This is a genomic window from Pseudoalteromonas sp. S1727, assembly GCF_005886375.1.
In the GTDB taxonomy this organism is placed as follows: Bacteria; Pseudomonadota; Gammaproteobacteria; order Enterobacterales; family Alteromonadaceae; genus Pseudoalteromonas; species Pseudoalteromonas haloplanktis.
Genome location: NZ_PNDT01000011.1, coordinates 1 through 230,686, shown reverse-complemented (window position 1 = coordinate 230,686; position 230,686 = coordinate 1). Strand labels below are relative to the sequence as shown.

The 230,686-nt window shown below is 41.0% G+C and carries 204 protein-coding genes (1 of these 204 cut by a window edge); 71 read left to right on the top strand and 133 right to left on the bottom strand.

What is annotated here, in order from left to right:
- The 3 genes from CWB85_RS04440 to CWB85_RS04430 form a co-directional block, all read left to right on the top strand.
- Window positions 1–136 carry the 3' portion of a GMC family oxidoreductase gene (locus tag CWB85_RS04440; protein WP_138554209.1) on the top strand. It extends 1,544 nt beyond the left edge of the window, so 136 of the gene's 1,680 nt are visible here — the last part of the coding sequence; the start codon falls outside the window, past its left edge; the stop codon is at window positions 134–136.
- Between the two features lie 2 nt (window positions 137–138).
- A complete protein-coding gene (locus CWB85_RS04435) occupies window positions 139–897 on the top strand; it encodes a gluconate 2-dehydrogenase subunit 3 family protein (protein WP_138554208.1) in 759 nt (252 codons plus the stop codon).
- A 129-nt stretch (window positions 898–1,026) separates the two neighbouring features.
- A complete protein-coding gene (locus CWB85_RS04430) occupies window positions 1,027–1,893 on the top strand; it encodes a sugar phosphate isomerase/epimerase family protein (protein WP_138554207.1) in 867 nt (288 codons plus the stop codon).
- 44 nt (window positions 1,894–1,937) lie between these two features.
- Here CWB85_RS04430 and rnd read toward each other — a convergent pair whose 3' ends face one another.
- The 3 genes from rnd to CWB85_RS04415 form a co-directional block, all read right to left on the bottom strand.
- Window positions 1,938–3,068, bottom strand: a complete 1,131-nt coding sequence (rnd, locus tag CWB85_RS04425) for a ribonuclease D (protein WP_016706639.1) — start codon at window positions 3,066–3,068, stop codon at window positions 1,938–1,940.
- A gap of 49 nt (window positions 3,069–3,117) precedes the next feature.
- Complete coding sequence (gene fadD / locus CWB85_RS04420) at window positions 3,118–4,770, bottom strand: long-chain-fatty-acid--CoA ligase FadD (protein ID WP_138554206.1); 1,653 nt, start codon at window positions 4,768–4,770, stop codon at window positions 3,118–3,120.
- 121 nt (window positions 4,771–4,891) lie between these two features.
- The gene (locus tag CWB85_RS04415; RefSeq protein ID WP_138554205.1) at window positions 4,892–5,752 is read right to left on the bottom strand and encodes an alpha/beta fold hydrolase; all 861 of its coding nucleotides are present in this window, start codon (window positions 5,750–5,752) and stop codon (window positions 4,892–4,894) included.
- A gap of 100 nt (window positions 5,753–5,852) precedes the next feature.
- Between CWB85_RS04415 and CWB85_RS04410 the strand changes: the two genes are divergently transcribed.
- Complete coding sequence (locus CWB85_RS04410; protein WP_016706642.1) at window positions 5,853–7,142, top strand: alkaline phosphatase; 1,290 nt, start codon at window positions 5,853–5,855, stop codon at window positions 7,140–7,142.
- On the opposite strand, the gene CWB85_RS04405 is transcribed toward CWB85_RS04410, so the two are convergent.
- The 4 genes from CWB85_RS04405 to yoaA all read right to left on the bottom strand — a co-directional run bounded on the left by CWB85_RS04405 (window position 7,143) and on the right by yoaA (window position 12,298).
- Window positions 7,143–9,170, bottom strand: coding sequence for an EAL domain-containing protein (locus CWB85_RS04405; protein WP_249314782.1), 2,028 nt, complete (start codon window positions 9,168–9,170; stop codon window positions 7,143–7,145). It lies immediately after the preceding gene.
- 96 nt (window positions 9,171–9,266) lie between these two features.
- Window positions 9,267–9,596, bottom strand: a complete 330-nt coding sequence (locus CWB85_RS04400) for a hypothetical protein (RefSeq protein WP_016706643.1) — start codon at window positions 9,594–9,596, stop codon at window positions 9,267–9,269.
- Between the two features lie 64 nt (window positions 9,597–9,660).
- A complete protein-coding gene (gene tsaB / locus CWB85_RS04395) occupies window positions 9,661–10,371 on the bottom strand; it encodes a tRNA (adenosine(37)-N6)-threonylcarbamoyltransferase complex dimerization subunit type 1 TsaB (protein ID WP_016706644.1) in 711 nt (236 codons plus the stop codon).
- Window positions 10,372–10,384: 13 nt separating this feature from the next.
- Window positions 10,385–12,298 carry a DNA repair helicase YoaA gene (yoaA, locus tag CWB85_RS04390; protein WP_036980280.1) on the bottom strand — a complete coding sequence of 638 codons (1,914 nt, stop codon included), beginning with the start codon at window positions 12,296–12,298 and terminating at the stop codon, window positions 10,385–10,387.
- A gap of 321 nt (window positions 12,299–12,619) precedes the next feature.
- On the opposite strand from yoaA, the gene CWB85_RS04385 reads away from it, so the two are divergent.
- Window positions 12,620–13,894: a cation:proton antiporter gene (locus CWB85_RS04385; protein ID WP_138554204.1), complete on the top strand. Its 1,275-nt coding sequence runs from the start codon at window positions 12,620–12,622 to the stop codon at window positions 13,892–13,894.
- 21 nt (window positions 13,895–13,915) lie between these two features.
- On the opposite strand, the gene CWB85_RS04380 is transcribed toward CWB85_RS04385, so the two are convergent.
- Window positions 13,916–14,881 carry a GGDEF domain-containing protein gene (locus CWB85_RS04380; protein WP_138554203.1) on the bottom strand — a complete coding sequence of 322 codons (966 nt, stop codon included), beginning with the start codon at window positions 14,879–14,881 and terminating at the stop codon, window positions 13,916–13,918.
- 84 nt (window positions 14,882–14,965) lie between these two features.
- Window positions 14,966–15,199 carry a hypothetical protein gene (locus CWB85_RS04375; protein WP_016706648.1) on the bottom strand — a complete coding sequence of 78 codons (234 nt, stop codon included), beginning with the start codon at window positions 15,197–15,199 and terminating at the stop codon, window positions 14,966–14,968.
- A 357-nt stretch (window positions 15,200–15,556) separates the two neighbouring features.
- Here CWB85_RS04375 and hisG point away from each other — a divergent pair, with 357 nt between their 5' ends.
- The 10 genes from hisG (at window position 15,557) to CWB85_RS04325 (ending at window position 24,268) form a co-directional block, all read left to right on the top strand.
- Window positions 15,557–16,456 (top strand): ATP phosphoribosyltransferase, encoded by a 900-nt coding sequence (hisG, locus tag CWB85_RS04370; RefSeq protein ID WP_138554202.1) that lies wholly within the window; start codon window positions 15,557–15,559, stop codon window positions 16,454–16,456.
- Window positions 16,457–16,460: 4 nt separating this feature from the next.
- Window positions 16,461–17,765 carry a histidinol dehydrogenase gene (gene hisD / locus CWB85_RS04365; protein ID WP_016706650.1) on the top strand — a complete coding sequence of 435 codons (1,305 nt, stop codon included), beginning with the start codon at window positions 16,461–16,463 and terminating at the stop codon, window positions 17,763–17,765.
- Window positions 17,765–18,850 (top strand): histidinol-phosphate transaminase, encoded by a 1,086-nt coding sequence (gene hisC, locus CWB85_RS04360; protein ID WP_138554201.1) that lies wholly within the window; start codon window positions 17,765–17,767, stop codon window positions 18,848–18,850. Before hisD ends, hisC begins: the two co-directional genes overlap by 1 nt.
- Window positions 18,847–19,908: a bifunctional histidinol-phosphatase/imidazoleglycerol-phosphate dehydratase HisB gene (hisB, locus tag CWB85_RS04355; protein ID WP_138554200.1), complete on the top strand. Its 1,062-nt coding sequence runs from the start codon at window positions 18,847–18,849 to the stop codon at window positions 19,906–19,908. Before hisC ends, hisB begins: the two co-directional genes overlap by 4 nt.
- Window positions 19,905–20,495, top strand: coding sequence for an imidazole glycerol phosphate synthase subunit HisH (gene hisH / locus CWB85_RS04350; protein ID WP_138554199.1), 591 nt, complete (start codon window positions 19,905–19,907; stop codon window positions 20,493–20,495). The genes hisB and hisH overlap by 4 nt, the downstream gene beginning before the upstream one ends.
- A gap of 24 nt (window positions 20,496–20,519) precedes the next feature.
- Window positions 20,520–21,254, top strand: coding sequence for a 1-(5-phosphoribosyl)-5-[(5-phosphoribosylamino)methylideneamino] imidazole-4-carboxamide isomerase (locus CWB85_RS04345; RefSeq protein ID WP_016706654.1), 735 nt, complete (start codon window positions 20,520–20,522; stop codon window positions 21,252–21,254).
- Window positions 21,236–22,015, top strand: a complete 780-nt coding sequence (hisF, locus tag CWB85_RS04340) for an imidazole glycerol phosphate synthase subunit HisF (protein WP_138554198.1) — start codon at window positions 21,236–21,238, stop codon at window positions 22,013–22,015. Before CWB85_RS04345 ends, hisF begins: the two co-directional genes overlap by 19 nt.
- Window positions 22,006–22,620: a bifunctional phosphoribosyl-AMP cyclohydrolase/phosphoribosyl-ATP diphosphatase HisIE gene (hisIE, locus tag CWB85_RS04335; protein ID WP_138554197.1), complete on the top strand. Its 615-nt coding sequence runs from the start codon at window positions 22,006–22,008 to the stop codon at window positions 22,618–22,620. The genes hisF and hisIE overlap by 10 nt, the downstream gene beginning before the upstream one ends.
- A 299-nt stretch (window positions 22,621–22,919) precedes the next feature.
- Complete coding sequence (locus CWB85_RS04330; protein WP_138554196.1) at window positions 22,920–23,654, top strand: DUF4097 family beta strand repeat-containing protein; 735 nt, start codon at window positions 22,920–22,922, stop codon at window positions 23,652–23,654.
- A gap of 101 nt (window positions 23,655–23,755) precedes the next feature.
- Window positions 23,756–24,268: a hypothetical protein gene (locus tag CWB85_RS04325; RefSeq protein WP_016706658.1), complete on the top strand. Its 513-nt coding sequence runs from the start codon at window positions 23,756–23,758 to the stop codon at window positions 24,266–24,268.
- A gap of 96 nt (window positions 24,269–24,364) precedes the next feature.
- On the opposite strand, the gene CWB85_RS04320 is transcribed toward CWB85_RS04325, so the two are convergent.
- Entirely contained in the window at window positions 24,365–25,405 is a 1,041-nt protein-coding gene (locus tag CWB85_RS04320; RefSeq protein ID WP_016706659.1) for a S1C family serine protease, read from the bottom strand.
- A gap of 73 nt (window positions 25,406–25,478) precedes the next feature.
- Here CWB85_RS04320 and CWB85_RS04315 point away from each other — a divergent pair, with 73 nt between their 5' ends.
- Window positions 25,479–25,658 (top strand): DUF1289 domain-containing protein, encoded by a 180-nt coding sequence (locus CWB85_RS04315; protein ID WP_016706660.1) that lies wholly within the window; start codon window positions 25,479–25,481, stop codon window positions 25,656–25,658.
- Window positions 25,659–25,942: 284 nt separating this feature from the next.
- Here CWB85_RS04315 and CWB85_RS04310 read toward each other — a convergent pair whose 3' ends face one another.
- Complete coding sequence (locus CWB85_RS04310; protein WP_016706661.1) at window positions 25,943–28,102, bottom strand: S46 family peptidase; 2,160 nt, start codon at window positions 28,100–28,102, stop codon at window positions 25,943–25,945.
- 233 nt (window positions 28,103–28,335) lie between these two features.
- On the opposite strand from CWB85_RS04310, the gene CWB85_RS04305 reads away from it, so the two are divergent.
- Window positions 28,336–29,148 (top strand): glycosyltransferase family 25 protein, encoded by an 813-nt coding sequence (locus CWB85_RS04305; protein WP_138554195.1) that lies wholly within the window; start codon window positions 28,336–28,338, stop codon window positions 29,146–29,148.
- Window positions 29,149–29,153: 5 nt separating this feature from the next.
- Here the strand turns inward: CWB85_RS04305 and CWB85_RS04300 are convergent, their stop codons facing one another.
- Window positions 29,154–30,938: a M61 family metallopeptidase gene (locus CWB85_RS04300; protein WP_138554194.1), complete on the bottom strand. Its 1,785-nt coding sequence runs from the start codon at window positions 30,936–30,938 to the stop codon at window positions 29,154–29,156.
- A gap of 201 nt (window positions 30,939–31,139) precedes the next feature.
- On the opposite strand from CWB85_RS04300, the gene CWB85_RS04295 reads away from it, so the two are divergent.
- The 6 genes from CWB85_RS04295 to CWB85_RS04270 all read left to right on the top strand — a co-directional run bounded on the left by CWB85_RS04295 (window position 31,140) and on the right by CWB85_RS04270 (window position 38,208).
- Entirely contained in the window at window positions 31,140–32,690 is a 1,551-nt protein-coding gene (locus CWB85_RS04295) for a GGDEF domain-containing protein (protein WP_016706664.1), read from the top strand.
- Window positions 32,691–32,731: 41 nt separating this feature from the next.
- Window positions 32,732–34,075, top strand: coding sequence for a nucleotide 5'-monophosphate nucleosidase PpnN (gene ppnN / locus CWB85_RS04290; RefSeq protein WP_016706665.1), 1,344 nt, complete (start codon window positions 32,732–32,734; stop codon window positions 34,073–34,075).
- A 14-nt stretch (window positions 34,076–34,089) separates the two neighbouring features.
- A complete protein-coding gene (gene xni, locus CWB85_RS04285) occupies window positions 34,090–34,863 on the top strand; it encodes a flap endonuclease Xni (protein WP_138554193.1) in 774 nt (257 codons plus the stop codon).
- Window positions 34,864–34,932: 69 nt separating this feature from the next.
- Window positions 34,933–35,316, top strand: a complete 384-nt coding sequence (locus tag CWB85_RS04280) for a DUF3192 domain-containing protein (RefSeq protein ID WP_016706667.1) — start codon at window positions 34,933–34,935, stop codon at window positions 35,314–35,316.
- Window positions 35,317–35,326: 10 nt separating this feature from the next.
- Window positions 35,327–37,015 carry a hypothetical protein gene (locus CWB85_RS04275; protein WP_138554192.1) on the top strand — a complete coding sequence of 563 codons (1,689 nt, stop codon included), beginning with the start codon at window positions 35,327–35,329 and terminating at the stop codon, window positions 37,013–37,015.
- A gap of 185 nt (window positions 37,016–37,200) precedes the next feature.
- On the top strand, window positions 37,201–38,208 hold the full coding sequence (locus CWB85_RS04270) for an isocitrate dehydrogenase (protein ID WP_138554191.1): 1,008 nt from the start codon (window positions 37,201–37,203) through the stop codon (window positions 38,206–38,208).
- Window positions 38,209–38,272: 64 nt separating this feature from the next.
- Here the strand turns inward: CWB85_RS04270 and CWB85_RS04265 are convergent, their stop codons facing one another.
- A complete protein-coding gene (locus CWB85_RS04265; RefSeq protein WP_138554262.1) occupies window positions 38,273–41,317 on the bottom strand; it encodes an immune inhibitor A domain-containing protein in 3,045 nt (1,014 codons plus the stop codon).
- A gap of 537 nt (window positions 41,318–41,854) precedes the next feature.
- Between CWB85_RS04265 and CWB85_RS04260 the strand changes: the two genes are divergently transcribed.
- Window positions 41,855–43,579 carry an acetolactate synthase 3 large subunit gene (locus tag CWB85_RS04260; RefSeq protein WP_016706671.1) on the top strand — a complete coding sequence of 575 codons (1,725 nt, stop codon included), beginning with the start codon at window positions 41,855–41,857 and terminating at the stop codon, window positions 43,577–43,579.
- Complete coding sequence (gene ilvN, locus CWB85_RS04255) at window positions 43,579–44,076, top strand: acetolactate synthase small subunit (protein ID WP_016706672.1); 498 nt, start codon at window positions 43,579–43,581, stop codon at window positions 44,074–44,076. The genes CWB85_RS04260 and ilvN overlap by 1 nt, the downstream gene beginning before the upstream one ends.
- Before the next feature lie 62 nt (window positions 44,077–44,138).
- On the opposite strand, the gene CWB85_RS04250 is transcribed toward ilvN, so the two are convergent.
- From CWB85_RS04250 to CWB85_RS04180, 15 genes are all read right to left on the bottom strand, one after another.
- Window positions 44,139–44,414 carry an HU family DNA-binding protein gene (locus CWB85_RS04250; RefSeq protein ID WP_016706673.1) on the bottom strand — a complete coding sequence of 92 codons (276 nt, stop codon included), beginning with the start codon at window positions 44,412–44,414 and terminating at the stop codon, window positions 44,139–44,141.
- Between the two features lie 209 nt (window positions 44,415–44,623).
- The gene (locus tag CWB85_RS04245; RefSeq protein ID WP_138554190.1) at window positions 44,624–45,157 is read right to left on the bottom strand and encodes a DUF3833 domain-containing protein; all 534 of its coding nucleotides are present in this window, start codon (window positions 45,155–45,157) and stop codon (window positions 44,624–44,626) included.
- The gene (locus CWB85_RS04240; RefSeq protein ID WP_016706675.1) at window positions 45,154–45,651 is read right to left on the bottom strand and encodes a chalcone isomerase family protein; all 498 of its coding nucleotides are present in this window, start codon (window positions 45,649–45,651) and stop codon (window positions 45,154–45,156) included. The genes CWB85_RS04245 and CWB85_RS04240 overlap by 4 nt, the downstream gene beginning before the upstream one ends.
- A 36-nt stretch (window positions 45,652–45,687) precedes the next feature.
- Complete coding sequence (locus CWB85_RS04235; protein ID WP_138554261.1) at window positions 45,688–46,206, bottom strand: DUF2878 domain-containing protein; 519 nt, start codon at window positions 46,204–46,206, stop codon at window positions 45,688–45,690.
- A complete protein-coding gene (locus CWB85_RS04230) occupies window positions 46,184–47,446 on the bottom strand; it encodes an SAM-dependent methyltransferase (protein ID WP_138554189.1) in 1,263 nt (420 codons plus the stop codon). The genes CWB85_RS04235 and CWB85_RS04230 overlap by 23 nt, the downstream gene beginning before the upstream one ends.
- Before the next feature lie 29 nt (window positions 47,447–47,475).
- Window positions 47,476–48,213, bottom strand: a complete 738-nt coding sequence (locus tag CWB85_RS04225) for a DUF1365 domain-containing protein (RefSeq protein ID WP_016706678.1) — start codon at window positions 48,211–48,213, stop codon at window positions 47,476–47,478.
- Window positions 48,206–49,462 (bottom strand): NAD(P)/FAD-dependent oxidoreductase, encoded by a 1,257-nt coding sequence (locus CWB85_RS04220; protein ID WP_138554188.1) that lies wholly within the window; start codon window positions 49,460–49,462, stop codon window positions 48,206–48,208. Before CWB85_RS04220 ends, CWB85_RS04225 begins: the two co-directional genes overlap by 8 nt.
- Window positions 49,459–50,169: an SDR family NAD(P)-dependent oxidoreductase gene (locus tag CWB85_RS04215; RefSeq protein WP_016706680.1), complete on the bottom strand. Its 711-nt coding sequence runs from the start codon at window positions 50,167–50,169 to the stop codon at window positions 49,459–49,461. Before CWB85_RS04215 ends, CWB85_RS04220 begins: the two co-directional genes overlap by 4 nt.
- On the bottom strand, window positions 50,166–50,597 hold the full coding sequence (locus CWB85_RS04210; protein WP_016706681.1) for a nuclear transport factor 2 family protein: 432 nt from the start codon (window positions 50,595–50,597) through the stop codon (window positions 50,166–50,168). The genes CWB85_RS04215 and CWB85_RS04210 overlap by 4 nt, the downstream gene beginning before the upstream one ends.
- A gap of 1 nt (window position 50,598) precedes the next feature.
- On the bottom strand, window positions 50,599–51,993 hold the full coding sequence (phrB, locus tag CWB85_RS04205; protein WP_138554187.1) for a deoxyribodipyrimidine photo-lyase: 1,395 nt from the start codon (window positions 51,991–51,993) through the stop codon (window positions 50,599–50,601).
- The gene (locus tag CWB85_RS04200; RefSeq protein WP_016706683.1) at window positions 51,993–52,946 is read right to left on the bottom strand and encodes a YbgA family protein; all 954 of its coding nucleotides are present in this window, start codon (window positions 52,944–52,946) and stop codon (window positions 51,993–51,995) included. Before CWB85_RS04200 ends, phrB begins: the two co-directional genes overlap by 1 nt.
- Before the next feature lie 20 nt (window positions 52,947–52,966).
- Entirely contained in the window at window positions 52,967–53,629 is a 663-nt protein-coding gene (locus CWB85_RS04195) for a ChrR family anti-sigma-E factor (protein WP_138554186.1), read from the bottom strand.
- Window positions 53,622–54,245 (bottom strand): sigma-70 family RNA polymerase sigma factor, encoded by a 624-nt coding sequence (locus tag CWB85_RS04190; protein ID WP_016706685.1) that lies wholly within the window; start codon window positions 54,243–54,245, stop codon window positions 53,622–53,624. The genes CWB85_RS04195 and CWB85_RS04190 overlap by 8 nt, the downstream gene beginning before the upstream one ends.
- A 66-nt stretch (window positions 54,246–54,311) precedes the next feature.
- Entirely contained in the window at window positions 54,312–54,890 is a 579-nt protein-coding gene (locus CWB85_RS04185) for an LON peptidase substrate-binding domain-containing protein (protein ID WP_029215979.1), read from the bottom strand.
- A gap of 212 nt (window positions 54,891–55,102) precedes the next feature.
- On the bottom strand, window positions 55,103–55,399 hold the full coding sequence (locus CWB85_RS04180) for a hypothetical protein (RefSeq protein ID WP_016706688.1): 297 nt from the start codon (window positions 55,397–55,399) through the stop codon (window positions 55,103–55,105).
- A 250-nt stretch (window positions 55,400–55,649) separates the two neighbouring features.
- On the opposite strand from CWB85_RS04180, the gene trhA reads away from it, so the two are divergent.
- Window positions 55,650–56,279 carry a PAQR family membrane homeostasis protein TrhA gene (gene trhA, locus CWB85_RS04175; protein WP_138554185.1) on the top strand — a complete coding sequence of 210 codons (630 nt, stop codon included), beginning with the start codon at window positions 55,650–55,652 and terminating at the stop codon, window positions 56,277–56,279.
- A 116-nt stretch (window positions 56,280–56,395) separates the two neighbouring features.
- Here trhA and CWB85_RS04170 read toward each other — a convergent pair whose 3' ends face one another.
- Entirely contained in the window at window positions 56,396–56,701 is a 306-nt protein-coding gene (locus CWB85_RS04170; RefSeq protein WP_016706690.1) for an MGMT family protein, read from the bottom strand.
- Window positions 56,694–57,587 (bottom strand): LysR family transcriptional regulator, encoded by an 894-nt coding sequence (locus tag CWB85_RS04165; protein ID WP_016706691.1) that lies wholly within the window; start codon window positions 57,585–57,587, stop codon window positions 56,694–56,696. The genes CWB85_RS04170 and CWB85_RS04165 overlap by 8 nt, the downstream gene beginning before the upstream one ends.
- A gap of 124 nt (window positions 57,588–57,711) precedes the next feature.
- Between CWB85_RS04165 and CWB85_RS04160 the strand changes: the two genes are divergently transcribed.
- Window positions 57,712–58,794: an efflux RND transporter periplasmic adaptor subunit gene (locus tag CWB85_RS04160; RefSeq protein ID WP_138554184.1), complete on the top strand. Its 1,083-nt coding sequence runs from the start codon at window positions 57,712–57,714 to the stop codon at window positions 58,792–58,794.
- A gap of 2 nt (window positions 58,795–58,796) precedes the next feature.
- The gene (locus CWB85_RS04155) at window positions 58,797–61,859 is read left to right on the top strand and encodes an efflux RND transporter permease subunit (RefSeq protein ID WP_138554183.1); all 3,063 of its coding nucleotides are present in this window, start codon (window positions 58,797–58,799) and stop codon (window positions 61,857–61,859) included.
- A gap of 52 nt (window positions 61,860–61,911) precedes the next feature.
- Here CWB85_RS04155 and rluF read toward each other — a convergent pair whose 3' ends face one another.
- The 11 genes from rluF to CWB85_RS04100 all read right to left on the bottom strand — a co-directional run bounded on the left by rluF (window position 61,912) and on the right by CWB85_RS04100 (window position 78,530).
- Window positions 61,912–62,799, bottom strand: coding sequence for a 23S rRNA pseudouridine(2604) synthase RluF (gene rluF, locus CWB85_RS04150; protein WP_016706694.1), 888 nt, complete (start codon window positions 62,797–62,799; stop codon window positions 61,912–61,914).
- Between the two features lie 61 nt (window positions 62,800–62,860).
- On the bottom strand, window positions 62,861–63,934 hold the full coding sequence (locus CWB85_RS04145; protein WP_138554182.1) for an ABC transporter substrate-binding protein: 1,074 nt from the start codon (window positions 63,932–63,934) through the stop codon (window positions 62,861–62,863).
- A 45-nt stretch (window positions 63,935–63,979) separates the two neighbouring features.
- On the bottom strand, window positions 63,980–65,059 hold the full coding sequence (locus CWB85_RS04140; RefSeq protein WP_138554181.1) for a DUF418 domain-containing protein: 1,080 nt from the start codon (window positions 65,057–65,059) through the stop codon (window positions 63,980–63,982).
- Between the two features lie 9 nt (window positions 65,060–65,068).
- Entirely contained in the window at window positions 65,069–66,280 is a 1,212-nt protein-coding gene (locus tag CWB85_RS04135; RefSeq protein ID WP_016706697.1) for an EAL and HDOD domain-containing protein, read from the bottom strand.
- A gap of 117 nt (window positions 66,281–66,397) precedes the next feature.
- Window positions 66,398–67,939, bottom strand: coding sequence for a glycogen synthase (locus CWB85_RS04130; protein WP_138554260.1), 1,542 nt, complete (start codon window positions 67,937–67,939; stop codon window positions 66,398–66,400).
- Between the two features lie 180 nt (window positions 67,940–68,119).
- Window positions 68,120–69,421 carry a glucose-1-phosphate adenylyltransferase gene (gene glgC, locus CWB85_RS04125; RefSeq protein ID WP_016706699.1) on the bottom strand — a complete coding sequence of 434 codons (1,302 nt, stop codon included), beginning with the start codon at window positions 69,419–69,421 and terminating at the stop codon, window positions 68,120–68,122.
- A 13-nt stretch (window positions 69,422–69,434) separates the two neighbouring features.
- A complete protein-coding gene (locus tag CWB85_RS04120) occupies window positions 69,435–71,957 on the bottom strand; it encodes a glycogen/starch/alpha-glucan phosphorylase (RefSeq protein WP_138554180.1) in 2,523 nt (840 codons plus the stop codon).
- Window positions 71,950–74,007, bottom strand: a complete 2,058-nt coding sequence (glgX, locus tag CWB85_RS04115) for a glycogen debranching protein GlgX (protein ID WP_138554179.1) — start codon at window positions 74,005–74,007, stop codon at window positions 71,950–71,952. The genes CWB85_RS04120 and glgX overlap by 8 nt, the downstream gene beginning before the upstream one ends.
- The gene (gene glgB, locus CWB85_RS04110) at window positions 73,991–76,222 is read right to left on the bottom strand and encodes a 1,4-alpha-glucan branching protein GlgB (RefSeq protein WP_138554178.1); all 2,232 of its coding nucleotides are present in this window, start codon (window positions 76,220–76,222) and stop codon (window positions 73,991–73,993) included. Before glgB ends, glgX begins: the two co-directional genes overlap by 17 nt.
- The gene (gene malQ, locus CWB85_RS04105; protein ID WP_138554177.1) at window positions 76,223–78,220 is read right to left on the bottom strand and encodes a 4-alpha-glucanotransferase; all 1,998 of its coding nucleotides are present in this window, start codon (window positions 78,218–78,220) and stop codon (window positions 76,223–76,225) included. It abuts the gene before it with no gap.
- A 10-nt stretch (window positions 78,221–78,230) separates the two neighbouring features.
- A complete protein-coding gene (locus CWB85_RS04100; protein ID WP_016706704.1) occupies window positions 78,231–78,530 on the bottom strand; it encodes an isoamylase early set domain-containing protein in 300 nt (99 codons plus the stop codon).
- A 488-nt stretch (window positions 78,531–79,018) separates the two neighbouring features.
- On the opposite strand from CWB85_RS04100, the gene CWB85_RS04095 reads away from it, so the two are divergent.
- Window positions 79,019–80,932: a putative bifunctional diguanylate cyclase/phosphodiesterase gene (locus tag CWB85_RS04095; protein ID WP_138554176.1), complete on the top strand. Its 1,914-nt coding sequence runs from the start codon at window positions 79,019–79,021 to the stop codon at window positions 80,930–80,932.
- An 88-nt stretch (window positions 80,933–81,020) separates the two neighbouring features.
- Entirely contained in the window at window positions 81,021–81,941 is a 921-nt protein-coding gene (locus CWB85_RS04090; RefSeq protein WP_138554175.1) for a hypothetical protein, read from the top strand.
- A 109-nt stretch (window positions 81,942–82,050) separates the two neighbouring features.
- Here the strand turns inward: CWB85_RS04090 and CWB85_RS04085 are convergent, their stop codons facing one another.
- Window positions 82,051–82,479 carry an Lrp/AsnC family transcriptional regulator gene (locus CWB85_RS04085; protein ID WP_016706707.1) on the bottom strand — a complete coding sequence of 143 codons (429 nt, stop codon included), beginning with the start codon at window positions 82,477–82,479 and terminating at the stop codon, window positions 82,051–82,053.
- 205 nt (window positions 82,480–82,684) lie between these two features.
- Between CWB85_RS04085 and CWB85_RS04080 the strand changes: the two genes are divergently transcribed.
- From CWB85_RS04080 to CWB85_RS04065, 4 genes are read left to right on the top strand one after another with little or no spacing between them, the layout of a single operon-like run.
- On the top strand, window positions 82,685–83,890 hold the full coding sequence (locus CWB85_RS04080) for an aspartate aminotransferase family protein (protein WP_138554174.1): 1,206 nt from the start codon (window positions 82,685–82,687) through the stop codon (window positions 83,888–83,890).
- Window positions 83,891–83,933: 43 nt separating this feature from the next.
- Complete coding sequence (astA, locus tag CWB85_RS04075) at window positions 83,934–84,968, top strand: arginine N-succinyltransferase (protein ID WP_016706709.1); 1,035 nt, start codon at window positions 83,934–83,936, stop codon at window positions 84,966–84,968.
- 19 nt (window positions 84,969–84,987) lie between these two features.
- Window positions 84,988–86,460: a succinylglutamate-semialdehyde dehydrogenase gene (gene astD, locus CWB85_RS04070; protein ID WP_016706710.1), complete on the top strand. Its 1,473-nt coding sequence runs from the start codon at window positions 84,988–84,990 to the stop codon at window positions 86,458–86,460.
- Between the two features lie 46 nt (window positions 86,461–86,506).
- Complete coding sequence (locus CWB85_RS04065; RefSeq protein WP_016706711.1) at window positions 86,507–87,310, top strand: DUF1338 domain-containing protein; 804 nt, start codon at window positions 86,507–86,509, stop codon at window positions 87,308–87,310.
- 186 nt (window positions 87,311–87,496) lie between these two features.
- On the opposite strand, the gene CWB85_RS04060 is transcribed toward CWB85_RS04065, so the two are convergent.
- Window positions 87,497–88,777 carry a flavohemoglobin expression-modulating QEGLA motif protein gene (locus tag CWB85_RS04060; RefSeq protein ID WP_016706712.1) on the bottom strand — a complete coding sequence of 427 codons (1,281 nt, stop codon included), beginning with the start codon at window positions 88,775–88,777 and terminating at the stop codon, window positions 87,497–87,499.
- Between the two features lie 63 nt (window positions 88,778–88,840).
- Window positions 88,841–89,743: a redoxin family protein gene (locus tag CWB85_RS04055; RefSeq protein WP_036980282.1), complete on the bottom strand. Its 903-nt coding sequence runs from the start codon at window positions 89,741–89,743 to the stop codon at window positions 88,841–88,843.
- 158 nt (window positions 89,744–89,901) lie between these two features.
- Here CWB85_RS04055 and CWB85_RS04050 point away from each other — a divergent pair, with 158 nt between their 5' ends.
- The 4 genes from CWB85_RS04050 to CWB85_RS04035 all read left to right on the top strand — a co-directional run bounded on the left by CWB85_RS04050 (window position 89,902) and on the right by CWB85_RS04035 (window position 93,242).
- Window positions 89,902–90,159, top strand: a complete 258-nt coding sequence (locus CWB85_RS04050) for a DUF3081 family protein (RefSeq protein ID WP_016706716.1) — start codon at window positions 89,902–89,904, stop codon at window positions 90,157–90,159.
- Window positions 90,160–90,161: 2 nt separating this feature from the next.
- A complete protein-coding gene (locus tag CWB85_RS04045) occupies window positions 90,162–90,467 on the top strand; it encodes a hypothetical protein (protein WP_016706717.1) in 306 nt (101 codons plus the stop codon).
- Window positions 90,468–90,564: 97 nt separating this feature from the next.
- Window positions 90,565–92,163 carry an AbgT family transporter gene (locus CWB85_RS04040; RefSeq protein WP_016706718.1) on the top strand — a complete coding sequence of 533 codons (1,599 nt, stop codon included), beginning with the start codon at window positions 90,565–90,567 and terminating at the stop codon, window positions 92,161–92,163.
- A gap of 107 nt (window positions 92,164–92,270) precedes the next feature.
- The gene (locus CWB85_RS04035) at window positions 92,271–93,242 is read left to right on the top strand and encodes a Solitary outer membrane autotransporter beta-barrel domain (protein WP_138554173.1); all 972 of its coding nucleotides are present in this window, start codon (window positions 92,271–92,273) and stop codon (window positions 93,240–93,242) included.
- Between the two features lie 41 nt (window positions 93,243–93,283).
- Here CWB85_RS04035 and CWB85_RS04030 read toward each other — a convergent pair whose 3' ends face one another.
- The 3 genes from CWB85_RS04030 to fdxA form a co-directional block, all read right to left on the bottom strand.
- Entirely contained in the window at window positions 93,284–93,736 is a 453-nt protein-coding gene (locus CWB85_RS04030) for an Sbal_3080 family lipoprotein (protein WP_249314778.1), read from the bottom strand.
- A 116-nt stretch (window positions 93,737–93,852) separates the two neighbouring features.
- Window positions 93,853–96,099, bottom strand: a complete 2,247-nt coding sequence (locus CWB85_RS04025) for a carbohydrate binding family 9 domain-containing protein (protein ID WP_138554172.1) — start codon at window positions 96,097–96,099, stop codon at window positions 93,853–93,855.
- 130 nt (window positions 96,100–96,229) lie between these two features.
- Window positions 96,230–96,553 carry a ferredoxin FdxA gene (gene fdxA / locus CWB85_RS04020; protein WP_016706722.1) on the bottom strand — a complete coding sequence of 108 codons (324 nt, stop codon included), beginning with the start codon at window positions 96,551–96,553 and terminating at the stop codon, window positions 96,230–96,232.
- A gap of 168 nt (window positions 96,554–96,721) precedes the next feature.
- Here fdxA and CWB85_RS04015 point away from each other — a divergent pair, with 168 nt between their 5' ends.
- Window positions 96,722–98,332 carry an NAD(P)/FAD-dependent oxidoreductase gene (locus CWB85_RS04015; protein WP_138554171.1) on the top strand — a complete coding sequence of 537 codons (1,611 nt, stop codon included), beginning with the start codon at window positions 96,722–96,724 and terminating at the stop codon, window positions 98,330–98,332.
- A gap of 63 nt (window positions 98,333–98,395) precedes the next feature.
- Here the strand turns inward: CWB85_RS04015 and CWB85_RS04010 are convergent, their stop codons facing one another.
- From CWB85_RS04010 to dapA, 23 genes are all read right to left on the bottom strand, one after another.
- Window positions 98,396–99,697, bottom strand: a complete 1,302-nt coding sequence (locus CWB85_RS04010; RefSeq protein WP_138554170.1) for a DEAD/DEAH box helicase — start codon at window positions 99,695–99,697, stop codon at window positions 98,396–98,398.
- Between the two features lie 67 nt (window positions 99,698–99,764).
- Window positions 99,765–100,196 carry a hypothetical protein gene (locus CWB85_RS04005; protein ID WP_016706725.1) on the bottom strand — a complete coding sequence of 144 codons (432 nt, stop codon included), beginning with the start codon at window positions 100,194–100,196 and terminating at the stop codon, window positions 99,765–99,767.
- Between the two features lies 1 nt (window position 100,197).
- Complete coding sequence (locus tag CWB85_RS04000) at window positions 100,198–100,977, bottom strand: MipA/OmpV family protein (RefSeq protein ID WP_283235128.1); 780 nt, start codon at window positions 100,975–100,977, stop codon at window positions 100,198–100,200.
- 25 nt (window positions 100,978–101,002) lie between these two features.
- Entirely contained in the window at window positions 101,003–102,232 is a 1,230-nt protein-coding gene (locus CWB85_RS03995) for a beta-ketoacyl-ACP synthase (protein WP_138554168.1), read from the bottom strand.
- Window positions 102,232–102,957, bottom strand: a complete 726-nt coding sequence (gene fabG / locus CWB85_RS03990) for a 3-oxoacyl-ACP reductase FabG (RefSeq protein WP_016706728.1) — start codon at window positions 102,955–102,957, stop codon at window positions 102,232–102,234. The genes CWB85_RS03995 and fabG overlap by 1 nt, the downstream gene beginning before the upstream one ends.
- Window positions 102,954–103,409 (bottom strand): ApeP family dehydratase, encoded by a 456-nt coding sequence (locus CWB85_RS03985; protein ID WP_138554167.1) that lies wholly within the window; start codon window positions 103,407–103,409, stop codon window positions 102,954–102,956. The genes fabG and CWB85_RS03985 overlap by 4 nt, the downstream gene beginning before the upstream one ends.
- Window positions 103,396–104,562 carry a beta-ketoacyl-ACP synthase gene (locus tag CWB85_RS03980; RefSeq protein WP_138554166.1) on the bottom strand — a complete coding sequence of 389 codons (1,167 nt, stop codon included), beginning with the start codon at window positions 104,560–104,562 and terminating at the stop codon, window positions 103,396–103,398. Before CWB85_RS03980 ends, CWB85_RS03985 begins: the two co-directional genes overlap by 14 nt.
- Window positions 104,562–105,116: a DUF3261 domain-containing protein gene (locus CWB85_RS03975; protein WP_016706731.1), complete on the bottom strand. Its 555-nt coding sequence runs from the start codon at window positions 105,114–105,116 to the stop codon at window positions 104,562–104,564. The genes CWB85_RS03980 and CWB85_RS03975 overlap by 1 nt, the downstream gene beginning before the upstream one ends.
- Complete coding sequence (locus CWB85_RS03970; RefSeq protein ID WP_016706732.1) at window positions 105,104–106,348, bottom strand: NAD(P)/FAD-dependent oxidoreductase; 1,245 nt, start codon at window positions 106,346–106,348, stop codon at window positions 105,104–105,106. The genes CWB85_RS03975 and CWB85_RS03970 overlap by 13 nt, the downstream gene beginning before the upstream one ends.
- Window positions 106,349–108,517, bottom strand: a complete 2,169-nt coding sequence (locus CWB85_RS03965) for an MMPL family transporter (RefSeq protein ID WP_138554165.1) — start codon at window positions 108,515–108,517, stop codon at window positions 106,349–106,351.
- A 67-nt stretch (window positions 108,518–108,584) separates the two neighbouring features.
- Window positions 108,585–109,133: a LolA family protein gene (locus CWB85_RS03960; RefSeq protein WP_016706734.1), complete on the bottom strand. Its 549-nt coding sequence runs from the start codon at window positions 109,131–109,133 to the stop codon at window positions 108,585–108,587.
- Window positions 109,133–109,558 (bottom strand): acyl-CoA thioesterase, encoded by a 426-nt coding sequence (locus CWB85_RS03955; protein ID WP_138554164.1) that lies wholly within the window; start codon window positions 109,556–109,558, stop codon window positions 109,133–109,135. The genes CWB85_RS03960 and CWB85_RS03955 overlap by 1 nt, the downstream gene beginning before the upstream one ends.
- Window positions 109,551–111,095, bottom strand: a complete 1,545-nt coding sequence (locus CWB85_RS03950; RefSeq protein WP_016706736.1) for an HAL/PAL/TAL family ammonia-lyase — start codon at window positions 111,093–111,095, stop codon at window positions 109,551–109,553. Before CWB85_RS03950 ends, CWB85_RS03955 begins: the two co-directional genes overlap by 8 nt.
- A gap of 1 nt (window position 111,096) precedes the next feature.
- Window positions 111,097–112,065: a lysophospholipid acyltransferase family protein gene (locus CWB85_RS03945; RefSeq protein ID WP_016706737.1), complete on the bottom strand. Its 969-nt coding sequence runs from the start codon at window positions 112,063–112,065 to the stop codon at window positions 111,097–111,099.
- Window positions 112,065–112,802 carry a glycosyltransferase family 2 protein gene (locus tag CWB85_RS03940; RefSeq protein WP_016706738.1) on the bottom strand — a complete coding sequence of 246 codons (738 nt, stop codon included), beginning with the start codon at window positions 112,800–112,802 and terminating at the stop codon, window positions 112,065–112,067. Before CWB85_RS03940 ends, CWB85_RS03945 begins: the two co-directional genes overlap by 1 nt.
- Window positions 112,799–113,161: an ApeI family dehydratase gene (locus tag CWB85_RS03935; protein WP_138554163.1), complete on the bottom strand. Its 363-nt coding sequence runs from the start codon at window positions 113,159–113,161 to the stop codon at window positions 112,799–112,801. Before CWB85_RS03935 ends, CWB85_RS03940 begins: the two co-directional genes overlap by 4 nt.
- Window positions 113,145–114,503: an AMP-binding protein gene (locus CWB85_RS03930; protein ID WP_138554162.1), complete on the bottom strand. Its 1,359-nt coding sequence runs from the start codon at window positions 114,501–114,503 to the stop codon at window positions 113,145–113,147. The genes CWB85_RS03935 and CWB85_RS03930 overlap by 17 nt, the downstream gene beginning before the upstream one ends.
- Window positions 114,493–115,056: a COG4648 family protein gene (locus CWB85_RS03925; RefSeq protein WP_138554161.1), complete on the bottom strand. Its 564-nt coding sequence runs from the start codon at window positions 115,054–115,056 to the stop codon at window positions 114,493–114,495. Before CWB85_RS03925 ends, CWB85_RS03930 begins: the two co-directional genes overlap by 11 nt.
- Before the next feature lie 10 nt (window positions 115,057–115,066).
- Window positions 115,067–115,312: an acyl carrier protein gene (locus tag CWB85_RS03920; protein WP_138554160.1), complete on the bottom strand. Its 246-nt coding sequence runs from the start codon at window positions 115,310–115,312 to the stop codon at window positions 115,067–115,069.
- A gap of 26 nt (window positions 115,313–115,338) precedes the next feature.
- Window positions 115,339–115,596, bottom strand: coding sequence for a phosphopantetheine-binding protein (locus CWB85_RS03915; protein WP_016706743.1), 258 nt, complete (start codon window positions 115,594–115,596; stop codon window positions 115,339–115,341).
- Window positions 115,577–116,377 carry a lysophospholipid acyltransferase family protein gene (locus CWB85_RS03910; RefSeq protein WP_016706744.1) on the bottom strand — a complete coding sequence of 267 codons (801 nt, stop codon included), beginning with the start codon at window positions 116,375–116,377 and terminating at the stop codon, window positions 115,577–115,579. The genes CWB85_RS03915 and CWB85_RS03910 overlap by 20 nt, the downstream gene beginning before the upstream one ends.
- Window positions 116,367–117,074, bottom strand: coding sequence for a beta-ketoacyl synthase chain length factor (locus CWB85_RS03905; protein WP_016706745.1), 708 nt, complete (start codon window positions 117,072–117,074; stop codon window positions 116,367–116,369). The genes CWB85_RS03910 and CWB85_RS03905 overlap by 11 nt, the downstream gene beginning before the upstream one ends.
- A 107-nt stretch (window positions 117,075–117,181) precedes the next feature.
- A complete protein-coding gene (gene dapA, locus CWB85_RS03900) occupies window positions 117,182–118,096 on the bottom strand; it encodes a 4-hydroxy-tetrahydrodipicolinate synthase (protein ID WP_016706746.1) in 915 nt (304 codons plus the stop codon).
- Between the two features lie 171 nt (window positions 118,097–118,267).
- On the opposite strand from dapA, the gene CWB85_RS03895 reads away from it, so the two are divergent.
- The 4 genes from CWB85_RS03895 to CWB85_RS03880 all read left to right on the top strand — a co-directional run bounded on the left by CWB85_RS03895 (window position 118,268) and on the right by CWB85_RS03880 (window position 120,383).
- Window positions 118,268–118,921: a DUF6058 family natural product biosynthesis protein gene (locus CWB85_RS03895; protein WP_016706747.1), complete on the top strand. Its 654-nt coding sequence runs from the start codon at window positions 118,268–118,270 to the stop codon at window positions 118,919–118,921.
- 265 nt (window positions 118,922–119,186) lie between these two features.
- The gene (locus CWB85_RS03890; protein WP_016706748.1) at window positions 119,187–119,555 is read left to right on the top strand and encodes a hypothetical protein; all 369 of its coding nucleotides are present in this window, start codon (window positions 119,187–119,189) and stop codon (window positions 119,553–119,555) included.
- 283 nt (window positions 119,556–119,838) lie between these two features.
- Window positions 119,839–120,096: a type II toxin-antitoxin system Phd/YefM family antitoxin gene (locus tag CWB85_RS03885; RefSeq protein ID WP_016706749.1), complete on the top strand. Its 258-nt coding sequence runs from the start codon at window positions 119,839–119,841 to the stop codon at window positions 120,094–120,096.
- Window positions 120,084–120,383 carry a type II toxin-antitoxin system RelE/ParE family toxin gene (locus CWB85_RS03880; RefSeq protein ID WP_016706750.1) on the top strand — a complete coding sequence of 100 codons (300 nt, stop codon included), beginning with the start codon at window positions 120,084–120,086 and terminating at the stop codon, window positions 120,381–120,383. The genes CWB85_RS03885 and CWB85_RS03880 overlap by 13 nt, the downstream gene beginning before the upstream one ends.
- A gap of 244 nt (window positions 120,384–120,627) precedes the next feature.
- On the opposite strand, the gene CWB85_RS03875 is transcribed toward CWB85_RS03880, so the two are convergent.
- The 9 genes from CWB85_RS03875 to CWB85_RS03835 form a co-directional block, all read right to left on the bottom strand.
- A complete protein-coding gene (locus CWB85_RS03875; protein ID WP_016706751.1) occupies window positions 120,628–120,870 on the bottom strand; it encodes a hypothetical protein in 243 nt (80 codons plus the stop codon).
- On the bottom strand, window positions 120,870–121,718 hold the full coding sequence (locus CWB85_RS03870; RefSeq protein ID WP_138554159.1) for a VOC family protein: 849 nt from the start codon (window positions 121,716–121,718) through the stop codon (window positions 120,870–120,872). The genes CWB85_RS03875 and CWB85_RS03870 overlap by 1 nt, the downstream gene beginning before the upstream one ends.
- A gap of 96 nt (window positions 121,719–121,814) precedes the next feature.
- A complete protein-coding gene (locus CWB85_RS03865) occupies window positions 121,815–122,108 on the bottom strand; it encodes a DUF3325 domain-containing protein (RefSeq protein WP_138554158.1) in 294 nt (97 codons plus the stop codon).
- Between the two features lie 2 nt (window positions 122,109–122,110).
- On the bottom strand, window positions 122,111–123,658 hold the full coding sequence (locus tag CWB85_RS03860; protein ID WP_138554157.1) for a PepSY-associated TM helix domain-containing protein: 1,548 nt from the start codon (window positions 123,656–123,658) through the stop codon (window positions 122,111–122,113).
- A gap of 25 nt (window positions 123,659–123,683) precedes the next feature.
- Complete coding sequence (locus CWB85_RS03855; RefSeq protein ID WP_138554156.1) at window positions 123,684–123,974, bottom strand: DUF3649 domain-containing protein; 291 nt, start codon at window positions 123,972–123,974, stop codon at window positions 123,684–123,686.
- 46 nt (window positions 123,975–124,020) lie between these two features.
- Window positions 124,021–126,144, bottom strand: coding sequence for a TonB-dependent receptor (locus CWB85_RS03850; RefSeq protein ID WP_138554155.1), 2,124 nt, complete (start codon window positions 126,142–126,144; stop codon window positions 124,021–124,023).
- Window positions 126,145–126,233: 89 nt separating this feature from the next.
- A complete protein-coding gene (locus CWB85_RS03845; RefSeq protein WP_138554154.1) occupies window positions 126,234–127,571 on the bottom strand; it encodes a HAMP domain-containing sensor histidine kinase in 1,338 nt (445 codons plus the stop codon).
- Window positions 127,568–128,254, bottom strand: coding sequence for a response regulator transcription factor (locus CWB85_RS03840; protein WP_016706758.1), 687 nt, complete (start codon window positions 128,252–128,254; stop codon window positions 127,568–127,570). The genes CWB85_RS03845 and CWB85_RS03840 overlap by 4 nt, the downstream gene beginning before the upstream one ends.
- 291 nt (window positions 128,255–128,545) lie before the next feature.
- Window positions 128,546–128,818 carry a hypothetical protein gene (locus CWB85_RS03835; RefSeq protein ID WP_016706759.1) on the bottom strand — a complete coding sequence of 91 codons (273 nt, stop codon included), beginning with the start codon at window positions 128,816–128,818 and terminating at the stop codon, window positions 128,546–128,548.
- A 223-nt stretch (window positions 128,819–129,041) separates the two neighbouring features.
- On the opposite strand from CWB85_RS03835, the gene CWB85_RS03830 reads away from it, so the two are divergent.
- The 3 genes from CWB85_RS03830 (at window position 129,042) to CWB85_RS03820 (ending at window position 132,602) form a co-directional block, all read left to right on the top strand.
- Complete coding sequence (locus tag CWB85_RS03830; RefSeq protein ID WP_016706760.1) at window positions 129,042–129,293, top strand: type B 50S ribosomal protein L31; 252 nt, start codon at window positions 129,042–129,044, stop codon at window positions 129,291–129,293.
- 3 nt (window positions 129,294–129,296) lie between these two features.
- Window positions 129,297–129,437 (top strand): type B 50S ribosomal protein L36, encoded by a 141-nt coding sequence (gene ykgO, locus CWB85_RS03825; protein ID WP_016706761.1) that lies wholly within the window; start codon window positions 129,297–129,299, stop codon window positions 129,435–129,437.
- A gap of 315 nt (window positions 129,438–129,752) precedes the next feature.
- Window positions 129,753–132,602: a TonB-dependent receptor plug domain-containing protein gene (locus tag CWB85_RS03820; protein ID WP_138554153.1), complete on the top strand. Its 2,850-nt coding sequence runs from the start codon at window positions 129,753–129,755 to the stop codon at window positions 132,600–132,602.
- An 89-nt stretch (window positions 132,603–132,691) separates the two neighbouring features.
- On the opposite strand, the gene CWB85_RS03815 is transcribed toward CWB85_RS03820, so the two are convergent.
- Window positions 132,692–133,081, bottom strand: coding sequence for a cytochrome b562 (locus CWB85_RS03815; RefSeq protein WP_016706763.1), 390 nt, complete (start codon window positions 133,079–133,081; stop codon window positions 132,692–132,694).
- A 152-nt stretch (window positions 133,082–133,233) separates the two neighbouring features.
- Between CWB85_RS03815 and CWB85_RS03810 the strand changes: the two genes are divergently transcribed.
- Window positions 133,234–134,316, top strand: coding sequence for an ABC transporter substrate-binding protein (locus tag CWB85_RS03810; RefSeq protein ID WP_138554152.1), 1,083 nt, complete (start codon window positions 133,234–133,236; stop codon window positions 134,314–134,316).
- Window positions 134,317–134,426: 110 nt separating this feature from the next.
- On the opposite strand, the gene CWB85_RS03805 is transcribed toward CWB85_RS03810, so the two are convergent.
- From CWB85_RS03805 to upp, 5 genes are all read right to left on the bottom strand, one after another.
- Window positions 134,427–136,199 carry an alpha-amylase family glycosyl hydrolase gene (locus tag CWB85_RS03805; protein ID WP_138554151.1) on the bottom strand — a complete coding sequence of 591 codons (1,773 nt, stop codon included), beginning with the start codon at window positions 136,197–136,199 and terminating at the stop codon, window positions 134,427–134,429.
- 19 nt (window positions 136,200–136,218) lie between these two features.
- Window positions 136,219–137,442: a glycosyltransferase family protein gene (locus CWB85_RS03800; RefSeq protein ID WP_138554150.1), complete on the bottom strand. Its 1,224-nt coding sequence runs from the start codon at window positions 137,440–137,442 to the stop codon at window positions 136,219–136,221.
- Complete coding sequence (locus tag CWB85_RS03795; RefSeq protein WP_138554149.1) at window positions 137,435–139,177, bottom strand: HAD-IIB family hydrolase; 1,743 nt, start codon at window positions 139,175–139,177, stop codon at window positions 137,435–137,437. The genes CWB85_RS03800 and CWB85_RS03795 overlap by 8 nt, the downstream gene beginning before the upstream one ends.
- 147 nt (window positions 139,178–139,324) lie before the next feature.
- Complete coding sequence (locus tag CWB85_RS03790; protein WP_138554148.1) at window positions 139,325–140,557, bottom strand: uracil-xanthine permease family protein; 1,233 nt, start codon at window positions 140,555–140,557, stop codon at window positions 139,325–139,327.
- 2 nt (window positions 140,558–140,559) lie between these two features.
- Window positions 140,560–141,189 (bottom strand): uracil phosphoribosyltransferase, encoded by a 630-nt coding sequence (gene upp, locus CWB85_RS03785; RefSeq protein ID WP_016706769.1) that lies wholly within the window; start codon window positions 141,187–141,189, stop codon window positions 140,560–140,562.
- Window positions 141,190–141,391: 202 nt separating this feature from the next.
- Between upp and CWB85_RS03780 the strand changes: the two genes are divergently transcribed.
- A complete protein-coding gene (locus tag CWB85_RS03780; RefSeq protein WP_138554147.1) occupies window positions 141,392–142,231 on the top strand; it encodes an ABC transporter substrate-binding protein in 840 nt (279 codons plus the stop codon).
- Here the strand turns inward: CWB85_RS03780 and CWB85_RS03775 are convergent, their stop codons facing one another.
- The 3 genes from CWB85_RS03775 to CWB85_RS03765 form a co-directional block, all read right to left on the bottom strand.
- Window positions 142,232–143,200 carry a Gfo/Idh/MocA family protein gene (locus CWB85_RS03775; RefSeq protein WP_138554146.1) on the bottom strand — a complete coding sequence of 323 codons (969 nt, stop codon included), beginning with the start codon at window positions 143,198–143,200 and terminating at the stop codon, window positions 142,232–142,234.
- On the bottom strand, window positions 143,197–144,159 hold the full coding sequence (locus CWB85_RS03770; RefSeq protein WP_138554145.1) for a phosphotransferase: 963 nt from the start codon (window positions 144,157–144,159) through the stop codon (window positions 143,197–143,199). Before CWB85_RS03770 ends, CWB85_RS03775 begins: the two co-directional genes overlap by 4 nt.
- A gap of 184 nt (window positions 144,160–144,343) precedes the next feature.
- Window positions 144,344–146,605 carry an acyl-CoA dehydrogenase gene (locus CWB85_RS03765; RefSeq protein ID WP_138554144.1) on the bottom strand — a complete coding sequence of 754 codons (2,262 nt, stop codon included), beginning with the start codon at window positions 146,603–146,605 and terminating at the stop codon, window positions 144,344–144,346.
- Window positions 146,606–147,017: 412 nt separating this feature from the next.
- Between CWB85_RS03765 and CWB85_RS03760 the strand changes: the two genes are divergently transcribed.
- From CWB85_RS03760 to CWB85_RS03750, 3 genes are all read left to right on the top strand, one after another.
- A complete protein-coding gene (locus tag CWB85_RS03760) occupies window positions 147,018–150,032 on the top strand; it encodes a TonB-dependent receptor (RefSeq protein WP_138554143.1) in 3,015 nt (1,004 codons plus the stop codon).
- 82 nt (window positions 150,033–150,114) lie between these two features.
- A complete protein-coding gene (locus CWB85_RS03755) occupies window positions 150,115–151,635 on the top strand; it encodes a tryptophan halogenase family protein (protein WP_249314774.1) in 1,521 nt (506 codons plus the stop codon).
- 18 nt (window positions 151,636–151,653) lie between these two features.
- The gene (locus CWB85_RS03750; RefSeq protein WP_138554142.1) at window positions 151,654–153,183 is read left to right on the top strand and encodes a tryptophan halogenase family protein; all 1,530 of its coding nucleotides are present in this window, start codon (window positions 151,654–151,656) and stop codon (window positions 153,181–153,183) included.
- Here the strand turns inward: CWB85_RS03750 and ybaK are convergent.
- Window positions 153,168–153,629, bottom strand: coding sequence for a Cys-tRNA(Pro) deacylase (gene ybaK, locus CWB85_RS03745; protein WP_138554141.1), 462 nt, complete (start codon window positions 153,627–153,629; stop codon window positions 153,168–153,170). The genes CWB85_RS03750 and ybaK overlap by 16 nt on opposite strands.
- 350 nt (window positions 153,630–153,979) lie before the next feature.
- Here ybaK and CWB85_RS03740 point away from each other — a divergent pair, with 350 nt between their 5' ends.
- A complete protein-coding gene (locus tag CWB85_RS03740; RefSeq protein ID WP_016706778.1) occupies window positions 153,980–154,324 on the top strand; it encodes a DUF3302 domain-containing protein in 345 nt (114 codons plus the stop codon).
- A 3-nt stretch (window positions 154,325–154,327) separates the two neighbouring features.
- On the top strand, window positions 154,328–155,458 hold the full coding sequence (locus CWB85_RS03735; RefSeq protein ID WP_016706779.1) for an HlyD family secretion protein: 1,131 nt from the start codon (window positions 154,328–154,330) through the stop codon (window positions 155,456–155,458).
- Between the two features lie 69 nt (window positions 155,459–155,527).
- Here CWB85_RS03735 and dnaJ read toward each other — a convergent pair whose 3' ends face one another.
- Complete coding sequence (gene dnaJ, locus CWB85_RS03730; RefSeq protein WP_138554140.1) at window positions 155,528–156,661, bottom strand: molecular chaperone DnaJ; 1,134 nt, start codon at window positions 156,659–156,661, stop codon at window positions 155,528–155,530.
- A 214-nt stretch (window positions 156,662–156,875) separates the two neighbouring features.
- Window positions 156,876–158,795, bottom strand: a complete 1,920-nt coding sequence (gene dnaK, locus CWB85_RS03725; RefSeq protein ID WP_016706781.1) for a molecular chaperone DnaK — start codon at window positions 158,793–158,795, stop codon at window positions 156,876–156,878.
- A gap of 244 nt (window positions 158,796–159,039) precedes the next feature.
- On the opposite strand from dnaK, the gene CWB85_RS03720 reads away from it, so the two are divergent.
- Complete coding sequence (locus tag CWB85_RS03720) at window positions 159,040–159,855, top strand: acyl-CoA thioesterase (protein ID WP_016706782.1); 816 nt, start codon at window positions 159,040–159,042, stop codon at window positions 159,853–159,855.
- On the opposite strand, the gene CWB85_RS03715 is transcribed toward CWB85_RS03720, so the two are convergent.
- The gene (locus CWB85_RS03715; RefSeq protein WP_016706783.1) at window positions 159,844–160,620 is read right to left on the bottom strand and encodes a substrate-binding periplasmic protein; all 777 of its coding nucleotides are present in this window, start codon (window positions 160,618–160,620) and stop codon (window positions 159,844–159,846) included. The genes CWB85_RS03720 and CWB85_RS03715 overlap by 12 nt on opposite strands.
- Window positions 160,621–160,789: 169 nt before the next feature.
- Between CWB85_RS03715 and CWB85_RS03710 the strand changes: the two genes are divergently transcribed.
- From CWB85_RS03710 to CWB85_RS03700, 3 genes are read left to right on the top strand one after another with little or no spacing between them, the layout of a single operon-like run.
- Window positions 160,790–162,010 (top strand): paraquat-inducible protein A, encoded by a 1,221-nt coding sequence (locus tag CWB85_RS03710; RefSeq protein WP_138554256.1) that lies wholly within the window; start codon window positions 160,790–160,792, stop codon window positions 162,008–162,010.
- 15 nt (window positions 162,011–162,025) lie between these two features.
- Complete coding sequence (gene pqiB / locus CWB85_RS03705) at window positions 162,026–163,681, top strand: intermembrane transport protein PqiB (protein ID WP_138554139.1); 1,656 nt, start codon at window positions 162,026–162,028, stop codon at window positions 163,679–163,681.
- Complete coding sequence (locus tag CWB85_RS03700) at window positions 163,681–164,304, top strand: PqiC family protein (RefSeq protein ID WP_016706786.1); 624 nt, start codon at window positions 163,681–163,683, stop codon at window positions 164,302–164,304. The genes pqiB and CWB85_RS03700 overlap by 1 nt, the downstream gene beginning before the upstream one ends.
- Window positions 164,305–164,470: 166 nt before the next feature.
- On the opposite strand, the gene CWB85_RS03695 is transcribed toward CWB85_RS03700, so the two are convergent.
- Genes CWB85_RS03695 through CWB85_RS03675 form a run of 5 tightly spaced genes read right to left on the bottom strand, consistent with a single transcriptional unit; the run spans window position 164,471 to window position 171,674 of the window.
- Complete coding sequence (locus CWB85_RS03695) at window positions 164,471–164,875, bottom strand: NUDIX hydrolase (protein WP_016706787.1); 405 nt, start codon at window positions 164,873–164,875, stop codon at window positions 164,471–164,473.
- Between the two features lie 56 nt (window positions 164,876–164,931).
- On the bottom strand, window positions 164,932–165,957 hold the full coding sequence (locus CWB85_RS03690) for a zinc-binding dehydrogenase (RefSeq protein ID WP_016706788.1): 1,026 nt from the start codon (window positions 165,955–165,957) through the stop codon (window positions 164,932–164,934).
- A 17-nt stretch (window positions 165,958–165,974) separates the two neighbouring features.
- Window positions 165,975–167,351: a TolC family protein gene (locus tag CWB85_RS03685; protein WP_138554138.1), complete on the bottom strand. Its 1,377-nt coding sequence runs from the start codon at window positions 167,349–167,351 to the stop codon at window positions 165,975–165,977.
- Window positions 167,338–170,499: an efflux RND transporter permease subunit gene (locus CWB85_RS03680; protein ID WP_138554137.1), complete on the bottom strand. Its 3,162-nt coding sequence runs from the start codon at window positions 170,497–170,499 to the stop codon at window positions 167,338–167,340. Before CWB85_RS03680 ends, CWB85_RS03685 begins: the two co-directional genes overlap by 14 nt.
- A gap of 8 nt (window positions 170,500–170,507) precedes the next feature.
- Window positions 170,508–171,674, bottom strand: a complete 1,167-nt coding sequence (locus tag CWB85_RS03675) for an efflux RND transporter periplasmic adaptor subunit (RefSeq protein ID WP_138554136.1) — start codon at window positions 171,672–171,674, stop codon at window positions 170,508–170,510.
- Between the two features lie 118 nt (window positions 171,675–171,792).
- Here CWB85_RS03675 and CWB85_RS03670 point away from each other — a divergent pair, with 118 nt between their 5' ends.
- Window positions 171,793–172,740, top strand: a complete 948-nt coding sequence (locus CWB85_RS03670) for a LysR family transcriptional regulator (RefSeq protein WP_016706792.1) — start codon at window positions 171,793–171,795, stop codon at window positions 172,738–172,740.
- Here CWB85_RS03670 and CWB85_RS03665 read toward each other — a convergent pair.
- Together CWB85_RS03665 and CWB85_RS03660 are read right to left on the bottom strand one after the other, a co-directional pair.
- The gene (locus CWB85_RS03665) at window positions 172,737–173,774 is read right to left on the bottom strand and encodes a GGDEF domain-containing protein (RefSeq protein WP_016706793.1); all 1,038 of its coding nucleotides are present in this window, start codon (window positions 173,772–173,774) and stop codon (window positions 172,737–172,739) included. The genes CWB85_RS03670 and CWB85_RS03665 overlap by 4 nt on opposite strands.
- A gap of 92 nt (window positions 173,775–173,866) precedes the next feature.
- The gene (locus CWB85_RS03660; RefSeq protein ID WP_138554135.1) at window positions 173,867–174,733 is read right to left on the bottom strand and encodes a DUF6279 family lipoprotein; all 867 of its coding nucleotides are present in this window, start codon (window positions 174,731–174,733) and stop codon (window positions 173,867–173,869) included.
- A 564-nt stretch (window positions 174,734–175,297) separates the two neighbouring features.
- Here CWB85_RS03660 and CWB85_RS03655 point away from each other — a divergent pair.
- A complete protein-coding gene (locus tag CWB85_RS03655) occupies window positions 175,298–176,023 on the top strand; it encodes a tetratricopeptide repeat protein (protein ID WP_138554134.1) in 726 nt (241 codons plus the stop codon).
- Between the two features lie 37 nt (window positions 176,024–176,060).
- Here the strand turns inward: CWB85_RS03655 and CWB85_RS03650 are convergent, their stop codons facing one another.
- The 13 genes from CWB85_RS03650 to CWB85_RS03590 form a co-directional block, all read right to left on the bottom strand.
- Window positions 176,061–177,491: a coniferyl aldehyde dehydrogenase gene (locus CWB85_RS03650; protein ID WP_171038988.1), complete on the bottom strand. Its 1,431-nt coding sequence runs from the start codon at window positions 177,489–177,491 to the stop codon at window positions 176,061–176,063.
- 135 nt (window positions 177,492–177,626) lie between these two features.
- Entirely contained in the window at window positions 177,627–179,102 is a 1,476-nt protein-coding gene (locus CWB85_RS03645) for an SLC13 family permease (RefSeq protein WP_138554132.1), read from the bottom strand.
- Between the two features lie 10 nt (window positions 179,103–179,112).
- A complete protein-coding gene (locus CWB85_RS03640) occupies window positions 179,113–180,084 on the bottom strand; it encodes a porin (RefSeq protein ID WP_171038985.1) in 972 nt (323 codons plus the stop codon).
- A 187-nt stretch (window positions 180,085–180,271) separates the two neighbouring features.
- A complete protein-coding gene (locus CWB85_RS03635; protein ID WP_138554131.1) occupies window positions 180,272–181,639 on the bottom strand; it encodes a sigma-54-dependent transcriptional regulator in 1,368 nt (455 codons plus the stop codon).
- The gene (locus CWB85_RS03630; RefSeq protein WP_016706799.1) at window positions 181,636–183,387 is read right to left on the bottom strand and encodes a sensor histidine kinase; all 1,752 of its coding nucleotides are present in this window, start codon (window positions 183,385–183,387) and stop codon (window positions 181,636–181,638) included. The genes CWB85_RS03635 and CWB85_RS03630 overlap by 4 nt, the downstream gene beginning before the upstream one ends.
- Window positions 183,388–183,423: 36 nt before the next feature.
- A complete protein-coding gene (locus CWB85_RS03625; RefSeq protein ID WP_138554130.1) occupies window positions 183,424–185,412 on the bottom strand; it encodes a TonB-dependent receptor plug domain-containing protein in 1,989 nt (662 codons plus the stop codon).
- Window positions 185,413–185,528: 116 nt separating this feature from the next.
- On the bottom strand, window positions 185,529–185,792 hold the full coding sequence (locus tag CWB85_RS03620; protein ID WP_016706801.1) for a CBU_0592 family membrane protein: 264 nt from the start codon (window positions 185,790–185,792) through the stop codon (window positions 185,529–185,531).
- Window positions 185,793–185,935: 143 nt separating this feature from the next.
- Window positions 185,936–186,187, bottom strand: a complete 252-nt coding sequence (locus CWB85_RS03615) for a hypothetical protein (RefSeq protein ID WP_138554129.1) — start codon at window positions 186,185–186,187, stop codon at window positions 185,936–185,938.
- A gap of 47 nt (window positions 186,188–186,234) precedes the next feature.
- Window positions 186,235–186,639, bottom strand: coding sequence for a DUF1761 domain-containing protein (locus tag CWB85_RS03610; protein WP_016706803.1), 405 nt, complete (start codon window positions 186,637–186,639; stop codon window positions 186,235–186,237).
- A 172-nt stretch (window positions 186,640–186,811) separates the two neighbouring features.
- Window positions 186,812–187,342 carry a response regulator transcription factor gene (locus tag CWB85_RS03605; protein ID WP_016706804.1) on the bottom strand — a complete coding sequence of 177 codons (531 nt, stop codon included), beginning with the start codon at window positions 187,340–187,342 and terminating at the stop codon, window positions 186,812–186,814.
- Window positions 187,339–188,580 (bottom strand): sensor histidine kinase, encoded by a 1,242-nt coding sequence (locus CWB85_RS03600; protein WP_029215988.1) that lies wholly within the window; start codon window positions 188,578–188,580, stop codon window positions 187,339–187,341. Before CWB85_RS03600 ends, CWB85_RS03605 begins: the two co-directional genes overlap by 4 nt.
- Before the next feature lie 53 nt (window positions 188,581–188,633).
- On the bottom strand, window positions 188,634–189,038 hold the full coding sequence (locus tag CWB85_RS03595) for a nuclear transport factor 2 family protein (protein ID WP_016706806.1): 405 nt from the start codon (window positions 189,036–189,038) through the stop codon (window positions 188,634–188,636).
- A gap of 8 nt (window positions 189,039–189,046) precedes the next feature.
- Window positions 189,047–190,357 (bottom strand): metal-dependent hydrolase family protein, encoded by a 1,311-nt coding sequence (locus CWB85_RS03590; protein ID WP_138554128.1) that lies wholly within the window; start codon window positions 190,355–190,357, stop codon window positions 189,047–189,049.
- Between the two features lie 153 nt (window positions 190,358–190,510).
- Here CWB85_RS03590 and CWB85_RS03585 point away from each other — a divergent pair, with 153 nt between their 5' ends.
- Both CWB85_RS03585 and gloA2 read left to right on the top strand, forming a co-directional pair.
- On the top strand, window positions 190,511–191,584 hold the full coding sequence (locus CWB85_RS03585; protein WP_138554127.1) for a ketoacyl-ACP synthase III: 1,074 nt from the start codon (window positions 190,511–190,513) through the stop codon (window positions 191,582–191,584).
- A 53-nt stretch (window positions 191,585–191,637) separates the two neighbouring features.
- The gene (gene gloA2, locus CWB85_RS03580; protein ID WP_016706809.1) at window positions 191,638–192,024 is read left to right on the top strand and encodes an SMU1112c/YaeR family gloxylase I-like metalloprotein; all 387 of its coding nucleotides are present in this window, start codon (window positions 191,638–191,640) and stop codon (window positions 192,022–192,024) included.
- Here the strand turns inward: gloA2 and CWB85_RS03575 are convergent.
- Window positions 192,021–193,382, bottom strand: a complete 1,362-nt coding sequence (locus tag CWB85_RS03575) for a leucyl aminopeptidase family protein (RefSeq protein WP_138554126.1) — start codon at window positions 193,380–193,382, stop codon at window positions 192,021–192,023. The genes gloA2 and CWB85_RS03575 overlap by 4 nt on opposite strands.
- A 94-nt stretch (window positions 193,383–193,476) precedes the next feature.
- Window positions 193,477–193,929, bottom strand: a complete 453-nt coding sequence (locus CWB85_RS03570) for a hypothetical protein (RefSeq protein ID WP_016706811.1) — start codon at window positions 193,927–193,929, stop codon at window positions 193,477–193,479.
- Between the two features lie 153 nt (window positions 193,930–194,082).
- On the opposite strand from CWB85_RS03570, the gene CWB85_RS03565 reads away from it, so the two are divergent.
- The 3 genes from CWB85_RS03565 to CWB85_RS03555 all read left to right on the top strand — a co-directional run bounded on the left by CWB85_RS03565 (window position 194,083) and on the right by CWB85_RS03555 (window position 198,713).
- Window positions 194,083–194,262 (top strand): oxidoreductase-like domain-containing protein, encoded by a 180-nt coding sequence (locus CWB85_RS03565; protein ID WP_016706812.1) that lies wholly within the window; start codon window positions 194,083–194,085, stop codon window positions 194,260–194,262.
- A gap of 316 nt (window positions 194,263–194,578) precedes the next feature.
- The gene (locus tag CWB85_RS03560; protein ID WP_138554125.1) at window positions 194,579–197,167 is read left to right on the top strand and encodes a TonB-dependent receptor plug domain-containing protein; all 2,589 of its coding nucleotides are present in this window, start codon (window positions 194,579–194,581) and stop codon (window positions 197,165–197,167) included.
- Between the two features lie 91 nt (window positions 197,168–197,258).
- Window positions 197,259–198,713 (top strand): tetratricopeptide repeat-containing sulfotransferase family protein, encoded by a 1,455-nt coding sequence (locus tag CWB85_RS03555; protein ID WP_138554124.1) that lies wholly within the window; start codon window positions 197,259–197,261, stop codon window positions 198,711–198,713.
- On the opposite strand, the gene CWB85_RS03550 is transcribed toward CWB85_RS03555, so the two are convergent.
- Window positions 198,667–199,581 (bottom strand): alpha/beta fold hydrolase, encoded by a 915-nt coding sequence (locus CWB85_RS03550; protein ID WP_138554123.1) that lies wholly within the window; start codon window positions 199,579–199,581, stop codon window positions 198,667–198,669. The two genes, CWB85_RS03555 and CWB85_RS03550, sit on opposite strands and share 47 nt — an antisense overlap.
- A gap of 123 nt (window positions 199,582–199,704) precedes the next feature.
- On the opposite strand from CWB85_RS03550, the gene rlmF reads away from it, so the two are divergent.
- Together rlmF and ltaE are read left to right on the top strand one after the other, a co-directional pair.
- Window positions 199,705–200,640, top strand: a complete 936-nt coding sequence (gene rlmF / locus CWB85_RS03545; RefSeq protein WP_016706816.1) for a 23S rRNA (adenine(1618)-N(6))-methyltransferase RlmF — start codon at window positions 199,705–199,707, stop codon at window positions 200,638–200,640.
- 8 nt (window positions 200,641–200,648) lie between these two features.
- Window positions 200,649–201,662 (top strand): low-specificity L-threonine aldolase, encoded by a 1,014-nt coding sequence (gene ltaE / locus CWB85_RS03540; RefSeq protein ID WP_138554122.1) that lies wholly within the window; start codon window positions 200,649–200,651, stop codon window positions 201,660–201,662.
- Here the strand turns inward: ltaE and CWB85_RS03535 are convergent.
- The 6 genes from CWB85_RS03535 to CWB85_RS03510 form a co-directional block, all read right to left on the bottom strand.
- A complete protein-coding gene (locus tag CWB85_RS03535; protein WP_016706818.1) occupies window positions 201,639–202,229 on the bottom strand; it encodes a thymidine kinase in 591 nt (196 codons plus the stop codon). The genes ltaE and CWB85_RS03535 overlap by 24 nt on opposite strands.
- An 85-nt stretch (window positions 202,230–202,314) precedes the next feature.
- Complete coding sequence (locus CWB85_RS03530; RefSeq protein WP_138554121.1) at window positions 202,315–203,403, bottom strand: porin; 1,089 nt, start codon at window positions 203,401–203,403, stop codon at window positions 202,315–202,317.
- A 90-nt stretch (window positions 203,404–203,493) separates the two neighbouring features.
- The gene (locus CWB85_RS03525) at window positions 203,494–204,267 is read right to left on the bottom strand and encodes a hypothetical protein (protein WP_138554120.1); all 774 of its coding nucleotides are present in this window, start codon (window positions 204,265–204,267) and stop codon (window positions 203,494–203,496) included.
- Window position 204,268: 1 nt separating this feature from the next.
- Window positions 204,269–205,645 carry a sensor histidine kinase gene (locus tag CWB85_RS03520; protein ID WP_016706821.1) on the bottom strand — a complete coding sequence of 459 codons (1,377 nt, stop codon included), beginning with the start codon at window positions 205,643–205,645 and terminating at the stop codon, window positions 204,269–204,271.
- Entirely contained in the window at window positions 205,632–206,294 is a 663-nt protein-coding gene (locus CWB85_RS03515) for a response regulator transcription factor (RefSeq protein WP_016706822.1), read from the bottom strand. Before CWB85_RS03515 ends, CWB85_RS03520 begins: the two co-directional genes overlap by 14 nt.
- Entirely contained in the window at window positions 206,291–206,719 is a 429-nt protein-coding gene (locus CWB85_RS03510) for a hypothetical protein (RefSeq protein WP_138554119.1), read from the bottom strand. The genes CWB85_RS03515 and CWB85_RS03510 overlap by 4 nt, the downstream gene beginning before the upstream one ends.
- Window positions 206,720–207,055: 336 nt before the next feature.
- Between CWB85_RS03510 and CWB85_RS03505 the strand changes: the two genes are divergently transcribed.
- Both CWB85_RS03505 and CWB85_RS03500 read left to right on the top strand, forming a co-directional pair.
- Window positions 207,056–208,108 (top strand): P-loop NTPase family protein, encoded by a 1,053-nt coding sequence (locus CWB85_RS03505; protein ID WP_138554118.1) that lies wholly within the window; start codon window positions 207,056–207,058, stop codon window positions 208,106–208,108.
- Between the two features lie 18 nt (window positions 208,109–208,126).
- Window positions 208,127–209,686, top strand: a complete 1,560-nt coding sequence (locus CWB85_RS03500; RefSeq protein WP_138554117.1) for an ATP-binding cassette domain-containing protein — start codon at window positions 208,127–208,129, stop codon at window positions 209,684–209,686.
- Here the strand turns inward: CWB85_RS03500 and CWB85_RS03495 are convergent.
- From CWB85_RS03495 to CWB85_RS03445, 11 genes are all read right to left on the bottom strand, one after another.
- Window positions 209,655–210,503, bottom strand: a complete 849-nt coding sequence (locus CWB85_RS03495) for an amino acid ABC transporter substrate-binding protein (RefSeq protein ID WP_138554116.1) — start codon at window positions 210,501–210,503, stop codon at window positions 209,655–209,657. The genes CWB85_RS03500 and CWB85_RS03495 overlap by 32 nt on opposite strands.
- A 98-nt stretch (window positions 210,504–210,601) precedes the next feature.
- The gene (locus CWB85_RS03490) at window positions 210,602–211,075 is read right to left on the bottom strand and encodes a methylated-DNA--[protein]-cysteine S-methyltransferase (RefSeq protein WP_138554115.1); all 474 of its coding nucleotides are present in this window, start codon (window positions 211,073–211,075) and stop codon (window positions 210,602–210,604) included.
- Entirely contained in the window at window positions 211,072–212,433 is a 1,362-nt protein-coding gene (locus CWB85_RS03485; protein WP_138554114.1) for a DNA-3-methyladenine glycosylase 2 family protein, read from the bottom strand. The genes CWB85_RS03490 and CWB85_RS03485 overlap by 4 nt, the downstream gene beginning before the upstream one ends.
- A 78-nt stretch (window positions 212,434–212,511) precedes the next feature.
- Window positions 212,512–213,126 (bottom strand): superoxide dismutase, encoded by a 615-nt coding sequence (locus CWB85_RS03480; RefSeq protein ID WP_138554113.1) that lies wholly within the window; start codon window positions 213,124–213,126, stop codon window positions 212,512–212,514.
- A 30-nt stretch (window positions 213,127–213,156) separates the two neighbouring features.
- Entirely contained in the window at window positions 213,157–213,663 is a 507-nt protein-coding gene (locus tag CWB85_RS03475; protein ID WP_138554112.1) for a DUF2753 family protein, read from the bottom strand.
- Between the two features lie 91 nt (window positions 213,664–213,754).
- Window positions 213,755–214,237: a GNAT family N-acetyltransferase gene (locus CWB85_RS03470; protein WP_138554111.1), complete on the bottom strand. Its 483-nt coding sequence runs from the start codon at window positions 214,235–214,237 to the stop codon at window positions 213,755–213,757.
- Between the two features lie 12 nt (window positions 214,238–214,249).
- Window positions 214,250–219,001, bottom strand: coding sequence for a PAS domain-containing protein (locus CWB85_RS03465; RefSeq protein ID WP_138554110.1), 4,752 nt, complete (start codon window positions 218,999–219,001; stop codon window positions 214,250–214,252).
- Window positions 219,002–219,105: 104 nt separating this feature from the next.
- Complete coding sequence (locus CWB85_RS03460) at window positions 219,106–222,246, bottom strand: efflux RND transporter permease subunit (protein WP_138554109.1); 3,141 nt, start codon at window positions 222,244–222,246, stop codon at window positions 219,106–219,108.
- 11 nt (window positions 222,247–222,257) lie between these two features.
- Window positions 222,258–223,487, bottom strand: coding sequence for an efflux RND transporter periplasmic adaptor subunit (locus CWB85_RS03455; protein WP_138554108.1), 1,230 nt, complete (start codon window positions 223,485–223,487; stop codon window positions 222,258–222,260).
- Window positions 223,484–224,743, bottom strand: coding sequence for a TolC family protein (locus CWB85_RS03450; RefSeq protein ID WP_138554107.1), 1,260 nt, complete (start codon window positions 224,741–224,743; stop codon window positions 223,484–223,486). Before CWB85_RS03450 ends, CWB85_RS03455 begins: the two co-directional genes overlap by 4 nt.
- Window positions 224,744–224,797: 54 nt before the next feature.
- Window positions 224,798–225,178, bottom strand: a complete 381-nt coding sequence (locus tag CWB85_RS03445; protein ID WP_138554106.1) for a hypothetical protein — start codon at window positions 225,176–225,178, stop codon at window positions 224,798–224,800.
- A gap of 161 nt (window positions 225,179–225,339) precedes the next feature.
- On the opposite strand from CWB85_RS03445, the gene CWB85_RS03440 reads away from it, so the two are divergent.
- Both CWB85_RS03440 and CWB85_RS03435 read left to right on the top strand, forming a co-directional pair.
- Window positions 225,340–226,197, top strand: a complete 858-nt coding sequence (locus CWB85_RS03440) for a cation diffusion facilitator family transporter (protein WP_016706837.1) — start codon at window positions 225,340–225,342, stop codon at window positions 226,195–226,197.
- Window positions 226,198–226,299: 102 nt separating this feature from the next.
- Window positions 226,300–227,379, top strand: coding sequence for a PepSY-associated TM helix domain-containing protein (locus CWB85_RS03435; protein ID WP_138554105.1), 1,080 nt, complete (start codon window positions 226,300–226,302; stop codon window positions 227,377–227,379).
- Window positions 227,380–227,409: 30 nt separating this feature from the next.
- Here CWB85_RS03435 and CWB85_RS03430 read toward each other — a convergent pair whose 3' ends face one another.
- Window positions 227,410–227,937, bottom strand: coding sequence for a hypothetical protein (locus CWB85_RS03430; RefSeq protein WP_016706839.1), 528 nt, complete (start codon window positions 227,935–227,937; stop codon window positions 227,410–227,412).
- A gap of 447 nt (window positions 227,938–228,384) precedes the next feature.
- On the opposite strand from CWB85_RS03430, the gene CWB85_RS03425 reads away from it, so the two are divergent.
- Window positions 228,385–230,523, top strand: coding sequence for a TonB-dependent receptor (locus CWB85_RS03425; RefSeq protein WP_016706840.1), 2,139 nt, complete (start codon window positions 228,385–228,387; stop codon window positions 230,521–230,523).
- Window positions 230,524–230,686 lie beyond the last annotated feature (163 nt).

Here is a 230,686-nt window from a genome sequence, read left to right as displayed (position 1 = left end):
TTGTAATAATCTTTTTGTAATGGATGCAGGTGTATTTGCGTCAAACCCTCACAAAAACTGTACGCTCACCATCATGACACTGGCAATGCGTAATTCAACTTGGCTTGCTCAACAAATTGATAACGGGGTACTTTAATTATGCATCATCGTAACGAACACGACTCATATAACTATGTTTCTAACATGAGCCGCCGTGAGTCATTAAAATGGCTTGGTTTATTAGCTGCGGGCTCTGCTGTTGGTTTAACTGCTGGCTGCACAAAAGCACTTGAAGATGATGTGCCAGTTTCTGCAAAAGAGCATTGGCCTGATTTAGATATTAAGCCTGTGACAGCTAAAGGCTATGGTCAAGATCCTAATTTGGTGATGCCACCAGAATCACCTTGGCCGTTGACATTAACAGCAGACGAACTTACCTTAGTTGCCCTATTAACTGATTATATCGTACCGCGTGAAGGGGCTATTCCTTCAGCCAGCGAGTTACAAGTACCCGCGGTGATCAATGAGTGGGTTAGTGCCCCCTATGAAGGCCAGCAACGGGACCGAATTAAAATCTTAAATTCACTCGCGTGGCTTAATGACGAAGCACAGCTGCGTTTTAAAAAACAATTTGTTGCACTTAATGAGCAACAACATCGTGCAATCTTAGACGATATAGCGTTTTTGAATGAGCAAACACCCACGCAGTTTAAGCGTATTGGAAAAGCATTTTTACGCTTTAAAGAATTAGTGCTCGCTGCCTTTTTCTGCACGCCTGAAGGCTGTAAAGACATAGGTTATCTGGGCAACGTACCGATTGCTGGTGATTACCCTGGACCATCTGACGAAGCAAAAGCCCATTTAGATACTGTTTTAAATGAGCTTGGTTTAAGTGAATTCGCTTATAAGGAGCTGTGATCACAACATAGAGTTTTACCCATCAAGTTAAGTCTCTAACCATTTATTAGCGTGCTAAAATGGTTAAGATGCTATTTGCCCAGACCAAAGCAGGGATTTATTCCCTGCTTATTTTTTAGGTATTTTATTATGTTTAAAGCCAGCTATTTACCATTTTTTAAAGCTATCGTAAGTCTGTTAGCCATACTTGCACTGCACTCTTTTCCTGCCTCTGCAACTACTAGTGAGCCTGTTAAAGTCAGCGTGCAATTGTGGTCGGTTAAAGATGCATTAAAAGCTGATTTTGATGCAACCATCACAGCGCTTGCAGAGATGGGCTTTCAAGGGCTCGAATTTGCAGGTGATTTTGGCCCTTATAAGAACAACCCTCGTGCACTTAAAAACAAACTTGCAAGCTTAGATTTAGTGGCCAGTAGTGCACATATTGGTTTTGATGCATTAACGGATAGCCACTTGATGGAAACCTTGCTGTTCTATAAAACACTTGGAGTAACCACTTTGTTCGTGCCGTGGGATGAGCGCGCTTGGGATCCTAAAGGTGTAATGCAACTATCAAAGCAACTCACAGAACTTAATAACATTGCGCAAAAATATGAGATGAATATTGGTTTTCATAACCATAATAGAGAGTTTGAATCATTCAATAATGCAACTTATTGGGATGCAATTGCTACTAATACTCCTACGAGTTTGCCACTGCAACTTGATATTGGCTGGGTGCATTACGCAGGCAAAGAGCCGCTTTATTTCATCAAGAAATACGCAGGTAGAACCTACGCGACACACCTAAAAGTTCGGACCCACGAAAATGACGGCTTAAGCCCTATTTTCGGTGAAAATAATTATCCTTGGGGTAAAATAATACAGTCGCTAATTACTGATGGCGCCACCAAGTGGTTGGTTGTAGAGCAAGAAGAATATCCAGACGGTTTAACTTCTCTACAAAGCGTTGCTAAATCAAAAGCCAATTTAGATAAAATACTACGCAGCATGTAATGTTGAACGTTAGGAGCTCGCTTAATAAACGAGTTCCTATTTTATTACACATCCCACTCTTGCAGTGCATCTTTAACGTACTCATAACGCCATGAGTTCAGTAGATCCGGTTTAGGAGAATTTGCGCGTTGCTCTGGGGTTAGCTTCCAGTTCCAACTTATTAGCTGGTTTATTTGCTTTTTAGATGCCAGTACATCTTCAGGTATGCCCTGCTCTTTCGCGGCTTTAGTTATTTTTTGTTTAATGTCTTTAGCTACTTTTTTATAAGCTGGAAAGTCAATCAAGCGTTTTAGTGGCTCAGGAAAATCTGACACCGGCACTACCTTGGCTTTTTCTATACACTTTAAAATTTCAACACCAGAGCGGTTAACTTCGATATTTTCAACTTCGGGGATGCTGCGTAATGCATTTAGACTGCTTGGTTTACGTTTCGCAATTTCAACCAAATTATGTTCTTTTAATACAAAGTTAAGCGCTAAGTTTTTACGAATAGCTTTATTTCGTCGCCATGCTGCAAGCTCTCTTAGTACCGCAAGATCCGCAGGTTTCAATTGCCATGAATTTTTTATATCTTGATACAAGAGTTCGTCTGGCGTTTGATAGGCACGTTTTTGCGCCACAAGCTCACTTTCATTGATCACAATATCAAAAAATTCAGCTTCATTGATTTGCTTAATAATAAGGTCAAAACACGGTAATAGATGAAATACATCAGCCGCGGCATAATCAAGCTGCTTAATTGTCAGTGGCCGCTGTAACCAGTTAGTGCGCGATTCACTTTTATCTATTTCAATATCCAGTAAGTTTTTAACCATATGCGCAAAGCCCATACAGTTACCACTACCCAATAATTGTAAAGCAAATTGCGTATCAAATAATGGCATCGGCACAAAACCGGCATATTTTTGAAATACTTCAATATCTTCAGATGGGGAATGCAATACTTTAAGAACAGTGGGATCGCGTAAAATCTCCCAAAAATCAAATAATGACAGTTCAGCAAGGGGATCAATTAACGCTAAATGCTCGCCATCATATACTTGAATAAGCGCCACTTCAGGATACAAAGTACGCCGGCGCATAAATTCGGTATCAATTGCTAAGATAGGTTTGTTGCGAATTTGCTCAACAAACTCATTTAATTGATTTTGGGTTTGGATCAATTGATATTGCACTTAATCTCCTACAGTAAAAAGCCGACAATGATGTCGGCTTTTTAGCTTGCTAATCTTTCAAGGCTCGTCTGAGTATCTTGCCAACGTTTGTTTTTGGCAATTCATCCCTAAACTCAACCAGTTTCGGGACCTTGTAATTAGTTAAATTATCACGACAGTGGTTTATTATATCTTTTTCAGTTAAAGATGGGTCTTTTTTAACTATAAAAACTTTAACTTGTTCGCCGCTAACATCATGTGGGATGCCAATTGCCGCAGCCTCAAGCACGCCGTCATGCATTGCAATCACTTCTTCAATTTCATTTGGGAACACGTTAAAGCCAGATACAATAATCATATCCTTTTTACGGTCAACAATGTAAAAGAACCCTTCATCGTCATAAGTAGCAATATCGCCAGTTGCAAACCAACCATCTTGCAGGCATTCAGCTGTAGCATCTGGACGATTATAATAGCCAGCCATAACTTGCGGACCTTTTACCCAAAGCTCACCAGGCTCACCTTTGGCGGCTTCTTCACCATTATCTAACATCAGTTTTAGCTCTGTACTTGGCGCTGGTAAACCAATCGAACCATTGTAAGAGTCTAGATCATATGGGCTGACAGTAACCAATGGCGAACACTCTGTTAAACCATAGCCTTCCATTAGTTTACTGCTGGTAATTTTTTGCCATTTTTCAGCAACAGGGCGCTGTACAGCCATCCCCCCACCCAATGACATTTTCAGACTTGAAAAATCTAGTTCTGCAAAGCCAGGGGTGTTGAGTAACCCATTAAATAACGTATTTACACCGGTAATCGCGGTGAATTTATGTTGGCTTAACTCTTTTACAAAGCCTTTCATATCACGAGGGTTGGTGATCAATAAATTTAAGCCACCGTATTTCATAAAGGTTAAGCAGTTAGCCGTTAGGGCAAAGATATGATAAAGCGGTAATGCAGTGACCACGACTTCTTTACCGCGCTCTAATACTTTATCTAAACAACCTGATACTTGCTCTAAATTACCGACCATGTTGCCATGGGTTAGCATTGCGCCTTTAGAAACACCAGTTGTACCACCAGTGTATTGCAAAAATGCCAAATCAGATAAGCACACTTCAGGCTTATTGTAATTAGCTTCATTAGCGCCAAGTAAAGCGTCAAACTTAATTACCTTAGGCAGAGAATAGCTTGGCACCATTTTCTTGATGTATTTAACAACAAAGTTAACCACATGCTTTTTAATACCACCAACCATATCACCGACTTGCGTAACAACTATGTGTTTTACATTGGTTTTTGGCAGTGCCTTTTCTAGCGTGTCAGCGAAGTTAGCAAGGATAAAAATTGCTGAAGTTTGCGAATCATTTAACTGATGTTCAAGCTCGCGAACTGTATAAAGTGGATTAACATTTACCACTACACAGCCAGCACGCAAAATACCTAATATTGAAACTGGAGTTTGCAATAAATTTGGCATCATCACTGCCACTTTATCGCCTTTTTTTAACCCTAGATCATTTTGAATATACGCTGCAACACGCTTAGTAGCGCTATCTATTTCAGCATAACTCAATGTTTTACCCATATTGGTAAATGCAGGCAAGTCTTTGTAATCAGTGAAGCTTTTTTCAAACACTTCTAACAACGAGTTGTAGTGCTCAGGATCGATTGTTTCAGGCATACCCTCTGGGTAGCGCTTCAGCCAAATTTTTTCCACTCTTAGCTCCTGTTCTGTTTATAATTTATTTTTATTAAACCTTAAACTAAGTAAGGCAATTCCACAATTGAGCAATAACTCTAATTCTGCAAATATTCCCACATTTTGTGCAAATATACAATTAACATGCACCAGTTTGCAGCATAAATGCTTGAACGTGTTGTAAACATTCACTCGGGCTTTGCATATGACAATGATGTCCGCCCACAACCTTATTTACTATTAAACCTTTGTAATAACAACCATATTTATCTAAATTCTGCTTCACAAATGGATAACCTTGATGCCCTAATATTAATTGGCACGGCACATTTATTTCGCTTATAGCCGTTATACATTGCTGCTCGTCAAACCTAAAACCTGAATGATTTTTAAGCTTTGGATCCGTACTTAATAGCCAGCCTTGTTCACCTTTGATTATATTTCGCTCCATCAAAACTGTCACTAAATCAAGTGGCAAATCACTCACCTGCGCACGTGCTTGGTATAGTGTTTGTTTTGAGTCGTAGTATCTTGGCACTTTTTGCTTAATGCGATGGCGGTTTAAAATAGCCTTGCGCAATTGCGTCACCACTTCTTCGCTGGGAGTGGTGATAACGCCAAGTCCTTCAATCATAGTCACTGATTTTACTTTTTCAGCAAAACAACTAGCAAACAATCCTGCAGCCATTGCGCCCATCGAATGGCCAACCAAGTGTACTTTTGCAACTGAGAGTTTATCAATTAAATTATAAATATCATCTATATCATCTATATAATCAATAAAATAATAATGGGCATCAGCCCCACGCCAGTCAGACTTTCCATGCCCTGGAAAATCTATGCAATACCAGGTTGCTGATAATGTATTGTTTTCTAACATAGGTAAAAAACTATGACAGTTATCTAACCAACCGTGCAATCCGATCACTATCTCCTTGCCTTGGCCAAAGGTTAGGCCATGAAGTGTTAATTCGCCACTTTGTACAGAAAATGGATGCACTTTGTAACTCCTCTTTCTTTTTAGGTCGTTTAACGAAAAAGACATTTATTTATCATACAGTGGGTATACAATAACACCACATAATAAACAGGGTACAAAAATGAAAAAACAAATAAGCCTATTGGCATTATTATGCTCTGCAAGTGTATATGCAGAGCAAGCACCAAAGAACATTATTTATATGATTGGTGATGGTATGGGCCCCGCTTATACAACAGCATACCGCTACTTTAAAGATGACCCATCAACTAAAGAAATTGAAAGCACTGTATTTGACACTATGCTTACTGGTATGGCGCATACTTACCCTGATGATCATACTTATGTAACAGACAGTGCCGCAGGTGCAACCGCGCTTAGTTCAGGTCATAAAAGCTACAATGGTGCAATCGCTGTCGATACAGCTAAAAAACCACTTAAAACCATGCTAGAAATCGCCAAGCAGCAAGGCATGATCACAGCGTTAGTTGCCACTTCACAAATAAACCATGCAACGCCAGCCAGCTTTGCTGCCCATAATGAATCACGCCGTAACTATGACGAGATTGCCAATGATTACATTGACAATAAAATTGCGGGTAAGTTACCTGTCGATTTGATGCTAGGTGGTGGTACCAAATATTATATCCGCGAAGACCGTAATTTAGTTGAAGAATTTAAACAAGCAGGTTACCAATACAGTGATGATTTCGCTGCATTAAAAGATATAAAACAAATTCCTGCTTTAGGATTGTTTGCACCGGTTGCACTTGATTTTGCATTAGATAAAAACCCCACACGTTTAACAAAAATGACCAATAAAGCGCTTGAATTATTGGATAAAAATAAGAAAGATGGCTTTTTCGTTATGATCGAAGGCAGCCAGATTGATTGGTGCGGCCATGCCAATGATATTGCCTGTGCAATGGCTGAAATGGACGACTTTGCAAAATCAATTGAGCAAGCAAAAGCCTACGTCGATAACAACCCTGATACTTTATTGGTGATCACAGCCGATCACTCTACTGGTGGGTTAACACTCGGTGCTCATGGTCAATATAAGTGGGAAACTGAAATCGTAAAGGGCGTTAAAGCAACCGCTGTTACTTTAACTAAATTAATGAGTGAGTCTAGTGACTTAAAAGCAATTTGGACTGCAAACACCAGCATTGATTATACACCGGAAAATCAAGCTAAGCTTGAGCAAGCTAAAAAATTAGGTGACAAAGCACTTAATTTGGCAATTAAAGATATCATCAGCAATGCCAGCTTTACTGGTTGGACAACAGGCGGCCATACAGCAATTGACGTACAAGTTTTCGCTCACGGTAAAGGGGCTGAACACTTTACCGGTTCACTGAATAATACCGATATAGCAAATAAACTAATTAGCTTTATTGAGCAAAATTAATTAGGGTTTATGTTGTTTTTGTAAAAGCTCAAGAACAATATTAAACGGCAACGCCTTATTATATAAAAAGCCTTGTGCACACTGTATCTTGGCTTTTTTCACCACATCTTCATGCAAATCATTTTCAACCCCTTCCGCGACAATATTAAAACCTAATTCATCACAAATTTTTGCCAAATGCTGATACAGCATCACAGACTTGCTATTACCGTGTTCAGGTAATAAGCTGCGGTCAAGCTTAATAGTATTTACATTTAGTTTGGATAATACGGATAGGCACGAATAACCGGTACCAAAGTCATCCATTGCACATTCGATATTATGTTCATTTAAATGCTTTACTAAATCAATCGTCGCATCAAAGTCTTCAATATAGCTAGACTCCAATATTTCAACTTCAACTTGATTAGGGTATCGGCTAAACGCTTTTACTACTCGTTTATAACCACCATCGAGTAAATTTTGTGGCGAAATATTAAAGCTAATTTTTGGCTTAAAGCCATTTCTGGCAAAATTACCTAAATCAACTTCAAGCTGATCAATTACAAAATCATCAATCACCTGCATTAAATTATTATGCTCTAGCGTTGCTAAAAACCAAGGACCTACAACTTCACCATTGCTTTTAATTAGCCTCAGTAACGCCTCAAAACCAATGATTTTCTGCGTAGTGGGGTCGATTTTTGGTTGATAATAAAGGGCAAGTGCGCCACTGTTTAGTGTATCGGTCACTGCCTTTAAACTGTATTGTTCAACAAGCTTTTTAGAATGAGCACTGGCAAAGCTTTGCTCTGCTTGCCCCTCTACACTTAACCCAGCACTATAGCGTTTTACTAAAATATCCAATGACTTGCCCGTAATATTAAGTCGCTTATTTGCCAGCACAAATGGGTAGTAAATGGCTACATTAAGGGCAATTAATAGTAGCTGCAGCGCAATCCCCGTCCAATTATGAGTTGCCATCCAACCACTGAGTATTACAGGGGTAAACCATGGAATACTTTCACTGCTACTGAGTACTAAAAATCCATTATCAATTAATAAAAAGGCAATCCCGCCATTCAAAATTGGCGTAAGTAAAAAAGGAATAATAAAATAAGGATTAAACACAATCGGCAGTGCATAAATCATCACTTCACTAATATTAAAGACAGCCAATGGTGCTGAAATTCGTGCAATACTTCGCTCATGCTCTGCATCTTTAATTAAATAGCACGCAATGATCAATCCCCATATACAGCCTGTACCACCTAGCAGAACAAAGACACTAAAAAAATTATAACTTGTTAATCCTGCTAACACTTCATAGTCAGTATAGCTAACTGGCGCTAAAATATGATAAGCGTTATCACCATGAACACCAAAAAACCACAAGGTGTGTGCCATTATCATCTGTAAACTAACTTTCTCAAAAGTACTGGTTGCAACCGTATCACTGATCATGGATGTTAAAATAAATCGACCTAATTCGCTTACATACGGGGTAATCAGCAATGTGAGCATACTAACTAATAAAAATGGGAATATTAAATTGAGGTGCTTGCGTAAAAATAAACTGATCGTGCTAATGCCAACTAGTTTCAAGGCTTTGATGGATGAAAAGTAACGTAATGAATAACAACAAAAAATTGGCATTAAAATGGAATAAAGAACACCGGATTTATTGTCAACATTAATGCCTGTTGAGTCAACATACACATAGCCAGTACTGGCGCAAAAACAAGTAACGACTAGCACAGGTGCTGCAATCGTATGTAACTGTAAATTTTTAGAAAGATAATAACTAAAAGAAATCAATGTGATGAGTGGAAATAACGCCCACACCAATAAGTTAAACTCATTAAGGAAAACATGATTACCTGTTTTATCCGCAATATTAAACCACTGATTTAGGAGCGTAATAACAGAGGCAACAATAAAGAATGGAATTAAAGCAATATACCCTTCGCGCAAAGACAATATAATTGTATTCGATGAAAGCTTTACAGCACTTTGATTAAATTGATTAAAAAACGTAGTGAGTAACACAAGTCGATCTTATTCTTTTTTCACCAACAATACCTAGTTTAGGAAAATAAACAAGCGAAATACGTTAACAGAAAGTGAAAAAAGCTCATGCTCATTTTAAGCGTAAATATCAACACCGATCAAGTTTTGTACTTCAGCTCGGCGTTCAAGGTTTGCAAACTCGGTGTAAGTAGAAATTGCACGACTTACTTTTGCAGTAGGTTGGTCATAAATTGTTTGTCGATAATTAGGCGTTAGTGTTTCACTGTGTAGTTTATCGGCAAGCGCAATACCTGCTTGGTTAGACTTAACAAATTCGACAGACTTTTTACCCTCGGCAACAGGCTGCTCTAACAAGCCTTGCGGCTTATTAGTTATACTCTGTTTTGTGGTGATTTTACCCGGGATATCTCCCGTGTAAAAACCTGAACCAATCGGTATAGTCACAGTTAGGTCTCGCTATTTAAGGTTATTAAATTATGTGCCATATTTAATAACCTTGCAAGTTGCGTTATTCGCGCCCTGGTAGTTTTTTCCAGGTCACTGTATCACGTACATATTTTGGCTGAGCTTGCGCAGCAGATACAGTACGTTGCTCAGCAAATTCATGGCTAACTGTGGATAACATAAAACCCGCATCGGGTAAGGTGATCTCGTTATTTAACTGTATATTCGCATTATTATGTAATACTTCAGGGTATGTTTGCCACCCCGTGCCAACAGCAATACCTTGTTTACCTTCAAGTGTTAACTGCGCTGGTTTCAATACTTGCTCTTCACCTTGTAATGTCATGATCCCCAGCTCATTTATCATATAGTGAGCGAAATAAATTTCCCCCATCCGTGCATCAATAGCACTTAAAACACTCACCTGCCCGGTCTGCTGATATGCTTGTTGCGCCATCATTTGCAAGGTTGATACTCCAACTAACGGTAACTTACATGCATAAGCAAGTCCCTGAGCAATCGCCACACTGATACGCACTCCAGTAAAACTACCAGGGCCTTGACCAAAACCAATCACATCTAAATCAGTTAACTTACAACTTGCTTGCGCTAGTAATGAATCAACCAAAGGTAAGATCTTTTGGCTATGTTGCTGTGGGCACTCTTCAAAATGATGAAACAGCTGACCGTTATAACTAAGCACTAAAGACAGTGCTTCTGTTGAGGCATCAAGCGCCAATATGTTTATTTTACTCGCAGTTAGTTGCTCATTCATGGCAATTATTTCTCTAATTAATATGTTCTAAAAATTCGCTGGCAACTGCCAAACTTCGGGTGCGGCGCATTGGCGGTAAGCTTTTTAAGAATACCTGGCCATAGTGTCGTGTCACTAGGCGGTTATCACAAATAACTAATACGCCTTTATCTTTATTATCACGAATTAAGCGGCCAACACCTTGTTTGAGTGCAATAACAGCTTGTGGCAGTTGTATATATGCAAATGGGTCATGGCCTTGTCGTTGTGCATCCTGCATCTTAGCTTGTAATAAGGGATCATCTGGTGCTGCAAAAGGCAATTTGTCAATAATAACACAGCTTAACGCACTTCCTCGCACATCAACCCCTTCCCAAAATGAAGCTGTGCCAAGTAAAACAGCATTACCATGGCGGGTGAATTTTTCGAGTATGATACGTTTAGACATTTGCCCTTGCATGTAAATAGGGTAATCAATTTGTGTACTTAGCCCCTCAGCCACCAAGTGCATCATACGGTAGCTGGTAAACAACACAAAGCAGCGTCCTTTTGCCGCTTTTATTAAATCTAAGGTAAGCTTCACGATTGCATGGGGCATATTTGCCGCGTGTGTCTCTGGTAAATAACGTGGTAAACATAAAAGTGCCTGCTGATAATAGTCAAATGGGCTGTCTACCATCATGCTTTTGGCAGGCTTTAAGCCTAGGCTTGCATTAAAATGTTCAAGGGCATTATCGACAGACAAAGTTGCAGAGGTAAATACAAAGCCAGCGCCGGTATCTTTCATCATTTGTGCAAATTTAACAGACACATTCAATGGTGTAACGTGCACAGTCAAATAACGGCGAGTGGTTTCATACCAATAACTGTAACCTGTTTGGCTAATATCGAACACACGCTCTAATTGACCTTTAAATGCGAGTGTACGCTCAAATGGGTGTTCTATTTTGTCACTTCTATCTAAACAATGTTTGAGCACTTGATATAAAAAATCAAGGTCACTAATCACCCGGTGTAATGCGGCACAAATTTCTTTGCTAGCGAGCATTTGCCGCCAATCTCCCCGACTGCTATCAATGCCAAATTGTAACCGTAAGTCAGCGACACTGGTTTCTAATTTATTGAGCGTTTTGCCCAGTTGCAGCATATCAGGTATGTCTGCTCTATAAATTGCCCGCAGATCATTGATTAAATCGACCAGCTTTTTAGTACTGACACTTTCCCCAAAATAATCACTGGCTATTTCACTCAGCTGATGTGCTTCGTCAAAAATATACGCGTCAGCAGTTGGAATAAGCTCGGCAAAGCCAGTGTCTTTCACTGCCATATCGGCAAAAAATAAATGATGGTTTACCACCACCACATCGGCATCCATAGCTGTTAATCGCGCTTTACGAATATAGCAATCTTGAAAATCAGGGCATTCTTTACCTAAACAATTATCGGCGGTAGAGCTTACATAAGGTAAAACTTTGGCGTCTTCTTCAATACCAATACAATCTGCTAAGTCACCGGTACGGGTCTCACTGGCAAATTTAGCCACCATAGCTAATTGATGCATCACGTCTGAATCATCTGTCGGTACATGGGCAACATGCTGATTTAGCCGATAAATACATAAGTAATTACTGCGCCCTTTGAGTAAGGCGGTTTTTTTACTGGCACTCAGTGCTTTTACTAATTGCGGTAAATCTCTGTGGTACAACTGTTCCTGCAAGGCTTTAGTACCGGTAGAAATAATAGTTTTACCTTTAGATTTTAATGCAGGAGCCAAATATGCATAGGTTTTACCTGTTCCCGTTCCTGCCTCAACAACCAATTGCGTACGGTTCTTCAAAGCATCACTAACGGCCACCGCCATGTCAATTTGCGGCTGGCGCGGCGTATAACCATCCAAAGACAGTGCTAATGGCCCATCTGCACTAAAAAGCTGTTTGATAATAACGATCGCTTTACTAAAAATAATAGCTGGATTTTACGTAAGGTATGACTGTAGAGCAAGTCAATGCAACACTCAGTCAAATATTACTCCGTTGCATGCAATAATTTATATAAAAATAAACGAAATCGCATAACAAAAAGCGGTTTTCCTTGTGACTTATAAAAAAGACAGGAGTACCATAGCGCCACGGAAAAACTCCGCTAAATAGTAAATAGATTCATACTGTATTTGTAAGATTAACAAGTACTCTATGGAACATAACTATTTTATTAGGCTATATATTTTATTGGACTATAAGCACCTGTACATATTAATTAGGGTTAATCTATGAATGCTTGGTACCTCATCTGTTTTTTATCCGCACTGGCTATATTTATTGCTTTTGCTAATCAATACATCCTTAAGATGCAAACAACCATTGCCATCACTACAGGCTCAGTGGTTATATCATTGTTATTAATTTTAGCGGTTAAATTACAAGGTGACTCGACCGCATTAGAGATAACCCAAATCGTCTCAAGCATTGATTTTAATCAATTATTACTCAAAGGTATGTTGGGCTTTTTACTTTTTGCTGGCGCCCTTGAAATTAACCTTGCTGCACTTAAAAAGCAGCGCTGGGAAATAACAGCGCTGGTGTTATTTTCAACTCTCGCTTCAACCTTCATAATTGGTTATTTAAGTTTTTATTTATTCGCACTCATGGGGTGGCCTGTACCTTTTATTTACTGTTTATTATTTGGTGCCCTGATAAGCCCGACCGATCCAATTGCCGTACTTGCCATCATCAAACAAATGCGCGCTCCCGAGGGGATATCTGTGCAAGTTGAAGGCGAGTCACTGTTTAACGATGGTATTGGTTTGGTGATCTTCACCACCATTTTTGCAGTGGCATTTTATGGCACTGAAGCCACAGTGGCTGATATTGGTGAATTGTTTTTAGTCGATGCAATCGGCGGAATTGTATTTGGTCTTGCAATAGCCTTAGTGGGTCATTTTTTAATAATTAACAGCCGCGATGTAAATATTCGCTTATTACTTACATTAACCATTCCAACCGCCGGGTTTGCTGCAGCTAATATTTGGGAGATATCAGGTGCTCTGGCAATGGTAACCAGTGGCATATTGCTGGGTAATATAACCCGCACTAAAGCCACTGAACGCACCGGGCCCGAAGACACGCGTTATGTAAAAGACTTTTGGCATGCTACCGATAGCTTTCTAAATGCGTTATTGTTTTTGATTATTGGCATGCTCATTGTCACTATGCCCATCAGCCTTGCTGAAATTGGTTTAGGACTATTAATGGTACCATTGGTGCTATTTGCGCGTTTTATCAGTGTTGGCGCGCCGTTTGTGGTGTTCAAGAAGTTTAGAAAATACGACAGACATACAGTGAAAATCTTAACTTGGGGTGGTTTGCGTGGTGGCCTTGCGCTGGCAATGGCGGCAGCTATACCTCGCGATCAAGTATTTATTGGTAGTTCAGACTTACATAATCTGATTGTTATTGTCACTTATGTGGTAGTGATCTTTTCGATTATAGTGCAAGGCCTTACTATTTCACCGCTGATCCATAGTAGTATTAACTCTGCTAAGTAGTTTTATTCAAGGCTAAAAAGGTTAACTTGCCTTTTTAGCCTCCTTATTTTTATACATATCGGAATCTGCTATTTGCAACAATTGTTCTAGTTCTAACGGCTGTCGGGGGTTAAACTCAGCAACACCAAACGAAAAACTCACAGTTGTCGAGCTGGGCAGTGACAAATTTAACGTAGCTGCACTTTTTTCTATTCGCGAGATAAGCCGCTGGCATTCACTCAGCGTAACCTGTGTCAACAAAAGCACAAACTCATCACCACCAAAACGACCGAATAGATCCGATTTACAGCACAATGAACTTATAATACTAGCAAACAGCTGCAGGACTCTATCACCTTCAGCATGACCATATTTATCATTAATTGGCTTAAATGAATCGAGATCAATAAAAATGACAATCGCATTAAACTGCTGTCTGATACACAAATCTAGATAGCGCTCAGCCATTAAAATAAAACCTCGTCGATTAGGAATATTTGTTAACTCATCACGAGTTGCTAATTGCATAATTGATATCTCACGTTGAGTTATCAGCGTAAGATCTTTTAATGCTTGTTTATCTTCATTAGAAAACGCTCGGGGTTTGATATCAATAATACAAAGCGTGCCAATACGCACACCTTCAGATAATTTAATTGGATAGCCTGCATAAAAACGTATCTTCGGTGTATTTAAAACCAGTGGATTATCTGCAAAACGGGGATCAGCAAGAGTATCACAAATAACGAGTGGGTCATCATCTAATATAGCGTGACCACAAAAAGAAATATCGCGAGGTGTTTCTTTAACATCAAGCCCTATACATGATTTAAACCATTGCCTATCTTCATCTACTAAGCTAATCAGTGAAATTGGTACATCAAATAAGTATTTAGCGAGGCGTGTAACTCTATCAAGTGATTCTTCACTTTGCGTGTCTAAAATATTTAGCGCTCTTAATCCTGCAAGTCTAACGTCTTCATTGTCAGGAAGTAATGGCTTATCCATCAAATACCTCAACGTACATATTTATTAATTTCTGTGTATATTTAATATAGCAGATTAAATAAATACTATGGATGTACTGAGCTTTTAGGCCCAAGTATCAAGATGTTTTTCGCCATTTTCATCTTCTGTTATTGCTGTTTTATCTGATTTTGGCTTTTTACCCTGCAATATTTCTTTTTGAAGTAGCTCTCTTTTTCTACGTTTTTCACGTTCAATTCGCTGCGCGTTCGAGTCTTTTACCCCCGCAATGTGAAAAGCACCTTTTGATTCAAGCTGTAAGCGAGTAATTTGCCCTAAATAAGGGATCATCATATCCATACGTTCCTCCTTTGGTTACTCTTATCATCGGCCGTTATAGCTTATTCTTTAATTTATGCAAAAAAAACTTGCCAGTTTAACCATTAAATGTTTTTCTATATGTGAAATTTACTTAAACAGATTAACAACTTTTGTTTATACACTGTAATGCAAAACGAAAGTTATTTAGGAAATATTATAATGCGCTTAAACCTGACAACAGTACATCATCACCACCATTCACCGGAATAACCTGTCAGGTCTTTCGCTGAGAGGTTATTCCTAAAAGGAACCTCTGGCGAATCAACATATAAAGATTCATTTTCGCCCTGAGGTTCCCTCGGGGTTTTTAGTTTTTAAATTAAAGGAAAATGAATAATGAGTAACAGCAACCGTCTACGTATCGCCATCCAAAAAGGTGGCCGCCTTTCTAAAGATTGCCAAGACTTACTAAAACAATTAGGTGTAAAACTTAATTTACGTGAGCAACGCTTAATCGCCCACTCAACCAATATGCCAATTGACGTACTGCGTGTGCGCGATGACGATATTCCGGGCCTTGTTATGGATGGTGTGTGTGACTTGGGTATCGTGGGCGAAAACGTGCTTGTTGAAGTACAAGCTGAGCGTGAACGTCAAGGCGTACCAAGTGAAGTAAACAAACTATCTAAACTTGATTTTGGCTACTGTCGCTTAGCTTTAGCTTGGCCTCAAGAGCTCGGTAAACAAGATAAAAGCTGGTTTGAAGGTAAACGTATTGCTACCACTTACCCAGAAATTCTTACTCAATACCTAAAGCGTGAAGGTATTAACGCCAGCACTGTTATGCTAACGGGTTCAGTTGAAGTTGCACCTCGTGCAGGTCTTGCTGATGCAATTTGTGATTTAGTATCAACAGGTGCAACCCTTGAAGCAAACGGCCTAATGCAAGGCGATACAATTTTAGAATCAAACGCCTGTTTAATTCAAAATAAAGATTTACAAGATACTGATAAACTGGCGCTTATCAACAAGCTTATGCCGCGTCTGCGTGGCGTTAGACAAGCTAAAGAAAGCAAGTACATCATGCTACACGCACCAAAAGATAAATTAGATGAAATTTGCGATATTCTTCCAGGTTCAGGCCAACCAACAGTACTAGCACTTGCCGGTTCTGAAGAATATGTTGCCCTACACATGGTCAGCAGCGAAACGCTATTTTGGGAAACGATGGAGCAATTAAAAGCACTTGGTGCAAATTCTATCCTCGTTATGCCAATTGAAAAAATGATGGAGTAACTCGATGCTGCGCTGGAATGAGGTATCCGCTGATGCACAAGCAGCGGCGCTAATGCGCCCTGCTGTAAGTGCGAGTGCTGAGGTAGAAGAAATTTGCCAGACCATAATGGCAAACGTAAAAGAGCAAGGTGATGAAGCCTTACTTACAATGGCAAAGCAGTTTGATAATCGCGAGGCACCACGATTATTAGTGCCTGTTGAGGAAATTAATAGTGCTGTTTCACTGTTAAGCCCCGAACTTAAATATGCAATTGATACAGCATATGCCAATGTTAAACGCTTTCATCAAGCGCAATTACCTAAAGATATTAAGTTAACCACTCAACCTGGCGTGTTGTGTGAACTAAAATATCAAGCGATTGAAGCGGTGGGTATTTATGTACCCGGTGGCAGTGCGCCATTGCCTTCGTCGGTTATTATGCAAGGTGTACTTGCACAGTTAAGCGGTGCAAAAACCGTGGTACTTGCAACGCCAGTGCAAGGTGATGCGCAAATCAACCCAGCAATTTTATATGCGGCTAAATTATGCGGAATCAAAACAATCGTAGAAAGTGGCGGCGCCGGTGCAATCGCCGCCATGGCTTATGGTACAGACTCTGTGCCCAAGGTGAATAAAATTTTTGGCCCTGGTAACAGCTTTGTCACTATGGCTAAGCAACTTGTCGCACAAACTATTCCCGGTATGGCAATAGATATGCCAGCTGGCCCATCTGAGGTTTTAGTTATTGCTGATGAGCGCGCTAACCCTGAATTTATTGCCGCTGATTTATTATCTCAAGCAGAGCACGGAGCGGATTCACAAGTTATTTTATTGAGTAACAGTGAATTGACGATTACCCGCACCCAACAAGCGATTGAACGTCAGTTAGCTAAACTATCACGACAAGATATCGCCGCTAAAGCACTTGCTAACTCATCGCTCATATTGGTAGATTCAATTGAGCAAGCATTTGACGTGTCAGCACTTTATGGCCCTGAACACTTAATTTTGCAATTAGCTGATGCTAACCCGTATTTAGATAAAGTGAAAAATGCCGGCTCTGTGTTTGTTGGTGATTATACTCCTGAATCAGCCGGTGATTATGCGTCGGGTACTAACCACGTATTACCCACTTACGGTTATAGCGCAACGTATTCGAGCTTAAACTTACTTGATTTTTTCCGTACGTATACGGTGCAAACAATCACCGAAAATGGTTTAAAAAACTTATCTAAAGCAATACTACCCCTTGCAGATGCTGAAGGACTTGATGCCCACGCCAATGCTGTAAAGGTGCGTTTAGAGGCTATGAATAGAGGCAATGAATAATGAGTAATAACCCTTTATTACCCGCAAATATTGATGCATTAGCAGCGTATAGTTCAGCTAAAAGTGAAAAACTGACCGGCACAACGTGGTTAAATGCTAACGAAAGCCCGTATGTAAAAAATATCGATATTAATATTAGTGATTTAAATCGCTACCCAGATCCACAGCCCACTAGCGTGATCAATCGCTATGCTGACTATGCGCAGTTAAGCGCCGATCAAGTACTCATGACTCGTGGTGCAGATGAAGGCATCGAGTTACTCGTTCGTACATACTGTGAATCAACTAAAGATAGCATAGCGTTATTTTTACCAACTTACGGTATGTATAAAGTCACCGCGGATACCCATAATGTCGCGATTAATGGTTTAAGCCAAGCGCTGTTATTAGATGGCTCAGTTGATGACATAATCACAGCCGTGGGTAACAGTAAATTAGTGTTTATTTGTAACCCAAATAACCCTACAGGCAGCTTAACACCGCTTGATAAAATCAAAGCGATTGCGACAGCCCTCACTGATAAAGCGCTGGTTATTGTTGATGAAGCCTATATTGAGTTTTGTCCAGAGCAAAGCGCGAGTAGCCTTATTAATCAATTTGCCAACGTGGTTGTATTGCGTACACTTTCAAAAGCCTTTGCATTAGCAGGCCTACGTACAGGCTTTACTCTTGCACAAGCGTCAGTACTTGCGCCAATTCGTAAAGTAATTGCACCGTATCCAGTATCAACCGTCGTCGCAAGCATTGCAGCCAATGCCCTAAGCCCGGATGCAATTACGTCAATGCGCCGCCAAGTTACTATTTTGAACGCCCTTAAAATAAAATTAAAGCAATGGCTTAGTGCGTCCCCTGCCGTATTAAATGTACTCAGCGGTGAAGGTAACTTTGTTACCTTAAAACTGGCCGATAAAAACAGCTTTAATATTGCATTAAAGCAAGGGTTAGTCATGCGTGCCTTTACCTTATATGGCGAAAACGACTGGTTACGTATCTCAATTGGTAATGAACAAGAATTAGAACAAGTAAAAATTTGGTTAGATGGCCTAAGCCAATCAACCACGCTAACAGAGCAGGAAGTATCATGAGCAACCCGTATTTATTTATCGACCGTGACGGCACTATCATTGAAGAGCCAATCACAGACAAACAAGTAGACAGCTTAGAAAAACTGGCTTTTTTACCCAATGTGATCCCTGCCCTATTACAGTTGCAAGCTGCGGGCTATCGTTTAGTAATGGTGTCGAACCAAGATGGTTTAGGTACAGATAGCTTTCCTACTGCTGACTTTGATATCGCCCAAGATAAAATGATGGATATTTTATCAAGCCAAGGGATCAAATTTGACGAGGTGCTAATTTGCCCTCACTTTGATGAGCAAAACTGTGATTGCCGTAAGCCTAAAACAGGCTTACTTACCGAGCTTATGCGCTCTGGCAAAGTTGATTTAGGCCGTTCATTTGTGATTGGCGATCGACAAACTGATATTGGCCTAGCGCAAAATTTATGCTGCGAAGGCATATTATATGACGGTGATTGGAACGCCATTGTTACTAAACTAACCACAGCAGATCGCCAAGGCCGCATCACTCGCAACACCAAAGAAACGCAAATTGATGTAAAACTCAATTTAGATCAAAGTAAAAATGGTGAGATCAGCACAGGTCTTGGCTTTTTTGATCACATGCTTGATCAAATTCGTACTCACGCCAATATCGGCCTTGATATTCAAGCCAAAGGTGACTTACACATAGATGAGCACCACTTAGTAGAAGATATTGGTATCGCCCTTGGCCTTGCATTAAAAGAAGCGCTTGGCACAAAATCGCAAATTGCCCGTTATGGGTTTGCGCTGCCAATGGATGAATGCAAAGCAGAAGCACAAATTGATTTATCAGGGCGTGCATCATTTGTTCTAAACGCTAACTTTAGCCGTGAAAAAGCCGGTGACTTAGATGTGCAAATGGTGGAGCATTTCTTCAAAAGCTTAAGTGATAATGCTGCAATTAGCTTAATCATGTCGGTTAGCGATGGTAACTGTCATCATCAAGTAGAAGGCTTGTTTAAAGCATTCTCTCGTGCGTTACGTATGGCTATTGCCGCTGACGCAAGCCAACAAACGGCAAGCTCTAAGGGGTGTTTATGATTGCCATAATTAATACCGGTTGTGCCAATATCAACTCTGTGCGTTTTGCTTTTGAACGTTTAGGGCAAACACCTGAGGTGATCACCTCTCCTGAGCAACTTAAAAACTTTGAACGCGCTATTTTACCGGGTGTGGGTCATGCATCCGTTGCAATGAAACGCTTAGTTGAAGGCGGTTGGCAACAAGCCATAAATGAATACCAACGCCCGCTAATGGGAATTTGTTTAGGTATGCAGCTTTTATGCGACAGCACTGAAGAAGGTAATGTGCAGTGCTTGGGTAAAATCCCAGGTCAAGTTAACGCCCTTGATGTGGGAAATTTAACCTCACCGCACATGGGTTGGAACAATTTAATACTGAATCGCGAACATGCCTTAACCAAAGGCCTTGATGAAAACGACCAAGTGTATTTTGTCCACAGCTTTGCGCATACCGTAAATGATGCAACCCTTGTTAGCGGCGAATACGGGCAAACGTTTTCAGCCATCGTAGCAAACGATAACTACGCAGGTATGCAATTTCACCCTGAACGTAGCGCAAAAGTGGGCACGCGTTTATTACAAAACTTTTTAGACTGGCAAGTTTAATCAACATTATAAAGAGAACTCAACGTGATTATTCCAGCATTAGATGTATTACAAAATCAAATCGTGCGTTTATATCAAGGTAAATACGATACCGCACAATTTTACCCATTTGAGCTTGGCGCTCGCTTACAAGAATATGCACAGAGCGGCGCAGGTAAGTTGCACCTTGTTGATTTAGAAGGCGCACGGGATCCAAACAAAAAGCAGTGGCAACATATTCAAGCCGCAACCAAAGCACTGAACGTACCCTATCAAGTTGGCGGCGGTATTCGCAGCGAGCAAGATGTAAGTGACTGGCTAAACGCTGGTGCTAACCAAGTGGTTATTGGCTCTATGGCCGTTGAAAAACGTGACGAAGTAAAAGCTTGGATTGAAAAATTTGGCGCTAAACACTTTGTAATTGCCCTTGATGTAAATAAAACTGACAGCGGCTGGGCCCCTGCTACTCACGGTTGGTTAAGTGAGTCTGAATTTGGCTTGTTTGAGCTAGTGGATTTTTATGTTGCACTAGGTGTGATTGACTTTCTATGCACGGACATCAGTAAGGACGGCACTATGACTGGCCCTTCATTTTCCTTGTATCAAGAGCTTGCACAACATAACAGTGACATTAAAGTGCAAGCATCAGGTGGCGTAAGCTCACTTGATGATATTAAAAAGCTAAAAGAGCTTGGCGTTGGTGGAGTTATTTTAGGCAAGTCACTCCTTGATGGTGCATTTAATGTTGAGGAGGCGTTGGCATGTTATCAAAACGCATAATCCCATGTTTAGATGTAAAAGACGGCCAAGTCGTTAAAGGCGTTAAGTTTAAAGGCCACGAAATCGTTGGTGATATTTTAACCCTTGCCCAAGCTTACAGTGAAGCTGGCGCAGATGAACTGGTATTTTATGAAATTAGCGCCAGTGTGGAAAAACGCCTACTCGATGTCAATTGGGTTGAAAGCATTGCTCGCCATATTGATATTCCTTTTTGCGTTGCCGGTGGTATAAAATCTGTTGCTGATGCGGCACGCGTACTTGAACGTGGTGCCGATAAAATCAGCATCAACAGCCCTGCTATTGCACGCCCTGAACTTATCAAAGAGTTACACGATGAATTTGGTAAGCAATGTGTAGTGGTCGGCATCGATAGCTTTTATGATGAAGTCACCGGCGAATATTTAGTATACCAGCTTACTGGCGATCCTAATGCATCAAGCCGCACACGCTATAAAACGCAGGAATGGGTTAAACGCGTACAAGACTTAGGCGCAGGCGAAATCGTTCTAAATTGCATGAACCAAGACGGCGTGCGTAACGGCTACGATAACAAGCAACTATCTAAAATGCGTGCTTTATGTGACATTCCGCTGATTGCCTCAGGCGGTGCGGGCACCATGCAGGATTTTGTTGATGTATTTCAGCAAAGCCAAGTCGACGGTGCACTCGCAGCCAGTGTATTTCACAAAAATGTGATCAATATCGGCGAATTAAAACAGTATTTAACAGATAACCAAGTGGCGGCGCGACTATGCAACTAACTAAAGAAAACCTCACTCAAGTCAACTTCGCTAAAAGCGAACTGATCCCAGCCATTGTACAAGATGCTCGTACTGGGGTTATTTTAATGCAAGGTTTTATGAATCAAGAGTCTCTTGAGGTCACTTTTGAAAAACAAAAAGTGACATTTTATTCACGCTCAAAAAACCGTTTATGGACCAAAGGCGAAACCTCTGAAAATTACTTAGAGGTGGTGTCAGTGCATACGGATTGCGATTACGATTCAATTTTAGTGCTCGCCAACCCACTGGGCCCTACTTGTCACTTAGGCACACAAAGCTGTTTTGGTGATGATGCTAAACCAAGCTTAAGCTTTTTAGCCCAGCTTGAGCAAGTAATTGTCGAGCGTAAAAACGATGACCCTGAAAAAAGCTACACTGCATCACTTTTTGCTAAAGACTTAAGCCGCAGCTGCCAAAAAGTCGGTGAAGAAGGCGTTGAGGTTGCTCTTGCTGCCATGAAGCATGACAACGAAGAGCTAACCAACGAATCTGCTGATTTGTTATATCACTTAATTGTGTTGCTACAACGCCAAGGCCTTGAGCTGAAAGACGTTGTTGCATGTTTGCAAGGACGCCATAAGTAATTATCTACACGCGCTGAGCTTGGCTCAGCGCATTGTATAAAAGACTTTTTATAAATAAGTAAGTCGGTATGGCTACCCTATGAGTCGAAGATTGGCTTAAGGCATTTGTTGCTCTACTCTCATTCCCTTCTCTTTGTGCAAACGATCTTTACATAGATTACTCACAAACAGGCCAATAGGCGATTCGCTTTAGAAGCACACATAAAGGCGAATTAAAAAAATATCTACTTCTCTTTAAACCTTTTCAACCGCTGTGTGCGACTAAACTAAAAACACGACATAAAAGAAAGGGAATAATAATGATCAACACATTCACTCGACTTACTTTGATCGGCGCAGCGTTACTATCAGCTCAAACATTAGCGTGGAATGACGATATGACGTTACAAAACACAAAACAGCTGACACTTGATGCCACATCAACCTCAGAATTAAACGTAGAAGCCGGAGCTGGTTTTTTAAATATTGTTGGCAGTGATACCGATTCCATCACCGTTAAAGCTGAAATTTATCAACATCAAGCACATAATAATTATTGCCTTAATTTAGCTAAGAAAAACACTGCAGCGACACTCACCGCTGATAATTGTAATAATAACGAGCAACAAACACGCATTGATTTGACGGTATCATTACCGAAAACAATGACGCTTAATATTACCGATGGCTCTGGCGCAATTTCAATTGACACTACCTCAGCAACAAAAATACATGATGGCTCAGGTGAAATACACGTCCGTAATATTGCAGGCACCCTTGATATACATGACGGTTCAGGCTCGATTGAAGCCCGAAACATTACCGGTAATGTAGACATTCAAGACGGCTCAGGCAGTATTTACCTTGTAAACTCTCAGCAGAACGTGAAAATTAGCGATGGCTCTGGCAATATTACAGTAAAAAATACTCAGGGGAATGTGACTATTAGTGATGGTTCTGGTGGTATTAATGTTGATAAAGCTGCAAGCTTCACTCTGTTGTCTGATGGTTCTGGTTCGGTTGCAATAAACAATGTGCCTAAGCAAAACTTATAATTTATAGCGTTATTTTTTAGTCTTTAATGGCATTTTTTCAAGCCCTTAGGTATCCTTTAGGGAACTTCGAAGGATTAGCTATTACAAAAGGATAGCGCACTATGAAAAAGTCTTTAACGGTATTATTTACTGGTATTATTTTAGCGGGTTGTACATCTTTATCTCCAGAGCAACAAGCGCAAATTGATAACCTCACCCCTTGTGAAAAAATCAATGGTTTATTAGGTTCTTACGATAAACGCTTTGAAGGTCTAAAACGTACCCGTGTAAACACTAAGTATATGGAAACCTGGACTGCTAAATATAATTTAGTGGGCGATCAATGTCAGATCACCGCATTAGATGCCAATACAGTGACTTATCGTTGCCAAGAAGAATATAAAGAGCAGTCTCAAGCTGTGGCAATTCATCAAAAAGCCGTTGATTTCACGCGTGAATGTTTAGCTGCGAATAACTGGCATGAGCAACAAAAAGAATCGGCTGAGTCATTACGTACTACCTTTGTACTTGATGAATCAACGCCTGTGATCTCAATTCATACAGGTAAAACGTTATCGCGTTCAACGCCGTGGTCAACGTCATTAGAAATTGGCAAGCCTGTCGCAGGAAAATAGCTACATTCATCCTTAAAGTCACACTACTTAACAACAAAAGGCCAACATAATTGTTGGCCTTTTGCTTGCACTAAATCAGTCATGAAAGTCTGCTGTTTAGAGCAACTTGATCTGGGTTGCAGGTTTGGGGGCTGATAGCTTAATTACGTGTCCTGCACGCATTAAAGTGAATTCTATCGGCGTGCCGGCTTTAAGCCCTTTAATGTAGCTGGTGATAAGCTCAATATTAGTTTTTTCTCCAGTGATCACATGCGGCCCTACCGCTAAAATCACATCACCACCAAGCGTTAAAGGTTGACCTTGAATAACAGCCTGTACTAAACCGCCTTTTAAACCCACTTGATCCGCAAAACTTTGCTTAGATACTCGCTCAATTAATAAACCTGAACGCTGTGGAATATTTAACGCTGCAGTAATACCACTGGGTAGCGTTGTATAGTGAGTACCAAACCAAATAGTCGGCCGCTCTATCAGCATTTGTTTAACAAGGTTACTACTGGCTGCAAAACCTAAGCCTTCATTACCGCCTGATTGTGTTTGAATATAACTGACTACACCAATCAATTGCCCTTTTTGGTTGAACATAGGGCCGCCTGAATTGCCCTGATTAATGGCTGCATCGGTTTGTAAGAACTCTAGTTTCAGATCCTCATCACTATGCGGGTGAATACGCCGACCACTTAAATGCCCGACCGTTAAGGTATGGCTCAAACCATAAGGAGTACCAATAATAAAGACTTCCTCGCCAATGCTTGTTTTATCTGAGTCCGCTATTTTAATGGCTTTAAAATCAGCCTCTTTGCTGATCAATTTAATAAGCGCAATATCAGCAGGTGCATAACTGGCCAGTACTTTCGCTTTAAAGTGACCACGGTTTGGTACATCTACCGTTAACTCATCCGCATCATTTACTACATGTGCTGCGGTTAAAATAAGCCCTTCATCATTAATAATGGAGCCTGTGCCTAAACTACTTGAGGTGGTTTTTACTGCGCGATCATTTTCAATTCGCTGTAAGTCGGTATCGGCATAAATAACCACCACTGATTGGTCGAGTTTTTCATACAAACTGCTATAATCTTTTGCGTTTGCCAAGCTAGTTACTAAGCTCAAGCAGACTATAAAGAATAATTTCATTACCTAATCCTTTTATAAATAGTAATGCTAGTAAACCTCAGACTCTTTAAAAAGTACAGCGAACAGTCCCATTATGGCAACAAAGAAAATTAAAAAACCAACATCTGCATATAAAACCGACTGCATTGGGCAATGCGATCGTCGTAAAGGTATTTGCGAAGGATGTGGCCGAACCAGTGAAGAAATTTTTGATTGGATTATTTTATCGGATAGCGAAAAACAAGCGATCTTAGCAACACCTAGAAAAGGCTAAAGGTTGTGACTCATATTCTAAAGCGACACTGACTCCTCTTGCTAATTTTTATTATTACCTTAATAACTGGGATTTCTATTTACCCAAGCCTAGTTAAGCCAACAAAAACAGTACTCACAACTTTCAGCCGATGAATTTGCCAATGCACAGACCATGATAGAGAAATGGAAAAGCATCATAAATAAAAACGGTACCCTTTATCCTGCTGATTAATAATTGAGATAATTAATTTATAAAAGAAAAAGGGCGCTACTCTGAGCACCCTATTACTTTGTACTCGCTACTTATTTTACGATTTTCATTTCGTCTAATAGGTTTTGTGCGTTATCTACTTTATCCATCACCCATAACATATAGCGTGAGTCAACGTGGATTGAGCGATTTAATGCAGGGTTATAATCCCAATCACCAATAATACTTTCATACACGCCATCAAACAGTAAACCTACCAGCTCAGCCTTACCATTAAGGGTCGGCGAACCTGAGTTACCACCAGTGGTGTCAACATTTGATAAGAAATTAACCGGTACAGTATTCATACCGCCCGTGTAATCGCCATATAACTTAGCTTTGATCTGTTTTTGCAGATTTTCAGGCGCATTAAATGGATCAACATTGGTATTTTTAGCAAGTAAGCCTTCAAGTGTTGTGAATGGAGTTGCGACTAGGCCATCTTGTGGTGAATAACCGCCAACAGTGCCATACGTTACTCGTAGTGTACTGTTAGCATCGGCATACACAGGTTTATTTTGTGCTTCATTAAACGCTATGATGGCGCTCATGAGCTGCGGACGCGCCGCTTGTAATTTACCTGCAAGTGCTTTGTCTTTGTCTTCCTCAGCTTTCATTACTGCAAAAATTGCTTTTGCGTATTGAATGAATGGGTCTTGATTTTGCTCAAGTTCCGAAAATGCTTGCTGAGATAATGTGATGCGAACCGCTTCATCATTAAGTGTTGAATTTGCATACATTTTATCTAGCAATGCGCTGTGCTTCGCGTTATCAAAGCCATTTTCTAGCTTAAAGACTTTATCAACTTCTGCAAAGCGCTCTTGCTTTGGCAAGGCTGCGTATAGCTCTAAAAAATGCAGTAAAATTGCTTTATCAACATTTGTATCAAACCGACGTGTCATACGTTTTAAACCGGCTTCAATGCGCGGTAAATCACGCTCTTGATAACCTGATTCACGCTCGCTATCCGGTTTTTGTTGCTCATAGGCAAGGCGATACAAACTGATGGCAGTGCTGATCATTTGTGAGCGGTGCACATAACCTAGCATACGGTCACGTTGGTTATGCTGCTGCGATTGAGCCACCAGCGTTGATAAGTCATTTAACACTGTGCCATATTGCTTTTTACGCTTACGGTCGCTGTTTATCCAAGTTGTTAAGTCTTGTTCAAACTGTTTTTTACGCTCATACATAGTGCCTTTATTAAAGCTTTCTATCATTGAACCGTAGTTTTTAATGTAGTTATTGTAGCCCGCTATCGTGCTTTCATAAGCAATGCGCGCTTTGCTACCGTCTTCTGAGTTTTCTTCAATCAAAGACACATACTTCGAATTATGCTCACGCGATTTTGGATAAGCTTCGTTAAATACATAATCAACTTCAGCGGCAATACGGTAACGGTTAGTTCGCCCTGGGTAACCTGTCACCATTACAAAGTCGCCCTCTTGCACGCCTTTAGCGCTTACACTGAGGTATGAATCAGGTACGTAAGGGACATTATCTTCACTAAATTCAGCCGGTTTGCCATCTTTACCTACGTACGCACGATAGAAAGAAAAATCACCCGTGTGACGCGGCCACATCCAGTTATCTATATCACCGCCGTATTTACCTACGCCCATCGCCGGTGCGTACGCTAAACGTACATCTTTAATTTCCAGAGATTTAATTAAATAAAACTCTAAGCCACCGTGAAATGAGTACACATTACAACGGTAGTTTTTATCTGCTTCACACTCGGCGACTAGCGCTTTTTCATTTTTATCTAGGGCATCGTAACGTGCTTTAGCACTGAGCTTTTCAGTCCCTTTGATCACTTTGTCAGTTACATCAGTAACAGTTTCTGTCACGTATACGCGAGAGCCTGGTGCCGCAGGTAAATCTTCAGCAGGTGTTTTTGCCAAGAAACCATTTTCTAATATATTGTTCTCAGGTGTAGAGTTGTACTGAATCGAGCCATATGCGCAATGATGATTGGTAACGACTAACCCTTTAGGCGATACAAATGAGGCTGTGCAACCACCGAGGCTTATTACAGCATTCATTGGAAATTCGGTTAATTTAGAGATAGATTTAGCATCAATTTCCAGCCCTTTAGCTTTAAGAATCGATTCAAGATCTGGCAATTGATGAGGTTGCCACATCCCTTCATCAGCAAAAGAAGTACCAGAGACTGCAATAGCAAGCATTGCGATAAGAGGTTTTAAACGCATTTTTAGTCCTTTTTGTTATTTAAACGGCAGGTTACGCGTGAACACTTATTTGGGTCAATATTTCTGCGACTAAACTGCACTATTATAATGTAACAAAATATACACTGCGTTATCTTAAGCCCTATTGTGCTAATAGTTTGACAATCCACGCAACTAAAACGACATAACACTGCAATCAAATTGTCATTCAGAGTCGCTAAGGTTTAACTACTCTTTAGTAATTCGGCCTAACCATGCCTACTATTCTTGTAATCAATTTAGCTCACTCTCCTGAGCGGTTAACAACCAGCCAGCAACAATTAGCCAAATATGGGCTGAGTTTTGAGCGAATAGATGCTATTGATGGAGCGATACTGACACCAGCGCAGCTAAATCGTCACTACAGCGCTGTACTTAATAAGCAGAACTACCACTACTCATTGAGCGTAGGACAGATTGGCTGTTACCTAAGCCACCGTAAAGCATGGCAAACAATAGTTGAAAGGCAGCTTGATTACGCGATTGTGCTCGAAGATGACTTTATCTTAGACACTGATCTCAATAATACTATCAAAAACATTGAACAACTCCCCTTTGATTGGCAGATGATAAAACTCTCTGCTTATCAAAACCGGACTCGCCCTATTGCCTACCAAGTGCCTTTACAGCATGAACAGCAGCTAGTCATACATAAAAAATTGATGACAGGCTGTTGTGCAACAGCTATTAGTTATCAAGGTGCCAAACAATTATTAGCGGCGACAGATACATTTGGCCGTCCTGTGGATTGTGATTTACAACATATCTGGGAAACACAGGTAGCTGGCTATTCGTTACTGCCCTATCCCTTTGCTCAAAATTGTGAGCAAGTCAGCGATATAAAATCGCGCAGTGCAGTGCGTGTTAAAAAATCATTTTTAACACGAAAAGGTCAGCAACTATCGAGTGCCGTGAAAAATAAATTTGCCACTGCAGACTTCGTTAAACACACCAAACGTGCCTTAAGTAACAGTGATTATAAAAAAGGAGCCGCAGCTCCTTTTATCAATAACGTTTTAAAACAATAACGCAGTTATTTTTTAGCTAAATTTGGGTGCTCGACACCCATCCACGCTTTAAATAACGCCATTTGCTCTGTGGTTGCCCCTTTACGAGCAACCAGCTTTTTGTCTTTATCAAAGTCTTCATTGAGCTCGAGTGTCGTCGTTTGCAGCGCATCGCGACGAATAAAATCAATGGTCACTTTATCGCCTGCTTTGAAGGTCTCTAAGCTTGCTGTTAAATCTTTGCCTACATGCTTTTTATTAATAGCGACAATTTTATCATCAGTAGTTAAGCCCGCCTGCCATGCAGCGCCATCACGACGTACATGCGTTAAGGTGAGTAACTCACCGCTATTTTTTGCTACAGCATCAATACAAGCAACCGCTTTAGCGCCTTTAGGACGTACTAACTCTAAACCCACTTTTGCAAACAAAGCATCAAAATCGATAGCAGCAGGTGCATCAACATTGTCTGCCCACCAGTTGCTGTAATCGCGACCAGTTAACTCTTTTAAGATAGCTTTAACATCATTGACACTAAAGCCATGAGGCATTTTATATTGACTATACAATGCACGGTGAACATCGCGGTAACTCTGTTTGCCTTTACTTTTATCAAGTAGATCAATATCAAGCGCCATCGAGATCAACGCACCCTCTGAGTATATATTAGTACTGTAGTTGCGCGCATGGTCGCCGCCTTGGTTGATCCATTTGTCAAAGCTGGTTTCTGTAGCGCTTTGCACTTCTCGCCCTGGAGTCGCAAGGTGGCGGTTAACCGTTTTTGTTAAGGTATTAAGAAATTCATCAGTGGTTGATATACCTGCGCGTACCATTAAGTGATCTTCAAAATAACTGGTTGAGCCTTCAGCAATCCAAAGTAACTTATCAAAGTTCATATGTGTGTAGTCGTAAGGCACTAGACCTTCTGGTCTATAGGCTTTTACATTCCAGGTATGAATAAATTCATGAGCTGCCGTGCTAATAAACGCAAGGTAATCTTCACGTGAACCAAAACGATCACGTGGACGCTGAATAATGGTTGAATTGATATGCTCTGTTGCGCCACCTGCACCCGATGTAGCGTGCACCATAAAGACGTAACGCTCATACGGGTAATCATCCCAGATCACACTACCTGTAGTAACTAGTTTCTTTAAATCATTAAGCATTAAATCAACATCGTAGTTACCTTCGCCCCAAATTACCAGTTCATAATCTCGGCCATCAACCTTGAATTTATGTAACTCATTAATACCGGTTTCGATCGGTGAATCAACTAATACGTCGTAATTGGCGGCTTTAAAACTATGCTTAGAACCGGCATTGTCCATTCCCGATACTGAACGCCATGCTTTAGGCACATCAAGCTTGACAGTAACGGGTTCTTGGCGGAATGATTCACTGAACATGAAAAAGCCCGATGCATCGATAAATGCGTGACTATCATCAATATGGCGTGCACGTTTACCCAGTTCATTCGCATAAACCTGGTAATCAATATTTACTTCTGTAGGTTCGTTAAGATGAACACGCCAAGTACTAGCATCCACTTTTTCCCATTTTAATGCTTTACCATTCTCATCCTTGGCCTCAAAAAAACGTACACCATTGGCCAAGTTTAAAATTTCATAACGGCCGGTACGCCAAGCTGGTAATTTTACATCTAAATGTGCTTGCGCGGTTTGTGGAAATTCAACACTCACATTACCTAAATGATGTTCAGGTTGAGTGACAGCAAGTGAATAATTAACATCGGCCCACACCGATTGAGAAAATGCGGCTAATACCGACAAAGCTAAAAACTTTTTCATAACGGTTCTTAATTCTTATATCCAGTGTTCATAATTGTGCTTGAGCCTAACAACGATGATAGGAAATGTGAATTAAAAGCGATAAATTCACGTCCAGATAGGTTCGATGAATAAAAATCATCAACAAAAGCTAAGTTTTTGACTTAGTGACTACATTTGTGCCGTTTTTGTTGTAAACTTAGTCCAATAAAGATTAAATCAATGGCGGAATTTTTAGTGTCACAACAGCTCGAAGTTTTAAATAAAAAACTTAAACAGGCCATTGATACTCGCATGGTCCTTGAACATGCACGAAAACACCAAGTAGACACCCTAAGTAATTTTGCAGCAAAACTCTCTTTGAGTTGTAAGGGCATGGATATCGAACTGGATAACCGCTTAGCCAAATTTCGCAGTGCCCTTAGCAAAGGCGTTGACTTTGAGGCTTTCTCTCCCCTTATCGATGAGATTTTGACGCTATTAAAAAGTCAAGAAGCCCAACAAGCCGCTCATCAACGTGAACTTCATAATAGTGTCCTTGATGCTGGTAAGTTATTACAAAAAACCAAAGGGTTACCTGAAGATGCGCGCAGGACCTTGCGCCATTTACTTGATCATGAGCTCAATAACGTACAATCAACGCGTGACTTTACCCCGCTGCTAAATCGTTTAGTGGCTATTTATCACCAAGCACTGCATGCCAAACTCACTTTATCTGATAGCCAGCAAACAGCCGCGCAGCCTTCATTAGCAAAAGAGTTATTAAATTTAGCGAACGATTTAGTTTTTGAAGATGAAGCAGCAGATCAAGTAAAAACAATTAAGAATAATATTTCTGAAACCGATTCTGTCGATGATTTGTTACGTGCAGCAATTGAAATAATCAAAATTATTGCTGGGAATATTAGTAAAGAGCGTCAATCAGCCCAAAGTTTTTTAGTTTCATTAAATCAAACTCTTGAAGAATTGCATCACTCAATCGTCTCTACGAGCAAACATTCTGAAGCGATGGGGGCTGAATTTGATGCGCTTAATAAACGCATCGAAGGTAAAATTAATAATCTAACAACGCAAACACAAAATGCCACATCAATTTCAGCATTAAAAGCACTCGTGGATAACGAATTAAAATCACTTAGCCAAGATTTAATCGAAAAAGAACGTCTTGAACAACAGGACCGAGAAATGTTACTTGGCAGTTTTCAAGAAATAAATCAACGCATTGGTAATCTTGAAACTAAGTTATCAAAATATAAAAAACGTTTGCATGAACAACGCTTTAAAAGTTTACTTGATAGCTTAACGAAATTACCTAACCGAGCTGCGTTTGATGAGCGATTTAACCATGAATTTCATTTATTTGCGGTGCAAGAGTCCGATGTCACACTAGTGGTGATTGATGTCGATCACTTTAAATCTATTAATGATAAATACGGCCATAGTGCCGGTGATAAAACACTGCAAGTGATTGCCAAAGCATTGCAGATGTCTATTCGTAAATCTGACTTTATTGCGCGTTACGGCGGTGAAGAATTCGTGTTATTAATGCCAGGTATGTCTTTAGAGTATGCCAGTCAACCTCTTGAAAAAATTAGAAAAGCGGTTAAGGGAATTCCGTTTAAGTTTAAAGATAAACAAGTAGAGATCACAATTTCAATCGGTGCTACTCAATTTAAGAAAGGCGATACACCTTTGAGTGCATTTGATCGTGCTGATGATGCTCTTTACAAAGCCAAAAAAACCGGTCGTGATCGTTTATGTATCAATAAATAATCACGACTCCCCCACTGCTTTCAAAAGCAAGGAGAATGCCTATGTTAATACAGTTAAACCCGACAGGTGTGTTAGATTTACTGTCGCAACTTGAAGTAGATTTATTAGAGCAATCATCCACCAGCGAGCGTTATAAGTTATTTAGAAATTGTGCTTTAGCTGTTCTCAATGTGGGTAGCCACACTGATTCAAGCTCAGAGATTTATGACAAATATGAAGATTTTGATATTCGTTTACTTAGCCGTGAACGCGGCATTAAAATTGAGCTACTCAATCCGCCAACAACGGCGTTTGTTGATGGTGAAATAATTACCGGTATTCACGAGCATATTTTCTCTGTAATTCGTGACATTTTATTTATCTGTCAAAAGTATGAAAAAGATTTAAGCGAACAAAAAGCCATTACCCATATGGTGTTTGACATGCTGCGCAATGCAGCGGCCCTGCGCGTTAATAGCGACCCAAGTATGATTGTTTGTTGGGGCGGCCATTCAATCAATGAAGTAGAATACAAATACACCAAACAAGTTGGTTACGAATTAGGCTTACGTGGCTTAAACATTTGTACTGGCTGTGGCCCAGGTGCAATGAAGGGCCCGATGAAAGGTGCTACAATTGGTCATGCGAAGCAACGAAACACCAACAACCGCTACTTAGGTTTAACAGAGCCGAGTATTATTGCCGCTGAACCACCCAATCCAATCGTTAATGAGCTGGTTATTCTGCCTGATATCGAAAAACGCCTTGAAGCCTTTGTACGTACTGCGCACGCTATTATAATTTTCCCAGGTGGCGCAGGGACAGCTGAAGAATTATTATATTTATTAGGTATATTACTTCACCCTGACAACGCTAAACAGTCATTGCCCGTTATTTTAACTGGGCCTAAAGAGAGTGAGAATTATTTTACTGAGCTATGCCAATTTATTGAAATGACGCTCGGCAAAGAAGCCCTTGATAAATTTGAAGTGATCATTGATAACCCTGAGTTAGTCGGTATCAAGCTCAAATCTGCAATGGCAAATGTTCGTGATTATCGTAAGAGCCAAGGGGATGCTTATTATTTTAACTGGACATTGAAAATAGATAATGAATTTCAAAAACCGTTTGCGCCTACCCATAACAATATGGCCAGCCTTGATTTGCATTTAAACCAAGAAAAGCAATTACTTGCCGCTAACTTACGGCGTGCATTTTCAGGGATTGTGGCCGGCAATGTAAAAGACGAAGGTATCCAAGCGATTAAACAGCACGGTCGCTTTGTAATTAGTGGCGAGCCGGCGCTAATGAAAGCAATGGACAGGCTACTACAAGCATTTGTTGAGCAAGGTAGAATGAAACTTCCAGGTAGTAAATATGTACCATGTTATGAAGTTAAGGCATAAGGGTAAATATAGTTGTGTCAGGTCAGTTACTTTTAATAGATGCGCTTAATTTAATTAGGCGCATCTATGCAGTAGATAGTAATCAAAATAAAGGCAGTGATGAGCAAATGATCATTACCTGCTGCGCGCGGGTTGCTCATGCCTGTGAAAAGCTTATTAAGATCACCCAAGCCAGCCATGCAATCGCTGTATTCGATGGCGATAAAAGCTGGCGTTATCATTATTACCAACATTATAAAAGTAGCCGTGCACCGATGCCAGCAACACTACAAAACGCTTTAGATAAGTTTAAACATGCGATTGAACAAACTGGTATGGTGGTGTTTACCCCGCTAAATGATGAAGCCGATGATATCATTGCCACCTTGGCCCATAAAATGGCTGACAATCAATTGTGCAGCACGATTGTTTCTACCGATAAAGGTTTTTTACCAAGCTTAAATAACTACATCAATGTGTATGACTATTTTAAAAAAGAGTATTTAGATCACGCTGCAATCGAAAAACGATTTGGTGTTCAACAGTCAAGATTAATTGATTTTTGGGCTATGGCCGGCGATAAAACCAATGACATTCCCGGCGTTAAAGGGATAGGCAGTAAAACAGCCATTGAAATTATCAGCAAGCATGCAGATATTGCCCAAGCCACTGAAGATGAGACGCTATCTCCCGCTGTGCGTAAAAAATTAGCAGCAGGTATGACAGACTATATTACCTCTAAACATTTGGTGGCTTTACGTACAGATATTAATTTAGGCTTTAGTTTAAAGCAGTTAAGGCTCAATTAATCGCATTCTCGTAGCACTGAATTTGAACTATGCGTATACTCGGTTTAAGTCTCAGTGTAAGAGTGTAAAATGTTTAAGAAAGTTTTTCGCTATCTCATATTAGGTTTAGGTGTATATGCCTTGATCGCAACTTTGGTCATCACTTTTTATAAAGATGATCCACAGGCAATGATCTGGCAGGACCGAGAAGCATTCAATAAACGTTATATCGCTAAGTTAAGTGTAGAAACACCTACGACCTTAAACACTGTGTTAGAGTATTTAGGCAGTCCAGATCTAACTTTTGCTAAACGTGATAACGAACAAGTATGGCAAATTATTTTTTACCGTACACAACATGTCAAATCGGATGGGATCACCACAATGGACGAATGCACAGGTTTACTGTTTAAAAATGGTGAATTAATTTTATGGGGACCCAGTGCATTTGACGTATACGAGCAACACGGGTAATTGATTAACTATGGATAATCCCTGCGCACAGGATCTTGCAAGCCTTTTTGACAAAACTCATCAAGTGTTACGGTTTTATCATAACAAAAATCAATGGCCGCAAATTTATCCGCTTTTGTGCCAACTGGCTGAGCAGTATTATACGCTCTACCAAACACATCCAAATGCGATGCAAGCACAACTTTGCCTTTATGTTGACAGCCATGGTTACACAACGAATTTAGTCGTCAATCAATGTGTTATTATTTGTGCATTGTGTCACTCTTTAAGCTACGACAGTAAAATCACCCAGCTTCTTATTTGTGTGTGTTTAACCAATTATTTATGCGTGCAAACTCAAACCAATAAATTAGCACTGCGCCAGCCTCTCAACTTACAAGAAAAAAAACAGTGGCAATCGCGCCATCAGCTCGCAGTTAAATTACTACAGGCGGCAAATATACCAACAGCGCATATTGCAGGTATTTTATCGCGCTTGAATAAATATAAACAGGCACTGTTAAGTACGCCAAAAATCATGCTCTACGATGGACCAACGACCTTAGTGGCATTAGCAAATGTAATAGCTATGAACATTACGTATCGTACGCAAAACGACCACGTTGATATATACAAAGCAATTGCTGATATTTACATTCGTACCCCTAACTTGTTTGCACAACACGCATTAAAAGCATTAATTGCTCACATTGGTCCTTACTTACCAGGTGCTTTAATACAGTATCATGATCAGCAGTTGACTTATGTTGGAAAAGACTCTCGCCAACGTCATGTATTAATTGCATTAAGTGAGCAGCAAAAAGCGAAATGGTACAGTGTTAAAGCAAGATTAGAGTCAAACTCAAAGCAACGACCCAGTATCGATAAACGGTTATTATTTAGTGTATGGTTTACGGACCATATCGCATCGCCTGTCAAAGTTATTGATGCTGAAAAACAACAGTTATTACTGTTGATAAGCCAAGTTAAAATACAGAAAGAGTATTCATACAGTGCACTTGCTAAACTCCTGTCTCACCGCCATACAACGATTGAATTACTACGTGAAGCAGTCAGGCCATATAATAAAGAACATTTAGCAGGGAAAGACCTACGTCACTGTTTATCAATGGTTGGTTTATATAATGCCCCCGCTATCATTCAACAGGTGCTATTTGAACAACTTGTGAGTCATCAAGCCCATCCATTGATGCAACATGTACAACTACGCTTACAGGCGATTATACGCTTGCTAGATCTACTTGTTAGTCATGATAAGCATAGTCAGTTTGAACTACTCGCATTACCCATTTACGGCTATGTAAGTTACTTAATCGAGCATTGCAGTACTACAATAAGCCGTAAAGTATTGTATGAAAAACAGCTAAAAAGTGATGTAAGTATGCCATTTTCTTGGTTATTTGGCGTGACAATTGATGATAGTGAACATTTAACAGCTTATCTACTTGAACTGCTAGGCGACAACCCATGGACCCAAGCCCTATTGGATGCAGAGCAACAGCAAAAGCAACTTTTATCTACACAAGCGCAACTATGGGTTGCAATAAAATTGGTGGTAATCAAGGTATTTCAACCAAATGCTCAGCAAAGTCGTTGGCAAACAGATACTTTTGAACAGGTACTTAAACGACTCGATTGGCAATCCAGTAAACAATTTTACAGTCAACTACCCAGTTTAGGTTTGTGTAGTAGTGTATGAATACTTATTAGACATTGTGACTAATTAGGAGCGTTTTCACGGGTTTTACTGGCAAAAAGTTGAATAAATTGCTATAAAAGCCGCTTACATTTTCAAACTCATTCACGTAAATAATCTAACAAGCTATCGCAGTTTAACAATGCGACATATTTACGTGCTTCTCTAACTCGTAATAGGAAAAGTTCATGGCCAAACAAACCATCACAGTGATCAAAGGCGACGGCATCGGTCCAAGTATTATTGATTCAGCTCTTGAGATCTTAACAGCCGCAGGGTGCGATTTTGATTATGAATTCGTTGATGCAGGTCTTGCAGCCTTAGAAAAGACCGGTGAATTATTACCGCAAGAAACGATCGATACGATTGCACGTAATAAAATTACCCTTAAAGGTCCGCTAACAACGCCAGTGGGTGAAGGGTTTACTTCAATTAATGTAACTTTACGTAAGCAATTTGGTCTATATGCCAATGTTCGCCCTGTAAAATCTTTTGTCGGCACTAAAGCGCGTTATGAAGATATCGATATCATCACTGTACGTGAAAACACCCAAGGCATGTACTCAGGCTTAGGCCAAGTAACCTCTGAAGATGGTAACGAAGCACAAGCTATGTCGATGATCACCCGTGAAGGTGCTGAAAAAATCGTTACTTTTGCATACGAGCTTGCAGTTCGTGAAGGCCGTAAAAAAGTAACAGCCGTACATAAAGCGAACATTTTAAAATCAACGTCAGGTTTATTTTTAAAGGTCGCCCGTGAAGTGGCTGAGCGTTACCCTGAAATTGAATCAACAGAAATGATCGTTGATGCAACGTGTATGAAGCTTGTTATGAGCCCTGAAGAGTTTGATGTCATTGTAACGACCAACCTGTTTGGTGATATTTTATCAGATTTATGTGCAGGTTTAGTCGGTGGCTTAGGTATGGCGCCAGGTGCTAATATTGGTGAAACTGCAGCAATCTTTGAAGCCGTTCACGGTAGTGCACCTGATATTGCAGGTAAAAACTTAGCAAACCCAACATCTGTAATTTTAGCATCTATCCAAATGTTAGAGCATTTAGAAATGGGTGACACTGCAGAGCGTATCCGTAGTGCAGTAGCAGACGTTATTAAAACGGGTGACCGTACTACTCGCGATTTAGGTGGTAATCACGGCACAACTGACTTCACACAAGCTGTTATTGACCGTTTATAATTAAAACGAATAATATAACCGCTAAAAAGAAAGCCAGTGTTTACTGGCTTTTTCGTTAACGATATTACAGTTTCCTGCGTCGTAAACTGATAGGTAAAAGTACTAACATCAACCATAGTATACCGCCACCGCTGGAGCCTGCACTCGCAGTTTGTTTTTGTACTGCCACTTGCAGTTTAATCACTGGCAATGTTTGTTCAAGACCATCGGGGGAAGTGTCTGAAACTGTCAGCGTCACAGTGTAACTTCCAGGCTCGCTATACGTGTGAGAAGGGTTAGCAAGTCTACTTACAGTACTGCTATCACCAAAATCCCAAGTGTAAGTATAATTATTAAATCCCCCTTGCAGATCACTATTAAAATTAACCAATAAGCGATTTGCGTTATAATGTGCTTGAGCGGTAAATGGCACCTTTGGGGAAACGCTTGTTGCAAAAGACTGCATTTCATTATTGGCATCCGTGACAGTTACATGCAGTGTATAATCACCGCTGTGTTCATACATATAACTTATAGTTTGCCCTGTAGACGTTGAGCCATCACCAAGTTGCCATGTGTAATTATACGGTGCTTGCCCGCCTGAAATAACCACTTGTGCAGTGACAGTTCCTTGCTCTGTATTGGTATCAATACCTGTAATTGTAAGTGGCTCTGTTAGCAGCAGTGTCATCGTTTCTTGAAACTGGCGCTCTTGTTCATCTATGCGAGTAAAGCTCACTGTATAACTGCCATAATCAGCATACTGATGGTCAGGGCGTAGCTCTTCACTACTTTTTCCATCGCCAAACTGCCAGCTAAAACTATCTGTTGGTGTTAATGTCATCCCCTTAATTTCAAAGCTCACATCAAGATCATTGACCACTGCCGTGATCCCTGATTGCGCCGTATAGCCTAACAATAACTCGATTGAGCTGTTATCTACGGCTTGATCAATAATGGAGAAGTTAAAACCGAGCGGAGACAATTTAACACCAGAAGCTGGCTGCTCGATAAAGCTATAATCATTAACATCAGTAAATTTCGTGATGGCTGTTAACTCTGTATCGCCCAGCCCCTGTCGCTGTCCATAAAGACTAAATGCAGCATCACGTAATTGAATTGTGGTACTGGCGACTTCATCACTAGCCCCTTTAGTAATCGCATTTTGATCTGCATCGACAACTAATATGAAGCCCTCACCAACATGCTCTGGGGTGTTGTTATCTGAAAATTGTTCATTAGCAGACCAAAGTAGCAACCCCGGCGAATACTGTTCAGCTTGTAAGCCACTGTCAATTCCTAAATGGCTACGTAACTGCAAATAGTAATGCTGTGGTTTTGCATAAATGTGTTCACCCACACGGCTAAAACCAGTTAGTTGCACGGCAGGTACTTGCTCTGCGTTTTCTTGCCAAACGAGCTTATTCCCTTGGCTAATACTTAAATCATCAACCACAAAACCAAAGTAGTTGGTATAAACATCTGTTTTATACGTAAAGGCAAGGGTAATACTCTGTCCCGCGTAGTCCGATAAATCAAACCGATGCCGTAGGTAATTATTGGGTTGCTGTCTCCCAACGACCGAGCTTGAAGATCCACTGATGTAATGACCAAGTTGCTCATAAAAAGGATTATTCTCTTTAGTATACTGAGAAGCCATTGCTTGGCCATTAACCAGCACTTGGGCATAATCATAATGGTCTTCTATGCTGTAATACGCACTTAAATCTAAATAGGTTGGCACTTCACTCGCTGGTATATCTATTTTAAAGGCCATACTATGAGCAATATTATCGCCACTGCCGGAGTAGTATTGAAATCGGCCTTCTACCGCTTGATAAAACGATTCTAAACTCGCTGGCAAAGTGATCTTAAGTTGATTAAGTGCTGCAGAAGTGCCGCTACTATGCTGAAGTATGTGTTGTGAGTTATTTGGAACTTCATCTAGTGAAATATTAACTTGATTTAACCAATTACCTTGGTATCGATTTTGTAAGTACTCAAGCGCATACGGACTAAACATAACCGGCTGTGAACCACTTGGGAAACCTGCCCAGCTACCGCCCGACATAACAGACCAAAGCGCAACCGGTTCACCAAGTTCACTACCGGTTAAATCATATTCATCAGGCAAGCCAAGATCATGACCAAACTCATGCACAACCACGCCAATGCCTGCATCAATTGGATTAATCGTATAACCAAATAAACGAATGTCACTGTTACTAATAACAGTAGTCGAGTCCTCGGCATCGCCATACACATAATAGCGATGTGACCAGATAGCATCAGTGCCAAGAACGCCACCACCCGCTTCCTCACCAATACTTGAATGAAAAATCATCACATGGTCAATGATGCCATCAGGTTCATTGGTTATTCCATCACCATCAAGATCATCTAAGTCGGTCAAATCATAGTCAGCTAAATTAATATTAAATTGCGCAACAGCTTTTTCTACCGCTTCGTGTACTAACCGCGGTGCATCAATATCATTATTATCGCCTTGACGTGCTCCATAACTACTGGCTTTACTATCCGCCCTTACCCAGCCATAGACATTGCCTGTAAAAGCTAAGCTTTCTCCTGACGCTTGCTGGTAATATTGATACGCAGTTTGCAATGTTTGCTGTTGCGGCCCTTTATAACCTGTAGTTGAGAACAACATTTGTTGATAGTGCTCGATACTGTAGTCTTCATAATACATATCCGTGTCAGCAGCAACTAAACCATGCTCATCATGGGGTAAATCCGCAAAGTCGACTAAAATAGCGAGAACCTTTACGGTATTCTTGTGTTCATTAGGTAATTGAGCAGACACACTTGCCATGCGCTTTGCTATTGTACGTTGTTGATTTAATAACGCAGGTATATGCTGCTTCTGAAAAAGGTGGGTTCCACCTTGACCTATATAATCATTTAACAGCGACTGAGTATCAGAGTGATCATTAAGCTGTCCTCGTTTATTTAGCCAATAGAGGATCCGTTCTTTGTTGATCACACCAATGTCGGTTGGGCTACTTGATTGTGGCTTTGCGATAGTTGGCTGAGTTAATAATGCCAGCATCAAGACAAAGAACCATTGTACATTTTTCACTTTATCACCTACTTCCCACTGTATTGTTGCCATCATAGCGAACTATTCAAAAAGGTACATACTATTTTACGCTACAAGCAGTAAAACGGTTCACATATAAAAATCGCATAATTTCTTTTGTTTTTGTCATTTTAATTACAAATTAAAGCAACTTTAAAATGAAAAAACATTTATTTTGGAAATTTAATGCAAGTTTTCACATTCACAGTTGACATCGAATGACAAAAGCTTTAAAAATAAGGGTATTAAATTTAGTGAATGAGTTGTGCTTTTTATTGCCTAATAGGTTGCACAATGTAACGCACTATTAAAATTTTTATAACAAAACAAATAGAAGAATAACAGCGCTATGAATAACCAACGTCACCTTATCAATGTACTCGTACTGGTCTTAGTCTTAAGCCCAGCGGGGATGTATTAAAAGGTGAATACGCTTTTTAAAAACCCCCGCCTTCAGCGGGGGTTTTTTTATGCATTTAAAATACAATGCCATTGCGATTAAATAGCGAACAGAGTCAATACTCTCGAACCGCTATTTTACAAAGGTATTAGGCACGCAGAGGAATGAGGATGAGTACACAACAATATAATGGCTCCGAACTAGTTGTTCAGGCATTAAAAGCATTGCGAGTAAAATATATATTTGGCTACCCCGGTGGTTCAGTATTAGATTTATATGATGCATTATTTCAACAAGATGATGTTGAACATATCTTAGTGCGTCATGAACAAGCAGCCACTCATATGGCCGATGGCTACGCTCGTGCAACCGGCGAGGTGGGTGTTGTATTAGCCACTTCAGGACCTGGTGCAACCAATTGCATTACAGGTATTGCAACCGCTTATATGGATTCAATTCCAATGGTGGTGCTCTCAGGTCAAGTGCCAACGAACTTAATTGGTGATGACGCGTTTCAAGAAACCGATATTATTGGCTGTTCACGCCCAATAGTTAAACATAGTTTTAACTGTCGTAGCGCAAAAGATATCCCTGCAATTTTAGCGAAAGCATTTTATATTGCCAGCACAGGTCGCCCTGGTCCTGTGGTTGTTGAACTACCGAAAGATATGTTAAATCCGGCACTAAAATTTGATTTTGAGTTCCCACCTGCAACAGAGCTGAGAACCTATAGCCCGAATACTAAAGGCCACCCAAAGCAAATTCGTAAAGCCGTTACCGCTATATTAGAAGCTAAAAAATTAGTTATCTATTCTGGTGGTGGTATTGTTATTTCTAACACCTCTGAGCAACTAACCCACTTGGTTGAGTCACTCAATGCGCCAATTACCAATACCTTAATGGGTTTAGGTGGTATTTCAGGTGTGCATCCTAATTTTATTGGCATGCTTGGTATGCATGGCAGCCTTGAGGCAAACAAAGCAATGGCCAATGCCGATGTGATTCTAGCATTAGGCGCGCGCTTTGATGATCGAGTAACCAACAACGTCAAAAAATTCTGCCCTAACGCGACTATTGTCCATGTTGATGTCGACCCAACATCAATTTCTAAAACAATTAAGGCGCACATTCCAGTTGTAGGTTGTTTATCAACAGTACTTGAGCAATTACAAACTGCAATTGATAAAAGCCCCATTAAAATAGACCGTAGTGCGCAAGAAGATTGGTGGCGTCAAATCATCAGCTGGCGTGAGCAAAAATGTTTGAGCTACAACCATGAAGGCGACAAAATCAAGCCTCAAGCGGTCATTGAAGCAATTTATAAAGCCACCCATGGTGATGCTTATATCAGCTCCGATGTGGGTCAACATCAAATGTTTGCCGCGCAGTACTACCCGTTTAAAAACCCACGTCAGTGGATCAACTCAGGTGGGCTTGGCACAATGGGGTTTGGCTTACCCGCAGCAATGGGTGTAAAGCTGGCATTTCCTGATAAAGAATCTATTTGTGTGACCGGCGATGGTTCAATTCAAATGAACATTCAAGAACTATCAACCTGTTTACAATATAACTTAGCAGTCAAAGTTGTGTCACTGAATAACCGCTCATTAGGGATGGTTCGCCAATGGCAAGACATGGTTTATGGTGGACGCCACTCATCGTCTTATATGGAGTCGCTACCTGATTTTGTCAAACTTGCCGAAAGTTATGGGCACGTAGGTATTCGCGTCAACACACTCGATGAACTACAACCAGCTATTGATAGAGCAATGTCGATAAATGATCGTCTAGTATTTTTAGATATTTTGGTTGATGAAAATGAACATGTCTACCCGATGCAAATTAAACTTGGGGCAGTTGATGACATGTGGTTACGTAAAGGAGTGAAAGCATAATGCGCCGTATCTTATCTATTTTACTTGAAAATGAACCGGGCTCTTTATCTCGCATTGTTGGCCTGTTTTCACAACGCGCTTACAACATTGATAGTTTAACCGTTGGCACAACTGACGATCATTCACTGTCTCGTATAACGATTACCACTATGGGTGATGATCGTGTGGTTGAGCAAATCACTAAGCAGGTAAATAAACTCGTCGATGTACTAAAAATTATCGATTTAACTGAAATGTCGCATATTGAGCGAGAGCTGCTATTAGTCAAAGTATTCGCGCAAGACGAAGCAAAACGAGCAGCGGTAACACGTGTTGTTGATGTATTTCAAGGGGCTATTTTAGACATGGGTCGTAATAGTTACACATTACAGCTTGTTAGCAGCACAGATAAGATTGAGTCGTTTTTGGATACCCTACGCCATGAAACCGATATTATTGAAGTGGTTCGCTCTGGTGCCGTTGGCATTGGTCGTGGTGATAAAGCGTTAAAAGCGTAACACTCATTTTCGCAACAAAAAAAGGGCTAACTAGCCCTTTTTTATTTAATCAATTTACTTGATTAAGGATTAACTTGATCTTTTAGACCTTTACCCGCTTTAAAGCTTGGGATAGTTGCCGCTGCAATTTGAATTTCTGCACCAGTTTGTGGGTTACGACCAGTACGTGCAGCACGCTCTTTTACAGAGAAAGTACCGAAACCAACTAATGCAACTGAATTACCATCTTTTAAAGAAGAAGTAACAGCACCAGTGAATGCATCAAGTGCACGTGTTGCTGCTGCTTTAGAGATTTCTGCATCAGTAGCGATTTTTTCAACTAATTGAGCTTTATTCATTTGTTAAATTCCTATTCGTTATTATTTTGCCTTCGCAAAACCTATCTTTATGCATTTTTTAAGTCTTGGCAACAGCAAAATGCCTTTTTTGCGTAAATTCTTAAAAAATGAGTAAATTTTAAATAATTGCCCAAATAAATATCGATTTAAACATTAACCAACAGTGAATGTAACCACTAATTTGGCAAATCAATATGACAATTTGTTTATCATTCCACTTTTTCGATAACTAAGGTCACTTCCCCGACCTCAATGCCAAACTTATCAATAGCTGTACGGTTAATCAAGCGCGATTGTGTTACCAAGTACATCCAATCATCTAAATTAACTTCAATGGTGTCATTTTGGTAAGGTAGTTCAAGCGTGTATTGCCAATGAAACACACTGCCATTACTGCTACCTTTAGCAATACCAATCACATCTGAGGCGGTGCCCGTTAGAGAATTATCGTCATTTAAGGTGATTTTCCACACTCGACGCTGAGTTTCGCCATCGTCGTAAACTAAATCTTCCTCTATCACGCCCTGATTGCCATCCCAGCTGGCGTTCATATCAACGACCATCTTGCGGGTTAGTTCACCGCTGTAATCCTGCACAACGCCATAGGCTTTCAATCTGCCATTAAAAAATTGCTTAAAATTAAATTCAGGGCTGCTGCCCTGATAATGATCGACATCTGGCGCAACACAGCTGACTAATGTAATACAAAAAATGACTATCAATGCTGATGTTAACTTTTTCATTTTTGTTCCCCGATCAGTTGTTTACGCATTGCAGGCTGCGAAGTTTGCGGTGATAGCCAAATAGCTAAAAAGTGATCAGCAAACTCACTGTCATCAATACCACCCAGCTTGCTATCATTATGGTAAAAAGTGCCTTTACCTTGCTCATCCGTTATAAAAGAAAGTGTTTCTCCTTCTTTTATATCTGGCCATAGCGCTAGCAACTCTTTATCGTACTTACCAAGCAAGTCATTCTTTCCTAAATGCTGCCATTGTTCATTGGTGGCTTTAACAATGTCTTTGGCAGCAAAGTCCCTTAAATAGGTTAACGATAACTTGCTTGGGTGTTGGCCAAACTGATATTGACCTGAAGGAGTAGCAAGTTTTGCATCGTAAACATCCCAAAAGTAGTATTCAAAGCGACTCTGCCCTACTTGTTTGAACTGTGCTGCTAAGCTATTGATTGATAAAAGTAGCAAGAAGAGGGTAAATAAATAAACGGTAATTTTACGCATAACTCATCCTTTAAATAATAAATGATTGATACGTGATTAATGGCCATAGCGATCGTGTAAAAGAAGATAAGTCGCTATTTTTTTATTCGCAAAAATAATCAAGGTAAACATCAACGCCCAACTAAGACCATATACCAACCAAAAAAACCACAGTGGCTGGGCTATTGTTATTACCTCAAATCGCGCGCCAGCCCAATAACTTGCCGGTGCAAACACAGTACATAAAACACATGATAAATACCAAGGAAGCCTGGTTAGAAATTGCATTGACGTATTAACAGTCAACAACAGTGCGCTCCACAGTAATACCAACCAGATGGGGTAAGGGGTTGATTTAAAGCCAAGTAAATCAAATTGCACCATTATATATTCAAAGCACAGTGCGATACTAAGGCCAAGCAACAACAGCAGTGAATCTTGCTTACGTTGTTTCGATAACCACAGCATCAAAATAAGCACTGTCGCTATAGGTAAATTTGCTTTGTTTTCAAAAAGTAAGGCCATAAACCAAACACTTTGGAACAGCGCAAAATTAATAACCGAGTGCAATATCATCACCAGAGTGGCTAAATCGAGGCTTACGCGCCACTAAGTGCACGGTACTGGTTGCACGGGTACGAAATGCCCCTTCGCAATACGCTAGATAGAACAACCATAAACGGTAAAAACGCTGATCAAACTTTACTTTGTCAATCTCTGGCCAGCTTGTAATAAACCGCGTACGCCAATCAGCCAAGGTTCTAGCGTAATGAACACCAATGTCTTTAATACTGTGTACGACCATATCGGTTTGCTGTTTAATTTGCTTATTCATTTCATCTATGCAGGGCAAACAGCCACCAGGGAAAATATATTGCTGAATAAAATCGGAGTTTTTTAAATAATGCTGATAGCGTTGATCACCAATAGTGATTGCTTGGATCAACATTGCACCAGAGTCTTTCAATAGCGCATTACACTTTTGAAAGAAGCCGGGTAAGAATTCATGGCCGACAGCTTCAATCATCTCTATTGAAACCAGCTTGTCATAACGCCCTTCAAGCAGACGGTAATCTTGTTTCAACAATGTAATTTTATCTGCAAGCCCTAATTCGGCTATTTTTTGTGCCACATATGCGTGTTGTTCATCTGAGATTGTCGTAGTCGTAACATGGCAACCATAATGAGTAGCAGCATGAATAGCAAACGCCCCCCAGCCTGTGCCAATTTCAATTACAGTGTCTCCTTGCTGTAAATCAACTTGCTGACAAATTAAGTCCAATTTGTAACTTTGCGCTTGCTCAAGCGTTGCCTCTTTCGTGGGGTAAACAGCGCACGAATACAGCATTTCAGTGCTTAAAAACGATGAATAAAGATCATTGCCTAAATCATAATGGGCGACTATGTTCTTTTTCGAACCGTGTTGCGAGTTTTTATTTTTAAAGTGATTAAGACGAAAATAAAGATTGCTAAAAAACGCAAATTTTTTCTCAAACGCATCCAGCTCAGCCTGATTTATCGCAAAAATCTCAATCAATGCGGTTAAATTATCGCAATCCCAATGACCTAGAATGTAAGATTCCCCCGCACCAACACTTCCAGATAAAGCAAATGCTTTATACATTAAGGCATCATGCACAGTTAACTGCACCTTCAACTTACTTTGATGGTCGCCAAAATGAACAACCTCATTACCATGTACTAAGGTAATATGGCCTACCTTTAGGCTATTAAACGCACCAAAAACAAGTTTTTTATATACTTTGACTAGCCAATCGTGCGATTGCCCACTTTCTAAACTGGACACTTTTTCCATAATTTCACCTAAAATTTAATTACAGTATCTCAACCGCCGTTACCTGAATGACCAATAAATGGCACACGTTTACAAAGCAACTTAAAAGCATGAACGTAAATACCTTTAAAAATACTCCACGTCATTGCTGGGAACTGTTTTAATAAACGACTGATCGCAGCCTTTGTTAATGTGTGTCGCTCAAGCCGTAATGTGGCATCAAACAACAGCTGGTCATCTTTTTTATTTTCAATATGTATCATGGTGTTATCTTTATTAAAGCGGATATGCCAATGATAGTTCATATCAAGATCCATAAAGGGTGATACGGAAAAAGCTTTTTTAAAGTTCACTTTTTTTGCAAGTGGCACTAAATAATAGTGTCTTTCGTTCCACGGCGTGTTGCTCACCTCAGCAACCATGTGGGTAAAGTCACCGGTTGCCGTTTGGTAAAAATAGAAATTTACTGGGCTGAAATACACCCCTAAACAGCGTAATTGCCCTAACATATAAACATGAGTAAATGACTCTGATACGCCAAGCTGAGCAATTCTAGTAAGTGCGCGTTGGCTAATGGTGTGTTGTGGTTGCTCTGCGTATGCTAGGTAATCTTGTTGGCAAAATTTTAGGGCCTTAAAACCTTTCGTGCCCAACCAAGGGTGAACGCCATCTAAACTATCCGGTTCCATTAAATCAACCCACATCATATACATAGGGTACTTAAATTGATGTGCTTTAACAGCAAATCGGCGATGCTTAACATCGCCAACATAAACCGCGCTAGTCAAACTCAACCCCTAATTGACGTGCGACATCAACTGCACTTTTCACACCATCTTCATGAAAACCGTTGTACCAGTACGCACCGCAGAAAAAGCTATTATTTTCACCATCAATCAATGGTTTTTGCTTTTGAGCTGCAATCGATGCTTTGTTAAACACCGGGTGATGGTAAGTAAATTCCCGTAAAATTTTAGCTCTATCAATACCGTCACGATAATTTAAGGTCACGCAAAACTGAGTATCGCTGTGTATTCCTTGTAAAATATTCATTTGGTAAGTGACCACTGCGGCCTTGTCGGTGTGATCATTTAACAAGTAATTCCAACTGGCCCACGCTGCTTTTCGCTTTGGTAATAAACTCGTGTCAGTGTGTAGGATCACTGAGTTTTCAGTGTAAGGAATGGCACCAAGTACAGTTTGTTCATCCATAGTTGGCTCATCCATTAAGGCCAGCGCTTGGTCTGAATGACAGGCAAAAATCACTTTATCAAAGGTTTCAGTACGCCCGTCAGCAAACTCTATAGTAACAATCTGCTCATTTCGTTTTACTGTTTTGATGTGACTATTGAGCTGAATTTTGTCGGCAAACCCTTTAATTAATGGCGCGATGTATTCACGAGAACCACCGGGGATCACATACCACTGTGGACGATTAGTAATATCTAATAGGCCATGGTTAAAAAAGAACTTTACAAAAAATTCAACACCCACATTGCTCATTTCTTTAATGCTGGTAGACCAAATCGCCGCGCCCATGGGCAAAATATAATGGTAGCGAAAGAACTCGTTAAAGCCATGTTGATCAAGCAAGGCGCCTAATGTTTGCCCTTGTTGGTATTGATTAGCTGCGTGTAATGACTTACACAGTTTATTAAAACGCACAATATCGCTGAGCAATTTCCAAAACCGAGGACGAAAGATATTACGCTTTTGGGCAAATAAACTAGTAAAGGTATGGCCATTGTATTCAAAACCCGTTTGTTCATTATGAACACTAAAACTCATTTGGGTGGGTTGGCGATTAACCCCAATACGCGCTAGTAACTTCTCAAAATTGGGGTAAGTACGGTCATTAAACACAATAAAACCGGTGTCTACAGCGTATTCTCGTCCATCGACCTGAACATCGACAGTCGCGGTGTGCCCACCAATGTAATTGTTTTTTTCAAATACCGTTATATCGTACTTTTTATGCAGTAACTGTGCACAGCTTAAGCCGGCTATACCCGACCCTATAATGGCGACTTTTTTCAACGGGTTAATCCTTTTGCAAGTTTTAGCCATAGCGACAATGGCAGGATACGTAAACATTTTAAAATGAGGGTAAATCGATAAGGAAAATGCACTTCTTTACGTCTTTTTGCCACGCCTTTAATAATATAATCAGCTGCTTTTTCAGCTGTTACAGCCATGGGCATTGGAAAGTCATTTTTGTCTGTTAGTGGTGTTTTCACAAAGCCTGGGTGCACTAACGTGACATCAATATCGTTTAAATCTATAGCCAAACTTTTCGCCAAATAGCTGACTCCCGCTTTTGACGCGCCATACGCTTGAGAGCGTGGCAGTGGTAAATAAGTGACACTTGAACTGACCAGTACCAGCTGGCCGCCGGGTTTAATTTTAGGTAGCAGTGCCTCTAAGCAATAACCCATACTGAGTAAATTGGTTGTGACAACGCGGGTAAATAAACTGCTATCAAAATTACGTGCATCGTCAACATATTCACAATTTCCTGCATTTAAAATCACTCGGTCTAAATCAGGGTAAGCTGCTGTTGCAAGACGTATCTGCTGAATGTCGGTAGCATCGAATTGGCATGCTTGGATATTATCAAACTGTCCAAGCGCGTTTAATTTTTCCTGATTTCGACCACAGGCGATCACCGTATCACCTGCACTCGCGTATTGTTTTGCTAATTGTTCCCCGATGCCAGAGGTTGCACCTGTTATCAAAGTGATCATGACTGTGCCGCCCTTTTGTCTATGTAATTAATCACAGAGCCGAGCAAAGGAACATGGCGATACAATAACGCGCCAACATCAAAGTAATCTCGATGACTAATAATCTTTTCATCAACAAACTGCAAGTGGCTGTGCCCTTCAACGCTTATCTGCTGCGCACCATTAAGTTTTGGGTGCACGTATTGCATTGTCCAGTACACAAAGGCCTTATCGTCAGTGCTAATTGCATCACTGATAGTAAATTGGCAATAAGAGAGGTTACTATAAAGACCTGAAAAGTAGTTTGTTAGTTCAGTTAAGCCAGTTACCTGATGCAGAGGATCTTTAAATGTAATATCTTGGTGGTAAATCTGATTCAATAAACATAAATTGTCTTTATTGAGTGACTGATAAACCTCAATAAATTTTTCCGTTTTGTGATTACCCATATCATACCTTAAATGCGTCAAGTGCTCGTTGTCGAGCCGCTTTATGATCTACAATTGCTGGCCAGTACTGATTTTTATCGCTTCCCTGCAATGCTAAATAAATATGCGGAAAATGAATATGCTTGCTCGGTACCGACGTAAGCTCCGGTACATACTTACGAATGAACTCCCCTTCTGGATCAAAACGTTCGCTTTGGGTAATGGGATTAAATATTCTGAAATAAGGCTGCGCATCACAACCGGTACTGGCAGCCCATTGCCAGCCGCCATTGTTTGAGGCAAGATCACCGTCAATTAGATGCTGCATAAAAAAACGCTCACCTTTGCGCCAGTCAATCAGCAAATGTTTGGTTAAAAAGCTAGCGACCACCATACGTAATCGGTTATGCATCCAACCTGTCTGTTGCAATTGCCGCATCGCGGCATCAACCAGTGGGTAGCCCGTTTTACCTTGGCACCAAGCAGTAAAATCAGCATCGTCGCTGCGCCACTGAACGGGATCATACTTTTCATTAAAGTTTTGGTACTTATTGAGTTTTGGGTAAGCCACGATTAAATGCCGATAAAACTCACGCCATACTAATTCATTCACCCAAGTAAATAAGTTGCTTTTAGAGCTGCTCAATACATCGATATGCTGTTGCTGTACCAAAGCGATTAATTGATAAACAGACACTACCCCCAACGCTAAATATGGACTTAAGCCCGATGTGCCTTTAATACTTGGAATATCTCGCTGATCTTTATAACTGAGTAACTTCTCGTTGATAAAACGGCTACAAATTTGACTAAGCGACTGGTCATCCACAGGCCATTTATGGGAAGAATTATCAGTGCTCAGTAATGCACAGCTCTGCCACGCAATTGGGCTGAACATGGTCGGTGGGGTCGTAAAATAAAAGTGTGAATCTTGATACTGTTTTAACCAGGCATTTTTAAATGGCGTAAATACTTTAAACATTTCGCCGCTTTGATTAAGCACAGTGCCCGGTGGCGCTATTACATCACCATCAAATAACAATAATGAGGTTCCAATTTCATCACCATGTTTTAAAAAAGCCTGATCACGCTTAACTTCGTTAATTTCATACTCTTTATTTGCATAGACACTTGATACTGCATGTTGCTGACAAAAGGCCGTTAACCGCTGAATGCAGCCGCTATAATCAACACCATCAATAATATGCAATTTAATGCCATTATCAGCCAATAATTGACCTAAGTAATCGAGTCTGCGTTTTAGTAAATCAATCTGGATAGGCGCAACACCATGACACTGCCATTGTTGCTCCGTGATGAAAAAAACAGCATTCTTACAGCCATTTTCAATAGCTTGATAAAGGGCCTGATTATTAAAAAGGCGCAGATCGCGCCTAAACCAAAATACAGTGTTCATTAAATTCCGTAGCGTAATTTTAGTTCGTTTGGATAAGGGTTAAAGTACACTTGTTTTGCTAAGTACTCGTTTGGGTGCACTTTTAAATGATGCTTAAGCAATGTCAGCGGTACATACAATGGCACTAAACCATCGCGGTACTCATCAATTGCATCACGCAGTTCTTGCTTTTCTATTTTGGACAGCTGCTTTTTAAAATAACCCTGTAAGTGCATCAAGGTATTACTATTATTTTTTCGAGATGCAGGCCTTTTCAATGCAGCCATCAAACCACTGATATAGCTATCTGCTAACGCTTCAAAATCACGCCCTTCGTAAGTGCCAAGTAAATTACCTAGATCACGATACGCTTGGTAATTGTGAGCCATTAACAGGTATTTATACTGTGCGTGAAACTGTGTTAAACGATGAACCGTTGCAGGTTGCTCGCGCAGTAGTTGCCAATTTTTGTAGGTGAACACTCGCATTACGAAGTTTTCACGTAAATGCATATCGTTTAATCGGCCATTTTCTTCACAAGGTAAGAGTGGGTTATGTGCCATTATTTGCTCAGCAAAAAAACCAACTCCTTCAGAAGTATTACCAGTGCCGGCTTCATTGTATATTTTGATCCGCTCCATACCGCAACTTGGGCTTTTAGCGCAAAATACAAAACCACTGAGCTGTGCAGATTGCTCGGTAGCAATACGTTTGCCGTATTCGGTCAACTTTGGACCAACATCTTCACTACCATCTGGACGACACACCTTGATAGTATCACCCACTTTGACTTGTCTAATAGTCGGCCTTGGGATCGGTAACCCAATCGCAACTTCCGGACAGAAGCGTTGATACTCGACATGTTTTGCCAGCTCATCCATACAGAAGTTCGATTTTTTATGACCACTGTCAAAGCGTACTTTTTCACCTGCAAGGCAGGCACTAATGCCAATTTTAATACTCGATTGCGCCATAATATTCCCAGTAAGTATTCCTAGTAAATCAAACTACCAATTGGATTAAGTAACTTACTCAAGCCTTTGTTAAAGTGTAGTGCACTGCTGACAACTGTGTAGCATAAACACCCATCTTTGGTTATTGGCGTATGTTGATGACGACCATCTAACCACATAAAGTCGCCAGCAACGTAGTCTCCCTCTTCATCACTAAATTCGCCATCAAGTAACAGGGTTAATTCAAAACCTGTGTGCGTATGCTCTGGGATCTCACCACCGGCGGCAATGTGCAATAAACTCGAACGCAGTGCACCGTCTTCAAGACCAATACGCGAACGCGATATTTTGCCCAGTTGCATAAACTTACTGTGCGGAATACGTGTAAGGGCCCGTGGCAATTGATAGCTATATTGTTTAGTGATAGCAACGGTTTGCGGTTGGACTTCATACACGTCATCAACGTCATCATTTTCTGTAATTGCCGCAAGTAATGACATAGCATCAGCACTGAGCTCTTCATCAATAGCACTTTGAGGTTGAGCAAAGATAAGCTCTGCATTTTGTGCTTCAAGTCGCTTCACTTTAGCATGACAGCATTCACACATTTCTAGATGAATTGCCACGGCAACACTCAGGCTTGCTGGCAGTGACGCATTACAATACTGCGCTAATAACGCATCGCTTGGGTGATGTTTAATCATGGCGGTCTCCCATTTCATTGCGTAATTTTTGTAACGCTAAACGTAAACGTGATTTCACAGTGCCTACAGGAATATTTAACTGCTCTGCTAGTTGTTCCTGTGACATATCCTGAAAATACACACCTTTAACCACGTCCCGTTGTGCTTGAGGTAACTTATCCAAGTAGTTTTTTATCTGCTGGGTTTCAAGGTGATCGCTAAATTCGTAGTCAGAGTTGGCATGTTGCTCTACCAAAGGCCAAATATCTTCACTGATATGCTCTTCTTTATTACTTTTCATTTTTCTCAGCATATCGAAAGAGGCATTTCGCATCACGGTATATACCCAGGTGGTTGCTGCACCTTTATCGTTATTGTACAAATGCGCTTTACGCCATACCGAGGTCAGCGTTTCTTGCACAAGCTCCATCGCTTGTGCGTCAGAATTAAATTGTTTAATACCAAAGCGTTTAATTTTAGGTGAAAAATAAGCAAATAAATAAGCAAATGCTTGTTTATCACGCTTGTCGGCGACAGCCGATAAGGCATCAGCGAGCTCTTTGCTCGGCGTTTCTGGCATGGCAGTATAGTTACCTGTGTTAGGTTCACAACGTGTAGCTGGTTGTTGACTTACCATCTTAATATTCCTATTAGTATTCTTATGTGTGCAATACGCGGCAAAAATACAGAGGGATCATATTAATTAGGAAAATTCGTTATTAATCACAGTATGGAGGAAAGAATGAATATTCGCAAAGTCAGATTCAAAGGCAAGTTGTTGTTTTTTATCAATTGAGATAGGGAGTAACTCAAGCCATCTGGCAACAACCCAATTAAGCTCATTAAAGTGAGTTTCGCGGTAAAGCTCATTTAATTGCTCATTACTTGCAAATAACTGCTGTAACGCTGTTTGTAAATATTTATCTTTATTTGCAAATTGACGAGGTTGTTGAAACCAAAATATGTTTTCAGTTGCCGATAGCTGACCATAACGCAGTTGTTGTTTATTTTCACATACATCATTAATTTCAACCACTGATGTAGCGACAACATCAATCAATAATTGCCCATGCTTATCTTGTGAAAAGTCGATAATATCCACTAAGCAACCGTACTTGGGAACATTGAGGTAGCTATCTATATCGTATTGACACAGCACAAATCCTTGCTCAGTTTTTAATGACTCTTTAACCATCTCTAGATAACGAGGCTCAAAAATACGTAACCGCGTATATCCGCAAGGTAGAATAAAGACGGGTAATGGAAAGATTGCACGTTTCATAAGGCTTACTACATCAATTAAACTTTGCATTACGTTACGTGCACCGCAGCGAATAAGATCAACGTTAGTGATTATTAGTAACCTACTGCGTTTAACCTAAGTTTAACCATTGCCCCAGATTACGCAGTAGCTCTACTGAAGCATAAACACTTAATAGGCTCACGACGGGTGCTAACATTAAAGCAAATAATCCAAGTTCGCTGCTCATTGTCTTACCCCTCAACCTTAGACGCACTATTGCTCACCACAGGGGACGGCGAAATTTCAACTGCATTAGAGTCAACTAATTGCTCATTTGGCAAAGAAAGTAGCCCGTTTAACATTTTTTGCGAATCACTGAACACAGATTCTTTTAATTTACTTTGTAATTCATTACTTGCACTTTCAATGTAATGAGCAATATTGTTTGTAAGTGTTTGAGTAATGTCTAATTGACCGTCATTTGCACTTACCTGTGTAGAACCAACCACCAAAAGTGCTGCAACCGATAGTTTAATAATGCTTTTCATAATGGTATTCCTTATTGTGTTATTAAGTTAGTCGCTATTACTTAATCAAAGGTTGTGCCAAGTGAAAATTATTTTTTAATACATTGAAATATATAAAGTTATTAAAATTTATTCGAAGTGAATTTTTAACATTAATTTTTTGACCAAAAAATGTAGTCAATTTAACCATTATTTAGGCTATTTTTTGGTGTTGCCAAGTTCAGCGTACACTTGTACACTGAAAGCACATTTTACTATTTCTGAGTACACTATGAGTGTTGTACCTGCTTATTCTGCCAAAGAAGAGCAACTAAATGCGCTTTCACACGGGGCTGGGGTTATTTTTTCAATTTATGTACTGTGGGAGCTGCTGACAAAATCACAAAGCTCTGCGCATATCATCAGTGCAATAGTTTATGGTGCAAGCCTATTTTTGCTATTTTTATCGTCGACACTTTATCACAGCAGCCTTGATCAACGTGCACGCGCTATTTATAAAAAATGTGACCACTGTGCTATTTATATTTTAATTGCAGGCACTTATACCCCATTTTTAGTGTTGTCATTAACTGGGCTTTGGTCAATTTTACCTTTAATATTTATATGGTTTTTAGCTTTGGGTGGTGTGTATTACAAATTATGGGTTACAAACCAAAACAAAAAAGTATCACTAGCAACCTATTTATTAATGGGCTGGTTTGCAGTGGCTATTATTTATCCGCTTTATTTAAATGTAGATGTAAATGCATTATGGTGGTTACTCGCAGGCGGGCTTTTTTATAGTCTAGGCACCTTGTTTTACAGTGCTAAACAACGCCAATTTAGTCATGCAATATGGCATGTGTTTGTGATTGCAGGCTGTGTTTGCCACTATGTCTCTATTAGTAAATACATTTATTAACGTAAGTAATACCAATCGACTTAAATATCTAACCATTCTAGCGGGCTAAATAAACCGCTAACTGCGTTATAAATGGTCAGTAATTTAACACGATTGGTATAAAAGTTATAAACCCATCACCAACGATAAATACGCATATTCACTTTACCACTTTTAAAGATGATCCCCTCGCTTAGCAATAGTTGATACTGCTTAAGGTATTGAGGGGACCCTTCAGGAAACGATATTTTACCTTGGCTGTTGATCACCCTATGCCACGGAATAACAGAGTCTTTAGGCATTAACTTTAGTAATCGTCCCACCAAACGCGCATTATTTGGCAGACCTGCCATCGTAGCAACTTGGCCATAACTTGCTACACACCCCTTTGGTATATTTGCCATAACCGTGTATATCTTGTCTTCTTTTGAAATATCAGTCATTAATAAATTGTTCACTTGCCCGCTTGAAACCTTGCCAGATCGCCCGTGCCACTGGCCCATGATGTACTGAATACTGCCTAAAGACTCTAATTTGAGCACTAAAAGTATGCTCTCTATCGACTACTTCAACACGTTGTAAAAGCCCTGAGTCAAGCTCAGATTGGCAATGAGCTAGGCTTATCATTGCCCACCCCGCCCCCGAAATTAAAAATGATTTCAATGTCGCAATATCATCAATTTTCATAATAGCAGAGCCTTTAGAGTAAGATAATCGCTCAGAATCAAAACTCATTTCACTCTCAAACATTGCCAAACACGGATAATCTTGCAATTGTTTATATTTGACGCGTTTAGGCACTAAGTTATTGGCGCATACGATACCAATATCAAGTTTCCCGATAGGCATACTTTCTAAATCGCCAGTGGCATGAAATAAATCAAACCAAGGGCCGATCCCTAAATCTGCTTGAGCTGTATTTACTTGCTCCAAAGAGGCAAAGCGTTTTCCGCTACTTACGCTAAACTCTGTACTTTGATACTGCCTAAAAGCATCACAAATAATATCGTTATATTGCGGGGCATGGCAAAGCTGCTCATAACAGATCTTAAAATTAGCTTCGTTTCCTAGTGCAAGCTCATTGGCTAACTGAGTTAAATAGGATTGTGCACTGAGTAATTGTGCTGCTTCTCGGTGAAAAAGCTTGCCTTTTTCAGTGAGCGATAACCGGTACTGATTACGATCAAGCAGTTCAAAACCAAGCTCAGCTTCTAACTTTTTGATAGCAAGAGTGAGTGCTGGTTGAGATTTATGTAATGCATTTGCTGCCTTTGATAGGCTTTGGGTCCGCACTATCGCATCAAGCATTTTTAGTTGCACAAGGTTCATATTGTATTCTTACGCTTTATCATAAATATTATTTATGATCTTTTTAAAATTTAATAATTTTTATTTTATATGTTTGCGGCGTATGCTGCACTTAATTTATGTTTTCATAGCCACGGAGAAGACCATGAAACTGTTGCCAGTTTTAATTATATTGACATTAATACTGAGTTTAACCGCCTGTAAAGAAGCAAATACCGACACCCCTGTCGAACAACCTATTCGACCAGTAAAGTTATTTGAAATTGACGCTAATTCTGATGAAACGATCCGCAGTTTCCCTGCAGAGGTCGTGGCAAACCAAGGATCATACTTAGCATTTCGAGTGAATGGCGAGTTATTAGAGTTTCCTGCTTTAGCTGGGCAACATGTAGAAAAAGACCAATTGCTAGCTAAACTAGATCCCGAAGATTTCCAACTCCAGTACGATGAACGAAAAGCACGTTTTGAGCTTGCGCAATCTCAACTAGAGCGAGTGGAAAAATTATTTAATAAATCCATTACTAGTCAATCCGAACTTGATCAAGCTTTAGCTAATAAACAAGTTGCAGAGTCAGCTTTGAAAATAGCAAAAACCAATCTTGATAACAGTGAATTACGCGCGCCATTTAGTGGTACAGTGGCAAAAGTATTTGTTAAGAATTATGAAAACATTCAAGCCAAACAGAATATTTTACGCCTTGAGACACGTGATTTAATGGACGTAATAATCCAAGTACCTGAAAAACTAATTGCTCGCATTGATAAAGATGCAAAATACCAACCCACTGTCGTATTTGATGGCTACCCGGATAAATCATACACACTCACGATAAAAGAATTTGATACCCAAGCAGATCCAGCAACGCTTACTTACAAAGTGGTGTTCTCACTGCCGGTCCCTGAAGACTTTAACTTGCTTGCAGGTATGACAGGTCGTGTGGATATTGATTTGAGTAAAATCACCCATTCGCAATCACATTATGCTCTGTTACCTGTGGAAGCTGTTTTCTCAGAGCCAACTGAATCAGCCAACAGTAGCTATGTATGGCTCTATGACAAAGCTACGGGCAAAGTGACTAAACAAGCCGTTAAAGTGGGGCAACTGCATCGCAGCGGTATCGAAGTGCTTTCAGGAATAAAACAAGGGCAAACCGTGGTTGCAGCAGGTGTTCATTACCTTGAAGAAGGAATGCAAGTTCGCCCATGGCAAAAAGAGCGAGGCTTATAAAAATGAGTTTTGCTGAAGTTGCCATTAAAAATAAAGTGATCAGCTGGATGTTCGCGTTACTGCTCTTGATCGGTGGCGTGGTGTCGTATTTAGGGCTTGGCCAACTCGAAGATCCTGAGTTTACTTTAAAAAAAGCCATGGTGATCACCCTCTACCCTGGTGCCTCACCACAGCAGGTTGAAGAGGAAGTCACGTTTCCAATTGAAAACGCCATTCAACAATTACCTTATGTAGATTACGTTACCAGTATTTCTTCACCGGGCAAATCGCAAATATCCGTGGAGATGAAAAGCACCTATCGCAAGCAAGACTTACGTCAAATTTGGGATGAGCTCAGACGCAAAATAAATGATAACGCTTCCTCACTACCAAGCGGTGTCTATCCAAGTACAGTATTAGACGATTTTGGTGATGTGTACGGCGTTATGTATGCAGTTACTGGCGATGGTTATTCGTATGATGAATTAAAAGACTATGTCGATTATTTAAAGCGTGAACTGGTATTAGTTGAAGGCGTGAGCAAAGTCACCGTTAGTGGTGAACAACAAGCCCAAGTGATGGTAGAAATATCAACCCGTAAACTCGCTCAGCTTGGCATCGCTCCTAACAGAATCTATCAATTATTACAGTCACAAAATACCGTATCAAACGCCGGTAAAGTGCGAGTTGGGGATGAGTCAATTCGTCTCCACCCTACTGGTGAGTTTAACGATGTGACAGAGCTTGAAAATTTACTTATTTCAAAACCAGGGGCCAATGAGCTTATTTATTTAGGCGATGTCGCCACGGTTTACCGTGAATACGCTGAAGTACCCAGCAATGTGATGCGTTTTAATCAGCAACAAGCCTTATTAGTTGGCGTATCTTTTAGTACCGGTGTAAACGTGGTTGATGTGGGTGATAATATTCAAGCGCATTTAGCGTCTTTAGAATACCAGCGCCCGCATGGTATGGAAATTAACACGGTCTATAATCAACCTGTTGAAGTTGAAAAGTCTGTTAGCGGATTTATTGTCAGCTTATTAGAGGCCGTTGCAATTGTGATCATTGTATTACTGGTATTTATGGGCTTTAAAAGCGGCGTATTGATCGGCATTATTTTATTACTGACCGTACTCGGCACCTTTATTTTCATGAAGCTGTTTGCGATAGATTTACAGCGTATTTCGTTAGGGGCTTTGATCATCGCTTTAGGTATGCTGGTCGATAATGCCATCGTTGTCACCGAAGGGATATTAATTAACCTAAAGCGCGGGCAAACAAAAGTGCAAGCCGCGACTAATATTGTGCAACAAACAAAATGGCCTTTATTAGGTGCAACGGTAATTGCTATCACGGCTTTTGCGCCTATCGGATTAAGCTCTGACGCCAGTGGCGAGTTTGCTGGTAGCTTATTTTGGGTATTGCTTATTTCACTGCTGTTAAGCTGGATCACCGCAATAACCCTCACCCCATTTTTTGCTGATTTAATGTTTAAACAAGCTGAAGTTAAAGAGCAAAACCAAGATGAAGACCCTTACCAAGGCGTTATCTTTAATACTTATAAAAGCTTATTAAGCAGTGCAATGCACTTTCGTAAAACCACCTTGTTACTAATGGTGGTACTGCTTGTCAGTTCTGTATTTGGCTTTAAATTCATTAAACAGGCATTCTTTCCAGCATCTAACACCCCGATGTTTTACGTCGATTATTGGCATACACAAGGCGCTGATATTCATGCAACCTTAGACGGTGTGGCCAAGCTTGAAGCTTTTTTACAAAAAGATGAGCTGGTTGAAGAAGTCACCTCAACAATAGGCCAAGGCGCGCCACGCTTTATGTTGACCTACGCACCTGAAAAATCATACCCAGCCTACGGGCAATTGATCATTAGAGTGAAAGACCGTGAAGCCGTCGCCACTATGATTGCTAAAGTGCGAGATTATGAACACAGCCATGTTTTCGATGCCAAACTTAAAATCAAGCGGATGGAAATTGGCCCATCGACGGACGCAAAAATAGAAGCACGTTTTTCTGGCGCCGACCCCGTAGTACTGCGTCAACTGGCAAAAGAAGCCAAAGCAGTATTTAGCCAAGATGCCGGTGCGTACAATATTCGTGATGATTGGCGCGAGCGCTCTAAGCTTATTCGCCCTCAGCTTAACGAACAAAAAGCACGCCGTTTAGGGATTGCCAAAACAGACTTAGACCAACTGTTGTTAACCAGTTTATCGGGTAAAAAAGTCGGCGTGTACAAAGATGGCACTCAGCAGTTACCAATTATCGCCCGCTCTCCTGCAGAAGAGCGTTTGAATGTTGAAAGCCTGCGCGACTTGCAAATATACAGTCCTGTACTTGGCGTGTTTGTCCCCGTTACCCAAGTGGTGGATGAGTTTGTTGTGGAGTGGGAAGACAGCCTAATAATGCGCCGCGATCGTAAACGCACCATTACCGTCATGGCTGATCATGATGTCATTGGTGATGAAACACCAGCAAAACTATTTGCCCGAGTCAGAGCAGGAGTTGAAGCGATTAAACTTCCTCATGGCTACGAGCTACAATGGGGGGGCGAATTTGAATCATCCACTAAAGCGCAAAAAGCCATATTTGGTTCACTACCATTGGGTTATTTGGCCATGTTTGCCGTGACTGTGTTGCTATTTAACTCTGTTAAAAAGCCACTGGTTATATGGGCAACTGTGCCGCTGGCCATCATTGGCGTCAGTGCAGGTTTATTGCTAATGAACGCAGCATTTAGCTTTATGGCTTTACTTGGTTTACTGAGTTTAAGCGGCATGCTGATCAAAAACGGCATTGTATTAGTGGATCAAATAAACCTTGAACTCAGTGAAGGGAAAGACCCTTACCAAGCGGTATTTGATTCTGGTGTAAGCCGTGTTCGCCCTGTGGCTATGGCTGCAATCACCACAATTTTAGGCATGATCCCACTGTTGTTTGATGTGTTCTTCCAGTCAATGGCGGTGACTATTATGTTTGGTCTAGGTTTTGCCACGATACTAACGCTGATTGTTGTGCCAATGCTTTATACCGTGCTGTTTAAGATTGAAGTACCAAAGAACAACTAACAAAAAAGGCCAAGTAATTTAAATTATTTGGCCTTTTTAAAAACATATCTAACTACTTTTTTAAACTCAGTGTGCCTGTTCTTCGTTTTGCAGTTGCACGAGGTTTATTAAAAGACTTATTGGCTTTAGATGGCTGTTGCGACTGTGCTTTTTCAACATACTTTTGAAAATCCCGTTTTTTAACATCGGCTGTGGCTTGCTTATTTTCATCTATCGAACGTTCTTCGGTTTTACCCGAATCCGCAATTGAGTCATTAATTTGTGCCATTTCTTGCTCAGTTAAATGGCGCCACTGCCCTACTTTTAAGCCTTTTAGCGTCACATTCATAATACGCGTGCGCTTTAGCGTAACCACTTCATAACCTAAGTATTCACACATTCTACGAATTTGGCGATTCAAGCCTTGGGTCAAAATAATAGTGAACTCTTTAGCGCCAGTTTGCGTGACTTTGCACTTTTTAGTCACAGTATCAAGAATGGGGATCCCCCCCGCCATTTTATTTACAAACTGGCGATTGAGTGGTTTATCAACGGTCACAACATATTCTTTTTCGTGATTATTACCGGCACGAAGGATTTTATTAACGATGTCGCCTTCGTTAGTTAAAAATATCAGCCCTTCAGAGGGGCGATCTAAGCGGCCAATGGGGAAAATTCGATCAGGGTAGTTAACGGCTTTGACAATATTACTTTGAATTTTACGCTCGGTAGTACAGGTTATACCCACCGGTTTGTTATAAGCTATGTACACACGTTTTGGCACTTGTTTAAGTGGTTTTCCATCAACAAGCACAACATCGCTAGCGGCGACTTTCACACCCATTTCAGGGCGTTTGCCATTAACAGTAACACGACCATCTTCAATATACTTATCAGCTTCACGTCGAGAGCAAAAACCAGTGTCACTAATAAATTTATTTAATCGTTTTAAATCTGTCATGGCCAATTCATCTTAATTTTAAAGGCCCGTATTGTAAACCAGCACTGAATATTTTGCGCGGTTAATTTATGTTTTGTAGAGTATCTTTGCGTAATTGGGCAACATCAAACCGATAGCTACTTTGATTTGTTTCTAATAGGGAAAGTTGTTTGAAGTCTAGAAAAGACCAATCAGTAATATCAATTAAATAATCATACTGATTAATGTTGTCTTGCGTGATCACCGCTAAATCTATCTCTATCTTGGTATTATTTTGCCAAAACAAATGCCCATTATGGTGATCAACCAAAGTGGTGAGCGCCCATCCTCCCATTAAATAATGCCCCCCCACACTGGCTGTCAGCTTTTTTTGTTTGATTAGCAGTATGTTATCCCGAAGCCAATCAAATCCACCAATTAAAAAAGGCTGTTTACGCTCTTTTATTGCCGTAAATGCACCTAATGCCATCAAATCTGACGCTGTCCAAATCACATTGATATTGGGGTAGCGTTGTATTAATTTTTCAGTCTTGGTCATGGCTTCCATTTTTGACCAATTTGCATAAACGATTTGATTAAGCTTTAAATTATACTGGGTTAAATAATCCATTAACCCGGCGCTTCGACTATCCGATTCAGAGCCATAATGACCATTAATAGCCACCACATGAGGCGTTAACGCTTGCTGATGTGCTTTTGATATTAGCGCCTTAGCTAATAATTTACCCGCCTTAAAGTTATCGTGATAAATTTCACCTAGCCAATTTTTATAAATTTGTTGTGGCTCCCCTATCGCTGCTTTTTCTGCTGCGGCAATTGTTTGCTCTAAAGTAATAAACTTAACGCCAAACTCTTCTAATAATGACATAGATTGCTCAGCGCCTGCGGGGTAGTTTAACAACACCACATAATCAGGCGTAGCGCGGTATTTTAAATATTTTTTCAGTTCAGCCAATTGTATATAGCGGTTTCCTTCGCCATAAATTACATCAAGCTTTACATTGTGCTGCCCCGCGGCTACCGCCATAATTTTTTGTACTTTTGTCCAAAAAGGCTCACCTTCTACTGACGGGTTCACAAATAAAATAGAGATTGCCGCAGCCCCCTTGGCTGCGGCACTAAATACAAATACTAAAATGACTAATAAATACTTCATAAAATCACCTTACAGACTGTCTATCCTTAGCATAGTCTAGAAAGGTTAACTTGACAGTTTTCTCCACACGAGTTCGAGCGGCCCACGTTTAAAAAAGTGACTATAAAACTGACAAGCGACAAATTGGAGTATGGCAATAAAGGTGACCAACAAAAAATAATCTATGCGATTAAACGTTAAAGTCCAATCTGGATAAAGTACTTTAAACAAGGTGGATAAGATGAGTGTTTGTGTTATGTAAACAGAAAGTGATAAGCGACCTAAGCGCTGAAAGCCCGAGTAAAATAAGCATCCTTGTGAGTACTCTTTTACGACAAGGTGTATAACCAACAAGGCAACAAACAATGCAGCAAGCCAATTTATAGGCTCTTTTAACGCATAAGATAAGGGGGAATGTAAATACTCTAATACAATTCTAAATCCAGTGAAAACTAATGCAGCAATGCATACATACTTTACATACTGCTTTGGTAGACCACTTTTAAAGACTGCATTTTTGTATGCGTAGATACCAATCAACATTAAACCGGCACTCATCCATAAAGTAATGAGCGGCACGACAATGAGCATGATAAAAAATACCAACGCATTTGTGCTCATTATTGCTAACCAACTTGAATAAGTGTCTTGATAGGTTTGTATAAATTCATTGTCTGCTCGTGTTACTATGTGATTAGGCTCAACTAATAACAACAAGAACGACACGCATGAACCTATGACTAAAAACTGCCCCCCTCTTTTCAAAATAAAGGCATCGTCATGGTTTAGGTATTTACACACTAACCAGCCTGAGCATGCATAAATAAATAAAATATCACCTGCCCATAAAACAAAACCATGTAATAAACCAATATAAGCTAATACTTTTAAGCGCTTCTTGAGTAACACTATATCTTGATAGTGCTGCCATTGAATATATAACGCAGCACCAAACAACAAACAAAATAAAGTTCTAAATCGCCCATCTATAAAAATCAGATTCGCTATTTGTAATAGGTGATCTGAAAACGGGGGAAATTGCGCGGGCACATAACCATATTCGAATAGCCCAAAGGTATACACATTCATGTACATCAAGCCCAATACAGCTATGCCACGAATGACATCCATGTTGTTATTTCGCATTACTTTTCACTAATCGTATTTATGAGTATTGGACCAGTTTAACGCACTTTCGTAGAGCTTAGGTAATCCTTCACTGGATATATTTAACAAAACAACCGCTTTTTCAAGCGCCCACCAGCTCCCAGTTTCATAGGCTTTGACTGTTGCTAAAATATAATACAGCGTATTTTTTTCTGCCATCAGGGCCGACTTTATGGGCTCAGGAAATGGGAGCTTCTCTAGTAACTGTTCCATTGGTCTATCTAAAATGGCATCTAATAGTGAAAACAATCCCGTTAAGAAAGCACTGTCTGACTGAGAAGGCGCAACTTTCTGTGCAATCAATTCACAAAACCGAGCCCTAATAATGCATAGTTTAACCAACTCCGAAGGTTTTGATTGAGTCATATGGGCTGTAATTATGAGACTTACAAACTTTCTAATATGATCGTGCCCTAAGTACACCAACGCCTGCTTAATCGATGCTATTTCTTTTTGTACTGGAAATACACCACTATTTATTAATCTTAGTAACTTAAACGCCAGCGCCGTATCTAGCTGAAAAAGCGCCGCAATAGTATTAATGTTAGGGTTTTCTTTCATCGCCTGCGCGTAAATAGATAGTGCAAGCGTGTAATTCATATCAATATCTTTTTGCTCAACTACTACAGGTTTTGCAAAAAAATAACCTTGAAAATAATCAAAGCCCATCGCATGCGCTAATGCAAACTCTTCACCGGTTTCAATTTTTTCAGCAAGTAATCTAATTTTTTTATATTTACTTAAATGTTTAATGACGCCACTGATTGTTTCTAGTGGCGTAATTCGAATATCAAATTTGATTAATTTGACAAACTTAAGGAAGCGATCCCAGCGAGGCTCATAGATAAAATCATCAAGTGCTAAGGTATACCTTTTATGAAACAACTCACGACATAGCTGATAGTTCTCTTCTGTGGGCTCAATGGATTCTAGTAGCTCAAGAACAACATCACTGTTTGGTAAAAAAGTACATAGATCCATTTTTAATGAGTCAGGTCCTATGTTAATTAACGCTTTCTTACCAGACGTGATATGACGAGTACCAAAATTAAGCTGATTTTCCATTATCAACTTTGCCGTAGCAACACTTTCATCGATATTTGGAAAATGATTATTGGTACTATTACGAAACAATAATTCGTAGGCAACAACATGCTGGCGACGATTAAAAATTGCTTGGCGCGCAACAAATACTTGCACTTATCCACCTCAAACTTAATGACTTGATAATTGTCAACACGACAAAACCAATACTAAGTAACTAAATTATAATGTTATTGCAATCCATTATAGCTAGTAAGGTGATAAATAGCAGTATTAAATATAAAGTTTACCTATGTAGTCTTTTGCAATTTGAGACCAAGTAAAACGCGCCGCCGCTGCATTTTTCACAATTTCAGCCCATTGCTTTGGCTGTTTAGATTTCATTGTTAAAGCGGCTTCAAAACAGCTGATCAGCGCTTGGCTTTGTGTTTGTAAAGAATCACCACTAAAACTAAAACCATTTTCAAGATGAGAGATAGTATCGTTTAAGCCACCCACTTGATGCACTAAACAAGGTTGTCCTGCCCGCATAGCTAACATTTGGCTTATGCCACAGGGTTCAAAGGAGCTTGGCATTAAAAATAAATCGCCGATTTCGTACAACAACTCACCTATGTTATGTCCATAACCTTTTAAAAATAATAAATTGCTATTACGTGCCATTGCAGCTGCCATTATGTGTTCGAGTCTTGCATCACCGGATCCTAAAATAATCATCCGCCCTTGTTGCTCAGATAACATCTCACACAGCTCATCTAACACTTGCTGACTTTTAAACGGTTGACGCAGCAACAAGACTTTTTGGTCCGTGAGGCGCCCCACACTTGTTACTAAAGGACCTGTAACGGGTTGATTAATAAACTGCAACAGTCGTTGATGAGCAATATAGAAGCTACTTTGTAATTGGGCTTCTTTTGCTATCCAAACAAATAAAGCGCGCTCTATCTCACTATAAAGATCAGCTAACTGGTTAGTAGAAGGCTCAATGTGCATGTTATATTCACAGCCATTGAGTATGCCAACCACTTTATTATTCCGCTGGGCATTTTGTAAATCGTGCTCTAAACCTTCCCCTCCAAAGAAACCATTTTCTGGCTCACTCGGTAATAACACTTCACTGGCGTAGGTGGGTGAAACCAAATGTACTTTATCAGCGAGATTAATCGCACTGCGCATCGGATTAAAACAGTGCGGGTAACGCGGATCACACAGTAACTCACCATTATAACTAAGCGAAGGAAACCATGCCTCTAAGCTCGACTCATCACCTTTAAACGGCCTAATTCCTTGCAAGGCAATATTGTGCACTGTATAAACAGTACGTAAAGAAGAAAAAGAGACAAAACGACGGTCAAACTTTAATAGCACAGCCACACATGCACTATGCCAATCATGTAAATGCAATACATCAGGGCGACCTATCACACCTTGTAACAACGCTTCACATACGCTTGCATTAAATAAGGCAAACTTAGTCGCATCGGTTGAAAATGGTTTATCTCCATTATCATTACAATATACAGCACCATTGTGTTGACTAAACAATGAATGGGATAACACAATTTGTCTAACTTGTTGCTGTCCTACATGTAATTGCCATACTTGGACAACATGAATACGCCCTGCAAAAGGGACTTCTACAGTACCCAATTGAGTCCGCTCTAACGTGCTAAAACCATAATCAGGAATTACTACATCTACAGTTAAACCTTGCTCTGCTAGTGCGTTTGGGCAATCCCTGAGGACATCGGCAACACCACCGACTTTGGCATTTGGTAAAGCGTCATTTTCGGCCGCAACCATTAATACATGCATCTTTTTCTTATTTCCTACTACTTGTATACCCAAACCAAGCCCTTGGGCATTTCACAGCGACTACTCTCATCATTGTTACTTCTTAAAAGGGGCAACTATTTATCCAAAGTAACGCCTTGATATTAAGCCCCCGTGAAACGCTGAATTCTGTATCGTGAGGTGGCTTGGGTATATGTCTTTTTAAGCTAATTGTTTACTCTCACGTTCAAGACGCTCAAGCTTTTTTGACAGTTCAGTAAGCATTTCACGCGTTACTAATACGATGCCTTTTTTAGAGACCCTAAAGCCATTTTCTTCATCGGCTTTACGATCAAAACCTATTTCAACCCCCGCTGGCACTTCACATCCGCGGTCAATAATAGCACGGCGAATACGACAATTTCGTTGGATGATCGCCCCTGGTAATATCACAGACTCTTCAATAACACAGTATGAGCGAATATGTACATTAGAAAACAGCAACGATTTTCGTACCACTGAGCCTGATATAATACAGCCACCCGAAACTGTTGAGTCAACAGCCATGCCACGTCTGTCGTCATTATCAAAAATAAATTTTGCAGGTGGTAGCTGTTCTTGATAAGTCCAAATTGGCCAGGTTGGATCGTATAAGTCTAACTGCGGCTCTGGCATTACCAGTTCCATATTTGCTTCCCAAAATGAATCAAGGGTGCCAACATCACGCCAATAAGGCTGGCCTTCGTGGCCTGGATCACGAAATGGGAAAGCAAATACATTATGTTCTTCGATTATAGCCGGAATGATATCGTGGCCAAAATCTCGCCCTGAACCTTCATTCTCAGCATCTTTTTTCAACTGCTCAAATAAAAATTCAGTATTAAACACATAATTACCCATAGAGGCTAAGCATGTACCAGGTTTACCTGGAATAGAACTAGGCATTTTCGGTTTTTCGTCAAAACGTTTTACACGCTTTTCTTCATCTACGGTCATTACACCAAAAGTATCTGCGGCCTCTTCACATGGAACTTCAATACAACATACCGTCATATCTGCTCCCGTTTCTACATGTTTTGCTAATAACGCACCGTAATCCATACGATAAACATGATCACCTGATAAAATCATCACATACTTTGGTAATTCATGACGGATAATATCCATGTTTTGAAAGACCGCATCGGCAGTTCCGCAATACCACTCATCGCCATAGCGTTGTGATGCAGGTAAAATTTCAACTGATTCACCCAGCTCTTTTTTAAAGTGGCCCCAAGCGCGATTAACGTGGCGAATTAACGAATGCGACTTATACTGAGTGGCGATCCCAACACGGCGAATACCTGAATTAATACAGTTTGATAGCGGAAAATCGATAATACGATGTTTACCACCAAAATAAACCGCAGGTTTTGCCCGCCAGTTGGTTAACTCATGTAACCGTGAACCACGGCCTCCCGCTAAGATCAATGCATAGGTTTCTCGTGTAAGACTACTTATGTAGCGATTTGCATAACTTGGCATAATTATCTCCGTATTAATCTGTGCTATTAGTGGCTGTGTCGGCCATTTTAGATGTTGTTAATGCTTGTAAATGCCAAATATCATCGCTGTATTGGCCAATCGTTCTGTCACTTGAAAAAACGCCACTGGCAGCAGTATTTAAAATACTCATTTGCGTCCAGTGTTGTTGATCTTGGTAGGCACGCTCAACATTTCGTTGGGCTTGCACAAAACTGTCAAAATCATGGGCAACTAACCAAGGATCGTGAGGACTTTTGATTGCACCAATAATGTCGTCAAATAAACCGGGTTCAAATAAGCTAAAGTGACCACTTTCAAGTAGTTGCATTACGTTAAGTAAATCAGGGCTATTATGAATAATATGCAGTGGGTTATAACTTTGCTTTATACCCTCAATCTGCTCTGCTTGTGCACCAAAAAGAAAGAAATTATCAGCACCTACGGCATCACGAATTTCTATATTCGCCCCATCTAGAGTGCCAATGGTCAGCGCACCATTCATCATAAATTTCATATTACCTGTGCCTGACGCTTCTTTACCAGCAGTCGAAATTTGTTCTGACAAGTCTGTTGCAGGGCAAATAGTTTCCATCGCTGTTACATTATAGTTTGGTAAAAACGCCACACGTAAATAAGGCTGCGCGAGAGGATCTTTATTAATCACATCAGCAACATTATTTATCAGTTTAATGATACGTTTTGCCATGTAATAACCTGGCGCTGCTTTACCGCCTAATAAAACACAGCGTGGCACTAAGTTTTCGGTGTCGCCGCGGCGAATACGATCATATAAATGAATGATATGCAGTACATTTAATAACTGGCGTTTGTATTCATGAATACGCTTTACTTGCACATCAAAGAGCATGCTAGTATCAAATTCAACCCCACACCTAGCTTTAACTAAATAAACTAGACGCTGTTTATTTTCAAGCTTAACTGCTTGCCATTGCTGATGAAAATTAACGTCATCGTAATAACGACGTAATTGGCTAATTTGGGCAAAATCGCCTACCCAATCTTGGCCTATTTTTTCACTAATCAGCTGAGTTAACTTTGGATTACAATGTGCAAGCCAACGGCGCGGCGTGACGCCATTGGTTTTATTGTTGAATTTTTCCGGCCACAACTCATAAAAGGTTTTAAATAGACCTTCTTTAAGTAATTCAGTGTGTAAAGCAGCAACACCATTAACTGAAAAACTGCCCACAATAGCTAAATATGCCATTCTAACTTGCGGGTCTGGGCCTTCTTCGATTAATGACAAGGCTCGTTGTTTTGCAACATCTCCAGGCCACGCCAAAGCAACGTGAGCCAGAAAACGGGCGTTTATCTCGTAGATTATTTCTAGAATACGCGGCAATAAGCGTGAAAATAATGACACTGACCATTTTTCTAGAGCTTCAGGAAGTAATGTGTGATTAGTGTACGCCATTGTACTTGTGGTGATCTGCCATGCGCTATCCCAATCAAGATCATAGTCATCAATCAATAAGCGCATTAACTCTGCAACCGCAATACTTGGGTGCGTGTCGTTCAGTTGAAAAACATGATGTTGCGCAAAATCAGTAAAATCTTCGCCGTGCTGTGATACCCACGCATCAACGATATCTTGTAGACTCGCCGACGATAAAAAATACTGCTGCCTAAGCCTTAGCTCTTTACCATTTTCACTGCTGTCATTAGGGTAAAGCACCATCGTAATTTGTTCAGCTAGGTTTTTATGGGCAACCGCATCAGAGTAACTTCCAGCATTAAACTGGCCTAAATCAAACTCATCAGTGGCTTCTGACTTCCAAAGTCTAAGAGTATTCACAATGTCATTTTTATAACCTGGGATCGGCACATCATAAGGGACAGCTAACACGTCTTCCGTATCTAACCATTGGCGATGAACTCGACCGTGTTTATCGGTATAACTTTCTACATGGCCGAAAAACTTAACACGCTTAGCTTGCTCTGGTGCGCTCAACTCCCAGGGATGTCCTTCACGTAACCAATTATCGGGCTGTTCAATTTGGTGACCATCTTCTATTGATTGGTTAAACATGCCATATTCATAACGAATACCGTATCCAGTTACGGGTAATGCCAAGCTTGCACAGCTATCTAAAAAACAAGCTGCCAATCGTCCTAAACCACCATTACCTAGACCAGCATCATGCTCAGCTTCAGCCACTCCTTCAATATGAGCACAATAGTTATTCAGTGCATGCTTGACCTGTGCATCTAAATCTAAATTTAAAATGGCATTACCCAGAGCCCGCCCCATTAAAAACTCCAGCGATATATATGCTGCTTTGCGGCGTTTCTCACTGTGTATTTGTTGCTTAGTGGCGCGACAACGAGCCACTAATCGATCACGGATAGTTAACGCGAGTGCGTTATATAGATATAGTTGAGACTTGCCGACTTTATCGCGGCCAAGGGTATAGTAAAAATGGCGAGATAAATCATCTTCAAGCGTACTTTCATCGATTAAAGGGGCATCTTGCCAGCTTTTTGCAATACATATTTGTTCACCGTTATTAGCCATTTCCTTGATCCTCTAAATTGCCTGTAAAAACCCAACTGCTTTGTGCAGCAACCTCAAACTCTTCGCTATCTTTAAGCTTTGCTTGATCAACACTACTGATCGCCAAGTGCCAACCAGCCGACCCTTCAAGCACTGGTAACTGACATTTAACCGCAACATTACTTGCATTTAAAATAATCAATAACGCAGTATTCAACTGAGTATCTTTTAAGCTATACATCAAAAATTGTTTCGAGCCATCATGCCAGTCACTTTCTTGCATTGCTTTACTTTGCTCGGTATACCAGTCAACAGCAAAGCGTTTATCAGTATCATGTAAAAATACACTGTGCTTAAAAACACAATGTTGCTTACGGATACTAAGCACATCATCAATAAACCGCGTCAAGCTATGGTTTCGCTGTGACTCTTTCCATGCCAGCCAACCAGTGCGATTATTTTGGCAATACGCATTATTATTACCGCCTTGTGAATGCCCCATTTCACTGCCAGATGAGAGCATAGGTACGCCTTTTGAAAGCAACAAAGTGAGTAAAAAGTTTTTTTGTTGTTGTAACCGTAACGCTGTTATTTTTACATCATCGGTAAAACCTTCTACACCGCAATTAAATGAATAATTCGCGCTGTGACCGTCGCGGTTTTGCTCACCATTGGCTTCATTATGCTTATGCTCATAGCTTACTAAATCGGTTAATGTGAACCCGTCATGACTGGTGATAAAGTTAATGCTATTGAGCGGTCCTCGATGATTATGACCAAACAAATCAAACGAGCCATGTAAACGTTTAGCAAGCTCAGCCAACATATTGTTTTGGCCTTGCCAAAAACGCCGTACAACATCGCGATATTTATCATTCCATTCACGCCATGGAGCAGGAAAAGCACCAAGCTGATAGCCACCTGGGCCGATATCCCAAGGCTCAGCAATAAGCTTAACTTGGCTTAAGATGGGATCTTGATTAATGGCTTGTAAAAAACTATGGCTTTGACTAAATCCCTGTGCAGTGCGGCCTAAAATGGTGGCTAAATCGAATCTGAACCCATCAACCCCCATTATTTCAACCCAATAACGTAGGCTATCAAGGACCATTTTCAGACTAAATGAGTCATCTATATTTAAAGTATTTCCACAACCTGTATCGTTTATATAAACTGCCGGATCATCGTGTAACGTACGATAGTAACCTGGGTTATTTAAGCCACGCCAAGATAAAATAGCGCCATCACTACCCGCTTCTGCAGTATGGTTGTAAACCACATCCAAAATGACTTCGATACCCGCTTCATGTAGCTTGGTAACCATTTGCTGAAATTCAGCAATTTCATCAGTCACTAAATAATCTTTATGTGGTGTAAAAAAGTTTAACGTATTATAGCCCCAATAATTTTGGAGGCCTTTTGCTGTTAAAAACTGTTCGCTAATAAAGCTGTGTACTGGTAACAACTCTAATGTTGTAATACCGAGTGAGCGTAAATGTTCAATAAAGCTTGGATGGCTCAAACCTAAGTAAGTGCCTTGTAAATGAGCCGGAATACTTGGATGGCGTGCAGTTGCGCCTTTTACATGACATTCATAAATAACTGTTTTACCCCAGCTATGATTGGGCTTTTTACCTTGATAAGGCAATAACTGAACCACTTTAGACTTTGGAATATCAATCGCATTATTGACTGTACTTAAGGTGCCTATAGGCATTTGCCCATAATGGCGCTCACTCCATGTAAATTCACCAAACAAATCTTTTGCATAAGGGTCAATTAACAGTTTTTGACTATTAAAAAACAGTCCTTTTTTAGGTTGGTACTCACCATCAGCACGATAACCATATAAAGTACCGACGGCGAGCGGCGCTATATGTAAACTCCATATGCCACCTTCGTTATTATTCATTGCCAGCTTTAACACTTCGGTATGACCGCTGGCATCAAATAAGCACACATATAACTGTTTAGCCAAAGGTGCATACACAGCAAAATTAACGCCGTCAGCAAGTACACTTGCACCAAGTGGCGAGACATGTCCTTTATTTAGTTCAATTGATAGACTCATCAGGCACCTTTTTTAAGTAAACGGTCGCAAGCGCGGGTAATGAAATCTTGATGCTGTGTTGCTGGCCATGAGTTGCAATAGGTGAACTAGTAATTGTTTTATTGGTATGAGCAAATACACGCACGCTAGAGCCAAACAGTTGCTCATCATCGGTATTTAAAATCACTTCAAACTCACCAGCTGTTGGCACACCAATACAGTAGTCATGGTAAACTGCTGGCGTTAAATTACTGATCACAACCACATAATTACTGGCTTTTTTTGCAAAGCGAATAAAACTAAAAATACTCTGCTGGGCATTTTGGTTATCTATCCAGCAAAAGCCCGCAGGATCGGTGTCCAATTGATGCAGTGCTTCCTCACGACGGTAAACATGATTGAGCAATGTTATGGTTCGCTGCACGCCTTGGTGAGATAAATGCTCAAGCAAATGCCAATCAATAGATTGATCATGATTCCATTCATTTCGTTGCGCTATCTCACTGCCCATAAACAGTAACTTTTTACCTGGGTGTGCCCACATAAACGCGTAATACGCACGTAAATTTGCAAATTTTTGCCAATCATCACCTGGCATTTTTTCAATTAATGAACCTTTACCATGCACCACTTCATCATGGCTTAACGGCAGAATGTAGTTTTCACTGTAGGCATATACCATGGAAAACGTTAATTCATGGTGATGATGCTGGCGGTATAGTGGATCCCGTTGCATATAATGCAAACTATCGTTCATCCAGCCCATGTTCCATTTGTAGCCAAACCCTAAGCCATCATGATCGACCTGACGCGTAACTCCAGGCCAAGCCGTGGACTCTTCAGCAACCATCATGATCCCAGGATTGTTACCATAGCAACGTAAGTTAACTTGCTTTAAACATTCAATCGCCCCCAAGTTCTCACGGCCACCATACTTATTCGGGATCCATTGTCCCTCTTTACGACTGTAATCTAAATAAAGCATGGACGCCACAGCATCAACACGCAGGCCATCAATGGCAAACTCTGCCAACCAGTACATCGCATTTGCAACCAGAAAACTACGAACTTCTGGGCGGTCGTAATTGTAAATGTAAGTGTTCCAATCTGGGTGAAAACCTTGCCGCGCATCTGCATGTTCAAATAAATGCGTGCCATCAAAACAATGTAGGCCATGGGGATCACTTGGAAAATGCCCTGGCACCCAATCAATCAGTAAACCAATATTTGCTAGGTGGCATTGTTCAACAAAATAGCGAAAATCATCCAAACCACCAAAACGACTGGTTGGTGCAAATAAACCAACCGGCTGATATCCCCAAGAGCCATCAAATGGATACTCGCTGATCGGCATAAGTTGAATATGTGTAAAGCCATGCTCTGTTACATAGCTAATGAGCCTCTGTGCTAATTCTTGATACGTTAAATAACGGCCCTCTGCACCACGTTGCCAAGAGCCTAAATGCACTTCATAAATACTGATAGGCGCATCTACTGCATTACGCTTGCTCCGTTGTGCGCGCATTGTGTCGGTCAATTCAATCGCAGCAGGACGAGCTTGTAATACGGAGGCAGTACCCGGAGCTTGTTGCATTTTAAATGCAAATGGATCTGCTTTTTCAAGCACTTCGCCACTGAGCGTAGTGATCGAAAACTTATAACACTGCCCTTGTGTCAGCCCGGGTATAAAGAGGTCCCATACGCCTGACGCAGGATGAAAACGCATAAAATGCTGACTACGTTGCCAATGATTAAATTCACCGATCACTGAGACACTGCTGGCATTGGGTGCCCAAACACTAAAACGCACCCCTTCCGCAGCAGAAAATTCGATAAAATGAGCACCAAGATGACGATAAGCATGCTCCAACGTACCTTCGTTGAATAAGTACATTGCATTGTCATCCAAACTGCTTTCAAATCGATAAACATCTTCACAAACAACCTGACAATCGCTGTAATCAACCACGAGTTGATAAGCCGAGATATCTTTATTATTCAGTTGTAAAATAAATAAATCAGAATCAGGGTAACGTGTGCAAGAAAGTGTTTGCTTCGCCAGTTTAATACTTAAGTTTGTTGCTCCTGGCATATAACAGCGGATTTCACTGTGCGTATCAGAAATAGCATGTAACCCTAAAAAGCTAAATGGGTCTTTAAAGCAGCCACGCTTTAAGGCATCAACTTGTTGTTCATAGTGCTGTAATTTTGCAGATTTACGAACAAGAATGTTCATTTAATTTGTCCTTATGGAATGTATAGCATTGAGCAGTGCACTATGGCGGGTCAAAATATGCTCACTTGAATGCGTTAATACCCGACGCCAATTAGGGTACTCTTGATCTGTTCCCGGAATGTTAACTGGTAAGGTTTGCTCATCTAGGTCATCGAGCTGGATCGTAAATAACTTTGCGGGTGCATGTGCTAAGCCTAAAGTCACGGCATGATAAACATCGCTTGCGTCGCTTTGCTGCGTGAGTGAGTGTGCTTCACAGCTCGATAGAAAACGCAGTAAGCGTTGTTTTTCAATATCGCGCTCTGTTTGAAGTTGAGCTAATTGCTGTTCATCAATTAATTGATATTTCAATCTTAAAGTAAGATCAAGCCCTTGCCACCAACCAAAAAAAGGTGGCACATCATGATTTGCAATCATTAATAATGATTGCGAAGGAAATGACTGCGCAGTTAAAAACTCACCTTGATTATCTTTTTCAAAGTAAAATAAACCATTTGAAAAAATAGCTTTATCTGCAAGGGCGGTTTTCACTTCTGGAGGAACCACACCGAGATCTTCGCCAATCACAATGCATTCGTTTAAATGTGATTCAATTGCCAATACAGCCAGTAAATGTTCAAAAGGATAATAAACATAGCATCCATCTTGTTGCTGCTGATTTTCAAAACACCACCATAGACGACGAATTGCCATTACGTGATCAATGCGCAGGCCACCCACATTTTCCATATTGGCGCGAATTAACGCTTTATAGTAACTAAAATTGTTATCACTGAGCTTAATTGGATTAAGTGCGGGTAATCCCCAGTTTTGCCCTTGCTCAGCCCAAGGATCAGGTGGTGCCCCAACATAGGCCGAATCTGTAAATAGTGACTGTTGATTCAAAAATTCACTGCCATCACCTGCACACCCTACCGCTAGATCATTGATCAAACCGATACTCATACCGTGTTCTCGAGCACTGATTTGACACTGTTTTAATTGCACATGCGCTTGCCATTGTAAGTAGTTGGCAAATTCGGTATCTGTAACCTTCAATGTAGACAGCGTGGCTTCATGCAGCTTACAAAAATCAGCAAAGTGTTGTTTACGTTGTTCACTGCCATAAGTTTGAAAGTGCTGATACAATAATTTAAATGCAGCATACTTAAACTGATTTACTGCACTGTAGTCAATATAACGTAAGTCTTGTATACGCTGTTTAAACTCTTTAGCGGCATGGCTGTGCAAATAGCGTTCAAGTGCAGGATTATTACTGCTATCTACACACAAATCGATGGCTATATAAAGTGGATTTAACAATGCACGGCTATTTGGACTGTAAGGACTTGCTCGCTCTGGTTGCTCACAAAAAAGTAAATGCAGTGGGTTTAGTAAAATATAGTCCAACTGCTGCTGCGCAGATTGCTGCACTAGCGCCAGTAAATCAGCAAAGTCCCCTACACCAAGATCAGCTTTATTTTTTAAACTATAAAGTTGAATAGATAACCCGCTTTGCTTTTTATCACTTACTTGATAGCAATGTCGAGGTGTTACCCATAGCTGGGTGTGCTGTATGATATCGGCCACTTGCACATGTGCATCAACATAGCCAATTGGCAAACTGGGTAAAGGAAAAACGAGCTCTAAATACGTGATCCCGTTAAATACATAATCACCGCTACAATCAAGCGCAGCTAATGAATGTGTAACAGTCGGCAAATTAACACTGGAAAAAGAGACCGTACAGTCTTGAGCTAGCATACGGCTATCAACTCGCACTTTAACAGCAGGTTGCTCAGCATTGACTAAACTACAACTTGGCACCAGTTGTAGCCATTTATTTGCATCTAAAAGAACATTAAGATGATCAACCTGTGCCTGATCAGTGACATCAACACCACAGCATTGCAAAGCCTTACTGCGGGTTGCATTACTAAACACAACATGTTCGCCGTTATACTTAGTGTACTCATAGCCAATACCATGTAGATAAAATAGCTGTGAAAGTGACTCCATTAACCGCGCCTTAAATACGTTGTGTATTAACGATACTATTCTCTGTACCAAAGCTGTTCGCAATATATCCATCAGCGTGATGATCATTGTCCCAAATAGTTCCATTAACTAAATAGCGAAAATGAAACTGTTGGTCGCTGGGTAAACGTTGCTTAAGCTTAAAACACTGCTCTTTTTTATTAAACTTCATAGCCACAGGCTGCCAATCAGTAAATTCAGCAACTAGTTGAACTTGATCTGCCTGAGGATGCTGAAATTCAAAGGTAACTTCAGCTTCATTTTTAGTTTTAAAAAATCGTTTACTTAACATAGCGGGCTCCAACTAAACCTTATGGTTAATTAATCCTTGCCACCGTGCCGTGCTCAACTACTCAACATATGCAGGGGGTTGTATTGTGTTTTATAACTTTGTTCAGTTAAACAAAGTTATATTGATGCTTTATGACAGTGCAATTAAATTAATGCTGCACCTAAAAAGTGCAATAAAATTGCAAAATGTTCACCTACTTATAAGCAATTAAAACAGGAGCAAGAACTAAACCAAGTTTTAATTACTGTCCAAATAGTGAACTATAAAGTAGTTAACAAATAGCATCTGGTAAAGTGAATTAATTTAATAGTTAAGTTGAGTAAACACTCGATAATCCGCGACACAACAGCGTTTAATGAAATTGCGCTTTCTTTACAAACCTATTGTAAAGAAATGTTTTGTTAGTTAGTCTGACAAACTATATACTGGCAAAAATGCACAGTACCTAATAATAAACTCATACAATTGGGATCAAATGGTTTAATGGAATGACTAAACTTTTTCGCTTACTCAGTATTACCTTCATTGCTATCATTATTTTTTGTTATGGCATGAATATATTATTAACCAAGCAAGTCAATACTATTAATCCGCAGCAATCGAGCATTGCAATCAAAGCATTCGATACCGCCACCACAGAGCTCACCATGCCCGCTTGGTATAACCCGATTCTAAGTGGTCATCATATCATCAGCAAAGATGGCATCGATTACTTACTCATTAAAGTCACCGATACACAGTTTATTACCGCACAATCATCATCGATGATCAAAGCAACCATTTTGTCACCCGTTAATTTAATTTTATTGATTTTAGTTGGTTTATTTTTTACCTGGTATTTAGGCAAACAGCTCAATAGCAGACGCGAAAAACAACTCATTTCCCAACTTAACTCACAAACTCAAAAAATAATCGACTCCTTTAATATACAACTTCCTAGCCTAGAACATCCGACAGAAATCACTCGTCTGAGCCAAGCAATTAATGCTTTAACCACGCATGTTGCTAATTACGCTCGCGAAACCCAAACAAGTATCTGCCAAGACAAACTCACATTATTAATTGACCGTCATGCATACATAGAACATCTTGATCGGCAACTCAATGGCGCAGAATTCAAAAATATTCACTGTGCATTACTTTTTATCGATTTAGACGGTTTCAAACAAGTTAATGATTCCTTTGGCCACAGTTTTGGTGATGAAGTACTCATACAAGTTGCCGAACGCCTTGCCAGCGTATTGCGTCACCATAAGCTTAATGATGTCAACCCAACAAGCTTGTTAGAGCAAAACTTAGCACGTTTAGGTGGTGATGAGTTTTCTATATTTATTAATAATATAGATGTTGACTCAAAAGCGCTCGATGTGGCGCAACATGTGCTAAACGAAATAGAACGTGACTTTGTTCTCGGTAATAAGCTTATAAAAATTAGCGCCAGTGTTGGCATCGCGGTTTATCCCGACAGCGCCTCCACACCACATGCTTTATTGCAAATGGCTGATGTTGCAATGTATCGCGCTAAAACCGACGGGCGTGGAATTTTTAAAGTCTATTCACCAGAAATGGGGAATAAGATGCGCCGTTACCACTACCTGCTAGAAGAACTAAGGTTAGCGATTGCGTGTCAGAATTTTCATTTATCATTTCAACCTATCGTACATGTGGAAGATTGTGCGATAGACTACTTTGAAGCCTTAGTTCGTTGGGATCACCCTGTTGAGGGAGCCATTTCTCCTGTTGAGTTTATTCCTATCGCTGAAGAGTCAAACCTTATTTTAGAGCTTGGTGACTGGATCATGTTGGAATCATGCCGACAAATGTCGGCGTGGCACAACGCGGGAATGCGCAAAGTAAAAATTTCTGTAAATGTCTCAGGTATCCAATTAAAACACCGCCCTGTGCATGAGTGGGTAATGCAAAAGCTCGCTAAAACCGGCCTACCACCCAGTTCTTTGATGTTAGAAATTACCGAGTCAACCTTGATCACGGCAAGTGATACCATTATTAATGAACTTGAAAAGTTGCGTAAAGAGGGAGTCACCATCGCGATTGATGATTTTGGAACCGGGTTTAGCTCTTTAAGTACCTTAGCCGACTTACCTATTGATGTTATTAAGATTGACCGACTGTTTATTGCACAGGCCAATGAAAACCCAAAATACAACGAAATTTTAAACTCAATCAGTGAGTTAGGAGCAAAGTTAGGCCTTAAAATCGTTGCTGAAGGGGTTGAAGAAATTGCCCAATTTGAATTAGTAAAACGTATGGGGATCAGCTGCGTACAAGGCTACTTAGTTAGCCATCCCCAATCATCAGTCAATGTTGGCAGTAAAGTATTACAAGGTAATGTTAATCATATTGCCGCCACTGGAACTGGCGTGTGGAACCTCGAAGTATAATAAGGACTCATTATCATCCTCTTGCCATAGAAATTATATTAAAAATAGATAATAATACTCAGTAACTTAGTATCAATCCTAGCTTTCCATGCTCAAAAAAAGCCTTTATTCTCTAATCACCGTGGCCATTTTAGTTGCCGCTATCATTGTCAGTATGTCTATTTATACCCTATACAGTAAAAAAAAAATTAGTGTAGATCCTAAGTTAAAAGAAATATCGGGGATTGAATTTGATAAATTTAATCGACTGTGGGCTATAAATGATGGCGGTGATGATCCAAAACTCTATCGTCTTAACGAAGATGGTTCAATTGCTAAAGAAGTGCTGGTAACAAATGCTAAAAATATCGACTGGGAGGATATGACTCAAAACGACTTTGGTCATTTCTTTTTGGGAGATTTTGGTAATAATAAGCAAGAACGCAAATGGCTAACGATCTATAAAATCGAAAACCCTATTGATATTAAAGGCGATACTACCGAAGCCGAGATCATTAAATTCACCTACCCAGAACTTGATGGTAATCCTGTAGCGCCAGATAAGCGTAATTTTGATCTTGAAGCATTTGTTGCATTTGGCCGCCACTTATATCTTTTTACAAAGAATCGTACCGAACCATTTGATGGTATAACCAATGTATATAAAGTTGGCGATCACGCCGCTAACTTCGATGCTGAGTTAATTGATTCATTTAAAACCTGTACCACTATGGAGAAGCTATGTTGGATCACCTCAGCCGCGTTAAGTCCAAATCGTACTAAATTAGTCCTGCTTGATTCCACAAGTATCTGGCTTTTTGAAAACTTCAGCGGGGATAAGTTTTTCTCAGGCGATGTCTCTAGAATAGACTTAGGGATTGTCACACAAAAAGAAGCGATCACTTTTTACGATGAAAATACCTTGATCTTTACCGATGAGGAATTTAAAGGCATTGGCGGCAATGCTTATGTTATTAAATTAGATGAAGTAACAAAAAAGATTATTCGTAAATTGCCTGAGCACCCCTAATATAGTGTGAGCTTTTACAGTGACACTTAGTTTAATCACCGCGAAAGACGTTCACTGTCTTCCTCTAAGCACAGCTTTACTATCGAAAAACAACGTTTTATTCGAGTATTTAACGGCTAAACTTAGTCTCAAGAATAACCGAAGACGTGGTTCGCTCTACACCATCAAGGTTGCCTATATCATCAAGCAAGTGACTGAGCTTTTCTAAATTCTGCGCTTGGACGACAGCAATAAGATCAAATTCTCCGCTGATAGCATACAGTTGTGAAATAGCATCTATTTGCTTAAGTTCTAAATTAGTTTTAGTGGTTAGTTTTTGTTTTACCTTTATGGATACGTGTGCAGACACCATGGCATTTAAATAGGCTTCACCGTAATCAACACTGTATCCTTTGATAACGCCTGACTCTTCAAGTTTTAACATGCGACTTTGCACTGTAGAGCGCGACAAGTTAAGTAGCCGCGCAAGGTCAGAAATACTCGCCCTAGCGTTTGTACGTAGTATAGAAAGTAGCTTTTCATCTTGTGGAGTTATCATATTGGTTATTCTCTTCACTATTTTGCATTTTATTTTAATCATTTTTCACAAAATAGCACTGCAAATTTAAACTTCGAACCAAGATAATAACCGTTGTAGATAATAAAAATTATTAAATCAATCTATTGCGAGTTAATAACGGCTTAATTAACTCCTTTTATGCAATATCACTTTTTTCACTTTAAGCCAGATTTAGGTGTAACAGATGCAAGTAACAAGAGAATTATTCAACGATGTCATGGTGCCAAACTATAATCCATCAGAGGTGATCCCTGTTCGTGGACAAGGTTCTCGAGTGTGGGATCAAAACGACAAAGAGTACATTGACTTCGCCGGTGGTATTGCAGTTAACTGTTTAGGTCATTGTCATCCAGCGCTTGTGAGCGCACTTAAAGAGCAAGGCGAAAAAATTTGGCATCTTTCAAATGTAATGACTAATGAGCCCGCGCTACGCTTAGCAAAAAAAATGACCGATGCGACTTTCGCCGATAAAGTCTACTTTGCCAACTCTGGTGCAGAAGCAAACGAAGCGGCACTGAAACTAGCGCGTCGTTTTGCGCTAGATGTTTACGGTGACGATAAAACACAGATCATCGCCTTCAATAAAGGTTTTCATGGTCGTACATTCTTTACAGTAACAGTAGGCGGACAAGCCGCTTATTCAGACGGCTTTGGCCCTAAACCTGCTGCGATTGATCACTGTGACTACAATGACTTAGCTGCATTTGAAAAACTAATTAGTGATAAAACCTGTGCGGTTATGATGGAGCCACTGCAAGGTGAAGGCGGTATCATTTCGCCAAATAATGAATTTATGCAAGGTGTGCGCGCGCTGTGCGACAAGCACAACGCATTATTAATTTTTGATGAAGTACAAACAGGTGTTGGTCGTACTGGCGCTTTATACGCATACCAAGACTTAGACGTAACACCGGATATTCTAACCACGGCCAAAGCGCTCGGAGGTGGTTTTCCAATTGGTGCAATGATCACCACAACGGCAATCGCCCAGCATCTTAAAGTTGGCACCCACGGTTCAACCTACGGCGGTAACCCACTTGCTTGTGCCGTCGCAGAAGCGGCTTTTGATACTGTAAATACCGCTGATGTACTCGCCGGTGTTAAACAACGTGAGCAACTGTTCCGTGATGGTTTAAATGCAATTAATGCCAAATTCGATGTGTTTAGCGAAGTACGTGGCAAAGGTCTATTATTAGGTGCAGTACTGAACCACAAATTTGAAGGATGCGCGCGGGATTTTTTAGTTGCCAGTACCAAACATGGCTTAATGAACTTAGTTGCAGGAACTAATGTAGTTCGTTTTACACCTTCGTTAGTGATCCCAATTGAAGACATTAATGAAGGCTTAGCACGCTTTGAACAAGCGGTTGCGGATGTTGTAAACGGTTAACCTAATTTAGCGCCCGCATTGGGCGCTAATGGAGCACTTTTAAATGCACGTATTACGTCCTATTACTGCCAGCGACTTTGATGCACTCAAGCAAATCGCCGTTGAATCGGGTCATGGTTTTACCTCATTACCCGTTAATGATGCTTTATTACTTGAAAAAATTGAGCGCGCTGAACGCAGCTTTGCTAAAAATATTAATCAACCTAAAGACGAAAGCTACTTATTTGTTCTCGAAGATAGCCAAACCGGCGACGTCGTTGGTACGACGGCTATTGAAGCCGCTGTAGGCCTTAATGTACCTTTGTATCATTATCATCTTGGTAAGACAGTTCATCATTCACGTACTCTAAACGTATACAACACCGTTGATATTTTAAGTATGTGTAATGATTACACTGGCTGCTCCGAAATATGCACCTTGTTTTTACGCGAAGATAGCCGCAAAGGGCTGGCTGGACGTTTTTTATCACGCTCACGGTTTTTATTTATGGCTCAGCACAGCGAACGCTTTGCCGATACTATTATTGCAGAAATGCGCGGTGTAAGTGACGAACAGGGACACTCCCCTTTTTGGCAATGGTTAGAAGAACACTTTTTTAGTATCGAATTTCCACAAGCTGATCACCTTGTTGGCTTAGGCGATAAAGTGTTTATTAGTGAACTGATGCCTAAATACCCAATATACGCCAACTTACTGAGTAAAAAAGCGCAAGCCGTGATTGGTAAAGTTCATGAAAAAACCAAACCAGCACTCAAGCTACTTGAAAAAGAAGGCTTTGAGCATCGTGGCTACGTTGATTTATTTGATGCAGGACCAACTGTTGAAGCCAAGCTTGGCAATATACGCAGCGTGCGTGAATCACTAGTATGCCCGATCTCAATTGGTGAACTCGATTATGTTGATGAACAAAGCTCAGACACCTTAGCGATTTGTAATCAAGGCGTCAGTGATTTTAGAGCCACGTTCACAAAACACGCTCATTATAATCACGCCAAGCACACCTTAATCATTAGTAACGACGTTGCCCACGCACTTAAATTAAAACAAGGGGATGCAGCACGATTCTTTCGTCTGTGATCTGCTTAAGGAAAGACTTATGAGTACCATAACTCAACTTATAAATAATCAATGGCAAAGCGGCCTTGGCCACGACTTTGTTTCTGTTAACCCAAGTAATGGTGAAACAATTTGGCAAGGTAAAACAGCCACTAAAGAACAAGTAAATGAAGCGATTACAGCAGCACGCAAAGCGCAATTCACGTGGGCACACACTCCTATTAGCGATAGAATTACAGTGCTGGAAAACTTTGTTGCTCAACTAAAAGAGCACAGCGAAGAGTTTGCGAACATCATAGCCTGTGAAACGGGCAAACCACTGTGGGAAACACGCACTGAAGTTGGCGCAATGGCCGGTAAAGTCGCTATTTCAATCAAAGCTCATAATGAACGCACAGGTACCACGGAAAATCCAATGCCAGGGGCCAAAGCGTTTATTCGTCACAAGCCTCATGGCGTTGTGGCCATATTTGGTCCTTATAACTTCCCAGGCCATCTACCAAACGGTCATATCGTACCGGCAATTTTAGCGGGCAATACAGTGGTTTTTAAACCCTCTGAACTAACACCAAAAGTGGCGCAATACACCCTTGAGTTGTGGCTAAAAGCAGGTTTACCTGCAGGTGTTATTAACCTTATTCAAGGTGAAGTAGAAACGGGTATCGCGCTTGCGAGCCACCAAGATATTGACGGCTTATTTTTTACTGGCAGTTCAAATACCGGTCACTTGTTACATAAACAATTTGCTGGCCATCCTGGGAAAATTCTTGCACTTGAAATGGGTGGCAATAATCCACTGATAATCAAAAATGTCGCTGATGTAAACGCAGCAGTACACGATATTATTCAATCAGGCTTTATTACCTCTGGACAACGTTGCACCTGTGCCCGACGTGTATTTATCGAAAACACAGCCAATGGTGATGCCATTTTAGAAAAACTTATCAGCGCCACTAAAAATATTATCGTTGATGACAGCTTTGCTCAAGAGCAACCGTTTATGGGCTCAATGATCAGTGAAAAAGCCGCTTTGGGTATGGTTAGCGCACAACAACAGCTACTCGATATGGGGGCTACATCGCTGGTTGAACTTAAACACTTAAAACCAGGCACAGGCTTTGTAAGCCCAGGTATCATTGATGTCACTAACGTAACTGATATCCCAGATGAAGAACACTTTGGGCCATTAATTAAAGTGTACCGTTTCACTGAATTTGACAGTGCCATTGATGAAGCAAACAACACTTCGTTTGGTTTATCAGCAGGTTTGTTAAGCGATTCGAGCGATGATTACCAGCACTTTTTAAAACGTATTCGTGCTGGCATTGTTAATTGGAACCGCCCTATCACAGGTGCATCGAGCGCAGCGCCATTTGGCGGCATTGGTGCCAGTGGTAATCACAGAGCAAGCGCCTACTATGCCGCAGATTACTGCTCATACCCAGTCGCTTCGGTTGAAGCAGACACAGTAAATTTACCAGATACCCTAGCGCCGGGCTTAATCATTAAATAATGACTAAATGGCTATACGTCATTTTAACCACATTAAGGAATTAAAAATGCACACAGATGTAAATGCCCTATTTGACAACCTATGGCAAAATTACTTGTCCGTTACACCTTCGGCCGTTAAAGTTCATGAATTACTTGGTTCGACACAAAAAAATGATGTGATTAATGATCACATTGCATTAAGAACATTTAACCATGAAAAAATTGGCCTTGAAAAACTTGCTGCTCACTTTTTAGCTGTTGGCTATAAAGAATGCGGCGAATATCACTTTGAAGCTAAAAAGTTATACGCTAAACATTATGAGCATACAGATCCAACACAGCCAAAAGTGTTTATTTCAGAGCTGTTAGTTGAACAATGTTCACCACAGCTACAAGCTATCGTTAATGATATGGTAGCCAATATCGATGCAACAGCCGTGACGGCTGATAACTTTTTATATTCAGGTACTCACTGGCAAGTTAGCACAGACACCTATAAAAAGCTGTTAGCAGAAAGTGAATATGCAGCATGGATGTCGGCATGGGGTTACCGTGCAAATCATTTCACCGTCAGTATTAATGAACTTGCAAAATTTGATAATATTGAAGCAGTAAACCAAGCATTAAAAGATGCCGGTTTTGCGCTTAATACCTCAGGTGGCGAAGTAAAAGGGTCGCCAGAGGTCCTACTAGAACAGTCATCAACGCTTGCTGATGATTTCGCTGTAGAATTCAGTGATGCAAAAATGACAGTCCCGAGCTGTTTTTATGAATTTGCATTGCGTTATGAAAAAGCAGATGGTGAACTTTACACTGGTTTTGTTGCCGCTTCGGCCGACAAAATTTTCGAAAGTACCAATGCCCGTTAACACGTTTTAATACACCACTTAGCACTGAAATTTACAGGGCTAAGTGGATGTATAAAAATATATAGCAAGTACTTACAAAGTATTTATTCCCTTTACTATAAATATGATGGCTTGCCTGTAGACGAAAAAAAACGCAGTTGCTTTTTCCAACTGCGTTTTTTATTACTTTACGAAAAGAAATAACCGCTATAAAAATAGCGGTTTATAATCGTTTTCTAACTGCTCAAAAGAGAGATTACCAATAAAGCGACCAAAACTCAGCCAAGTTGCTAAGCCTCGAAGATCTTTAAAGTGTGGTGGAACAAACTTAGGGTCTTCAATCACCCCTAGATCATGTAACTGAGATATTAGTCTAAAGTCATCAATTGAAATCTTACCTACTAACAGTAATGGTAATTGATCAATACGGCCTAGCTGGATAGCAACGCGTATTAAGTTATAAACCAACACAAAGCCTTTAATGTAAGCTATATCCTTTGTAAACGGCAAGCCCGTTGCCGTACTGCCACGAAAAACCCGCTGGGCAAGCGTATAACTTTCATCTTTACTTAATCCTTGCGCCACATAGTCTCGGTAAATATCAACAAACTCAGCACCGTCTATCACTTTCGTAACCGCTTGAATTCGATTAACAAGTTTTGCTAAACGACGTGGTGTAGATTTAAGCGTGATGATCTCAGTCAATACAGCCAGACCTTCTTGTGTCACTGTTGAGCTTGGGGTACCTTTACTCAAACAGGTTAAATAAGGCTGCGCTAAACCATTTTGCGTAGTGCCAACATGGATCCAACCTTCATGGACTTCTAGAATATCAAGCTCACGCTGCGAAAACTTAACATCTTGATTCAGTTTAATATTATTAGCACCAGCTGCGGCATCACTAACTATACCATCACTGATGATCACTTCAACATCAATACCTGGCATGCTAGTAGCCACTTGCTCAGCCAGAATTTTTACCGCAGCATCGGCGTCAATGTTTTTTGGATCATCCGGTAGAATATCTGCTGCTAGCAAGTTTTTAAGTGGCATCTCAAGCATATTAGCGAGTTCTGACAATGACGGCTCACCAGCATGAAAAAGGTCTTTAGGATGACCAAACAATTCCACCGATAAATCATGAAACTCTGGCGTACCTCGATACTCAAGCATATTGAGGACCGTTTTATATTCAGCACACATTTTACTCATATATTGTGTGATTGGATTAAGCTGCCCCAATTGGCTGATTATATTTCGATTAAGATCGGAAAACGCTTGACGTAATTCACTAGGTACAAACCCTAAGTCACGCTGCTGATAATAAGCTTTATCGACCAAAGGGTTTTTTTGGCATTTTTGCCTAAAAAACTCTTCTTTTATGCTTTTATCCCAATTAATCGCATCTAAAATGCGGATCGGTGTTTGCAGGGCGATTAATCTATCTGATAATTCGCGAGTTTTAAGTAATAACGCCTTATCTATCATGCTCTAAGCTCACTAATGAATGAGCCTAGAGCATAGGCTAGATCTGCGCGTTTTCAAAGCAAATTATCGTGTATTTTGTAGATTTACTGGGCTTGAAAAATCAGTAATACGATTTATGATTTTTCCGTCTTTGTAAACCAATAATGTCGGTACTTTATTAATTTTATTATTAATAAATAACCCATTACCATAATCTATGGTTAAAGGGTGAGTAACAGTAAATTTCGATTGGTATTCAGTAACAGCAGCTTGATCCGTCCATAATTGGCTAATTCTTGCTTCTACATCCAGCCCTTGTTTAGTAAGTGTATTCATTTGCTCTTGAGCTGCGACACAATTTTTTGCCATGTCTGGGCGTGTATCTGCTAAATACCAATCGCACCAAGTGGCAGTAAACAGCACCGCTTTTACCCCTTGCGTAGGAATATCTAACGCAACCGCTCTTTGCTGATGAGTTTCATCTAGCAAGTGCGTTTTTTCCACCACACCATCATGGGACAATAATCGTAATGTATTATCAAGTGCTTTATCTGCTTCATGTCCTTGAAATATCACCTTGCCGGTTTTATCTAGTAGTACATGAAATGGTGTCCCAATAAACTGATAATGTTGAGCAACCTTCCCGGTATCATCCGTCATAATTGGCATAGTTAAATTAAACCGTTTTTTAACTGCTGCTACTGCATCAGGGTCATCGTTAAGATCAATATTGATTGCGATCGTCTCTATCGTATCGCCATATTGTTCATAAGCATGTTGAAAATGTGGCATTTGCTCCATACAAGGCTTGCACCACGTTGCCCAAAATTTCAGATAAACGGGCTTTTTCCCCACTATTTTACTCAGCTCAAATGACTCACTTTGCTGATTTTTTAAAACTAAGTTATGGTCACTTGCAAACACATTTTGATAGCTCATAAAACAGCAAATGAATAATGCTAGCGTAATACATTTAAACTTCATCATTATTATCCTTAAAATAAATAAACCTTAGCATGGTAACCAAATAGGCGATTGTAAATTTGCGACAACTGTAACTTTTCGGCCAATTAAGCACACTTGGTATAAACTAAATAGCGTTGACTTACGTATTAACCACTGAGCAATGGTGTAAAGGAGCAACTATGAAAAATGATATCGAAACAAAACAAATATTAGCTGTGTATGAACAAATTATCCAACAAGGTGATGTCAATGACGATGGTAAACATTATAAAGGTTTAACCGCGTTTTCAGATATTGATGGCTACACCATTTACCTAAAAGGCAGCGGCGTGCTGCTTAGATTTGGTTTTCACAATACTTACCATCTTGACTATGAACATGAAAAACAAAAAGATGACTTTCTTAAAAAACTCGAAAATATAATCAATGAGATATAAGTGTGAACAATCGCAAGAAACGCCCTCAAGGAGCAGATAATCAACATAGCCTATTTATCGCACACGTTGTCCAGCAGTTACGTGCCCAGCCTAGTAAAGTGAACATTATTAAGCGAAACCTTGAAGAATATCGCCAACAACGTTTTCTTAAGCGTGGTTTCTTGACGGCTATTGAAAGATTCGATTGGGTATTCGAAGCCTCCGACAATATAGAGGATATTTGTCAACAAATTCTCGCAGATGACTACATTGGCAAGCGACTGCGCCGTTATCCTCTTTTATTCAAAGGGATCGTTAAATCAGATTAGCTATTTATCGTACCTAAACAGTAAACCACCGTTTATAGGTGATACCAACGCCCAAAAATGATAGATTGCGGCAATTTATTATTTTGAGAGTCTTGTCATGTCAAAAGCCGTCGACAACGCCAACTCAACTAACGAAGCGAAACCATCGGGATTATTTAACCGATTTTTAGCATCCGTTGAGTTTTTGGGGAACATGTTGCCCCACCCTATTACGTTATTTGCCATTTTTTGTGTGGCTATTATTATCTTCAGTGGTATTGCTGATTGGTTTGGCTTAAGTGCCATCGATCCTCGTCCAATTGGCTCCGCGGGTCGAGAACCTGATGGTGTAATTGAAGTTGTCAGCCTACTGAGCGCTGAAGGATTACAACGAATCGTAACAGGCCTTGTTACTAATTTTACAAATTTTGCCCCCTTAGGTACTGTACTCGTCGCTTTATTAGGTGTGAGTGTCGCTGAACATTCAGGATTACTCTCTGCTGCAATGCGTGGCATGGTGATGGGAGCCTCAAAACGTTTAGTCACCTTTATGGTGGTATTTGCAGCAATTTTATCTAATACGGCTTCTGAGCTTGGTTATGTAGTACTCATTCCATTAGCTGCTATGATCTTTCATAGTTTAGGACGTCACCCACTCGCTGGTTTAGCCGCCGCTTTCGCTGGTGTGTCCGGTGGTTATAGTGCCAACTTATTACTTGGCACTATCGACCCTCTACTTGCAGGTATCACCACACCGGCTGCACAAATGATTGATCCTACTTATCAAGTTGGCGCTGAAGCAAACTGGTATTTTATGATGATATCAGTGCTATTAATTGCTGTGTTAGGTACTTGGGTCACTGAAAAAATTGTTGAGCCACGATTAGGCAAATATAATCCAGATGAAGCCAGTGCCGATTTAGCACAAAATAATATTGAAGGGTTAACCGCCAAAGAGAAGTCAGGTCTAAAATGGGCGGGGGTATCCTTATTATTAGTATCGCTCCTACTGGCGTGGACCATAGTGCCAGCCGATGGCATTCTACGTCACCCTGAGACCGGCTTATTCGCCCATTCACCGTTTTCTAAAGGGATCGTAGTGTTTATTTTCATTACCTTTGGTATCCCTGGCTTTGTCTATGGTCGTGTAGTAGGTACTATGAAAAACGACAAAGACGTGATCAATGCAATGAGCAAGAGTATGAGCTCAATGGGCATGTACATTGTATTAGTATTTTTTGCCGCCCAGTTTGTGGCGTTTTTTAAATGGACCAACCTTGGCACTATTTTAGCGATTAATGGCGCAGCCATGCTGCAAGCGCTGAGCCTAACTGGCCCTGAAGTGTTTGTATTGTTTATATTAATGTGCGCAGTCGTTAACCTAAGTTTAGGATCATCGTCAGCACAATGGGCGATAACTGCGCCTATTTTTGTACCAATGTTAATGCTCATTGGCTACGCGCCAGAAACCATTCAAGCCGCTTATCGTATTGGTGATTCTGTGACAAACCTGATCACCCCAATGATGAGTTATTTTGGTTTGATCCTCGCCGTTGCAACAAAGTATAAAAAAGACATGGGAATAGGCACCCTTGTAGCCACAATGCTGCCTTACAGCATGATATTCTTTGTCGGCTGGGTGGTACTATTCTACCTCTGGGTATTTGTGTTTGGTTTACCTGTGGGTCCTGGCTCACCAACCTACTACACACCTTAACTAAATGATCTTGTAATGCCAGCGTATGCTGGCATTATTAATTCAGCTATTTGTTTTTACTCGGTAAAAAATCTACACTGTAGTTTCTTAAACTAAACCATGAAACTATGTCTCGTTATATACTTTTTCTATTGCTCAGTAGTACCTTGTTTGTACCCTGGCAACTTTTCGCAAATCCAACGAAGCAACTCGAATCTGCATTTGCAACTTCGCTAGTATTAACTGACGGTGACAGTATTACTTTAGGCTATGGCAATTTTGATCCAAATAAATTTATTAGCCCGCACCATAGTCAAGCCAATGAAGTTGACTCTTTGGGTTTACGAAACCAATTAAGTCTTTATGCCATTCCCTACGACTGGGCTTTGGCTAAACCTATTTGGGGCTATCAAACGAAGTTACTCGCTCAAGTCAGTTATTTACATCAAGAACGAAGTATTCGCACCTTTGCTGACACGGTACCTGATCTCAACTCTGAAACCATGCAAAGCGCTAAACTTGGCATCAGTTTTGAAAAACCCATCAGCTCAAAATGGTTTTATCAAGGTAGTTTAAACAGCCACTATATGCATTATCAAAATGATTACGCATATTTAAGTGAGCAAAGTGAACAGCTATTAAAGCCACTTATAGAGGGAATTTATAACAATGTGCAAAGCAATGCACTCGTATTAAACCCAAGCGTTGCATTAATTTATCGTTTACCTCGCGATTGGGGCTACTACGAATATAAACTCAATTTTAATTATTATTACGGCTGGGCTCTGTCTCAGCCGCAACAATTAAATTCGGTTAACCCTGAAAGCTGGCAAACCCAAAATGGTATAAAAGCCACCTTTAATATGTTTAAATTTTATGATTTTCAGCAATCATTTTATGTCAAAGCACAGCGCGTTGATTTAGGTGCAGATAGTAAAGAGCCACTTGGCACTGACCATTTTTATGAATATGGCTTTGGCGTATTATGGGATGTAACGAAATGGACTGATTGGTTCGAAAATTTCGGCATTGGAATTAATATTAATAATGGCAGCAACCTAGATGGCGGCAGCATCGTGTTTTATTTCAATGAACTTTAAAAAGCCCCTGCTTTCTAGTAGGGGCTGCATACACTTATTAATTAGATAGCTGTTTTGGTTTTATCCGTTGCTGCTTTTTGTTCTTCAACTTGAATAAACATTGCGTCTACCAACTCTATAATCTTTTCTTTTGCGTCAATAAAGTTATCGAGGCCAGCACCCGCTCGATAGCTTGCCTGTGCAATTGTATTTGTTTGCTCAACATCTTTAACCCAAATATTTGCGTAAGACATATAAAGCGCGAGGTCCCAGTGCCAATTAGCGACATAAAATGCCACGGCATTACAGCCTTGTGCATCCATTGACTCAAACTCTGTTTGATATGCTTGGTGTTTCATTACATAGTTTGCAGTAATAACCTTCGTTTCTACATTGTGCTTAGCAAACCCTTCTTGTAACGCAGTAACAACACCTTCTTTTACTTGCTTATGCTCTGCTATACACACTGTTTTAGGTCGTTCAGCTTCAAAACGGCTAACATCTTGTTTTGGCACAGCCAGCTAGTGTTGCTACAGCAATAGCTGCTGCGGTAAGTTTAAGTAGTTTCATTTTATACTTCCAATTTTTATTATTTAGGTGTTCGTTATTGATGTTTTGTTATTAGGTACTATTACAACTGCCAAGCATAACTGAGTTTAGTGAAGAAAGTGCGCTGATCGCGCTCCACACTCTTTAATGAATCATCTTGGTAGCCTTTATCTGAATAGCCTAGATAAAACAATGTTTGTGCATTGATTTTATAGGAATAAACCAGCTGACTGCCGTAGTCTCGGTTTATTCTATTCACATTAGCGTAGTAAGCGTTTTGATTACGCTCGATATCTTCAAACTGTAAAATCAGTTTCAACATTGAGCGCATGTTGAATTTATAATAAACACGTAAATCTGTCAGATTAGCTGTAAATACATTATCACCTTGCGGGTTATCTAGACGGCTGTAACTATGCTCCAGCTGAACTTGCCAATGGTCGTTAATATCCCACGTAAGCTCTGGCTCTATGGTAAATAAATCACCTAACTGTTCATTGCTGTAGTCTATTTTACTGCCAAATTCACTGTACAGTGTTATTCGTAAATCTTTCGTTGGGCTAAAACCGCCATAGATAAAACCGATATTTTGATTATAAAAATTATCGTTATAGTTCTCGTTACGGTGGATCAAACCAAACTCTAAAGATGACTGTAATTGCCCTTTTAAAAAAATGTAGCCTTCATATTCTTCTTCCAACAAGCTGCCATCTTGTGCCCAAGTTTTGTCCCAATCAACATTATAGGAATATTCGGTTATCATCTCAGTTGCGTCTAAGTACCACGTTTGCCCGCCACCTAGTAGCGCTTTTTTATAATCCACTTTTTCTTGATAGCCAACATCGGTACGATAATCCTCACCAATATCTTCGTAACTGGCAAGTAAACTATAATCCCGTTTCTCGCGAGAAAACTCGAGCTTATACGCCTGATCAGATTGATTTTCCTCTAAACCATACTTATCAGTTAAAAAAGCGGAATTTTTAGTGTCAGAAGTTGCAACTTGATACAACACACTATCTGTTTGATTAAACCAATAACTACCATCAACAGACAATACGGTATTGTGATAATCAGTCGCTTCACGGTGGGTACTCATTACCCCGATTGTTCCTTGCTCACCAAGATCATACTGGTAACGCCCAATGGAGGATTTTGATTTCTCAGCTAAATTAGCAAAGCCAGAACGTTGGTTGGTCGGCAATAAAATACTGGTATTCTCATCATCGGCATACAAAAACGCATAACTGTGTGCATTCGTTTTACCTGTTACCTTGGCCCCTACGTCAGGCTCAGCAATCGTACGAGTATAAAGCAGTTCGAATAGGCTACTTTTAAAATATGACGCGCCATCTAAAAAGAATGGACGCTTTTCAGCGTAATAAATTGAATAAGTTGTATTTACATCCAGCTCTAAACTATCGGTCTCTACTTGCGAGAAATCGGGGTTTATAGTGGCATTTATAACCGCATCTTGGCTTATGCCCCAACGTAAATCTAATCCAGCTTCTGTATCAATATCACCGTGTTGCCAATCACCAGGCACTGTGTTTTTCGTGTCATGACGAAGCGCTGTCAATGTGGGTGTTAATTGAATATTTTTACTGGGCTCCATAGCATTAAAGCCGGTTATTTTATCAAACTGACAAAAGCTGCATTTCACATCACGGTCAAAACCCACATTAGACAACTGATAAAGTACGTCGCGCGGGTAATTTCGCCACAGTGCAAATCCCCATGTCATATCAGCTTTATTTTTTGGAAAACGCAGTGCAGTGAATGGAATACGCATTTCAACCACATAACCTTGATCGGTTATTTGCCCTGCGCTATCCCAAATCGCATCCCACGAGGGGTCTTCACTCCAACCGTCGGTATCTGTCATGCGCATATCACCTTGCGCACCCAGCGGGTTTACGTAAAATTCATAGCCGGTACGCTCATCATTAAAGGTATCTATCATGAGGGCAACGTTATCATCACTCCACAAAGTATCACGGTCTCGAAGTGCGGCACGAATTTGACTCGGATCATTATCATAAGCAACAAGACCAACATATAAATAGTTGCCATCTTCGTAAATATAAGCGTTAGTTTTTACTGGTGGCGTGCCTTTTTCATTAGGTTCATTTTGATAACGTAACGGCACTAATGTAGCTTGTTGCCAATGAGGTTCACTTAACTGACCATCAAGATCAATACCTTGATCAATATGTGCTAAGCTAAAATGTTGTTTTTCAGAAGCTTGGCTCAATTCACTAAAAAGAGTAAAAAAAGACACCCAAAAGATAAGAGTACATGGTTTTATTATTGATTTTATATACTGCATAAACATCCGTTTAAAATTTTTATCACTCTTAATGAGTAATTAATCGCACGGATTGTAATTCACGCAGGTACATTTGTTAATAGTTTGAATAAAAATTTATAACGATTATTCAATATTCAGGATAAAAGTATTAGGTCTCGATTAACTTCAGTTTATCTGCTACACCATTCCATGTATCTGCATCGGTAGGTGCAGGCTTAACTTCGGTAATTCGAGGCCAAACAAGGGCGAGCTCCGCATTCAACTCAGTAAACGCTTTTTGTGAATCTGGTAATTCATCTTCTTGATAAATTGCCTCTGCAGGGCATTCAGGGACACATAAACCGCAGTCTATGCAATCAATTGGACTGATAGCTAAAAAGTTTGGACCTTCATAAAATGCATCAGCTGGGCACACTGCGACGCAATCGGTGTATTTACACTTTATACAGTTTTCAGTGACTACAAATGCCATATTCTTGTTACGCCTATCTTATGCCCAATAACAGCGCTGGATCATACCCAACACCTGAGAAAATACAATAAATAATCGCTGCCATCACAGCTTAATTTAACGTAAAATGCTGAACATTGTGAGCAGATTGCTTAAGCAACTGCAATGACACCTAACAGAGACTAAAATATGATACGTTTAACAGAAATCAAGCTACCTCTTGATCATGGTGATGATGCTATTGAGCAAGCCATTCTAACAAAGCTTGCTATTGATAAGAGCCAACTACAGAGCTTTAACGTCTTTAAACGTGGTTACGATGCCCGAAAAAAAACTGCTATTTTACTGATTTATACCCTCGACATTGAGGTTGCCAATGAAGCACAGTTGCTAGCCCAATTCGCTAAAGACCAACATGTCAAACCCGCACCAGACACGCGTTATAAGTTTGTAGCACACGCACCGAGTAATATTCAAGAACGTCCTGTCGTTATTGGCTTTGGTCCATGTGGTTTATTTGCCGGACTAGTTTTAGCGCAAATGGGCTTTAAGCCCATCATTCTTGAGCGCGGTAAAGAAGTGCGTGAACGCACTAAAGATACATTCGGCTTTTGGCGTAAACGCACACTAAATACAGAATCAAATGTGCAATTTGGTGAAGGCGGCGCTGGTACATTCTCTGACGGTAAGCTTTACAGCCAAGTTAAAGATCCAAAGCATTATGGCCGCAAAGTAATTACCGAGTTTGTCGCAGCGGGTGCACCTGAAGAAATTATGTATGTAAGTAAACCGCACATTGGTACATTTAAACTCGTGACTATGATCGAAAAAATGCGTGCACGTATTGTTGAGCTCGGCGGTGAGATCCGTTTTAGCACTCGCGTTGATGATATCTTACTCGAGAATGGGCAAGTCACTGGCTTAAAACTCTCGACAGGTGAACAACTTAACACCCAACATGTCGTGCTTGCCGTAGGTCACAGTGCCCGTGATACATTTAAAATGGTCTATGACAAAGGTATTTACGTTGAAGCTAAACCATTTTCTGTAGGTTTTAGGATTGAACATAAACAATCCATGATTGATGAGTGTCGTTTTGGTCCTAACGCTGGCAACCCAATTTTAGGTGCGGCTGACTACAAACTGGTTCATCATTGTGAAAACGGCCGTACAGTATATAGCTTTTGTATGTGCCCTGGAGGGACTGTTGTTGCTGCAACGAGTGAAGAAGGTCGTGTAGTGACCAATGGTATGAGCCAATATTCACGTAATGAACGTAATGCTAACAGTGCTATTGTAGTGGGCATTTCACCTGATGAAGACTACCCAGGTCACCCACTGGCAGGGATTGATCTACAGCGCAAACTTGAAGAGCAAGCCTATGCGATTGGTGGTAGTAATTATGATGCACCAGCACAATTAATAGGTGACTTCTTAAAAGGCAAAGACTCAAGCACATTAGGTGATGTAAAACCCTCATACACGCCAGGTATTAAACTGACAGATTTAGCAAAGACCCTCCCGAGTTTTGCCATCGATGCCATTCGTGAAGCGATCCCCGCTTTTAACAAGCAAATTCGTGGTTTCTCATCCAACGATGGGTTGTTAACCGGAGTTGAAACCCGCACCTCTTCGCCAATTTGTATCAAGCGTGATAAAAGCATGCAAAGTATCAACACCCAAGGCTTATACCCAGCTGGTGAAGGGGCCGGTTATGCGGGTGGAATTTTATCGGCGGGTATTGATGGTATAAAAGCAGCCGAAGCACTGGCTCTTTCAATGATTGAGAAAAATAGCTAACAAGTCCTCATAACAAAAAAGCCTGAGTTAAACTCAGGCTTTTGTATTGGGTAACTTATACTCTTATTTCTTTAAAGAAAGTTTTGCGCCTTTTAAGCTTTTACGTACATTGGAGATACGTGAGCGGTTTTTAGCACGTGCTTCACCGGTTGCTTGCCCTGACGGTTTATTTGAGTGACTACGACGTAAATGCGACGGTTTTTTACCGATTTTTTCAATCAATACTTCACGGTTACTTACTTCATAACCAGGTAAATATTCACGTTGAATTTTTTGACCAATTAAGGTTTCAATTTCAAACAACATGTTTTCTTCTTCACGGCTGACAAACGAAATTGCCTGACCTTGTTTGCCTGCACGACCTGTGCGGCCAATACGGTGTACGTAATCTTCTGCAAGCCATGGTAGGTCAATATTAATTACACGTGGTAAATCATTAATATCAATACCGCGAGCGGCGACTTCTGTTGCCACCAACACGCGAACTTTGCCTGCTTTAAAATCACTCAATGCACGACGACGATTACCTTGGGTTTTATCACCATGACACACAGCTGCGGGTATTCCATCAAGGTTTAGTTCTTTAACTAATTCATCAGCTGTTTCTTTCATATTGACGAACACCAACACTTGCTGCCAGTTTTTCTTACCTATTAATTCTGATAGTAATTCTTGCTTACGGCGCTCTTCTACAGGGTAAACCACGTGATGAACCGTTGCTGCGGTGCTATTAGTTTGGTCAACACGGACGATTTCAGCTTGTTTTAAGACTTTGCTAGCAAACTGTTTGATTGCTGGCGGGAACGTTGCTGAGAAAAGTAGGATTTGGCGATCTTCTGCGCAGCCATTTATCACTGTTTGCATATCTGTGATAAAGCCCATGTCGAGCATACGGTCTGCTTCATCAAGGACTAAGTGCTGTACATTAGCAAGACTTAAATTACCTAAGCGAATGTGATCAAGTAAACGCCCAGGAGTCGCAACAACAATGTCTACACCCGCTTTTAAGCCATTAGCTTGGCCAACCGTGCTTACGCCACCAAATAAGCTGACTATTTTAAGCTGAGTGTACTTTGAAAAGTCGCGAAAGTTATTAGCAATTTGCTCTGCAAGCTCACGCGTTGGAGCAAGCACTAAAGCACGCGGTGCGCTTGTTTTTGTGTATTCAACTTCAGATAACTTTTGAATAATAGGCAATGCAAAAGCTGCTGTTTTACCTGTCCCTGTTTGGGCACTGGCTAAAACGTCTTTGCCTTTACGTACTGCTGGAATGGCATTACGTTGAATGGGCGTAAGGGTGTGATAGTTAAGTTCATCTAACGCCTGAAGAAGTTCAGGGGCAAAACTAAAAGATTTAAAATTCATGCTGTATAACCTGCGGCCACATTATCAAGGGTCGCAAATTATACAGCAATTTCATGCAAGCAGTTAGTTATAACTTAACTAAAGTGCCTTTTAATGCCACGCCAGCCATAAGAGTCCCTGCACCACATTCATATTCAGTGCTGCTAACAAACTCACGTTTTTTATAAAACGACTGAATATTTACCACGGCATTCATGCCTTCTTTTACTGCGCGCTCTTGTAGGGCTTTAAGCGCGCTGAGCATTACCCATTCACATGCTTCTTGATCACTTTTATTAAAGGCATTCGTTTTTTTATTGGTGATCACTTCCCCATAGCGACTGCTTTCTTTGGGGTGTGATTGGTCAGCAAAATAAAGTGGAATGTCTAATAATGCCTCTTTCGCTTTGCTCGAAGCGAGTAAAGACTGGATTGGGTACTTACCAATATCGTCACGAGCATTCGCTGCCACTGTTGTTAATAAAGCTGCGACTAAAAGTACACTATGAATCAATTTCATATTAATTTCCTTGTTGGGTATAAAACTTCCAAGCAACACCAAAGCCAAATGATACATTGCTGTTTTGTTTAACCAATGGACTACTGTGCTGTTTACTATCCGCTAATGAGTGGTATTTTACAAAACCACCCAACCAGAATTTTTTACTATCAAAATTCAATCCTACTGACAGATCACTGCCAGCATAACCTGATTGATTGTTAAATTCGCTACGAGCAAGGTGACTATCCGCGGCGGTTATTCCGTAGTAATAATTTAAATAGCGGTCATCAGCAAAATTTACGTTAGCACGAATACTGGCCGTAAACACAGACTCTGCGCAACTGAGTAACGGAGTTTCAAAGTACACACTTGGCCCATAATGCCAACCAACATTGGTTATCGAGCCAAAATCGGTTGCCATGGCTTTACGGGTAAATAAGCCAACATATAAGTGTTGTGCTGCTTTGGGTGTACCAATTAAATAATAATTAAGTGATGGCCCTAACTCAAACACCCAATCTAGGTCGTCCATGCCTTCACGAGCACTATTATCTTCGCTATCAACAGCTAAACTAACTGAAGCTGATAAGTCTAAATGTAAATTTTCCTGAGACCATAAATAGCCAGTAAAGCTATTACGATCGACATCCAGTTCATCACTTTGGTAGCGAATATACGGTACTGGCATGACGTATTGCTCACTTTGATCAGAGCCTAAATAATGAGGGATATCAGCCATAAAAACGCCACCACCGAGCTCTAATTTAGAAGCGGCAAAAGAGCCACAACTAAATAGCACAAGTAGTAGGTAAATTAGAACACTTTTATGCACCTTGATAACGCTTAAAAATCAGAGAAGTATTAATACCACCAAACGCAAAATTATTACTCATTACATAATCAGTCTGAATTTCTCTACCTGAACCGGTAATATAATCCAACGGCGCACATTGACTGTCTATTTCAGTCAAATTAATAGTTGGTGCAAACCAGTTATCCTGCATCATGTTAATACTGGCCCATGCTTCAATTGCGCCACAAGCACCTAAAGTATGCCCTAAATAGCTTTTAAGCGAGCTGATTGGTTTTGCGCCTAATGCGTTAAAGGTAGCGTGGGATTCTGCAATATCACCACGATCAGTTGACGTGCCATGTGCATTAACATAACCGATTTTATCTGCTGATAAATTAGCATCTTGCAGTGCCATTTCAATGGCCACTTGCATCGTATCAGCAGTGGGTTGCGTAACATGTTGACCATCTGAGTTACAGCCAAACCCAACGACTTCTGCAAGGATTGTAGCGCCACGTGCCTTAGCATGTTCATATTCTTCGAGAATAAGGGTCCCAGCCCCTTCGCCAATAACTAAACCATCGCGATTTGCGTCAAAAGGTCGAGGAGTCAATTTAGGTGTTTGATTTTTAGTACTGGTTGCATACAAAGTATCAAATACAGCAGCTTCCGTTACACATAGCTCTTCAGCCCCCCCTGCAACCATGACTTTTTGACGGCCAAATTTAATGGCTTCATAGGCATAGCCAATACCTTGCGACCCCGATGTACATGCAGAGCTGGTAGTGATCACTCGACCTTTAATACCAAAAAAAACGCCTACATTTACCGGTGCAGTATGCGCCATCATTTGGATATAGCTGGTCGCTGTTACCCCTGCCATCGATCCTGTTTCCATCATTTTTGCAAAGGCAATTAAAGGTTGTGTTGACCCTGTTGATGAGCCAAAGGACACCCCTGTAGAGCCATCGGTTAAACTTGGATCGTCTAATAAACCAGCCTGGTCTAATGCCAGTTCAGTGGTGCGCGTTGACATAATAGCAACGCGTCCCATTGAGCGCACTTGTTTGCGTTTATAATGAGCTGGTTTAGTAAAATGGGTAATAGGTGCTGCAAGTCGCGTATTTAACTCAGGCAAAGAATCCCAGTCCGACATAACTTGCACAGCGTTTTCACCCCGTTGTAATGCTTCTTTAAATACGGGCCATTGATCTCCAAGCGCAGTAATTGCCGACATTCCCGTAACAACAACGCGCTTCATTAAACCATACCACCATTAACAGAGATAACTTGGCGAGTAATATACGCCGCATCATCGCTAATCAAAAAAGCCACTGTGCCAGCGACTTCTTTCACAGCACCCATGCGTTTTAACGGGATCATCTTAAGCATTTCATCGACAGGTAAATCATCCGTCATTTGCGTATCAATTAAGCCAGGAGCAACACAGTTAACAGTAATTTTGCGCTTAGCAAGCTCAAGCGATAGCGCTTTTGTGGCACCAATAATACCCGCTTTTGCAGCGCTATAATTGACCTGACCACGATTACCAGCGATTCCAGACACTGAGGACATAGTAACAATGCGTCCGCCTTTACGCCCTTGTACCATTGGCATCACTGTTGGGTGCACAACGTTATAAAAGCCTTCAAGCCCAGTGCGAATGACACTGTCCCAATCTTCCCCTGACATCGCAGGAAAAGCCATATCATTGGTGATCCCAGCATTGCAAACCACACCGTAATACGCACCATGCTCAGCAATATCGGCTTCAATTTGTTGTTTCGCAGCCGCTCTATCACACACATCAAATTGCAATAAACTGGCATGTTGCCCTAATGCGCTAATTTCATCACAAGTTTGTTGTGCGCTTTCTATCCCAGTACGACAATGCACCGCAATATCGTAGCCATCCTCGGCTAAGCGTAATGCGATTGCCTTACCTATTCCTCGGCTTGACCCTGTTACTAAAATTCGTTTTGTCATTGTTGTTCTCTTATAAATTGCAGTGGGTCATGGGGTTGGAACACATTGATTTTAGCGTCACATAATGCTGTGTTATTGTTTTTTATACAGCATTCAAACACACTTAACCCTGAATCTTCTTGATATAGCTTCGCAACCCTAACCTGTAATACTGAGCCAAGTTTAAAAACAGGGGTCTGCGTTTGGTATTTACGCGTACCAATTAAAAAGCCTATTTTAACCGCCTCGCCTTGGTCTTTAGCCAAAGCGCCTGCATATGCCGCAATTGCTTGTGCCATATACTCAGTACCAATATAACTTGGTACACCTTGTAAATCATCTGAATAAAATGCACTGCTTGGTGAAATAGTCACTTCGCAAGTAGCGCTATTTTGTTCATAAGCGATGAGTTTATTGAGCAAAATCATAGGGGCACTATGAGGTACTACTTGCTCAATATTATAGTTGTTCATCAATAAGTCCTAGTACTACACTGACATTATTACCGCCAAATGCAAACGAATTGGACAAGCAATATTTTAGAGGTTTTATAAAAGGTGAAGTTAATAATGCAATTTCACCAAGAGAGGGGTCTTTGTCACCTGAATTAAACGGTAACGTAGCCAAACAATCATTCTTAATTAAACTTAACCAACAAATCCCTGCTTCTATTGCCCCCGCCGCACCAAGGGTATGGCCGCTTAAATGCTTGCTTGAGCTAACTGGCGTATTGTTGCCAAATACACGATTAATTGCAAGTGACTCCATAGCATCATTTTGCTGTGTGGCCGTACCATGCGCGTTAATGTAATCGATCGCATCGGCAGTTATATTGGCATCACGTAAAGCCGCACACATCGCTTGCTCTGCACCACTGCCATCAGGTGCTGGTGCTGAAATATGATGTGCGTCGGAGCTTTCACCTCCCCCCAAAAACGCAACCGTTTGCCCTTGATTACGCTTTTTACTCATGACAAATAATGCCGCTCCTTCACCGATATTTATACCACTTCGAGTCAAAGAAAATGGTTGGCAAACAGCGTCACTAATTGATGACAGAGAATCAAAACCATTAACGGTCAACTGGCATAAACTGTCTACACCACCGCATATAACCACATCAGCAAGATCAGCTAATAGTAATGCCCGTGCGCTGATCATCGCTTTTGAGCTTGAGCTACATGCCGTTGAAATACTGTAACAAGGGCCACCTGCATGCAACTGCTTGGCAATATAGTGTGCCGGAGCGACCAGTGCTTGATCGCTATAACTGTAGTGCCGCGGCCATTGACCCGTTTGTTTAAACTGCTTACGAGAGCGTTCACCTTCATGAATCGACGCCGTACTGGTTCCTACCACTACAGCAATACGCTGCTCAGCAACTTTAAACTGCTCAAGTGTTGGCTTTATTTGCGCAAGTGCATCATCAATCAAAGCATATGTACGTAACATCGCTGATAAAGGCAGTGTTTTAACCATGCCAACATACGTTGATCGACCTGCAAATGCTAATTCATCCGTGGCTGTTAATGTATTGCTGTGTTGAGAATTTATACTATCGATGGTCTGCTGATGCCCTGTCCCCAAAGCACTCACAATCCCTAAATCATTTAACCAAACCGGCATCACTGCTCAACCCTTTGAAATTGTATTTTATAATCATGCTGAAAATTAATAAGTTGGGTTACAGGCCCCGAAAAATTAATAGTGATCAATAGTTGTTCATCATTGCTAATACGTCGCTCATCTTTACGTTCATCCATCACTGCACCCCGAAGCCGTTTATTTATCTCATCAGCAGGCCAGTGCACTAGCATAATGTCAGCTAAGATAAAACGCGGATCAACCCCCGCTATAGGCAACATTTTAGTCGTTTTTATGGGCGCACCAAATGGCTTCTCTAAAATGAAAATAGGCATTCCTTGTGCCGTCATGACCACTAAATTTATACCTTGTTGATCATCAATACTTAACTGCGCAAGCAAAGTATGCTGCTGCTGTTGATGTGATACGTGTAAAACTTGCTGCCAATTATCGATAACTAACTGCTTAGGTGGATCAGCTAATTCAAGTGAGGCATTATCAGCAATCTCAACCTCATTCTGTGGTGCAAACTGTGTAGTACACGCAGTTAAAAGCATAACAATAACGAATGCTGTGATGCGTATTACGACTGGCATAAAGCCACCAACGTTGTCAGCCTGCGTTCGCTTTGCTTCACAAAGGGGTTTTCGGTATCCCATGCATAACCAGCTAAGATTGCACTGATCATTTCTCTTACCTGATGATTTTGCTCTGTATAAAAAATGACATCCTGAAAACGTCCATCATACCAAGCGCTCACATAAGTTCTAAAACAATCCACTCCAGACTGCAACGGTTTACTGTAATCCGCCACAAAATCAACCTCTTCACCACGTAAATGACTATCCACTAACGGGGCAATCAAAGAAGCTGATTTAAGCGCAATAGTTACACCTGAAGAAAATACAGGATCTAAAAATTCCCCTGCATTACCTAATAAAGCGAAATTATTGCCCACTAAAGATTTTACATTGGCTGAGTAACCGCTAATACTGCGCGCGGCACCGATCGCTTCTCGTTTATTAAGTAATTGCGCTAAAAATGGATCTTGCTCAATAAAATCATTTAAACATGAAAGTGGCTCAACATCTTTGGCAAACCGAGTCGGCTCTGCTACAACACCGATGCTAGCAGTGCCATCACTAAAAGGGATCAACCAATACCAAACATCTTTATGAATTGGGTGCACATTGATTAAAATTTTATTGCGATCGAAACTATCATCCACAATACCATCTTTAAAATGACTAAAAAAAGCGCTGCGTACAGGAAAATTTGACGGCTGTTCAAGATCTAATAAACGCGGCAGTACACGCCCAAAACCACTGGCGTCTAACACAAATCGCGCTGTAACTTTGTAATTGTTTTGTTGCTGATCTTTTACTTCTAATTGAGCGCCCTCTGCCAAGTTGTGATAGGCGACAACGGTATGTTGATAACGGATTTCAGCACCTTGTTGAGCAGCACCATCGGCAAGGCATTTGTCAAAATCGGCACGTTTAACTTGGTAAGTAGTCCCTGGGCCTTGGCTAAACTTTTCAGTAAAATCAATACTTGCATGCTCACCACTGCGTTGAAACGCAGCCCCATTCTTAAATTGAAAACCCAGTGCTGCGGCATTAGAATGCAGAAGCTCAAGTAAGCCTGCTTGCTCCAAATACTCCATACACTGCGGTAACAAACTTTCACCAATTGAAAAACGAGGAAACAACTGCTGCTCAAGCACTAATACTTGCCACCCGCGTTTTACTAATAAACTGGCTGCCACCGCGCCAGATGGCCCGGCACCAATAATCACCACGTCGTAATGTTGATTTTCCGTATTCACCTATTTTTCCTTTCTTTTAGGCATAGCCAATGTCAACGGCGCCAAAATAAATATAGCGATTAAGCCGATCATAATTGTTAAACCAAAGCTATAGATTGCAGGCGTGATTGACATCGCTAACATTCCAAAGACCCACATGGATGAAACCGCTGATAAACTGATCGCTATAATATTTTCTCTACTCAATTGATTTATTTGATAAAAAACAAGGTAATCAATAGATAGCGCCATTACCAACAAGCTACCAAGCAAATTAAAAATTGATAAACTACCTTGCAGCACACTGCATAACGATAAAATAATCGCGATAGTAACAGCAAGTACTGCCATTTGTTTAAACGCGCACACCACCCCAAATCGCCATGCAAACAAAAAACCAGCCAGCAAGATAGCGCAACCTAGGGTAATAAGCAGTGAGTGACTATAGTGTGCCAGCCCCTCACTCAGCAACGCCACTTTATTGTAAACCAGCAAGTGCGGATCGGCGGATGCAGACTCTGCTAAAACACGCGTGGGCACATCAGTGACCATAAACCAACTGGCCACAAATTCGTCGCTTATCATTACTTGTTGCTCGATAAAAGGTGCTAAAGGCGATGTGAGTAGAGAATCGAGCGTTAACACCTTTGTAGAGACAATAATTGGCTGCCCGGTCATATTTTCTACTTCGGTGAAGAAACCTTGTTGCTGTTTTTCTTTCACGAGCGCACTATTTCGCATTTGCATCGCTGCACTTGGCAATAAATCGCTAAGCACATTAACTGTTGCATCGGGGTATTGTAAGCTAAGCGTAGTTTTAAAGCTGGCTAATTGCTTAAGCAATGCTTGTTCATCATCTGCAAACATGATCATGATTTGGCCATTACCTCGCCCTAATAATGATAAATGAAATGCTTCATTTTCAATCAACGTCTGGGGGCTTGCATTTAACAAGCGAACATCATTATTAAAGCTTACGGGGGTATGTAAATAACAGAGTGCGATCAACAATACGCTAGCGAGTAATACATAGCGGCGCAGTTTTAGCCAACACAGTAAGATGTTTTTGAGTTTATTGGCAATATTAATTATTGGCGCTGCAATGATAAGCTGATGCTGCCACTGTTGCGTAATGAGTAAAGTGCATAACCATGCACTAAACAACCCCGCAACCACAAATACACCAACTTGAGCCAGTAATAACATAGGCGAAAAATATAAACTGGCATAGCCCAGTGAAGTTGTCAGCAAAGATAAAAGCAGCGCGACCTTTACCCCTCGGCTATAACCTTTTGCCTGACCACTGGACAAGTCCAACATGCCATGAAAAGAATAATCAATGGCAATACCAATAAGCGTAACGGCAAAGACTAAGGTGAGAATATGTACTTCAGAGAATGCCATTAGTAATACCGTTGCACCACCTAAAATTGCGCTCAAAACAGTCAATGAAGCAAGCCAAAGTGCAACACTTGAACGAAACACCCATATAATCATAGTGATCAAGGCCAGCAGGCTTAAAGTACCAAATAGAGTCATTTCATATTTGGCTTGGCTGGCATTGGCACTGGTATGAAATACCGCCCCAGAATAACGTACAGTGGTTTGCTCAAAATCTACAGCTAATTGCGATAACTGTTGTTCAATGCTTGCAGTGAGCTGCTGTGCTTGTTCAATACCAAAGGCATTATCATTGATCTGTGCAAATAACAGATAGTATTTGGCGTCATTATGCAAGACTGTTAAACGGTTTTCTTCTAGATTAAAGGTTTGTAGAGTTTGCATTTGTTGGGCTAAAAAACTGCCCAAACTCAAACTCGCATCAAGATGGATAGTGGTACTGACAAAGGGATCAGCAAGTTGGCTAAGCTTCTGATAATAAAAAGTATTAAATGCTTGTTGAGACTCAAGTGCAGCGCGATATTCTTGACTTAGTAAACGCCCAGCGTAAGGTGCATAAAATTGACTTAATACATCAATGCGCGGCACATTAAAACGCGCGGGTAGATCATTAGCAATCAGCCACTCGTTAAGCTTGTCATGCGCTTGTTTGGCATGTTTGCCAGTAATAGAAAACATGATTTGTTGTTTATTATCGGCAAAAAAGTGTGCTTCAACGTTGTCAATACGCGTATCAGACTGTGGCATTAAAGCTAAAATATCACTATCAATTTGCGGTTTTTGCAACACAATAACTACTGTTAATAAGAGTACCAGCGCCAACAACCAAGCGAATGCAATAAACCTGCGAGCCACCTTAATTTATGTCCGAAGCTTCAGCGGTTGTAGGCTTAACAGGCGCAGAATAGTTAAAACGTATTATTGTGTAGTTAGCATTGTGTTCATTTAGTCGCACCTGTTGTACATTCCCAGCCACAACACACAACTGAAAACTGACAAACAACTGGCTTAATAGCTGATCTTTTGGCAACAACAACGAACAGCCTTCTTGCGTATCAGCAGAGAACGTAAACTGTGGCTTTAGCGCGTCTAAATCATGGCTGATTATTGCCTGTAATAAACTCACAAAAGGAGCCGCCCCCGGTTGTAGCACCACTTCACCTTGCGCATTCTCCAGATAAACTTGGCCATTTTTAATCAATAATGTATTCGTTACTGGTTTTGTCACCTGCCATTTCAGTTGCTCTGCATCTAATAGAAACACACCACTGGAAATAAAAGGCTTAGTGAAACCAGCAAAGTATTTTTCTTGGCTAAATTCCCCGGCTCTATTGGGCGGCTGTTCAGCTGCTGAAATCACTGTTGTTAATAAACAACTTAGGCAAAATAAAACGAATCGTATCATCAGATGACCTTATGCAGTTTTTCACTTATAACTGCTGGAGATACATATTGTAGCTCATGTGTTTGCACGTCAACAGCCACCTGAACAGTGGTTGCTTTAGTGAGTTTTTGCGCCGTTTGGCTATCGGTAATTACATAATCGATACGTAAACGCGTTTCATATTCTTTTAAATAAGCATCAACACGTATTTTCTGCGCGAACGTCGCAGAGCTGACATATTTGATCCGCATATCAACAATTGGCCACGCATAACCTGACTCTTTCATTTGAATATAGTCATAATCAAATAAACGCAGTAGCTCACAGCGAGCAACTTCAAGGTAGCGGGCATAGTTACCATGCCACACCACATTCATTGGATCGCAGTCATGAAAAGGAATCTCAATTTCAACGTGCGCACTAAGCAGCGCCCCTTTACTATTCATACAAACTCCAGCGTTTATTTTGAATTGCTGCAACAGTAAACCTAAGTACACTCTCTAACGGGCGGTCTTCATCAAGCACTTCAAAATACTCACAAATATCGTTATACATTGTTTGTACGTCTGCTGTTAAGCTTGAATAATCAAGTTCATTTTGAGCAATTCGCAATCGCAATGCTTGCACGCTCGCCAGTAACGTACTGGCAACGACTTGCTCTGTTAATTGTAAAATGCGTAAACAATCACGGGCAGCGATGGTGCCCATACTCACTTTATCTTGATTATGGCATTCAGTAGAACGTGAAAATACGCTCGCTGGCATCGTTAATTTAAGTGCTTCTGCGGTGTACGCACTCGCCCCAATTTGTACCGCTTTAAAACCATGATTGATATAACGCCTTTCGCTGGTACTGGCTGACAAATTTGATGGCAAACCATTGTTATAGCGCGTGTCCACTAAAGAAGCAATTTGCCTATCCGCTAAATCAGCTAAATTTGCTACGGCGGTTTTCATACTGTCCATGACCATGGCAATATGGCCCCCATAAAAGTGCCCGCCATGGAGAACATGTTCGCCTTCGCCATCAATGATCGGATTATCATTAGCAGAGTTAAGCTCATTTTCAATCATTTGCCTAAACCAAGGTAAGCTATCTTGCACTACACCAATAACATGCGGCGCGCAGCGAATTGAGTAACGATCTTGTAGACGGTCCGCATTGCGAGGATGCTCAACATGGTTTAAGTCGCCCCGGATCCAACTAGCCACTTGTTGCTGACCTGGGTGTGGCTTAACCGAAAATAAAATATCATCAAAGTGATGACTATTGCCTTTTAAGGCGAGGCTTGCAAAAGCAGTAATTCGGCTGGTTAACTTAGCTAAATATGCACTGCGGTCAAACGCTAAACAGGCCAAGGCCGTCATTACCGCGGTGCCATTCATCACCGCCAGACCCTCTTTAGGTCTTAGTGTTAACGGTATTAAACCCAGCTCTTGCATCACGCTTAAACTATTGCGAATTTCGCCTTTATAGAATACATCGCGCTCACCCACCATGGCTCCCGCAACGTATGACAATGGCGTTAAATCACCACTTGCACCAACGGATCCTTCTTGAGGAATAACAGGCACAATATTATGATTTAAATAGGCCGTGAGCAGATTTAGCATATCCCAACTAACACCAGAATACCCTTGTGATAGTGACGCCAAACGTGTAGCTAATATTGCGCGCCCCTGTGCCACATTAAACACATCACCTAAACCACAACCGTGGAAACGGGTTAAATGCAGTGGTAATTCATCAACCAGTGTCAGGGGTACTTTAACTGTCACCGAGTCACCATAGCCTGTGGTTACGCCATAGATCACGCCATCTTCTTTTAATAATTGATCTAAAAAGGCCACTGCGCTGTTAATTTTACGCGCTAAGTGTTCATCACCAGAGAGCGCAACGGCGCCCTGCTCTAATGCAATATGCACAATATCTTCAATTGTTAAACGTTGCTTTCCAAATACTGTAGTTGCGAGATCCGACACCTTACTTCCCCTTCTTTTGGTCACGGATCACCGTGTGATCATTTTGCCAAAAATCATAAAAATTAAACCATTGATATGGATACAAAGCCGTATAATGAGCAAGCCGCGAGGCATAATCCGCTATAACTGTTTGTAATGCCTGCTGACGTGTTTTACGCGGTAAAACAAGTTTATCCGCGTATTTTTCAAATACAACACGATAGAACACGCCTTTTTGTTCGCTGCGATCTTTTAAACAAAATAAAAAGAATACCGGGCAATCAAGTAATGCAGCTAAAATAAATGGCCCTTGTGAAAAAGGCGCAGGCTTAGCTAAAAAATCACACTCTACTACTCGCCCTGCACTGGAGCTGCTGGTTCTGTCACCAACAATCACCACTATTTCACCTTGTTCAACTTTTTCTTTCAGCAAGATTGCAATATCAGGACCCAAGTCTGTCACTTGGATTAAATTAACGCTAACAGCAGGATTGATCCGCTGAAGGATTTTATTAAATTCAACCGCATGATGAGTAAATACCAACACATTAATAGCTTTACTCCGGCGATGTTGGCTAAGTGCACGACACACTTCAAGATTACCAAGATGAGAACCTATAAACACTGCGCCTTGGCTCTGTTCATCTAATTGTTTATACAAAGCTTCATTTGTATACACAATGTCAGATTGCTTAATACGATTAAGCCATGCATCTATTTTATCAAATGCGCTATCGGCAAATGAGCGAAAATGGCGAAAACTATCACGCCAAGTTGCCTGCTTGTCCACGCCATTGTAGTGATTAACTTGGGTTAAAAATTGCAATGACGCTAAACGTGCCGTTTTCCCAGAGAGAAAAAAATACAATAACACAGGAAATAACACTATCCACAAACCTTTGCGCCCAAGTACTCGATAAGCAAATAGCAAAGTTTGCATGCCAAACTGATTACCGCGTTCTTGCATTTTTGACCAATGTTTTACTGTCATTAACCTGCGACCTTGCGCCAAAGTAATCTAGGCATACGCACTAACATGCCAAAAAATAACCGCGTATGTAACCAAGAAATACCTAGGTTATCGTGCAGAGCGCGAAAATGAGACACGCCATCTTCAGGGTAAATCACGTGAGTTGGAATAAATGTAACGCGCGCACCTTGCCAATATAAGCGCACTAAAATTTCAATATCAAAGTCCATCCGCGTGCCTAATGCACGTTTATTCATTAATCGCTCTGTGTATTGCAGCGGATAAACCCTAAACCCACACATCGAATCAACAATATCAAAACTCAGGGTTTCAACCCATACCCAGAAATGAGTGATATAACGACTTAAATAACGGTGCTTTGGTACTGAGCTATCGTAGATTGGGCAGCCACTGACTACATTTTCAGGTGCACTTTCACTGGCAGCAATCAATTTACTAATATCGTTTAAACTATGCTGGCCATCGGCATCAACTTGTATTGCGTGGCTAAAACCATTTGCAAATGCGTAGCGTAAACCGGTTTGCACCGCCCCACCTTTACCTTGGTTTTCACTGTGGGTAAGTAACCTTAAAAAAGGGTAACGTTGCTGCAGACTAGAGAATATCTGCTTCGCATCTGCATCACTGCCATCATCAATCATAATAATAGGTAATGACAACTCAGCCAGTTCGCTTAATACATCAGCAATCGCATGAGTATGATTATAATTAGGAATAACAATACAATACTGATTCATGATGGTTGCGATGCAAAGACGAGCCTACCACTGGCATGTTGGCCTTTGTCAGAATGATAACTGAAGATACATTTACCGCTTTTATTTCGTTCAAGCGTAAGATTAACCGTCATATTCGCCGTGGTGACAACCTGAAATTTAAGTACTTCTACATCATTTACTGTACTTGGAAATGCCAAATACTGCTGGGCAAATTTTACCGCCCAATCCAGTTGTACAACACCCGCTAAAATAGGGGCATCAGGAAAATGGCCACGAAAATAATCTAACTCTTCACTGATGTATAACGCCAAACTCACTTTGTCTGCTGACTGCGATAACACAGTGACATCTGGCTGAGTGTTATTCAGGCTTTGCAAAGTACTGCTCCATGGTTTTGATATGTAACTTAGCTTGGCTATTATAAGGAAGCGCTTGAATATAGCGCCATTTACGAGGCAGACAAACACGCTCAAATCGGCTCGCTAAGAAATTAATCAGTAACCGGTTTAACGCCAATTTCCCCTGCTCCTCTAAATACTGCTGACCTGCTGCACTGAGTACAACCAACGCACCAATCTGCACACGTTTAGCAGGCACAACCAACGACTTAGCTTCTTGTACCCATTCATGCTTTACTAATTGCCCTTCTAATTCATCAAGATTTAGCCGTTTTTCTTCAATTTTGATGGTGCGATCTAATCGGCCTAACAGATGAAATTGACCATTACTGAGCAGTTCAGCGCTGTCATCTAACGGGACGTTTTTTTGTTGTAAGATATAAGAATTTAACAATAATCGGCCATGCTCATTCACTAACAACTGATTACCTGAAAATGGCTGCCATGGTGTATTGATTGACGCATCTAATACTTGCCGATAGGCAATCCCACCCGTTTCCGTACTGCCATATACTTGCGTGATTGGTCGTTTAAGCTGCTGATATAGAGTCTCAGCATGTTGATTATTTAACGGGCCACCCGATGAAAATAACCATTGCAGCGAGGCGCTTTGTGTCATTAAAACGTTATCGTTACACAACCTAGCTAATTGCGCAGGACTTGAGACTAAAACAGCTTGCGGGCACGATTGTAATTTTTGAGCAATATGTTCAGGGTATTGCAGTTGGGTGCTATCAATAATGTGACCATTTGCTAAAGGCCATAACAAACGAAACAGTAAGCCATAGATATGTTGATGCGATACCGTTGAGATAAAGGTCAGGCGGCCTAATAACTGAAAGCTTGAACTCAATACCATCAACTCACGATTGAGAACATGCCATGATTTAACAATTGGTTTTGATTGACCAGACGAGCCCGAGGTATAAAACACCACCATCGCTTCGCTAGGCCAAGTCAACGTAATATTTGATGGGTTTACAACCTGTGGCTGTGTCTCAATATTTAGCAACCCTTGTGTAAATACCAGCTGACTGTCATCACCGCAAAAAATAGCACTTTGTTGTAAAAAAATTTGCAAAGTCTCAGGCTGACCGTTAGGCGGTAAAATAACGGTATGGCCGCGAGTTGCTAAGGCAAATAAGCGCACGGCAAACTGATAAGTATCGGGATGAAATAACACCACCTGACTGGCAGGTTTTAATTGCTGTAATTTACTTTGAAACTGCTTAATATCTGCAACAAACTCGCTGTGTGTGATCAGCCGTTGGTCGACAAAAAATGCAGCCTTGTCGTCAAATTGTATTGGTCTAACTGGCATTGTTCTTTACCTTTTGTCTTACTAACCACTCAATTGCCATAATTAATCCGATCAGAATATAAGCAATTAAACCATTATACAGCGTCCATACCGATAGCGATGTGTATAAACACGTGTACAGTGCAGCGCTGGCATTAATAATAAAAAAAACACACCACAATTTAGTAACTTGGCGAGTGTAACGGATACCTTTGGCGTCTAATTTAGGTTCACGAAGACGCGCAAAGCTTTCAATTACCGGGGGGCCAAAACGCAATGAAAACGCAAACGTAATAGCCATAACTGTATTTATAATAACCGGATACAAACGTAAGCCAATCTCAGTGCTTTGCCACGTTGAAATAGCCAACGCTATTACCGCCAGTACACTTGCAGGTATGAGCCAAGGCATACGTTTTAGCAACTGACGGCTCACAACTAAACGAATAATAACTAAAGCAATCAATATCATACTGACATATTTCACTGACGTATATTGCAAACCAAAATACACGATAAATGGGTATAAGGTTAAACACACTAGCGCCAGTGTTATACTGATTGCCTTGAGCATAATAAAGCGCCTAAATAACTAATTTCTCAACTTCAGCAACAACATCTCGCACAGTTCTAACTTGCTTAAAGGCATCTGGATCAATTTTTTTGCCCGTGATTTCACGTAACTTCACCACTAAATCTACGGCATCTATGCTATCTAAATCTAAATCTTGATAAAGATGCGCATCAAGACTGATATCATCAGCTTCAATCTCAAACTCCTCAACAAGTATGTTATGTAAAACATCGTAAATTTCTGCTGCCGTTTTCATGCTTATTCCTACTTCTATTGTGCGTATTAAGATCTGTTATTTTCGATAAACTCAGCCAACGCATCAACAGATGCAAAATGGGCTTTTGTTTGTTCTGAGTTAGCGTCAATTTTTACATTAAACTCTTTTTTTATAGCCAAGCCTAATTCTAGGGCATCAATACTGTCTAAACCTAAACCGTCAACAAACAAAGGTTGATCATTTTCGATATCTGCAACTGTCATATCTTCTAAATCTAAGCTGCTAATAATTAATAGCTTTATTTTATTTTTTAATTCGCTCATAACGTGTTAGTTCCTCTGAAAAATAGTCTTGTAGTTGACGAGTCAAATACCGCGCTTGCATTGACGGTGGCTCGTCATTTAAATCATTATTATTTTTAAATTCAACTGATGTAAATTTCATCATAAAATGTGCCCGGGTAGCGGCCACTCTATACCACGGCGTGCCTTTTGTAAGGGTACTTGGCTGCATAGTTATCAGTACACAAGCAACAGATGCTTTGCACCTGAGTACAATATTCGCAGCACCGCGCTTAAATTTTAGCCCGCTATTTGGCTGCGTACGTGTCCCTTCTGGAAAGATAATTAAATTGTTACCTGCCGCTAACGATGCTTGGCACTCAGCTAATAACTCTTGCGGATCTTGATTACTAATGTAACCAGTACTTTTGATTACGCCACGCATAAATAGGTTTTTAAATAAATGAGCTTTAACCACACAATCTGCATCTTTAATTACTGAAATTAACACAACGACATCAATCAAAGATGGATGATTTGCTAACACCAGCTGGCCTTTTAGATTGGCAAAGCGCGCTTTATCTTCAACACTAAAGTGGATCACCCCAAGGGTATGCATCATAGCGACAAACGCTTTAAAACAATAGTGTACCGTTAATCTTGCTTGGTATTTTCGCTTATCTACGGATGACTCAAAGAGTCTTTGCATGGGTAAAACCAGCAGTGTTAGCACAACGCCGCCAAAGCCAAATATGCTAAAGCACAATCCAGTGGCAAAGATCCGCCAAATATAATTTAGTTTTCCAATACAATTAGCCAGCATGAAACGTTAGCATCCATGCATCTTGGCTATTGAATAAGATAGTTTCAGGCGTTTTATTTACCAATGCAATGGCAAATTGGAGACTGATCGGCAGTAACTGTTTTGTATCTTCTGTTGATTCAAACTCAATTGGCTGAAGTGAAAAATAGCCCTCACCAGGTTTTGCCAATCTCAAGGATAAAGCAACACTATGATCAACCTGTAGCTCATCTGCAAAACACTGATATTCTACTGGTAATGCGCGATCAGCATGGCAGAGTATGAGCTGTTCACATTGCTGGGTATATAGGCGCGCGTAACTATCAAACAAGGTGCTAATGATACTTTCATTACCACAAGCAATAGCATTCATTGCAGCTGTATTATTATTAAGAATAGAAAAAATGCCCACTGCCGCGTTATGCACACTCAAACCAAACGCTGTGGGTGATAAAGCATCTTGAATACAGATAGCATCAAGCAAGCCTGCGGTTTTTGGAAGGTCACCATGACGAGATGAAAAGTTAACGGCAAGCGGTTGCTCACCTGCAACCTTGTGCATACAGTGCAAAGCCATTTTCATAAATGGACTTAAACGTCTGCGCTGCATCGGTGCAACCCAGCTTAAATCTATATCTTGGTAAGGAAGAGATTCGAGTCCACTAATTTGCTGCTCAGGCGCAATCCATACACTAAAATTATCAACAACAAATTCCACAGGCTGAATGGTCTTATTACTCTAAAAGGCGAGCCATTTTACCTATTACTCTACAAAATGCAAAATTTTGGTGCTTAACCGTAGATAAATTAAGCACCCATTCATATTTAGAGTAAAATCACTTCTTGCTCAACAAGCTCAGTGGCATGTTGACCAATAATTTCATGCTCTTCACGTTCATTGATCAAGGTTACTCCCAGCGCCTGTTGCTGCGCATTCAACGGCACATAAGGAAGCCTAAATACTGGTTTGACTGCACCTGTCATCATCAATGCGGTATTAATCGCAATTGGATTTGGCTCACAGAATAACCAGTTCATTAATGGCTGTAACGAGCTGTTTAACTCATCATTTTTTGTATCCATTAATTGGCGGAACAAACCAGGAATTAAATTAGACGTAACCGAGATCACACCATGTGCTTTATAGGTATGACGAGCATCGTGTGCTTCGTCGTCATTACCTGACCAACAGGCAATACCTTGTTGCTCATAATGATTAATCCGCTCATTACCACCACACTCTTTAACACCAATAAAGTTCTCGTGTTGTGCTAGAGGTTCAATAATATCAGGTGTTAAATCTTGGCCGGTGCGCCCTGCTACGTTGTAAATAAACGCAGGACCAATGGCTAACACACGCTTAAAGTGCTCTTTTACACCTGCAATCGACGTACGGCCATAATAGGGGTTAATTTGCAGTGCTGCATCCATACCGCTGGCAAAGCCATATTCTGTGGCTTTAATTGCTTCGCGCGTATTATTACTGCCTGTATTACCCACAATGATCAGCTTATCTGAATACTTATTAACACTGTGCGCGATCAGCATTAAATGCTCTTCCCAGTTCATTAACTGGCCTTCACCTGTAGTGCCACCAACCACAATGCCATCAACACCGGCAGCGATTTGCTGTTCAACTAAAAAGTCATAGGTGGCTAAGTCAATTTCACCACTGGTTAAATACGGTGTTTTAATCGCTGTTATAAGGCTTGCTTGTTTAATTTGTTCTAGGGTGCGCATAAAAAATTATTCTTAAAAAAACTTGCCGTAGTTGTAACATAAAAGTAGCCGTTTTCCGAGTGTTGCGTGGTTAATTAATTAAATTACTTGTGTTGTTGAAAGGCTTAGTCCAAAATAAACAACTGTATAAATGAACAGTATATTTATTTTTTAACTTTGAGTGCACTTTATATGCGTTTATCACGATTTTTAGCAACCCATTTTTATCACAGCGAAGAGCTATGCCATGCATTAGCGATTGATGAAGATACGCTACTGCATTGGCAAGACAGCGGATTATTCCCTAAACCCAGTTATTGCATTAAAAATCAATTAAGTTGTAGCTCATTCTCGGGGCTGTATGAATGTGAAGAATACGACGACTACTACCCGCGCGGCTGTGTAAACTGGGGGCAAGGGCTTGCTAAACAAAAAATAACCTCGTCAAGTCAAGCATTTAGTTTTTTTGCCCAACACTATATGGCCGCACTGAATAAACTCGCACAGCAAGGGTTTGAGTTTAATGAAGAACTGTTTGGCAGTGAAATTGAAGAACATTTACAACAAGTGTGGCAACAGTTTTTATGCAGTAAATATGGTGTACTAACACAAAACGGTTTAATTGATGAAATAGCCGCCGTTGATATTGGCCGCTTAGTGGTTGACGACATCACTGAACTGCGCACTAAAGCTAGCCTAAATCAAGATGAACGCACACGCCTCCACCCCGCCATGAAGCTACTAAACCGCGCACTAAGCCACGGCGCAGAGCACGAAAAACAACATACCCTACGTGCCCGTTATATCGATGCGCTGGTGCTTAAATATGATTTATCGGTTAAGTGAAGAAGGGAAAGGGGCTAGGTTCTAGGTAAAAACCAGAGCATTTCGCCGTTAAATTTATCACTGTAGGTTGTGGTTGAGAGCAACGAAACCCAACGATAAAAAGTTAAAGCAGTAAACCCCAACTAACAATAGAAAAGCCAAAATTCAGCGCTACGTATAGGGAATGTTTGTAACTTTGCCAGGTAACATTATTAATCGCCGTTTAGGTGTGTTATAAACCACCAAAATGATGGTGTTCAATAAGTTATAAAGCACGGAAGTTTTGATGAAAGCCTCAATTATTGAGTTCACAAGTTATAGTGGTAATCAAATACATATTGAATCAATCAACTACGATTTAGACTATTTAAAAGTAGTTGTTGTCGCTAATTCTAATTTACGAATTGAAATATGTTTTCATCAGCCAATTGGTTTTAGATGTCTCGATGAAGGTGATTTATTAGAGTTTTGGGCAAGCAATCAAATAACTAGTAATTGGCTTTTACAAATACATGATTCTGGTTGGTTCGCACAAGAAAGTAATCGCGCTGGCTTCTTATCCAAAGGTAATACTTTAAGTGAGTATTTGATTAAAGGCAGCAATGAGTGTTTAAATGTTCTAAGCACAGATAAGCCGGTAATAAGTTTGGTATAAATGCTTTATAATCGGGTAGCCGGAGGTCTCTAACCTCCAGCCCCCACACCACCCATCATGCGCTTTTTATTAGCAGGAAGTGCAATGGGCAGTTCATCTTCCGTAATGAATATTGCTCCAAATTTCCCTCAATGATATCAAACCTTGTGAAGCTAAGTGACCACTACTGATGTCATTGTCATCCAGTAGCATATTACAGAGCTTTAGATCCACTATTAGCTGATAAGTATTTGCCATTAGACGGTAGTGACACTATAGTAACACTATTTGAGTAGGGCATATTATGAGAGTAGAACTAGTAACAACTTTGAAACGTCAGGCGACTAAGATCTTATCTGAGCTTCACGCTTCTAAAGAGCCTGTACTCATCACTGAACACGGACAACCATCTGCATACCTTGTCGATGTTGATGATTTTGAATTCATGCAAAGACGTATGCAAATTCTAGAGGCTTTAGCGAAAGGTGAAACAGCAATAAGTCGTGGGGAAACACTCTCTAATATTGACGCTAAAGAGAAAATGAATAAATGGCTGAAATAGTTTGGACAAACCCCGCTTTAGAAGATCTAAACGATATTGCTGAGTATATTGCTTTAAGTAATTTGCAATCAGCAAAAAAATTGGTGGTAGAAATATTTGAAAAAATTGAACGCCTTGAAAGCTTTCCTGAATCAGGCAAAAAACCAATTGAATTAGCTAGTTTAAATTACCGTGAAATAGTGGTTAACCCTTGTCGCATATTTTATAAAATAGACAACGATAAAGTTATAATTTTACACGTAATGAGACAAGAACGAGAATTACGAAAATTCTTGTTATTAGCGTAATATACAACTACCCCATATAAGCCAATTCTTGCAATTTCTATCAGGTGCGTTGGCAATAACTTAAATACCAGCCTGCTGTAGCTGATCTTTAGTAAGCTTTTTAGAATTTGGCATTACCCTAAAATCGTCACTTTTCAGAACCGGTGAAAACGACAACTTTATTTTGAGGTTTGCAGTCAGGCCAGCTTGCTGAGGGCTATCAAAGCGTATTAAAAAGCCTCGAATGAGGCTTTTTAGATAATGGTTAACGACGTCTAGGTTGTGGACGTGGTTGAGGGCGAGGTCTTGAATGTACTGGGGGTCTCACCACTGTGACATTATTATAACGTGGGTAGCCTGCGCCATAATACATAGGGTAGCCATAGCCTGCGCCATACCCTACGCCATAACTCACAGAGCCACTAACTTGGGTGTTTTCACAACCAGCAAGGTTTGCTGTAAGTAAGATGGTAGCTGCACTGATCAACGCAATTTTTAAACGTTTCATTATTTTGCCTCCTGTTCAGTGATACCTAAAATTGCACCATTGGGGTCAGAAATAATGGCTAATAGTTCACCTTTTGGTTGGTAAACAATGGTTGCACCTTGTGCGGTTGCTTTTGCTAATACACTTGCTAAGTCAGTTACTGCTACAAAGTTTACCCATTTATCTCGTTGTTCAACTGAGGCGGGTAGTTTTACGATACTTGCCCTTAGCGCTTGTTGTTTTACTAAGTAAAAACTATCTTGGCTATTTGCCACTTGCTCGGTGCTGTAACCAAAGTTTTTATAAAACTCAGCAGCTTGTTGAGGATTAACACTAAACAACTGTGCCCAATCCCACTTTTTAGCAATACCTTGGTGTGCTGTGTTGTTTTCGTCTAAATCAAGAAACGCGATAATAGCGCCTTGAGGGTCGGCAATCACAGCACGTGTACCATATAAAGCAAAGTCATGAGGTGGAAAAATAATAGACGCATTATGCGCAACAGCATCATCTACACTTTGTTGAACATTGCTGGTTGCAACACTGCCGATCCACAAAGCGTTTTCGCTTTTGTTATCTTGCGCTGGACGTTCAATAACACCTGCAATCGGTTGCCCATCGTCATAAAGTAAATGATAACGACTATTTTGTTCGGTAAAGTCTTTAACAGACCAGCCGAAGGTAGTGGTGTAAAAGTCTAACGATTTTTGTACATTGCCAGTATACAAGTCAGCCCACACAACCTTACCCTGAGAGCTTTGCTCAACAGATGCTGGTGTAGTGACCTGTGTTTCGGCCAGTGAAGTAAAACTATTAAATGACAGTAAGGGAAATAAAACAGCTAAACAGTACGTGCTAATTGGTTTCATAAGTAAATCATCCTTTTTCAATGATTCTACGTTATTTAAACTGCAAGTCTATAAGTGATTGAGTTTTATTCAATTTAATATACGGCACATACAAGGCTAGTTAACAACTGCTTTTATTTTCCCAAAGTATGCTAATAGCATTGCTAATGCACTGGCAACAAGACTGGCCGTGGCAAAGAAATACACTAAGCCTAATGCACTGCCCCACGTATAAACTGCGCTAGTGATGGCAACGATAAGCACAGCAAAACCCATAAACTTTAATAATCGAATAGTTTGCTTCGTTGGCCGCTGAGTTTGGCCAAATAGATCATTATAATGGCGTTGCAGTGATAAACTTAGTAATAAGAAGCCTAACAATTGCAGCAGTACATGCTGTAATATCAACATCGCTAAACTCCCTTTGCAGTTTGCTTTATAAGCGGATTAGAGGCATCTATACCGCTGCGTTTTTGCAACACAACAGCAGCAACAGCAAAGCCCCCAGCAAATAACAGCATGGTTAAGTCAAACCCCAGCATTAACCAATCGTTATTGTGTAAGCTTGCTAACATACTGTGCTTGGTTGTCAGCATATTCACCAGTGGTATCAAGGCATAGGCCGCAGCTGCTAACCAGAGCATATTTTGCCAGACTTTCTCAGCCACTCGTGCCAAACAAAAACAACAACACAGTGCAAACACTATAAATAAGCTGTGCATTTCCCACTGGGCACGACTGACCATTTCAATAGGTAGTAAGCGATTAGCCCAAAAGTAAGCGGCTATGGCTATGGGTAGGCCGACAACTACTGCGGCGTTGAGTTTGTCTATCACATTGATAAACCTAGATTGCTGTTTTTTACGTTTTTGCACCCAAATAATCATTCCAGTTGCAATCATTCCAGCTCCTAACAAGCCTGATAAAAAATACAGCCATCTTAAGTAGATGTCAGCAAACAAGCCTTCATGCAAATGCTCCAACACATCATAGACCTCTGCTGCACTGTATTTTTTACCTGTAGCTTGTTCTATTTGAACTTGCCCGCCGACAGCGCGATAAGTAATAAGCGTCGCAAACTCGATGCCCTGCTGGGCATCAAACCACACTTCAAACCCTGATTGCTCCGTGTTACGGTCTACTACCCCTAAATAATTTACAGCCTGATCCTTAAAACGTGATTTCGCATCAATTAATGCGGTTTCAAGTGATAAGTTCGCAGCAGGTAACGCTATAAATTGCGTTGTTATGTTTTCTGCTTGCGTTTCATCATATAACTGACGGTGCATTTTTTGGCCTTCGCCATAGGTTGCATCCACCACCGGCGCGAATGACACGCCCATCAATAAAACAAGCCCACTGTATGTAATCATTAAATGAAAAGGCAGTGGTAACACACTAAAAATATTATGAATATCGAGCCAGCTTCGCAGCCCTTTATTGGCACGAAAAGTAAAAAACTCAATAAATATTTTTTTATGAATAATCACCCCAGTGACTAAACCAATAAGCATGAGCATCGTTGCTAAACTAGTGACCAAATACCCGACAAAAATCGGCACGTAATGTAAGTTATAGTGCAATCGGTATAAGGTTTCGCCACCACTGGTTTCTCTGGTTGTTATCAGTTCCCCCGTACTAGGGGCAAGGTTTTTTTCATGCCACTGTCTTCGCGTTCCAGTCTCTTTATTGGCGGGTTGCAACCATGAAATATCAATATATGGATCACGTGCTGATGGGTAACTAATGTACCACTGTGCGCCGTCTGCTGCGTGCGTTGTGAGCTGTTGTTGTGCCGTTTTCAGTATCGTTAAGTCATCTATGGGTTCATTGACAATGGCTATTTCGGGTTTCATCCAGCGGTCTATTTCATTTTCAAAATAGCCTACAGTGCCCGTTACAAAAATAAAAAACAGTAACCAAGCAAATGCAAAGCCCGACCACGTGTGTAGCCAGCTCATGGATTGTCTAAATCGAGGTTTCATACTACTGCGGCCCCTGCAAATAGTAATTAAATAAGTGAAGTAAAATACATACACCACCTACAACAACAAAAGCACGTTTTGTTGTTTTAGTGGCAAATACAAATAACACGGTGATAAGGTAAAAAATAAAGCTAAGCATTAACCCAGTAATAATGCTGTTTGTTTTGTCGCTTAATAGGTGGTTTCCTATCAGTATAGCGCTGAGCATTGCTACAAAATACCCGCCGATTAACGCAATAAGCACGCGAATAGTTACATCAATTGCAGTGAGGTGTTTTTTTGTCAGATTCATTGATAAGCGGTAGGTGCTTTATTAAAGCACCTACCTCATTCAGGAGTTAAAATTTATATGACACACTAAGGCGAATATCACGCCCTGGCTCTTTGATCCCTACTACACTTTCATAGCCTGGTATATGCCCGTAATCAGCAACACTGCCGTGGCTTAAGTAAGATTCATCAAGCAAGTTCTGCACTGATAAATCAAACCTTAAATTTGTAAGTGGCTCGTAAGTGACATAAGCATCAAATAAATCGTACCCTGGTTTATTGATTGTTTCGAGCTCGCTCAACCAGCCAAGTTCAATTGAGCGGTGGAATACTTCAATATCATTAAGGCTGGCAACATGATTATAGTTTAAACCAAACTTAATTTGCTCATTTACATGGTAGTTAAAGTTTACATTGATAGAATCGCCAATTGCATTGCCTAAACCACCATATTCGTAGGCGGCCATTTCAATACCATCGATATTAACCGTGCTGTAACCTGAGGCGTCATTGGCATCTGGCCACACAAATGAGGCATTATTTAATTCAACATCGTTATGGCTGTAACTTACGATAACATCAAAATTATCCCCTTGATAACCTGATACCAGCTCAATACCTTTGGTTTCTAAATCACCAATGTTTTCGTAAAATACCCCTTCACGGCCTTTAAACTTATCAAATACCACGTCATTTATTACGCTTAAGTACATTGATGCTTCAAACAACCAGGTACCATCGTTATACACTAAGCCAAGCTCTGTGTTATCGACTTCTTCAGGTGATAGATCTTGATTTGGTGTAAGCTCGCCAACTGTAAAGGCATCAGCTACTTGTCGGCCTCTGAGTGCTTGCGCATAACCAGCAGACAACTTTAATGATTCTGTAAAGCTATACTCAAAACCAATATTACCACTAACGCCATCTTGCTTGTCTGTCGAAAACTCATCTGTTGTAGTCACTGGCGCACCACTGGCATCGGTTTCAACTACCCACACACCATCAACTTGTATCCAGTTGGCTTCTATACCGCTGTGATCCAGTTCATACGCGTCATAACGTGCACCAAAGCTAAGTAACAAAGCATCCGTTAGTTGCCAATGATCTTGCACATAAACACCGGTTACAGTGCCTTTTTCGTCAAAAATACCGCCAAAATCTTCATACGATTGCGAGTGCACTTTATCCACTTTTTGCTCTACACCATATGTCAGCGTATGTTGACCTAAATCACTGGTATTTCGGATATCAAACCCCGTGGTTTCTATTGTGGCATCCCAAGTGTAAAGTTCGCGCTTAAAAGATGATTCGGTTCGATAAATCGTTGTTTCAAGGTTTACTGCACTATTTAAGTACCAAGCATGATTTAATACCATGGTTTCACGCTCTCCCCACGACATAAATAGTGGATCACTTTCAAGCGGAGCCCAGTTAGTCTGTTTACCAAACTCACCTTCTTCTTTACGGTTTTCGTAACTGAGAGTTAAGTTTTGGTTTTCTGTCAGTTCGGCGTTTAGCTTAATAAATGCAAGGGTTTGATCGGCTGCGGTACCGGGTATTTCTTCGCCATCACCGTCGTCCATATTGTCGCGGCTAACATTTACGTATGATGCTAACACCCCGACTTTGTCTGTTAACTTGCCGTATAGAGAGAGGCTTTCTTTGTGGCCGTCATTACTAAAGTAACTCGCTTTGGCAATACCACCAAATTGCTCATTATCACTGAGTAAGTTATCTGCACTTTTTGTTTTAAAGCGAATAGCACCGCCAACAGCGCCTGTACCGGATGTTGCCTCACCTGCACCGGCTTGTACTTCAACACTTTGTAATAGTTCAGGTTCAATAGCAACACGGCCAATATGATGAAACAGTGTACTGGTTTGCGGCGCACCATCTACAGTTACATTAACCATAGAGTCTTCCATACCGCGTACAAATATTTTTTGTGCTATGCCTAGTGAACCACCTACAGTCACAGAAGGCGTATGACGAAAAATATCTTCTAAATCGTTTGCTTGGTAGTTTTCAAGCTCAAGTGGGGTAATTTCTGAATTTGTTGTAGCGCCAACGACTGTGATTTTTTCTATTTTCTTTTCTTGTTTAGACTCTGCATGAGCGTTAAAGCACAGCGCAAGTACAGCACTGGCAATACTGGTTTTTACAAACGTGTTATTTTTTAATACAGATGACATGAACTAGGTCTCAAATAAGTGTTAAATACTTAATTAAGAATTATTACCATTTAAGTTCAGTAATGATACGACTTTTACAATTGTTACATTTAAGAAATAGGAATCATTATCACCACCATTAACCCTCCAACGGGATCGTTCTCTGCGCTGATCTGCGCTCTAACACTGGCTAAGTGACGTTTAGCCAAGGCTAAGCCTAAACCAAAGCTATCACCTTCACTGATCCGCGCGTCGTCGACCCTAAAAAATGGCTCAAATACTTTTTCTAAATACTGCTCAGGAATACCTGGACCTTGATCGCTTATTTGTAATTTGTAACAACCAGCTTCTAACGACATACTAATAGTAACTTGCTCACTAACTGGGGTATAACGCAGCGCATTTCTGATCACGTTTTCAATGGCAGGACACAAAGCGCGGTGGCAACTGTTTTCAATTATTGCACTGGCTGGCGCATTGACAATCAATTTGCGATCAGGAAATTCATAACGGGCGTCTTCAATTAATACATCGAGCAGATCCACCAAGTCAACAGGCTCTTGCTGAATAATGGGCTTTTCATTTTCAAGCCATGCAAGGGTTAAACTGTCTTCAACAAGTTTGCGAATATGCTTAGACTCACGGGTAATTCGCTCAAGATGCTGCTTACTTTCATGTTCATCAAAGTTTTCAACGGCAATATCTAATCGCGTCAATGGCGTTCTTAATTCGTGGGATAAGTCTGAAATAAGCTGACGTTGATTATTAATTAGCTCACCAATATGACTGGCCATTTTATCGAAAGTCAAAGCAAGCTGGGCAAGCTCATCTTTGCGGCCGCCTAAATATTTCGCCACCCTGACTGAAAAGTTACCACGACTAAACTCTGCCGTCGCTTTCTCTAGTTGCTGTAAAGGCGTAATGATATGGCGATATAAAATAATCGATAACACCACTAAAACCAGCATGGGCATAATTATTTGCAACATGAACTTAGTTGTTGTCCAGTGATTACCTGGGCGCATACGATCAGGCAATTTTATAAGTAAACTGGCATTCGAGTCGGTAAATGGGATCTCCATAATGGGGTTTTGCTCAAAATACAAGTGGATCTTCCACTCTACGCTGCGGCCAAAATGATAATTACCGACTATCTCTTTATCAAACGTTTCGCCAGCGATATGCTTAACTTTAAAGCCAGCGATAGATATCCAAGTATTCTCCTGTGCTTTTAAATCTGCCAGCCACGTATTTAACTGGGTTGTCTTTCCCGCTGTATAAAGCTGTTCAGCATGTGCTCCCCACGCTTGTAATTGCGCACGATCTTGCTCTGCAATAAAGCTCATGCTTTCTTCGGTTTTTAAGGTGAATAGGTGTAATAAATAAAAGAATGAAACTAAACCAGTGACTAAAATTAGGCATAACTTCCAAAGTAATTTACGCTTCATTTAAAGCAGTATCCTTTACCATGCACTGTTTGTAAGCGCTCCCCTAGCCAGTTTGCTTCTGTTAGCTTTCTTCTTACTCGACTAAGGTGCATATCGATACTGCGATCATAAGCGCCTAACTTTTTATTGAGTACCGCTTGATATAAGTCTGCTTTACTGACTATTTGATTTTGCTGTGAAACTAACTCCCACAGCAATTTAAATTGGATCGGCGTAAACTCTAGCTCTGCACCATTAACATAAATAACTTGCTTGGCAGCATTAAGCATTAGGCCATCAATGTTTATTTCTACGTGGCTATTAGGTTGAACGCTGACTTGACTACGCCTGAGTAGACTTTCTATTCTTAGTAGCAGCTCTTGGGTGTTAAATGGTTTCGCAACGTAATCATCTGCGCCATGACTTAAACCTAAAATACGCTCTTCTTCAGCGCCTTTTGCCGAGACCATGATGACAGGTTGTTGACTGGTTTCGCGCAATTTTTTTAATAGCGATACACCATCTAATTTAGGTAACATTTTATCAAGTAAAATAAGGTGATGTTGTTGAGTCTGGGCTATTTTTAACCCTGTGACACCATCATAGCACTGCTCAACGTTGTAACCTGATTTAACCAATAAATCGGTGAGGTAATTATTTAACGTACTATCGTCTTCTATTAATAAAACTTTTATTTTTGACACCAGGACACCCAAAATTAATACAAACGATAATTGCTATTGTTTTCATAATAATCATTGAGCTTTGTAATGTAAATAATTACCTAGGTGCTTAAACAATCCACACAGTTTACGTTACGCTTTATAAACAAGTTTAAAAGCGATTTTTCCCATTAGTATTTTCAGGCTTCATAACTTGCTACACTAATCACGTGTCACAAAAGCGTGTAGAATCACGACTTAAAAATGAGCCAAACACTAAACTCACATCTTTTGATGGTTTAAATAAACAGCAGCCGTTAACGCGATGATTTCTTATTCTTGATGCTCAAATTGACCACGATACACTTCAAATACTTTTAACACTGTGTGTTGCGCCTTGCTAAGGCCATCAAACCAGGCATCAAATAAGTCATCATCATCTTGGTCGCTCAACGCTAAATATTGCGCAAGCAATTCAACAATATCATTGTGGGTGCAACTTAATGGATCTATTTGTTGTGCAAGCACACTATGATCACGACTACGTAATGTTTCCATCACCCTCTGATCTATCTCTTGGGTGTTTTCTTGGGCAGATTCACTCATAAAATTCTTAGCTCCTATATCCGACTACATATTATTTATAACAGGCTAATTCCCAATAGCTAGTTTTTTTGATCTAACTGCTTATTTTTTAATTTATTTGTGTAAATTAGCAGCATTGCCGCCACTTCCTGATGTTTAAAATAGTATTTGCAAAGGCTCTTTGTTTACTATAAATTACCGTTATAATATCACATAACACTAATTATTTAGTAAAAGGCGTTTTATGAAACCAAATATTCATCCTGATTACCAAACAGTTGCTTTTCACGATACAGCTGCAGATAGTTATTTTTTTATCGGTTCAACGATCAAAACCGATCGCACCATTGAGCTTGATGGAAAAACTTATCCCTATGTGCCTATTGATGTTTCCAGTGATTCACATCCATTTTATACAGGTAAGCAAAAATCAGTGACTACAGATGGCCGCGTTGCTGCATTCAACCGTCGCTTTAAAAACCTTGGGAGCAAATAATTCATGAAAGTATTAAGTTCACTAAAAAGTGCAAAAAACCGTCCCGGCTGTCAAATTGTTAAGCGCAAAGGTCGCGTTTTTGTAATTTGTAAAGACAACCCACGCTTTAAAGCTGTGCAAGGAATGAAAAAGAAAGGCCGTTGATCTTTTATTTTTGAGTACATTAACTTACTAAACCAGAGTCAGCTTAAAGATTAGTATGTTAATGTGCTCTTTCAATTTCCATGTCATTCGTCGCAACATTTCCTTTACCTTGATACTCCTCTGCAACCCTTGCCATCTCTACTTTTTAGCTAAACAGTACAAAACGCTACATAACTATCATTCACTAAACAAAATTGAAACTTTAAAGTTGCCCATGTTAATCCAGTGCTAATTGCACTTAACAAGTAAAGAACCCATACCCACAATACAAAGATGGGCCTGTGGGAATAGAACAATAATCAACCGGGTGAAACAATGAAAAATCAAAATATACTCAGTGCAAGTATAAAGTTCGCTTTATTTGCTTCTGCAGCGTCGCTTTCAACTCTTGCTGTTGCGCAACAAGAAGAAGACGGTGTAAAAAAAGTAGAGCGTATCGAAGTTACCGGCTCGCGGATTTTACGAGAAGGCGCAATTGCACCTGCGCCTGTTACGGTGATCAGTGGCGAAGATCTCGTTAACACAGGTGCCGTTAATATTGGTGAAGCATTAAATAAATTACCAGCACTAGGTAATACATTCTCATTAGCAAACTCTGGTCGCTACATTGGTACTGCGGGCTTAAATACATTAGATCTTAGAAGCATGGGAACAGATAGAACGCTCGTGCTTGTTAATGGTAAGCGACATGTTTCAAGCTCAGCTGGCTCTCAAGCTGTGGATACAAATGCAATCCCAAGTGTTTGGGTAGAGCGAGTTGAAATCATCACAGGCGGCGCATCTGCGGTATACGGTGCTGATGCAGTTACTGGTGTAGTAAACTTTATTCTTAAGGAAAACATTGAAGGATTTGATGTAAGTGTTACTAAAGGAGCTTCTGAACTTAGTGATTACAATAATGAAAAAGCTACGTTTTCTTATGGTACAAACTTTGATAATGACCGTGGTAATGTAGCCCTTTCTGTAGAATATTCAGCACAAGATACGTTAAATGCATTAGATCACCCATGGACTGATGGATCTTACAGAAGTATGACCAACACCGCACAAACGGCGGAAAATAAAGACGATCCAAACTTCCCTGATAAAATTTATACACCAAATGCAGGCTATTATGCAATAAATAACGCTGGTGTATTTGCCCTAAGCAATGGTTATGTTAATTCATTTAATCCAGACAGCAGCTACCGTGAACTTTATATCGGTGACCAAGTTGATGGCTTAGCTTGTGCTAATTGTGATTCTTTCAATCTAGCACAATTCACAGAAATCCAGCCAAAATTTGAACGCTATAATGTAAACTTTAAGTTCAATTATGATATCACAGAGCAATTAAATGCTTATTTTGAAGCTAAATATGTTAACAGCGAAGGAGAAAGTATTGGTCAGCCAGCATTTTTCTTTGGCGATCCTCGTAATAACATCCAAATAGATAATGCTTATCTAGATCCAGCAATTAAAGCAATGATGGAAGAAGAAGGTGTTAACTCTATCAATGTGCTTCGCATGATGACTGACTTAGGCCGACGAATTGAAAACAATACTCGTGAAACAACACGATTTGTTGCTGGTCTAAAAGGCACTGTATTCAGTGACTGGGAATTAGACTCATCTGTTGTATACGGTCAAACTGATTTAGAGCGTGTTAATGGCGCTAATATGATCATGGCAAATTATTTTAATGCACTAGATGCTGTTAAAGATGATGCCGGTAATATTGTATGCCGCGATGAAGACGCAAGAGCAGCAGGTTGCGTACCTGTAAACATTATGGGTTTTGGTACACCTAGCCAAGAAGCAATTGACTATATCAATACCATATCTGTAGGTACATCTCAAATTACCCAAACAGTTGTATCAGCCTCTTTAGCAAACGCTGCAATATTTGAACTACCAGCAGGTTACGTTGGCTTTGCAGCTGGTGTTGAATACCGTAAAGAAGAAAGTGAAACATTAGAGCCAGATAACGCTGAAGGAACTTTCTTTAACGCACTTGGTGAAGATAAAGGCGAGTTTGATGTAAGTGAAATTTATTTTGAAGCATCAGTGCCATTATTAGCTGACTTACCATTTGTGCAAGATTTAGTATTAGACACTGCTGTACGCTACGCTGATTACAGTACAATTGGCGATGCTACCAGCTGGAAGCTTGGCCTTGACTGGACTGTGAATGATCAATTGCGAGTACGAGCAACGCAATCAGAAGCATTAAGAGCACCAAACATTGGTGAGATCTACGGTGCGCCGAGTCAAACTTTCTACAACGTAGACGACCCTTGTAAAGCCGATAACTTAGATGATTTACAAAATAGCGATACCCGTAGAGCAAACTGTGCAGCACTAGGTGTACCTGCTGACTTCAATTCAGAGTACGACTCTAAAACTTTAGAAGGACTAGTCAGTGGTAATGAAGATGTACAAGGTGAAGAATCTACAAGTACGACCATTGGTTTAGTATACCAACCCTCATTTATAGAAAATGCTGTGCTAACAATTGACTACTGGAAAATTGAACTTGAAGACGCGATTTCTACAATTGGTTCTCAAGACATTCTTGACCGTTGCGTAGATAGCAGTACCGGTATTAATAACCAGTATTGTAACCTTATTACTCGCGATAGCACTTCAAGCGAAATCACACTAATTCAAAACTCAGTTCTTAACGTTTCAGGTCAAGAAGCTTCAGGGATTGATTTTGAGCTAGGTTATGACTTTGATGCTTTTGAAGGGAATGTAACGACTCGTTTAATTGGTACTTACTTAATTGAACGTAAAGATTATCCATTCCAAGACCAGCCAGCTGAATATTATGAATACGCAGGTACAACTGGTGAAGCTCAATGGCAAGCAAACTTATCTCTGGGTTATACCTATGAAAATTTCTTTACGACTTTTGATACTCGTTATCTTGAAGAAGTAAGCTTATATACTGATCAAGAGTTAGAAGACAACCCTAATCCAAGTAATTTATTAACCTATGGCACATACTTTATTTCGGATGCCACCATTGGTTATAACTTTGATAATGGCGTTGGGTTAAAGCTAGGTATCGATAATATCTTTAATCGTAAACTACCATTTGGCACAATCGGAACAGGTGCTGGTAGCGCCAGCTACGACAACATTGGTCGTTTAGGTTATTTAAAACTATCGTATAAGTTTTAAAACAAATGGCACATAACATGTGCCATTACTCTCCCAACAAAGCCTAATTTGATTAGGCTTTTTTATTAAATTAGTAATAAGCGGGTTTATCACTTACCAAATAACAGTTCCCAAAAACCGGGAGGCTCATGTAATTTATGATATTGTTTACGCAGTCCATTAATCGATTTTAATGGCCCTTTAGCAGCATTTAACCCTTGCTCGTTTGCGAGTTTCTTGGCAAGTTCTGCTTTAGACAGTACTTTATCTAACCCTTGTAACGACTGCGTTTCTTCGTTGTGGAATGTCGCTGTTTTAGCACGTTGCACCAACGCAATAAATTCATCAATTGCTTGATTAAACTCACCTAACTGTGTGGCTTCTACACTTTTCTTATAGGCTAACCCCATATTTTTCATATTCGTTTCAAGATCGAGTGTCTCGCCAGCATATAAAACCGGGGTAAAAAGTAATACAAAAAAACATAACAGTGTTTTCATTTAAAACCTAACTGACTAAAAAGTAATTACACATATTGTACACCGCTATGCGTATGAATATAACCTTTGCCTAAATGGGGTCAAGCTATGAGGTTTACCGCTGCTCTGCTAAGATAATAATTAAATTGAATAATTAGTTGAGTGTTTATTTAATGCGATTATGGCGTATTTTTTGTATTTATTCTTTATTGTGTTTTTGCGCAACTACGCATGCCACTGTTAATGTTATTTTTATTAATCCAGGGTTTGATAAACAGCCTAGTACCGACGCGCAGAGTACCGGTGAATTCTGGTATAAAGTATCTAATATAATGCAAGCTGCCGCAGATGATCTAAATATTACTCTCACAACCCATTTCGCCAATCGAAATCATATAACAATGAAAGCACTTATTGCAGATGCAATAAAGTCTAAGCCCGATTATTTAATTCTCGTTGATGAGAAAAAGGTCCTCAGTGATTATTTAACCACACTCAACACACATGATATTCCGATTTATTTTTTATTAAACAGACCTGATAAACTAAAGCTGAGCACTCTTAAGCAACGTAATGTCCACGTCATTGGTAGTGTAGTGCCTGGAAATCAAGAGGCTGGTAAACATTTAGCAACTTTACTATATCAACAACATAGCAAGGTTAATTCAGGAACAATGAATCTCCTCGCATTACTTGGCGATTACACCACACCTGCAGCAATTAAACGACGTGCTGGTTTAGCTAACTTTCTATCTGAACACCCTGATGTGACACTTGTTGCAGAAGATGTTGCTCATTGGTCAAGGCAACAAAGCTATACAAAGACCTTTGCATATTTACAAACAGTGCCAAGTATTAATGCGATTTGGTGTGCCAATGATGCTATAGCCTTTGGCGCTGCCCATGCATTAAATGCGCAGCAACGCAGAGACACTGCTGTCGTAGGTGGTTTCAATTGGGATAGCGCACCTGCTGAGGATACATACTTAGACATTTCTATGGGCGGGCATGTATTATTAGGCGCATATGCGCTGTTAGCTATTTATGATGCGACTAAAAGGCCACAACAATTTGCCATACAGCACGAGGATCTAACCTTTTTTACACAAAAGAAACCGATGCTCCAGCCGCTTATCGAGTATATAAATGATGGCGAATTAGGCAAAATAAACTTTCTAAAATTCGCACGTAGCCAAGCAAACCATTTGATATTCACTGTCGAAAATCTATCTAAAGAGCTCAAAAACACACTGTAAAGGGGCTTTACAGTCATTTTTAAGCACGCTATAACAGTAGTTAGTACCCCCTAAATTTAATAAGCCGAAGGATTTACCATCGGCTTTAAAATGTTTAAGCACGCTATTCGCTATTCGCTATTCGACAACCATAAACCTTGATACGGGCTAAGCTCAATAGTTTGTAGATCGTCAGACAGCTGAACTCCTTCGATTAATTCGTACCAATGTTCTGTTGCGATTAAATTTAGATCAGCTAACAATAATTGCTGTGGTTGAGCACTGACATTGTAAACGCAAAAAATACTTTGCCGTCTGTCGATACTTTGTCGCCAAAAACCAAATAGTGCGCCAGTTAAATGTAGGGTAAACTGAGTTGCATTAGGATGAAATGCAGGCTGCTTTATTCTAACTTTCAATAACTTACGAATGTTTTCAAACACCTGTGCATAGTGGCTACTAGTATCCGCTAATTTGTTAAGTAAATCAGCTTCTTGCCAACGGTGACGATTCACTGAACGGTTATGCTGAGTGTTATCAAAACGCACATAATCATTGGTAGTTCCCATTAAGCTATGGATATAAAGCCCTGGGATCCCCTCCAGCGCAAACATAATGGCATGCGCACATAAAAACCGTTGCAGTCCCCACTTGTCTGGCCCTTGATGAGTTCCCTGCAACGCATCAAATAAAGCTATATTTAATTCATAAGGTGAGCTGGTACCATTTTCAGCAGTACGCATCGACACTTTACCGCCAAAACGACTGACCGTAGTAACCATTTTCGCTACTTCATTGTGATCTAATAACCCCTCAACAGGTCTTAAGCCAATACCATCGTGTGATGCAATAAAATTAAAGTATGCCGTGCCATTTTGTGCCGGCGGCATACTCATCATCCAATGTTTCAATGCTGCGCTGTCACCACTTAATAAAGTGTGTAAAAGTAAAGGCGGGAGTGAAAAGTTATAAATACAGTGTGCTTCATTGGCATTACCAAAGTAAGATAAGTTTTCACGATTAGGAATATTGGTTTCTGTGATGATCACCACATTGGGCTCTACGTGCTCAATTAACGTTCTCAGTAGGCGGATCACCTCATGAGTTTGCGGTAAATTAATACAGGATGTATGCAACTGCTTCCATAAAAAGGCGACGGCATCTAAACGAAAAATTCGTACCCCATTGTCCAAATAATGACGAATAATACCGACAAACTCATTTAATACTTCTGGATTTTCGAAATCAAGATCAACTTGGTCATGGCTAAACGTACACCACACATGGCGCTCTCCTACTGCTGTTTGCACTGTATTTAATAATGGAGATGTGCGTGGTCTAACAACCTGTGATAAATCATCTGCTAGGCTTGCCGTTTTAAAATAACTTAACCCCGGCTCCTTGCCCTGTAAAAAGTTTTCAAACCACCGGCTGCGACTTGAACAGTGATTGATCACTAAGTCAGCCATTAGTTTCACATCGTTCGCAATTGCTTGAATATCCTGCCAGCTCCCGAGTGACTCGTTCACCTGTACATAACTCATCACCGAAAACCCTTCATCTGAGCTATACGGATAAAATGGCAGAATATGTAAAGAGTTAATATAATCTGCACACTGAGTTTTAATAAAGCGATGCAAGGTATGTAATGGTGGCTCTATTGGGTTTGGCACAGCATCTGCAGCATCATTAAAGCGCATGATAGAATCACCGTAGGCGATTAAAATAATATCCTGCTCACTCCAGCGATTTTTATGAGGTGTAGGATCACGAACCGCATCATCTTTTAGCATGGTAGTAATAAGCTGGTTTGCTAATTGTGATAGGCTTACACCAAGATTACTGTCAGCGTAAATTGTTTCTAAGTGCTGCTCAACGCGTTGCTGTAATAACTCTCTGCTCATTATTAACCTCTTTGTTCACTTACGATGAAAACTCTTTATTATCAAGTTCAACCGCTTCTTCCAAACGCGAAAACACATCCGGCATCGCTGAAGCTACGCGGTTCCAACTTGGCACAAACGGCGCTTCCATCGGGTGTTGCAAAAAATGCTGCCCTGCATTCATGATGTTTTGTGCGAACATTTCAACGGCTTTTTCTTCTTGATGAATATCGAGCTTTAAACCATTCATCATGGCATCGTTATGGTAGGTTTCGATAAAATCCAGCGCAATTCGGTAATACGTTGCTTTAAGAGAACGAATGGTTTCAGTGGTAAATGTCACCCCTTGCGTGGCTAACTTACGAAATAGCGCTTTAGTAATGTCTATCGACATTTTCGATAGACCAGCCGCTTGGTTATCCAATGACAAAGTTTGGTGTTTATGATCATAGTTATCTGCGATATCGACTTGGCATAAGCGATTGTGCGAGTAGTTACGGTACATTTCTGATAATACGCCAATTTCTAACCCCCAATCACTAGGTATGCGAATATCGTTTAATACATCACGGCGAAAAGAAAACTCCCCCGCCAATGGGTAACGAAATGAATCCATATACTCTAAATAATCGGTGCTGCCTAAAATCGTTTTAAATGAGCGTAACAATGGCGTTACTAATAAGCGTGAAACACGGCCATTGATTTTGCCGTCTGCGGTTCGCGGGTAAAAACCTTTACAAAATTCATAATTAAAGCGTGGATGGGCAACTGGATAAATTAACCGTGCCAATAAGCTACGGTCATACGTTAAAATATCACAATCATGTAACGCTATAGATTCGACTTTTGCGGTTGCTAACTTATAACCCATGCAATACCAAACATTACGGCCCTTCCCAAGTTCTCGCGGCGCTACGCCGAGCGTTTGCAATTCTTTGTCAAGCGCTTGCAAGCGTGGCCCTTCATTCCATAAAACACGGTGGTGTTGGCCAAGCTCCGCAAAAAATTGTAACGCATGACGATATTGGCTTTCATCAGCTCTATCTAAACCAATTGTAATTTGTGATAAATAAGGCACATGTTTAAGCTCTTTGATGATATTTTGCAGTGCAGGTCCTTCAAGCTCACTGTAAAGAGATGGCAAGATCAAACCCATTGGTCGTTGCTCTGAAAAACGAACCAATTCAGCTTCGATATCTTCAAGTGGTCGATCGGCAATATTATGTAACGTTGTAATGATGCCATTTTGATAAAAATCAGCCATGTGATTGCTCCTGTTTAGACGCTAGTTGCGCTTTGATAACACTTAAATCGGACACTTCGTCTATCCAACCTTGCGGTGCGGGATGTTCACTGAGTAACCAAGGTTTATGAGCTAACTTGGCTTTTGCTTTACTTGCTGGGTTATTAATTAAAATTGCAATATCTGCTTCGTCGAGCATCGCCATGTCGTTTTGACTATCACCTAAAGCAATGGTGGTGAAAGAATAGCGATAATGTTGTTTAAACTGATTAAGTAGCCAATTTTGAGCAATCCCTTTATTAGTATTGCGATTAAGGTGAATAAAACGCCCACCTATTAACACCTCATACTCAAGCGGTTTTATCGCTTCTAAAAAGTCCAACAGTTGCTGCTCTGTCCCTTGCCAAAATAACGGATCTGAATACTCCCGAATGCGTGCAAGCTCACTTTGCTCAATACTCAGCCCCGTAATTTGACTGACTTCTTGTGCAGATAATTGACTAAATAAACGATAATAATCACTAAACTCATGAGCATGAGTATGTAGCTCTTGCTGTAATTGCTTACAACTAGGCGATAATGCATAACGCCAATGCTCATCGAGCTCTTCACATCCTATGGGTTTGAGGTCAAAATAAAATTTAGGGATATAAACTGCGGAACCGTTTTCGATTATAAAAGGTTGGTTATGCCCTAATGATTTTTGTAATGCATTTACCTCTGCAAAAGTTTTACTAGTATTAAAGATAACAGTAATACCAGCTGTCGTTAATTCTGTTAAAAACGGTTTTATTTCATCGCAGTGGTAATCATTATGATCAAGTAATGTCCCGTCTAAGTCGGTAAAAATAAGCGGCATGGAGGTATCATCAGCACGTAACTTCATAGACGCAATATCACGCGACTTATCTAATACTAATAATGCATCAGCATGCTCTGGTAACTGGCTTAAGTTTTCTCGGGTAATTCGCTCAAAGTGAGAGATAAAACGCACTAGCTGCGTTTCATCAAATGTGCCTTTCCCCGCCCCTTTTTTATTTAATAACTTTTGTTCTTGCTCTAACCGCCAGCCATAGACATCTGCAAACGACGGCGCCTTAAGCATTACCGTGTAATCAATCATAGCAAATACATCTTGGTACTCATTGGCTAAGCAGCTATTCACGCAACGTCGCCAAATCCCTTCTGAGTCTTCATGTTCTTCTAATTGATTTACGGGCTGATGTAATTGATACGGCTGCTGTGCTTCACTGCCAACGCACCAGCCTTCAAAAATGATAATATCTACCGCTTGCTCAGTGACAGGCCATAACGATTTTTCAATCGGATCGTCTGTTCTCTTATCAAACTTAGGCAATGAAACACTGCTTTTACCTTGTAACAATTCGCTGAAAGTGTGTTTCATTAAAGCGGTATCATGGGTACCTGGCACACCACGAGTGGCAAACAAAGGATGAACATCTTGTGCCAGTTGCAAACGATGCTCTCGGCTGTGATAAAAATCATCAATCGATATCGCGATACTGTTTAAAGTCGTATTACAATTAAACCAAGTAACTAAAAAGTCAGCCAGGGTTGATTTACCCGAGCCTTGACAACCGTTTATAGCCACCAGCATTGGTCGCCCAGTTGGTTTAAAACGAAGAATATCTTCTGCTAACGGCACAAAATACTGCTCGCTTAAATATTGGTATTTAAGGGGTAGCTGATGCTTTGCTAAAAACGGGGTAATATCCACAATATTGGCCTCTTGCATAATCGCTCCTGATCAGTATGACACTGTTAACAAGATAAATGCAGTTAGTAGACCACTATTTAAATACCTTTACTTTTAATGAGTTAAAAAAATAGCGCATTTAAAATGCGCTATTATGGTGCAATATAATTGCTATATGAGCAGTTATTAAGCAGGCTTTTCAGCCTTTGGTAACACTAAATTAAGTACGATGCCCAAAATTGCGCATAAGCTAACACCTTGCAAGCTAAATTCACTGCCACCGATGTGCATACCGCCAATCCCACACACTAAAATTAACGCTACAATACTTAAATTACGTGGGGTAGTTAAGTCTTCCCCCGATTTAACCAGTGAATTTAAGCCTACTACGGCAATTGAGCCAAACAACAAAATCATGATCCCGCCCATCACTGGAACAGGGATCGTTTGTAAACCAGCACCCATTTTAGCTACGAATGCTAAAATAATGGCGATAATAGCCGTCCATACCATTACTTTTGGGTTGAAATTGCGAGTTAACATCACTGCACCTGTCACTTCTGAATAAGTTGTGTTGGGTGGTCCACCAAAAATTGATGCTGCAGTAGTAGCTAGGCCATCACCAAACAATGTGCGGTGTAAGCCTGGTTTTTTCAGGTAGTCTTTATTGGTGACTTGGCTAATTGCCATCATATCGCCAATATGCTCAATCGCCGGTGCGATAGCAACCGGTACCATAAACAACACTGCCTGCCATTTAAATTCTGGCCACGTAAATGCTGGCATTGCCAACCACTGCGCATCAGTTACAGCATCAAATTGAACGATGCCCATCACTAAAGACACGCTATACCCGGTTATAACGCCCGCTAAGATAGGAATTAGTTTAAATACGCCCTTGCCCCATACTGCAAATATTAACGTCACTAATAACGAAAATGCGGCCACCCAAATTGCTTGCTCATAAGGGATCAACTGTAGGGAGCCATCACCACTTTTACCCATAGCCATATTCACGGCAACAGGAGCAAGCGCTAAGCCAATCACCATGATCACAGGCCCCACAACGACTGGCGGTAAAATTTTATGTAACGTTGCAACCCCTTTAAGCTTCACTAAAATACTTAGCAACATATACGCGCCACCTGCGGCCATTAGCCCTCCCATGGTCGCAGGCACACCCCATAATTGTACACAAGCGATGATAGGGGCTATAAACGCAAATGATGATGCTAAGAATATTGGCACTTGGCCTTTAGTAACAATATGAAAGAGTAAGGTACCAATACCCGCTGTAAATAGCGCAACATTAGGGTCTAAACCAGTAAGTAATGGCACCAAAACCAAAGCACCAAATGCTACAAACAGCATTTGTGCCCCGGTTAATATGGTTTTGATTGAGAAAATCGATTTATCCACGTTTATACAGTGCCAAAAATTTTATCGCCCGCATCCCCAAGACCAGGAATAATATAGCCTTTTTCATTTAGGTGACTATCTAGGGAAGCTGTAAATATTTCCACATCTGGATGAGCAGCAAGTGTTTTTTCAACACCCTCAGGTGCAGCAACAAGCACAATCACTTTGATTTCTTTACAACCGGCTTTTTTTAACATGTCGATAGTTGCGATCATCGAGCCACCAGTAGCCAGCATAGGATCAATAACCAGACTTAAACGTTCATCAATCTTGCCAACCAGTTTCTCAAAATAAGGGATGGGCTCTAAGGTTTCTTCATTGCGTTGTAAACCCACCACGCTGACTTTAGCGGCAGGTAATAACTGCATTACGCCATCCATCATACCAAGGCCTGCACGCAAAATAGGCACTACGGTGATTTTTTTACCTTTGATATGTTCAACATCTAATTGATTACCATCCCAGCTGGTAACCTGTACTTTTTCAAGCGGCAGATTTTTCGTTGCTTCATAAGTTAACAACGTACCCACTTCAGAAGAAAGTTCACGGAAACTCTTGGTACTGATCCCATATTCGCGCATAAGGCCAAGTTTATGTTGAACAAGTGGATGATTAATTACATGAATTGTCATAATAATGCCTAAAAGAAAAATAAATTGCGCTTATTTTAGCTTAAAAAATGCCATCAGACTTCAAAAAAGCATGAACAGTGCAATAAAAGTCGAATCAACTTATTCCAGCCCCACTGTTTTATCTCATTTAACGCAATAATTGTTCTTTTTTGAAGTAACTACACTATAATATGGCTATAAAAAATTTGCTTACTCGGGTTTTATGTCAAAGTTTGCTATTGAGATCATACTCAGTGTTTTATTAGCGGTAATACCTACGTTAGCAGAGGCTAAAAAACCATTAAAAGTGCAGATCATGACCGACTTTGCACCTCAAGTAGATGGTGACTCGCATAATATTGCTACTCAGTTCATGCTGGATATCGAAAAGCAGCTCAATGGAGCTATCGCTCTAAACTTTATTCCTGCAAGTAGGCTAAGAGAATGGCAACAACTACACACCCTGCAAGACGTGTGTTTGTACAATAAAGCCAAAACACCCGAACGCCTTAATAATGCGCTTTTTAGCCATTACCCCATTATGGCTTTTCCCGCAAACCGCTTAGTGGTTTATAATCACCCAGAATTACCACAAAGTGTCAGTTTAGAAGACGCTATAAATAAATATAAGCTCATCATCGGCATTACATCTGGCCGTGCGTACGGCAGTGAAATCGATGATTACATACGTAAACACCCAGACTCATTTATGACCTTAGCTGGTACCACTAGTGCTTTACGGCTTAGCCAAATGTTGTTCCAAAACAAAGTAGATGCCATTATTGAATACAGTGCAGTGTTTGTTTCTCGCCACGGTAAAGATCCAAGAACCACTGATATCCGCTACCTAAGCGTTGCAAACAGTAATCAGGCAATATTCGGTTATATTGCGTGCTCACGTTCAGACCAAGGCCAGCAAGCAATCGCGTTATTTGATCAAGCACTGCAATCGGCAAGTCTTCAACAAGCAATTATTACCAGTCACGAACACACTTTTGTTCCCCCCGAACAAACATTATTGATCAACGCATTAAAAAGCGCATTTAAAACACCAAAGCCATAACTAGTTTAAAATTTGTTCCATCACCCAGCTTGTATGAGTCGCTGAATGGCCTGTAGAAGGATGAGTGATGTTTTTTAACAGTGCCGCTGCCATATTTTCAACGTGGTACTGCTGAATATGAGCCGGGTTTGCTATGTTGTACTGTATTTCACCTGTTTCGTTAATAACAGAAATGGCTTGTTCATCAAATACACTAAAGCTGATCTCGCCTTTTTCGCCATAAACTGTAACAGTGTCAAAGCGTGAAAAACCGCCAAAATTCCAGCTGCCCGAACCGGTAATGCCATTTTTATGTTGCCAACACGCTGTAATTGCATCAAACGCCTTATACAAACTTTGTTGGTTGCAAGCAAGCCCTTTGACATGCTCATAATCACCAAATAAATAGCCGAATAAATCAAGGCCATGACTGGCTAAGTCATCAAAATATCCCCCAGGGGCAATGGCTTTATCCGTTCGCCAATTATATTCACCTGACTTATCTTGCTCACTGGCGGCTTTACTTAAATGCCAGTTAACATGACGAACTTGACCAATTTCACCAGCATCAATCAGGCTTTTTACTTTATTAAAACGCGGTAAAGAGCGACGATAATACGCCACATATAACGGAATGTTTTTACTCGTAAAGGCTTCAAGAATAGCTTCACTTTGCGCTAACGTTGGCGCGAGTGGTTTTTCAATGCAACACGGTTTACCTGCTGCAGCTACTTTTAATGCCAACGCCTTATGGCTATCGGGAGGGGTTGCAATATACACAGCATCAATCTCATCACTTGCGATCAATTCATCGGCCGTTTTAAATACCAAAGGCACATTGTGACGTTTAGCATAATCCTCAGCAAGTGCGGTGTCTCTGCGGGTAACCGCATGTAACACAAAACCTGCTGTGTGTTGATACGCAGGGCCACTTTTCACCTCTGTCACAGCACCACAACCAATCATTCCCCAACGAATTTGTTTCGTCATGCAAGTTTGCTCCCAAAATTTATTTTTGTAATTTGATATTGTTTGCGCATATAAGCATTAACTTTTTTGTGCGCTGGGCTCCAGCCCATTAAAAACCGATAAAAATCAGCCCAAGCAACCGGCCATAGTGTTTGCCACGCGTTAAGAACAACAGCTGTATACTCACTGTGACCAAACTGCTGCATAGCACCACTAAAGTGACGAAAATAACTCGCTAAATAGTCATCAGCAGTATCCTCAAGTTGCTGCTCATTTAAACAGCTACCCAAAAAATACATAACGTCAACAACACCAACGCCACCACCAGTATATTGAAAGTCATAGCCTAAAACATCCATCGTTGAATTATTAACAGCAAAATTCGCAAGTTTTGCATCACCGTGAATAAGCGTTTGATACGGGCAGTTACGCAATATTTTATCTATTTTATCTGCGTGCTGCTTTAATGTGCTTTCGCGCATATTTTCATATTCATCTGGGCGTGTTGCTAAATGCCAATAGTTTCCCTGCAGCCAAAGGGCATCGGGGTTAACTTGAAAGTGAAAAGCATGAAAATACCCTAGCCATTTAATAATTGCTGCTATATGTGCGTCAGTTTCTTGCGCACAAGTAAAACCTTCAGCTGCAAAATCAGCAAACACCAATACCTTTTGCGAGTCATGCTTTATAGCCTTAAAACAACTAAGCGCCCGAGATTGCGAAGGTAATTGTGGTGCATAATGCAGGTACCAATTGTATTCAACATCATAAGAGCAATGCTTACGATTAATTGCAAACTCAGTTTGTGAAATTCGCGGGTGATTTATGTGATCGGGCACACTAATCGCTTTAATAACACATGCTTTTTCATCCAATCGACAACGCACTATTTCACCACAGCCACTCCACAATGAAGTAATCGTTTCGGTGATTTTAATATTCTTATAATGAAGACTAATTAAAGGCAGATAAAAAGACATACACACCAAGGTTTACGAAATCTGCATGTAGTATGGCATAAACGGTTGCAAATTAAAGGGCTTAGATAATAAGACTGTGCTGTTAAGCTGACAACAAAAAAGCCCAGACAAATTGCATGGGCTTTAAAAATAAAAGCGCCCTTACTGCTGGGCGCTTACATTGTTGAATTAAGTTAACTCAAATTTACTGATTTACTGCCGTTTTAAGTGGCTGTGGATTCACTGGCTGTGCGTTTTCGTCGAGTAAGTTCATATCAAAATCAAACTCATCAACACGAATTGCGCGCTCACGTTTTTTGTTGTAATCAATCAGTTTAGCGTATTCTTCCTCAGTGATTACGTTCGCAACGAGTGCATTGTCTAACGTTAATGCAAAACGAATACCTGGTTTGATTGTTTTGGCACGCAAGGCTTTTTTAACTTTTGCGAGTAAATCTAAACAGCCCATTTTCGCTTGGTATGCTTGCTCGTTAATGTAATGACCATCACCTTCAACAGGTTTAACCAAGTGTGTAATTTGCTTTTTAAAGGCAGTATCAAGTTGCGCTTGTTTGGCTAATTCACGAACTAAGTCATCGCTGATTTTTGGCATTTTGGTTGAGTAGTTCATGGTGATGAAACGCATAAACTTACGTGTGCCACTTGCTGGGAAGTTATCTAAAAACTTGTGAAGTGCTTCTTCAGCGCTTTGTAATGCAAAACGAGTTGCATAGTGGAAGTAAGGTGCAGCTTGCTCACGTTCACTGCTCGCTACTTTTTGCTCGTAGTACTTGATAGATGCCATGGCCGCATAGAGGAAGCTCATTACATCACCTAAACGAGCTGATAGCATTTCTGCTTGCTTAAGCTTGCCACCCAATACTAATAACGAGAAATCAGCGTATACAGCGAGTTTTGCTGATAATTTTTGTGCTGCTTTTTCATATTCACGCACTTCAGGAAGTGGTGAATTAGCACCAGCGGTAAACGGTAAAACACCTAAGCGGAATGCACGTAAGCTGTTAGCTACACTGTAACCCACTGTTTTACGCAAGATGCTGTTAAATTCTTTATCAGCGTTTTTATCTTCACTATGGATCGATTCAACCATAGATTGTAAATATGGGTGACAACGCATCACACCTTGACCAAAAATCATCAGGTTACGGGTGAGGATGTTTGCGCCTTCTACCGTAATGGCAATAGGTTGTGCTACATAACCACTGGCTAGCGTGTTTTGTGGGCCGTTTTGAATCGCTTTACCCGCTTGGATATCCATAGCAGAATCGAGTACATCGCGGCCAATTTCGGTCATATGATACTTAGCAATTGCAGTAACTACTGATGGTTTTAAGCCCATCCCTAAACCTTCAGTTGTTAACACACGCATCGCTTCTTGAAGGTACGTTTTACCTGCAATATCAGCAAGTTTTTCTTGAATACCTTCAAACTGACCAATCGCTAAACCAAACTGCTCACGCACAGCGGCGTATTCAGAGGCTCCTTTAAAGGCCACTTGTGATGAACTTACACCTAACGCAGGTAGTGAAATACCACGACCAGCACCTAAACAGCTAACCAACATTTGCCAACCACGGCCGATGTTCTTTTGACCACCAATGATAAAGTCCATTGGTACAAATACTTTATTACCGCGTGTAGTCCCGTTGTAAAAACGAATCCCCATTGGATCATGACGATTACCAAGCTCTACACCTGGGTGATCTTTTGGAATAAGTGCACAAGTGATACCTAGGTTTTCTTTACCGCCTAGCAATCCATTAGGATCAACCACTTTAAAAGCTAAACCTAGCACTGTCGCAATCGGTGCAAGTGTGATGTAGCGCTTGTCCCAGGTGATCTCAAGTCCAAGTACTTCTTCACCGTTGTGCATACCTTTTGTGACCACACCGATGTCAGGAATACCACCTGCATCAGAGCCCGCTTCTGGGCTGGTTAGGGCAAAACAAGGAATATCACGACCATTTGCAAGGCGCGGTAAGTAATGTGCTTGTTGTTCTTGTGTACCAAAATGCAGTAGTAATTCACCCGGCCCTAATGAGTTTGGTACCATAACAGTTACCGCAACAGCCGAACTCTTAGTAGCGATTGTGCCAACAATGGTTGAGTTTGCGTAAGGGCTAAATTCTAAACCACCAAATGACTTAGGAATGATCAGTGAAAAGAAACGCTCTTTTTTCAGAAAATCTAAAATGTAGTCAGGTAAGTGGATACCGCTTTGAATTTCCGTGTCGTCGATCATACCCAGTAACTCTTGTAATGGGCCATCGATAAATGCTTGCTCATCGGCGCTTAAAACCGCAGCGGGTACCGCGCGTAAAGCCTCAAAATCAGGCTTACCTTGGTAGATAGAGCCTTCTAACCACACATCACCTGCATCTAATGCTTCTTGTTCTGTAATTGAAATACTTGGTAATACTTTTTTTAATTTTGTGCGTAAACTCATGATTAACTCATCCGACCAGATAATAATAACCCTATTACGTCATAAAAATGAGATTAGATCAATTGCTCTAACCATTTTTTTAACAGTTTTTTCAATTTATTTTTATCGGCAGGCGCTAAGCTATTGAATAAAAACAGCTAACACGTGTACGCTGAAATGAAAAATAAAGCCAGGTAAACAGTAAATATATAAAACTCACTTTATAGCCACAGGAACCCTCACAAAAAACAGACCATAAAATTAACAATTAAAACTATTTGATAATTAATGTAACTATTATTTGATATAAAAATATCAAAACATGATAGAAAATCACAACTTTTAATACCATTAACGTGACAATCTAACATTGGGAATGAAGCAAAATAAGTTCTCTACCGAAATATAATATTAATAATTAAAGGGTTTCTTTATGTCTGGTAGGTATTTTAAACAAAGTCTAATCGCAACAAGTATTGCAAGCGTATTATTAAGTGGTGTTGCACCGCTTACAGCAAACGCTGCAGAAGCTAAAGATGATGTAGAGGTTATTGAAGTAAGAGGTATTCGTGGTAGTACCGTGGCCGCAATTAACACAAAGCGCTTTGCAGCATCACAAGTTGATGGCATTGCAGCAGAGGATATTGGTAAATTACCTGATGTCACCATTGCAGACTCACTGCAACGTATCACCGGTGTGCAAATCGAGCGAGTGGCCGGTGAAGGGGGACCAATCGCGATACGTGGTTTACCACAAGTTGATACCACATTAAATGGCGAAGTATTTCTAAGTGCGACGACAATAGACAGTTCAGGGGCTGACTTTGGTGACTTACCATCCCAGTTATTCTCTGGTGTAGATGTCTACAAATCAGCAACATCGAGTAATAGTGCCGCGGGTATTGCCGGTTCAGTTAACTTAAAAACACGTCGCCCTTTTGATATGGATGAAGGATGGGTTGTCTCTGGAGGTGCTGAAATCACGCGCGGCTCTATCAGTGACGAAACCGATCCTAATATTAATGGTTTACTCAGTTATAACAACGGAAAAGTAGGTTTCTTATTCTCTGCGGTTACTTCTGAGGCAAACTTAGCAAGCGACTACAACGGTTACAATGACACCTCTGAAAATGGCGGTTTAGGTTGGACTGAAAACAACCATACATGGGGCGAGCAACCGGCAGAAGGTGGCGAAGTTTACAACATCATTCCACATGGCTTTACCGCGTTTAATAAAACAGAAGAACGTAAGCGTGATGCCGTGCAATTTTCTTTTCAAGCTGACTTAGGTGAAGGCTTTGAGTTAACCGCTGATTATTTTTATACAAAACAAGACAGGTTTAATGCTCGCCGCGGCTTTAACCACAATAGCCGTTGGCAAACATACGCCAATTATGCCTATGCTACAAATTCAACAGGTGACACTTTTACTGATGCTGATGGCAATCCTTGGCAAGGTGTCGATGCATTTAAAATGCGCCCTTACCGGATGCAGTCATTCACGCAAGCTAATGGTAACGAAGAAAAATCGCAGAACTTTAACCTCGAGCTTAATTATGACAATGGTGGCGCATTAACAGGTCAAGTGAGAGCAACCTTTGCCCGTGCGACGGCTAAGATGCGCCACGGATATGGTGAAGGCGATATTTTAAGTATCGATCAAGGCAGTTTAGTCACAGGTCCTGGTGGATTAAACCCAGCCGAGTTCTGTAATAATGGTGAAGCAATCATAGGTGACCAAGGGGGTTGTAACGCACTATATTCACAAGGGATAGAGTCAAATGATTTCTTTATTACCTACGATGCGGCAGGAACACACCCTGCATTTGGTGGGTTTGATCAAATGGTCAACGGCGGTAAAGGCATGCGTAGCGTTGCCGACTACATGGCCGATCTAGACTCCTACCATGTAGGCGCATTTTCATCAGAAGGAAATACCGACGATGAAGGTGAAATCAATACCTTTAGCACCAAATGGAATTATGCTTTAGAAGATAACCCATTTATAACCAGCGTTGATTTTGGCCTACGTTACTCTGAACGTAAAGTAGATCACGACCAGTTTACTTATACATCTGAGTTTGGTGATGGCTGTGACATTGCCCAGTGGAAAGCGGTGGATCAACAGTACAATGGTGCGGCTGAGGGCGATCCTTGCTACCAAGAACAAGGAACAGGTGAGATGGTTAATGGTACCTGGACACCTTACACCTTATTACCCCCTACCCGCCTCGATCAGCATGCCTCGGTTTCATGGCAAACAAACTTTGGCGGGGTTACCGGTATTCCCGGTGTTTGGTCAATTGATCCTGATAACTTCCGTGATCCACGTCAATTCCATGAAGATGTATTTGGCAATGTTGCCCGCACAGAAAATGGTGGCTCAACTTACGATGTCGCTTTAGATGAACTTAGCTACTTTTTACAAGCCAACTTTGAGTACGAAGCACTCAGCGGTAATATTGGTATGAAAGTAGTTGAAACTAATCTATACGTAAAACAGAACCTCGTCGGTCCTAACCTGCCGCATTCAGGCTTAGGTCCTGATATTGGTGATACTGTAACTGATCGCAGTTATACTGATTACCTCCCTTCTGTAAATTTAGCTTACTCTGCCACGGACGATATTATCTTACGTGCTTCTTGGTCTAAAAATATGCAGCCTCTTAACTTAGATCAGTGGGGTGCGGGTAAAACAGTCGGCTCAGTATTTGATGACAGCTGCGGCTGTATGCGAGTCGTTAACGGTACATTAAACGGTAACCCTGCACTTGACCCTTGGCGCTCGGAAAACTATTCACTTTCTGCTGAATGGTATATGGGTGAAGCATCGATGATGTATGTCGCCACTTATGATATTGAAATTGAAAGCTTTACCGAAAGCTCAACCGTAATGATTGATGAGCCCGACTCTGATGGTGTAAGCCGTGGACCTTGGCCATTTACAGCCAACGTACAAGGTAATGGCGGTGGGGTTACCGGTTATGAAATTGGCACTAAACTAGCGTTTGGTGATGTATTTGAGACTAATAGCTTTATCGATAATTTTGGTATCGATGCAAACTATACTTACAGCGATAGCTCACAAGATACTAAAGATGTACATGGTAATGACTTGCCTTTTGTCGGTATGTCTAAAGATACCTATAACTTTGTCTTATGGTATGAGCAAGATGCATTCTCAACACGCCTCGCTTATAACTTTAGAAGCCCACGTTTGATCACCCAAGGTAGTGCTTCGACAGGTGGTCAGTCACTTTACCAAGATGATTATGCGCAACTTGATTTGAACGTAAGCTACCACTTCGATGAAAACATTACCGTGTATATCAATGGTTCAAATATCACTGAAGAAATTCAACAAACTTACGTAGAGTTTTCTGGCCAAAAAGCCTTCCAGAATGTCTATGAAGCACGTTGGACATTGGGTACGCGTATTACCTTCTAGTCGTTTTTTAGCTAGTAAAATGCACAATAAAACCGCTAACAAGTTTGTTAGCGGTTTTTATACTAATAACAAGAGTACGCTAATGAATAGCTCACCGCTTAAAAAAATCAATAATCTTGTCATAGTGGGTGGCGGCACCACTGGTTGGATGACCGCTGCCGCATTAAACCAACACTTTAAAGGGCAAGCAATTACGATCACGGTAGTTGAATCCACAGTGCTTGGCACCGTAGGGGTTGGTGAGGCAACCATTCCAACGCTTCGACGCTTTTGTAATGAACTGGGTTACAGCGATGATGATATTATTAAAGCAACCAACGCAACATGTAAATTAGGGATCGAGTTCCAAGATTGGTATCAACTGGGTAGTCGTTTTATACACCCATTTGGTTTGTACGGACAAAGCACCAAAGAAGTCCCCTTTCATCACTATTGGTTACGCGCAAAACACCATGGCCACCACGTGCCCCTAAGTGCGTATTCATTAGGCGCCAATTTAGCTCGGCAGAATAAGTTTTCCCCTCAACAAAAGCCGCCCACAAACCAACTTGAAGTATTTGATTGGGCCTATCATTTTGATGCCAGCTTATTTGCTAATTTAATGAAAAAACACGCTCTATCACTAGGTGTAAAGTTAATTGATAAACAAGTCACGCAGGTAACCGTTGCGCAGAATTCGCAGCAAATTAGTCAGCTCTTATTTTCTGACAACAGCCGATTACAGGGGGATTTTTTTATTGATTGCTCCGGTTTTAAAGGTTTATTACTGCAACAAGCTTTACAGGTACCTTACATAAATTGGAGCCAATGGCTGGTGTGCGATCGGGCATTTGCAGTGCAGACACACTCCCATAAACACATAAACGCTCGCACAATCGCTAAAGCCCATAGTGCTGGCTGGCAATGGCAAATACCGTTACAAAACCGAACTGGAAACGGAATTGTTTATTCCAGCAAATATTGTACAGATCAACAAGCGCTTAATACTCTAGAAGGCTCACTAACTGAAGCAATGATCAATGAGCCTAAAGCGTTGTCTTTTACTCCAGGTCGGTGTAAGCAGGCATGGCAGGGTAACTGTATTGCCATAGGTTTAGCTGCAGGATTTTTAGAACCATTAGAGTCCACCAGTATTGCTTTAGTTGAAACAGCGATAGCGCGTATCCAGCAGTTACTGCCGACGGGACAATATACTGCGCAAACACAAAAACAGTTTAACGACACAACTGCACTTGAGTATGAACATGTGCGTGACTTTATTATTTTGCATTACAAACTAAACCAGCGAACAGACTCTGCAATGTGGCAATACTGCCGAGATATGCCAATTCCAACTAGTTTAGCGCAAAAAATGCAGGTATTTAAAGATACTGGCCATGTACTGCCACGTGCATGGGAAATGTTTGGTAAAGACAGCTGGCTGGCTATTTTTGATGGATTTAATTACCTACCCGAACACTATCATCCGCGTGCCGATAACATGCCTGCGCAATATCTAATAGAACAATTAAATTTTATGCAAAACACCATTACAACACTTACTCAGCAAACACCAACACACAGTGAGTTTTTAAGTAAATTTACTCTAAGCACTTGTTATTAACCAAGGTAAATAATCACGATGCAATTAACACAACAACCCATAACAAAAATAGTCATTGCAGGTGGTGGCACTGCCGGTTGGCTCGCAGCCGCAACATTGAGCTACGCACTTAAAAAACAAGCCGTTGAGATCACATTAATTGAATCAGATGAAATTGGCACCATTGGTGTTGGTGAAGCGACTATTCCACCGCTTATCGCCATTTTAGAAAGTATCGGCATTGATTTAGCCGACTTTATCAAACACACGCAAGCCACATTTAAGCTCGGTATTCAATTTACAGATTGGTACAATAAAGGAGAGGCTTATTTTCATCCGTTTGGCACCTTAGGTCGTAATATAGATGGTCACGATTTTTATCAATGTTGGTTAAAAGCTGCCGCCGAGGGTGATTCCACACCACTAATGGCGCATTCTCCAGAGGCTATATTGGCTCAACATAATAAATTTTTTATCCCCCACGAGGCACACAATACAGCACTGGGTCGCGCTCGCTTTGCCTTACATTTAGACGCTGGTTTAATGGCACGTTATTTAAGGCGTTATGCCCAAAACAATGGCGTAAAGCGCATTGAAGGGGTTATCACCGATGTGCACCAAGATAATACCGGAAATATTTCTCATTTACATGTCAATCAACAGTCTGTTACTGGGGAGTTTTTTATCGACTGCTCTGGTTTTAAAGGCCTTTTAATTGAACAAACTTTGCATGCGGGTTTTGATGATTGGAGCGACTACCTGCCCTGTAACCGTGCCGTAACGGTACAAACAACTCACAGTAAAACAATCAGCCCTTATACTGTCGCAAAAGCACAAAACGCAGGCTGGAGCTGGCACATTCCCTTACAACATCGCATGGGGAATGGTTACGTATTTTGCGATAAATACTGCACTGACCAACAAGCGATAGACACACTCCTTGCAAACGTCACTGGTGAATTGCTAACCCACCCCAAAGTAATTGCCTTTAAAACCGGGGTCCGTAAACAAGCTTGGCTTAAAAATTGTTTAAGCCTCGGACTCGCACAGGGGTTTATTGAGCCTTTGGAGTCAACGGCTATTCACTTAGTGTCAAAAAGCTTAGCCTTGTTCATTAAAATGTTCCCTGATAACAGTGACACAAATCAAGTGATCATAGATGAATTTAATCGTCGTATTCACCAAGACTACCTTGAGATCCGCGATTTTTTAGTGCTGCACTATTGCACAACGGCACGTAGCGACACGGAGTTTTGGCAACGTTGCGCCTCGATGGCGATACCGCAAAGCTTGCAACAAAAATTAGCTATCTTTAAAGTCGCGGGCACATTAACCCCAGCGGCTGAGCAATTATTTCAACCTACAAGCTGGTATGCGGTGCTTAACGGCATGCAAGTGATGCCATCACGGTATAATCCGGTACTTGACTCACTCGACAGCAATAAGCTCATCCAAAGCTTACACCAAGGCAGTGAAGCGATTGCTCAGGCGGCCTTAACACAGCCTAGCCATGCTGACTTTATTACGCGGTTTTGTGATGCCAAGGAGATTTATCAAAAGTCAGCGTAGTGACCTGAAGTTAGGTTTAATAATACTGATGGAGCAAGTGCGATTTCAAGCCCGCGCTTGCCTGCACTCACGTAGATAGTATCAAATTGCTGTGCACTATTATGAAGATAGGTAGCAAGACGTTTTTTTTGCCCCAACGGGCTTACACCACCAAGAACATACCCTGTACTATTTTCAACTTTTTGTGCAGCTGCCATGTGTACTTTTTTAGCCCCACAAGCTTTTGCTAACAGCTTTAAGTTAACTTGCTGTGTTACCGGTGTAATTGCCACAATTAACTGCTGTGTATTCGTTTCAAGTACTAAGGTTTTAAATACTTGCGTGGCTGGTAAGGCTAACTTTTCAACCGCTTCTAAACCAAAACTTGTCGAACTTGCATCATGCTCATAACTGAGCACTGTAAAGCTGGCTTGGTGTTTTTTTAAAAGCTGTGTTGCGGGTGTCATCGTTATCCCCTGTAAATTGTATTCGTCAAATAATAACAGTCCTTAGCAGCCATCAATAGCAACATAAGGCAATGATTTGCATAATTTATAAACTGCTCATTGGTATTTAACCACACAGCAACGAGATAATGAATAAATAAAGCTCCATTGTTCATATTGCTCTAAATTAGAGCAGCAAGACCCCGTAATGGAAACTAAAAATATTCTATGAATTACCTATAAAACATAAACTTAAATAACCTATAACATTAAAGCCTATACAGGAGTTGCGATAATCAGGTGCACTTAGCGGTAACTTTTGGCATTATACTCCCCTAACTTCACCCATTAGGGTAATAATAGGGATAATAATGTTTTTAGATTACTTTGCTTTAGGGATACTCATCTTTGTTGGTATCTTTTTATTTTACGGCATCATCGCGCTGCACGACATACCTTACGAAATCGCTAAAAAGCGTAACCACCCACATCAAGATGCCATTCACTACGCCGGTTGGGTAAGTTTATTTACCTTACATGTATTGTGGCCATTTTTATGGATTTGGGCAACGTTATGGCGTGATGACCGAGGCTGGGGGTTTAACCATTTACAACAAGAGCACGATGAGTTAGCTACCAAAGTAGCGAATTTAACAGCAACCGTTGAAGCGTTGCAGTCACAATTAAGTACTAAAAATAATGAAGAAAAGAGCTAACTAATGGATTTACTTTTAATACTAACTTATACCGCTATCTGTGTTGTCGTTTTTAAAGTGTTTGATATTCCATTAAATAAGTGGACAGTACCGACCGCTATGCTTGGCGGTATTGTACTAATTGGCACCTTGATATTAGTAATGAACTATAACCATCCACATGCCAATATTGCGCGTAACGTTTATGTTACTACACCTATCGTGCCAAATGTACGCGGTATAGTGAAAACTATCACTGTTGAACCAAATGAAAAGGTTAAAGCCGGCGATTTACTATTTAGTATCGATGCAACTCCCTATCAAGCAAAAGTCAATGAAGCAACAGCGCAATTACAAGATGCAATTCAAGCCGCTAAAGGTTTAGAAGCATCATATAAATCAGCACAGGCTAGCACTCTTAGAGCTAAAGCTGAGTATTTGCGTAGTAAAGTTGAATTTGAACGCTATGAAGAAGGCGCCAAAAAAGGGGCGTACTCAAAAGGCAGCGTAGATAATATGAAAGGTGTTTTTTACGCAGCTAAGGCAACCTATGAGGCAGCTCAAGCCGAAGAGGAACGTCAACGTATCGCATTCGAATCAAAGGTAAATGGCAAGCAAACTATCGTAGCACAGGCTGAAGCCCGCCTTGAAGAAGCACAGTTTAATCTAGATAGTACCAAAATTTATGCGCCTACAGACGGTTACGTTACGCAACTAACCTTGCGCCCAGGTATGATGGCTGTGCCTATGCCTTTGCGCCCTGTGATGTCCTTTGTTCATGATGAAGAGTCGCGTTTTGTTGCTTCGTTTAGACAAAACTCAGCACTTCGTTTACAACCTGGCTATGAAGCTGATTTTATTTTCAAAGCTATTCCAGGTAAAACGTTTGCAGGAGAAATTGTATCTGTGCTTCCTGCCATGGCTGAAGGTCAGGTACAAGCACAAGGCACACTGATAGGTAGCGAGTATTTCCACCGAAATGGCCAAGTGGTTGTGGTATTAAAGCTTAAAGATGATATAAGTGAGTATAATTTACCAAAAGGAACCAGTGCTGAGGTAGCTGTCTATTCAGATCACTTCGAGCATGTATCTGTAATGCGTAAAGTATTGATCCGAATGAAGAGCTGGCAAAACTTTTTATTCTTAGATCACTAACAAGTAATATTAATGAATAAAAATGGCGCCAATTGGCGCCATTTTTTATTTAAAACGTTAAGAAGTAACTTACTTAGTTAGGTCATCAAAGAACTTTTTTACACCATCAAAAAAGCCTTTTTCTTTTGGACGATTTTTAGAACCATCCTTACCCATACTTACTTCAAGCTCTTCTAATAACTCACGCTGACGTTCATTTAGGTTAACTGGTGTTTCAATCACCACTTTACAGATCAAATCACCAACAGCACCACTGCGTACAGACTTAACGCCTTTACCACGCATACGGAACATCTTACCTGTTTGGCTCTCAGCGGGGATCTTTAACTTAGCACGGCCATCAAGCGTTGGCACTTCAATTTCACCGCCTAATGCAGCGGTAGTGAAACCGATGGGGACTTCACAATAAAGATTATTACCATCACGCTCAAAAATACGGTGTTCACGTACAGACACTTGCACATACAAGTCTCCCGCTGGTGCACCATGTACCCCAGCCTCACCTTCACCAGATAAACGTATACGGTCGCCCGTATCTACACCCGCTGGAATTTTAACTGATAAGGTTTTAGTTTTCTCTACGCGGCCTTGACCATGACAGCTATTACATGGATCAGAAATTATCTGGCCTGTTCCCTGACACGTCGGGCAAGTTTGCTGTACTGCAAAGAACCCTTGGCGCATTTGTACTTGGCCTGCACCGTGACATGTAGTACATGTCTTAGGTTTCGAACCTGCTTTAGCACCACTACCATCACAAGGTGAACAACTTACCCATGTCGGTACTTTAATTTCAACTTCTTTACCACGAACCGCTTCTTCTAAGCTTAAGTCCATGTTGTAACGTAGATCAGCACCGCGTTGCTGGCGCGATTGACGACGACCACCGCCGCCACCAAAAATATCACCGAACACGTCACCAAAAATATCACCAAAATCACCTTGACCGTGCCCACCATGATGGCCGCCACCGCCGTTTTCAAACGCGGCATGACCATATTGATCGTACATTTGGCGCTTTTGGCTATCGGTGAGGATCTCGTAAGCTTCTTTTACTTCTTTGAACTTAGTTTCAAGCTCTTTATCGCCTGCGGTACGGTCTGGATGATATTTCATCGCTAAGCGTTTATACGCTTTTTTAATGTCTCTTTCGCCGGCATCTTTCGCCACACCAAGGACTTCATAATAATCGCGTTTTGACATATCTATCACACTACTCTTTTTATGCTACTGCAGCATTGCTGCGGATAAATCGATAAATCTTATCGATTTACCATTGAATTTTTTAAACGAAGTCTGCACGTCTTTACATGCAAAAGGCGCGTCAAGCTTATGCCTGCGCGCCTAAGTTGTTCATCCTAACTTAAATGACGATACCAGTCATCGTGTTTTCAGTTAGGCGAAGCGCTCGCAACAATTACTTGTCGTCTTTCACTTCTTCAAACTCAGCATCAACAACATCGTCATCTTGTTTAGCTGATTGTTGCGGTTGCTCACCAGCGTTACCGCCAGCTTGTTGAGCTTTCGCTTGTGCAATTTCCATTAATTTTTGTGACTTTTCAGCAAGTGCTTGAGTTTTAGCTTCAATCTCTTCTTTGTTGTCACTCTTAATGGCTGCTTCTAAGTCAACAACAGCGGCTTCGATAGCCTCTTTGTCTTCGCTTGGTAATGCATCGCCAGCTTCTTCGATTTGCTTGCGTGTACCGTGAACCAATGCATCAGCTTGGTTACGAGCTGCAACTAGCTCTTCGAATTTTTTATCGTCTTCTGCGTGTGCTTCAGCATCACGAACCATTTTTTCAACTTCTTCGTCGCTTAGACCCGAAGATGCTTGAATAGTGATTTTTTGCTCTTTACCTGTATCTTTATCTTTTGCTGATACATGTAAGATGCCATCCGCGTCCACATCAAAAGTAACTTCGATTTGTGGTGTACCACGTTGCGCTGGACGAATACCTTCTAAGTTAAATTGACCTAGAGATTTATTGTCGCTAGCACGTTTACGCTCACCTTGCAGTACGTGGATTGTAACTGCAGCCTGATTATCTTCAGCGGTTGAGAATGTTTGCGATTTCTTAGTCGGAATCGTGGTGTTTTTCTCAATTAATGCAGTCATTACTGACCCCATAGTCTCAATACCTAGAGATAATGGTGAAACGTCTAGTAATAATACATCTTTAACATCACCCGCTAGCACACCACCTTGAATCGCCGCGCCAACTGCAACAGCTTCATCAGGGTTAACGTCTTTACGTGGCTCTTTACCAAAGAACTCTGACACTGTTTTTTGTACAAGTGGCATACGTGTTTGACCACCAACAAGGATGATGTCGTTAATATCACTTACAGATAAATCTGCATCAGCAAGTGCACGTTTCAGCGGTTCAATTGATTTAAGTACTAAGTCTTCAACAAGTGATTCAAGCTTCGCACGTGTTAATTTCACGTTCATGTGCTTAGGACCTGTTGCATCGGCTGTTACATACGGAAGATTTACTTCTGTAGATTGTGCTGATGAAAGTTCAATTTTTGCTTTTTCTGCAGCTTCTTTTACACGTTGCATTGCAAGTGGATCAGTTTTTAAATCTAAACCTTGATCTTTCTTGAATTCAGCTACTAAGTAGTTGATAACGCGGTTATCGAAATCTTCACCACCTAAGTGGGTATCACCATTTGTAGCAAGTACTTCAAATGTATGCTCGCCTTCAACTTCATCAATTTCAATGATTGATAAATCGAAAGTACCACCACCTAAGTCGTATACTGCAACGATATTCTCGCCTTTGTTTTTGTCCATGCCGTAAGCAAGAGCAGCAGCCGTTGGCTCATTGATGATACGTTTAACTTCAAGACCCGCGATACGACCCGCATCTTTGGTTGCTTGACGTTGTGAATCATTAAAGTATGCAGGAACAGTGATAACTGCTTCCGTTACAGCTTCGCCTAAGAAGTCTTCCGCTGTTTTCTTCATTTTTTTCAATACTTCGGCTGAGATTTGTGGTGCAGCGCGTTTTTCGCCGCCCGCTTCAACCCATGCATCGCCATTATCTGCTTTGATAATTTTGAAAGGCATGATGCCGATATCACGTTGTACTTCTTCGTCTTCAAAACGACGACCGATTAAACGCTTAATCGCAAATAATGTGTTTGTTGGGTTTGTCACTGCTTGACGTTTTGCAGGTTGACCAACTAATGTTTCACCATCTTGCGTGTACGCAATGATCGATGGTGTTGTGCGATCGCCTTCCGCATTCTCAATTACGCGTGCTTTATCGCCATCTAGTACCGCAACACAAGAGTTTGTAGTACCTAAATCGATTCCAATAATTTTACCCATGAATCATCTCCAACTTCAAAATTCGTTAATACGTTCGATGACTAGTAAATAGGGATGCTACAAACTTAATTCAACAGTAAAAATGAAAAAAAACTGATTTTTTATAATTTATTTTCTAAAAAACCCGATTACTTGCCTGTAATGGTGTTTTTTACAGCAACCATCACGTTTTTAACGACTGGTCTGACAAGTTTTTATGTGTTATAAAAATATCAATTAATAATAAACACCTCTAAGGATCACCATGCACTTTGATCAATTGCTGCAACAAGCCGCGCTGATTGGCAAACAACCCGCTTCTGAACAAGCAAATGCTACCATGCAGTTTCCCGCTAACTGGTGCCAAGGTCGAACAGCTTTTGGCGGTTTATCTGCCGCACTACTTTATCAAGCAATGCGACAACAAATTGAACCAAGTCGTCGTTTACTTTCTATAAGCACTAACTTTGTTGGGCCTTTATTAGCTGACACTGATTTCTCACTCGTTATCGAAATCTTACGTGAAGGAAAAAGTAGTACCCAAGTATTGGCAAAAGCGGTGCAAAATGATCAAGTAAGTGTGGTTGTCCAAGCTTGTTTTGCAAAGTCACGCGATTCAGCAATTAATGTACCGGTCACAAAGAAGATGGATCTCAAGCCTGTCGATGAGCGTTGCATTTTACCTTTTCAAGCGGGAGCGATGCCTGAGTTCTTTCAACATGTCGACTTATGCCCGCAACAAGGCAGCATGCCGTTTACAGCAGCTAAAACATCACATTTAGGCGGCTGGATGAAGTTAAAACAGCCTCCAGCACAATTTAGTGAGGCCCATATTATTGCGCTAACAGATGCATGGCCACCAACTTTGCTGCAAATGTTTAATCAACCCGCACCTGCCAGTAGTATGTCGTGGTATTTAGAGTTTGTAACAACGCCTCAGTTAAGTGCAGACGAGTGGCTTGGATTTGAAGCAATCACGCATCATTGTAAAGATGGTTATGGTTTAGAGGATGGCTGTATTTGGTCGCAATCTGGTGAGTTGCTCGCACTTACTCGTCAAACCGTTGCATTATTTGATTGAGTTTGGTGCAGTAACTTGCGCGTAGTCACTGCCATCAAACGCCATTATTTTACTGTATTCACCACTTTCAATGATATGGGTCAGCCCCATATCAAAAATCTCTTGCAGCACTTTACTGGAAAAATAAGCCGGACGAGGTGCTGCAGGAAAAATAGGGTGAATTGTAATGGCTTGAATTGGGTGTGTTTTTTTATATTGCTGCAAATAATATAAAAACACCCGCTTTTCCAACACCACGACATCAACCCATTCTTTCATTAAGTGATCAACTTGTGCTGCTTGATAAACCACTTCTTCATAAGAGCGTAATTTAGTTGTTAACGATTTAAATGGCGCAGGAAGAAATTCGGTGGCATGTTGAAATGCAACCACGCTTTTGCCTGATAGGTCATACACGCTATTAATTTTAAAGTTATTTTTCTTTAAACTAACAGCGACATTTTGATAAGCCAATAAACTCTTACTTGAGTAAATTGTAGAGCCAGTTACCCCTGCATAGTTCATAGCTATATCGACATTCTTTTTCTCAAGCGACTGCCCTGCTCGCTTATTGGACATATAAACGATATCGAGATTGGTGATACCTTGATTTTTAAACGCTGATTTTAAAATTTGCAATTGTAAGCCACTGTCATCGTGACTGAAGACATAAGGTGGTACAGAGGGGCTTACAGCAACCGTGATCCTTTCGCTAGGCATAGGAGCAGTTAAGCTCAAAGCAAGTCCACTGTGTAAAATTAAATAAATCGCTATAAAGTATTTCATTTAACCTCTTTGAATATATGCTTTTATTAATAATAGAACAGCATAACGGCATTCTTAGTAACTTAAGCTCATGTTTATTAGACTAGCCTAATTGTTCCAATCTCGCATTTGTATTTAGCCCTGAATTAATGCAAACTTGGTTTAATTTATTTCTCCAATGGCGACTAATTTGCAAACTGCTTGCCCTAATTGTGACCTTATAATTGACATTCCACGGATAGTTGCAAAGCAAATGGCCGTCTGTCCACATTGCCATAGTAAACTCTGCGCAGCAAATATTAATTATGATAGTCGTATAGTCGCGCTCAGTATCAGTGCTTTACTTATGTTGTTAAGTAGCATGTTTTACCCATTTATTTCATTTAGTAGCAATGGTATAACCCAGACAATTACGCTACCCGATGCAGCAAGGATCCTATTTAACTACGACAGTGACTTATTAGGCCTATTTATTGATATCAGCATTATTGGTTTACCACTGCTGTTACTTCTTATTCTTATTCCTTTGCATTTAGGTGTTTTGAACGTATTGCCACACACAATTGCAAGACGCCTACTTAAGTTTACGTTAGCGCTGGAACCATGGATCATGTCTGAGATATTTTTAATTGGCGTCTTAGTCAGTATGGTAAAGATTATGTCACTTGCGGACATCAGTTTTGGGGTTAGCTTTTGGGCGTATGTCGCATTTGTGATCCTCTATATTGGCGCATTAGCACATTTAAATAGAGCACGTTTATGGGATCAAATTCAACCGCAAGCAAGAATTGCTACGGCCAAACTATCATATCGTGCAATAGATAACGATATTCGCGCTTGCCACGTGTGTCATCAACTTAGTGAAGGTGAATATTGTTCGCGCTGTAATAGCAAAACCCACGTCCGTAACCCTCACAGCGTGCAAAAAGCCGCAGCTTGGTTATTAACCTCTGTCGCCTGCTATATCCCTGCTAATCTATTTCCTATTATGTACACCACCAGCCTTGGGGATGAATCTCCCTCAACATTGATTGGTGGGGTAGTTGTGTTATGGCAAGCGGGTTCTTATCCCATCGCGGTGATTATTTTTCTAGCCAGTGTGGTTGTACCTTTAGCTAAAGCGCTGATTTTAAGTTTTTTATGCTTTTTGGTGAGTAAACCCGCCAACCCCCAAACTAAAGGCTATACAAAAGTTTATCAATTAACTGAATTTATTGGTAAATGGTCCATGATCGATGTATTTGTTGTAGCAATTCTAGTAGCCTTAGTACAATTAGGAAACTTAATGTCAGTGACTCCAGGTATAGGCACTGTATTTTTTACCATCATGGTGATTTGCCAAATGTTGGCAGCACACGCGTTTGATCCTCGGCTATTATGGGACTCTCCAAGCAATGATCACAAACCATAAATTTAGAGAAACAGCATGAGTGAAACCGCCAATATAAAAAAAGAACCAGTTATTTCAGCTATTTGGATAATCCCAGTTATAGCTTTACTGGTTGGCGCATGGATGCTTTATCAATATCAAGCAAACAAAGGGGCTACGATATTTATTTCAATGCCTCACGCCGAAAGCATTATTGCAGGTAAAACAGAAATAAAAGTACGCAGTGTAAAAATAGGCCAAGTTGATCATGTTCGACTCTCTGATGATAAAAATAGCGTAATAGCCCGTGCCCAAATAGACAAGCACTATGATGGCTTACTGACCGAAGACGCTAATATTTGGGTTGTTAAACCACGTATTGATGAAACGGGGATCAGTGGCATGAGTACTTTACTTTCAGGGGTGTATTTAGAGTTTTCCCCGGGCGAGAGTACTAAAACAAAAGAGCACTTTGAACTCCAAGAAGAGCCTGCTTTAATAGGTAAAGACGTAAAAGGTGGGCGTTTTACTTTACTGAGTTACGATGCTGAAGTAATGGATGTCGGCACCGGCATCTTTTTTAAGAACTATAAAATTGGACAGGTCGAAACGGCAACATTTGATTGGCAAAACCAAGCCATGAAGTACGGTATTTTCGTCAACGAACCTTATCAAAACCTGATCACTTTAAATTCTATTTTTTGGGTTAATTCAGGTGTTGAGATTGATTTATCTGCCGATGGCATTAATGTCAAAACTGGCTCATTAAGCAAACTCTTAAAAGGGGGCATTTCTGTGGGCTTGCCTGATCAGCAGTCGCCAGGAGAGTATGCCCAAGAAGGCCATAACTTCTCCCTAAGTAATAGTTACAAAGATGCCCTTGAAGAGCGTTTTTATGATTTTGATTATTACTTAATTGAGTTTGAACAGTCTATCCGGGGGTTACGTGCCGGTGCACCAGTAGAATACCGTGGCATGCGAGTAGGTACTGTGGTTGAAGCCCCTGCCAATGTGATTATAGATGGTAAACCTGCTCACTTTAGAACCGATAGTACCGCTGTGCCTGCCCTGATCAAAATAGAGTATGGCCGTATGTATCATGACAGCGTATCCGCAAAACAGTTTTGGCAAAGTAGTGTCGATGGCTGGATACAAAATGGCTTACGTGCTTCTTTAAAACCAGGCAATTTACTCACCGGTGCGGTGTATGTTGATTTTGATATTTATCATGATGCACCGACAGCAAAACTAGAAACGCTTTCGCAATATCAAGTATTCCCGAGTATTTCCAGCGGAATTACAGTACTTGCCGATCAAGTTTCAGATGTATTAAATAAAGTAAATAATTTAAAAATTGAAGACAGCTTAGCACAAATTGAATCCGCATTTGCTGATTATCAAGCTCTAGCCAATGAAATGCGTACGTTATTAAGCCAACAAGATACACAAAATTTACCCGGCGATATTAATCGTAATTTTGCTGAGATGACCAAAAGCATGCAGCAATTTGATGTCACCATGAAACAATTTGAAAAAACCATGGCCAGTTACCAGCAAGGATCTTCGTTTCATCATCAATTACAACAAACGTTGTCTGAATTTAAACGTTTAAGCGAAGAATTACAGCCTCTTACCCGTGGCTTGAATGAGCAACCGAATATGTTTATTTTTGATAAATCACTGCCTGCTGATCCTACCCCGAGGAAACAATAATGCACATGCTTTTACGACCTAAAATTTTTGCTGTTATCGGGATACTATTTTTATCTGGCTGTAGTCAGTCGCTTAATGCGCCAGTTGAATATTATCAATTTGAGCAAACCATACAACCAATGCAACGTAGCTCAATCGACACCGTCGCTCAATTGCGTGTCAGCACTGTCAGTTTGCGCGGTGCATTGAACAACCGTGGCATTGCTATGAAGCTAGACAATAACCAAATGAACGCTGCAAATTATCATCTCTGGAGTGAAGCTCCGGATCAAATGCTGACCGCCAGTGCTCATCAAACGCTTTTTACCGCTCTTGATAATTGGATGGTGGTAAAAGGGTTACCTGTTATCACCGATAAAGATCAGCAAAGTTATTATGAGCTAGAATATGAGCTTCATCATTTTAATGGCGATAAGCAAGGAAATGCCGATATTTCTGGGTTGTGGCGTTTATATTACACGTCGTTTGAAAAAGGCCGTTCATTGCAAGCAATCCATTACTTTAGTGAAGTTAGCCCATTAATTGATGATGACTATGAAGGTTTGGTCGCCAGTTTAGAATTAAACTGGCAAAAGGTTAATGAGCATGTCGCCACGACGCTGAGTTCACTTATTCACAAATAAACACCACCAAAGCAGTGCCATTATTATTCAGCACTGCTTTGCCTCATACTGAAAAGCTCAGTTTATTTAACAAACAATATAACGATGGTAGCAGAGTATACAAGGATCTAAACGTTGTGTTTGCATATCGCACTTTCCTGCTAATGATAGCCAACGTCAGAGCAAATTAAAATGCGGCACTATCAACTGTGCCAGTATAGTTCAAACAAGCAGCCACTCTGTGTTGTTGCACTGGCGAAAGTTCTGTAAACGCGCAGTAACGGTACGCTAAGTGTTCATCGCTCAAGGTGATCAACGCATCTTTTAATAATTTAACTCGAAATATAAATGCGTGAGAATTAAAAGCGCTATGGTAATAAATACCTGTTAAATGCTCTATTACTATTTCACAACCGAGCTCTTCTTGGCACTCACGTATCAATGCCTGATGTACTGTTTCGCCCATATCTAAGGCACCACCAGGTAATCCCCATCCTTGCTCACCGTAGCTTGCCTTTAACAGTAAAATATCACCACTGTCGTTAGTGATCACCGCATGTGCGCTCAGGCGATAAAAATCAGTAAATGACATGATTCCCTCGGTTTCAACTAATAAAAAGCCCCGCAATTGCGAGGCTATATCAGCTATTACTCATGATTAATCTTTACTACTTGCTTACCAGTAAAGCCACCATCAATTTGCCTATTAAGCGCCTTTGAAATGCTCTTAGTGCTGAATTCAACATCACTGATCTGTGGAATTTTAATATTGCCGCTGGCTAAATTATCAAGCAATAAATTACCCATAAAACTCATTCTTTGCTGGGCGCATAAACTATTGGCAAGCCAAGCACCGCCTAAAGAGACTATGCCTATGTTTGGTGCTCGTCGATACATTAGCTCTTGCTCAAATTTAGGTAACGGATTTAAACAGGCAATACGTCCACAAAAGCGCATTAATTCAACATTTCTAACGGTGGTTTCTCCGCCAATAGAATCAAGTACGGCGTCAAAACCTTGTGGCCCAAGTTCTTTACGAATTTTATCGCTAAGTTTCTTATCGGTGTAATCAAAGACAACATCCGCGCCAAGTTGCTTAACCAGTTTATGATTACGTTTACTCGCGGTTGTAAAAACCGTTGCACCGCGTTGCTTTGCAAATTGAATCGCAAATTGACCCACAGCGCCAGCCCCCGCTTCAATTAAGATAGAATCACCTTCTGTTAATTGCAGCTTATCTAAAGCAACTAATGCCGACATACCTGCACATGGTAACGTTGCGGCATCCTTTAAATTCACTTCGTCAGGCACTTGAGATACAGCAAAATTAGGGACTTTTGCATATTGAGATAACACCCCTTGCTCACCAATATTACCATGCCACATGACCCGTGCACCAACGCTTGGAAAAACGCCTTTGCTTGCTTTTACTACCACGCCAACTGCATCAAGGCCCAGAATATGTGGATACTCCCATTTACAAAACCCCTGTTTTGCAAAGCAAGCATCGACTGGGTTTAGCGCCACATATTCAACTTTTATCAGTAGCTCGTTATCGACAACGTCAGGCACAGGTAATTCAAGCTCAGATAACTCTATCTGTTCATTAGGTTCAAGTAACGCAATCGCACGCATTGTGGCGGGGATTGTTGATAAAAGATCAGTATGTGGCATTAAAAACTCAATTTAGCTTAATTAACTAACGCATAACTCCAACGTCCATTAAATACTTGGTAAGTATCGACTTTAGCAAGTAATGATGAAATCGTTGAGTCAATTGCATTTTCCTGCGCTATTAAAACATCCTGTCGCGCATCTAACAACTCTAAGTAAGGGATTTGTCCTTCTTGATACATGGCTTGCGCTTGTAAAAAGGCATTATTAGCAAACTCATAACGTGCTTTGGCATAGCCTTGTTGTTGAGTTTGTTTGACTAATAGCTGCAATGAAAGTTCACTTTGCGTCAGGGCATTTAACACCACTTGTTGGTATTGGCTATAAGCGGCTTCACTTAAGTATTGTTGAGCATCACGTTGTGCAAGTAACGCAGGGTAACTTAGCAAGGACCACTCGATCTGAGGCGACACTTGCCATTGTTGTACGGTATTAGAGAGTTGATTGTTGCCTATACTCACTACGCCTGCAAATGCCGTTAAACTAATATCAGGCAGCAAGGCTTTACTCGCAGCCACACTTAATGAATTAGCTTTGCTAAACTCAAATAACGCTTGGCTAATATCAGGTCGCAAAGCAATCGCATCACTGGGCGTTGCCAAACTCACAGTAAACGCATGTTCGAATAGACTTTGCTCATCAACTAAACTTAAATCGCCTGGTAGTTGCCCTGTTAATGTTGCCAGCGTCGCTAAATCACGAAATTGCGCATATTCAATTTCTGGCAACAGTGCCTGCTGTTGCTTTAATTGTGCCAAGGTTCGATTTAAATCCAGCTCATTTGCCACACCTTCTTCAACCCGTGCTCTAAGCACAGCAATACTTTGCTGTAATGCTTCAATTTGTAACTCAATGATCTGCTGTTTTTGTTTATTACCTTGCAAACTCACAAACCCTTTAACCACAGAGGCAACCACTTCAATATGCAACGCTCGTAACTGCTCGGCTTGGCTCATCGCCCCTGCGTTAGCAGCATCAACAAGCGCGGTGATCTTACCAAATAAATCTAGCTGCCAATCAAGGTTTATGTTAGCGGCTGATTCTCGGCTGTACAGATCACCAATACGTGTGCGCGTAGCGTCAACAGCCACTCCTCCTTGCGGTAAGTACTGAGCTTTTTGCCCACCTAAACGAGCAAGTGCACTTTTTAGCTGTAATTGGCTGGTGCGTAAATCATGGTTATTAGTGCGCGCACTAATAACCAAGTTATTTAACTGACTCGAGTTTAATTGTTGCCACCAGTTAAGCTCATCTTGACCTTGTAACTGCTCAGCTATTTGCGTTTGTGCGATAAATTCTTGCAGTTGCGTTTGATACTGCTGCTCATCAATTTTGCTCGCGCAACCAGTTAATAGACCCGCAACAACAAGAGCGGTTAATTTATACTTCCTCATTACTTTGCTCCTGTGTAATTACTTTACGCGTTTTGGTGACTAAGATATAAAAAACCGGTGTAAATAATAAGCCAAACACGGTTACTCCAATCATCCCAGAGAACACGGCATTTCCCATCGCATGGCGCATTTCAGCACCGGCTCCCGTTGCTAATACTAAAGGGATAACACCCGCAGTAAACGCAATTGACGTCATTAAAATAGGGCGTAAACGCATCCGACACGCCTCTAAAATGGCATCAAAATGACTCAACCCATGATTATTTTTATCCCGCGCAAATTCCACCATCAATATGGCATTTTTAGAGGCCAACGCCACCAACACAATTAAGGCTATTTGAGTGAAAATGTTATTGTCTGAACCCACTAACCACACGCCCATTAAGGCTGAAAATATAGTCATTGGGACGATTAAAATAATCGCCAGTGGCAAACGTAAGCTTTCATATTGTGCTGCCAGTACCATAAACACGAGTAACACTACTAATGGGAAAACATACACCATAGTATTACCGGCAAGGATTTGCTGAAAGGTTACTTCAGTCCATTCATACTCAATACCGCTTGGTAAATTATCAGCCAAAATACGTTCAATCGCTTGTTGTGCTTGATCTGAGCTGTAACCTGGCGCTGGACTGCCATTGAGTTCTGCACTTGGGTAACCATTGTAGTGCATCACTCTATCGGGACCGGTGCTTGGTGTAGCTGTTAACACCGAACCTAACGGCACCATATTGCCTTGGTTATTACGTACTTTTAGATTCAAAATTTGCTCTGGATCAAGACGATAATCCGCATCTGCTTGCGCATTTACTTGGTAAGTACGGCCGAATAAATTGAAATCATTCACGTACATTGAACCTAAATACACTTGCAGCGCATTAAATACTTCATCCAACGGAATACCTTGGATCAACGCTTGTTCACGGTCGATATCAATATCCATTTGCGGCACTTGTATTCTAAAGCTTGAATAAAGCCCCATTAACGCGGGATCTTGCTGCGCTTTGCCAATCACTGTTTGTAAGCTGTTAAATAGTGTTTCAAAGCCCTTATTTCCGCGGTCTTCTAGTTGCAGTTTAAAACCACCCGTAGTGCCTAAGCCTTGAATTGGTGGCGGCGGGAATACCGCAACAAATGCTTCATCGATTGCACTAAAACGTTGATTCAATTGTGCCGCAATCGCCATTGCTGACATACTTGGATCACTGCGTTCACTAAATGCTTCCAGTGGTGTAAACACAATGCCGCTATTAGGGCTATTGGTAAAACCATTGACGGATAAACCAGGAAAAGCAACAGTATTAGCAACACCCGGTACTTGCAGTGCAATCTCTTGCATTTGTTTAACCACATCTTGGGTACGCTCTAAACTGGCCGCATCAGGTAACTGGGCAATAGCGACGAGGTATTGTTTATCTTGCGCCGGAATAAAGCCACCAGGCACCGCATCAAACAATTTAATTGTGCCGCCAAGTAATACCACATAAGCCACCATCACAATGGCGGTCATGCGCATTAATTTTTGCACCAACTTTTGGTATCCCTTTGCACCACGGTCAAATACACGGTTAAAAGGCGCAAATAGCCAACGGCCAAATAAACGATTCAATAAGCGTGTTAGTGCATCCGGTTTAGCATCATGACTTTTTAATAACAGTGCCGATAATGCCGGTGATAAAGTCAATGAATTGCAGGCTGAAATAACCGTTGAAATAGTAATCGTTAAAGCAAACTGCTTATAAAACTGCCCCGAAAGACCGGTAATAAATGCGGTAGGAATGAACACTGCGCAAAGCACTAAAGCAATCGCAATAATGGGCCCTGTCACTTCTGTCATCGCTACACGGGTGGCTTCCAACGGTGATAACCCTTGTTCAATATTTCGTTCTACGTTTTCGACCACCACGATGGCATCATCAACCACAATACCAATGGCCAATACTAAACCAAATAACGACAGTGTATTAATCGATACACCTAACCATTGCATCACCGCAAAAGTACCAATCAGTGACACTGGCACCGCTATCAAAGGAATAATCGACGCACGCCACGTTTGTAGAAATAGCACGACCACGATAACGACCAACACAATTGCTTCGAGCAACGTAGTGATGACGGCATCAATTGAACCTCGCACAAATACAGTCGGATCATAAACAATGTCGTACTCAACCCCGCTTGGGAAATCTTTTGATAAACGCGCCATGGTTTCACGTACTTGATCAGAAAGCTCAATTGCATTAGAACCGGGACGTTGAAATATCGGCATTGCCAAGGCTGGTTGATTATCCAGCTCAGCTCTGAGTGAATAGGTATTTTGGCCAAGATCAACACGTGCAACATCGCTTAAACGCGTTAATTGGCCTTGCTCACCCACTTTAATGATCACCTGCTGAAACTCTTCAACGCTATTTAAGCGCCCTTTTACATTCAACAGTATTTGAAATTGACTATCCGTTGCCGCAGGTTGCGCGCCTAAACTGCCCGCTGCTACTTGCTGGTTTTGCGCGCGAAGAGCCGTGACCACATCCATTGCCGTTAACTCTCGTGCCGCTAAGGCATCTGGGTTTAACCACACACGCATGGAATATTGGCCGCCGCCAAATAACTGCACATCACCCACACCACTTAAGCGCGCAATTTGGTCTTTAATATACAGATCAGCATAGTTTGATAAGTACGCGGTATCGTGCGTTTTTTCAGGTGAATATAAATGCACTACCATGGTTAAATCTGGTGATGACTTTTCTGCCACTACACCTAAGCGCTGTACTTCTTGCGGTAAACGCGGCAAAGCACTATTTACACGGTTTTGCACTTGTACTTGAGCACGATCGAGATCTGTACCAAGTGCAAATGTCACTGTCAGCGTCATACGGCCGTCACTGGTCGCTTGTGAAAACATATACAACATGTTTTCAGCGCCATTGATCTCTTGCTCTAATGGTGTTGCAACGGTTTGCGCAATCACGGTCGGGTTTGCACCAGGGTAATTAGCGGTAACCACTACTGTAGGTGGTACAACTTCTGGGTACTCACTGACAGGCAACTGAAATAACGATATCGCACCGGCAATTAAAATCACCAATGACAGCATGGCTGCAAATATCGGTCGTTGAATAAAAAAGTGTGAAAATTTCATTATTCGTCCTACTTCTTAGCCATCAGGGTGTGCTGCGCGGTTGGCGATAATGTAAAAGCCACACCTTCGGTGTCTAAAGTCACTGTATTTGGTGCGATAGGCATGCCAGGACCCACGCGTGCTGGCCCATTAACAGCAATGACATCGCCAGCTTTTAAGCCAGCGGTCACAGCACGAAAACTGCCATATCTCTCGCCAGTTGTAACAAGCTTATATTCAAGGATATTGCCTTCACCGACAGTCAGTACAAAGCGGTTTTTTAGATCAGTCCCAATGGCTTTATCAGGCACGATCACTTGTTCGGTAATATCATTTGCTGCTAATTTGATCCGCGCAAATGACCCTGCTCGTAATCCTGTATTTTCATCAAATCGAGCTCGGACACGAAGCGTGCCTGTTGCTGCATTAATTTGGTTATCAATGAAATCGATATAACCGGTGTGCGCAAATGTACTTTGCCCCACTTTCTGCATCACCACTTGTTGATGATCTGCTGCAGCTACCTGTGAAAATGAGTGATTCCAAGTACGCTCATCAACATCAAAGTAAGCGTACATAGTCTGGTTTGAGACAATTGAAGTCAGCACACTTTGTCCCGCCAACACGTTATTACCTTTGGTAATGTTAGCGCGGGAGATCACACCATCAATTGGTGAACGGATATCTGTAAACTCTAAATCTAAATTAGCCGCAATAAGCTGTGCTTTTAAGGCCGCAAGCTGTGCTTCTCGTTGCTGTAACATTGAAGTACGTGATTCGGCTTGCTCTGTCGAAATCGCTTTACGCTCGGTTAATCGTACAGCTCTTTTAGCTTCACTTTGCGCTTGTGATAATGCGGCCTCTGCACTGACTACTTGTGCTTCTAAACTTGCCACTACTGCCGCATAAGGACGAGCATCCAGTTTAAACAATAAATCACCTTGCTTTACAGTATCACCTTCATTAAACGCAATTTGCTCAATAACACCTGCCACACGTGGCATAAGAGACACTTCTTCGGGCGCTTCTAAACGCGTGGTATAGGTATGCCAGTTTTGCACTGGCTTCACTAAAACTTCAGCAACATCAATTGGCTGAAGATGTTGTTGGTTACTTTGCTGGGCTGGTTCTTCAGCACAGCCACTAAGAGCAAGTGATGCCCCTAAAACGGCTATGGCTATTAAGTGTTTGTTCATGACGACGCTCCTTTTTATATGTTTTTTCATATTACGGAACAAACATGTGGACAAAAACCGTAGATTTTTAAATTCATTAATGCCAATATGGCATCAATTAAATTTTAGTGAGTAGCCAATGGACACCACGAGTCGTTTATTAATGTTGTTAGAAGTGGTCGAGCGCGGTTCATTTGCCAAAGCAGCAGAAACCCGCAATATTGATCGCTCCGTGATCTCAAAACAAATAAGCCGCCTTGAAGATGATCTAGGCGTACGCTTACTTAATCGCACCACCCGCTCTTTTTCATTGACCGCCGCAGGCGCTGAAATGGTGAAAAAAGCCGCTGAACTGCGGCAATTACTTGGCGAAACCGTTCGTTTAGCAGAGAATTATCACCAAGAGCCACGAGGCGTATTAAAAATAACCTCTTCAACAATCATTGGCAGACGCTACCTGCAGCCCGTTATTAATGATTTTCAAAAACGCTTCCCGCAAGTGGAAGTCGAGTTACGGCTTGATGATAAGTTAGTTGATTTGGTGTCTGAAGGGTTTGATTTAGCGTTTCGGGTCGGTGAACCAAAAGACTCATCACTGATCGCACGTAAAATTGCCCGCAATAGGTTGCTGTTATTAGCTGCTCCGGAGTTTATTAACACGTATGGGCTACCATCTAAAATAACAGATTTAGCTGATTTACCCGCAGCAAGTTATTCAAGCACCGCGTTACGCGTTGAAGGAATTCGTTATGTGGATCAATATGGGCTGCCGCAAGAGCAAAAAATTAAAAGTGTATTTAGAGCCAATGATGCAGAAGTACTGCTCGACAAAACCCTTTCCGGCACGACCTACGTGCTGGCACCGGCATTTATTATTGGTGATGAAATAAAACAGGGGCGTTTAGTGCCGTTGTTAACCGACATCAAACTACAAGAGTACAGTGCTATGTATGCGGTTTACCCTCACCGTGATTTACCAGTAAGAACACGGTTATTCTTTGATGCTATCCGAGAGCACTTGGGTAAAGACACTCCACTGTGGGAAAATAATATTCCAGAATTTGCACAGATGTATCAAGGTAATTAAGAAACTTGCTCTAAATTTGTTGAATAGTGTATTTGCTCAGCAGATACGTTATTTCTGCCACCTTTTTTAGCTTGGTAAAGTTGCTTGTCTGTTGCTTTGAGCTGCTGTTTTAACGTATCGTTATTGCGATACGCCGCTAAGCCAATACTAGCGGTTAAACGGATCTCTCGGTCACCAACATTAATCACGCAGTCTTGTAAGGTCACTCTTATCTTTTCAGCAAGTTGATAACTTTCTTGTTGACTAGAATTGGGAATAAACAGCGCAAACTCCTCTCCCCCAACTCTGAAAACTCGTCCTTTATTGACTACCTCCTTGAGAATACTCGCCACCTTAACTAACACTTGGTCACCTACATCATGACCAAACTGATCATTCACTTTTTTAAAGTAGTCAAGATCAAGCAGCATAGTAAACAAGTTGGTTTTATTTTCTAGCTCCACTTCAAAGTAGTGATTCATTGCTAAGCGATTACCGGTTTTTGTCAACGGATCATACAAAGCAAGGTTTTCTAAGCGTTGTGCAAATTGCGCGCGACTGGCTTCAAAAATGTGTGCAATAACCCAGATCCCAACATAGCTAAAACTCATATTTAAACTTAAGTTAAGATCTGAAAATGGCGCGAGGGAGGGTTTACTTATAAATACGCTAGTTTGCACACATGCTAATAAAAGCGATAAATAAAAACCATGCTTGCAGCCTAATAATAAGTAGTAAAGAACTGGTAACGTGAAGGACCAAACGAATAAACCATTCTTCATCGCGGCTAAATAGGTGCCCAATGTGACTAACAGCGTAATGCATAAACATAACACTAACGGTTGCCATGTATGGATTTTGCGTGTACGAGCATAATGAAAAGTGTAAAAACAATAAACAGCAAAAATTCCTTCTAAAACTCCTAATGGATAGAAGTCATTCACAAAAAGGTTAAAATAGGTAAAAATACTCGCTAAAATTCCAAAACAAAAGCATACCCACTTTAGTAGGTTTTCACGTAGTACTTTAACGCTATCAATCGCTGCGATATCCATTCGAAAAACTTAAATTTAATAGGTAACAAAAAAGTTAGTCTAACGGTTAATTTACAGAGTACAAGCACTATTTATGTTTAATAAAGCAGGCGCTAATCATCGGCAATTAATTGATCAATATCTTTTAGCATATCGGCAAATTCATCGTTAGCATGCTTAAGCTGTTGCGCTGTCATCGTCGCTCTTAAATTAATTAAAAGTTGCACATAGCGCTTTGAGTTGTTGGTGTCTAATTGTATCAGCTCGTCGCTCATAAACGCTTCACGCTCAGTGATCACTTCAGCTAATTGGCTAATAAACTGCTCACGACTCAGTTGCGGATCAAAAAATACCTGCTTAAGCTTATCCAATCGGGTTTGCTTATAACTATGCCATAACAAAAATGTACTCTGGAATTCACTGTTTGCTTTGCTGATCAAAGCCTCTTGCTGATCATCAATAGAGCCTAGCCAATCTTTGTAGGTATCTAACTGACGTTCAAGGCGATCTTGGGCACGTTCTGAGGCTGTTTGTTCATTGAACTCTGCAATATCATCTGCCATATCTTGTGCTATAGCATCAACAAATTCCTGTCGCTGTTGCAGTGATAAAGTGAGGGCAAGCTCGATCAAATCATCTTTAACGTACAAGACCAATGTTTGCCAATGCTGCTTAGCGCCTTGAAAATGGGATAGCAATGCCTGCTCTGATGGGGTATCGGTTAGTAATTTTTGTAATGACATTAAATCCTGACGATAAAGTGGCAGTTGAGTTTTACGATGCCAATCTCGGCTTTGTTTAATTATTGCTTTAGCCTGTTTACTTTGCTGTTTTGATAAATCGACATAATCATCAATCCAAAACGCCGAGAGCCAACCTATATTATTGTAGGTAAAGGTTGCAGAGCAACCTGATAAGATTATTAACAGCGCGCCAACTACTGCTACTCTGCATTTTAAAATAATAGTTGCTCTAGACATTTTTTATTTTCTTATACAATTAATAGCCCTACGTTAATCAACTTATTCGTCGCTGTAAATAAATGACTAGAAATAAAACTAAACAAATAGAAATAATTATCATTTAGTTGTTGACACCCGGTTAAATCAAAGTAATAATCGTTCGCATCAACACAGAATAACCCAACTCTTTAAGCCTTCGCTTATTGTAAGGCATGGGAACGTACCGACCTCAGTGCCCTAGGGAAGATCACCAGCAAGGATGCTGGACCCTTATACCCAAGATGCAGAATTCATATCTTGGCTTGGGTGTATTAACGTTGTTGATGAAGCCTGTGCTGCTTCAATGAAACACTTTACTCGACCCAAAGTGCTTTATAACAAACACACTTACTTGCTACATTGCTCATATCGGTGACGGTTGATATGAACCCAAAAAGCCCCGCTGGGGCTTTTTTTATTCCTTTAAATTTTCTATAAAATCTGTATCTTATGTGCATTCTTTATCATTTATAGTGCGAAGCTGGGCAATTGTGGTTGTAAGAACTAAAATTAAACAGTAACAAACTGATTGGAGGTATTGTCATGTGGCAGCCTAAGTTAAATATATTGTTGATGGTCGGTGCACTTAGCATCAGTGGTATTGCTCATGCAGGGCTTGAAGAAGGGATCCTCGCCGCCAATGAAGGGCAATTTGAAGAGGCTCTAAAGGAGTTTCGTTATCTGGCAGATAAAGGCTATGCACCGGGTATATATGAACTTGGCCAACTCTATGAAGGTGGTTTTGGGGTAACCCGTGACTATCATAAGGCCGCTGAGCTTTACCAACAAGGCGTTAAAAAACAGCATGTTGATTCTATGTTTGCATTAGCAGTGCTGTATCAAGAAGGTAAAGGCGTAAAACTTGATAAACAAATGTCAGTTAAGCTCTTTAAACAAGCCGCTGAAAAAAATATGCCTGCGGCACAGTTTAATTTAGGTGTTATGTATGCCAATGGTGATGGCGTTGCCCAGGATTATAAAGAAGCTATGCGCTGGTATGAAAAAGCCGCTGGTAATAATTATACTCTGGCACAATTTAATATGGCGCTAATGTATTTTGAAGGTCATGGGGTCGAAAAAAATATAGAAAAGTCATATATATGGAATACGGTTGCTGAATACAACGGTAATTTAGATGCAAGCCATAGTCGCAAGTTAGATGAACGTAAACTGATGCCAGCGCAAATCACTGCGGCCAAAGAAAAAGCCGATGTCTTGTATGAAAAAATTCTTGCTGGCCTCTATGCTGGCGAAGGCAGGATGTTTTAACAACAGATAATGAAGCTTCCAAGCTGTACTTAGCCCTTCACGGGCGTAAGTACAGCCATTTTAAAGCTTTCATCAACAGTTTATTCTGCGACAGCAGTAAATTTAATTTAGGGTTAAATCCACCCGTTTTTAAAGTATTACGGGCATGACTAAAAGTTAAAAAGCCTTCTCTACCATGATAGTTCCCCATCCCTGATGGACCCAAACCACCAAATGGCGCATCGTCAGCGGTCACTTGCATTAATGTATCATTAATTGCGAATGTACCACTTTGAGTGTGTTGCTGAATATGTGCATTGATTTGCCTATTTTGCCCCATTATATATAAAGCAAGTGGTTGAGGGCGTTGATTTATATAATCAATTGCGTGGCTTAATTGCTGGTAAGTAACAATCGCAAGAATGGGCCCGAACAACTCCTCCTGCATTAACTTCATCTGGTCGTTAACGTCCGTAACAATGTGTAGGCCTAACCTATGTTTGTGCGCATCGCTTTGATTTTCTTCCAATGGTTTGATTATTTGTGCCCCGTGCTGCTGCGCATCCGCTAATAAATCTGTTAAACGTGCGAAATGATGGTCATTAATAACTGACGTTAAGTTTTTACCTTCCACGCCTAATTTATAATGCTTTTTATATAAACCACACAGGCTTTTCACTAATTGATGCTGTAACTTCTCAGGCACTAAAACATAATCTGGTGCAACACAAATTTGCCCTGCATTGGTCATTTTACCAAAGAGAATTGCTTTAGCCGCTTTATCTATATCGACTTGATCAGTAATAACAACTGGGGATTTTCCGCCTAATTCAAGCGTTACAGGTGTAAGATTGTTACTTGCAGCTGCCATAATGTGTCGACCGACAGCTGTTGAACCAGTAAAAAATAGGTGCGCAAAAGGTAAATGACTAAACTGCTGGCTTAATTGTGCTTCCCCTTCGATTACAGCACAGTAGTCACTGAGTTCACCACTAAATAACTTTTTAAGCACTTGATTAGTATGCGGTGTAAATTCACTGACTTTTAACAATACCCGATTGCCTGCAGCAATCGCGGTGCTCACTGGTACAACCGCTAGTTGAATAGGATAATTCCATGGCGAAATAATTCCAACCACACCTTTAGGTTGGTAGCTAACTGCAACTTTTGAAGGGGCTAAACTCAGTCCGGCTTTACGAGGCGACTCTTTCGCCCATTTAGGCAAGTGTGTAATTGTATGGCTGATTGTTTTGGTAGTGGGTAAAATGTCGCCCAACACAGTATCAAAAGCAGTACGATAGCCAAAGTCTTTTGAGCTTGCAGCAACAAATTCGGCTTCTAGTGTCAATAACGCCCGTTTTAGGGATTTTAATAACTGGATACGCTTTGCGATTGTTAAATAAGGCTGCTCATCAAAATGCCGCTGCATTTCATCAAACTGCGTTTTTAACTCGCTCGTGGAGGCTGTAACAGTGTCAGACAAACGCATACTCATAAACTAAGTCAATGTATACGCACTATAACTGTGTTTCTTAAAAGGGGCAAATATTGGCTGGGTGATAAAGAGCGCTATTTACAGAACAATAGCGCTCTGGCTGGGTAAACTCCAATAATTTAGCTAAAGCTAAAAATTAAATACCAATGCTGCCAAGGTCATCGTCACTAAGGTGATCAACACAATGGCTATTAAGTTCAGTACAAAGCCTGCTTTGATCATATCGCGTATTTGTATTTGTCCAGAGCCAAATACAATCGCATTAGGGGGAGTAGCAACAGGCATCATAAACGCACAGCTACACGCAATCGCTGCGGGAATAACCCAGACTAATGGTGTTCCCGTCACAGATTCAGCAACAGGTCCCAGCAAAGGTAAAAACCCTGCAGCTGTAGCCGTATTACTGGTGATCTCAGTTAAAAAAGTAATTAAAGTAGCAATCGCAAGTACACTCAGTACTAATGGAATAGCACTAGCCCCTTCAATCAAGTGGGCGATGTACTCAGCCAAGCCCGAAGATTTAATTTGTGCAGCCAGTGTTAAACCGCCACCAAATAATAATAATACGCCCCAAGGTACACCAGCAGCGCTTTGCCAATCTAAAATACGTTCATCGCTGCCTTTATTAGCGGGTAGTACAAATAACAATAACGCAGCAGCAATAGCAATACCGGTATCTGATATTTTCAACCCAGTAAAATCAGCGATCAATGGTCTGAAAATCCAACAAATTGCTGCGAATAAAAACACCCACAACACGCCTTTTTCTGCGCGCTGCATAATACCCAACTCCTTGAGCTGCGAGCTAAACAGTGATTTAGTATCCACTTTTTTTGCATTCTTGGCTTGCTCATCCACTTTATAGGCAAACTTAGTCAGCCATATCCAACAAATGAGCAACATAGTCAGTGACAACGGCACACCCACCATCATCCACTGGGCAAAGCCAATTTCAATTTGATAGCTATCAGACAGATAGGCTGCCATTAATGCATTTGGCGGAGTGCCTATCAGGGTTGCAATACCACCGATACTGGCGCCGTAGGCAATCGATAATAGCAACGCTTTACCAAAACCATTATTATTTGGGTTAGATTTTTGTACTAAATGCGTGATAGACAACGCAATCGGTAACATCATGACTGCCGTTGCGGTGTTTGACATCCACATCGACAAAAATGCGGTAACTAACATCATCGCCAAAATCTGTAAACTCGGTTTAGAGCCTGCATACAACATAGTGCGCAGCGCAATACGTTTATGTAAGCCCCACCGCTCCATTGCGATGGAAATTAAAAAACCACCTAAAAACAAAAATATCAGTGGATGAGCATAAGGCGCAGCGACACTTTTTATCGCCGCGATATCAGCCAAGGGTGAAAACACCAATGGCAATAGTGCAGTAGCAGGAATTGGCACCACTTCACTAACCCACCATGATGCCATCCAAAACGCGAGTCCAGCCGTACGCAGTGCAGCAACACTCATACCGGCAGGTGGATCAATTAAACACGTTAGCAACATCACTACAGGGCCCAACAGTAACATAGCAGCTTGCAGTATAGGGTTTTTATCTGGGTTGTTCGCGGTTATTGAATTACTCATATATCACCTCTTAAAACTTGTACTTTAGGCCAAGTGCCAGACTGCTATCGGATTTAGTGTCTAAATCAAGATCACTATAAAATAAATAGCCCGTTGTTTGTTTATCGAAAAGATAATCAACACCTGCAGTCCATTGTTGGCCGGTCTTAGTACCGATATGATGAATTCCCGACTCATCTCTAACAAACTGCACTTTTGGCAGCCATTTATCTAGTTTATAACTAGCACTAAGTACATAGCCATTACCTGATTTATCACCTAATTCAGCGGTTTCACTACGTTGAATGATTGCGCCTAATTGTACGTTGTCGAGCAGCCATGCTGCAGCGATACGAGTAGCAGTAATGTTATTGAGTGAGTCAACATGGCTTAGTGCAAGGTAATAATGTTCATTTTTTAAATTACGATCCCCGTACATAACTGTGGCAGCAAAGCCATCCTTGCCACTAATGCGGTCATCTTTGGGCGCATAAGTTAATGATAATTGCGCACCAGCAAAAGATTTCGAGGTATACGTAATAGTATCGCCAATTCGCGCTTGGCCTGGCAGTAACTGTGCAATATCGGCTTGGGTTTCATTAAAGTTGTCAATTTTCCCTTCTGAGTATTTAAAACGCGTATCGTTACGACCAATCACCACTTCACCAAAACTACCCGCTAAACCTAAGTAGGTGTTTCGTGCGCGAAAAGGGTCCCCTAAATCATCGTTTTCAAAGCCTTTAACTTGCACTTCATATTTGAAAACCACGTTAAGAGAATCACTCAGGCCATGCTTTCCTTTGATACCAATCCGCGAAAAAGGCGCATCAATTTGTGTGCCTTCTTTTGCAAAACGCATGGTGCCATTATCTGTTTTTGCTATTTGCACTTCGGCTTTGCCATAAATATCGTATTCAACGGCGTGCGCTGTATGCGCAAAGCTTATAACAGCGAGGGCGCATGCAGCAGATACAGAGGTCAGTTTTTTATCTGTTTTTATCATTGTGTGCTCTTATTATTAGGATTGTTTGTTGTTCCTAGTAATAAAGGCAAGTTTGCTGCCAAACTTGGAATTTTGATATAAACTGATTAAATTCAATATATTAAAATTTTAAACTATTTCAAAGGCGATTAAAGTGTGCGGAAATCCACACACTTAAAAACCAGCTTTGTCACTCATTCCACCCATGCTAATCAATAAACATATCGCGGTTAAGTGCATATTTACTCATTTTGTCATACAAGGTTTTACGCGCTATCTGTAACGTATTCATGGTATCTTTAATACTGCCTTGATGACGTTCAAGCGCTTCTTCTATTAAAGATTGCTCATAAAAGCTCACTTTTTCCGCCAAGCTCAAATCCTGCGATAAATCATTACCATTACTTAGGCTGGTACTAGGAAACGCTAATTCAACACCGAGTAACACAGCACGCTCTGCTTGGTTTCTTAGCTCTCGAACATTACCTGGCCACTGATAGCTTAATAGCCGCTGTAATATATCACTGCTTAATGGCGCAGGGGGTTTATGAAAGCGCGTTGCCGCAATTGAGCTAAAGTGTTTGAATAATAATGGAATATCAGCTTTTCTATCGCGCAATGCAGGAATGCTCACTTTGACCAAATTGAGTCGATAATATAAATCTGCACGAAAATCGCCTTTTTCAACCAACGCCAATAAATCAATTTTCGTTGCTGCAACAATCCGAATATCTAAATCAATGGCAATATTCGCCCCCACAGGGGTGACTTTGCGCTCTTCTAACACGCGTAGTAATTTAACTTGTAAAGAGGCAGGTGTGCTTTCTATTTCATCTAAAAAAACCGTGCCACCTTGCGCAAACTCAAATTTACCTTGGCGACTTTGCGTAGCCCCCGTGTACGCTCCACTTGCTGCGCCGAACAGCTCGCTTTCTATTAGTTGCTCGGGCACCGCGCCGCAGTTAATTGCCACAAAGTTACAATTTGAGCGACTACTTTGATCGTGTAAAAAACGCGCCACTAACTCTTTACCTGTGCCAGTTTCACCTTCAATCATCACATCCGCGGGGGTATCGATCACCGCATTGAGCAAATGCATCATTTGCTGCATTTGCACGGTTTCCCCAAGAATACGTACACCCGGTGCCGAGGTTTTTTCAACTGCAAGTTTTAACGCCCGGTTCTCCATGACTAAAGCTCGCTTTTCACATGCCCTTGCAATGCAATCGAGCAACTGCTCATTAAGCGGTTTTTCAAATAAATCATAAGCGCCTAACTGCATCGCTTTAACAGCAACGGTGACATCAGCAAAGCCGGTTAAAAAAATCACCGGCAGCTCACTATCAAAGGCTTTGACTTGCTCTAAAAAGGTTAGCCCATCCATTTTTGGCATATTAATATCACTGAGTACCACGCCATTAAAACGACGATTAAGTTTTGATAAAGCACTGAGTGGATCACTAAAACACTGTACCTGATAGCCTTCTAACGTCAGCAATTGGTTAAGTGAATCACGGATCATCTGCTCATCGTCAATGACAAAAACCTGTTTACAGTCAATTGCTAGGGTATTCATAACGCTCCTTTGGTATTGGCTAATGTGATAATAAATTGCGCGCCACCATGTGGGCGATTGTGTGCAGTTAAACAACCATTAAAAGAATTAATTATTTGCTTTGAAATAGATAAACCCAAACCCAGACCATTGCTTGACTTAGTACTATAAAAAGGCTCAAAAATTGTCCCTAAGGCATGCTGTTCAATGCCAGGACCTGTATCTAGAATCGAAAGCTTTACACGCCCCTCAAATTGTTCTATTTCAAAACTAAGCTCACGCTCAGGGCTTTGTGCCATTGCATGACTGGCATTAGTGATCAAGTTGACTAGTACTTGCTCAAACTTAACCCCATCAACCCACACCTTTATTGAGTCTGCAATCTGCGCATCTTTAACGCTAACATCATCGTGTTTAAGCTGGGGTGAGGCAATCACCATGGCATTTTTTAAAAGCTGTGCAAGAATTTGCTCCCTTAGTTGGGTTTGCGCAGGCTTACTAAAGTGTTTTAATTGGCCAACGATTTTATGCACGCGTTCGATCAGTGATTGCACAATTACTATATTTTCAGCAGCTTGTGTTACATCACCTTTTATAATTAAGCGCTTTGCACTAACTAAATAGGTGCTCATGGCACTCAATGGCTGATTTATTTCATGATTAATACCGGCGCTCAACTGACCTATGGTTGCCAGCTTTGCAGATTGAACTAACGCAGTTTGCGCTTTCTCAAGTGCTTGTGTGCGTTCAATAACTTCTTGCTCAAGGCTATGGCGCGAATAAAGTAGCTTTTTGTAACCAGCAAAACGAGCCATTAGAGCATAAAAACCCAATAATACAGAAACATAGATCACGGTTATCCAAACAAGCCGCGGGAATTGTGCAATATTCACTAAAGACATATCCACCAGCACCGTCATCTGTGCTTTAAGGCGATGAATTGCAGCCGTTGCAGGCACATATTTACTTCGCTTATTAGCTTCACTTATCTGTAGTACAGGAACCCCCTGACTATTGCGTTGCTGTGCATCGATCACCTTAGGCATGTAATCTAAATAATGGCGGCTGCGAGTGAAGTACTGCTGTTGGGCTGCATCAATTGGCTGCATTGTATTTAGCCGCCATGATTGAATGTCTGACATTGCAATAACATTATCGGCTAAACTTAAATAAAAATGGCTCGACTGTGAGTTATTCAGTAATTGTCGATCACTCTCAAACTTCGACACATTTACTTTTAACACCACCACACCAATTACCTTATTGCCATGATGAATTGGCTCTGAAAAATAAATTCCTCGTTCGTTTGAGCGAAGTCCCAAAGCAAAATACGCGACTTTCTTACCTGCCAAGGCTTGATAAAAGTACGGTCGAAATGCAAAGTTATTGCCAATATAAGTGTAATCCAACTGCCAGTTGCTAGAGGCGACTACATCTCCTGCATTGTTGAGCACATAAACATCTGACGCGCCACTGGCTTGTTGAATATCAGCCAAGTAATTATTAATCGGTTGTACAGCTTGATTATCAGCATCTAAATTCATGTCACTAATAAACGCTGTGAGTAACTGGTTATCAGTCACTAAATGGGGGATCGCAGCAAAGCGAGTAAGCTCTGTCTCAAGGTAGTGGCTTAGTTGGTTAACCTGGCGCTGTGCTTGTTGTTGTGCTTGTGTTAAATCATAGTGTCTGCCAAATAAAAAACTGACTAATAACAACACGATTAAAATGGCAACGGCCAATACTATTTTTCGAGGAACATGCAGCATGAGCCACCAAAAGGCGTATTGCTACGCCTTAATAATTTAAAATTTGACTTGGTAGTGTACCGAGTATTCACTGCCGACACCAGCAACAGCACCATCGGCCATTCTGGGATCAAATACATTATAGTGTTTATTTAATACGTTATGAGCTTTAAAGCTAAGTTGGCTACTCGTTGAAAATTGCCAACTGAGAACTGTGCCAAGCAGCAAATACGCTGGCTGCTTAAAACTAAGAGTATTCGGGGTAGCTTGTACATTCACCTCGTCACGCCAAACACCATTAACACTTAACAACCATTGCTCATATTGATAATTAGCGATAATACTGGCAAAACGTTTAAAGGTGGGCTGCATAGGGGTGTCAAAATACTGGGTGTAAGTCGCTTCTAATGAAAAATCGCCGTTTAAGCGCAGCATACTATCGAGCTCAAGTCCCCGGTTTGTGTCATCAAGCTGATTTGCAAAGGTAAATTGAGTATTGTCTGCAGTCAACGGCACAAGATTTATAAACTCGTTTAATTGGTTGTAAAACAGCACTGAATTAATATGCCAATCTTGGTGCTCGTAACGCCACACCAACTCCGTGGTTTTTACATATTCTGATTTTAAGTTTGGATTACCAAGTGTCACATCATCATTAGAATACAACTCATTCGTTACAGGCGTGCGAAATGACTCGCCATATTGCAATTTTAACGTATGTGCTAAAGCGGGTTTGTAGATTGCAGCGATACGGGGGGATAAGTTACTGTCGATGTCTTTAACGTCATCAAAACGTGCCCCTAAAAACAAGCTAAATTGCTCGGAGTAAGGTACTTTCACTTGCCCATAAATACTGCGGGTTTCAAAAGTCGACTGTAATTGCTGAAATGGTGCATACTCTTTAATAGTAACAATACCACCTTGGTAAAATGGATCGGCTGCTATTATTGCCCCGCTGTTGGCATCATAATAATTAGTACGGACATCGGCTTGCTGCTGCTTTGCATGGCTATATTCCAACCCCGAATTAAATAACCAACCATTATCAAACTCATGACTGGCGTCGAGATTAATCGTCAAGTCACTGGTCTGCCATGCAGGGCCAATAAATGAGTCATAACTTGCCTGTGGCAGACTCTCTACTGGCGCAATTAACCCTGCACTTTGTATTTGATGCTGGGTATAAGCAACTTTACTTGAAAACATACTTGTATCAGTAGCAAGCCAATCATAGCTTAGGGAGATAAATGCATTTTCACTTTTGTGCTGGTTATCCTCAGAGTAGCCACCTAGGTTTAAAAAATCATTCAACTCAACTTGATTATAGCGCCCTCTCACAGCAAGCTTTTCAATATCAAGCCCAGCTTCTAGATAAATGGATTGCAGTGGATCTTTGACCCCTTGCGGGTAGCGCTCGCCGCTTTTACTATTATAAGCACCATTAGCAAAAAGATGTGTTTGCTCATTAACTTGATGACTAAGCGAAAATGCAGTACTTGCTTGGCCTACATTACCCACCGCCACAGATAGTTCATTGTCTTGGCTTTTAGTGATAATGTTCATCACCCCTAAAAATGCATTACTGCCGTAGAGCGCAGAACCAGGACCACGAATAAACTCTACCTTATCAATCACTTCAACAGGAATAAACGGCATATAAACAGACGCTTTCCCAAATGAAGATTCATTCAAGCGCTCACCATTGATCATCACTAAGATATTACCGCTATCAAGGTAGACACCACGGGCATGATCTTTTGGCACTGCACCAACCCAATCACCACGAGTGGATTGCATCCCAGGCACAAAATTCATCAGTTCAAAGGCATTATTAACGCCAAGCAGCGCTATTTTTTTACGATTAAATACAGTGATTGTTGAAGGGGCTGAGGCGAGTGTTTCTAAGGTTTTTGAGGCGATATCGACGTGAACCTCAAGTAAGTCTTCAAAGCTCAATGTAAACAAGTCATCCGCTTGGGTTTCCGTTGCCAGTATGGGGGTTGTGTAAATACACAAAAAAAGACATACCGTTTGCTTTAAAGTCATTACGCCGTTTTACACCTATATTTTTTATTATTAAAGCTACATTTTAAATAACGTAGCATTTACAATATTAATACAAATGTGAGACGGCGCGAGCTTTTTCTAATAATTTTATAAATTTAAGCTGTTGCAGTCGCTTGCTTCGCTTTTAAATATTTATATAAACCAATTAACGAAGCTGCAATCCAAAATATTTCAATCACAAAACTTGCTAAATTAAAGTTATAACAAAGACTTATAAGCAATAGAATAGCACCTGACAAGTTCATCATATTATATACTAGCCCTGTTGGTGTGGCCTTACCTAGTTGCAGCATAAAAAACGCGCCAACCACTAAAAACGTACCAGTCATACCAACAATATCAAATAAAAGTGCAATCACGGGTGTCCCCTATCCTTTTTAATCATACCCAAAACACTGGCCCATTCCATGGGGAGGGTTGTTTTCAATCATTGAAACAGCAAACCGAGTAAGTTTAGCAGGGTATAAAAATAGCCACAGGATAAATGTCCGCTATTAGGGGATCATTTAAATGTAACTTTGCCGCCGATCATTTTATACGCAGGGGCGCCGTGGATGATTGTTTCACGAGCGAAGGGGCGTTCGCATTGTGGGCAAATACAAGGGGTTGAGGTTAAGTCTTGACTGATGCGTTCGATAAAACATTTAACTAAAGCCCCCTTGCCACCTTTACGGTATTTGAATAACTGGGCTTTACATTGACTGCAAAAAATATCGACGGTTTTGCTGGGGCCTTTTTTATTCGGTTTTGCCATTATTTAGTTACTTCTACTACAAACACGCTAGCCAGTAGGATAACAGTTTATGGCCATAGACCCAAAATCAAGCCCATTAAGGTAAATTGCAAAATATGATAACCGCTATTGATCAAAAATAGTTTTAATGGCCGCTGTTCATAAATATAACTCATTCCCAAAGCGCTACTGATCCAACATACGCCAATAGCAAAGCCAACACCCACAGCCACCCCTAAATGCGGGTTAGGGCCTAAAAACAGTGATAAGCCAAATGCAATAAACAACGATAAAACAAAACCACCTCCAAAAACCCATTTCGGATCGGTTGCTTTTAAATCCAGCTCAGTTAAACCACACCCTTCTAGCCATGCTCTTTGAAATAGCCAAGGTGAATACCAAATGCCTCCTAACATAAAAGAGGACATACCTGCTAAAAATACCGCAGCAAAATCTAGTTGAGATAAATCCATAACGACTACTTATGCAAAAAATACATCGATAATTTCACTGTAGTTAATGAACGCCATTGCAGCAACTATCTAGCAATGAATACTGCAAGGCCTTACTAGGTATAAAAGGGTTAAGACGATTAAAAGCGCCGAGGGTATTAGCGCTTTAATTGCTCTTGCGGGGTAATCTAACTTATTGCTGCACTGGTTTTTTTTGTAATTTTCGCTGTAAAGTACGCCTGTGCATATTAAGCTGGCGAGCCGTTGCGGAAATATTACCTTGGTTAGCGTGCAGCACTTGCTGAATATGCTCCCACTCCAGTCGCTCTGCTGACATAGTGTGCGCATCTGCAGCAACGAGTTCGTTAACGGGCTCGGTTTTGCCAGCAAGTGCACGAACTAAGGTCAACATATCTACAGGTTTCGTTAAGTAATCATTTGCCCCTAGTCGCATCGCCTCTACAGCGGTAGCGATACTAGCAAACCCAGTCAGTAACACAATATGTGCCTCAGCCAATAATGTACGCAGCGGTGTTATGAGCGTCAGGCCATTATCATCGGCTAATTTCATATCGAGTAAAATATGGCTCGGGGTATACTCAGTTGCAACACGAATTGCCTGCTCTTTATTGTGAGCAAGCTGACATTGAAACCCTTGCTTGGTTAAGCGCCGTGCTAAAGTATTGGCAAGATTAATATCATCTTCAATAATTAATAATTTCATGCATTCTCACTGACTTGATTGCTGACTGTTAATTGCACTTTAGCAACCGCACCACCTTGCGGGTGATTAAATAATGTTAGCGAGCCCTGTAAGCGCTCAAACGTTACATTCGACAGCATAACCGCCAGTCCCATACCTGTTTCACTGGGCATTAGCTGGCCCCCTAGTTCCGCTAATTGTGTCGCGCTAAAGCCCTTACCAAAGTCGCGGATGATTAAACTCACTGATTCAGGGCTGTCAGTGTTGTATTGCCAGTTTATTTCTAAGCATTGTTGCTTAGCTTGCTGATTAGCAAACGCGGCATTTTGTAACAAGTTTAAGATTGCTGGCAGTAACATTACGTCATTAGCGATTGAGCAATTAGGCGCCTGATTTAGCCAATTAAGCTGTTGATCTGGGTATTGTAACAACATGGTATCTGTAATTTGTTGCGTCAACTCGTGTAAGGACACCGTGGCTGCCACACTTTGTGTACGCAATTGAGATGACAACACACGAAACTGCTCTAATTGCAGTGCGCATTGCAATAGCGGTTGCTGCATGTCTTTAACAATCTCATTATCCGGTTGCTCTTCAATCAGTTCTTCATAGAGTAATTGTAAATTGGCAATAGGGCTGGCTAATTGGTGGGTAATTTGCGCTGCAGCACCATCAAGCATCACTAATTGCTCTGCGCGCAGCTGTTTTTCGCGAACACTGGCAATGGTTCGCTCTCGAGAGTGTAAAGCACGGTTCATGGTGCCAATAACCAATGCAATTACGCTGGCACTGATCACAAAATTCACCCACATACCTACAAAGTGACTGGTCATTTGCATATGATGCATGCTGTGCTGCGGCATTTTAAATAACAATATACTGTATGCGGCAATCGCTAATATTGCAATGTAGGCTAACCCTCTAGCGCTAACACTCACAGCGGCAATCATGATTGGTAATAAAAGTAATGATACAAAGGCGTTTGTTGCGCCGCCACTCAAAGATAACAGAACAGCTAAAAACAACACATCGGCTGTCAATTGCATCAACATACCAAGTTCTTTGGCTTTACTGACATTACGATAAGCAATCACACTTAAGATTTGAAATACCGCTTCAAGAGCAATAACCACCAGCAAAGGCAATAAGGGAATTTGGTGCTCTAATAGAAAATAGACACTAATGACCGCGATAAGCTGAATAGCAATTGCGCCACTGCGTAACATCAGTAAACGACTGATGGCCGGATCGGTGCGCATTAAAAACGCCATACATAACTACCTAAAAATATGCCTAATATAAGCGGGTTAAACTAATCATCATCCATAGAAATGCTAAATACCGCGCACGGTGTGCCTTGATGAAACACCATTTTCCATTGACCATCACTTAAGCGCCAAAGCGACATACGTAGTGAATAATTAAATTCCGCCCGTGCAGAGCGTCGAAACGCTGCTTGATAGCTTAGTTGGGCAATGTCATCACTGAGCATGCGGCCTTTAAAATGTTGATTATAAAACTGCGGTACTACTTCTGTGGGTAGTCGCGTTAATACTTGATATTTATTAAACACCGTGCCATTGGCTGCGATTTCAATAAAATCATCATCAAGCAATGCATCAAGAGCCTGTTCAGATTGACGAACCTCTGGATCTAATAATTGCCGCTCAGCATCAATCAAATGATTAAACAATGACGCCTTAATTTTGCTGCCCATGGGAGTTCCTACAATTGTTTATATACTTGCCCTGCTTTCATCACAAACTGTACATTTTTCAATGTACTTATGTCATCAAGCGGGGATCCATTGACACTGATAATATCTGCTTGTTTACCAACACTCAACTGCCCTAGCTTATCTTGTTGGCCAAGTAACTTGGCGGCATCAATCGTCGCCGACCTAATGGCTTGCTTTTCAGTCATGCCGTATTTTACTAACCATTGAAATTCATCGGCGTTATTACCGTGACGCGACACGCCGGAGTCTGTGCCAAAAGCGATGTTAATGTTGTTTTTTAACGCCAATTTAAACGACGCTTCGACTTGTGGCACCACAGCACGGACTTTATTGGCAATCGCCACTGGCATATGAGGGTTACTGAGCACTTCTTGGCTCACCGTTTGCCCTGCTAGTAATGTAGGTACTAAGTAAGCATTATGTTTTTTAAACAGTTTAATGCTCTGTTGATCCAAGTAAGAGCCATGCTCAATTGAATCAACACCTGCTCGCAAGGCTGCTTTTATGCCGGATATGCCATGAGCGTGCGCAGTGACGCTACGCCCTAAATTATGTGCGGTATCAACAATTGCCACAAGCTCTTGATCTGTAAATTGCTGACTCACACCTGCAGCAGTATTACTTAATACGCCGCCCGTTGCGGTGATTTTAATAACATCAGCCCCTGACTTTATCACTTCACGTACAGCACGGCGACAATCATCGGCGCCATCACATACTCCAAGGCCGTCACTAATCACATCGCTAATATCTTTACGGTAGCCATGTAAATCAGCATGGCCCCCGGTTGGCGTAATGGTATCGCCTGCTGCAAATATTCGTGGCCCACTAATATCACCGCGTTCAACCGCTCTTTTCAGCGGGAAAATCACTTTATAACTGCTACCTAGATCACGTACTGAGGTAAAACCCGCATCAAGACTACGTTGCAAATACTTAATTGATCGCAGTGCATAGTCTGCTTCATATTCAGTAAGCCACCGATGAGGATTCACGTTTGCATCGCGTTCAAAAGTCACATGTACATGCATATCAATTAGGCCGGGCATAACAAACTGATCTTTTAAATCAATGATTGTCGCATCCGACAAACCAAGTTCACTGATACTAACATAACCTTCTTCAATGCGGCTGATCATGGCATTTTCTATTACTATGGTTTGTTGTTTTTCTAACGTTTGTTCAGCGCCAGATAACATTGAACCTGCGTAAATAACCTGTGTTTGTGCTGCAAAGCTTGACGCAGAGCAAAGCATTGCGCCAAGAGAAGCTAAAGTAGTGATTAATTTTTGTTTCATGTTTACCTCATTTTTCTACTACCATTAGCCTAAATTACGTTTGATTACCACTATTTACGACATAAACGCAGCGATAAACTAGTCTTAGATGTGGATTTTTGGTATAAATCAAACATAGATGACACATGTCTGACCACTTAAAGAGAGCACACTATGACTTACGCACACATTACCGGTTGGGGTAAATGTATTCCACCTGCGCGTATTAGCAATGACGAAATCAGCCAATTAGTTGATACCAATGATGAATGGATCACCTCACGTACTGGCATTAAAGCCCGCAGAGTAAGCCATGTAAGTACTGCAGAGCTTGCCACTGTGGCAGCTCAACATGCTATTGCCTGTGCAGGCATTGAAGCTAAAGACATCGATCTTGTGTTATTAGCAACGTGTACACCGTCAACAATGGTGGCAAACACCGCTTCATTAGTACAAAAAAATATTGGTGCCGTCGGCGCAGCCGCTATGGACACCAATGCAGCTTGCTCTGGGTTTTTATATGCTCTGCAAGCAGCAACGGCACAAATTCAAGCCGGTATGATTAAAAAAGCAGTGGTGATCGCAGCTGAACGTATGACCTGGTACGTAAACTGGGATCGTCGCGACAGTGCCGTGCTATTTGGTGATGGCGCCGGTGCAGTGGTACTTGAAGCAGCAGACACGCCTGCGGGTTTACTCGCCACAAAAACAGGCTGCGACAGTGAAGACCGTGATATCTTACACATCACTAATTTTGGCAGTGACTTAGATAAATACCAACCCGTTGGACCGTCTGATTTATTGTTTGAAGGGCGCGAAATTTTTAAACGCGCAGTAAAAGGCATGAGTGAAGCTTGTGATGATGTACTCACACAAGCGAGCTTAAAGCTTGATGACATAGATGTATTGGTGCCACACCAAGCAAATTTACGAATTATTCAAGCCATTCAACATCGCTTAAACGTGCCTGATGAAAAAGTAATGGTTAATATTGGTGAATACGGTAATACCTCAGCGGCAACCATTGCAATCGCATTATGTGAAGCTGTTGAACAAGGATTAATAAAGCCCCATGCCAATATTATGTCTGCTGCATTTGGGGCTGGCTTAACTTGGGCTGCCAGTTACATTAAATGGGGTGAACGTGTCACGCCGATCAGCACCAGTGACGCCACACTACCGCCTTGTGATAAAACGGGTTTAGAATTAGTCGCACCAGCAGTAGCTGCGTGCAAGGGCACAGATTAATCACATACATTATCGATTAAAGCGCGACTTTCGCGCTTTTTTATTGGAATAATATGAAACTACTCGCTATTCATCACGTTGCTATCATTTGCAGTGACTATCAACGTGCTAAACATTTTTATACCCAAATCCTCAAACTCCCTATAATTCATGAACAATATCGCGCACAACGAGACTCTTATAAGTTAGATTTAGCACTTCCTGATGGGAGTCAAATAGAGTTGTTTTCCTTTGCAGGGGCGCCAAAGAGGCCCAGTTACCCTGAAGCACAAGGGTTAAGGCACCTTGCTTTTGCAGTGGCTGATATAAATCATGCAAAGACTTACTTAGAAAAACATGCAGTAGCAGTAGAAGAAATAAGAGTTGATGAAATCACCGGGAAGCGTTTTACATTTTTCGCTGACCCCGATGATTTACCGCTAGAACTTTATGAAGCTTAGTGAAAGCGACTTTCTAGATAATTAAATACGGCGCGAACACCTAAAGCTTCACCACCGACAGGGCGACCCGGTAATGGCCGTAAGTTCCATGCCATAACATCAAAATGCACCCATGGAGTCGTTGGCTCGACAAATTCTTTTAAGTATAAAGCCGCAGTGATCGCACCACCAAATGGGCTACTCGCGCAGTTAGCCATATCAGCCACATCACTTTTTAACAAACTTCTGTACTGTTCGAAAAGTGGTAGCTGCCAAACCGGATCGCTTACTGCAATACCTGCATCAATAATACCATTAGCAACATCACGATGAGTTGAGAAAAACCCTGGTAATTCAGTTCCTAATGCAATACGGCATGCGCCCGTTAACGTTGCAAAATCAATCAACAATTGAGGTTTATCGTTTTGTGCTTCGCTTAAAGCATCACACAATACGAGTCGGCCTTCAGCGTCAGTATTATCAATTTCAACCATAATGCCTTTACGCGTTTTAATCACATCACCCGGGCGAAAAGCGTTGCGTGATACCGCATTTTCAACGGCAGGAACCAATACACGTAACTGAATAGGTAACTTTGCAGCCATAATTAACTGTGCTAAACCAATAACATGTGCTGCACCACCCATGTCTTTTTTCATGTTACGCATGCCCGAGCTTGGTTTTAAATCTAAACCACCAGAGTCAAAGCACACACCTTTACCCACTAACGTGACAAGCGGAGCATCATCCGCGCCCCAACGTAAGTCTAATAAACGTGGTTTGTTCTCACTGGCACGACCCACCATGTGGATAGTGGGATAATTTTGCTCGAGTAGCTCATCACCAACCCACTCATTGAATCGGCCATTGTAAGTATGTGCAAGATCAGCCATCACTTGCGATAAATGCTGTGGCATCATGTCTGCTGCAGGTGTGTTCACTAAATCTCGGACCAAGTTGATAGCATCTGCTTGCTGCTCAAGACGTGTAAATAGTGCCGCATCAGCTATCGCCAATTGCGCTTTAGCAGCGCCCTTCGCTTTATATTCACTAAACTCATAACCGCCTAACATAAAGCCCAGTGCAATCTGTTCTAATTGTTGTTCGCACCCTTGCACTTGATAAAGATCCGCAGGCAACTTGCTCGCCAAATCACCAGCTAACCAAAAATCGTCAAGGCTATTGACTAAACAATACACCTGACTTAGCGCAGCAGTTTGTGGATCAACCACCAAGGCAATTCCTTGCTTAGCGAAATCGCAGCTATTTAACCAGTTTTGTAAAAAAGTAGATTGCTGCTGTTGCCATGCAGCTAAGTCATTTCTAACAACAAAAGACAGTGGAATACCCGATGTACTATGACGAATTAATGTACTCATTAAATGACTCGTTTAAAATAATAGGATGATCAAGCATATCAATAACACAGCGTAAAAGGTATAGCATAGTGGCTATCCTTTTTAGTGTATGACATTATTTTTTTACAGTTGGTTTTACAACGGGCTTTGCAGCTTTGCCATTCGCGATTTCTTGCTGTTGTTGCTCTTGGGCAATTAATCGATCAATGTCTTTGAGTGGCTTATTGATGTTAAATGAACTCGGTAATACATCCACCCCCACCCAGTGGCCGAGTTTCACGACTAACGGAATTGTAATCGGCGCAAACGGTAGAATCGCAAAAATCCCTAATCCTAACCCTTTAAGAATATCTACAAACTGCGCATTAGCTTTTTGTAAATCTTCTTTACTAACTTCGCCTTGGGTGTAGCGACGATAAATGGTGAGCATTTCTTTGGTTTCTTGCTTTTCTTGTGCCAGTGCTAGTTTAAGTGCCACCATAGCCCGCTTGAAACGCAGCTGTTGGCGCTTTTTACTAATTTTTGCCACTCTAATTGGGGCACGATGGATAACTTTATATAGTCGCATAGTCGCTATTCTCACATAGCCTTAATACTTCACAAAGCATAATTTGCTCGAATAAGTTTAATTAGTTCCACGCCGTACCTTGACTACCAAAGTAAGCATTATCAAGTATAATACGATTAGGCACGCCCCACTATTTGATAACTGTAAATAATGATGAAAACGCAACAAAATGCACAAACTATTACCACCGTAGGTTGTTCAAAGAAGCCTATTAGACCTGCTTCGGATGAATGCTGTGGCGGCGGCAGTTGTTGTCCATGTGTTTGGGATGAATACAAAGAAAAATTAAAGGTATGGCGGTTACAAAACGCAGATAATAACGATAACGAATAGCAACCGTCTCAAAACCGCATTGAACAATTTTTAACCCCAACAGGTCACTTTTAAAAAATATTTATTTATTTTTTTATTAATTTCAGCGTAAAAACAACCATTTCTGCACTACTTACTATTTTCCCATAGAAAATATCGTTGCTTTTCATATGGGTAGGTCACTTTCAATTTTCCTCCATCAAAAATATAAAAAATATCAATATTTTTTAACATCTTGCACAACTATTTAACAATCTGTATAAGTTTAACGAGCCATTTGCCTTGATAAAAGTCAGCTGGTCACATAACTATTACAATTCTAACTGGGGAAATTAGAATGCAATTGAAAAATAAAGCGTTAACTCATGCAGTTAAACTAGCTCTAACCGCGACTACCGCGAGTCTCTTTATTTCAGGAACTGCACTTGCAGCAGATGAACAAACTGAAACCACTAAGGTCAATAAAAACGTCGAAAAAATTGCTGTAGTGGGCACCCGCTCTGCACCACGCTCGATTGGGGATTCACCCGTACCTATTGATATCATCGGTGGTGAAGAACTAGGTAAATCAGGTAATACTGATATGCTGGAGTTATTAAAAGGTGCCATTCCATCATTAAACGTACATTCAATGCCAATTAGTGATGCGGCATCTTTAGTACGTCCTGCCAACTTACGTGGTCTACCATCTGACAGCACATTAGTTCTACTCAATGGTAAGCGACGTCATCGTGCATCTGTTATTGCCTTTTTAGGCGGCGGTATTAACGATGGTGCTCAAGGCGCTGATATTTCAGTGATCCCAAGCATTGCTTTAAAACAAGTCGAAGTATTACGCGATGGCGCAGCTGCACAATATGGTTCTGATGCAATTGCTGGGGTAATGAACTTTGTACTTAAAGATGCCTCAGAAGGCGGGACATTTGAAGTTCGCCAAGGTGAATACTATGAAGGCGACGGCGATACAACACAAATCTCAGGTAATATAGGCCTACCATTCACTGACAATGGTTTTGCTAACTTAAGCTTTCAATACAAAACAGCGGATGCCACCAGCCGCTCAGTACAGCGTTACGATGCTGCAAATTTAGCTGATGCAGGCGTTCCAGATATTGCACCACTTACTCAAGTATGGGGGGCACCAAAAGTTGATGACGATATATCAATTTTTGGTAACGTTGGCTTAGAGCTGACTAATAACTCTGAGTTTTATATGTTTGGTAACTACTCAGAGCGTGATGTACGTGGCGGTTTTTACTATCGTAACCCGCATACTCGCCCAGGAGCTTATTCAAACGACGAAGGTCAGACTCTTTTAGTTGGCGACTTAACGGGTGATATGAGTGGTAATTGCCCTACCAATATCATGATTGATGATAATGTCCTCGACAACCCAGATTATATAAATCAAGTTGCAAATAACCCTGATTGTTTTGCGTTTAATGAAATTCTCCCTGGCGGCTTTACCCCAAACTTTGGTGGCAATATTACTGACACTTCACTCACGATGGGGACTAAAGGTGAGTTTACTGGCGGGATGTTAGAAGGCGCCTATTATGATTTAAGTGGTACCGTTGGTTTTAATGAATCACGTTACTTTATTTATGACACAATTAATGCATCGTTAGGCCCAGATAGCCCAAGAGATTTCAGCCCTGGTAAATATTCACAGTTAGAGAAAAACTTTAATTTTGATTTATCAAAAGGGTTTGATTTTGGTCTAGCGTATGATGTAAATGTCGCCGGTGGTCTTGAATGGCACGAAGAAACCTTTACAGTAACCTCGGGTGATGAAGCATCTTTTACAGCAGGTCCACTGACTGATCAAGGGTTTGGTATTGGCTCAAACGGCTTTCCTGGTTTTAAACCATCGGATGCCGGTGAGTATACGCGTCGTAACTATGCCGCATACGTCGATGTAGAAGCACCATTTACTGAAGACTTCCTAATGGGCTTAGCGCTGCGCTATGAAGACTACGACACTTTTGGCTCTACCGTTAATTATAAATTAATGGGTCAATACCACTTAACTGAAGATTTAAATATTCGCGGTTCAATCAGCACTGGTTTTCGTGCTCCCACCGTTGGTCAAGCCAATGTGAGTAATGTGCAAACAAACCTAAGTAGTGGTGTATTAGTTGACTCCGCCTTATTACCACCGACCAACCCTATTGCCGTGCAGTTAGGTGGAACCGAGCTTACCCCTGAAGAGTCACAAAGCTATACTTTTGGTGCAGTTTATACATTAGGTGAAGTATTCTTAACCCTTGATTACTACAACATTCAAGTTGAAGATCGCATCAGCCAATCTGAAAAAATTGAACTAAGCCAAGCAGATAAAGATACGCTAGAAGAAGCTGGCGTGCCAAATGTACAAAGCTTAGCGCAAGTAAGCTTCTTTACTAATGACTTTGACACAACCACCCAAGGTGTTGATTTTGTTGCAAACTACGCCACAGATTTACTCGGTGGAAGCTCTACATTTAGTTTAGCGTACAACTGGAATGAAACAGAGGTGACTCGCTCGAGTGACATTACAGGCCCATTTAAAGTAAGCCGTCTTGAAAATGACTTACCTAATCATCGAGCAACTTTAAGTTGGTCACAACAATGGGAAAGTTTCTCGATGTTTACGCGTGCAAATTATTTTGGTGAATACCAAGGTGTGCACGTAGATTATGATCAGACAGCAAAAATGGCCGATGCAGCGGTTACACTTGATGCTGAAATCACTTACTTTTTCAATGACTCAATTAGCTTCTCGGTAGGTGCACAAAACCTGCTTGATCAAGACGCTGAGAAACTTGACTTTAGTGGTGCTGATGAATTCATTCCAAATAATAACTGGGGCGGAAAATACTACGAAACCTCACCATACGGTATTAATGGTGGTTTCTACTATGTGAAAGCAACGTATACTTTTTAAGCGTAGCTAAACAAAAAAAACCAAGGCGAAATGCTCAAGACATTTCGCCTTTTTCGTTTTATAGTTAGATAAAAACAAACAGCAGTGACGCATGCTACTAGAAAAAGCCAATCAATTACTTGCCGAAAATAAACTGCAAGAGGCAGAGTTTCACTTTAAAACCCTGTTAAGCACCGACCCGCAAAATGGTGAAGCACTGTTTGGTTTAGGCCGTATCGCCCTAAGATTAGAGCGCTATGACGCCGCGGTGTATTTACTACAAAAAAGCTGTGAACGCCTGCCTAATATGTTGGAGCCACTGCATGCTTTAGCAGATGCATTTAATGGCGTTAATTCGCCAAACGATGCATTAACGGTACTTGAGTATGCAAAAAATATTGCCAGCCATAACCCAGAGCCACATTATTACCTAGCACAGCATTATTTAACCCATGGTGAAATAGACAAAGCACACACCACTTTTGCTCAAGCCCTGAGTATCGGGCTGTACCCAGTGACTGCATATATCTTGTTTGAGTTAGTACAACTAGGGCGTTTTGACAAACAACATAACTACATCAGTAATTTGCATCATTTACTAACACAAACCAATAATCTGCGTTTAAAAATGGTCTGTTATTACGCCTTAGCGAAAAGTTATGATCAACTCGATGATCTAGAACAAGCTGCAAATTATTATGAATTGGCAAATAAGCTACAGCTAAAATTAAGCGACTTCAATACTGAACAATTAACGCCGTTTTACCAAAATATTATGCGCCATCACCCCGAGCACTTGTTTCCAAAAGTTAAGCCAGGGTTCAAAGGTACAGTGACCCCGGTATTTATAATTGGCATGCCGCGCAGCGGTTCAACATTATTAGAACAAATTTTGGCGTCGCATAGTGAATGTGCCAGTATTGGCGAAGACCGTTGTATTAGTTCACAGGTAGTGCCATTTATTGAACAACAAACCAAACTCCCCTATCCAGAATGCATCAGCGCATTAACCCCGCAGCTCATTGAGCAAGCACGTGCCATTTATATTACGCGGTTAAAACACGCTAAGCCTATTCGGGCATTTATGATCAACAAATTACCCTCGAATTATCAATCACTAGGGCTTATTTATTTATTATTCCCTAATGCTAAATTTATCAACTTACAGCGCGATTTTAATGCCACAGCGTGGTCAGTATACAGTAATTACTTTGCAGAAAACGAGCCGTATTTCTGCTCGCTATCAGAATTTAAACACTACTTTGAGTTATACCAAACCTTAATGACGCACTGGCAAAACGTGATACCCAATGCCATATTGGATGTTCAATATGAGCAGTTAGTTGAGCAACCTATCGACAATTTAAAGCGCGTATTTTCATTTTTAGGTGCCGAGTTTGAATCGCAATGTTTGGAATTTTATAAATCCAAAAGTGCTGTTACTACACTGAGTAAAGCGTCCGTTCGTCAACCACTCAATGCAAACGCCGTAGAACGCTGGAAACGCTTTGAAGCGCCCCTTAAGGCGCTATTGAATGCTGCTCAAACCACACAAGCAAATCCTTAAATTGGTCTAGTTTAGCACTCGGGTGAGTCAGCATATTAATATGATCATAATCAAACTGGTGGCCGTGTTGTTTGCCGTACATTTGCAACGTCTGAACACCAAGCCCTGACTCTTCAATAAATTTTTCAATATCAATTTGCTGCGCCAGCGCTTTATCTTTCACGCCACCAATATGTAAAGTAGGCGGTAATGTTAAGCCAGCGACTATCTGCGCATAATCGAAACCATCATCAGAATCAACCCACGGTTTACGCTTCGCCCATTGCATACTTTGATAATGAGATTTTTTGGTTTCGTCATCACTGCCCCATTTGAGCTTTCTAGCCGGTAAATAACCATGCTTTTTTGCCAGTATTGGCGCTAAAAAATACCAGATCAGATTGCCTTGCAAGTACTTTTGCGGATGATGATTGTATAACGAACGTTTCGTGCCAAAATACGCACAGGCTTTTACATCATTAATGTATTGAGGGAAACGCGCAAACACACTGTTCATCAGTACGCCGCCCCAAGAATGAGCAACCCAATACGCCGGTGGTTTCCCCTCGCGCTCGGTAATACTCGCAATGAAAGCGGGGATATCTTCAATTATGGCCTCTGTCTGCCCATAATCAGCATATTTTGAAATAGCCGGTTTACTTTCACCTCGCCCTCTTAAATCAGCCACATAGCACACATAGCCTTGCTCAGCCAAAAAAGGCGCTAAGCCCTTATTTGAGCGGGTGTAAAATATTTTGCCATTTTCCACTGCTCCATGCATAAAAAATACAGCAGGGCCTGATTTTTTACTGTTATCTGCAATTCTGCGCAAATGTAATGTTTGTTGCTCGGTAAGTTTAATAAACACCGACTCTTGTACAATCGCCATTTCAGTTCCTTGTTGTCATTGTTTTGAACCGTAACTCATCCTACCAGTATTTTAAACAAGATCACACGCTAATGTATTTCTCTGGTAAAATAACATTTTTGTTTGCTAAGCTAATTACCTGTTATGAAATCAACGCCATTAAAATCAAAACTCCATCCTCGCAATCGCCATAACCAAGGTTATGACTTAGCGTATCTAACGTGCCAAGTGGCGGCGTTAAAGCCCTATATAGTGATCACCCCAAATGGCACTGAGAGTATTGATTTTAGTGATGAGCAAGCCGTCAAAACACTCAATCAAGCACTGTTAAAAGCTTATTACAATGTTGAGTTTTGGGATCTTCCAGCAGGTTATTTGTGCCCGCCAATTCCAGGACGTGTAGATTACATTCACTACCTTGCTGATTTATTAGCCGCTGACAATAACGGACAAATTCCCACCGGCAAACATGTAAAGGTATTGGATATTGGTACCGGTGCCAACCTTGTTTACCCGCTTATCGGCAGCCATGAATACAACTGGCATTTTACCGGCAGTGATATCGACCCTGTGGCAATTAAACTAGCTAAGCAACTGGTACAATTTAATCAACGTAAAATCACCATCAAACAGCAAAAAAACCCGCAGCAGATTTTTAATGGTGTGATTAATAGTAAAGATCTATTCCATCTGACCCTGTGTAACCCCCCATTTCACGCAAGTGCAGAAGAGGCCAATAAAGGCAGTGAGCGTAAATGGAAAAACTTAGGTAAAAGCCCAAGTAGCGCACTTAATTTTGGTGGCCAACAGAATGAATTATGGTGTGAAGGTGGCGAGCAGCAATTCATAGTTAATATGATTATTGAAAGTGAGCAATTCGCAGAGCAATGTATGTGGTTTACCTCACTGGTATCTAAAAAAGACACGTTACCGGCCTTACACGCACAGTTACAAAAGCTGCCTGTTGCTGAAGTAAAAATAATAGAGATGGCACAAGGGCAAAAAGTGAGTCGCTTTATTGCTTGGAGTTACTTTGATCAAGCCACCCGCGCAGAAATATGCCAACAATTTACAGCCTAGGAGGCACTATGATTGATTTTCGTTCTGATACCGTAACCCTGCCATGTAAAGCCATGCGTGATGTTATGCACACAGCGCCGTTAGGTGACGATGTATATGGTGATGATCCCAGTGTAAATACACTTGAAGCATTTGCTGCACAGCGCCACGGTTTCGCCAGCGCGCTATTTTGCAGCTCAGGCACGCAAGCTAATTTACTGGCGCTAATGGGCCACTGTGAACGAGGTGATGAATATATTTGCGGGCAAAATGCACACAACTATAAATTTGAAGGTGGTGGAGCAGCAGTCCTTGGCTCTATTCAACCGCAGCCAGTTGAGAATGAAAGTGATGGCAGCCTATGCTTTGACAAACTTCGCGCTGCTATTAAACCCGATGACTTTCATTTTGCGAATACTCGGCTGCTCAGTTTAGAAAACACCATAGGTGGTAAAGTGTTACCAATTAGCTACTTAGCTAAAGCACGTGAATTTACCCAAGCGAATAAATTAGCGCTCCATTTAGACGGTGCGCGGGTTTATAACGCAGCAGTTGCACTGCAAGTAGATATTACTGAAATCACCCGTCATTTTGATTCAGTGTCTATTTGTTTGTCAAAAGGGTTAGGCGCGCCGGTTGGTTCATTATTACTTGGCTCTGTTGCGCTTATCAATAAAGCAAAACGCTGGCGTAAAGTACTAGGTGGCGGCATGCGCCAAGCGGGAATGCTCGCTGCTGCAGGGCACTTTGCGCTTGAACACAATGTTAGTCGCCTAACAGATGATCACGTCAATGCTCGCTATTTAGCGCAGCGGCTCAATGAAATTGAAGGGTTTCACGTCGATCTAGCAAAAGATACCACTAATATGGTGTATGCCCATGTTGCCGGTAATCTCGATATTCACGCCCTAGCACAGCAGCTAAAAGCGCAAGGCATTTTATTCAGCCCAAATAAAACCTTACGGTTAGTGACTCATTTAGGTATTACTCGCGCTGATATTGAGCTATTTATAGCTAAATTAACTGCTGCGCTGCATGTTTAACGCCGCTTTATAATGTTTGCGGCATACTGATACATAGCGATCGTTGCCGCCAATTTCTACTTGATTACCGTCGGCAATCGCAGCACCGTTTTCATCAGTACGTAATACGTGATTCGCTTTACGGCCACAGTGACAAACGGTTTTTAACTCAATGAGCTTGTCTGCCCAAGCCAGTAAATATTGAGAGCCACTAAATAACTCGCCTCTAAAATCATTACGTAATCCATAACACAATACGGGAATACCTAACTCATCAACCACATCGGTTAATTGCATTACTTGCTCGCGAGATAGAAACTGGCACTCGTCCACCAGCACGCAGTGACGCTTTTGCTCACCGTTAAGTTGTTTGATCAGCTCAAAAACATCTTTTTCTGCATCAAAGATGTGCGCATCAGCTTGTAAGCCAATTCGCGATGACACTTTGCCAACGCCCGCTCGGTCATCTATCGCGGCAGTTAAAATAACCGGCTCCATGCCGCGCTCGCGATAATTAAATGCCGATTGTAATAACGTGGTAGATTTACCTGCATTCATTGCAGAATAATAAAAGTACAGCTGTGCCATCTATTTACCTTGAACTGATCACCATAAAAAAGAGCGAGTATGCTAGCGCATATTCGCTCTTTCGGCACCCGTTTTTAAGTTTTAATTAAAAGCGATAAGTGAAACCTAAAGCGGCCCTGAATTCACTGTCTTTATCAACATCAAAGGTTCGTTGCCGCATTTCAGCAAAAATACGTAAATCTTTATTAATTTTAAAGTCATTACCGATTACATAGGTCAACTCTTTACCTCCTTCTAGATCATCAGCACCTTGGGCATATTCAACACTGGCATATAAACGATGTTTAGAATGCCATTTATAACGCCCACCTAAAGCCATGTTATAACTTGTGCCGTGTTGCAGCTCATCACTCATTTGGTGTCTGGCAATATAACCACCTGCCGATAACTGCTTGGATAATTGCCATTGCACCGATGCTAAATTAATTTGGTATTCGCCTTCTAAGTCATACTCTGCCGTTTGTGTGGCTAACTGCAAAGAGATCCCTTTAATTGGTGCATAGTCAGCGCTCATTCCAAAACCAATATCCATGTCTTTACTGGCAAGTTTTAGTCGCTTTGAGCCAACCCGAAATGACGGCTGTTCGTCAAGCTCTCGCGGTAAATTAAGTTGTGAAGTGATCGCTAAATCCTGCCACTGGTATTGATACTCAATTGTATGCTCTGGGCGTTTAGTATTTAACTCATTACGTGTGTAATGCACTGTTGAACCAATGCGGTGACTACGATCAAAATCATCTGCATCTTTGATCAGCGCATTTTGTTTGCCGTACTGTAATTTACCAAAGCGTCCTTTTACACCAATGTACGCTTTGCGGGCAAAAATAAGAGGTTCATTATCTTTATCTATGTTAGTACCAAGTTCTATACGCCCGTATACCTGCGTTTTATCAAGTTTGTAATGCCCCTTTACACCCACACGACTCCCATTATCGCGTAACTGCCAAGGCGACGGTGTATTTGCTGTGCTTGACTTAGCCTCTTTATTATCATATTGCAGCAACACTCGCAGTCGAGCATACAATGATACGGTTGTATCTTCATTTTTTAATAGCGTGGTCGCTGAAGCTTCGCCTGTATACGTAGTCGAAAATAGTAAACTGCTGAAAAGGGCGAATGATGATAGTTTAGATTGTGAAAGGTCAATTGATTTTAATACATTATTAGTGCGCATAAGTTGCTCCTTGTTTAATTGAAGCAACTTTACACGCAGCCTACTTACCGATTTATTAGCACCTTGGTAAGCTTAACGTAAGCTTGTGCACTAACTATCCGCTAAAGGGTCTAAAAACCAGATCTGCGGCGATTTTTGACATAAAGTAAAGATTCTCTCTAGCTGTTTTTCAGCCTTTGCTAAATTTAAGGTTAAATTTTTACACCCATAAAAACCTAAAATACTGTGCATAGGTAATACTGTATCATTACGTGATAAATCATTGGCGGTATCCGCTTTTAACGGCAACGGTCGTGCCGCTAAAATCGTTTTATCACTAACACTGGCTTTTGCCGCTGAGGCTCGCATATAGCCGAGTACTTGATTGTCTTGTTGTACTAATAACCATTGCTGTGTACTGTCTTTACCCAATGCTATAAATGTTGATTTAGCTTTGAGTGTCGTAACAACGATTGCATCATTTGCAGCCGCACTGTGTAAGGTTACATCCTCTACTGTATAGTAAGCTAAACCAATAAATTGTAACGGCTCAGCAAAATCTAACCGCGGATCCCCTGGGCGTTTTATTTGTAACGCTTGCCATTGCAATTCATCACTGTGTAACTGCCAACGGCTCGCAGTATATTTATCAACCCCTTGGTATACAGTACCCGATCCATCATTCAGTGAGCGTTTCGCGTCAGTTAATAGTTGCTGCTGCGAGGAACTAGTAAACCAGTTATCAAGTTTATTACTAAGCTGATCTATTGCATCGCGATGATTATTTTGTACTTGGCGAGTCATGCTACCGGGGTCGTCTATTAACTGTGTAAGTTGGCAACCCGATAAAACAATACTGAATACGGCCAATGAGATGAGTTTCATGTTATTCCCCTGTGTCCATGGTTGTCACTGTTGAGCCTGGTAGTGTCAAAACAACGCCAAGACCACCTAGTGATGAGCGGTATAAATTAATCGAGCCGTTATATAAGGTAACAATATCTTGCACAATATTTAAACCTAGGCCAGTACCTTGCGTTGTTTCATCTAAGCGTTGACCTGCTTTAAAGGCTTTTTGTCGGCTCTGTTGCGCGATCCCTGGCCCGTCGTCCTCAATGTTAATTGTTAAAGTATGTTCATTTAAAACAACGTTGATCAAAACTTGGTTACGGGCCCATTTACATGCGTTATCAATAATATTACCGAGTAATTCATCAAGATCATGTTGATCCCCCCGAAAGCCATTCTGCGGTGCTGATGAAAAACGGAGCGTTAGATTCCTTGATTTATATAATAATTCCATTGAAAACAATAACTCACTAAGCGTATCGCTAACATTGCACAGCGCGGCTAATTGATTGACAGAGCCCGCCAATCGCGCTCTTGCAAGGTGAGTGTGGGTGCACTGCTTAAGCTTTTGTAGCTGTTCATCTAGTAACTGCGCTTGGTCTGCGGGTAATGTGGGCAATTGGTTCTGCAGCACTGAAATAGGGTTTTTCAATGCGTGCGCTAGGTTTGCCGCTTGCAACCTCGAACGCTCTAAAATAGCACTATTGTGCAGCAGTAAATTATTTATTTCACCGCGAATATCATACAATTCACTAGGCACGTCGATGTTTATATTATTCGCTTGGCCATCTCTGATCGCTTTAATTGCAGTACTAAATCGACTTAAAGGTTGCATTGCTACTTTTAACTGCACAAATATCGCTATTAAAAAACCAAACGCTACAAGCGTTAAAGCGCAGGCCAATTGCCAAGTAAATTGCCAAACGTCATTAGTGATATTGGCAACTGGACCACTTACCAGCACATGAAAGTGACTATCAAGCGCTGGGAATGAGATTTTTTGTACAATCGCACGCAAAGCTTGGCCAGCAGGTCCCGTAAACTCAATGTATTTAAGGGTTTCATCATCTTGGATTTGAGTTAATCGAATCGGATCGCCCGAATACAAAGAATCCGATTGATACATTACTTCTTGTTCATCATAAATTTGCCAATACCACCCCGAAAACGGCTCATTAAATTTAGGGGTTGATGAGCGCCACGCTAATAGTAATTGTTGCTTGTCATCAAATTCTGCTGCTGCAACCAAATCATGCATTTGATCAATTAGTACTTCATCAAAACGCTTCACTATATGCGCATTAAACAAGCCAATAAGTATCAGTGCTACCACCACTAACGTCACACTGCTGCAGGCAAATGTCGTAAGTAGCAACTGCTTTTTTAACGAGCCGACCGGTTTACTCTGCGTCATTAATTACATACCCTTGGCCACGGCGTGTTTGGATATGCTCTGTACCCAGTTTTTTTCTAACGCGATTAACAAGCACTTCTATCACATTGGAGTTATGTTCAAAATCCATTTGATATAAATGCTCTGTTAACGTTGCTTTTGACACCACCTGCCCAACTCGATTAATCATATACGCCAACAAACGGTATTCAAGCGCACTTAAGTCTAAATGGCGACCATATAACGTAGCTCGTTGACTTGCCGTATCAAGCTCTAAACTACCACACGCGATAACACTGCTGGCATGCCCGTGAGCGCGTCTGACCAGAGCTTCAACCCTTGCAAGTAACTCTTCCATTTCGAATGGCTTGATCAAGTAATCATCTGCGCCTGCCCGCAGCCCATTGACTTTTTCACGCCATGTATCACGGGCAGTTAAAACCAAAACAGGCATTTTATTACCGCCTCTTCGCCAATCCGTTAAGACACTTAAGCCATCACGGCCAGGCAAGCCCAAGTCCAAAATAGCAATATCATACTCTTCAGTATCACCAATAAACCACGCATCATTACCATCATGAGATACATCTACGGCAAATCCATGCTTATTTAATGCATCGCTGATCTGCTGTGCTGCTTGTTGATCATCCTCAACGACTAATGCTCTCATGGTTGCTCTCCTTGGTTATCTTTGTTCAGCACAGGTTGTTCTCCTTGTGTCGGTGTTGTAAGTGGGTTTAGCGAATTAAGCACGTCAATTGCGTTATCTAGCCCCCACTGCTGATTTTTTTCAATCGGGGTAATTTCTGCAAAACTGACCGGATCATAAAAACGCACTAATACCTGGCCACGTCTATCCAGCACTTTTAACTTAAATACAGGTTTGCATTGCAGGTTATCTGCTTGGGCACGTAGTAGGGTTTCATCTTCGCCAAGGCGTTTTGTTTTAACTTCTTTCATAAATGCAAAGAATGCATTTGCTGAAGGTTTTTCATCGCATTGAGCCACCACGCCACTGCTATGGCATAAAAATACCAATGCTGCGGTGCAGGTAAGATTTACGATTTGTCGCTGCTTAGATAAAAGTATAAACACAGTAAGCCTTATATTCGCTTATGAGAAAAATCACTCGCCATCTGTAATTGCTTGAAAACAAGCTCTATTTCCAAATTGCAAAGTATAACTAGCAGTACCTTACAACAAGCTTACAAGCTACAAAGTGGCCTAAAAAGCCACTTTTTGTGCTAAAAAATATTTTAAATTTTTTTAAATTATTTTTTATCTTTAAATACATCGACTTGAATTTATTTTACCCCATTTTGATACAACCTTACAACAAGCTTACATAATCTATCAGCTTTGTGTCATGGCACCCGCTCTACTATGCACCTCAACGAAAACACACACCCATTTAATAAAAGGAAACTTACTATGAATACTACAAACCAACACACACGCATCATTAACGCTAAACAATCTTTTGTAACACGTAGAGTGGCAACTGCTGATATGCAAACGCTTGTCTGTGGTGATGTAAAACCGCAACTAGGTGATTTAGTATTAGTTAAGGTCACTGAGCTGGGTCATCATAAACGCTCAGAACGTGTCGATGGACGTCGCGCAACTATCTATGAAGGCGATGAAATCATCCTGGCGTACGGTGACCGTTATGCACCAGACCAATTTGAGTCGCGCATTCCAGAAGATTTATCACCCTGTCATATGGTTGCAGCCGGTGGTATTGCTAGTCAGGCATTATGCTGGCATAAACGTATTTCAGGCCCTACCTGTATAGAGCCTATTGGTTTGATAGCCAATAAGGATGGCAAAGTACTTAACCTTGCACAGTATCGTGTTGAGCCAACACCCAGTAATATCGCCCATATCCCCAGCACTATTGTGGTCGGTACCTCGATGAATGCAGGTAAAACAACCACGGCAGCTAATTTAATTCATGGCCTTAACAGCGCAGGCTACAAAGTCGGAGGCATGAAAATTACCGGTACTGGTGCTGGCGGCGATTTATGGTTGATGCAAGACTCAGGGGCTCATCAAGTAGTTGATTTCACCGATGCTGGATTCCCCACCAGTTTTAATATTGGCTTTGATAATATCTTGGATGTATATCATCGTTTAGGGCAATACTTAGTGTCGCAAGGTTGTACGGCACTCGTCGTCGAAATTGCCGATGGTTTATATCAACAAGAAACGCGTTTTATTTTGGAAAATAGCGAATTTAAACGTCAATTTAATCATGTCTTATTTGCAGCCCGTGAAGCGATGGGAGCGCAAAGTGGCGCAACCTGGTTACAAGAACAAGGCTATAACGTGCAAGGGATCAGTGGACAAATTTGCGCCTCACCACTTGCCCTACGTGAAGCGGCCAATATATTACAGCTCCCAGTGTTTGATTTAGTTGCACTGCGAAACCCTCATATCGCGCGTACTTTATTAAGCCCGAGCCCCCGTAAACAGCTTGCTTAATACAAATAAAGGTTAATCATGACGCTGCATTCACAACGTTTACCAGCCATTTTCGTCGCATCGCGACGAGTATGGCTGGTAGTTTTAGTCACACTAGGGTTATGCCAAGCAGGCCTTGCCATTGCCAGTATCTGGCTATTGCAAAGCTTATGGGATAATCCTTTGCTTACACAGCCATTACTGTTGCTATTAACATTAACTGTGGCGCTGTTTTTTTTACAGCTAGGTCAGCACCGTATTGCCGAGCAAGTTGCTCAGCATTATTTAGTTGATGCAAGAGAGGTGTTATATAGCCATTTAATGTCAGCATCAAATGATCGTCTCCCCGCCCGCCTTGGAGTGGCCATGAATCGTCTGATCACCGACAGTAATAGTTTAAAAAATTGGGTAGGCAGAGGTATAGCAAGTGCAATTTGTCAAACCTGCGCATTGCTTGCGTACTTAGTAGTGTGCGCAATTTACTGGCCCAAAATGCTATTTATTTTATGTTTAATGACGGCACTAAGTATCATCATCACATTAATGTGTCGCATAAAAATAACCACCTTAACTTTGGCTATTCGTCAACTACGTGGGCGTTTAAGTGGTCATTTATGCGAACGTAGCTTTGCTCCACATACGGTACTTAATATCGCTCAACTAGGGAAAGAAACACGCCATGTAAGCAAAAATTCGCAACGCCTCGGTGATGCTATGGTTGCCCTCACGGTGCCCGGTAGCTGCCTAAAGTACCACAGCTTAGTGTTGAGCCAATTAGCATTCATTTTGGCAATTTTTAACTCAGATGGGCAACTAGATAAAAACCAATTACTGCCTATTTTACTATTATTCGGGCTGTTTTTTGCGACCTTAAGTAGTTTAAATCGCGCCAGCTTTGATTACTTTGTTTTTGCTGTAGCAAAGCAACGGCTAAATATTGCACTAGCGAAGGCAGATAAAATGCCCATACAGAAAACCAATAAGTTAACCCGCTATGTGCCCTTGGCGGTAAAATTAAAACAGCTTAGCTACACTGGGGTATTTGAGAACCTCAATTATAGCGCTACTGCGGGTCAGCGAATCAATATCTATGGCGCCTCGGGCAGTGGTAAATCATTATTGTGTGCTTTATTTAATAAGCAACTCAGTCCAAGTAGTGGACAAATTGTCCTTGCCGGCAGACGTATTGATTGGTTACAACCACGGCGCTTACAACTATGTGTTCAGTTAATCAGCCAACACTCCCAACTCTTTAAAGGCACATTATTAAGTAATATTCGTTATGCAAATCAACGTATACCACTGACAACAATAACGGCACTGGCTGCACAATTGGGTATTAACAACAGCGAACTGATGCAACCTGTAAACGAGCTGGGCCGGCATTTACCATCGGGTTTGAGGATACGTACTTTACTTATTCGTGCGTTGATCAAGCAACCTGGGCTGTTGATATTAGATGATCCAAGTCTGCTGCAAGAGACGGCACTATTGCAACAATTATTAAGCGACCATGAGCTGGTGAGTGCCACCATTATACTGTGTCAGCAACAGCAATCGACACTTTCTAATATCGATCAGTACTGGCCAATTGATTAGTGTTACCCGCTTTACTGAGCTGCTCAACATACAACTTGGCATTATCTTGAGCGGCTAAGGTGTGCCAAATACGCTGACTAAGAGATTGATTTTCATCGTAGAATGTTTTTGAAAACACTAAGTAACCGTGCTCTTTTGTAATTGGTGGATAAACCATTTTCAGTGCTGTATTTTGGTTCTTGCTAACAATTTTACGGCTCCCTATTTGGCAAAGCTTGATACTGGCATCAGCCACTCCTCGCTCAATTAACTCAAGCGCCTTTTCAACAGAAGCGGTGTGTTGTATAAAAAAAGGTTCTTGAGTCATGGCTTTATTCAATTTATAGCCACGAGGGAGCGCTAGCGTGAATGCTTTAGTTTGAAATACTTCGCGGCTTTGCCATTGTTGATGAAATCTGTTACTACCAATTAAGCAACTGCTAAATTCACTGACGGCACGTTTTGAGTCGGGTTGCTGCGTTTTGCTCAGTGGATATTGACCAAACGAAGTACGATCTTTGCGATATGCTGCTATAACCGCATTGACTTTATTGCTACGTAAATCAGTTAAACATGCTTGCCAAGGCTGTCGTACATAACGGATGGATACTTGATCAAGCTTATTATCAAGGCGCTGAAATACGGCTAATAAAGCATCTGGATCATCTATTGGCACATCGCTGCCTTCATTTAAAAAGTGTGATGCGGATCTTGTATCTTCATAACAGTAAATTAGCTCAGTTGCTTTTGCTTGCACGGCCGTTAAGTACAACACACAAAAACTACAGAGTAAAACAACACACCAACGGTTCTCCCTAACACATTTGTTTTCTTTCATTTTATCTGTAACCCTTAGACATCAATAGCTAAAGTGTAGACCGAAAAAACAAATTGGTTAGCCGCTTTATAAAAAAGTTTAAATAACCTGCAAGCAGGTCAAATAATTCCCTCATGTTCAAGTAACCATTGTTTGCGATCTAACCCCCCGGCATAGCCTGTAAGTTTACCATTTGCGCCAATAATACGATGACATGGCACAATAATACTGATCGGGTTTTTACCATTGGCAGCCCCCACTGCGCGTACTGCTTTTGGGTTATCTAAGGCATTAGCAATATCAGAGTAACTGTGCGTCTTACCAAATGGCACGGCGCAAAGCGCTTGCCAAACAGCTTGTTGAAAAGCCGTCCCTTGCGTCGCTAAAGTAACATCAAAGGTTGTCCGCTTGCCTGCAAAATACTCATCAAGTTGTGCTGCACAATGTAAAATATGTGGTTGCTCAACCTTAGCAAGCGGGGTTTCTGGGTGATCCATGATAGGATAAAAGCCCACATAACTTATTCCTAACTCACTGCCTTGAATAATAAGCTCATCAATCGGAGTAGGAATGCGTGTTTGAATAAGTGTCATGTTAGTTGCTGCCATAAATGGAAGGTTAAATAAGAACGAAATGGTGCGCACAATTCATCATTAAAAGGGGCTGCCGCAGCTTGGGCTTTTTTAACACCTAAGTCTCCCGCGAGTAGAATATCCGGCTGACTTTGCCCACGTAGTTTTGCATAATTGACAGTCCAAGGGCCTATTCCTTTGAGTGCCAACCATTGATCCAGCTGCTGACAGTCAGGGTTATCGGCACAAAACTGCGCTAAATTACGTAGCGCATTTTTACGTGCTTGCGGCATTTTAAAAAAGCCCAATTCACTGTTGGTCACCGCCTCAGGAGTGGGAAAATACACTCGCTCGGTATCTCGCTCCCCTAATTCATTGACCAACTGAGTGACTAAATTGTGAGCAGCAGTCACACTCACCTGTTGACCGAGTACTGCGCGAATACCCGCTTCGAATACAGACCAAATGCCGGGTAAGCGTAACCCTGGTGCTAAGGCGATTGCACCGTGCAGCTGTGCGGCTAAGTGCTGCTCAATCTGCGCCGTGTCGGCATCTAAATCGAGGACTCTGCGGATCTCACTTAAAATAGGCTGTAAAAACCGAGGCTGGTCAATATCAATGCGAACTAAAAAATGGTGTTTATGCTCAACATATTCAGCCGTAAATTGGCCTTGGCAATAATCGTTTTTAAAACTGCGGCCATAACTTGTATCAGTTATCCACTCCATAGGGGAAATAAGCCGTCTATGCAAAAATTGCTGTAGCGCAGCCCAATTATACGGCGGCCGAAATGGTAATTTAAGGGTCAGCACTGCACTTTTAGTACTTTGCTTGCCACGCATTTTTGAAGGGCAAATGTGCAATTGCTGTAAAAACGCATCATTAAACCGACGAATACTGTTAAACCCTGCCGCAAACGCCACTTGGGATACGGGTAAGTTAGTTTCTTGTAATAACTTTTTAGCGAAATGGCACTGATTAAATAACCGATATTGAGTGACTGAAATACCAAAATGCTGTTGGAATAACTGCCGTAGATAGCGGCTGCTGACGCCTAGTCGTTCAGCTAATTGTTCACAGCTTTGCTGCTTTGTTAAATCATTATCAATTAACTGCTTAGCACGAAGCGCCGTGGTTTTTGTGCCTTGCCATGCGCTACTGCCAGGGGCACTATCTGGACGACAACGAATACACGGACGAAACCCAGCCTGCGCCGCATTGTGTGCATATTGAAAGTATTCTACATTTTGCTCTTTTGCGGTAGGGGCAGGACAAATTGGCCGACAATAAATACCGGTGCTTTTTACAGCGATAAAAAAAAGTCCATCAAAACGATGGTCGCGGCTTTGTCTGGCAAGTTGCCAATGGCTAGTATCCATAAGGTGCTCTTAACTGTACATCTGCTAATAGAGTACGTGAAAAAACACAGTTTACTAGCCATTTTCGGCACTCAACTTTTATTTGCCAATAGCAGCCAAATAACGACGTTCAACTTCAGCCCAATTTATTACATTATAAAAAGCGGCAATATATTCAGGGCGACGATTTTGGTACTTCAAGTAATAGGCGTGTTCCCACACATCTAAACCTAAAATCGGCGTATGACCATGCATCAAAGGACTATCTTGATTTAAGCTACTTTCCACTACAAGTTGGTTATCTTTATTTACACTGAGCCACGCCCAGCCGCTGCCAAAGCGGCTCACCGCTGCGGCGGTAAATGCATCTTTAAAACTGTCAAAGCCACCAAGCTGTTCATTAATTACATCTAACAAGGTACTAGTTGGTTGACCACCACCATGTGGGCTCATTACAGTCCAAAATAGCGAGTGATTCGCATGCCCACCACCGTGCTCCTGCACCACTTTTTGTAATTCAGTTGGTAGCGTCGTTATTGTGGTTAATAGTTCATGCACATCAGTATTTGCATACTGGGTATTTTCAAGTGCAGCATTCGCTTTATTTATATACGTTTGATGATGCAAGGTGTGATGGATTTCCATCGTTTTTGCATCAAGGTGTGGTTCTAATGCATCATATTCATACGGTAATGGGGGTAATGTAAACGCCATAATTGCTCCTTGTGGACTTAAGATAAATGATCAATGCACAGTGGCTTTTTGATCTGGGGTGTAACTTAATGTGTTATTAATTTGCGCAATTAATTGCGGATAGTGACTGTAAGACTTTGCAAACTGCACCAACTCGATGTAGGTCTTATGGTGATGATGCACAACCACAGTGCGGACAGTTTGACATGGATGCTGGCATAAATGGCTCAAGGTGATATGAACATCACACAACCACTGACACGCTTGCTCCGTTTGATTCATCGCTTTATAGGTATCAGCCAAATTATGAGCCGCAACCACTAATGCAGGGCAACAATGCTCTATTGCCGTGAGCACTAGCTGGCATATTTTGGCTTGACTAAATTGACTTAATAACCGAGAGGCTAAGGTATGTGCTGTGGTGTATTTATCGCGAGCTTCAAGTAACGCCCCCCGTTCAAAGGCATAGTTACCCGCCATAATATTCGATTGCCAAGGACTCAGAGCCTGATCAACGCAAGGGAGCTCTGTAAATGGTGTACGCTGAAGCTGTGTCATAAAAAATCACCCGCACAGATTAATGATGTGTTTAATTTACACACCGAAACAACCTAATGCAAATGATTTTTATTTATATTTCTTTTATTTTTTATTTGTTCACAAAGTCAATTAATGCTTGTCCGGTTAAGCGATATATAATCCACTCGTTTTGCGGCAGTGCCCCCATGCTGTTGTAAAAATCTATCGCAGGCTGATTCCAATCAAGTACCACCCATTCAAAACGCCCACAATCTTTCACCAATGCTTGACGCGCTAAATGTTGCATTATCAATTTTCCCGCGCCTTTTCCACGACTATCAGGACTAACATAAAGATCTTCTAAATACAGACCATTTTTACCAAGCCAGGTAGAATAATTATAAAAATAAACAGCAAACCCTATTGGCGTATCGCCATCCAGACAGATTACGCTATGTGCGGTGGCGCCTTCGCTAAATAAGGTATTTAAAATGGCCTGTTCACTCGTTTTGACTGCATCAGGCTCTTTTTCATACACTGCAAGCTCGGTAATGAAATGTAAAATAGTTGCCGCATCGCTAGGCGCCGCCTCTCTTATAATAATGTCTGTCATAAATTCTCTTTATTAATACTGCTCGAGTTTATCTTTGAGCGTTTGTAATTGAATTGGTTTAGCAAGGTAATCATCCATACCGCTGGCTAAACATTGCTCCTTGTCTTCATCCATTGCATTCGCTGTCAACGCTATAATAGTAATATGCTGATGCTTGCTGCCTGCCTGCCCTGCTCGAATAGCCCGAGTGGCATCAAAGCCATCCATGACTGGCATTTGGCAATCCATCAAAATCAAGTTAAAACGCCCTGCGGGTGATGCCTGTAAAATATCGAGCGCATGTTGGCCATTTTCCGCCAACGTTACCTCATAATTTAATTTTCCTAACATTAACTTGGATACTTGTTGATTAATTGGGTTATCTTCAACCAACAAAACATGCAGATTTTGCTCATGACTACTTCGCAAAGATGAAATATAACTGGATGTAACTAAGGGTAAGTCGGTTGAACCACCACCATGAGTGATCACAGCCATGGCACTCATTAAATCGGCCGTTGTAATAGGTTTTGGAAAGTACGCTTGAAACCCTGCATCACTAAATCGTTGAGCTCCTTCCATACCGGCAATACTGGTCATCATCACCAATGGCATTGCTTTAAAATCATCATCCGCTTTTAATTTTCGGCATAAGGTTAAACCATCCATTTCAGGCATTTGCATATCCAATACCGCTATGTCATACAAACTGCGTTTTTCAGCGAGGCGTGTTGCGCACAACTGCAAAGCCTGCGCAGCATTGCAGGCAAGCTCTACTTTTGCCCCCCAGTGTGCAAGTTGCTGGCTTATTACAATCCGATTGGTTTCGTTATCGTCAACCACCAAAATAGTAAGCTGCGTCATATCTATGGTCGGTATACTGCGCTCTGTTTCTCTTCCTTCTTCTAGCATCACTGTCGCTGTAAACTCACAGCCTTGACCCTCTTCACTGACTAAAGTGACTGCTCCCCCCATTAACTCACACAATTGTTTACTAATTGCTAATCCAAGCCCAGTGCCACCATATTCACGTGTGGTTGACGCATCCACTTGTGAAAATGGGCTGAATAAATCTTTTTGCTTTGCTTTATCAATACCAATTCCCGAATCTTTAACGCTAATACTCAGCTGATAATGGTCGGTCATTTTAGTGATAGCAGCGGTGATCACAATCTCGCCTTGAGGAGTAAATTTAACAGCATTACTGAGTAAGTTTGTTAGTACTTGACGAATTCGTCCCGGATCGCCTCTAAAATGGGTTGGTACTACAGCGACTAAATCAAGAATGATTTCGATATCTTTATCCTGCGCCGCAAGAGCTTGAGATTCCGCTACCTCGCCAAGTAAATTACAAACATTGAAGTTGATACTTTCAAGCTCGATTTTCCCCGCCTCAACCTTCGAAAAATCTAAAATATCATTGATCACCGATAGCAACGAATGCGCGCTATTTTTAGCGATTGCCACTTTAGTTTGCACCGGTTTTGTTAACTTCTCTAACTCGATCAGCTCTAACATCCCTAGAACGCCATTCATTGGGGTACGTATTTCATGGCTCATGGTGGCTAAAAATTGACTTTTTGCAGTTGCAGCCGCATTGGCTTTACTCAACGCAATTTTTAACTCCTCGGCTGTTTTCTTACGGCTCTGGGACATCAAAACGCTGCCAACCAAAGTTGCCAGCGAGCGTAAATAGGTTTCTTCGTTTTGACTCCACGTTCGATACTGGCCAACACTTTCAGCGCATAACACCCCTAAAATACCTTCGCCGGTGGAGATCACGGCATCAAGCATCGAGTTAATATTTAAATCTGCAATATAGTTATCAACCAGCTCTACGGTGGCAGGATGCGTATTCACATCATTAATTGCCACTAAACCGTGCTCGAAAATTGCTTGATAATAAAGTGGGAAATCGCAGGCCTTAAGCACTAAAGAATGTTCTACAAACCCCTGCTTATCAATAAATAAACTCATGCAGTACATCTCATCGCCTAATTCATCGAATAACCACACCGATGCTCGCTGTACGCCCAATACTTCACACATTGACTGCGCGACTAAGTTTTTCACCTCATCAAAATTACCAGCCAATACCGCTGCGGAGACAGTTAAACTCGCTAAATTTTTATTATACTGGTTGGCCTTTTTACTCTCTAACTCAAGGCGTTTATAGGTATCAATATTTTGGAATGAACCATACACACGAATACAACGACCGTCTTTAAATTCAACTTGACCAATTGATTTAACCCAGCGTTCATTACCAAGCGCCGTCACTATAATTAGCTCAACTTCCCAACTGCTCTGAGTTGCTATTGCGCTTTCAAATAACTGGCTGATCTTTTCTCTGTGTTCACCTTGCTTATAAAAACCCAGTGCTTGGGACACCACAGGTTGATAATCAGTAGCAACTTCATGAATTGCTTTTACCTCGTCAGACCAATACATAGTGTTGTTTTCTAAATCAACTTCCCATGCACCTATTTGGCCTTGTTTACTCATAGCTTCAAGCAAACTCTGTTGACGGTACAGCTGTAGTTGAGTGTGGTATCGTTCGGTAATATCATGAATAAATCCATCTAAATACAAAACGTTGCCATTGTGATCATACACAGCTTGACCTTTTTCATGTACCCAATGGATACTGCCATCAGAAGCGACCAAACGGTACTCTAATGACCATGGCAGATGGGCATCTATATCGACTTTCACTTTCTCAGCAACACTTGCAACATCATCCGGATGAATTAATTCAACAAAGCTCAATTTATAATTATCAACTAAATCTGTTGGTTCATAACCGGTGATGACCTTTATTTGCTCACTCAAATAAAGCATGCTCCATCGCTCATCATATTTGCAACGATATACAATGCCAGGGATATTCCCGACCAAAGATACAAATCGATCGCGACTTGATTGCAATTGTGCTTCGGTCTCTTTTCGCTCGGTAATATCAAGGTGTGTACCTATCATTCTTTTTGCCGAGCCATCACTGTTGTATTCAACTATACGTCCAGTGGTCAGCACCCATACCCAATGCCCGAGACGGTGCAACATGCGAACTTCACAAACGTAATAATCACTTTCTCCAGCAAAATGTTGTGCTAACAGCTGCTGTGAAATAACTAAATCGTCTGGGTGGGTATATTTAACCCATGTATTAAAATCAGTGGGCTGCAGCTGTTCGAGTTGATAACCAATAATACTCGCCCAACGGTTATTAAAGTACGCTTTACCGGTATCAACATACCAATCCCAAATCCCTACAGCGGTGCTATCGAGCACTAACTGTAATTGTGTTTTGTGCTGTTCAAGCTCTAATTCTTGTAATTTTAGTGCAGTGATATCGGTACGAATAGCGATATAGCTTTGCGGCAGCCCTTGTTCATCTAAAAAGGGGGCGACAGTAGTATCGACCCAGTAAAAAGCGCCATTTTTCGCCCGGTTACAGATTTGCGCATGCCAAATTTTGCCCTGTTTAAGGGTTTTGTACATACTTTTAAAAAAGCCTTTTGGATGAACGCCTGAATTTAACAAACGGTGATTTTGACCAAGTAACTCACTTTGGCTATAACCACTAATTTCACAAAACTTTTTATTTGCGAACGTGATCTGTCCCTTTATATCCGTTACAGCTACAATGGCATGCTCGTCTAGTGCACTTTTTTGCTCCGCTAATTGTTTCAAAGCCCGCTTGAGTGCAGTGCTTTGCTCTTCTAATCGTTGTTGCTGTTGAACTTTACTACTGACTAAGTGTTCAAGATCAATCGATAACTGATGTAATTCACTGCTGTCATCAAGAATAGGAATATTGGTACGCTCACCACGGGTAATTTCAGCACTGGCATTAGCAAGGCTAATAAATGGCCGCGATAATCGTCGCCCAAACCACCACGATAAACTCAAAATCACTAAAAATGCCAAGCCATTGGCAAGCACAGCAACAAACTTATAATCACTGGCGCTTTGCAACATCACAGCAGCTGGCTTTTCGACCAATAACTGCCAACCTTTTGCATTTGAAAAGTTCAAGTCAGTTAAAATAGCATAGTGCAATGTGTTATCTGTTTTATGATAGGTAAAAACGTGCTCAGTATTTGCAGAATTAGTGAAAAAATCTGCCGCTGGTAATGAGTTAGGGTGTAATTGAGCCCCCGTTATTTCACCACCGTTGACAATAAAAAAAGTCAGTTCTTCATTATCGTTATGAATATGTTCTAGATTATTAAGTAGGCCTTGGAAATTTACATCCACGAGTATAATTGTATGTAAGCCGCGTTGGTTATCTTCCATCGGTAATGCTACAAAATGACGTGGTTTGGCGCCCGCGGAAGATATAAAGACACTTTTTTGACCTTGTTCAATGGCCGCTAACATAGCAATTAATTGATCGCGATGTAAGGCAGAAAACGCACCGTTATTCACTGGATTTGGGGTATTTAAAGGGTCAAAAATAATGTGAATTTCATTTACAAAATCATACCGAGCAACAAATTCATCTATCAGTAGCTGTTTGTTAAGCTGGCTATGACTGAGTTGATCATTTAATAAATAGAGATCTTTAATATGATCAGCAAACCAAATATTTGCAAATTGCTTACCAATACTACTTAATTCGCCAAGCTCTATTTCAGCACTTTGTTTAAGGGAGTTACTCACATGTTTAAGGCTAAACCAGGACATTAAAAATAATGGCGCAAGCGCAATGACAATAAAAGTGACAATCAGCTTCGTCCGGATGGATTGCCCTTTATTCTTTATCTGACTATTTAGTCCCATCACATTTCCATTTTCAATATATTTAAACACTTACGTAAGTAGTAACTCATATTAATGCACTAAATAACACAAGACGCAAGTTTATGCGCCTTGTGTTTAGGTCATTACTTACTAATGTTATTTTTCCGGTAAAACTGCTGACTAAATTTTGTGTAAAGCACCGGCAATACAAATAAAGTCAAGAACGTGGCAGTAAATAACCCGCCTACGATCACCGTTGCTAATGGCTTTTGGATTTCAGCACCAATACCGGTTGAGATTAACATAGGGATCAACCCCAGAGCCGAAGTTAGCGCCGTCATTAACACAGGTCGTAACCGTGACAATGCGCCATTAAAGGCAGCGGTATCTAAACTATCACCACTTTTAACGCGGTTATTAATACTCTCGACCATTACCACACCATTGAGTACAGCCACGCCAAACAAAGTAATAAACCCTACAGAACTGGGCACCGATAAGTACTGGCCTGAGACATACAACGCAACCACACCACCTATCACCGCTAATGGGACATTCACTAAAATAAGCAATGCTTGACCAACGGAGCCAAATGCAAAGTATAACAGCAGTGCTATTAACGCCAGCGAGATAGGAACAACGATTGATAAACGCTGCTGTGCCCGTTGTTGATTTTCAAACTGGCCACCAATACTGATACCATAGCCTGGCGGTAAATCTACTTGCTCACTAATGGCGGTACGAATATCGGCTACCACAGATCCCATATCACGTCCTTGTACATTAGCTTGGATCACCACCCGGCGCTGAACATCATCACGGCGTACTTGCGGCGGACCAGATTCAATATTCACTGTTGCTACATCTGCAACCCGTACTAAGGCACCTGTCGGGGATGATAAACGCAAATCTGCAATTGCCTCGGGGCTGTTTCGAAACTCAGCACCAATACGCACATAAATATCATAGCGCTCATTGGCATTAATAATTTGCCCTGCCGCAACGCCGCCAATACCATGCTGAACTATAGTCATTAAATCGCCAACAGATAGACCATAGCGAGAAAGCGCTAAACGGTTTGGCGTGATCACTAATTGTGCTTCACCAGCTATTTGCTCCATTGCTACATCTTTTGCGCCAGCAACACCTTTTACTGCTTGCTCGATGGCTTGGCCTTTACTGACTAATACATCGAGATCAGCGCCAAACAGCTTAATTGCCAATTGCGCCTTAACCCCAGACAGGAGTTCATCGACACGGGTCGCAATAGGCTGAGAGAAGTTAAATAATAACCCCGGGAATTGCTCTAGCTTCTTTTCCATTAACACCTGCAACTGGGCTCGGTTATCAGCCGATTGCCATTCGCTGACCGGTTTTAGTCCTAAGTAAATTTCAATATTATTTACCGGCTCTGGATCCCCCCCAACCTCAGGGCGGCCAACCCGGCTTAGTGCATACTCAACCTCAGGAAACTCAAGCAATATTGCTTCAAGTTTTGGTGCAACCGCCAATGCGGTATCTAAACTTGCCGAAGGGGCTAATGTCACTCGTAAGTTGATGGTGCCCTCTTCAAGTTCAGGCACAAACTCGGTGCCAAGTTGCGGCAATAACACGCCCGCAATGACCACCAATGCCCCCGCTACGGCAATAACTGTTTTACGCGCATTCATTGCCCAGCCCAAACACAACTTGTAGGCTTTATCTAATGGTTCCAATACCATACTGCGCCTTAAGGTCACGCCATTAGCAAATAGATACACGGCAAGTGCAGGCACAATCACCAGTGCCACAATGACCGCTGCGATAATTGCCAGCATAATACTGATCGCCATCGGCTGGAATAACTTCGCTTCAACCCCTTCAAAGCTAAACAACGGCATAAATACAACCAAGATGATCAACGCCGCAAAAAACACCGGACGTGCAACTTCTTGTGCAGCTGAGTTAATACGTTGAATAGAGTTAAGTGATTTAGTTGTTGGCTGTGTTAAATGTCGGAAAATATTCTCTACCATAACCACTGAGCCATCGACTAGCATACCTATCGCAACGGCAATCCCACCCAACGACATTAAATTAGCAGAGAGTCCAAACCACGCCATTACACAAAGCGCTAGACCAATTGAAATTGGGATCGATAATAAAACCAATAGTGTGGCCCGTAAATTCATTAAAAATAACGCCAGCACGACCACTATAAACACAAATGCTAATAGCAGCGCATCAACCACAGTATCAACCGCTTTGGTGATCAAATCGGCTTGGTCATACAGCGGCTCAAACGTAACACCGTCAGGCAACGCTTGATTGATTAGTTCAATACGAGAGGTTATGCCGTCAATGGTTTGTTTAGTATTGGCGCCAATGCGCTTTAGCACCACACCTGTTACCACTTCGCCCAGAGAGGTAATGTTACCTTGTGCATCTTTGGTACTCATCGTTGCCGCGCCTTGACGAATTTCGCTGCCTAATGACACCTCAGCCACATCAGCAATGGTTACAACCGTGCCATTAATGGTTTTTAGCGGCGTTTGCGCTATTTCTTGTAAGCCCTGTTTACCTGCATTAAACCAGCCAGTTCCACGGATCACTAATTGCTCTTGACCACGGTTCATATACCAGCCACCGACATTGGTGTTGTTTTCTTCAAGTGCGCTCACAACTTGTTGCTGATCTAATTGATAGGCAATTAACTTGTTTGGATTCAGATTAACTTGATATTGACGCACATCGCCACCAAAGGACAGTACTTCTGTTACCCCATCAACAGGTAAAATAAGCAGTTTTACAATCCAATCGTTTAAGCTGCGCAGCGCCATAGAATCTAAACCAGACTCAGGTGAAGCTGCCAGTAAGTATTGATACACTTGGCCAAGCCCTGAGGTATTCGGTCCCATTTCTGGCAAACCAATGCCTTCTGGGATCAACTCTTTTGCTGCTTGCAGGCGCTCAAATACCAATTGCCGCGCAAAATAAATATCTACCCCTTCTTTAAACACCACAGTTACGCCAGATAAACCGGTTTTTGAAATCGACCTAACTTGATCGACATCAGGCAGGGCATACATCACCGCTTCTATAGGATAGGTGATCAGCTGTTCAACTTCGACAGCAGCTAAACCCGGTGCTTCGGTATTAATCGCTACTTGTACATTGGTTACATCGGGAAACGCATCTAAATTTAATTTAGGGATCACCACCGCACTCATCGCAACTACTATACACAACGCTAAAAATACCAGTAGTCGATTTCTAATAGCAGCATTCACTATTGTATTAAACATATTCGTCGCTCCTAATGGTTATGCGGATCAAAGCCGCCTTTCGCTTGCTCTGATGCAACAAAAAAAGCGCCTTCAGTCACCACTTTAGTGCCCTCTAGCACGCCTTTTATTTCACGAAAACCAGCAAAGCGTTGGCCTAGTTCAACTTCTGTCGAAATAAGCTCACCATCTTCATCTTGGACAAACACCGCCCAATCACCGTCAGGGTTTCTCAGTAATGCTTGCTCAGGCACTGCAAGTACTTTTTGCGCAGTGGCAAATTCAAAATACACATCACTGAACATACCCGGGTGCAAAGTATGTTGACTGTTTTTAACACTTAAACGCACCACCCTTGAACGGGTGGCTTGATCTATCGTATGCGCTTCTTGGATCACTGTAGCTGGGTACAATACTTGGTTTACTTTCACTTGCGCTGTAGCCCCTTTGGCAATTTCGATTGTTTGATTTGCAGATAATTTTGCCTCAACCCACAGTAAACTTTCATCGGCAATTAACATCAGCTCAATGCCTGCATTGACTCGCTGGCCTTGGGCAAAGTTATCACTGAGTACAGCACCTGATGTGCCCGCGTAAAGCGTGTATTCACCTAGTTTTTCAGCGGCAATATCTGCACTTTGTTCAATCGCTCTAACTGATAAACCAAAGGCTACCAGCTGACTCTGCGCTACTTCATATTCAGCCTTAGCTGTCAGTAAACGCTTTTCACTCACGGTGCCTTTACCCATCTTTTGCACTCGTTGCCACTCTGCTTTTGCTAATCGATAAGTGGTTTGTGCACTGGCAACCTCAGCACTAAATAAGCTGACCAATGGCGCGCCTGCTTTAATGTGCTGGCCCAGCGTTGCATGACGTTTCACCACGATTGAATCAACCCGTGGCGACAACACATAACTGCTATAGCCATTCGCTTTAATTTCGCCAGGTGCGTACAACTGTGACTTGTAGTTACGTTTTTCTAATGTGCTGATCTGCACATTTGCTAAACGCATCTGAGTCGCAGTTAAACGTACCCCACCTGTTTGCTCGTGCTCTGGCTGCTGCGGCGAAACCGCTTGTTCAGGAGTGCTGTCGTGCGGTGCTTCATCGGCTTCGTGCACGTGCATAGCTTGTACTTGTGCTTCGCTGTGTTCATGCCCGGCTTTAGCATGATCAACATCTTGCGGCACAGATGCGGCTGCCTGTAACACGTTGGCAAACATAAATACGAGGGTAGAAAAAGTAATATTTAAGCGCTTCATAAGGCTACTCCATCAATCAGGGGACGTGTAAAGGTGGTAATATAATTGCTAAGTTGGCCACTTTGGGTTAACCAATCAACGCTCGCCAATTGGCTTTGCTGAACAATATCAACCCCGGCAAGTAATCCTGAAATACGTTGTTGACGCATGGTTAGGTATTCAGCAGTACTGATATCACCGCTTTGCCATTGTTGCTCAATCAATTCAAGGCTGCTGTCTGCATTTGCTTGATTTATTGACTGCCAACGTTTTACACGCAGCGCATACGCTTGCATTACCTCTTTGCTCGCTTGTGCTTGAAATGTCATGGTGCGCTGTAATGCGCGATATTCAGCTTCTTTAGACATCGCCAGTAATTCAGACGCTTGGTATTCATCACTAAAGTTATTGAAGATATTCAGCGGCATAGAGAAGTTTAAAGAGACAATATTATCGTCGCCATTTTTACCCGCAGCAATCCCTACCGTGGGTTTCACAGCGCGCTCAGCTTTAATCACTTGCACCTGCTGACGCTGGTATTGCCATTGTGACTTCACCAATAATAGCTGCGGATGTTGCAACACATTATCAGTGTCTATATTGGTTTTAATACCAGTAAGTAACTGCTCAGGAGTGAGCGTGGTGTCTTCTTGCCATGTTGGTAACAACACTTGTACTGCTAATTTAGCATCGGCATAGGCACTGGCTTGTTGTGCTGTTTGATTCAAAATTTCAGACAATGAGTACAAGGCCAGTTGCTCATCAAGCAGCCCTACTTCCCCAGCTGCTCTACGGCGTTTAATTACGCTAACTAAACGCTCTAGCTGCTGCTCTTGATCTTGTGCGAGTTGAAAAGCCGCTTTGCTGCTACGCCAATTGATAAGCGCAATCATGGTTTGTTCAACAAGTTGTAAATAGCTAAGCTGCAACTGCTGTTGCTGCGCCATTAGCATTAGCTGCGCCGCAGTTAATTGCGCACCTTGTTGATCATTAATATCAAATGTTTGACTCACCCCGAGGCTAAAGTTATTTGCATCGCCCTCTCTTTCCAAGCTCGACTCAAGGCTTGGGTTATACAACGATTGCCCTGCAGCACGAACAGCCGCCGCGGCACTTTGTAACTGCTGATAATCAGCTTGTAAATTTGGATGTTGTTTTAATTGCGTCAACAACCAGTTTAAATCGCTAGCATTAGACGTTGGCGCAGCCAATGTTTTCGAAGCTGCTAATACAGCCACACAAAGGCAAGCAAACCGAAACGGTTTGTTTAAATTCATAACGTATACTCTTACTAAATAAATCGGTGACCAAAATAATGGCCAGCTAAAAAGTTAACTTAGTAAGGTAGCAATAGGAGGGCGTAAATCAGGAATGAGTAAACGAGAGTTGAACGCAGGATCGTTCAAACTAATAATATCGTAACTAGGTAAATTTGCAGGGTGTTGCCATGGTTCAGTAAATAAAACAGAAATATGGCAGACATGGCAATGGGCATCATCAGCGTTATCAGCCAGTGCTTGGCTTAATTGCTGGTGTTGCAGCTGATGAGTATCATGATCATTATTAATCATGCAGTGTTGATCGAGTTCGCTTTGCTGGTGTAATAATTGCGAGGTGGTATTAATAGCAGTGTTATGATCAGCCACGTCAAAACTGTCCAGCACAGGCTGAAGTAGTAAAAAGGCTAAAATTAACAACACTGATTGCTTCAAGCAATAAACCCATTAAAACGATATTGTCAATAACCTTAACAGATATTAATCGCCCTGCAAAGAATTTAGCAACTTTTGTTAATTTCTAACGCTGGCTAATTTAGCAACCGTCATTTAATATTGTGAAATCAGCATAATAAAAATACAGAGAAGCACTAAATATGGGCCACCAGCATTCCCACAGTCATGACACTGACAACCAAAGTGACCGCCAGTTAGGCTTAGCTGTATTTATCAACGTGTTACTAACTGTAGCCCAAGTTGTCGGCGGTGTGGTATCGGGTAGCTTGTCTTTAATTGCCGACGCGCTGCATAACTTAAGTGATGCAGCGGCTATTTTTATTGCCCTCATCGCTCGTAAGATTGGCGGTAAACCCGCAGATGAACGTTATCACTTTGGCTATAAACGAGCAGAAATTTTAGCCACACTTTTAAATAGCACTACGCTTATAATCATCGGTGGCTTTTTAATTATCGAGGCGATCGAAAGTTACTTTAACCCAACCCCAATTGATGGTTGGATTGTTGTTTGGGTGGCCGCATTGGCACTTGTGATTGATATTGGTACGGCGATACTCACCTTCCACGCTGGCGCTAAAAACAGCATGAATATTCGCGCCGCATTCATTCATAATATATCAGATGCGATGGCGTCTATTGTGGTGATTGTAGCGGGATCATTGATCATTCTTTATCAGTGGTACATTGTTGATTTAATAGCGACAATTTTAATTTCCGCTTATGTAATTTATCACGGTGTGTTGTTACTCATTGAAAGCTGTAAAATTTTAATGCAAGCCGCCCCTGACGACTTTGACCGCAACGAGGTAAGCGCTGCGCTGTGTAAACAGTTTGCGATTAAGCAAGTACACAGCCTTAAAGCTTGGCAATTAGATGATAACCAAACTTGCTGCGAACTAGTGCTAACCCCATTTGCTGAACTGGTACTTGCTGACGTTAAAAACTATTTGCATGATGAGTTTGCTATTGAGCATTGCATTATCGAGCGTCGCGAATAACGACAGTGTTGTGGATAATCGTTGCATTTAATCGAATTTTATTGAAAACAGCTCGCGTTCTCATTTATCATCGTATTTTATAATACGTTCAAGGTGTGTGAGTTGTTAAAATTATGGCTACGTCGTACTCATTTAATACTAACATTGGTGAGTGGCTTATTTTTAATTTGTTTAAGTATTACTGGTGCACTACTTGTGTACGCCAAAGACATTCAACGCCTTGTACAGCCACAGCTGTGGACAGTAGATAACCCCACCAATAATAGTGTGATTGCCTACCCTGTTTTAATCAACACCCTCGCGTTACACACACAACAACCCATCACTTTACTAATGCCAGAGCAAAATCCTGCTTATGCATGGCAAGCGCAGCTTGCCAACAAACAATACGTCAGTGTGGATCCGTATACTGGTGCAGTTATTCATCAGTATGATTATTACAGTACGATTTATGGTTTTACAATGGCACTGCATCGCTGGTTACTTTACGAAGACGGCAACGGTGATCGGCCATTGCGAAACTGGGTATCGGTTTGTGCGCTGATTTTTATTATTAATATGCTTGTTGGCGTCTATATTTGGCTAAAACCCAAAAACCGCTTAAAACGTTTGGTGATCAAACCAAAAGCAAAACTCCGTATTTTGTTATATCAATTGCACACTGTCATTGGTATGTATCTATTTATCCCATTGATATTAATTGCTTTCACTGGTATGGCCTTTAATTGGAAGACACAAACCCAAGCAGTACTAGAGTTTGTAACTCAAAATCAAGTTGAGCCTCGCCCTCCTGCCCCACGCATTGATGTGCCAGACAACATCGATCGAGATAACTTAGCTGTCGCATTACATAATGCTTTACGCGCCTTTCCTGATGCAGAACTGTTTCGTATTTACATGCCAAAAACAGCTAATGAACCACTTGCTTTAAGAGTCAAAAACCCAGGTGAGAGTCACGCTTATAGCTGGGTATGGGCAAATCAATATACTGGCACTGTAGTGCAATCTTATGATGCCTCACGTGCTAATTTCACAACCCAAGCATGGAATTTTCGATATAAGTTTCATATTGGCGACTTTGCAGGGGTATTAGTGCAAATACTGTGGTTATTCATCGCCCTCACCCCTGTACTATTTACTGTTAGTGGCGGTTACTTTTGGTATAAGCGACATTATCGTTAAGGTTGTCTCTAAAACAGTTAACGCTACTGGTTAAAGCGTAGCTGTGGTAGATGTAGCAAATGGCTCCATCAACTGCTGCGCTTGGTCGGCTTTATTGCTTGTATCTGTATGAACGATTAACACCCACTTTCCTGTACTTGTTGCCCTCCGTACATCACTTATCAGTGGATCATGATCGGGGCGGATTGAAATAAAGCCTGCGACCAGCAAGGCAATAAACACACTGATAGTACAAATTCCAGCGTACGTTTCAAATACAAAATTTTGCATGAATTCTACGTCAACAAAAAGAAAAACACTGCTTATAAGTATGCCTACAACAAGCCCTATCACTGCATAGAATAGGTGCGTTTTTAGTAACGTTTTTCCTATGTTCTTATCTTCAGGCTCTACTTTTTCATCAAAAGCTTGGTCGTAAGGAGAAATGAGATTTATGTTACTTTGCTCAAACTGAGTGTGTTGGCTCAAAGTTTCAAATGCTTTATTTACTTGCTCTTCACTATCAAAAATAGCCGCTACTTTAGTTGCATGTTCTTCGTTATTTATCGTGGTTGTCATCTTTCACCTCCGGGCGAATTTAATAGAGAATTACACCAATAAAATCAACATAGCGTATGCTGCAAAATAAGTACCGTTTGCTTTACACATTATGCGAGTAGCATGTTTCCTAATACGATTTATATAAAAAGCAATTAAGCTATTGATTGACAATATTTAAAATAAATATTGTCATAGTTCAAGAGTAAAACACAAAGCAGGCTTTCAAGATTTGTAGTTTATAAGTGGCATCACCACCACGTAAAACTTACATAATACGGTAAATATTTCAGTTCAACGAATACTCCATGCATGGTAAATTGACTGGGTCTCTCTGGTGTACCGATCTCAATAGCAAAAAGACAATTGATAATAACTATCAATTACCTTGCCTTTACACTTCTTTACACTTATTATTGCGCCAATAAAAATAGCAATATTTTCTCGTTAATTACCTTAGGGATCTTCATGTTAAAAACCTCTTTAAGCTTATTAGCCCTCGCTATAAGCACTACCACTTTCGCTGATGACACAATTAATAAAAACCAACTAACCGACGAGCAAATGGAACGAATTATTGTTTCTGGTAGCCGTGTTTTTGAAAGCATTGATGAAGTCCCTGCATCAATTACCGTAATCAATCAAAAACAAATTGAAGAGCATTTAAAGGTAAATCCTGAGCTACAAAGCTTACTTGCGCAAATGGTGCCGGGCCTCGCTCCAGATACCGGCAGTTCAAGTAATACCGGACAAACACTGCGCGGTCGCGCCCCGTTGGTGATGATTGACGGAGTACCGCAATCAACACCGCTGCGTAATGGCTCGTTAGGCATTAAAACCCTCGATCCAAGTGCCATTGCTCGTATTGAAGTGATCAAAGGAGCAACCTCGATTTATGGTAACGGTGCATCGGGCGGTATTATTAATTACATCACTAAACAGGCTAAAAGTGATGATAAAACAGCAGGTGAAATAAGCTTATCGAGTCGCTTTAGTGCGGTAAAACTTGAAGAGAGTGCGGGTGCTAGAGTTTCTGCTGCAATTAATGGCCGTGCAAATAAGTTTAGCTATTTAGTCACCGCAAGCTATGAAGAAAATGGCGTACAACGCGATGCAGAGGGTGATATTCTCGGTTTGCAATACGGTTTATCAGACGCTGTCACGCAAAACTATTTTACTAAGTTAGGTTACGATTTTAATGATGATAAGCAATTACAATTTAGTTATAACTACTTCAGCTCACAACAAAAAACTGATCTTGGTGATATCACCGGCGACATGAGTGTTGGGGAAAAAACCTACGCAATTCATGTACCAGTAGAATTACAAAAACAAGGTAAACCACAAGGTCCTGAAGGCAACGAAAATATCACCTTAAAATACACCGACTACGCGCTGTTTGAAAATACCCAAATGACCTTAGATCTCTACATGCAAGATATTGAGAATGTATTCTTTTATTCACCAAGCCTTGCCAATCCTGACGAGAACTATGACGGTGGTCAGTCTGTTATCAGCTCCGATAAAAAAGGCGCGCGAGCAACATTTAACACACAAATTGATTTTGAGTCTGTAGCAGCTACCTTCATTTATGGTATTGATGCACTAAACGATGTAACTTCACAGCCATTGGTCGATGGACGAGTCTGGGTACCTGAAATGGATATGCAAAGTGTCGCTGGCTTTTTACAAACTAAATGGGTAATTGCGGATGATCTCATAGTCAAAGCTGGTGTGCGTCAAGAAAGCATCGACTTAAGCGTAGATGATTACCGCACACTTAAACTATGTAAAACACCAACCCAGTGCTCTGTGCCAATTAACGTCAAAGGAGATACCATTGATTACGACGCCACTACCTATAATTTTGGCATTAAATACAATCTGAATGAAAAATTCAGCCCATTTATAAGTTACTCACAAGGCTCTGATATATCAGATGTTGGCCTACTACTTCGCGCAGCCACAGTGAGCGATATTGGCCTTATTCAAACGCAAGCCTCAATTATAGACAACTACGAAATTGGTTTTAACTCACAATTTGACACTCTTCGTATTGAGGTCGCAGCCTACCGCAGCACTTCAGAGCTTGGTACTAGCAATCAATTTAATGAAGTAACCGGCGTTTACGAACCTGTACGTGCCCCACAAGAAATTTGGGGTTACGAAGCACTGGTAGATTATACTATTGCCGCGAACCTTAAATTACTAGCCACGTATAGTTATGTTGAAGGCAAAAACACCGAAGCAGATATTTACTTAGGCTCAAAACAGATCAGCCCGCCAAAGGCAACTGCAAACCTAAACTGGCAACCGAGCGATGAAATGTCATTCACTTTAAGTTACCTGTATGTTGGCGATAGAAAGCGCTTTGGTGCAAACGATGATGGCAAGTATGTGGGTGACCAAGGTCCTGTCGATAGCTACAATATCTTTAACTTAAGCGGCCAATACCAATTTGCTAATAATTGGCAAAGCTTTGTAGGTATTGAAAACCTATTTAACGCAGACTACTTCCCAGCACGTGCACAGTCTTATACATACGGCGGTTACAATATTAAAGGACTTGGTACCACAGCTACAGTCGGCGTTAAATATCAATTCTAACCCCTGATCACCTCACTCGTTCATTACCGTGAGTAATGAACGAGACTCTATTAATTTCACTTCTAACTTTCATAGCACCTGACACCTAAAGAAGTGCCTACTTTTATGGAGTCAGAGCACTCACCTTTCATCTTCCATCTTTCATCTTTCACCTTTAATCTTT

Coding starts and splice junctions, on each gene's coding strand:
- hisG (WP_138554202.1), top strand. CDS start 15,557: ATGAGTAACAGCAACCGTCTACGTATCGCCATCCAAAAAGGTGGCCGC.
- CWB85_RS03775 (WP_138554146.1), bottom strand. CDS start 143,200: ATGACGAAACAAATTCGTTGGGGAATGATTGGTTGTGGTGCTGTGACA.
- rlmF (WP_016706816.1), top strand. CDS start 199,705: ATGAAATCAACGCCATTAAAATCAAAACTCCATCCTCGCAATCGCCAT.
- CWB85_RS04190 (WP_016706685.1), bottom strand. CDS start 54,245: ATGGTAAGTCAACAACCAGCTACACGTTGTGAACCTAACACAGGTAAC.
- CWB85_RS03635 (WP_138554131.1), bottom strand. CDS start 181,639: ATGAATACCCTAGCAATTGACTGTAAACAGGTTTTTGTCATTGACGAT.
- CWB85_RS04050 (WP_016706716.1), top strand. CDS start 89,902: ATGAAAAATGATATCGAAACAAAACAAATATTAGCTGTGTATGAACAA.
- CWB85_RS03800 (WP_138554150.1), bottom strand. CDS start 137,442: ATGGCTGATTTTTATCAAAATGGCATCATTACAACGTTACATAATATT.
- CWB85_RS03505 (WP_138554118.1), top strand. CDS start 207,056: ATGAATACTACAAACCAACACACACGCATCATTAACGCTAAACAATCT.
- CWB85_RS04215 (WP_016706680.1), bottom strand. CDS start 50,169: ATGATCACTTTGATAACAGGTGCAACCTCTGGCATCGGGGAACAATTA.
- CWB85_RS03630 (WP_016706799.1), bottom strand. CDS start 183,387: ATGCTGCATGTTCCTCGAAAAATAGTATTGGCCGTTGCCATTTTAATC.
- CWB85_RS04145 (WP_138554182.1), bottom strand. CDS start 63,934: ATGAAGTATTTATTAGTCATTTTAGTATTTGTATTTAGTGCCGCAGCC.
- CWB85_RS03600 (WP_029215988.1), bottom strand. CDS start 188,580: ATGCGCACCGATCCGGCCATCAGTCGTTTACTGATGTTACGCAGTGGC.
- CWB85_RS03475 (WP_138554112.1), bottom strand. CDS start 213,663: ATGACACAGCTTCAGCGTACACCATTTACAGAGCTCCCTTGCGTTGAT.
- CWB85_RS04245 (WP_138554190.1), bottom strand. CDS start 45,157: ATGAAAAAGTTAACATCAGCATTGATAGTCATTTTTTGTATTACATTA.
- CWB85_RS03695 (WP_016706787.1), bottom strand. CDS start 164,875: ATGTCATTTACTGATTTTTATCGCCTGAGCGCACATGCGGTGATCACT.
- CWB85_RS04185 (WP_029215979.1), bottom strand. CDS start 54,890: ATGAAACGTGCAATCTTTCCATTACCCGTCTTTATTCTACCTTGCGGA.
- CWB85_RS03575 (WP_138554126.1), bottom strand. CDS start 193,382: ATGAGTACATTAATTCGTCATAGTACATCGGGTATTCCACTGTCTTTT.
- CWB85_RS03830 (WP_016706760.1), top strand. CDS start 129,042: ATGAAACCAAATATTCATCCTGATTACCAAACAGTTGCTTTTCACGAT.
- CWB85_RS04095 (WP_138554176.1), top strand. CDS start 79,019: ATGACTAAACTTTTTCGCTTACTCAGTATTACCTTCATTGCTATCATT.
- CWB85_RS03960 (WP_016706734.1), bottom strand. CDS start 109,133: ATGATACGATTCGTTTTATTTTGCCTAAGTTGTTTATTAACAACAGTG.
- CWB85_RS03750 (WP_138554142.1), top strand. CDS start 151,654: ATGCAATTAACACAACAACCCATAACAAAAATAGTCATTGCAGGTGGT.
- CWB85_RS03465 (WP_138554110.1), bottom strand. CDS start 219,001: ATGGGACTAAATAGTCAGATAAAGAATAAAGGGCAATCCATCCGGACG.
- CWB85_RS04295 (WP_016706664.1), top strand. CDS start 31,140: ATGGCGGAATTTTTAGTGTCACAACAGCTCGAAGTTTTAAATAAAAAA.
- CWB85_RS04060 (WP_016706712.1), bottom strand. CDS start 88,777: ATGATAGATAAGGCGTTATTACTTAAAACTCGCGAATTATCAGATAGA.
- CWB85_RS04305 (WP_138554195.1), top strand. CDS start 28,336: ATGCCTACTATTCTTGTAATCAATTTAGCTCACTCTCCTGAGCGGTTA.
- CWB85_RS03670 (WP_016706792.1), top strand. CDS start 171,793: ATGGACACCACGAGTCGTTTATTAATGTTGTTAGAAGTGGTCGAGCGC.
- CWB85_RS03835 (WP_016706759.1), bottom strand. CDS start 128,818: ATGAGTGAATCTGCCCAAGAAAACACCCAAGAGATAGATCAGAGGGTG.
- CWB85_RS03810 (WP_138554152.1), top strand. CDS start 133,234: ATGCGATTATGGCGTATTTTTTGTATTTATTCTTTATTGTGTTTTTGC.
- pqiB (WP_138554139.1), top strand. CDS start 162,026: ATGAGTGAAACCGCCAATATAAAAAAAGAACCAGTTATTTCAGCTATT.
- gloA2 (WP_016706809.1), top strand. CDS start 191,638: ATGAAACTACTCGCTATTCATCACGTTGCTATCATTTGCAGTGACTAT.
- CWB85_RS04380 (WP_138554203.1), bottom strand. CDS start 14,881: ATGGATAAGCCATTACTTCCTGACAATGAAGACGTTAGACTTGCAGGA.
- CWB85_RS04090 (WP_138554175.1), top strand. CDS start 81,021: ATGCTCAAAAAAAGCCTTTATTCTCTAATCACCGTGGCCATTTTAGTT.
- CWB85_RS04100 (WP_016706704.1), bottom strand. CDS start 78,530: ATGTTAAGTAAACGATTTTTTAAAACTAAAAATGAAGCTGAAGTTACC.
- hisF (WP_138554198.1), top strand. CDS start 21,236: ATGTTATCAAAACGCATAATCCCATGTTTAGATGTAAAAGACGGCCAA.
- CWB85_RS04435 (WP_138554208.1), top strand. CDS start 139: ATGCATCATCGTAACGAACACGACTCATATAACTATGTTTCTAACATG.
- CWB85_RS03855 (WP_138554156.1), bottom strand. CDS start 123,974: ATGAATCTGACAAAAAAACACCTCACTGCAATTGATGTAACTATTCGC.
- CWB85_RS03490 (WP_138554115.1), bottom strand. CDS start 211,075: ATGACACTTATTCAAACACGCATTCCTACTCCGATTGATGAGCTTATT.
- CWB85_RS03845 (WP_138554154.1), bottom strand. CDS start 127,571: ATGAAGCGTAAATTACTTTGGAAGTTATGCCTAATTTTAGTCACTGGT.
- CWB85_RS03765 (WP_138554144.1), bottom strand. CDS start 146,605: ATGAGTTTACGCACAAAATTAAAAAAAGTATTACCAAGTATTTCAATT.
- tsaB (WP_016706644.1), bottom strand. CDS start 10,371: ATGAATGAGCAACTAACTGCGAGTAAAATAAACATATTGGCGCTTGAT.
- CWB85_RS03440 (WP_016706837.1), top strand. CDS start 225,340: ATGGGCCACCAGCATTCCCACAGTCATGACACTGACAACCAAAGTGAC.
- CWB85_RS03715 (WP_016706783.1), bottom strand. CDS start 160,620: ATGAAATACTTTATAGCGATTTATTTAATTTTACACAGTGGACTTGCT.
- CWB85_RS03470 (WP_138554111.1), bottom strand. CDS start 214,237: ATGACAGACATTATTATAAGAGAGGCGGCGCCTAGCGATGCGGCAACT.
- CWB85_RS03520 (WP_016706821.1), bottom strand. CDS start 205,645: ATGACGCAGAGTAAACCGGTCGGCTCGTTAAAAAAGCAGTTGCTACTT.
- CWB85_RS03550 (WP_138554123.1), bottom strand. CDS start 199,581: ATGGCGATTGTACAAGAGTCGGTGTTTATTAAACTTACCGAGCAACAA.
- CWB85_RS03985 (WP_138554167.1), bottom strand. CDS start 103,409: ATGAACAACTATAATATTGAGCAAGTAGTACCTCATAGTGCCCCTATG.
- CWB85_RS04140 (WP_138554181.1), bottom strand. CDS start 65,059: ATGCGAAATAACAACATGGATGTCATTCGTGGCATAGCTGTATTGGGC.
- CWB85_RS04275 (WP_138554192.1), top strand. CDS start 35,327: ATGGATAATCCCTGCGCACAGGATCTTGCAAGCCTTTTTGACAAAACT.
- CWB85_RS03975 (WP_016706731.1), bottom strand. CDS start 105,116: ATGCCAGTCGTAATACGCATCACAGCATTCGTTATTGTTATGCTTTTA.
- CWB85_RS04155 (WP_138554183.1), top strand. CDS start 58,797: ATGAGTTTTGCTGAAGTTGCCATTAAAAATAAAGTGATCAGCTGGATG.
- CWB85_RS03480 (WP_138554113.1), bottom strand. CDS start 213,126: ATGGCGTTTACATTACCCCCATTACCGTATGAATATGATGCATTAGAA.
- CWB85_RS04035 (WP_138554173.1), top strand. CDS start 92,271: ATGTCTCGTTATATACTTTTTCTATTGCTCAGTAGTACCTTGTTTGTA.
- astD (WP_016706710.1), top strand. CDS start 84,988: ATGAGTACCATAACTCAACTTATAAATAATCAATGGCAAAGCGGCCTT.
- CWB85_RS03650 (WP_171038988.1), bottom strand. CDS start 177,491: ATGCGTTTGTCTGACACTGTTACAGCCTCCACGAGCGAGTTAAAAACG.
- CWB85_RS03980 (WP_138554166.1), bottom strand. CDS start 104,562: ATGCCGGTTTGGTTAAATGATTTAGGGATTGTGAGTGCTTTGGGGACA.
- CWB85_RS03875 (WP_016706751.1), bottom strand. CDS start 120,870: ATGAAACGTTTAAAAATTGCGTTGATCAGTGCAGCTACCATCTTACTT.
- CWB85_RS03675 (WP_138554136.1), bottom strand. CDS start 171,674: ATGAACAAACACTTAATAGCCATAGCCGTTTTAGGGGCATCACTTGCT.
- ppnN (WP_016706665.1), top strand. CDS start 32,732: ATGTTAATACAGTTAAACCCGACAGGTGTGTTAGATTTACTGTCGCAA.
- ykgO (WP_016706761.1), top strand. CDS start 129,297: ATGAAAGTATTAAGTTCACTAAAAAGTGCAAAAAACCGTCCCGGCTGT.
- CWB85_RS03525 (WP_138554120.1), bottom strand. CDS start 204,267: ATGAAACTCATCTCATTGGCCGTATTCAGTATTGTTTTATCGGGTTGC.
- trhA (WP_138554185.1), top strand. CDS start 55,650: ATGAGTGTTGTACCTGCTTATTCTGCCAAAGAAGAGCAACTAAATGCG.
- CWB85_RS03425 (WP_016706840.1), top strand. CDS start 228,385: ATGTTAAAAACCTCTTTAAGCTTATTAGCCCTCGCTATAAGCACTACC.
- CWB85_RS04025 (WP_138554172.1), bottom strand. CDS start 96,099: ATGCAGTATATAAAATCAATAATAAAACCATGTACTCTTATCTTTTGG.
- CWB85_RS03955 (WP_138554164.1), bottom strand. CDS start 109,558: ATGAATAGTAAAGGGGCGCTGCTTAGTGCGCACGTTGAAATTGAGATT.
- CWB85_RS03890 (WP_016706748.1), top strand. CDS start 119,187: ATGAAAGCCTCAATTATTGAGTTCACAAGTTATAGTGGTAATCAAATA.
- CWB85_RS03625 (WP_138554130.1), bottom strand. CDS start 185,412: ATGACTTTAAAGCAAACGGTATGTCTTTTTTTGTGTATTTACACAACC.
- upp (WP_016706769.1), bottom strand. CDS start 141,189: ATGACAATTCATGTAATTAATCATCCACTTGTTCAACATAAACTTGGC.
- CWB85_RS04375 (WP_016706648.1), bottom strand. CDS start 15,199: ATGGATATGATGATCCCTTATTTAGGGCAAATTACTCGCTTACAGCTT.
- CWB85_RS03850 (WP_138554155.1), bottom strand. CDS start 126,144: ATGTCATCTGTATTAAAAAATAACACGTTTGTAAAAACCAGTATTGCC.
- CWB85_RS04280 (WP_016706667.1), top strand. CDS start 34,933: ATGTTTAAGAAAGTTTTTCGCTATCTCATATTAGGTTTAGGTGTATAT.
- CWB85_RS04180 (WP_016706688.1), bottom strand. CDS start 55,399: ATGAAAAGCATTATTAAACTATCGGTTGCAGCACTTTTGGTGGTTGGT.
- CWB85_RS03605 (WP_016706804.1), bottom strand. CDS start 187,342: ATGAAATTATTAATTATTGAAGATGATATTAATCTTGCCAATACTTTA.
- CWB85_RS04040 (WP_016706718.1), top strand. CDS start 90,565: ATGTCAAAAGCCGTCGACAACGCCAACTCAACTAACGAAGCGAAACCA.
- CWB85_RS03655 (WP_138554134.1), top strand. CDS start 175,298: ATGTGGCAGCCTAAGTTAAATATATTGTTGATGGTCGGTGCACTTAGC.
- hisD (WP_016706650.1), top strand. CDS start 16,461: ATGCTGCGCTGGAATGAGGTATCCGCTGATGCACAAGCAGCGGCGCTA.
- malQ (WP_138554177.1), bottom strand. CDS start 78,220: ATGGAGTCACTTTCACAGCTATTTTATCTACATGGTATTGGCTATGAG.
- CWB85_RS03685 (WP_138554138.1), bottom strand. CDS start 167,351: ATGAGGAAGTATAAATTAACCGCTCTTGTTGTTGCGGGTCTATTAACT.
- CWB85_RS03660 (WP_138554135.1), bottom strand. CDS start 174,733: ATGTCTAGAGCAACTATTATTTTAAAATGCAGAGTAGCAGTAGTTGGC.
- ltaE (WP_138554122.1), top strand. CDS start 200,649: ATGATTGATTTTCGTTCTGATACCGTAACCCTGCCATGTAAAGCCATG.
- CWB85_RS03760 (WP_138554143.1), top strand. CDS start 147,018: ATGTCTGGTAGGTATTTTAAACAAAGTCTAATCGCAACAAGTATTGCA.
- glgC (WP_016706699.1), bottom strand. CDS start 69,421: ATGCCAAGTTATGCAAATCGCTACATAAGTAGTCTTACACGAGAAACC.
- glgX (WP_138554179.1), bottom strand. CDS start 74,007: ATGAGTCTATCAATTGAACTAAATAAAGGACATGTCTCGCCACTTGGT.
- CWB85_RS03615 (WP_138554129.1), bottom strand. CDS start 186,187: ATGGCAAAACCGAATAAAAAAGGCCCCAGCAAAACCGTCGATATTTTT.
- CWB85_RS03735 (WP_016706779.1), top strand. CDS start 154,328: ATGGATTTACTTTTAATACTAACTTATACCGCTATCTGTGTTGTCGTT.
- CWB85_RS03560 (WP_138554125.1), top strand. CDS start 194,579: ATGCAATTGAAAAATAAAGCGTTAACTCATGCAGTTAAACTAGCTCTA.
- CWB85_RS04410 (WP_016706642.1), top strand. CDS start 5,853: ATGAAAAAACAAATAAGCCTATTGGCATTATTATGCTCTGCAAGTGTA.
- ybaK (WP_138554141.1), bottom strand. CDS start 153,629: ATGACACCCGCAACACAGCTTTTAAAAAAACACCAAGCCAGCTTTACA.
- CWB85_RS04200 (WP_016706683.1), bottom strand. CDS start 52,946: ATGGCGCAATCGAGTATTAAAATTGGCATTAGTGCCTGCCTTGCAGGT.
- CWB85_RS03885 (WP_016706749.1), top strand. CDS start 119,839: ATGAGAGTAGAACTAGTAACAACTTTGAAACGTCAGGCGACTAAGATC.
- CWB85_RS04235 (WP_138554261.1), bottom strand. CDS start 46,206: ATGATATTGCACTCGGTTATTAATTTTGCGCTGTTCCAAAGTGTTTGG.
- CWB85_RS04130 (WP_138554260.1), bottom strand. CDS start 67,939: ATGCATGTATTAATGGTTGCGGCCGAAAATGACGCTTTACCAAATGCC.
- CWB85_RS03930 (WP_138554162.1), bottom strand. CDS start 114,503: ATGCCAGTTAGACCAATACAATTTGACGACAAGGCTGCATTTTTTGTC.
- CWB85_RS04160 (WP_138554184.1), top strand. CDS start 57,712: ATGAAACTGTTGCCAGTTTTAATTATATTGACATTAATACTGAGTTTA.
- CWB85_RS03640 (WP_171038985.1), bottom strand. CDS start 180,084: ATGATAAAAACAGATAAAAAACTGACCTCTGTATCTGCTGCATGCGCC.
- CWB85_RS03585 (WP_138554127.1), top strand. CDS start 190,511: ATGACTTACGCACACATTACCGGTTGGGGTAAATGTATTCCACCTGCG.
- CWB85_RS04430 (WP_138554207.1), top strand. CDS start 1,027: ATGTTTAAAGCCAGCTATTTACCATTTTTTAAAGCTATCGTAAGTCTG.
- dnaK (WP_016706781.1), bottom strand. CDS start 158,795: ATGGGTAAAATTATTGGAATCGATTTAGGTACTACAAACTCTTGTGTT.
- CWB85_RS04270 (WP_138554191.1), top strand. CDS start 37,201: ATGGCCAAACAAACCATCACAGTGATCAAAGGCGACGGCATCGGTCCA.
- CWB85_RS04015 (WP_138554171.1), top strand. CDS start 96,722: ATGATACGTTTAACAGAAATCAAGCTACCTCTTGATCATGGTGATGAT.
- CWB85_RS03920 (WP_138554160.1), bottom strand. CDS start 115,312: ATGAAAACGGCAGCAGAAATTTACGATGTTTTACATAACATACTTGTT.
- CWB85_RS03940 (WP_016706738.1), bottom strand. CDS start 112,802: ATGAATCAGTATTGTATTGTTATTCCTAATTATAATCATACTCATGCG.
- CWB85_RS04300 (WP_138554194.1), bottom strand. CDS start 30,938: ATGAAAAAGTTTTTAGCTTTGTCGGTATTAGCCGCATTTTCTCAATCG.
- CWB85_RS03680 (WP_138554137.1), bottom strand. CDS start 170,499: ATGAAATTTTCACACTTTTTTATTCAACGACCGATATTTGCAGCCATG.
- CWB85_RS03485 (WP_138554114.1), bottom strand. CDS start 212,433: ATGGATACTAGCCATTGGCAACTTGCCAGACAAAGCCGCGACCATCGT.
- CWB85_RS04310 (WP_016706661.1), bottom strand. CDS start 28,102: ATGCGTTTAAAACCTCTTATCGCAATGCTTGCTATTGCAGTCTCTGGT.
- CWB85_RS03865 (WP_138554158.1), bottom strand. CDS start 122,108: ATGTTGATATTACAGCATGTACTGCTGCAATTGTTAGGCTTCTTATTA.
- CWB85_RS03500 (WP_138554117.1), top strand. CDS start 208,127: ATGACGCTGCATTCACAACGTTTACCAGCCATTTTCGTCGCATCGCGA.
- CWB85_RS04005 (WP_016706725.1), bottom strand. CDS start 100,196: ATGAAATTGATTCATAGTGTACTTTTAGTCGCAGCTTTATTAACAACA.
- glgB (WP_138554178.1), bottom strand. CDS start 76,222: ATGAACATTCTTGTTCGTAAATCTGCAAAATTACAGCACTATGAACAA.
- CWB85_RS04265 (WP_138554262.1), bottom strand. CDS start 41,317: ATGGCAACAATACAGTGGGAAGTAGGTGATAAAGTGAAAAATGTACAA.
- CWB85_RS03915 (WP_016706743.1), bottom strand. CDS start 115,596: ATGAGCGAATTAAAAAATAAAATAAAGCTATTAATTATTAGCAGCTTA.
- CWB85_RS03860 (WP_138554157.1), bottom strand. CDS start 123,658: ATGAGCTGGCTACACACGTGGTCGGGCTTTGCATTTGCTTGGTTACTG.
- CWB85_RS04210 (WP_016706681.1), bottom strand. CDS start 50,597: ATGGGTAATCACAAAACGGAAAAATTTATTGAGGTTTATCAGTCACTC.
- CWB85_RS03645 (WP_138554132.1), bottom strand. CDS start 179,102: ATGAGTAATTCAATAACCGCGAACAACCCAGATAAAAACCCTATACTG.
- CWB85_RS03870 (WP_138554159.1), bottom strand. CDS start 121,718: ATGAAACCAATTAGCACGTACTGTTTAGCTGTTTTATTTCCCTTACTG.
- CWB85_RS03495 (WP_138554116.1), bottom strand. CDS start 210,503: ATGAAAGAAAACAAATGTGTTAGGGAGAACCGTTGGTGTGTTGTTTTA.
- CWB85_RS03815 (WP_016706763.1), bottom strand. CDS start 133,081: ATGAAAACACTGTTATGTTTTTTTGTATTACTTTTTACCCCGGTTTTA.
- CWB85_RS03770 (WP_138554145.1), bottom strand. CDS start 144,159: ATGTCTTTTTATCTGCCTTTAATTAGTCTTCATTATAAGAATATTAAA.
- hisB (WP_138554200.1), top strand. CDS start 18,847: ATGAGCAACCCGTATTTATTTATCGACCGTGACGGCACTATCATTGAA.
- CWB85_RS03690 (WP_016706788.1), bottom strand. CDS start 165,957: ATGCCACATACTGATCTTTTATCAACAATCCCCGCCACAATGCGTGCG.
- dnaJ (WP_138554140.1), bottom strand. CDS start 156,661: ATGTCAAAACGCGATTATTATGAAGTCCTTGGTGTGGCGAAAGATGCC.
- hisC (WP_138554201.1), top strand. CDS start 17,765: ATGAGTAATAACCCTTTATTACCCGCAAATATTGATGCATTAGCAGCG.
- CWB85_RS04240 (WP_016706675.1), bottom strand. CDS start 45,651: ATGCGTAAAATTACCGTTTATTTATTTACCCTCTTCTTGCTACTTTTA.
- CWB85_RS03535 (WP_016706818.1), bottom strand. CDS start 202,229: ATGGCACAGCTGTACTTTTATTATTCTGCAATGAATGCAGGTAAATCT.
- CWB85_RS04120 (WP_138554180.1), bottom strand. CDS start 71,957: ATGGCTAATAACGGTGAACAAATATGTATTGCAAAAAGCTGGCAAGAT.
- CWB85_RS04065 (WP_016706711.1), top strand. CDS start 86,507: ATGCACACAGATGTAAATGCCCTATTTGACAACCTATGGCAAAATTAC.
- CWB85_RS04330 (WP_138554196.1), top strand. CDS start 22,920: ATGATCAACACATTCACTCGACTTACTTTGATCGGCGCAGCGTTACTA.
- CWB85_RS04010 (WP_138554170.1), bottom strand. CDS start 99,697: ATGAATTTTAAATCTTTTAGTTTTGCCCCTGAACTTCTTCAGGCGTTA.
- CWB85_RS04260 (WP_016706671.1), top strand. CDS start 41,855: ATGAGTACACAACAATATAATGGCTCCGAACTAGTTGTTCAGGCATTA.
- ilvN (WP_016706672.1), top strand. CDS start 43,579: ATGCGCCGTATCTTATCTATTTTACTTGAAAATGAACCGGGCTCTTTA.
- CWB85_RS04385 (WP_138554204.1), top strand. CDS start 12,620: ATGAATGCTTGGTACCTCATCTGTTTTTTATCCGCACTGGCTATATTT.
- CWB85_RS03555 (WP_138554124.1), top strand. CDS start 197,259: ATGCTACTAGAAAAAGCCAATCAATTACTTGCCGAAAATAAACTGCAA.
- CWB85_RS03740 (WP_016706778.1), top strand. CDS start 153,980: ATGTTTTTAGATTACTTTGCTTTAGGGATACTCATCTTTGTTGGTATC.
- CWB85_RS03430 (WP_016706839.1), bottom strand. CDS start 227,937: ATGACAACCACGATAAATAACGAAGAACATGCAACTAAAGTAGCGGCT.
- CWB85_RS03910 (WP_016706744.1), bottom strand. CDS start 116,377: ATGCTGGCTAATTGTATTGGAAAACTAAATTATATTTGGCGGATCTTT.
- CWB85_RS03450 (WP_138554107.1), bottom strand. CDS start 224,743: ATGAATTTAAACAAACCGTTTCGGTTTGCTTGCCTTTGTGTGGCTGTA.
- CWB85_RS04085 (WP_016706707.1), bottom strand. CDS start 82,479: ATGATAACTCCACAAGATGAAAAGCTACTTTCTATACTACGTACAAAC.
- CWB85_RS03665 (WP_016706793.1), bottom strand. CDS start 173,774: ATGGATATCGCAGCGATTGATAGCGTTAAAGTACTACGTGAAAACCTA.
- CWB85_RS03795 (WP_138554149.1), bottom strand. CDS start 139,177: ATGCAAGAGGCCAATATTGTGGATATTACCCCGTTTTTAGCAAAGCAT.
- CWB85_RS04195 (WP_138554186.1), bottom strand. CDS start 53,629: ATGATTAAACATCACCCAAGCGATGCGTTATTAGCGCAGTATTGTAAT.
- CWB85_RS03925 (WP_138554161.1), bottom strand. CDS start 115,056: ATGCTCAAGGCAATCAGTATAACACTGGCGCTAGTGTGTTTAACCTTA.
- CWB85_RS03700 (WP_016706786.1), top strand. CDS start 163,681: ATGCACATGCTTTTACGACCTAAAATTTTTGCTGTTATCGGGATACTA.
- astA (WP_016706709.1), top strand. CDS start 83,934: ATGCACGTATTACGTCCTATTACTGCCAGCGACTTTGATGCACTCAAG.
- CWB85_RS03820 (WP_138554153.1), top strand. CDS start 129,753: ATGAAAAATCAAAATATACTCAGTGCAAGTATAAAGTTCGCTTTATTT.
- CWB85_RS04230 (WP_138554189.1), bottom strand. CDS start 47,446: ATGGAAAAAGTGTCCAGTTTAGAAAGTGGGCAATCGCACGATTGGCTA.
- CWB85_RS03610 (WP_016706803.1), bottom strand. CDS start 186,639: ATGGATTTATCTCAACTAGATTTTGCTGCGGTATTTTTAGCAGGTATG.
- CWB85_RS04320 (WP_016706659.1), bottom strand. CDS start 25,405: ATGAAATTATTCTTTATAGTCTGCTTGAGCTTAGTAACTAGCTTGGCA.
- CWB85_RS03570 (WP_016706811.1), bottom strand. CDS start 193,929: ATGCGACTATATAAAGTTATCCATCGTGCCCCAATTAGAGTGGCAAAA.
- hisH (WP_138554199.1), top strand. CDS start 19,905: ATGATTGCCATAATTAATACCGGTTGTGCCAATATCAACTCTGTGCGT.
- CWB85_RS03720 (WP_016706782.1), top strand. CDS start 159,040: ATGCACTTTGATCAATTGCTGCAACAAGCCGCGCTGATTGGCAAACAA.
- CWB85_RS04325 (WP_016706658.1), top strand. CDS start 23,756: ATGAAAAAGTCTTTAACGGTATTATTTACTGGTATTATTTTAGCGGGT.
- hisIE (WP_138554197.1), top strand. CDS start 22,006: ATGCAACTAACTAAAGAAAACCTCACTCAAGTCAACTTCGCTAAAAGC.
- CWB85_RS03895 (WP_016706747.1), top strand. CDS start 118,268: ATGCGTTTATCACGATTTTTAGCAACCCATTTTTATCACAGCGAAGAG.
- CWB85_RS03995 (WP_138554168.1), bottom strand. CDS start 102,232: ATGAAGCGCGTTGTTGTTACGGGAATGTCGGCAATTACTGCGCTTGGA.
- CWB85_RS04250 (WP_016706673.1), bottom strand. CDS start 44,414: ATGAATAAAGCTCAATTAGTTGAAAAAATCGCTACTGATGCAGAAATC.
- CWB85_RS04315 (WP_016706660.1), top strand. CDS start 25,479: ATGGCAACAAAGAAAATTAAAAAACCAACATCTGCATATAAAACCGAC.
- CWB85_RS03455 (WP_138554108.1), bottom strand. CDS start 223,487: ATGAAGCGCTTAAATATTACTTTTTCTACCCTCGTATTTATGTTTGCC.
- CWB85_RS03530 (WP_138554121.1), bottom strand. CDS start 203,403: ATGCGCACTAATAATGTATTAAAATCAATTGACCTTTCACAATCTAAA.
- fdxA (WP_016706722.1), bottom strand. CDS start 96,553: ATGGCATTTGTAGTCACTGAAAACTGTATAAAGTGTAAATACACCGAT.
- CWB85_RS03780 (WP_138554147.1), top strand. CDS start 141,392: ATGTCAAAGTTTGCTATTGAGATCATACTCAGTGTTTTATTAGCGGTA.
- fabG (WP_016706728.1), bottom strand. CDS start 102,957: ATGACAAAACGAATTTTAGTAACAGGGTCAAGCCGAGGAATAGGTAAG.
- dapA (WP_016706746.1), bottom strand. CDS start 118,096: ATGCGCACCCTAGAACAAATTAAACAAGCAAGCCTTATAACAGCGATT.
- CWB85_RS03805 (WP_138554151.1), bottom strand. CDS start 136,199: ATGAGCAGAGAGTTATTACAGCAACGCGTTGAGCAGCACTTAGAAACA.
- CWB85_RS03565 (WP_016706812.1), top strand. CDS start 194,083: ATGAAAACGCAACAAAATGCACAAACTATTACCACCGTAGGTTGTTCA.
- CWB85_RS03880 (WP_016706750.1), top strand. CDS start 120,084: ATGGCTGAAATAGTTTGGACAAACCCCGCTTTAGAAGATCTAAACGAT.
- CWB85_RS04080 (WP_138554174.1), top strand. CDS start 82,685: ATGCAAGTAACAAGAGAATTATTCAACGATGTCATGGTGCCAAACTAT.
- CWB85_RS03945 (WP_016706737.1), bottom strand. CDS start 112,065: ATGACAGTAAAACATTGGTCAAAAATGCAAGAACGCGGTAATCAGTTT.
- rluF (WP_016706694.1), bottom strand. CDS start 62,799: ATGACAGATTTAAAACGATTAAATAAATTTATTAGTGACACTGGTTTT.
- CWB85_RS03590 (WP_138554128.1), bottom strand. CDS start 190,357: ATGAAACAAAAATTAATCACTACTTTAGCTTCTCTTGGCGCAATGCTT.
- CWB85_RS04170 (WP_016706690.1), bottom strand. CDS start 56,701: ATGACTGATATTTCAAAAGAAGACAAGATATACACGGTTATGGCAAAT.
- phrB (WP_138554187.1), bottom strand. CDS start 51,993: ATGAACACTGTATTTTGGTTTAGGCGCGATCTGCGCCTTTTTAATAAT.
- CWB85_RS04055 (WP_036980282.1), bottom strand. CDS start 89,743: ATGATGAAGTTTAAATGTATTACGCTAGCATTATTCATTTGCTGTTTT.
- CWB85_RS03755 (WP_249314774.1), top strand. CDS start 150,115: ATGAATAGCTCACCGCTTAAAAAAATCAATAATCTTGTCATAGTGGGT.
- CWB85_RS03460 (WP_138554109.1), bottom strand. CDS start 222,246: ATGTTTAATACAATAGTGAATGCTGCTATTAGAAATCGACTACTGGTA.
- CWB85_RS04165 (WP_016706691.1), bottom strand. CDS start 57,587: ATGAACCTTGTGCAACTAAAAATGCTTGATGCGATAGTGCGGACCCAA.
- CWB85_RS03515 (WP_016706822.1), bottom strand. CDS start 206,294: ATGAGAGCATTAGTCGTTGAGGATGATCAACAAGCAGCACAGCAGATC.
- CWB85_RS03595 (WP_016706806.1), bottom strand. CDS start 189,038: ATGGGCAGCAAAATTAAGGCGTCATTGTTTAATCATTTGATTGATGCT.